This is a genomic window from Thioclava sp. F36-7 (assembly GCF_002020075.1).
Lineage (GTDB): Bacteria > Pseudomonadota > Alphaproteobacteria > Rhodobacterales > Rhodobacteraceae > Thioclava > Thioclava sediminum.
This window is the reverse complement of sequence record NZ_MPZR01000007.1, coordinates 1-221,670: the sequence shown is the minus strand read 5'-3', so window position 1 is coordinate 221,670 and position 221,670 is coordinate 1. Positions and strand designations below refer to the sequence as shown.

The following is a 221,670-nucleotide window of genomic DNA, read 5'->3' as shown; positions in this document are numbered from 1 at the left end:
ACGCGGACCGAAGAAGGCTCCGCCGGGCAACAGCAAAAGGGTCCGAGGGCCGATTCCGGCTCCGGACCCGCGCGTATTACGGGGAAATGACCAATGTGGCAAGGGGGAAGTGGGGGCGCTGAAGCTTTGCAGAACAAAGTGACCTTTCGCTACGGCTGTTGCAATGGCCGCTTCCGACTATGCTACTTTGGCGTCTAACCGCGGTCCCATCGCCATCGCCGCAACTCTTGGAGGAACGCCACAATATGATCGCTTACGTGACCGTTGGAGCAGACGACATCGCGAAGGCAGAACGCTTCTACTCGGCCTTTCTCCCAAGTCTTGGCTATCGGCTGGAAGAGTATCAAGGAGACTTGAGTTACATCTTGCCCGAAGAACCAGGTCAGTCCTCCGTTCAGCCTGATTTCTACGTCAAATCCCCCTTCAACGGGCAATCTGCATCGGCTGGGAACGGCGCAATGGTGGCGTTTCAGGCGCGATCGCAGAAACAGGTCCGGGACCTTTATGATGCGGCGTTAGCCGCGGGCGGCTCCGACGACGGGCAGCCTGGTCTTCGGGCTGCTTATGGCCCGCACTTCTACGTTGGCTATCTTCTTGATCCGCACGGCAACAAGATCGCGCTGTTTTCCAGCGATCCTGATGAACCGGGGCGCGATGGCTAACGCGGGCGCCAACAATAGAGCCAGACGCAGCATCAGTTAATTCGGCCTCTCAGCTGCCGACCCCTTTATGCTTCTCCCACAAATCCGGCCGCCGTTCCTGCGTGAGCTTTTCGCTCATCTCGCGGCGCCAGTCTTCGATCTTCTTGTGGTTGCCCGAGGTCAGCACTTCGGGGATCAAACGGCCTTCCCATTCGGCGGGGCGGGTGTATTGGGGATGCTCCAGCAGCCCGCTGGAATGGCTTTCCTCGACCGCGCTCTCGGCATTACCGAGCACGCCCGGCAGCAGCCGCACGGTGGCGTCGATCAGCACTTGAGCTGCCACCTCACCACCCGTCAGGACGAAATCGCCGATCGAGACTTCCTCGACGCCGAAATGTTCCAGCACGCGCTCGTCTACGCCTTCGAACCGCCCGCAAAGGAGCGTCATGCCGTCGGCCTCGGCGAAGCGGCGCGCCATCTCCTGCGTCAGCGGCTTGCCGCGCGGCGAGAGATAGACGACCGGCCAGCGCGCGCGGTCTTCCGGCGTGCCGTGGGCGGCCTGCTTGAGCGCCTCGCCCACAACATCGGCGCGCAGCACCATCCCCGCGCCGCCGCCGGCGGGGGTGTCGTCGACGTTGCGGTGTTTGCCGATGCCGAAGGGGCGCAGGTCGATCGTCTCGAGCGCCCAGAGGCCTAGATCGCGGGCGCGGCCCAGAAGGCTCAGGCCCAGCGTGCCGGGGAAGGCCTCGGGAAAGAGCGTGACGATCTTCGCGGTCCACGCGCCTTTGAGGCGCGGCGGCTCGTCCATCAGTGAGCTGGGCTTGCGCGTCGGCGAGATCGTCAGGCGGCCATGCGACTTGGTCGCGAGCTTGGGTTTGTCGTCACTCATCGGATTTCGCCTCTGCCTCTTCGCGCCATGCGGCCCGCAATATGGCGCGCTTTTTCTCTTTTGTGGCCTCGCGCGGCAACCCTTCAGCGTTGATTTCGGCAAGTTGGTCGGCGAGCGCCGCCCGGTCCACCCTCCGCGGGCGTGCATTGGCCGTGATCCCGAGGCCCAGCGACGCGCGCACCTCGGGGGGGACGCCCATCAGATCGAGGAGCGGCGTCAGCGGGCCGTGGGGATTGTCGCGGGCTTCGTCGAGCATCACCCATGTCACCGGGGCGGGGGCCACAGTGCTCACGATCTCGCGCAGAACGGGGGCGAGGTCGAAGCCCGACAGCCGGGTGCGGAAGGTGTCGAGCGTGTCCGTCAACATGCCGCTGCGCACATGCTGCCAATGCAGGCTCTCGATCCACGCGGTCTTCTCGCGCGTGGTCAGGAAGAGCTGCAACTCCAGCGCGTCTTCGTATTTCGCGCGGAATACCTCGGCCAGCGCGCCCATCAGTTCCGGCGTTGCCGAATAGTCCAGCACGCCATCGCGGCCCGGCATGTGGCCCGCGAGCCCCTCGATGGAAACCACGGCCTGCGTGGTGTCTTCGGGGAGAGCGTCGGCCCAACTGGCCAGCGCGGCCTGATAGAGCCCCAGCTCGAACGGGTCGCGGGTCAGTGAAAAGGCGCGGGCTGCGGCGGCTGCGTCGGGAATGTCTTCGCGGAGCGCAATCGCCCAATCTGGCAGATGGACGCTGACTTCGCGCAGTCCGGTCTGGATCGTGGAGGTTCCGGTCTTGTGAAAGCCCGGATGGACGATCACGCGCATCCGATTACAGATCCTCGGGCGGGTCGGCGACGATACGCTGCGCGGCGAGGTCCACGGTCGGCACGATGGCCTTGGTGAAGGGCAGCAGCAGCGCCTGTTTGCGCCCGGGCGCGAAGATTTCGAGGATGTCGCCCGCGCCGTGATTGTGGACCGCGCGCACGGTGCCGATCTTGGTGCCGCCGGTATCGACCACCGTCAGCCCGATCAGGTCGGCATGATAGAATTCGTCGTCAGGAAGCGAGGGCAGCTTGTCGCGGTCGGCCCAGAGGGTCACACCACGCAGAGCATCGGCCTCTTCCTTCGTGGCCACGCCCGACAGCCTCACGCCAAGCCCGTTCTTCAGGCCCCGCGTCAGCGTCACGTCGAACTGGCGCGCGCCGTCTTCGGTATAAAGCGGGGCATAGCCCACGATATCCTCGGGTTCGGCGCAGAAACTCTTGAGGCGCACTTCGCCCTGCACGCCGAAAGCTCCGGCAATGGCACCCACGCAGACGCGTTCGGGTTGGGTCATGATGCGATCCTCTGTGCTAGATCGGATGGGGCAGGGGCCGGGCGCATATCGCGCCCGGCCCGCCAGCCATCCATAGCTGCCGATTATTCTTCGGCGGGTGCTTCTTCAGCGTTCGCCTCGGCGGCCTTGGCGGCACGCTGTTCGGCGCGCTCCTGGGCTTTCTTGCCCGGAACGGCTTTCTTCATGTTGGCGCGGGTCGGCTTGCTGCGCTCGCCGGCGGCTTCGAGGAAGCGCGCGATGCGGTCGGTCGGCTGCGCGCCTTGGTCGAGCCAGTACTTTACGCGCTCGATGTTCATCTTCACGCGGTCTTCGCTGTCTTTCGGGAGCAGCGGGTTGTAGGTGCCCAGCTTCTCGAGGAAGCGGCCGTCACGCGGCATGCGCGAGTCGGTAGCGACGATCGAATAGAACGGACGCTTCTTGGAACCCCCACGAGCGAGGCGGATTTTCATAGCCATGTCAGTTGTCTCCTTTGGATGGCTGGTGATGGGCCGGATGGCCCGTCATTTCTGGAATTTCTCGTGATGCCGGATCACTTCCGAAATCACGAAATTGAGGAACTTCTTCGCGAATTCCGGGTCGAGCCCGGAATCGCTCGCCAGCTTTTCGAGCCGGGCGATCTGCTTGGCCTCCCGATCGGGATCGGAGGGCGGAAGGTCGTGCTCTGCCTTCAGCTTGCCGACGGCCTGCGTCTGGGCAAAGCGTTCGGCCAGCGTGTAGATCATCACCGCATCGAGCCGGTCGATGCTGTCGCGATGCTCTTTCAGCAACTCAGCGGCACGGGTGGTTGCATCGCTCATGCGGCGGCCTCCTTCGGTGCGGGGTGACGCCAGACGACGATCGGCGGCTCCCCGGGATAGGCGGCCTGCGGGTCGGGGCGCGCGCCCAGACGCTCGGCCAACGCGGTCGAACGGGTGTTGTTCGGGTCGATGTAGCTGACCGCGGTCGACCAGTTCAGGTCGCGGAACGCATGGGCGATCACCGCGCGCGCAGCCTCGGCCACGTAGCCCTTGCCTTCGGCGTCCTGCGACCAGACCGACCACGCGATTTCTGCCTCGGGCCAGCTCTCGGGCATCCAGGGGCCAAGCGCCCCGAAACCCTGATCCGAGCCGCGCTCGGTCATCACGAACATGCCCCAGCCGCGCAGGACCCAATGGCCGGTGATCGCAGCAAAACTGCGCCATGCGGCTTCCGGGGTCGGCTCTTTCACCGGGCGGAACCAGTGGCTGCGCTCGGACATGTAGAAATCGCGCCATGCCTCCCAATCCGCAGCCTTCGGGGCGCGGAGCACGAGACGTTCGGTCTCGAGAACAGGGGTGGGGGAGAGCGCGACGGTCATCGGGTCACTTCTTCTTGCCGAAGCCCGACAGGCCCGGCGGCAGCGCGCCGCCCAGACCGGGCATGCCGCCCTTGGGCATCTTGCCGCCCATCGCCTTCGCCGCGGCTTCGACCTCGGCGGGATCCATGTTGGCCAGATCCGGCGCACCGCCGCCCTTGCCGCCCATCATCTTCATCGCCTGTTTCATCATGCCGCCCTTGCCCATCTTGGCCATCTTCTTCATCGAGTCGGACATCTGGCGGTGCATCTTCAGCAGCTTGTTGAGATCGGAGACCTCGAGGCCTGCGCCCGCCGCGATGCGCTTCTTGCGGCTCGCCTGAAGGATCTGCGGGTTGGCGCGCTCTTTCTTGGTCATCGAGTTGATGAGCGCGATCTGGTGGGTGATCGTCTTGTCGTTCAGGCCCGCATCTTCGGCCTGCTTGGCGTATTTCGACATGCCCGGCATCATCCCCATGACACCCTGCATCCCGCCCATCTTGATCATCTGATCGAGCTGGTTCTTCATGTCGTTCATGTTGAACAGGCCCTTCTGGAAGCGCTTGGCCATGCGCTCCGCCTGTTCCTGTTCCAGCGTCTCCTGCGCGCGCTCCACGAGGGCGACGATATCGCCCATGCCGAGAATGCGGCCCGCGATACGCTCGGCCTCGAAGGTCTCGAGCGCGTCCATCTTCTCGCCCAGACCGACGAAGCGGATCGGCTTGCCGGTGACTGCGCGCATCGACAGCGCCGCACCGCCGCGACCGTCGCCGTCCATCCGGGTCAGCACGACGCCCGAGACGCCGACCTTCTCGTCGAACTCGGTCGCGACGTTGACCGCGTCTTGACCGGTCAGGCCATCGACGACGAGGAGCGTTTCACGCGGGTTCGCGACATCGCGCACCGCCTGAACCTCGTCCATCAGCACTTCGTCGATATGCAGACGGCCCGCCGTGTCGAGCATGTAGACGTCATAGCCGCCCAGCGTCGCCTGCTGCTTGGCGCGCTTGGCGATCTGCACGGCGCTTTCGCCCTTCACGATCGGCAGCGTGTCGACGCCGATCTGCGTGCCGAGGATCTGCAGCTGCTCCATTGCGGCGGGGCGGTTGGTGTCGAGCGAGGCCATCAGCACGCGCTTGCCTTCGCGGTCCTTGAGACGCTTGGCGAGCTTGGCGGTGGTGGTGGTCTTACCCGAGCCCTGCAGACCGACCATCAGGATCGGCGCGGGCGGGTTGTCGATCTTCAGCGCATCGGCGGCCTCTTCGCCCGCGAGCATCTTGATCAGCTCGTCATGGACGATCTTGACGACCTGCTGGCCCGGCGTGACCGATTTGGTGACCGCGGCGCCGGTGGCCTTGCCCTCGACCGACTTGATGAACTGGCGGGCGACCGGCAGCGAAACGTCGGCTTCGAGAAGCGCGACGCGCACTTCGCGCATGGCCGTTTTCACGTCATCGGCGGAAAGCGCACCTTGTTTGGTCAGCCGGTCGAAGACGCCGCCTAGGCGCTCTGATAGACTTTCGAACATGGGCCACCCTCCTGTGATTGGGGCCGGGACAAACGACAAGCGCACCAGTGGGCGCAACGCGCTGACTGGTGGCGATCCCGACCTCATGCCGGGACCGGAGGGATTCGTCCTCCGGGGAAATCTCGCGTGAACTATGACAAAGGCCCCGCGGAGTCAACCACGGGGCCAGTCGGGGGAGGTAGGGACGTCTTTGCAGACTGGGGATCAGGCCGCGAGGTGGATGATCTGCTCTTCGGCCTTGGCGACCGCCGCAGCCTCGTCAAGGTTCACGCCCTCGGCGGCCACCACGGTCACGTCGGTGATGCCGATGAAGCCGAGGATCTGCTTGATGTAGGGCGTCGCGAAATCGAAGGCGGAGCCCTGCGGCACGCCGCCCGAGGAGTAGGCGATGACAACGCGCTTCGGACCGGCGAGGCCTTCAGGGCCAGCCTCGGTGTAGCGGAAGGTCTCGCCCACGCGGCAGATCATGTCGATCCAGTGCTTGAGCGGGCCGGTGACGCCGAAGTTGTAAACGCCGCAACCGATGACGATCGTGTCGGCGGCTTTCACTTCCGCGATCAGCTCGTCGGACAGGGCGAGCAGCTCTTTCTGTTCGTCGCTACGCTGGTCTGCGGGGGTGTAAGCCGCGCCGAGCCACGCACCGTCGATGGTGGGGATGGCGGTCGCGTCGCGGGCGGTGACGTCGCCGCCGAGCCGCTCGACGATCTTGTCGGTGAGGCGTTTGGAGATCGACGCGTCGCCCTTGATGGAGCTGTCGATACGAAGGATCTTGGTCATGGGGAGGACTCCGTAAAACGTGTTCGATGTGGGGTCGTGAATTTCGGTCTGCGCCTTACTTGTCTCTTGCAATCCAGAACGCAACGGGCATGATCGAGCAGATTATGTTCACGGATGCACAGCATGAGCTTTGACAGTTGGGATGAAATCCGCACCGCTTTCCACGTGGCGCGCATCGGCACCGTCTCGGGGGCGGCAGAGGTTTTGGGCGTTCACCACGCAACGGTGATCCGCCATGTCGACGCCCTGGAAGACAAGCTGGGCACCAAGCTGTTCCAGCGCCATCCGCGTGGCTACACGCCGACCGAAGCGGGGCAGCAATTGCTCTCCGTGGGGCAGGCGACCGAGGATCAGTTCAGCCAGCTTGCCGCCCGGATCGCAGGCGCGGGTGACGAAGTCACGGGCGAATTGATCGTGACGTCGCTGACTGCGGTTTCGGTGCTTGTCCTGCCCGCGATGGAAAAGCTGTTGGGCGAATATTCCGGGCTGCGTCTGCGCTATCTCACCGATCAGCGCGTGTTCCGGCTGGAATATGGCGAGGCGCATGTCGCGATCCGCGCCGGCAACCGCCCTACCGAACCCGATAACGTGGTGCAGTCGCTGGGCCGGATGCAGAACGCGCTTTATGCGAGCCACGCCTATGTCGAGCGCTTCGGGATTCCGCGCTCCAAGGAAGAGCTCGCGAAGCACCGTTTCGTCTCGAACGACAACCGCGACAGCCGCGCGCCCTTCTATCGCTGGCTGCGCGACAACGTCCCCGACGAGCAGGTCGTGTTCCGCGCGAACGAGCACGAGAGCCAGGTCGATGCGATCAAGGCGGGTCTGGGCTTGGGCTTCCTGACCGTGCCGATGGGGCGTGCCGATCCGACGCTCGAAGAGGTGGTGAAGCCCTATGATACCTGGGACACCAACCTGTGGCTGGTGACCCATGTCGATCTGCACCGGACGCCGAAGGTTCAGGCCGCCGTGAAAGCGATCAAGGAACAGGCGGCCCGTTCGGACGGTCTGATCCTGAGCTGAGCTATTCGGCTGCGTGCAGCCGGACCGGGGCCGGTGCCGGTTCGGCCTCTTCGCGGGCCTTCCGGCGTCGCGCCACGGCCTTCGCGCCGAAATTGTCGCGCCCGTAGGCGAAGGCGAATTGCAGCGCCAGCCCGCCGAAGATCAGCAGCGTATCCTGCCAGAACCCGCCCGGATGCACTTGCTTCACCGTCTGGCCCGCGATTGCCAGCACCGTGCCGAGCGCGAAGATCGGCAGCGAGTGGCGCCCGAGCATCCGGATCGGCTCCAACACGCGCGCCTCGGCGATGCGCGGGATGATCCCCGGCAGCGACAGGATGTAGGCGAGCGCCAGCAGGTGCGACAGGCGAGGAAGCGACACGAAGGTCTTGTCGAAGCCCGCGATGAAGAAGGGCACGTTCCATTGGCGCAACTGCCAGACCGCGTGGCCGAAATTCTTCAGCATCCAACCGTTGTGAACCCACACGAAGGTCAGCGCCAGCCAGCCCGCCGCGACGGCGATGATCCAGCCTTTCACAGGCACGAGCCGCTTGCCTTGGCGCAGCGACAGCCCGGTCAGGATGCCGAGGCTGAACACCAGTTGCCACGCCAGCGGATTGAAGAACCAGCCGCCCTCCATCGGGTAATTCGGCAGGTTCAGCCGGAACAGCCCCGTCGCCACCCAAAGCCCGACCGAGGTCGCTAGCAGCGCCAATTTGCTGCGCTGTCCGATCCGGATCAGCGCGGGCGCCATCAACAAGAGTGCCATATACATCGGCAGGATGTTCACATAGCCCAGCTGGTGGCCCAGCGTCGCGATCCCGATCAGGAAGCCGAACGGGTCGGTGCCATAGATCTTCATCGCATTCTTGGACAGCATCGCCTCGTTGCCCCAGAACTGCACGGCGGCCGAGACGATGGCGATCGCCCAGACGGCGGTCAGGATATGCACGAGATAGAGAAGCCACGCCCGGCCCCAGAGCCGCGAGGTGCCTTCCCAGCTCAGCCCCTTCGCCAGCGCCGGACCGTAAGCCAGCGCGGCGGCGAGACCGGACATGAAGACGAAGCCCTCCGCCGCATCCGAGAAGCCCAGATTGCGGGAGGTGAAGTTCTCGTAAAGATTGCCCGGGATGTGATCGATATAGATCATCACCAGCGCGAGGCCGCGGAACAGATCGATCCGCAGGTCGCGCCCGGGTTTCATCAGCGCAATGTTACGCATGTGCGGGGCTCCGGTGAGGGGCGTCCGCGAAGCCGGCGCGGTCGCCCTCGGGGGTCGGGAAAGCGTTTTCCCAGCGGGTGAAGATCGCATCGTGCAGACGCAGGATGCGGGGCGTGTCGATTTCGCTGGGCACTAGCATCAGCTGCGAGCGCGACGGCTGCGACGACCACGAGATCAGCCACGGTGCGGCGCTCATCGGCAGCCCCACCGGCAGCAGCCAGAACAGCAGACCCGGCGCGAGCCACCATGTGACGGCAAGGCCCGCAGCACCGATCGCCACGATCCACCACGCCGCGGTGAACCCATCGGCCACGCTCAGCCGCCCGTCGCCGCGGTTGTTGGTGGGCCAGCCACCATCCGCGCCGAACAGCACCTGAAAGACCGAGCGCGTGGCGAAGGCCAGCAGCACCGGGGCGGTGAGGGAGGAGAAGAGCAACTCGCTCAGCGTCGAAGCGAAGGCGATGTTGCCGCCGCCGAAGCCGCGCGCTGTGCCGTTCATCGCGGCGCGCCCTGCGATCAGCAGTTTCGGCACCAGCAGAAGCCCGAAGATGCCGATGGCGAGGCCGATCGCTTTCGAGGCCTCCGACGGCGGGAAATAGGGGAAGGGCCAGTAGGGCTCGGGGAAGTAATCCGGCGGCGGCATGAACAATGGCGCCGCGACCGAGGCCACGAGAAAGCCTAGCCAGAACAGCGGCGCGATATAGGCCATGATGCCCTGCGCAAAGACGAACCGCGACCAGCCGCGCAGCCCGGGCGCGCCGATGATGCGCGCGTGCTGCAGATTGCCCTGACACCAGCGGCGGTCGCGCTTGGCGTGATCGACGATATTCTCCGGGCCTTCCTCGAAGGAGCCTTCCAGATCGTCGTCGAGCCGCACCAGCCAGCCGTTGCGCGCCAGAAGTGCTGCCTCGACATAGTCGTGGCTCATCACATGCCCACCGAAGGGCGGTTGGCCCGTCAATGCAGGCAGGCCGCAGCTTTCGGCGAAAGCGCGGGTGCGCACGATGGCGTTATGGCCCCAGAACGGGCCGGTCCTGCCCTGCAGCATCGCCAAGCCGCGGGCGAAGACGGGCGAGAAGAAGCTGGCCGAGAATTGCATCGCGCGGGCGAAGCGCGAGCGCCCCCGCACGACTTTCGGCAGGGTCTGAAGCAGGCCCAGACGCGGTTCGGCTTCGATCCGGCGGATCATCTGCAGGATCGTCTCGCCTTCCATCAGGCTGTCGGCATCGAGGATCAGAGCGAAATCATAGGCCGCGCCGGAGCGCGTGATGAAATCCTCGATATTCCCGGCCTTCTTGCCGACGTTGTTGGTGCGGCGGCGATAGAAGAACCGGCCAAGCGCGTCACGCTCTTCGACGAGATGGGCGAAGACCTGCACCTCGCGCTGGGCGATGTCGTCCTTGCGGGTGTCCGAGAGGATCGCGAAATGCACCTCCGCGTCGTCGCCGGTCGCGGCGAGCGAGGCATCCATCGCGGCCACGCGCGAGAAGGTGGAGACCGGGTCTTCGTTATAGACCGGCACCAACACGACCGTACGGCCCTGGATGCGCGCATGCGGGTCCAGGCGCGGCGGCGGTTCGGCGCGCGAGGTTAGTCCGATCAGCGCCTGCACCGCGCCCCAGGCGAGCCAGAGCGTCGAGATCAGGATCAGCAGCGCGCGCACCACGTCGAGCGTCTGCAAGCCGTCGGCCTGACCGAACTGAATGAACAGAACGAAGGCGCCGATACCCGCAAGCGCAGCGAGCCCGAGCGCCAGAGCGCGCAGGCCGATCAGCAATGCGCCGCGAGGACGCGCGAGCGCGGACATGTCAGGTGCCTTCCCCGACCGGGCGGCGGGTCAGCATCCGGGCGAGCCGGGTACTCAGCCGAAGATCGGGTTCGATCTGTTGCGCAGGCATAGCCATCGGGGCCACCGGCAGCGCGGCGGGCCCGGCAACGAGGTCTTCGGGCGACAGCCGGCGCTCGGCGCGCGGCTGGTCGGTCAGCGCCGGCACTTCCGGCAGCGTCAAATGTGAAATCATGTTTTGGTCCACTGGTAGAGCCAGGTCTCGGAGAGGTTCCGTCCAAAACCAGCAAGAGTGGCAGAGAGTTCCACGGGCGCGTCGCCATCGGCGGAAATATCCAGCACGAGACGCCAGACATTGTCCTGTTCGACCTTCGAAAGGGTCTGCGTTTCGATCTTGCCCTTGTTCGCGTGGGTGACCGGTTTGATTTCGTCGACGGCCGAAGCCGGCAGGCGCGAAATCTCTCCGCCCTTGAAATCAATGACGAATTTCCGGGTGCCCTTGGTGTTCTCGACGCCCGAGACACCGCCGGTCCCGGCCCATGTCTGGTCCACATAGGCGCGCTGATCGCTCGGATCGGGGGGCAGATCGCCCCATTCCAGCCGATAGGCGAATTCCAGCGCATCGCCTGCTTTTGCCGGAGCTTCGGGCACCCAGAAGGCGACGATATTGTCGTTCACCTCGAGTTTCGAGGGGATCTCGACCAGCCGAACCATGCCCTTGCCCCAGTCGCCCTGCGGCGTCACGCGGACCGAAGGACGGCGCTCGTAGCGGGCCGAGGCGTCCTGATAGTGATCGAATTCGCGCTCGCGCTGATAGAGGCCGAAGCTCTGCGGCGCGCTCTCGGCGAAATAGGAGGAGGCGAGCTTGTTGGGGTTCTGCAGCGGGCGCCACAGCTTGTCGCCATCGGCCTGCTCGATCGCCAGCCCGTCGCTGTCATGCACGCGCGGACGGTAATCGTCGAAATTATGCCGGTTGCGCGGTCCGTAGAGGAACATCGAGGTCAGCGGCGCCACACCGAGCTGTTGGATGTCCTCGCGGATGAAGAGCCGTGCGGTCACGTCGACCGAGGTCGCCTCGCCAGGGGTGATGACGAATTTGTAGGCCCCCGTCAGCGAGGCCGAATGCATCTCGGCGAAGACGGTAATCGAGGTCGCGCCCGAGGTCGGCGTCTCGACCCAGAACTGGGTGAAGCGCGGGAATTCCTCTGCGACGGAGACGCCGGTGTTCACGGCAAGCCCGCGGGCCGACAGGCCATAGGCCGAACCCCGGCCGAGCGCGCGGAAGTAGGACGCGCCCTGAAACGCGATCAACTCGTCCATGACATCGGGGCGGTTGAGCGGCGTGTTCAGCCGGAAGCCCGCGATGCCCGGCAGATCGGCATGTTCGGGGACGATCTTGCGCGCTTTGCTCTGGTAGATGAAATCGTCGGTCGAGAAGTTCATCGGGCTCGCTTGCCCGTTCTCGACGCTGGAGAGATGCACCGGCTCTTTGAAAAGCCAGCCCAGATGGAAGGCCTGCAACTCGAAGCGCGTGTCTTCGATATTCTCGAAGCGCGACTTGTCCGGGTCGAAGCGGATCATCCGGTAGCTGTCGTAATCCAGCTTGCTCAGGAAATCGGCCGAGCTGGTCTCGGGCGGGACGGCGTCTCCCTTCGCGGCCTTCTGCATCCGTGCCGCGAGATCGTCGAAAGAAAACGGCGATTGCTGCGGTGCGGCGGGGGGCGGGGTGGGAGCGGTAGCGGGTTCGGCCGGGGCGGCGCTGTCTTGCGCGAGCGCATGACCGGGCCAGCCTCCCGCGGCGGCGAACGCGCCAAAAGCGGAACCGGCGGCGAGGAGCTGTCGGCGGGAGAATTGGGGCACTTGCACAGTGCGGGGATTAGGCATCTGTTTCCCTGCGATTACAGTCGCTTCGCACGGAGAAAAACCACCGTGCTGCATTTTGCATAGCCACATGCCCAGAAAAACTGCAAGAGGGTATGCGAGGCCCATCGGACGGACAGGGTCGAGCCATGCGATTCTCGCATAACATCGCCCATCCATGCATCGAAAAGCGCGATTTCCCGCCGATTCAGCGACATTTGTGCCGCAGAATGCCGCATGTGCAAAATGGCGGGAGAGGGGCCGATCGCTGTCGCTTTGAGGCGGCCTCCGCACAATGCCTTGCGATTCTACTCAGGAAACGCCGTCGCGAAGCTTGACAGACATGCCCCCTGTGCGCAGGTAAAGTAATGCTTGCGCGGGGGGAGAGTGCGGTCGCATCCATCGCCCCAAGGCCCGCCAAAGAACGGACCGGAGAGAAGATGTCGCCTGCCTTGATCGCCGCTTTGCCCTTCCTGGGCGCAGCCATGCCGTCGATCCTTATCCGCACCGGACGCACCAATGCCGCCGCGGTTTCAGCCCTGTTCACGGGGCTGGCGCTGCTCGGGTTGTTGCTGAACCTGCCGACCGTGATGGCGGGTGGTGTCGTCGAGACCAAGATCGACTGGCTGCCCTGGCTGGGCCTGAACGTGAATTTCTGGATCGACGGTCTGGGGATGCTGTTCGCGACGCTGATCCTCGGGATCGGGCTGCTGATCATCCTCTATGCGCGGTTCTACCTGTCGAACAAGGACCCGGTCGGTCAGTTCTACACCTACTTGCTGCTGTTCCAAGGCGCGATGGTGGGCATCGTGCTGTCCGACAATATCCTGCTTTTGCTGATCTTCTGGGAGCTGACCTCGCTTAGCTCCTTCCTGCTCATCGGCTATTGGAAGCACCTGCCTGCGGGCCGTCAGGGCGCGCGCATGGCGCTGACCGTGACCGGTCTGGGCGGCCTGTCGATGATCGCGGGGATGCTGATCCTCGGCAATATCGCGGGCAGCTACGACATCTCGGAGATCCTGCAGCACAAGGACGCCATTCAGGCGAGCCCCTATTACATCCCGGCGCTGCTGCTGATCCTCGGGGGTGCGTTCACGAAATCCGCGCAATTCCCGTTCCATTTCTGGCTGCCGCACGCGATGGCGGCGCCGACGCCGGTCTCGGCCTATCTGCACTCCGCCACGATGGTGAAGGCGGGGCTGTTCCTGATGGCGCGGATGTGGCCGGTGCTCTCGGGCACGCCGGAGTGGTTCTATATCGTGGCGAGCGTTGGCCTGATCACCATGCTGATCGCCGCGAAGATCGCGATCTTCAAACACGACATGAAGGCGCTGCTGGCCTTCTCGACCGTCTCGCATCTGGGGCTCATAACCTTCATGCTGGGACTAGGGACCGAAGCCGGGGCGCTGGCCGCCGTGTTCCACATCATCAACCACGCGACCTTCAAAGCGGCGCTCTTCATGTCGGCGGGCATCGTCGATCACGAGGCGGGCACGCGCGATCTGACCCGCGTCTCGGGGCTGCGCAAGCTGATGCCGATCACCTTCGTGATCGCGACCATCGCGGCGTTGTCGATGGCGGGCATTCCCTTCTTCAACGGGTTCCTGTCGAAAGAGATGATGCTGGAAGCCGCGGCCCATACGAAGTGGCTCGACAATAGCTGGCTGATCCCGGTGCTGGCCACCATCGCAGCGCTGTTCTCGGCGACCTACGCCTTCCGCTTCATCAGCCACGGCTTCTTCGGTCCGCCGCCGCAGGATCTGCCGAAGACCCCGCATGATCCGCCCTTCGGCATGTGGATCAGCCCGGCTTTCCTCGCCTTCCTCGTGATCGCGATCGGCCTGTTCCCGATGGCGGTGGCGGGCGGCTACGTCCAGATGGCGACCAATGCGGTCGTCGGTGGCGGCTATCACATGCACGAGCTGAAGATCTGGCACGGCGTCACGCCCGCGCTGATCATGTCGGCCATTGCCGTCACCGGCGGTATCGCTCTGCTCGCCGCGCATCGCCCATTCCAGCGCCTCTGGGATGCGACCCCGCGCCCCGAGGCCAAGGCGATGTTCGACTGGGTGGTCGCGAAGGTGCAGAGCCTCGCGGCCTGGATCACCCAAGGGCTGCATACCGGCGCGATGGCGCGTTACCTGATGTTGTTCACGATCACCGCGGTCGGGGTGGGGCTCTATGCCTTCATGAGCGGCACGCTGGGACCGCAGACGCGGTCGCTGACGCCGGTAAACGGCGCGGCGGTGACCTCGTGGCTGCTGCTGCTTACGGCCACGATGTGTATCGTGGCCTTCCATCACAACCGCATCCTCGCGCTGGTGCTGATCGGGATCGTCGGCCTGACCGTCTCGATCTCCTTCATCTTCCTCTCGGCGCCCGACCTCGCGCTGACGCAGATCTCGGTCGAGATCGTGACGACGGTGCTGATGCTTCTCGCGCTGAACTTCCTGCCCAAGATCACCTCGATCGAATCCAGCCGGATGAAGATCGGCTTTGACGTCGGGCTTTCGGTCGCGGCGGGCGTTGCGGTCTCGGGGCTGATCTACGCCCTGCTGACCCGCGATTTCGCCTTCCCGACGATGTCCGGCTACATGCTCGACAACAGCTACAACCTTGCGGGCGGGGATAACGTGGTGAACGTGATCCTCGTGGACTTCCGTGGCTACGACACGTTCGGCGAGATCACGGTGCTGGGCATCGCCGCGCTTGTGATCTTCGCGCTGACCGAGGCGCTGCTGCAGGGTGCGTCCTCGCGCAAGCTGATCGCGTGGCGCCCCGACGTGCCGCGTGGCGGCGACAAGCACCCGCTGATGCTGTTGATCGTGACGCGGGTGATGATGCCGATCGCGCTGGTCGTGGGGCTCTATATTTTCCTGCGCGGCCACAACGAGCCCGGCGGCGGCTTCATCGCCGGTCTCGTGGTCGCGATCGCGCTGGTGACGCAATACATGGCCTCGGGCTTTGCGTGGACGCAGGCGCGCCAGAAGGTCTATTACCACGTGCTGATCGCGTCTGGCGTGCTGGTCGCAGGGATCACCGGGGCCGGGGCCTTCTTCAACGACATGCCCTTCCTGACCTCCGATTTCGGCTATGTGAAACTGCCCGGCCTCGACAAGTTCGAGTTGGCGACCGCTGCGGGCTTCGACCTTGGCGTGTTCCTCGGCGTCGTCGGCTCGGTGATGCTGGCGCTTGGCGGGCTGAGCCGCCTCGCGCGCCGCGCCGCGATGGGCGAGGAAGGCGGCGAGGAGGGCGCGCATATCGCGGCCGAGAAGCCCGAGGCCCGCGTGCTCGCGCCGCTCTCTGCCGGGCCCTATCCGCCCGAAGCCAAAGTGCCGCGCCGCTGGTGGAAGACCGCCCGCGCCGCGCGCGAAGCCACCCAGAACGAGCGTGACACCGTGCACGAGAACAAGAAGACCAATGGGGGCGATCACTGATGGAAGTGCTCGTTGCATCGGCCATCGGCGTGCTGACCGCCGCCGGCATCTACATGATCCTGCGTCTGCGCACCTTCCCCGTGGTGGTGGGCATGTCGCTGCTGTCCTACGCGGTGAACGTGTTCCTGTTCGCCACCGGCCGTCTGGTGATCAACCAGCCGCCGATCCTGCGCGACGGCGTAACCTCCTATACAGACCCGATCCCGCAGGCGCTGGTTCTGACCGCGATCGTGATCTCCTTCGGGATGACGGCGGTCGTGGTGATGCTCGCGCTTGGGGCCTTCATCGAGGCGGGCAATGACCGCATCGACCTCGAGGAAGAGGAGGACGGCCAATGATGGAGCATTGGATCATCGCGCCCGTCCTGATCCCGGCGATGCTCGCGCCGCTGATCGTTCTGTGGATGCGCTACGATCTTGTCACGCAGCGTGTGGCCTCGATCCTCGGCATGTCGGCGCTTCTGGTGCTGGCCATCGTGCTGATGGTGTCGGCGTCGATGGGCCCGCCCGAGGTCTATCGCCTCGGGAACTGGGAGCCGCCCTACGGCATCGTGCTGGTTCTCGACCGGCTGTCCGCGCTGATGCTGCTGCTGACCTCGATCCTCGGCCTCGTGATCGTGCTCTATGCGATCGGCTCTGGCTGGGACAAGCGCGGCTGGCATTTCCACTCGCTGATGCAGTTCCAGATGATGGGGATCAACGGCGCCTTCCTGACGGGCGACGCGTTCAACCTGTTCGTCTTCTTCGAGGTTCTGCTGATCGCCTCCTACGGTCTGATGATCCATGGCGGCGGGCGCGCGCGGCTGAAATCGGGCGTACAATACGTGGTCTACAACCTCGCGGGCTCGACGCTGTTCCTCTTCGCGCTGGGGACGATCTACGCGACGGCCGGCACGCTCAACATGGCGGATCTCGCGGTGAAGGTGGCCGAGATGCCGACCGAGCAGACGGCGCTGATCAAGGTCGGCGCGGCGCTTCTGATGTTGGTTTTCGCGGTCAAGGCCGCGCTGGTGCCGCTGCAATTCTGGCTGCCCGCGACCTACACGAATGCGCCCGGCCCGGTAGCGGCGCTGTTTGCGATCATGACCAAGGTCGGGACCTATGCGATCGTCCGCGTCTATACCCTGATCTTCCCGATCACTGGTACGATCGGCACGCTTGCCCATGACGTCCTTCTGCCCTCCGCCTTCCTGACGCTGGCGATCGGGATGATCGGTATTCTCGGCGCTCGCGACATGGGCCGCACGGTGGCCTATGCGGTGATCGGCTCGGTCGGGACGATGATGCTGGCATTTGCGCAATTCACGCAAGGCGCCACTTCGGCGGGCCTTTACTACATGATCCACTCGACGCTGACCGCCGGCGCGATGTTCCTGATCGCCGATCTCGTGCGCGAGCGGCGCGGGCGCTGGGGGCTCGGCTTTACCGATGCGCCACTGATGAAGAACCACGGGCTGATGGCGGGCATGTTCTTCATGGGCGCAATCGCGATGGCCGGGATGCCGCCGCTCTCGGGCTTCCTCGGCAAGCTGATGATCCTCGATGCGACGCGCGGCCAATGGGCGCTCTGGGCCACGGTTCTGGTGACCTCGCTGATCGCGATCGTGGGCTATGCCCGTGCGGGTAGCCAAGTGTTCTGGCGCTCCTACGCGGTCGAGGCCGAGGAAGACGATCTACCGCCCGCGCCGAAGGACGCGAGCTCGCCGGGCCTCGCCTTTACCGCGACGGGCATCCTGCTGGCGGGCTCGGTGGCGCTGACCGCGCTGGCCGGACCTGCGAGCACCTGGCTGCAGGGCACCTCCGCGCAGCTGTTCACGCCGTCGCAATATATCGACGCGGTTCTCGCCGGCGCGGAAGAGCGCGCGCAGGAGGCGGCACGGATCGGGGCGCATGAGCATGGGCATATGGAAGTGAGCGAGGAAATGCAGGCCGAGGAGGGCCATGGCGGGGAGGCCAATGCCGCCGACCCGCATGCCGACGCCCCGCCCGCCGATCAGGCCGACACCCACACCGGAACCGAGACGGGGCAGGACGCCCCCGCCGCGGCGCATTGAGGGGAGCAAAGAGATGATCCGCAAGATCCTTCCCCACCCCTACCTGACCGTCACGCTGGTGATGGTCTGGCTGATGCTGGCCAATAGCTACACGCTCAATTCGCTGGTCTTCGCGATCCTCGTCGGTCTCGTGATCCCGTGGATCACCGCGCCCTACTGGCCCGCGCGCCCGCGTTTCGCGAAGCCGCTGAAGATCATCGAGTACATCTTCATCGTGATCTGGGATATCATCGTCGCGAATATCACCGTGGCGAAGATCGTGCTCTTCATGCCCAACTCCAAGCTGCACCCCGCCTGGGTCACGGTGCCGCTCGACATCGTCACGCCCGAGGCGGTGACGGTACTGGCGGGCACGATCACGATGACGCCCGGGACGCTCACGGCGGAACTGGCCGCCGACGGGCACTCGCTGCTGGTCCACGCGCTGCACGCGCCCGATGCCGATGAGGTGCGCGACGAGATCAAGTCCCGCTACGAGGCCCGCCTGAAGGAGATTTTCGAATGATCACCTATGCCCTGATCTTCGCCATCGCCTGCTATTCGCTGGCGCTGCTGTTCAACCTCTACCGGGTCGTCAAGGCGCCGGGCGTGACCGACCGGGTCCTCGCGCTCGACACGATGGCGATCAACGCGATCGCGATGATCGTGCTGTTCGGCATCTGGGAGGGCACGGCGCTCTTCTTCGAGGCGTCGATCCTTTACGCAATGACGGGTTTCGTGGCGACGGTCTCTTTCGCCAAGTTCATCCTGCGCGGCGACATTATCGAGTGAGGGCGTGATGGAACTGTTCTGGGATATCCTGATTTCCGCGCTGCTCGTGATCGGCGGCATCTTCGGCCTCGTCGGCAGCTTCGGGCTGGTCAAACTGCCCGACCCGATGACCCGCCTGCACGCGCCGACCAAGGCTGCAACGCTGGGCGTGGGCGCGATCCTGATCGCCTCGATGGTCTGGTTCGCGGTGAAGCAGGGCCACCTGACCCTGCACGAGCTGATGGTCACCATCTTCATCTTCCTGACAGCCCCGATCACCGCGCATTTCATCTCGAAGGCCAATATCTTCCGCGACTGGCCGGCCGAGAAGCTGCCGAAGCCCGCAGGCGAGGGCGACTGGGCGGTGCACACAGCCGACGCCGATACCTCGAAGGGCGAACTGGCGGTCGATCGGGAAAAGAACATCCCGCACGAGAACGACTGACGACGAGAACGACTGACTGGCCCTGACGTTGCGAAACGCTTTGACGCGCGCGTAACCCGTGGCAGGCTGATCCCCGGAGGAGATTTCGGGAGACTTTCGCGATGCGGATGCGGCTGATGCTGTCCCATCTGTCGATCTGGGTGATGATCGCAGTCGTCGCCGCGGCGGCCTATTGGATCGCGCAGGGGCCTTGGTGGCTCTGGGCGGTCGCGCTGCTGGGGATCCCGGCGCAGATGCTCAACGAATACGGGCTCCACCGCTACATCTTCCACATGGCGCCGCCGAAGCGGCAATGGGCCTTCAACTGGCTCTACCGGGTGCATTACGGCCACCACGAATTCCCCACCTGCTGGCCGCTTCTGTTCGCGCCGCTCTCGGTGATCGTGCCGGTGCTCGTGGGCAATACCGCGCTTCTCTGGACGGTGCTGTCGCTGATCGGCGTGCCTTATGCGTTCGATATTGCCGTGGCCGTTGTGCCGCTTGGGGGCGCTGCGACCTTCCTCGCCTATGAATGGTTCCACACCACCGCCCATGTCACCGTGAAGAAGACCGCGATCGAGCGCCATGTCTCGACGCTGCACAACCAGCACCATTTCCGCGACTTCTCGAAATGGTTTCACGTCACGGCCGGAGGCGAGGTGATCGACCGGCTGATGGGCACCGCGATTTCGCGCGATCAGCTCAAGACCCAAAGCCGTGTCGAGTTCATCCGGACCCTCGGCCTGCGCCCCGACGATCCACGTCTGATCGCGGCGCGGGAGAAATTCGCGCCGCGCTTCGGAATCACCGAGGCAGAGGTCTCGCGGGCGGGTCATGTCGGAGGGGGCGCTGCCCCCGCGCGCTGACGCGCCCCCCCCGGGATATTTCCGCCAAGAGGAAGTTAAACCTTCCGTAACCAGAATCGCCTGACCCTGATCTCGCGGAACAGGCGGGGACGCCGATGACCGCCCAAGGGGAAGCGCCCGGCCAGCCGCCCGCAACCGGGTTCGAGCCGGGCGTTTTTCTTCCTCTTGGGATAAATATCCCGGGGGAGGCCGCAGGCCGGGGGCGGAGCCCCTTACAGGTTGTCGGTCACGCGGAAGCCTTCGGGGATCGTGTCGCGCCCCTCCAGCACCAGATCGACCATCACCTCGGCCACTTTCGGCGCCATGCCGAAGCCGATCTTGAACCCGCCATTGGCGATGAAATGTCCCGGACGGTCGGGCCAGTCGCCCAGAATCGGCGCGCGCGACTTGGCACGCGGGCGCACCCCGGCCCAACGGTCGATCACCGGGGCTTCGGCGAGGGGCGGACATAACACGCGGGCCTTCTCGATCAGCGCGTCGAGCTGCGCATCGGTCATGTCGGGCGCGTCGAATTCGCGCTCGGAGGTCGACCCGATCGCGACCGTGCCGTCTGAATGGGGAATGATATGGAGGCTCTCCGCGAAGAGCTGCGGCACGTCGCCAGCATCGTATCGGAAGAGTGCCGATTGGCCCTTCACCCCGGTGCCGACAGTTTTGCCGACCACCGCGTTCAACTCTGCCAGACCTTCGGCGCCGGTCGCGTGGATCACAGGACCGACCTCCTCGGCCTCGCCGATCACGATCTCCGCGCCCATCGCTTCGAGCGCCGCGACCAGCGCGGCCCCGGCGGCGCGCGGATTGGCGCGCGCCGTGAGCGTGTCGTGGATCACGAGACCGGTGGGAGAAGGGGGCGCGAAGGTGCCGAATTCCGCGGCCTCTGCCACGCGCCATTTGGCGAAGCCCTGCCACAGCTCGGCCGCCCCTGCCGCGCGCTCCTTGGCGCGCGCGATCTGCGCCTCGTCCGCCAGCGGCTGCAGCCGCCCGAGGCGCGCATAGCCCGGATCGCCGCCACCGATGCGCTGCACGTCGGCCCAGAAGGCTTCCGCCATGCTCAGGCTCTCGAATTGGAACTGTTTCTTGGGGTTCCAGTTCTCCGGCACATGCGGGGCGAGGGCGCCGACATGGCCGCCCGAACTGCCCGCGCCGATGCGGCTGCGCTCGATCAGGCGGACCTTCGCGCCGCGCCTTGCTGCCTGATACGCGATCGCGAGGCCGAAGATGCCGCCGCCGCGCACGGTTATGTCGTGTCTGCCGCTTGTCATTTCGCGCCTCCTGCTTCAAGGCTGGGCCGGAGACTGTGGACTATCCCCGATGAACGCCCCTGACCAGAGCAAAGCCGATCTCGATTGGCGCGATGACCTTGTGCCGGTCTCGCGACGGTTCGACGATCCCTATTTCAGCCTTGCGGGCGGTCTGGACGAGACGCGACACGTGTTCTTGGCGGGCAATGATCTGCCCGCGCGGCTGCGTCCGGGCTTTCATGTGGCCGAGCTGGGCTTCGGCACGGGGCTGAACCTGCTTGCGCTGCGGCTGGCCTGCCCCGAGGACTGCCCGATCCGCTTCACCTCCTTCGAGGCCTACCCGATGGAGGCCGACGAGATCGCACGGGCGCTGGACGCATTTCCGGAGGTCGCGCCCGTGGCCGGTCCCTATCTGGAAGCCTGGGCTGCGGGGCAGCGTCAGTTTCAACTAGGTCCGATCGCGGTGGAGATCATCGAAGGTGACGCGCGCACGGCGCTTCCCGCTTGGGCGGGAAAAGCCGATGCGTGGTTTCTCGACGGGTTTTCGCCCGCGAAAAACCCCGAGCTTTGGGGCGACGATCTGATGGCCGAGGTCGGCGCCCATACGGTGCCGGGCGGGACATTCGCCACCTACACAGCGGCGGGCTTCGTGCGCCGCGCCCTCGAGACCGCGGACTTCGAGGTCAACCGCAGCCCGGGCTTCGGGCGCAAACGCCATATGTCGCGCGGGGTGAGACATGGTTGAACAATCGACCCGCCGCGGCATCGCGCTGATGGTCGCGGTGACCTTCATCTTCGCGCTACAGGACGGCATCTCGCGCCATCTGGCCGAGACCTATAACGTCTATATGGCGCTGATGGTGCGGTTCTGGTTCTTCGCCGCCTTCGTGCTGGTGATCGCAGCGCGCAGCCCCGGCGGGATCAAGCGGGCGACGCGCTCGGGCCTGCCTTGGGCGCAGGTGATCCGCTCGGTCGTCCTGATCACCGAGGTGATCGTGATGGTGCAGGCCTTCGTCTATCTCGGGCTCGTTCATTCTCATGCTGTCTTCGCCTGCTATCCGCTGCTGGTCGCGGCGCTTTCCGGGCCGGTGTTGGGCGAGAAGGTTGGCTGGCGGCGCGTGGCAGCGATCGGGGTCGGCTTCATCGGGGTGCTCATCATCCTCAAGCCCGGCTTCGGTGTGTTCTCCCCCTATGCGCTGATCCCGCTGGCGGCGGCGACGCTGTTCGCGCTCTACTCGCTGATGACGCGCTATGTGGGCCGCGTCGATCCGGCCTCGGTGTCCTTCTTCTACACCGGCGTGATCGGGGCGCTGGTGATCACGGCGGTCGGCATCTGGCACTGGGAGAACATGATCGCGTCGGACTGGGCGTGGATGGTCGTGCTGTGCTTCACCGCCGCGACCGGGCATTTCCTGCTGATCAAGGCCTATGAAGTGGCCGAGGCCTCGGCGATCCAGCCCTTCGCCTATCTGCAGCTGGTCTTCGCCTCGACGCTGGGTGTCGTCGTCTTCGGCGAGTCTCTGGAGTGGAACGTGGTGATCGGGGCCGGGGTCGTGGTCAGCGCGGGGCTCTTCACCCTCTGGCGCGCGCGGGTGGCCCAAGAGGCGTGACCGCCTCTTTCGGCTTGGTTCAAATATCCCGGGGTGAGGCCGTCAGGCCGAGGGGCAGCGCCCCTCAATCGGTCACGTCACCGCGCAGGATGTCGGTGAATTTCACCTCGCCCTTGCCCAGCCGCGCGCGATAGGGCGGGATCGCCTCGGAGACGCGCATGACGTAGTTGCGGGTCTCGGTGAAGGGGATCATCTCGACCCAGTCGATCACGTCGACCGTGCCGATCCGCGGATCGCCGCGGTCCTCCATCCAGCTCCGCGGACGTCCGGGCCCGGCGTTGTAGCCCGATGCGACCAGCACCGAAGACGGTCCGAATTCGTCGCGCAGCTCCGCCAGATAGGCGCCGCCGAGCTTGAGGTTATAGGTCGCGTCGGTCGTCAGCCGTGCCTTCTCGTATGGCTGGCCGGTTTTATCCGCCATCATCTTCGCGGTGCCGGGCATCAGCTGCATCAGACCCTGCGCGCCCACCGGAGAGCCCACGCCGATCGCGAACTGGCTCTCGCGCCGGGCGACCGCGAGGACGACTTCTTCCGGCACGCCCAGATCATGGCTCGTCAGCCCCGGGATCGGCCAGAGCGCCTGCGCGATGATCTCGCCCTTCAGCGCGGCGCGTTTGCCGATGATCAGCGCCAGATAGGTGTCGTCCTCTTCCAGCGCGTACTTCGTGAGCGCGCCGAAATTGCCCGGTCCGAGGCTTTCCTCGAGATGCAGCACGAAGCGCGCGCCCAGCTCGTTTTCCCCGGCCTCATAGAGCAGCTGCGCGGCCTTGAAAACCGAAGAATGGCGTAGCTTGTAGCGCCGCCAGTCGGGCAGGTCGGGGCCCTTGGAGAAATTCGCTGGTAGGGACAGGTTCAGCCGCTCTGCCGACAGAAGTCCGTAATAGGCGTCCTGATTTTCCGCGCCTTTGCGCCATGCGGCCTTGGCTTCGTCGCTGCGGCCCAGAACCTCCAGCGCGCGGCCTTGCCAATACCATGCCCGCGACGACGAGATCGGCCCGTCCACCGCCTTTTCGAGATTGTGGAAATGGCTGTAGGCCGTATCGGCACGGCCCAGTTTCAACGCGGCATAGCCCGCCACCCATTCGAGATCGGCGTAATCCGCGCCGCCCGGTTCCAGATGGTGCGAGGAGGCCAGATCATAGGCGCGTTGCGTATTGCCTGCGCGCAGGTCCCAGCGCGCCTGATAGCCGCGCAGCGTCGCCCAAAGGTCGGGGTCTTCCAGATCGGTCGCGGATTTCGACCGTTCGAGGATCAGGTCTGCCGCGCCGTCTTCCAGCCCCGCGCGCCAGCGCCACATCGCGCGGTCGCGGGCAAGCCCCGCAGAACGCTCGACCATATAGCCGGGGACGGCGGCGACGAGATCGTCCACGCCCTGCTCGCGCGCCTGCAGGGCGATCCGCGCCTCGGCCACGGCCCTGGTGCCCGGCGTGACCAGACCGACCATCCGGCGCGCATCCGACAGATGCCCGCGATCGAGCATGTTCTGCATCCGCCCGCCATGATCGGCAGAGATAAGCGAAGGGTAGTCGGCGAGAAATTTCGCCTGTTCGTCTCCGTCCATCGGCAGTTGGCGCCACGCGGTCTTGGCGACCTCGGCCGCCAGCGCCTTCTGTCCCAAGGCAAGATGCGCACCAATCAACGCCAGCGCGCCGGTGCCGGTCTGCGGCGGGCCGAGCTTGAAATAGGCGATCACCTCGCGCGGCGGGATGCCGTCGAGCTTGGCTTCGCCCTTCTCGCGCAGCCACGGCATGCCGGGCCAATCGGCGCGGCGGGTGGCGAAATCGAGATAGTCGGCGAAGTCTCCTTCGCCGTCGCGCAGGCGTTTCCACTCAATGACATCGAAGCCCAAAGGACCGACGCGGCGCGCGAGATTTTCAGCCTCGTCCCAGTTGCCGGAATTGGCCGCGGCGAAAGCATCGGATAGCGCCGAACTCGCGGCGCGAAGCGCGGCCGGCGAGAGCGCGAAACTCGAAGCCGCAAGTGCGGCGAGGAACTGGCGTCGGATCATAATGGCTGCTCGTGGTCGCGGGTTTGTCCCTTTGCTACGGGCCTCTCACAGATGGGGATGAATCACAAGTTGGCAACCGTCGCGCAACCGCCTATAACCCGGCCGATTTCCGCCGGGACGACTCACCCCCCCGGCCCAACCAAAAAAGGAGCGTGTCATGTTCAAAGGGTCTCTTCCCGCACTGGTCACGCCGTTCAAGGACGGCGAACTGGATCTGGACACGCTCAAGAAACTCGTCGAGTGGCATATCGACCAGGGCAGCCACGGCCTCGTGCCGGTCGGCACCACCGGTGAAAGCCCGACGGTGAGCCACGCCGAGCATATGACCGTCATCACCGAGGTCGTGAAAGCCGCGAAGGGCCGTATCCCGATCATCGCGGGCGCGGGCTCGAACTCGACCGCCGAAGGCGTCCGTCTGATCCAGCACGCGGCCGAAACCGGGGCCGATGCGGCGCTCGTCGTGACACCCTATTACAACAAGCCGACGCAGCGCGGCATGATCGAGCATTACCGCGCGCTGCACGATGCCTGCGAATTGCCGATCGTGATCTACAACATCCCCGGCCGCTCGGTGATCGACATGATCCCCGAGACGATGGGCGAGCTGGCCAAGCTGCCGCGCATCGTCGGTGTGAAGGACGCGACCGGCAAGCTCGAGCGTGTCTCGATGCAGCGCGCGACCTGCGGGCCCGATTTCATCCAGCTTTCGGGCGAGGACGCGACCGCGCTCGGCTTCAACGCGCATGGCGGCGTGGGCTGCATTTCGGTCACCGCGAACGTCGCGCCGAAGCTTTGCGCGGAATTCCAGGAGGCGACGCTTGCGGGCGATTATGCCAAGGCGCTGAGCTATCAGGACAAGCTGATGCCGCTGCATATGGCGATCTTCCTCGAGCCGGGTGTCGCGGGCGCGAAATACGCGATGTCGAAGCTGGGCATGTGCTCGGCCGAGGTGCGCCTGCCGCTGACCGAGCTTCTGCCCGAGACGAAGACAGCGATCGACGCTGCGATGGCGCATGCCGGTCTGATCTGAGGGTCCGAGCCAAGCGAAGACAAGAAAACGCCGGCGCGATGAGGATCGCGCCGGCGTTTTTCATTGGTGATGGGGGTTATTGCAGGGCGCTGCGCAGATCGTCGAGCGCGACGGAGCTGAATTTCTGCGGCTGTTCCGACGTGCTCGGCGCGGCGGGTGCAGCGGGCGCGACGGCTTCGGGGGCCGCGTGTTCGACTGCCGGGGCCGGTTGCGGGGCCGCGGGCTCCGCATTCGCCTCGAGCCGCGGCGTCGCCGTATCGGTCGGCGCGGACGCATCGGTTTTCGGATGAAGATAGGCGAGGGTCACGGTGATCCGGCGGTTGGAGGGATCGCGGGGCTCTGCCGGTTTCAGCGGATCGGTGTCCGACAGGCCAGAGACCCGGGTGATACGCTCCGGAGCGACCCCGGCGGTCACGAGCGCCCGGCGCGTCGCATTGGCGCGGTCCGAGGACAGTTCCCAGTTCCCATAGGTGCCGCCCGCTTTCTGATAGGGGACCGAGTCGGTGTGGCCCGCGATCAGCACGTCATTGGGCAGATCGGAAAGGGCGCGGCCAAGCTGATCCATCAGCTTCAACGTCGGCCCGTCGATCTTCGCGCTGCCCGAGGCGAACATGGCTTTGCCAGCCTGATCCACGACCTCGATATTCAGCCCGTCCGGCGTGCGGCGGAACAGCACGTTCTGCTGCAGCGGGCGGAGGTCCGGGACGTGTTGGATCGCTTGCGTGATCCGGGTCTGAAGCGTCTCGAAGCGGGCGTCATCGACGGCATGCGGCGTGACCGCAGCGGTCTTGGCGTCGGTCGCGTCGCCAGCCTCAGCCGTCGCCTGCGGCGCGGTCGCGAGCTTTTCATCCGTCGCGTCGGGCGTGGTGTCTTTGGATTTGCCGGAGGCGTTGGCCATCTCGGTCGAGGGATCGGTCGCTTGTCCGACGCCGGGATTGGCGGGGATCGCATCATTGGCACGCGAGGCGTTCAGGACGCCTTTCGGCCCGATCGTCTCGCCAGCGAGCGGACCGGTGCCACCGGGCGCCTGCATCGAGATTTTCGCCGGCGCGAAGTAATCGGCGATCCCGGTCAGTTGGTTCTCGTCCGACACGGACAAGATCCACATCAGCAGGAAGAAGGCCATCATCGCGGTCATGAAGTCCGCGTAGGCGACCTTCCACGCTCCGCCGTGATGCTCGGATTCGTGATCGTCATCGCTCCGCTTCACAATGATCGGCGCTTGGTTCGACCGTGCCATGGATTGCCCTTTCCCACCTCGCCGACCGGAGCCAGCTGTATTCTCAGGGCATACGTGTCCTGCAGCCCCTGACTGTGGGTTGTCGGATTAAAAATGGGCCAAAAGAGGGCGATAATCGTTCATGATCTGGAAACAAAGCCACGCAATGGTAGCTTTGGAACCGTTTTTGGGCGGCGGGCGTTGTGCGGCCCGCGCGCGCTCACGCGTCGTGAAGCGAGGCTTCGAGGTCGTCGCGGCTGTGCTTGCCCAAGCCGACTTTCTTGGCATAGGCCGCTTTGCGCGCCGAATAGCTGGGCGCGACAAGCGGCATATCGGCGGGCAGATTGAACAGAGTGCGATACTCGTCTTCGCTCAGCCCATGTTCCGAGCCGAGATGGCGTTTGAGCATCTTGAAGCCGCGCCCGCAGCACAGGCAGAAGACCTTATCCTCGGTCACCGCGTCTTCAATAGGAAGTGCGGGTTTCGGCCGTGCATGGCTGGCGTTCGCCGTGGCTGTGTCCGCTGCATGAGAGGCGCTTGCCTCGCCCAGCTCCTCGCCAAACTGCGCGGAGAGCTTCGCCACGAGGTCGACCACTTGATCCGCCGTTACATCCGCGCGGGCGGCATAGGCGGCAGCCACTGTCGCGATAATGTTAGCTGCATCCGTGGGCCGATCCTTCGACATGTGGTCTCTCCAATGCTTAAATTTTGCACTATCCCCGGATTAGTAGAGAAAGTTACGTGCAACATGCGTTTCTGTCAACAAACGCGGGTAACTGTGCTTGGGTTTCCTGCAAAGATACATTTTTTTGCAGGATTGTTATGGCGAGTGCTTCGGCTGTCCTCGCGGTGATCAATGCAGTTTGTCGCGCGTGCGCCAACGCTGCTTGGCGAGCTGATAGTCCGGGGCGCTCGTGGGATAGTCCGAAGGCAGGCCCCATTTGGCGCGATATTCCTCGAAGGTCATTCCGAGCAGGTTTTTAAGATGACGCTTCAACATCTTGATCGGGCGGCCCGTCTCCAGGCAGATCAGCCGATCAGGAAATACACTCTCCGAAATCGGCACCGCTGGGGGGCGGGAAGTCGCGGGCGCGCCGGCACAAGCCGGGGATTGTTGCGTCATGTCCACTCTCACATGGTTTTGTCTTTAGGGGAAAGATTGAAGAAATTCTTAAAGTTAGGTCAAAGAAATCCAATTTTTCCATCAACGGCCCGCAGATGCGTCCTATTTCAAGGCACAGGCCGGACTTGTCAGTTAAAAAAACGTGAATTATCGCATATCGCAGGGATAAAAATTCGAAAACGCAAAGATGTCAGGCTCGGCGGATTTACGCTTCGCCTTCCAGTCTGACGCTCGGTGTTATTCGAAAGCGACAGTGCGACGGGGGGAGGGCGTAAGACTGAGTCTCGCCCCGAAAGCGCTGCGGGATACGGGGAGTTGCCTTTTGTTTGGCTCAGACGCCATGCGAAGACAGAACGTCATTATCGTAGCGGAGGAAGGCGCGAAGCAAGGACAGTTGTCCGACTTCTTTCGCGCGTGCTGCGGCTGGGAGGCTTTGCCCTTCGCGACTGCGATGGAAGCGGAGCAATATATCCTGCTGCATGGACCCCCATGCATTTTGCTGATCAGCCTCACCGACGCAGAGGGTGCCGCGGATCTGATCCGAACTGCGCGCGTCAGTACGAAGGAGAGCCTGATCTTCTTCGTCGACTCAACTCCGGACGGAGAGCTTGCTGCCGAGATGATTCTGGCCGGCGCCGATGATGTGATCCGACAGCCTTATTCTCAGAGGGAATTGGCCGCGCGTCTCTGGCTTCGGGCGGGCAACAGTCTGCCCATCAGCTTCCCGAGCGAAGAAAAGCGAGTCGCTCGCCTCAAGATCGACGAGGAAAACCGCCTGACCGGCCCTGATGCCGTCGAGGCGGTGCAGCTTACCCCCACGGAGGGGGAGATCATGATCGAGCTGATCCGGAGCGGCGGACGAATCGTCACGCGGGACGCGCTGTCGCGACGAATCGACAACTGCATGTGGGTCTATGGTGATCGCAAATTCGACGTTCACATCACCAAGATTCGCAAGAAGCTGCGTGACGCGTTCGGCGAGAGATATGTCGTGGAAACAGTGCGTTCGGCTGGTTACTCGTTCTACGAGATTCCCGTCGGGAAGTCGCGCAGCCTTGCAACTTCAGATTGAGTTGTTGAGTCTCTGAGACTGTTTTAGCGGTAGTCGCTGTCAAGCTATTAATTGTTAACATCTCGGCGACTGATCGTGAGCACACAATCTGTGGTCGCACCATCGACAAGCTGTGGATGATTGAGGGGGTGCCCACAACCGATAGTGTTTGAACCTAAGAAAAATAGGCTTTCCAACACTTCGCCCGTTGTCGGTCTGGGGATAACTTGGCGGTCACGGGCTCGCCGCCTTCACGTAGAATTTATCCTTACTCGCCTTACGGTTTAACAATCCTTAACCTTACCGGATCGTGAATCGCTGGTAATCTGCCGTTACTGGAATTTGGGGACTCGGGGATTAGGGATGTCCATGAAAAATAACGATTTGTTAGCGCAGATTTGGGAAGGTTCGGTGACGCAAACGTCATCGGGCGCAGGGTCTCAGGGAAGTTTGGTGGCGGCTGCGCTTCTGCCTGCGCACAGTGTTTTGCTGCGCTCGACTCGCAAGGATGCAAGCTTGCTCGTGCTGCCCGAAGCCGAAGAGCTTCTGCCGGGTATCTCGCTTGGTGATATCCTTGCAGAAGAGCTTGGAATCGAGGTGCCTTATGGAAGCCTCGTGGTGATCGAGCCGACGCATGTCGCAGGGGTGAAGCATGGTTTTGGGGACCGTGCGATCGACCTCCGGCTGCCGGCGATGGCGTCGCCCGCACGCGGTGGCTTTTCGCTGCACGAAGATGCGCGGGATCGCAGCGCGACCGCGACGGGCAGTCACCTGTGAGCGCGAAGGCCGAGGAAAACGGCTGCTATGCGTTCTGCGCTCGGTTGGCGGACCGGGCCAGTCTGACAAAGTCATGAGAATGCCGCGCCGTCTCGAGAGGCGGCGCGGCCTCCCGCAGCATTAATCCGAGGTTAACCAGAAAAGCCTCCGATTAACTTGCCTTTAATCAAGTAAAGCTTTCTCCAAACATGCCCCCGTGGTCTTCTGTTCTTCAAGAATAGAGCGGATAGAGGCGGAGTAATGTTTGCATTGAGCTTCCGTGCTGCACTTGATGCGCCATTTCTGAATGTTGAAGAAGAACGGCAGGCCATCTCGCGCTGGCAGGAATATGGGGATCGGGACTCGCTCGAAATTCTCCTGCGCTCGCATGTCCGTCAGGCCTATGCGCAGGCGCGCCGCTGGGCGACCAATCCGGTCGAGCTCGAAGACCTCGTGGCGGAAGGGATCATCGGTCTGATGCGCGCCGCCGAGAGGTTCGATCTGACGCAGGATGTGCGGTTCTCCACCTATTCACACTGGTGGGTGATGACCTGCGTCCTCAATGCGCTCGCCCGGATCAAGACGGTGATCGATGTGCCGGCGCGGGTCTATCTCGATGCGCGGATGGGGCGGCTCGACAATCCCGAGGCGAGCCAGCTTCTGACCGGTTTGGTGGCGCTCGATGCCAGGTCGTTCGATGACAGTGACGCCGAGATGATGGAGATGATGCGCAGCCCGGACCTCACGCCCGAAGAGCAGACTGTGGCCGCCTCCGCCGCGCGCGCCGCGCATGAGGTTCTGGAAGATGCGCTGGACGATCTGGATGCGCCGGATCGCGAGATGGTGCTGCGGCGCAAACTGCAGACGCCGCCGGAGTCGCTCGACGATCTGGCCCGCGATCTCGGGATGAGCCGCGAGCGCGCCCGGCAGGTCGAAAAGCGCGCGCTCATCCGGTTGAAGCGATGCCTTGAAAAGCGCGGGTTCAGCCCTGCGATGCTGAACTGAGAGGGCTGGGATGGCACGTCATCTGATCATCGCAGGACATGGGCGCGCGGGCACGACGCTGTTCTACAATATGCTGCGCGAGACCCTGAAAGGGTTCGAGATCCCGCCGCGCGAGACCAGCGCACTGTCCACGATCGGGCAGCCGGGCGACTGGGTCAGCAAGCGGCCGCTGGATATCTTCCAGATCGCGAATATCGCGCGGGCCAATGTCCGCAACAAGCGGATCGATCTGATCGTGCCTCTGCGCGATCCGCGCGACATCCTCGTGAGCCGTCATTCGGCGGTGCCGGACGATTACTTCATCTCGGCAGATGCGATGTATTTCATCGGCGGCCCGGATGCGCCCGCGCCGGTCATGCCCGGGCTGCTGCAGATCCACGAGGCGATCGCGACCGTGCTGAAATCCGGCATTTTCCCGCAAGGCGTCTTCCTTCTGAAATACGAAGACCTTGCCGACGATCCCGACAGGATTCAGGAGAAGTTGCGCGATGCGCTCGATCTGAAGTTCGAGGGGCACTTCTCCGATTTCGGTGCGGCCGAGATCCCGGAGGATTTGAAAGGGCCGCTCAACGGCATCCGCCCGGTCGAGAAGGCCCGCGCGAAGTGGCGCGACGACGAACACCGGGCGCGCATCTGCGATCAATTCTCGCGCTTCCCGGTGCTGTTCGATCTGCTCGAGCAGCTTGGCTACGAAAAGAACCGCGACTGGTTCGCGCCCTTCACTGAGTGGCAGGCGGCGTCGGGGCGCCGGAGCAAGCGCTTGGGTTTAGTATGACGAGGACGATGAAATGGACGCGATAGCTGCGACATTGCTGAAGACGACGGCCTCTGGCGCAGGGGCCGGGCGGAAGTCGTCATCGGAGGCGACCGGCTTCGGATCGCTTTTGCAGGGCGTGCAACCGGATGCGGGCAGTGCTGCGCGCGCAGAGACGTCGCCCGTGGCCGCTTCGCCCAAGGGTGCGACAGCGGCGATCCTTGCGGGGAATCCCGTGCTTCAGGCCGAGCTGGCCGGGAAGCTGCAGAAGCTTCGGGACGGTGCGCTGGCAGAACTGGCGCAGGGCAAGCCGATCGGGGCAGTGCTGAAAGAGCTGGGCACGTCTCTCGCGGCGGTGCTTGCCGAGTTCGACGCCGCGCATGGCACGAAATTGCAGGAAGGTCTGGCCCAGGCGCTCGAAGCTATGCAGCTGCAAGCGGGCGGCGCGGAGGCAAAGTCCGCCTTGGATCATGGGCACGACAAAAGCGACACGATCGACGAGGTCTTCGCGAGCCTTCTGGTCTCGCTCGGTCTGCAAGCGAAGCCGGCTGAACCCGCATCGCCGCATAAGGGCGGCGCGCAGACCCAATCGGTCGCCGGTCTCATGCCCGCGCATTCTGCGGGCGACCTTTCCTCTCCGGCGGCGCAGCCGAAGCCTGAGGCGCCCCAGACGCAGACGCAGGTCATCACCTCCGTTCCGCAGGGGCTTGCCGGGGCGGTGCCCGCGCCGCTCGCGCCTGAGGTCCCGCAGAACGACATGGACCCGCGCGTGCGCGCCGTTCTGGAAGCGGCCGCGAAAGGCGCGGGGAAGACGGGCAAGACCGAGGCGCAGGCCGCACTGCTGCCTGCCGCGCCGGGCAAGGGCGATCCCAAACCGGCGCAGCCATTCGCCGAGGCCGCCCGCGCCGGGGCTCTGCCCGATGCGGCCGTGGCACGGCTCACGCAGCATGACGCAAGTCACGCAGCCCGCAGTGAGGCGGCGGCGCAACCGGGGCAGACCGCACAGCCCTCGCCGCGCTTTGCGGCGTTTGTCGCGACGCAACTCCGCCGCGCCGATCTGCAGGAGGGGCGCACTCGCGTGGCCCTGACCCCGCGCGGGCTGGGCGATATCGAAATCGACGTGGAGCGCGACAAGCGCGGTCAGGTCAACGTGGTCGTTCGGGCCGAAAGTCCGGCGGTGCTGAGCGCCTTGCGCGGGGATCGCGAGACGCTCGCGGCGATCCTGGCGGGGCAGGGCCTTCAGATGGATAGCGGCGCGCTCGATTTCGAGCAATTCGGCGGTCATGGCGAGGGCGGAGAAGAACGCTCCTCCGGCCAGAGCGCTAGCATTGACGAAGACGTCCCCGTGCTGGGCGCCGATTGGCAGCCCACCATCGACGACGGACAACTGGATATCAGGACCTGAGGAGCCCCAGATGAGCATCTCCCCGACAAGCACCACGCCGACCGCGGCCACGACCGATGCCGCGACGAACACCGCGCAGTCGAAGCTCTCGGCGGATTACAACAGCTTCCTGCAGCTGCTGACGGCGCAGATCAAAAATCAGGACCCGCTGAAGCCGATGGACTCGACGCAATTCGTCTCGCAGCTGGCGCAGCTCAGTCAGGTCGAGCAATCGGTGCAGACCAACACCAACCTCAAGACCATCGACGCGAAGCTGAGTGCGATGGGCGGGATGGCGGATGTGGCCCTGATGGGCAAGACGGTGTCGCTCGCCTCCGACCGGATCGAGTTGCGCGACGGTCAGGCCAGCACCAGCTACGAGCTTGCCGCACCCGCCGACAGGGTGACCGCGATCATCAAGACGGAGGACGGGACCGAACTGCGCCGGATCACGGGCCTGCCCGGACGTTCGGGCGAGAAGATCGCGCTGAACTGGGACGGGCGCGATTCCGCGGGGCTGCCGGTGCCCGATGACACGTTCCGGGTCGAGATCGACGCGAAGGATACCGATGGCAATGCGGTTTCCTACGACACCTATCCCAGAACGCAGGTCGAGCAGGTGCGGTTCTCGTCGCAAGGGCAGTCGCTGGTTCTGCGCAATGGCGAGGAAGTGCCCAGCTCGCTTATCGTTGCAGTGTCGGGCTGACGCGAGTGTCCTCCGGCGCGGTGCGCGACCGGGGCTTTCCTATCCTTGCTTGAATGGCGCCGCGCTGTTCACCTTCGCCGATTGTAGGCCGGGCACACGGTCCTTGAGGCCGCGCTCGAGCAGCGGGACGAGGTCGTCAGGCGTGACCGTATCGGGTTCGAAGATCCGATTATCCGCGAGTCTGGTCAGCAGATCGAGCGTCTCGTCGCGCAGTTTCGGCACGAGCGCCGGACCATCGGGAAGCTCTTTCCCCTTCAGCACCAGCGTCACATCGACCGTCAGATAGCTGACCGCGCGGGCCCGGAAGATCGGGACCGTGATCGGCCCCAACGCGATGTCGCGTGGGGCAGGCTCGGGCGGGGCTTCGGGCGCTTTGGGCCCCGGCGCGATCTGGCTGCCGCCAAGATAGCCCAGGCCCGCCGCGACGATTGGCACCACCACGATGAGCAGCACGAGTGTTCTCCAGCGCGGCATCGGTCGCGCTCAGTAGGGCAGGACGACGTCGAGCGCGTCTTCCCCGTAGCGGGGCTGTTGCACCTTGCTGATCTGGCCTCGTCCGCCATAAGAGATGCGCGCCTCGGCGATCTTCTCGTAGGGGATGGTGTTGTCCATCCGGATGTCCTCGGGGCGGATGATCCCGGCCACGCGCAATTCGCGCAGCTCGTGATTGACCTTCACCTCCTGGCGTCCGGCGATCACGAAATTCCCGTTTTGCAGCTTCCGGATCACGAGGGCTGCGACCTTGAGGCTGATCGTCTCATTGCGTTTGATCGAGCCGGTGCCGCTGGCGCTCGATTGCGAGCTGAGATCGACGATGTTGCTGCCCGTGGGCAGGTCTTTCTCGCTGACGCCGGGCAGGATCTTCGCGATCTTTCCGCCATAGCCGAGGAAGGTCGGGAATCCGACGCTCTGGCTGCCGTCGCGGCTGCGCTGGGAGGCGTTCTGAAGCTGCGCCTCGTCGTTGATGTCGATATCGACGGTCAGCAGATCGCCCACCTTGTCGGCACGCTGATCGCCGAAGAAACCGGTGGAGCCTGTCTGCCAGAGCGACGCGGCCTCGGCCCGCTGCGGAACGCGCGCAGGCTCCAGCGGCGGCATCGGAACGCTGACCCGGTTCACTTCTGGGATCGTGTCGCCATCGACGACCATGTCGCTCACTTTCGGGTCGCGCTCGAAGGCCGTGCCGGGACCGCAGGCGGCCAGCGCGAGCATCGGCAGGATGTAGAACGGATGTCTCACTTCTGAATCTCCACTTTGCCGTCGGGCTTGGCGATGCCTTCGACAATCTTGTTGCTTACGAGATTGACCACGCGCACCGACTGATCCGCATGGGCGTCGGAGATCGCCTTGCCGGGCGCGGTCAGCGACATCGGGCCTTTCGAATATTCGATCGAGACCGGGTCGCCGCGCGAGATGATGACTGGCTCGGTGATCGACTGGCTCATCACCGGGCGTCCGCGCGTCAAGACGCGCCGAACCTGCATCCCGGCCAGGTGGTCGAGCTGTGTCACGGCATAGGCGCCGACTTGGCCATAGGGGAGGTCGACCATCTGGAAATCGTCGCCCGACAGGATCGCGCCGGGGAGGATCTGCTGCGTCGGGACAGGAACGGGCACGTTTAGCAGTGCAAGCCCCGCGAGGCGGCGCACGTCGCCCGACGCCTCCACCGCATTCGCGAGAAACTGCCCCGTGGAGCGGTCCATCCAGAAATCGCTGATCATCTCTGCGTCGCCCGGATCGCTGTCTTGCAGCGTGATCTCGAAATGGCCGCTCGGCGGCATCTCGAGGCCCCAGGACTGCTCCGCCTTCTCGGCGATGAGTACCCGCACGGATTCCGCGCTCGCGGGACCGGCGAGAAGCGCGGTGACGAGCGTGGCGAGAACGGCAGTCGCAGAGGCGAATTTCGGGATCATGGCATCACTTGATCTGGTTCGAGGTGGACATCATCTGGTCGGCCGTCTCGATCGCCTTGGAGTTCATCTCATAGGCGCGCTGCGCCGAGATCAGGTCGGTGATCTGCTGGATGATGTTGACGTTGGAGCTCTCAAGGTAACCCTGACGCAGGATGCCGACGCCCGGATCGCCCGGCAGCGCCTCGGTCGGATCGCCCGAGGCGGTCGTCGCCTGCAGAAGGTTGTTGCCCAGCGGTTTCATCCCCGCCTCGTTGACGAAGGTCGACATCGTGATCTGGCCGATCTGCACCGGGGTCGGGTCTTTGCCGACATAAGCCATCACGAGGCCCTGCTGGTTGATCTCGACATTGGTGGTGTTGGCTGGAACGTTGATGCCGGGCGCGACCTCATAGCCGTCCATCGACACGATCTGGCCCTCGGGGCTCAGCTGGAAGGTGCCGGCCCTGGTGTAGGCCTGACTGCCATCGGGCATGTTGAGGGTGAAGTACCCGCCGCCGTCGATCGCGAGATCGAGCTGGTTTTCGGTCTGCACCAGACCGCCTTGCGTGTTGAGCCGCACCACGCCCGCGCTTTGCACGCCGAGGCCGATATCGACGCCCACAGGCCGCGCGGTCCCGTCGGCGGAGGTCAGCGAGCCTTCGCGTTGCAGCGACTGGTAGACCAGATCCTGAAACGCGGCGCGGCTGCTCTTGTAGCCGGTGGTGTTCGCGTTCGCGATGTTGTTCGAGATCACGTCCACATTGGTCTGCTGGGCCAGCATCCCCGTCGCGGCAATTCCAAGTGCTCTCATGGTTCAGCTCCTTTTCGCGCCGGTCAGACTTTGCCAAGCCTGCGCAGTGTTTCCTGACGAAGGGTGTTCTGTTCATCCATCAACTTCACCGCCCGCTCGTAGGAGCGCTGGATGTCCATCATCCGGGTCATCTCGACCACCGGCTGAACATTGCTCTCTTCGACGAAGCCCTGCGCAACCTGCGTCGTGTCAGACGGGGTGAAGGCGGGGGCGGCACCTCCGGGCGCGGCAAAGAGGCCGCCGCCCAGACGGTTGAAGCTTTGGATGTCGGGCACATTGAACATGCCCAGCGTGCCGATGGTGCCGCTATTGGGCCCCGAAATCGTGCCGTCGCGGGAGATCGTGATCTTCTCGCCCGGCGGGATCGCGATCGGCGCGCCGCCCCGGTCGAGAACCTTGTTGCCCGTCAGCGTCACGAGATTGCCCTGCGGGTCGACGGCCAGCCGCCCGTCGCGCCCGAAAGCCGTCTGCCCCTCGGGCGTGGTATAGGCGAGCCAGCCGTCCCCGTTCAGCGCGACATCGAGCGGATTGGACGTCTTGGTCAGCGAGCCCTGGCGGTCATCGAGATAGGAGCCCTTGTCGAGCACGTAGCTCACATCGTCCTCGGCCCCGGCATTGCCCTTCGAGTTGTAGCTCTCGGTCAGCGAGCGTTCCGCCTTGAAGCCAGCCGTGTTGGCGTTGGCCATGTTGTTGGCCGAAATGTCGAGGCTGCGCCACAGCGTCGAGGCGAGGGATAGAGAGACATAATTTGAGCTATCCATGAATTTCCGTCCGCGAGAATGGATCTTGTGGCTTTGTGCTTGGATCGCTGCCAATTTATATTCAATAATGTTTGCTAATCTTGGAATAATCAATACTATTCTTTAAGGCGCGAAGGAATTCTGGTGCGTTTGGGCAAGAGGTGATGGAGTTGCGAGGCGGTTTTCCCTTCATGGGCGGCGTTTTGGCGCTCTGTCTGCTGTGCGGCGGCGCTGCGGCGGAGACGCTCCCCGCGCCTCCCCCTTTCGACTTCGCGCAATACACGCAGGCGGGATTCCTCGCGGATCGTGATGCCCTGGCCGCTGGCGTCGCCACAGCCGAGCCGGGACCCTCGCGCGCCATTGCGCGGCTCGATCTCGCGGAATTCTATCTCGCCCATGTCATGTTGCCCGAGGGGCGCTCGCTGCTGGGCGACGAAATGCCCGACGGTGTGATCCCGGCAGAGCAGGCCCGCTGGCGCGCGATTGCGGCCGGGTTCAGCATCATGGAAGGGACGGGGGTGCCGACTGGCACGCTCCTGCCGAATGCCGACTGGGCGAACTGGCAGGACTATCACCTCTGGGCGGCGCTGAACGCGATCACGCAGGGCGACGCGGTGGAGCTTGAGGGCAATCTCGCGGGTGCGGCTGACCGGCTTCCGGCCTATCCGCCCGTTTTCGTCGAGGCCTGTCTGCCCGCGCTTCTGGAAGGCGCGATCGCGGTCAGGAAATGGCCGCTGGCTCAGCGGCTGAGCCGAGATTTCGACAACTATCCCGAGCTTAAATCGCAGCCCGTGTATAGCTTCCTTCTCGGTCGGGTGGCGGAGCAATCGCATCATCCCGACAAGGCCTATGCCGCGTATCGCGAAGCGGCGAAGGGGCAGGATCGTTACGCGCAGCGGGCGCGGCTCGCATTGGTCAGTCTGGGGCTCGAGCATGGAGCGCTGACGCCCGACCAAGGTTTGTCGATGCTCGCCGAGGCTAACCTTGCGTGGCGTGGCGACAGGTTCGACCTGCAGGCGCTCGAACAGCGCGCGCATCTGGGCGAGACCTCCGGCCACGATGTGGATGCGCTGATTGCCTATGGCGAGATCCTCACCCGGTTCCCCGAGCGTCCTCAGGCGCGCGCGGCGGCGAAGGCCGCCGACAAGCGGCTCAAGGCGTTTTATGCGAAGGGTGCGGCGGGGAAGATTTCGCTCACGGATTTTGCCGAGGGGCATCAGCGGTTGGAGGCCTATTACGAGGTCCGTCCCGATTTTCAGACCTATGCCGAGCAATTCGCGGATCGCCTGCTGGAGCTGGGGGCTACGACTCAGGCCGCCACGGAATATCGCAAGATCCGGGAAGCTCTGAGCGCACAGCGCAAGGACAACCCAGAGGCAGTGTCGCAAGACAAGATGGCCTATCTGGCGCTGCGCGAGGCGGAGGCGCTTGCGCGCGGGGGGCAATTCGCCCGCGCCGCCAAGGTGTTGGAGGCTTCCGAACGTCCTGCCGATGCGCAGGAGCTGAACCAGTTCAACACGCTGCAGGCCCGCGTTCTGGCCGAGGCCGGGAAGACCGATGCGGCCTTGCAGGCCAAGGTCACCTCGCACTCGGCCGATCATCTGCGGCTTCAGGCGCGGCTCCACTGGAAGAAGGGCGATTGGAAGGCGGCGACCCAGTCCTATCGCGAGTTGTGGAAGAAGGCCCCGGAAGATTTCTCCGAGACCGACGCGGTCGAATTGCTGCTGGCCGCCTACCGCTCCGGCGATCTGACCACCGCCCGCAGCGTCGCCGAGGTCTTCCCGCGTCTGGCGGGGCGTGAGGATCTGAACAAGCTCGTCGCAAGCCTTCTGGCGGAGCCCGCCAAGCTCAGCCCGCTGATGGACGCGGCTGCGCGGGACCGGCTGCGCAAGGCGGATGACGCGCTCGAGATGGTCGGGTCGGAGGCGAAGCAGGCTGGCGGGTAGATATCTTTGCTATGCATTGCTCCTCGCCAATATCGTCAAAGAAAAAACGTAGATATTTTTAACTCCAGTTAAACATCAGTCGCATATCTCCTAGATAGGACCCCCTTCTCTTCGGACATGAGAGGATAAAACCATGAGTATTTCGAGCGCGATGCAGACCGGCGTGAGCGGCCTGAACGCAAACTCCGTCGCCGTTGGCGAAATTTCCGAGAATATCGCGAATGCGAATACCACGGGCTACAAGCGCAGCTTCGCCCAGATGGTGACCATGACGCCGACTGGCGGGCTCAATGCGCCGTCCGGTGTCAATGCTGTCGTCTCCTCCGACGTGACGAACGGGGGCGCGGTGATCCCCACCAGTTCCGCGACCGATTTCGCAGTGAACGGGAACGGGTTTTTCGTCGTGTCCGGCAGAGCCAATACGAGCGTCGAGTCCGATTACGTCCTGACGCGCGCCGGGTCGTTCAAGCCCGACGAGAATGGCGATCTTGTCAATTCGGCAGGCTATTTCCTTTCGGGCTACCCCTATACCGACGGCACGCTCGGCTCGATCGACGGCAACAGCTTCAATGGGCTGAAGACGGTGAACGTGACCGATGCGACGCTGAGCGCGAAGGCGACGACCACGGTCAGCGTGCAAGGCAATCTGCCCTCGCAGGAAACCGGAAACGCCACGCCGGGCGCCCCCTTCACCTCGTCCTCGCAATATTTCACGCCGCTCGGTGCGGCGAAGCGGCTCGAATATTCCTGGCAGCCGACCGCTACGCAGAACCAGTGGGACGTCACCGTGTCCGATGGCGACGGCGTTCCCTACGGTCAGGTCACGGTCGATTTCGCCGCCAGCGGGCCGAATGCCGGCGCCCCGGTCAGCTATTCCGGCGTCACCAATCTCGCGACAGCCCCCGGTGCCTTCTCGATGGACACGACCACGGGCATCATGAGCCTGACGATGAATGACGGTGGCACGACCCAGCCGATCGATGTCGGGCTCGGTGCGCTGAACAGCTTCGACGGGATGACCCAGTTCGCTGGCGATTTCACCCCGCAGAAATTCGACACTGACGGCTCGTCCGCCGGCGCGCTGACCCGGATGGAGGTCGATGATACCGGCACGATGTACGGGATCTTCGATAACGGCCAGCGGCAGGCGCTCTACAAGATTCCGCTCGCCCATGTGGCGAACCCGAACGGGATGCAGGAGGTCGATGGCGACGCCTATCGGCTGACCCGCAACAGTGGCGACTTCACGATCCACAAGGCGAACGAGGGCCCGGTGGGCACGATTTCCTCGGGGACGCTTGAAGGGTCGAATGTCGATATCGCGCAGGAATTGAGCGATCTGATCCGCACCCAGCGGGCCTATTCCACCAACGCGAAGATCGTCACCACGATGGATGAGATGCTCGACGAGACCACGCGTCTCAAACGCTGATCGTCACGCTGAGAACGGAGTAAACCCATGAGCCTGACGGGCGCCCTCCAGGCGAGCACGAGCGGTCTGCGCACGGCGCAGATGCAATCGGAAGCGACCTCGCGCAACATCGCGAATGCGAGTACCGAGGGCTATGTGCGCAAGGAGTTGCCGCAGGTCACGACCGCGGGCGGCCTCGTGCAAACCGGCGAGGCGCGGCGCGAAGTCGACGCCTCGCTCAACCGCATGTATCGGCAGCATTCCTCGGCCATGGCGCGCGAGCAGGCGATCTACGAGGCGGTGGGCGAATATACGGCGACCCTCGGCCAGCCGGGCGACGGTCTGTCGCCCGCGGATCGCCTGACCGATCTGCGCAGCTCGATGATCGCGCTGGTGAACAATCCCGGCAGTAACGCGGCGCAAAATGGCGTGGCGGCCTCCGCGCAGGAGATGGTGACCTCGCTGAACCAAAGCAGCGACATGCTCGCGCGGGTCGGCGGCGAGGTCGATATGGAGATCAAATACGACGTCTCGGATTTCAACGAGACGCTGCACAAGATCACCTCGGTCAACAAGCAGATCTCGGACGCGCCTCCCGGCTCGCTCGGAGCAGCCGATCTGGGAGACCAGATGGATGTGCTGGTGGAAAAGGCGTCGAAGCTGATCGACATGCAGGTGCGTCGTTCCACCGACGGGCGCGCGACGCTCTACACGGCTGGGGGCACGCCGCTCGTCGATGGGAATCAGGCGAGCTACATCACCTATGATCAGGTGGCTGGAAAGCTGTTCGCAGGCAAGACGGAGATCACCCCGGACTCCGCCGACGCACGCGGCTTCCAGAATGGCAGCCTCGCCGGGCTGTTCGCGGTGAAGAAGGACGTTCTGCCGCGCTTCCAGCTTCAGCTCGACGAGATGGCTCGGGGGCTCGTGCAGGGCTTCGAGAGTGCGGACGCCTCGCTCGCGCCGGGGCAGGCGGGGCTCTTCACCGATGCAGGCGCAGCCTACGATCCCGCAAATCTCGAAGGGTTGGCGGGTCGGATTTCGGTCAATGCGGCAGTGGACCCCGCGCAGGGTGGGCAGCTCTCGCGCCTGCGCGACGGGATCGGCGCCATCACGCCGGGTGCCGCAGGCGACTCGACCCAGATCGAAGCCTTCGTTTCGATGTTCGACGATCCGCTTTCGGCGGACCCGGGCACGGGGCTGGCGACGTCGCTGTCGCTGCGCGACTATGGAAGCAACATGATCTCGGCGCAGGAGTTCGAGGGCACCCGCGCGCAGGAGCGGTTTGCCGCCGCGCGCACCGCCACCGAGACGGTGAACGGCACGCGCCAGGGCATTCAGGGCGTGAACATCGACGATGAGATGCAGAAGCTGATAACCATTCAGCAAAGCTATGCCGCAAATTCGAAGATGATGACTGCCGTCATGAAGATGATGGACACGTTGCTTGAAGCCGTCTGAGGAGACTGAACGATGATCCCCCTAATCCGGAATTCGCTGTCGACCCTACAGATGAGCGTGATCTCACGGCGATCGGTCGATCGCACCACGGCCGAGTTGCAACGGACGAGCGACGAGGTCGCGACCGGGCGCAAATCCGATGTCTACGCGGATATGGGGGCGAAATCGGCCTTCGTGCTCGCGCTGGAAGATCGCGCGACGACCAATTCGCATTTCATTACCTCGAACAAGCTCCTCGGGAGCAAGCTGGATATGATCGCATCCAGCGCGTCGACGGCGCGCGGGGCCGCGCAGGATGTGCTCGGGCTCGCGGTCGGGAACCTCGAGCGCCCCAGCGCTTCGGCGGCGACCCTGCAGCAAAGCGCGCGCGCCGCCCTCGACACCATCATGACGAGCCTGAATGTCTCGCTCGACGGAGAGCATCTGTTCTCCGGGGTAGCTTCGGACAAGCCCGCGCTGCGGGGCTATGACGCGACGAACGGTGCGACGGGTCTCTCGGCGGGGGACGTCCTGTCGGGGGTCGTGGGCAGCGGCCCCGCGGATGCGACCCAGGCCGCGGCGATGCTGTCGCAGATCGACAGCGTATTCGACGACACCAATGCCGATCCGGCCAAACGCTACAGCTCGACCTTCTTCCAGGGGGACGCGACAGCCGGGACGCCGCGCAAAACGGCGCTGATCGGAGATGGCGAGACGCTCGATTACGGGATGCAAGCGGACGATCCCGAGTTCCGCAACCTGATCAAGGGGCTTGCGCTGTTCGCCTCGACCGACGTGTCGAAGATCAAGGATCCGGACGCATATAAAAGCTGGATAGCCGCCGGCGTCAAAGCGCTGAGCGATGGCGTCGAAGGGCTGCGCAACTCCGAGACCGCGCTGGGTGCGAAGCAGAAGCGGCTCGACATCAAGCTGACGCAGCAGCAATCGATGGATTCGGTACTGAATAGCCGCCTGTCGGATTACGTCTCGGTCGATCCCTATGAGGCCGCGACCCGGATGACCGCGCTCCAGACGCAACTCAGCGCGAGCTACAGCGTAGCCGCGCAGATGTCGAAGCTGTCGATCCTGAATTATCTCTGAGCCGCGCGTTTATCGCGCGGCTACCGTGCCCCGCGCGTCGGTTTGCTCATACGCTGCGAGCTTCACATCTCTCGTGCTTTCCAGCTCACTGAACTTGTAGCCACGACCGTAGACCGTCTCGATATATTGGTGGCCGCTATCGGCCGCATCGGCGATCTTCTTGCGCAGCTTGCAGATATAGACGTCGATGACCTTGTCGAAGGGCTGGTCGTCGCTCATCCCGTAGACCGCGTCATAGATCGCGCCTTTCGCAATCACCTTGTTCGCGTTCAGCGCCAGATGCTGGAAGATCGCGTGCTCACGGTTCGACAGCTTCAGCCGCGCGCCGGAGACCAGCGGATCGCGCCCGTCGAAGAAGGCGGTGATCTCGCCGACGCTGATGCTCTCGGCGGCGTGGCCGTAGGAGCGGCGGATGATCGAGTTGATCCGCGACAGCGCTTCGATCCCCTTGATCGGGCTCACCATGACGTCGTCGGCCCCGGCATCGAGTGCTTCCGAGGCATCGCGCGAGTTCTTGAAGTCGCGCATTACCAGAACCGGGTTGCGGCAGCCGCAGCTACGGATGGCCCGGATGTAGTCAGTCACTTCCGGGCAGTCGCCGATCAGGATCGCCCGCGTGTCGACGCCCTTCTGGTTCAGCGTACTGAGATCGGACGCGAAGAAGGATGCGGGGACGAGGACGGGTTGCAGCCCAACGCTCTCCAGCTCGCTGAGCAGGCCGCGAACGCGGCCATCGCGAGGCTCAAAGACGTAAATATTCATGCAGGCCTCCATCCCGGGCAAGTTTCTCGCACAAGCGGCAAGATCACGCTAAGTTGCCACAAAGGATTAGTCAAGAATAGTACTGATTTATATTGGACACTATTTATGTTTTGCTTTAATTTGGCGGAATGTGCTGGTGATGTGAGGAAACTATGCTTGCTTCTTTGCGCCGAAAAGGTAATCGGGCGTCGTTTTCTCGCGCCGGGGTTCGTGGGGCGCTCGTCGCGCTCTCCGTCATTGCAGGGACGCTCTGCGCGCTCCCGGCCGCCGCGCAGGTTCGCATCAAGGATATCGCCAGTTTCGAGGGCGTGCGTGAGAACCAGCTCGTGGGCTACGGTCTCGTGGTCGGTCTGAACGGGACCGGCGACACCCTCAACGGCAGCCCCTTCACCAAGAAGTCGATCGAGGGGATGCTCGAACGGCTCGGGGTCGGCAACCTCTCCGGCGATGCGATCAAGACGAAGAACACGGCCGCGGTAATGGTGACGGCAAAACTGCCGCCCTTCGCCCGCCGCGGTTCGACGATCGACGTGACGATCTCCTCGCTCGGCAATGCGGACAGCCTGCGCGGCGGCACGCTGATCGTGACGCCGCTCGTCGGGGCCGATGGCGAGATCTATGCCGTAGGGCAGGGGCCGATCTCGGTTGCGGGCTATAGCGCGAAAGGCAATGCGGCGAGCATCGTGGACGGCGTGCCGACCGTCGCGCGGATGGAGAACGGCGCCATCGTCGAGAAAGAAATCGCATTCGAATTGAACTCGATGAGTTCCGTGCGCCTGTCCCTCCGCGAGCCCGATTTCACGACCGCCTCGCGGGTGGCGGGCGTGATCAATGACAAGCTCGGCCACAACACCGCGCAGATGCTCGACCCCTCCACCATCGAGGTGCAGGCGAAGGGCAAATACGGCGTGCCGGAGCTGCTGGCGATGATCGAAAACCTGCCCGTCACGCCCGACTCCGTTGCCAAGGTGGTGGTCGACGAGAAATCCGGGACCATTGTGATCGGTTCGAATGTACGGATCGATCAGGTCGCGATCAGTCAGGGTGGCCTGACCGTGAAGGTCAAGGAAAGCTATGCGGTCAGCCAGCCGAAGCCGATCTCCATCGGGGAGACGGTCGTGGTGCCCGAAACGGATGTGCAGGTCGAAGAGAGAAACACCCAGTTCAGCGTGCTCCAAGGGGGCGATGTCAGCCTTCAGGACCTCGTGGACGGCCTCAATGCGATTGGCGTCGGCGCCCGGCAGACGATCTCGATCCTGCAGGCGATCAAGGCCGCCGGCGCGCTTCATGCCGATCTGGAGATCATCTGATGAACCCGCTCGATCCGTCGAAGGCGTCGCTCTCGGCGGCGTCGCTCAAGGCGCCTGCCTCATCCGGTGCGAAGACGCAGGACGCGAAGGAGATCGCCAAGAATTTCGAGGCGACCTTCCTGCAGCAGGCCGTGGGCGAGATGATGAAGACCGTGAAGATGGGTGGGCTGGATGGCGGCCACGCCGAGGAGATGTGGAAATCCTTCCTCGCACGCGGCATCGCCGACGAGATCGCCGCCTCCGGCCGGACCGGGATCGCGCAGAGCGTCGAGCGCATGATCGGCGCCTACAACTCGAACGGAGAAGACCATGGCTGATGAGACCCCGTCGCGTTTTCGCAAACGGATGCAGGCCCGGCGCGAGATTTCCGCCGAAGGCCCCGTTCTGACCGACGAGGACGACGCCAACCTCGCCGCTTTCGAGGCGAATATCGATGCGACGCTCGATCTGTTGCGTGATGAAATCGCGGCGGTCGAGGCGGGGCATCTGGATCGCGTCACCGAGCTTTATGATCGCAAGGCGGACCTGCTGAAGCGGATCGAGTTGAAGATACCCGTGATCGAACCCTTCCTGGAAGCGTCTGAGGATGCTGCGCCCGCGCTTCGCGAAAAGCTCCGCCAACTGAAGACCGCCGTGCAGGACAATAGCGTTCTGCTGTCGCGGATGTCCGAAGCGACCCGCGAGATCGTGCGCGAGATCGAGAAGATCCGAAACCGGCACAGTCTCGACGGTCTCTATGGAAAGAGTGGCAAACCGGTCACAGGGCAGGACGGGCCGCAGATGCATATCGATAGGGAATTCTAGGTTTCCTGTATTCTTTAACCTGCGCTTAATCTTCGGTCCAAAATTCCTCTCCACGGCTCGCGCCGTTTTTCTGTCAGAAGACGAAAACAAATATCTTTCAGAATGAGGAGTGACTAGAAATGTCGTCCATTCTTACCAATACCTCCGCGATGAATGCTCTTGCGACCCTCCGTGGGGTCAACAAGGGTCTCGAAGACACGCAGAACCGCATTTCGACCGGCAAGAAGATCAACTCGGCGAAAGACAATGCCGCATATTTCTCGATCTCGGAATCGATGAACAGCGACAGCGGCATGTACAAGTCGATCAACGAAGGTCTGACGCTGACCAAGAACTCGGTTTCGACCGCGCGTCTTGGCGCAGAGTCGGTGAAGGATCTCGCCCAGCAGTTCGTCGAGCGTGTTTCGTTCGCCCAGGGCGACGCGGTGGATCATGCTGCGGTCCAGAAGGAACTCCGCAGCATCGTCGATCAGATCGGCACCACGATCAGCCAGGCGACCTTCAACGGCGATAGCCTCGTCGACGGTTCGGCCAACGTGACGGTCGTCACCGGGATCAGCCGCGCAAGCGGTTCCTTCGCGACCACGTCGATGACCTTCCAGGCGGTCGATCTCTCTACGCTTCAGGCGACGCTGAGCGGGATCGATATCACGAGCGGTTCGGCGTCGGTTCTGACCAGCGCGCTGACGAGCGCCCAAAGCGCTCTCTCGACGGCCATCGACAATGCGACCTCGCTCGGCGTGGCGGAGAAGTCGCTGGAATCCCAGCAGGACTTCCTCGGCAAGCTGACCGACAAGCTCGACACCGGTGTCGGCAACATGGTCGATGCGGACATGGAGAAGGAGGCGGCTCGCCTGCAGTCCTACCAGGTCCAGCAGCAGCTCGCGACGCAGTCGCTCTCGATCGCGAACCAGGGCCCTCAGAACCTTCTGAGCCTGTTCCGCTAAATCGTGGCGATGAACTGAATGGAAAGGCCCCGTGCAGTACGGGGCCTTTTCTTTTGTCGCGCTTGGGTTGTCTTTTCCGGCAAAGTTTAAAAACGCCTTTAACCGCGTCGTGCTAAGTTCGGGCAAAGAGAACAAAAGAATATAGAGAGGAGAGCTTGCATGAGCGTCGCCGCGTATAAGCGAACCATTTCCGAAACCGAGTCTCCGAGGCAGATCGAGCGTCGCATCCTGTCCCGCGTCACCGGCGAGCTGGAGGCCTATCTGGTCGACTATGACGGCGCGCCGAAGGCCGGGCGGGGGGCAATCCTCGCGCAGGGTCTGCGCACCGCGCTCTGGGAGAACGAGCGCATCTGGACCGCGCTGCGTGATGACCTCGCGGAGCCGGCGAACCAGTTTCCCGCCGAGCTGAAAGCGGCGCTGATTTCTCTCGCGCTCTGGGTCGAGCGGGAGACGCAGGTCGTGATGGGCGGCGGCGGCACGGTCGCGCCCCTCGTCGAGGTAAATCGCAACATCATCCGTGGGCTCAGCGGCGACGCTGGCGCGCCGGTGGCTGCGGAATAAAGGGGCGCGGGTCATGGCATTACGACTGACGTTGAAACCGAACGAGCGGATCGTGGTCAATGGATGCGTGATCCGAAATGCCAACCGTCGCCAGACGCTTCAGATCGAGAACACCGCCGACGTGATCCGGGCCGAAGATTTGCTGGATGAAAACTGCGAGCCGACCCCGGTGAAGCAGGCCTATTTCCTGATCCAGACCGCGCTGATCCGCGCCGATACGCGCGACACGCTGGTGCCGGTCATTCAAGAAAAGCTCGCCGATCTTGCCACGATTTTCAGTGCCCCCGTGGTCGGCGGCGTCTTCGAGGCCGCGAACTGGGTCTCGCAGGGCGATTACTACAAGGCGTTGAGCGCGCTGCGCCCGGTCATGGCCCGCGAAGAGGAACTGTTCGCGCGCCTCTCCGGAGATGCGAGCCCGGCGGTGGCGCTGGAGGGGGAAGAATGCTGACGATTTCGGGAATGAGCAGCCGCCTCGCGCTGAACCTGATCGACCGGACTCAATCCAAGCAGCTCGATCAGCTGGCGAAAGAGCCGCAACATGCCCGCGCGATCAGCCGTTTCCGCGAGAATATCGCGGATATCCATACCGCAGCCGATCTGGTGGACAATTACGACGCCTATAGTTTCATCATGAAAGCCTTCGATCTGGAAGACCAGATGTTCGGCAAGGCGATGATGCGCGAAATCCTGTCGAGCGATTCCGCCGACAAGACCTCGCTGGTGAACAAGCTCACCGATCCGCGATTCCGCAAGCTCTACGATGCGCTCGGGTTCACCAATGGCGGTACGGCGAATACCAATACCTCCTCGACCGCGTGGCAGGACAAGATCGTCGATCAATATGTCAGCCAGCAGTTCATCAATGGCGAAGGCGAGCAGAACGCGACCGTCGGGTCCGTGCTCGAATTCCGTCAGAAGCTCGATGGCGTCAAAACGTGGTATTCGGTCCTGAAAGACAAGGATACCGCGCAGTTCATGCGCACGGCATTGGGTATCCCCAATGACGTCGTGAAGCTCGATGTCGAGCGGCAGAAACAGATCTTCGAGGACAAGTTCGACATCGCGAAGCTCAAGGACCCGAAAGAGGTCGACAATCTGATCTCTCATTTCGTCGCCGTGTCCGATGCGAACAATTTCTCGACCGGCGGGGCGGCGGGGAATGCTGCGGTGACGCTGATGCAAGGTGCAGTTCAGGGCGGCTCGGGCCAGTTCGTGCCCGCGACCTTCGATCTGACCGCGATCGCGACCTTCTCGGCCTCGCGCTACCGGTAAGCCTGCCTTGGATCGCGGCTGACCTCAGTCGATAATCACGTCGTCATCGTCGAGCGGGATGCGGATCTCGTCATCGCGCGACAGCTCCAGCGCATAGTCCACCAGCGCGGATTGCGCCTCTTGCACTTCGCGCCCGCGCACCGGGCCCATCGCAGTCATTTCCTCGTTCAGCATGTCGCGCGAGCGGGCAGGCAGGGCGCTCAGGAAGTAATCGCGCACCTCTTTCTTGGCGCCGCGCAAGGCGAGCGGAAGCGTTTGCCCTTCGACCCCACGCATGACTTTGACGAGGCTCTGCTGGTCGAGCTTGCACAGATCGTCGAAGGTGAACATCTTCGCCTTGATCGCGCCGAAGGCATCCGGGATGCGCTTCTCCAGACGCTGAGTGATGTCGTCGAACAGCTTGCTGTCGAGCTTGTTGAAGAGATCGGCCATGCGCTGCTGCGGGTCCGGCCCGGTGTTGCGCGTCGCCGAGCTCATGAACTCTTTCTGCAGCGTCTCCTCGATATTCTGGAAGACGTAGCGCGGCACGGTGTCGATGCCGATCATCCGCTCCAGCACCTCCATCATGCGCTCCTCGCCCAAAAGCGGCAGCACCTTCGAGGCCACCTCGGGCTTCACCTTGCTCAGGATCGCCGCGACCGTCTGATCGTGCTCTTCTTTGAGGTAATTGGCGATGACCTGTTCGTTGAGCGCAGAGAAGTTCTCCCAGATATTGCGACCCACCAGCGGGCCCTGGATCTCCTGCATGATGTCGCTCACACGATCCTCGGGCAGGAACCCCTTGAGCATGCTTTGCGCCATTTCCATCGACCCGACGATACCGCCGCCATCGCCTGCGGTTTCCATGAACTCGCTCATCACCTCTTCCACGACATCGGCGGGAATCGTGCCCAGAGACGAGATCGCGTGGGTGATCGAGTGGATGTCGTAATCGTCGAGCCTCTGCATCAACCCGGCGCCATGCTTCTCCCCAAGGCAGAGGAAAAGGATCGCCGCCTTCTCGGGGCCGCGCAGTTTCTTGTAATCCCGGGAGGTTTTCATCGTCGGCGCTCGATCTGTTCTGAGGTCTCGGCAAGAATAGCAGTCTATCCTTGTATTCTCAATCAGGATGGCACGCTATTCTTCGTAGTGAGGTGTTTTCTAAGGATAGGGGAGACGCGAAGGCTTAGCCGCCCCCGCCATAGGCAACATAAGATTGCATCATGCTGCCTGCGAGCATGTACCAGCCGTCGATCAGCACGAAGAAGATCACCTTGAAGGGCAGCGAGATCATCACCGGCGGCAACATCATCATGCCGGCACTCATCAGCACCGAGGCGACGATGAGGTCGATCGCGATGAAGGGCAGGTAGATCAGGAAGCCGATGGTGAAGGCACGCCGCAGTTCGGAGATCATGAAGGCGGGGACGAGGGTGCGCCAGCTCGCCTCCTCCGCCGTGGCAGGCGCGGGTGTCTCCGACGCGGGTTCGGCGTTTTGCCCTGCTTCGTTGTCGCGGACGAGATCGGCGAAGAGCTTCAGATCCTTGGGACGCGTATTGGCGAACATGAAGGCCTTGAACGGCGCGCCGATCCGCACGATCGCTTGTTCCTCGGTCACCGTGTTGTTCAGAAGCGGCCGCAGCCCGCCGGTCCAGGCATCGTCGAAGACCGGCTGCATCACGAAGAAGGTCATGAACAGCGCCATCGCGCTCAGCACCATGTTCGGTGGCGTCTGGTTCAGCCCCAGAGCGGAGCGGAGCATCGAGAAGACGATCACGAAGCGGGTGAAGCTGGTCATGACGACGAGGACGCCCGGCGCGATGCTCAGCACGGTCATCAGCGCGATCAGCTGGATGATCCGCCCGCTCAGGCTGGCGGCGGCGTCGCTGCCCGGGGCGGCGTTGTTGAGCCCCTGCGCCAGATCGCCAAGCAAGCCGCCCGCCTCCTGCGCCTCGGCCCTGCCGCTGAAGGCGAGCGACGCGGCGAGGGTCAGGACGAAGAGCGGCAGGCCGGCCTTCACTGTCAAGGAACGCTTCGCGAGGGTGGTCATCGTGTCGGGACGTAGTCTTTGACGATCTCGGTCAGGGTGACGCCGAGGCGGTTCTCGCCCACCTTCACCAGATCGCCGCGCGCGACGAGCCGGTCATTGATCACCACGTCCACCGGCTCGCCGATCTTCTTCTCCAACTCGATGACCGAGCCGCGGCTCAGGTTGAGAAGCTGCGAGATCGGGATGCGGCTCTGACCCAGCACGATCTGAACCGAGAGTCCGACATTGAGCATCGCGTTGACGTTCTGACCGTCACCGTCGCTCGCGGCCTGCTTGCTGGCGAGGCTGTGCAGCAAGCTCTCCGCCGCCACAGCGCGGGCTTCGTCCTGCGTCGGCTGCGCTTCGGTTTCCGGCGTCTCAGGCGGTTGCGTGGATTCGGGCGTATCGTTGTCGGACATTTACACGGCTTTCCTGATTGGTGTGGCTTGGGGCGAGACGGTCTGGCGCAGAGCGATGAGGATGCTGCGGCAGACCGTCTCGAAGCTGTAATCCATCACGCCGTCATCCCAGTCGGCATGGATGTCGCCATCGGCAAGCGCCGGGTCCGCGACGATGTTCAGCGCGGGGCTGTTCGGCCCGGCGCTGGCCTCGATCACCGGTGTCAGCCCCGCGAGATTGGCGGGGGAGAGGCGGATCGTGAGACTCGGTTTGCGCAGCGCGATCTCCATCGCCCGCCGAATCTGCGTCTCGACCCGCGCGGTCGAGCAGCTCGCGATGAATTCGGGGAAGACCTTCTCGCAAACGCGCAGCGCGAAGCCGCAAAGGTGCCGCTCCAGCGCGGCCTGATGGGCCAGTTGATTGCCCAGAAGCGTCGCGATCTCGGGGGCGAATTTCTCCAAAGCCTCGGTCTGGCGCGCCTCGAGCGAGGCCATGATCTCGGCGGTGGCCTCATTGCGCCCCTGCTCACGGCCCGCTTCGAAGCCTTCGGCGCGCGCAGCCGCCGCTGCCGCATCGAGATCGGCCTGGGTAAACACTTTCAGCCGTTCGGCGGCGCGGCGGGCATCTTCCGCCTGCATCTCTTCATCGAAATCGCGCTGGAAAACCGTCATCTCACGCCTCGTTCAATAGCCAGCCGCGCAGGACCTTGAGGGCCTCTTGCGGTTCGTCTTCGGCGATCTTCTGGATCGCGGAGACCTTGCGCTTCAGGATCGCACCGCTGATCGCGAAATTGGTGATCAGCTCATCATCCCCGGCGGGGTCGTAGCGCTCCGCGCGTTGGACGGGGGCTGCGGGCTCGGCGGCCTCCTGCGTGCGGGGTGCTACGGCGTTGACGGGCGCGGCGGGCAGGTTGTTGCTCGCCGGCGCCGCTGCTTCCGCCTCGCCCTCGGGGGCTGCGAGCGCCCCGGCGCCGGGCACCTCGCTCAGCCGCGCGCGTTCGCGGTCGGCCCGGTTCAGCAGGGGGCGCAGACCGAAGACAAGCACCGCGACCACGATCAGCAGGGCGAAGACCCAGCGCAGGATCGAGACGATATTGTTCGACAGGCGCTGCATCAGCGTCGGGCCAACCGGGCCGCCGACCTCCATCGAGTAATCGATGAAGCGCAGGCTATCGACGGAGACGGTATCGCCGCGGTTCTGGTCATAGCCGATCGCCGATTTCACCAGCGCGGTGAGGCGGGCGATTTCTTCCGGCGAGCGCTGTTCGTATTTCAGCGACCCGTCGTCCTGCACGTTGTAGATTCCGTTCACCAGCACGGCGACCGAGACGCGTTGCACCGCACCGGCTTCGGTCGTGGTCTCGCGCCGGGTGTTGCCGATCTCGTATTGCACCGACTCGCCGTTCTTGCTGCGGCTGTCGGTCGTGCTGCTCGCGCCGGGACCGCCAAGCGCGCCGGGGATGTTGTTGCCGGTGTTCACACCGGAATCGCCGTTCTGCACGCCCTTCTGCTGCTCGGCATTGTTCTGGGTGGAGCGGACGACCTGCTGATCGGGATCGAAGCTTTGCTGCACCACGACTTCGCGCTGGTTGGACAGATCGACATTGACCTGCACGCGGGCGTTGCCCGCACCGACACGCGCCGTCAGGATCTGCTCGATCGAGCGCGCCATCCGGTCTTCGGTCGCCGCCTTGTTCGACTGCAGCGTCGCTTGCCCGGCCGCGTCGGAATTCTCCGCGAGGATCGTCTCGCCGCTAGCCGAGAGCACGGTCACCCGGTTGCCGTCGAGATTGGGAACTGCCGCCGCAATCAGGTTGCGAATCGCCAGTGCCTCCTTGCGGCTGATCCCGCGAGAAGAAGCGGCGCGGACGATGACGCTAGCACTCGGATCGGGGCTGGTGCGCGAGAAGGCTTCGCGCTCGGGCAGAACCAGATGGACGCGGGCGCTGCGCACCCCGTCGATGGTCTGGATCGAGCGCGCCAGCTCGCCCTCCATCGCGCGCAGCCGGTTCACATGCTGCATGAAAGTGTTCATGCCGAAGCCGCTCGCATTGTCGAACAGCTCCCAGCCGGGTTCGCCATCCACGGGCAGGTTCTTCTCGGCCAATGCCATGCGGGCGCGGGCAATATCCCCTTCGGGCACCGACACCGAGCTACCGTCTGCGGAAAGCTGCGTCTTGAACCCTGCCTGTTCGAGCGTGTCGACGATTCCGGCGGCGCTGGAGGGCGAAAGCTGGCTGTAGAGCAGCTTGTAGCTCGGGGCCGTCACGACCGAGAGACCGAAGACCAGCGCGAGAACGCTGACGACACCGACAGCCCCAAGCATCAGGAGCTTGCGCCGTCCCAAGGATTGAAGGTTCTGCAAGAATTGCTGCACGGCGAACACCAGTTATTCTTAATCGATCCTGTAGAAGCTATTCTATCTTTGTATTGCAAGTAAAGTGCGGATGTATATACTTCACGATATCCAGTGAGGATCGGGTTTTATCTTTAAATTCGACGAAGAGAGGCGCGATAGCCGATGATTGATGCGGCCATTGATGAAGAAGAGGTTGCCGAGGTGCCCGAAACGCGCTGGCGGACCTTGCGCGACCATAAGCGTCTCGTGATGGCCGCGGTCGCGCTCGCGGTCGTGGCCATGTTCTGCGGTGGCTTCGTGGCCTTCGGCGGCGTCTCGGCGCTCACCGGGGGAAGCGCTGCAGAGCCGGCCGGGCATGGCGCCTCGGGCGCAGCTGGCGCGGATGCGCTGCTGGATTTCGACGACATCGTGGTGAACATCACCGAGACGACCGCCGACGGCACGCCCGCCGCGCGCTACCTCAAGATTCACCTCGCGCTGGTCTATCCCGAATCGCCGGATGCCGAGGCCAAGATGGCCGAGAAGAAGCCCTTCATCCGCGACACCTTCACCGGGTTCCTGCGTCAGATGACGGTCGAGGACCTGCGCGGCAGCATCGGCCTCATCAAGCTCAAGGCGGAACTGCTCAAGCGCGCCCGCGCGGTCGTGGGCAATGACACGCCGAGCGAAATTCTCATCAGCGATCTGGTGGTGCAGTGACGATGGCGGAGCAGGCGGACATGGCGATGGCGGCCACGACAACGGCAGAGGTCGAAGACGAGATCATCCGCATGTCGATGCTCAATTACGAGCGTCTGCCGATGCTGGACGTGATCTTCGAGCGCTTCGTTCTGTCCTTCTCCAGCTCGCTCAAATCTCTGACCGGCTCGGTGCTGGACGTGACGCTGGGCGAGGTCGAATACCTGCCCTTTGCCGACGCGATGAAAAGTCTGCCCAAACATGGTTTGATCGCGGTCGCGCAGGCCGATCCCTGGGATGACCAATTCATCCTTTCGCAGGATCCGGTCTTCCTGTTTTCCGCGCTCGAACTGATGCTGGGCGGACAGCCGTCGGGTCGGGCGAAGGATGCCAAGCACGGCTTCACCACGATCGAGCGCCGGATGGGCGAGCAGGTCGCCGAACGTATCCTTGACGATATGGCGGTGGGCTTCCGGCAGATTTGTGAGGTCTCTTTCCAGGTCGACCGGATGGAGAGCAATCCGCAATTCGCCAATATCGCCCAGCCCAACAGCCCCACGGTCCGCGTGCCGCTCAAGGTCAGCCTCGAAGGCTACCACGGCGAGGTCCACCTGATCCTGCCTTACTCGACGCTGGAACCGGTGCGCCCGTTGCTCACCAAGATCTTCTTCGGGGATCGGCTCGGGGCGGACAGCTCGTGGCGCACGCAGCTGAAACAGAAGATCGAAGGGTCTTCGGTGGCGCTTACCGCGCAGCTGCACGAGCTGGTGGTGCCGATGCGCGAGATTCTGGACTGGAAAGTCGGCGACACGCTCGATCTCGGGATCGACGACAGCCATCCGGTCCTGTTGCTCTGTGCCGGGAGCCCGGTTCTCGAAGGCGAGATGGGCAAGAAGCAAAACGGGTCGATGGCACTGAAAGTGACCGCGAACCTCATGGGAAAGGACGAGTGGAGCAATGATGTCGATGCTGATTAACGCGATTATTCTCGTGTCTCTTGTCGGGCTGATGGCCTATGGCGTGGTGATCACGCGGCGGGTGAAGAAGCTCATGCTCGTTCTCGAAGAGATGGAGCCGCTCGTCGCGGCCTTCTCCGCGGCCGTGGACAAGTCGCAACTCTCCGTCGAGGAGATGAAGGACGCCGTGGCCGAGGCGCAGAAAGCGCCCGCGCCCGAACCGGCACCCTCGCAAGAGGCCGCGCCCGCCCTGACCTTCAACTCGCGCCGTGCCGCGCCGAAAGCGCCGATGGGGCTGACCCGTGTGACCGGCAAGGCCGAACTGGTCAAAAGCTTCTTCGAGCAGACCCGCGTGCGCCGGGAGGCGCAGGGCCAATGGTAAAGAACCGCCCCCTTCAGGTTCTCGTGGGCGTATTGCTGCTCTCTGGCGGCGCGAAACTCGCGACCAGCCTTCCCTCCGACATGATCCCGTTTCCGGATGCGCTGTTGCAGGCCGCGCTCGCAAGCGGGGCGGAGAAGGATGCTGCCGCGACGCCGGCGAGCGATGCCTCCGCCGATGCGACCGGCGGCTGCGGGCCGACGCCGGAAGAGCTGTTGATGTCCGTGCGGCAGGAACGCGACCTCCTCGCCGAGCAGAAGAAGAAACTCGACGCCCGCAGCGCCGAGATCGAGCTTGCCAAGCAGGGTCTCGACACCCAGTCCCAGCATCTGACCGAGTTGAAGGACAAGGTGACCAAGCTGCTCGACCAAGTCGGCAAATCGCATACCGCAGACGTCGATCGCCTCGTGTCGATCTACAAGAACATGAAGCCCGCGGCGGCGGCGTCGATCATGAACGATCTCGATATCGAGGTGACGGTCATGGTGCTGGCCACGATGAAGGAGCGCGACGTCGCCCCGATCATGGCCGAGATGAACCCGGTGCGCGCGCGAGCGGTCTCCAAGATCATTCTCGAACGCTCGAAGCTGCCGGGCGACCAGAAGCTGGTCAATGTCAAGCTCAACTGAACCGCGCGGGGGGCATGGTCCGTGCCGCGCGGCGCAGTTGTTGCTGATTGGGGAAAGGGGGCGCGCAGCCCCCTTTTTTAGTCTTCGTCGACCCGCAGCACCGAGCCCTTCGGCGGCGCGCGCCGGATGTTGCGGCGCAGGTCCATGACGTAGCCGATGATCTCCGCGACCGCCTGCCAATGCTCGATCGGCACCGTGTCGTCCACGTCGATCGTGGCGTGAAGCGTGCGGGCGAGTGGCTTGTTCTCGACGATCGGCACCTCGTTCTCTCGTGCGATCTGGCGGATGCGCGCGGCCACGGCATCGGCCCCTTTGGCGACGCAAACAGGGGCGGCGTCGCTGCCCTGCTCGTATTTCAGTGCCACGGCGTAATGCGTCGGGTTCGTCACGATCACGCTCGCGGTCGGCACCGCCTGCGCCATACGCTGCCGGGCCCGCTGGCGCGCGATCTCCGCGCGGCGGCCCTTGATCTGCGGATCGCCCTCGGAATCCTTCATCTCGTCACGGATTTCCTTGAGCGACATGCGCAGTTTTCGCCGCCACTCGAACCGCTTCCAGATGATATCGCCGATGGTGATCGGCACGAGAAACACCATCGCCGCGCTCAGCAGCCAGCTTGCCCAATGGGCCGCGTAGCTGGGGATATGCTCGGGCAGGAAATTCTCGCCCTGCCAGATTCCGGTGACCGCGCGTTTGGCGACCCAGAGCGCGAGCGCGCCGATGACCAGAACCTTGGTGATGCTCTTCGCGAACTCGACCAGCGCGCCGGGCGAGAACATCTTTTTGAGCCCTGCGAGCGGCGAGAGCTTCGACAGTTTCGGCTTCATGCGTTCGGACGAGACCACGGTCTCGCCCTGGATCAACACGCCGAACAGCGCGGCCAGAAGCATCACGCCGAAGATCGGGGCGGCCCAACCGGCGATCTCGCCGAAAAGCAGGCTGAGGATGTCGCCGATATCGCGCGCGCCTGCCGACCCCTGGCCGATCTTCACCTGACCCGCGCCGGAGAAGACCTGACCGAGCGACGTCATTGCGCGGCCCGCGACAACCGGAAGGACGAACACCACGATGAGCAGCAGCGAGAAGACCGACATCATGTTGCCGGTCTCGCGCGAGGAGGGCACGTCGCCTTTCTCGCGCGCCGATTTCAGCCGCTTGTCTGTCGGCTCTTCGGTCTTCGAGGATTTTTCCTGTTCGTCGCCTTCGGCCACGGCGCGCTCCTTAGGGTATGACGAAAGTGCCGAGCCAGTCGGTGAACTGGCCGAGGAAGACATGCAGCATGCTGGGGGAGGCCGCCGCGAGGATCAGCAGGCCCGACGCGATCAGCGCGGGCGCTGCGACGAAGAAGACCGGCAGAGCGGGCATCATCCGGTTCGCAAGACCCATCCCGAGATTGAAGATCAGCCCCATGACGAAGAATGGGGCCGCGATCGCCGCCCCGATATAGAGGCTGGCAGATGCGGCTTTGACGATCTGCTTCGCCATGTCGCCCAGCAGAAGCGTGCCCGGCGGGAAAACGTCGTAGGAATAGAGCAGCGCGCGGATGATGATGTGATGCGTATTTGTGACGAAGATCAGCGCAACGCCGGAGATCAGCAGGAAGCTCGCGATCATGGTGGAGCCCTCGAACGATCCGAGGCTCGGTGCGAAAGCATTGGCGAGGCCCGAGACCTGTCCGGCCTGATGGCCCGCGAATTGCAGCGCGCTGAACAGCACCCGCGCCGTCAGCCCGATCCAGAGGCCCGTGGTCACCTCGAGGCCAAGGTAGATCGCGAAGGTCACGAGATTGTCGGGCTGCATCGGCATCACCGGCGTGGCGGGATAAAGCGCGAGGCTGAACACCACCGCCATCGCCAGACGGCTGCGGGTCGGCACCTGCATCTCGCCAAAGCCCGGCATGAACATCAGCGCGCTGCCCAGCCGCGCGAAGACGATGAGATAGCCGAAGAGCTGCCCGTCGAGAAATGCGCTCAGCCCGCTCACCCCTCAGGCCCCGATCGTCCCGACCGTCTTCATCGCGGCCTTCCGGTGCACCTCGTTATGCGAGATCACCTGCGTCATCGGGCTCACGCGTTCGAGCATCGAGCGGACATATCCACGCACTTCCGGTGCGACCATCAGCGCGGGCCATTCGTCGCGTGCCGCGTGGCGCTGGATTTCCTGACGGGCCTCCAAAACGAATTCCTGCACGCGCTGCGGCGACATCAGGAAGGTCCGGTCCTTGCCGTTGATCTTCACGGCCTCGCCGAATTCATGCTCCCACGCGCCCGACATGGTCAGCACCGGCACGAAGCCCGAACCATCCGCCAGCGCGCGGCAGATCTGGTTCGCAAGGCGGGCGCGGACCCGCTCGGTGATTACGGCGGGGTTGGTGCTCGACGGCGCGGCTTCGGCCACCGCCTCGATGATCAGCGGCAGGTTGCGGATCGAGATTCGCTCGGCCAGCAGCGATTGCAGCACCTGTTGCAGCAGGATTTCCGGCGCGGAGTTGGAAATATCGCTCGCGAGTTTCTGGTAGTCGCGGTCCAGCTCGGCCAGAAGCTTCTTCACCGCGCCATAGGTGAGCAGTTCGGACATATGCTCCTTGATGATCTCGGTGAGGTGGGTGGTGATCACGCTCTCGGGGTCGACGACCGTATGGCCCTGCTGTTCGGCCTCGGAGGCGCGCGCCGGGTCGATCCAGACCGCGCTCAGCCCGAAGGTGGGCTCCTTGATCCGCTCGCCGGGCAGCTTCACCTGATCGCCGGACGGGTCGATCACCATCACGAGGTTGGGGCGCAGCTCGCCTTTCGCCGCTTCGACGCCCTGCACGAGGATCGAATAGCTGTTCGTCGGCAGCATCGGGTCGTCCTTGATGCGCACCGAGGGCAGGACGAAGCCGTAATCCTTCATGAAGAGATTGCGCAGGCTTTTGACCTTGCCGGGCAGGGCGGCATCCATGCTCGAGATCAGCGGCACCAGCCCCGCGCCGAGGCTGAGGCGCAGCTCGTCGAGCTTGAGTTGCTGTTGCGTCGTCTCGGCCGAGGTCTCTTCCATTTGCGCCGCGCGGGCTTCCGCTGCCGCCGCGTCGCTGGCGCGCAGTGCGGCCTGCTCCTGCATCACGTAGCCCAGCCCGGCGAGCAGCCCGGCCAGCGCGAAAAACACCACGATCGGGAAGCCGGGCAGCAGGCCGATCCCGAACAGCAGCACCGCCGCCATGTAGAGCGCCTTGGGGAAGTTCGAAAGCTGCCCCAGCACCGCCTCGTTGGCTGCGCCCTCGGTGCCGCCTTTCGTGACGATCAGGCCCGCCGCCAGCGAGACCACCAGCGCCGGGATCTGCGTCACGAGCCCGTCGCCGATCGTCAACACGGTGTAGTTGCCCGCCGCCTGAGAGACGCTCAGCCCGTGCTGGACGACGCCGATCAGAATCCCGCCCACGACATTGATCAGCGTGATGATGATCCCCGCCACCGCGTCGCCGCGCACGAATTTCGACGCACCGTCCATCGCGCCGAAGAAGCCGCTCTCGTCTTCCAGCTCCTTGCGGCGGCGCTTGGCCTCCACCTCGTCGATCAGCCCCGCGCCGAGATCGGCGTCGATTGCCATCTGCTTGCCCGGCATCGCATCGAGCGAGAACCGCGCGGAGACCTCGGCGATCCGGGTCGAACCCTTGGTGATGACGACGAAGTTGATCACCACGAGGATCGCGAAGATCACGATCCCGATCACGAAATCCCCGCCGACGATAAAGCGCGAGAACCCTTCGATGACGCCGCCCGCCGCGCCGGGGCCGGTATGACCCTGGCTGAGAATGAGCCGCGTCGAGGAGATGTTGAGCGAAAGCCGCAGCATCGTGACGACCAGCAGCAGCGTCGGGAAGGAGTTGAACTCCAGCGGCTTCGGGATCCACAAGGCCACCATCAGGATCAGCACCGACAGTGATAGCGAAATCGCGAGGCCGAAATCGAGGATGATCGGTGGCAGCGGGACGAACAGCATCCCGAGGATCAGCGTCACGCCAATCGCGAAGCCGATATCGCGGTTCTTGATACCAAGCCCTACGAGGTTCTTGCCGAAACTGGTCTGATTTTGGCTCATCCGTCGCTCAATTCGTTCGCGTGAAATTGGGAAGCACGGGTTGCAGGTCATTGGTCGAATAGATCGACAGCCGCATGTCCTGATCCGCCGTCAGGTCGGCCGACCAGAAGACGGGAAGTTTCCGGCGCGCAGGGCGCGGCGAGGGGCTCGGCGCGGGCGCATCCACGGGGACGGCCCCGGCGAGTTGGACGAAATAGTCGCCGCGTTTCTGCGCGACCGCGAGATTGCGCTTGAGCGCGGTCAGGTAGGTCTGGCGCGCCTCTGGCGTGAAGGAGTGATACGAGCCCGCAGCAATCCACCAATTCCCCGTCCGCCGGTGCAGATCGACCAGAAACCGCGCGGCATAATCCACATTCGCCGCCGGATCGAAGGACTGGGCCAGCGAGTCGAACGCGTCCGGGTGCCACTTGCGGTTCACCTGCATGCAGCCTGTATCGATCGAGGTGACCCCCGCGGCCTGCTTCTGGTGAACCCACGCCATCGCCGCCTCACGGCTGTCGAAGATTCGGCCCTCACCCGCAGCGTTCACGCTCCACGGCCAGACGGTCAGGCGTCCTTCGTTGCGAAACCCAGCCTCCTGTAGGCCGATCGCGAGCAGCAGGTTATCGGGGATGCCGTAGCGGTCCTGCGCCGCGAAAATCTGGCGCAGGCATTGCTGGTCATTGCCGAAGGTGGAGGGGAGGGGCGTCGTTGCCTCGGGCACGCTGGGGCGGCTGGAGGTGTAGAACCCCGCCCAGCCTTCGGCCCGTGCGGGGGCGGTGGCGGCGAGACTCGCAATCGCAAGCGCCGCCAAGGCCCGAAACCACCTCGCCCGCGCCATCACGCGGGTCCGTTCATGATGAGATCGAAGACGGTGTCTGACAGATGCGACAGCGTTGCGTAGATGAAGGGCAGGGCGAGGACGAGACCGACGAAGATCGCGACAATCTTCGGCACGAAGGTCAGCGTCATCTCCTGAACCTGGGTCAGCGCCTGAAAGATCGCGATGCCGAGCCCGACGATCAGCGCGAGCGCAAGAATAGGGCCGGCCCCCATAAGAATCGTCCAGATCGTGTCCGACATGATCGCATAGACATCGGCTTCTTCCATGTCGCCCCCGCCTGCCTCAGATCGGCATCCGCATGATTTCCTGATAGGCCTCGACCAGCTTGTCGCGCATCGCCACCGTGACCTTGACGGTGGACTCCATCGCCATGGTCGCCTCGACAACCTGCTGCGTGCTTGCATGCCCGGTCAGACCTGCCTGCGCGGTCGTATCGGCCGCGCGCATCGTCTGCACCGCCTCTTCGGCGGCGCCTTTGAGCATGTCGCCGAAGCTCTGCCCGGCAGATTTGGCTTCATGTGCGGAGGCCGGGCCGCCGCTCAGGCTGCGCGACGCGCCATAGGCACCCCGGATCGCTGCATTGGAGAGGACTGGATCGCTCATGCTTCACCTATTTCAGGAGGTCGATCATCTCGCGGCGCATCTGGCGGCCGGTCTCGAGCATGTTCAGGTTGGCTTCGTAGCTGCGCGCCGCTTCGCGCATGTTGCTCATCTCGATGATCGGATTGACGTTCGGCAGTTTCACGAAGCCCTCGGCATTGGCCGCCGGATGGGCAGGGTCGTATTTCAGCACGAAATCCGACGTGTCGCGGCCGACATCGGTCACATCGACCATCGAGGCGCCCGAGGCGTCATCGACTAGCTCGCCGAAGGAGATGGTCTTGCGGCGATACGGATCCGCGCCCGGCGTCGAGCCGGTCGAATCCGCGTTGGCCACGTTTTCGGAGACGACCTTCAGCCGCTCCCCTTGCGCCCGCAACCCGCTTGCCGCGATCGCACCGATTGATTTCAGAGGGTCCATGCTCATGGTCGTCTCCGCTCGTTATTCCTTGCCGCTGGCGGCATTGAGAAGTTGATAGGCCTTGCGATAGAGGTTCGCCGCCAGCCGGTATTGATCGGCATTCTCGCTCGCCATCACGGATTGCTGCTCCAGCGCCACGTCGTTGCCGTCGAGGCTGCTGTCCCACGCGCTGCTGCCACCCACGGTTTCGACCGTGGTTTCGTGCAGCGGGCCGCCAGTTGAGCGGTTCGCGTCGCTCTTCTCGAGGAAGCTCTGGAAGTCGGTCACATCCCGCGCGCGATAATTCGGCGTGTCGGCATTGGCGATGTTTTCGGCCAGCACCTTCTGGCGGGCCGCAAGCCACTGCATCCGATCCGATGCGAGGTTAAAAAAGGATATCGTATCAAGTTTCACGTTGGATCGCTCCGTTTTCATGGATAGTATATCGGCATGAGAATGGATTGGTAGGGTTTATCCTTGTGAATACGATTTTTTCTTCCTTGAATTATGCGGTTGATGAGGCCGATGAGGCAAGAATTGTCGGTCATGTCCATTCGGTCACGGGCCTGTCGCTGACTGTCGTCGGACTCGAACGCGCGATGGGAATCGGTCAGCGGTGCATCGTGCACGGTCGGCGCGGCCCAGTGCTGGCCGAGGCGGTCGGGTTGAACGAGGCCGGAACCCGCGTTCTGCCGTTCGGCAGCTGGGATGGCGTCTCGGTGGGGGATCGAGTCGAACTCGATCAGCATGGCGATCTGATTCATCCCGATGAAAGCTGGATCGGTCAGGTCGTGGATGCGCTGGGTCGTCCGGTGCGCAGCGGCACTAGTTGGGTTCCCGGCGAGACGGCGCGCGACCTCAAGGCCGCCCCGCCGCGCGCCTTCGACCGCAAGCGGGTCGGCGCGAAGCTGGAGACGCAGATCAAAGTCTTCGACATCTTCACCCCGATCTGTCGCGGCCAGCGCATGGGTGTCTTCGCGGGCTCGGGCGTCGGGAAATCGACCCTGATGGCGATGCTTGCGCGCAATACCGACACGGATGTGATCGTGATCGGGCTGGTGGGCGAGCGCGGCCGCGAGGTGCAGGACTTCATCCAGAACGATCTGGGCCCCGAGGGAATGGCCCGCGCGATCGTCGTGGTGGCGACGGGCGACGAGCCGCCCTTGCTGCGCCGTCAGGCGGCCTGGACTGCGACGGCGGTGGCCGAGCATTTCCGCGATCAGGGCAAGCAAGTGCTGCTGCTGATCGATTCCGTTACCCGCTTCGCAATGGCGCAGCGCGAGATCGGTCTCTCCGGGGGCGAGCCGCCGACCACCCGGGGCTATCCGCCGACCGTCTTCGCGGAGCTGCCGCATCTTCTGGAACGGGCCGGGCCCGGCGTCGAAGGGGCGGGCGACATCACCGGGCTCTACACGGTTCTGGTGGATGGCGACGACATGAACGAGCCCATCGCCGACACCGTGCGCGGGATCGTGGACGGCCATATCGTGCTCGACCGCCACATCGCCGAGCAGGACCGCTACCCGGCGGTGAACGTGCAGAAAAGCATCTCGCGGATGCTGCCTGACTGCCACACCGATGCCGAGTATCGCATCATGCAGGCGGCCCGGCGCGCGCTCGGGAAATATGCCGATATGGAGGATCTGATCCGGGTGGGCGCCTATCGCCCCGGCGCGGATCCCGACACGGATGCCGCGATCCGGTTCCACCAAAGCGCGACGGTGTTCTTCTCGCAGCGAAAAGCGGAGCAGCTTGGATCGATGCGGGCCTTCGCAGAAACCTATCGGCTGCTTCTGGAGGCGGGCTTCGACGTGCCGCTTCCCGAAGAGGGGAATGGCGAGGGCGCGTAAGCCCTCGGTCCTGAGTGGCGCTTAAAGCGCGGCGATCTCAGAGAGCGGACCGCTCCAGTCGCCAAGCTGCGTCTGGCGATGAAGCTGCAAATTGCCGTACCAGCGATCCGGGCTTCCGTGACGGCCCCAATACCACATGCAAGCCGCCCCTTTCGGGATCAGAACATGGCTGTCGGGATGCCCCAACGCACCGCAGACATGGGCGGTGGTGTTGTCGATGCTCACCACCCGGTCGAGCGCCATGATCTGCGCCGCGAAACCGTCGAGATCGGCGAGCTGGTCGATCTCTGGATCGTCGAAAAGCGTCAGATCGGGGCGCGTGCGGGCGGCCTGTGCAAGCTCTGCTTCCCGGTCGCCATATTGCAGGTTCACCACCAGCGAACCCTCGGGGAGCGCCGTCAGCAGGGTCTCGAGCGCGAGGGAGCGATGCGCGCCGGTGATCGGGTCGTTGCTGTGCCAGGCGATGCCAACGACCGGGCCGCCTTGCGCCATCTCGCGGTAGCGGGCGCGGATCGCCTCGACCCGCGCGGCATCCGCGCGCAAATAGCCGCCAAGCGGCTGTTCCGCGAGCGCCTCGACGCTGAGATAGCGCACCAGATCGCCCACGAAGATCATCTCTTCCGGCGCGACGTTCATCTTGTCGACCTCGGTGGTCTCCGCGAAATCGACGCCAAGGCCGCACCGCTCGATCAGCGGCTTCATCCTTGCCTCGCCCACGAAAGTCACCGTCGCCCCAGGGGGTAGGGGGGCACGGTCGATGATCGGCAACAGAGCCAGTTGATCGCCGATCCCCTGCTCGTCGACCAGAAAGAGACGCTCGCGCGCGGCGAGGCGATCGGGTTCGGAGTTCTCGTAGGGAATACGGCGGCGGTTCGCCTCGGGTTGGCGTCCCGCGTAGTAAGGCGCGCCGCCAGCGAAATCGCCCTGTCCCATCAGGAAAGTGCCATAGGCGCGCTTCACCCAGAGCCCGCCGCCATCGACAAGATGCAGCGCCTCTCGGAAGGCAATATGCGCCTCATGGAACTCCTCGCGGTCGAGGTGGCAATTGGCGGAAAACCCGAGGGCACGCTGAAACTGGGCCGGATCCTGAAAGCGATGCGAGAGCGTCTCGAGCGCGCGCGGGATGTCACCCAGCGCCCGCAGCGCGGCCATGCGCAGGGTCACGACGTCGTCTCGATGCGCGTTCGTTTCCTCAAGTTCGGACAGCAGGGCGTCAGCTCCGGCGATGAGACCCTGATAGTCCTGTCGGAAAAGTTTCGCTTTGAGCAGGCCGATCCGGTGGGAAAGGGGCTGCGGGGCGAGACGCGCGGCTTCCTCATAGGCGGGTGCGGCCTCGGCGTTGCTTTCGCCGGTGGCAAAGGCATCGGCGGTGATGAGCCACATCTCGGCCGTCTTCACGCGCTGAGCCATTTTGCGCAGATTTCGTCCGGCCGTGGTCGAGCGATCGAGCCGCCCCATCAGATCGGCATAAAGGCGAGCCATCGGAACGTCTTCGCTGCCACGCTCGATCGCCTGCGCGAACAGATCGATGGCCGCGAAGATGTCGGCTTTCAAAACCCGCGCTTTGCCTAGCCCCGCCAAACCCATCGCATCGGTGGGCGCAATCAGCAGCGCGCGGTCGAAGAACTGCGCCGCCGCCTCCGCCTCGCGGCGATCCAGCGCGACGGTGCCAAGCACGAGCCACGGGTGGCGGTTGGCCGGGTGCGTCTGGCAGACCTCATGCGCCAGTCGCGCGGCTTTCGGGCCGTCGGCCGCAGCCAGCGCCTCATAGGCTTCGTGCATCGTCAGTGCCGCGGCGCCATCAGCGATGCCGTAATACTTCGCGGCTTTCGCGGCCCGGGCGCGCCGGTCCTTGCGCGAGAGGGTTGTCTGGGTCATGCGCGTTCCCTCGGAATGGCGAAGTAGTCGATCGAGTGGACGTAGAACACGCTGTCGATCAGCACGTAGTCATGCGCGCGGCACCACTCCTGCGCGAAGGCAAGCAGATTGTCGCGGCGGGTCTCGACCCAGATCAGCGGGCGGTCGCGCGCGATCAGCGCCTCGGCCCCGGCGAGCACATCGAGCTCCATCCCTTCGGCGTCGATCTTGAGGAAATCGGCGCGGGCGTCGGCCATCAGCGCGTCCAGCGTCACGACCTTCAACTCGCCCGCCTCATCGGCGACAAGTGTCGTAGCCCCGAGGTTGTTTTCCTCCGTCGTCTCGGCGTGGAAACTGCCCTCCGCGCGTCCGACGCCGAAGCCCATTCCGCGCCGGTCGATCAGGTCTTCGATCCCGTTCGCGGCGATATTGCCGTCCAGAAGCGTCAATGCGGCCGGGTTCGGCTCCACCGGATAGATCCGCGCCGGGCTCAGATGTTGCGCATACCAGACGACGTGGTTGCCGATATTCGCGCCGACCTCGACGATATGCGGGTGCGCCACGCCGATCAGATCGCGCAGCTTCTCGAGCGAGCTATCCTCGAAGAACCGCCCCTGAAGATGAGTGTTCTGGATGATGTCGAGCGGGTTGGTGATCTGCATCTTCGCAGCCACGCCCCGATGTTCGAGCTGCACCCAGACCGGATCGCGCTCGACCGCGTCGGCCCACATCCGTTCGACTTGTCGGGCCCAATCGGCCCCCGTCGCAGAGCGCGGACCGGTGGAGTGTTGATCGCGGCGATTGACGAAGAAGATCTCGGGGCGTTTCGCGCAATTCCCGGTCTGCCAGAGCTGCAGGTAGAGCTTGTAATCCTCGCCCGTATCCATCGCTTCATCGAAGCCGAAGCGCGCGACCAATTCGGTGCGGATGAAGGCGCCGATCTGAACCGCGAAGAAGGGGGGCGTGGCGAGAAACTCCGCGTAGGCGGAAATCTCGGCCGGTTGACCGTCGCGCAGTTGCGGCTCGCCCGCCGCGTCGAATTCGCAGATCAGACCCCAGAGCGCGTCGAGGTCAGGCTCCTCGGTAAGCCGCCCGCCGAAAGCCTCGAAGGCGTTCGGGGTCATCACGTCGTCCGCATCGAGGAAGAAAATCCACTCGATGCCTGCCTCCTGTGCCTGCCGGATGGCGGCGTTGCGGCGCGCAGATCGGCCGTGCAGCCCTTGGGTGTCGTCCATCGCGTAGTGATGGATCTGGTCGAACGGGCCCTTGGAAAAGCCGATCGCGGTCTCGACGGAAGGCGCACAGCTCTCTTCGAACAGCGCGCGGTGGCCGGGGCCGATCGGGGTGATGATGGCGCAATCCATGGCTCAGCGCTCCTCGCCTGTTTGGTCGTCCGCAAGCGACTGGAAGACGGATTCGCGGATCGTATCGAGCGAGACCTTCCGCGCCTCGCCATGGCTGAGCGCGGGCGTCAGACCAAGTTGCAGCGCCAGCGCGGAGAAGAAGATCAGCGCCGCACCACCCAGCATCGTACGCATCTGCGGCTTCGCGCCCGCGCGCTTCACCGGGAGCTTGCCTGTCGCCTCGCGCGGCGGGGCGGCGAGGGGGGCAGCCTGCGGTTTCGCGGCTTCGGGCGCGATGAAGATGAAGTGGTCGAGCGCGGTCAGTCGCGCCGAAAGCGGGGTCCGCCGCAGCGTCGCAAGAAGCGAGGCGGGAAAATGGTCTGCGGGGGCGTGAATCTGACCGGGCAGGGCGGTCGCGCCCTGTCGCGCCAGTTCGGCGACCGGAATGGCGAAGCTGTGCAGATCGTCACGGAAATAGACGTCCCGCACCCCGAAACTTTGCGCATCGGCACCGGCGTCTTCGATGGAAATGCGCACGGTGTCGCCGCCGAGGCTCAGTTCGCACGTCGCCATCAGCGCCTCGGCCCGGTGCGTATCGCTCAACCGCCGGAAGCCGGGCGGGCCGCCATCCTCGCCGGTGGCGCGCGCGGCCTCCGCGCTGGCACGTGGCGGGGGCGCGGCGATCTTGCTTGCGGGCGGCGTGGTCGTGGATTGCTCCGGGTTCAGCTCTGACAGAAGCCGCTCCACCTCGCGCATCGCGGGCGAGACCGAGGCCGATTTCGCATCGGTCAGCGCTTCCGGATCGAGACCTTCATCGGCGGCATAGGCGAAATTGATCGCGTAATCGCGCGCGATCTCGGGCAGATCGTCGGTCTCATGCACGAGCGAGAGGATCTTTTGCTCGTCGGAAAACAGCATCCGCCGGGTCCGGTAGCCTTCGACCTTCGGAATGACGCTGAACTCATCCGCGCGCCAGTTCATCGAGCGCGCGAGTCGGGGCAGGACGCGCTCGGCCTCGCTTGCGTGAAAGACCAGCATCGCGCAGCCGCCTTCCGGGTCGAGGCCGACGGCCAGACACATCTGCTGCGGCCATTGCTGGAACAGATGGCGCAGGTCCTGCTCTTCGAGCAGAAAGGCTATGGCTTCCGCGCTGGCGCTCATGAAATGCCCTGAATGCAAGATCCGTGTTGGATTGAACCTATCTATTCATGAATAATCGGTCAAGTTTCCTTGTTAATTCTCCGAAATCTTAGATTTGTGCTTAATATTGCTCGCGATTCCGGCATTTATACTTGACTTAACGGGAGCGTCACCGGAGATTTAGCCAAGAATTTCAGGAAACGGCGGCTGTCGGTGAAAGACCGCAGGGCGCGAAACACACGGACAAAGAATAATGACGATCATCCTTGGCCTGTTGGCCGTCGTGGGCCTCGTGTTCGGTGGCTTTCTCCTCTCCGGCGGCAGCATGGACGTTCTCATTCACGCTCTGCCCTTCGAGGGGATGATGATCGGCGGCGCGGCCTTGGGCTCTTTCCTGATCGCGAACTCGTTCAGCATGATCCGCCGCTCGGGGCGCGGGCTTGTGAAAGTGATGAAGGGCAGCCAGTGGAAGACCGCGGATTACACCGATCTGCTCAACCTGCTGTTCGAACTGTCGCGGCTGTATCGCAACAAGGGGATCATCGCGCTCGACTCGCATATCGAGGCCCCGGAAGAGAGCGAGATCTTCGGCCGCTATCCGCGCATCCTGAAGGACCATTTCGCGATCCAGCTGATCACCGACAGTTTCCGGATGCTGGCGATGAACTTCGACGACAAGTACCAGACCGAGGACGTCATCAACCGCAAGCTCAAGAAGCATCACCGCGAGGTCATGGCACCGGCCTCGGCGCTGCAGACCGTCTCTGACGCATTGCCCGCCATCGGCATCATCGCGGCCGTTCTGGGCGTGATCAAAACGATGGGCGCGATCGACCAGCCGCCGGAAATTCTGGGCGGCATGATCGGCGGCGCGCTTGTCGGCACGTTCCTCGGCGTGTTCCTTGCCTATTGCTTCGTGCAGCCGATGTCCGGGCGTCTGCGCCAGATCGAGGAAGAGGATTCCGCATTCTATGCAGTGATCCGCGATATCTTCGTGGCGCTGGTGAGCGACCACCCGCCGAATATCTGCATCGAGATCGGTCGCGGCAGCATCCCCACCGTCTATCAGCCCGATTTCTACGCCGTCGAACAGGCGCAGAAAGAACTGCCACAGGCGGCGTAAACAGGCGATGGCGCGCAACCGGATCGCGGCTCTGGAGGTGATCGGGCGGCTGCGGCGGCGCGAGCTCGAAGAGCAGGCTGGCGAGCTGTCGAAACTGAATGCGCAGGTGGCGCGGCTGGAAGGCGAACGCGATACGCTGACAGAGCGCGCCCGCGCCGAGCTTCACGCCACCTCGCCCGAGACCGCGCCCTATGCGGCCGGGTTTCGCGAGGCGGTGCGCGAGACGGTCTCCTGGCTCGATCAGGAAATCGGCGCGCTGAACGAGCGCCGCGTGCCGCTCGAAGACCGGATGCGAGAGCTGTTTCGAGAGGCGAAGACCTACGACACGCTTCTCGACCGTGCCCGCGCCGAACGGGCAGCGGAGCTGGCAAAGCGCGAGCAGGCACAGGCCGAAGAGCGCACGCTGCAACGCTGGCTGCGCGACAGGGACGCCGTCTGAATCTGCATTGAGGCTGGCGTCGAGAGCGACCCTGCGGCTAAGCTTTCCCTACGGCACATAAACAGAGGGAGACGCTCCGATGGAGTTCAGCGACGCAATCCGCAAATGTTTCTCGAACTACGTGACCTTCACCGGCCGCGCGGCCCGGCCCGAATTCTGGTGGTTCGTTCTGTTCATCTTTCTCGGCAACATCGTCTTCGGCATCTTGGACCGTATCCTTTTCGGTCCGATGATGATGCGGGACGATGCGTCGCTTCTTGGCGCGATCTTCTCGCTCGTCGTGTTCCTGCCCTCGCTCGCGGTGCTGGTGCGGCGGCTGCACGATATCGACCGGACCGGCTGGTGGGCTCTGATCGCGCTGATCCCGGTGATCGGGACGCTGGTTCTGCTCTTCTTTACCGTCCAGCGTGGCTCCACGGGCGGCAACCGGTTCGGGCCTCCGGCTCTGCCGCCGCATCAGATGCCGTCCTGAGCTGACATGAAAAAGGGCACCCGCGCGGGGTGCCCTTCATTCTGTCGTAGGAAGCGATCTGCTCAGTCCAGCGCCGCATCGCACCGTTTGCAGGTGCCGGGATGCTTATGCGTGCCGACATCGGGCAGGATCTTCCAGCAGCGTTCGCATTTCTCGCCATCCGCCTTCTCGAAGACCACCGAGATGCCCGAGACTTCGGGCAGGCGGTACGCTTCCTGCGGGGCCGGATCGGCGGTCAGCGCGATATCCGAGGTGATGCAGAGATCCTCGAAGGGCACCGATTTCAGCGCCTCCAGAACGTCCGCATCCTCGACATGCACGACAGGTGCCGCCTCGAGCGATGCCCCGATCACCTTGGCCGAGCGCTGCACTTCCAGCGCCGCCGTCACCACGCGGCGGGCGCGGCGGATGCCGTCCCATTTCGCGGCAAGGCTCGCGTCGGCCCAGTCCGCGGGCGTCTCGGGGATGTCCTGCAGGTGGACCGAGGCATCGTCGCCCGGGAAGCGCGACAGCCACACGTCTTCCATCGTGAAGACGAGGATCGGCGCGAGCCAGGTCGTCAGGCGGTGGAACAGCAGATCGAGCACCGTGCGCGCCGAACGGCGACGCAGGCCGTCTTCCGGGTCGCAATAGAGCGCGTCCTTGCGGATGTCGAAATAGAAGGCCGACAGGTCCACGGTGCAGAAGTTGAACAGCTGCTGGAACACGCCCTGGAAGTCGAACGCGTCATAGCCCTTGCGGACATCCACATCGAGCTGCGCCAGGCGATGCAGCACCCAGCGCTCCAGCTCCGGCATCTCCGCCGGATCGACGCGCTCGGCGTCGGAGAACCCGTCGAGATTGCCCAGCATGAAGCGCAGCGTGTTGCGCAGACGGCGGTAGCTGTCGGCGGTGCCTTTCAGGATTTCCTTGCCGATGCGCAGATCGACGGTGAAGTCCGACTGCGCCACCCAGAGCCGCAGGATATCGGCGCCGTATTGCTCGATCACCTCCTGCGGGGCCACGGTGTTGCCCAGCGATTTGGACATCTTCATGCCCTTCTCGTCGAGCGTGAACCCGTGCGTCACCACGTTGCGATAGGGCGCGCGGCCCTTCGTGGTGCAGGCCTGCAGCAGCGAGGAGTGGAACCAGCCGCGGTGCTGATCGGTGCCCTCAAGGTAGACATCGGCGATGCCGTCCTCGGCCCCGTCCGCGCGGTCGCGCAGTACGAAGGCATGGGTGGACCCGGAGTCGAACCACACGTCGAGTACGTCGAAGACCTGCTCGTAATCGTCGGGGTTCACCAGACCATCGAGAACCTTCGCTTTGAACCCGTCCTCATACCACGCATCCGCGCCCTCGGTTTCGAAGGCGGCGATGACGCGCGCATTGGCTTCGGCATTGCGCAGCAGGAAGTCCGCGTCGGTGGGCTTGGTGCCCTTCTTGACGAAGCAGGTCAGCGGCACGCCCCAGGCGCGCTGACGGCTCAGCACCCAGTCGGGACGGTTCTCGATCATCGAATGCAGGCGGTTCTTGCCCTTCTCGGGCGTGAAGGTCACCAGCTCTTCGATCGAGGTCAGCGCGCGCTTGCGGATCGTGTCGCCATAGGTGCCCATGCCATCGTCGAGCGTGTGGTCGATCGCGGCGAACCATTGCGGCGTGTTGCGATAGATCAGCGGCGCTTTCGAGCGCCAGCTATGCGGGTAGGAGTGCTTGATCTTGCCCTTGGCGAGAAGCGCACCGGCCCAAGCGAGCTGCTTGATGTTCGACACGTTCGCGGGGCCGTCCTTGCCGTCCGCCGCGACGATCGCCTCGCCGCCGAACAGCGGCAGATCCTTGCGGTAGCTGCCGTCGGGCTCGACGTTGTAGGTCATCGGCAGGCCGAACTTGAGGCCCATCTGATAGTCGTCATCGCCGTGGCTCGGCGCGGTGTGCACGAAGCCCGTGCCCGCCTCGTCGGTCACGTGATCGCCCGGCAGGACCGGCACGTCGAAATCCCATTCGCCATTCGCGCCGTCGACGCCGGCATAGGGGTGCGACAGGGTCAGCCCTTCCAGCTCCGCCGCCGAAACGTCGCGCACGCGGGTGAAGCTCTCGACCTTCGCCTGATCCATCACCGATTGCGCCAGCGCATCGGCCATCAGCAGCAATTCGCCTTCCTCGGCGGTCGATTTCTCGCCCAGCGTATCGACCCGGTAGAGGCCGTAGCCGATCGTCGGATGGAAGGAGACGGCGCGGTTTTGCGGGATCGTCCACGGCGTCGTGGTCCAGATCACGACGCTGGCCTCGTGCAGCTGATCGGCCAGCAGCGCCTGATCGGCCGCGTCATACTCGACCGCATCCTCGGTCGGCATTGCCGCGTTGCCGCCCCGGCGGACCTTGAAGCGCACCCAGATCGTGTGGCTGGTGTGGTCGTGATACTCGACCTCGGCCTCGGCCAGCGCGGTCTTCTCGACCGGCGACCACATCACGGGCTTGGAGCCCTGATAGAGCGTGCCGTTCATCAGGAACTTCATGAACTCCTCGGCGATCACCGCCTCGGCATGGTAGTTCATCGTCAGATACGGATCGGCCCAGTTGCCATAGACGCCCAGACGCTTGAATTCCTCGCGCTGGATGTCGACCCAGTTCTCGGCAAAGGCGCGGCATTCGCGGCGGAAATCCACCACGTCGACAGCATCCTTGTCGAGGCCCTTGGCGCGGTACTGCTCTTCGATTTTCCACTCGATCGGCAGGCCGTGGCAGTCCCAGCCAGGCACGTAGCGCGCATCGCGGCCCATCATCTGCTGCGAGCGGGTGATGAAATCCTTCAGGATCTTGTTGAGCGCGTGACCGATATGCAGATGGCCATTCGCATAGGGAGGGCCGTCATGGAGCACGAAGCTCGGGCGGTTGTCCTTCGCGGCCTTCTCGCGCAGGCGGTCATAGACGCCGATCTTCTCCCAACGCGCCAGCCAGTCGGGCTCGCGCATGGGCAGGCCCGCGCGCATCGGGAAATCGGTTTTCGGCAGAAAGACGGTGCCGCGATAATCGGGGGCGGTCGTCTCGGTGGTCTGGTCGGAACTCATGGAATTGTCGTCCTTGGGAAAGGGAAGGGCGTGCGCGCGCACGCCTCGGGGCTTGGCGCAATATCCCGGCTACCCTGACGCGTCAGAGCGCCGGGCAGGTAATTCGCGGATATGCAGCCAGCAAGAACATGCCGCCCTTATAGGCGTGCGACCGCAGGGCGGCAAGCGCAGATCAGGGAGCGCTGCCGCCCGTGACCGTGGGGGCGCAGATGCCGAAGAAGAGGGGGGCGCTGCCCCCACGCCCTGTCGGGCGCTCCCCGGGATATTTGTGCCAAGCCGAAATGCGGCTGGAGGTAAGAGCCGGGGATGCGCGGCGGATGGGGTTGGCCCCTTTCCCCCTCCGTCGCGATCTCTTAGGGTCAGGGCGAAGCGAGGGAGGCAGCATGTCGGAACAGGCAGAGATCACGGGCGAAATGGTGGAGCAGCTCTTCCGGCGCTCTTCCGACGAGTATCTTTTCGCGCGCTGGGGGCGTCCCGTCGTGCCGGTGGTCTTCGGGGTCGAGGCTGCGACGTTGGCGACCGTGAAAGGTGCGGTCGAGGCGGTGGTCGCGCTGGCCGGGCACAAGATGGCCGAGACCGATCCCGAGCTTGGCGCGAACCTGATGATCTTCTTCTTCCGCGACTGGCAGGAATTGCTCGAGGTGCCCAATCTCGATCACCTGATCGACGGGCTGCAGGATCTGGTGATCCGGCTCGACGATCAGGGCGCAAACCAGTATCGCGTCTTCCGCTTCGACAAGGACGGCGCCATCCGGGCCTGTTTCGCCTTCGTGCGGATGGATGCGGGGCTCGACGAGGTGCCCGCCGAGGTGATCGCGCTGAGCCAGGCGGTGCAGATGATCCTGCTGTGGTCCGACAAGGCTTTCGTGAAACGCTCGCCGCTGGCGGTTGCGCGCGGGGTGACCGTGCTGCGCCCCGAGATCGCGGCGATCATTGCGGCGGGCTACGATCCGACGATGCCGGCGGTTGCCAAAGATCCGAGCCACGCGCTGCGCCTTGCCGCCCGCGCAGGTCTGCGTCAGGGCGAGGCCGCAGAGGCGGTGCGGGAATTGTCGCGCGAAGTGGGCGAGGCGGAGCCGGACGATCAGGAGAACGAGAATGGCGCATGAGTTTCCGATCCGGGTCTATTACGAGGACACTGATCTCGCGGGGATCGTCTATTACGCCAATTACCTGAAGTTCATCGAGCGCGGGCGGTCCGAATTCGTCCGCGCGCTGGGCGTGGATCAGGTCGCGCTGAAGGCCGATCACGGCGTGGTCTTCGCGGTACGACGGGTCGAGGCCGATTACCTGCGGCCCGCGAAATTCGACGACGAGCTGGTCGTCACGACCGATCTGGTGGCCGAGACGGGCGCGCGTTTCGTGATGGAGCAGACCGTGCAGCGCGACGGCGAGGTGCTGTTCACCGCGCAGGTCACCATCGTCTGTCTCAATGAGGCGGGCGCGGCTCAGCGGCTTCCCGCCGATATTCGCCGGAAACTGGCCCCGAAACTGCATTGAAAAGCGGCGGGGTTTCGCCGGTTACATTGTTGTTATGGCGTTCCCCTTACTGCTGATATAGAATCGCTGGTAATCAGAGGCCCGATAACGTGGCCCCAACCGGCGAGCAGTACCTATGGACCAATCTTCGCTTGCGATGGCGCAGGAGATCGACTTCTCCCTGCTTGCGCTCTTTCTGCGCGCATCGCTGACCGTCAAACTCGTGATGATCATTCTCGTGGTGGCCAGCTTCTGGTCCTGGGCGATCATCATCCGCAAATTCATCGCCTATCGCGCGGCGCGCTCCGAGGCGGAAGCCTTCGACCGGGCCTTCTGGTCGGGTGAGCCGCTCGATGAGCTGTTCGACCAGATCGGCCCCGCGCCCGAGGGTGCGAGCCAGAAGATCTTCGCCGCCGGCATGCTGGAATGGCGTCGGTCGCACCGTCAGGACGGCGCACTGATCACCGGTGCGCAGGCGCGGATCGAACGCTCGATGGATGTCGCGATTCAGAAAGCCACCGAGAACCTCAATTACGGGCTAAATTTCCTGGCGACCGTGGGCTCGATCTCGCCCTTCGTGGGGCTGTTCGGCACGGTCTGGGGGATCAAGGTCGCCTTCGAGGAAATCGCGATCTCGCAGAATACCTCGCTCGCCGTCGTGGCGCCCGGCATCTCGGAAGCGCTCGTCGCGACCGCGCTGGGCCTGCTCGCGGCAATCCCGGCGGTGATCTTCTATAACAAGCTGTCGTCCGATGCCGATCGCATCGCGGGCAACTACGAGGCCTTCGCGGACGAATTCTCGACCATCCTGTCGCGCCAGTTGGATAGCTGATCATGGGCGCGGGTGTTGCAAAACGCGGATCGGGCGGATCGCGGCGCCGCAGGAGCGGACGCGGCCGCCACGCCGCGATGAGCGAGATCAACGTCACGCCGATGGTCGACGTGATGCTGGTGCTGCTGGTGATCTTCATGGTTGCCGCGCCGATGATGACGGTGGGCGTGCCGCTGGAGCTGCCGAAGACGGCGGCCAAGGCCGTGCCGACCGAGCAGGAAACGCCGCTGACGATCTCGCTTCAGGCGGACGGGAAGGTCTCGCTGATGAACTCGGAAGTGCCGCAAGATCAGCTGATCGATCGTCTCAAGGCGATCTCGGCCGAGCGTAACAGCAACAAGGTGTTCCTGCGCGCGGATGGCAAGATTTCCTATTCTCAGGTGGTGCAGGTGATGGGCGCGCTCAACGGCGCGGGGTTCTCGAACATCACGCTCGTCACCGATACCGGAGGGCCGCAATTGACGGCGCCTGCGGGGAACTGAGCCCAGGGGGCAGCATCGCATGAACCGTGCGGACAAGATCGGTTACGGCCTGTCGGGCGCGCTGCATGTGGGCGTGCTCTTCTGGGTCATTGCCGGGGGGCAGTGGTTCTTCCCGAAGCCGAACGAACCGGTGGTAATCAGCCAGGTCGCGGTGATGTCCGAGCAGGACTTCAACACGATGATGGCCTCGGCGCCGAAGGATGCGCCGCAGCCGACGCCGGATCCGGTCGCGCCCACGGCGCCCGATACACCTTCCGAGACGACACCGCCGCCCGAGACGCCCGCGCCCGAGCCTCAGGCCAAGCCCGAACCCGAGCCGCAGGCGATGCAGCAGCCCGATCCGGCCCCTGATGCGCAGCCCGACGTCTCGGCCTTGCAAGAGCCGACGCCGCCCGCAGAGGTCAGCGACACGCCGCCCGAAATCGTACCGCCGGTCGAGGAGCCCTCGCCGACGGTCACGCCCGATATCTCGCCCGTGCCGAAGCCGAAACAGGCGCCGCGCGTTGCGCCGACCCCTGCGCCCGAGCCGCCGCCCGAAGCGAAGGTCGACCCGCAGGCGCAGCCGCAAGAGGCCCCCAAACCCGCCGACACGCCCGATCAGCCGGTCGAGAAGCCGAAGGAGGCGACCGCGCCGCCGGAAGCTTCGACCGAGATCGTGACCGAGGCGAACAAGACCGAGGACAAGCCGGAAAGCTCCGCGCCGCTGGCCTCGCCGCGTCCGAGCGCCAAGCCGAAACCGTCTGCGCCGAAAGAGACGCAGACGGCCGCCGCGCCTGCCGAGAAGAAGCCTGCAGAGAAGAAGTCCGCCGAGCCGAAACCGGCAGAGACCAAGCCCGCGCCGAGCGAGCCGAAGAAGGTCGACAGCGCCTCGGTCAACGATGCACTGGCGGCAGCCTTGGGCGGCGAGGGCACGGGCGGCACCGGCTCTGCGCCGACCGGTCCGCCGATCACCGCGGGCGAGAAAGACGCGCTGATCGTCGACATCAAGCAGTGCTGGAACACCGGCGCGCTCAGCTCGGATGCGCTGCGCACCACGGTGACGCTCTCGGTCGACATGCAGCCCGACGGCCACCCGATCATCTCCTCGATCAAGCTGGTCGGGGCGACGGGCGGCACCGGCAACGCGGTCGATCAGGCCTTCGAGGCCGGGCGTCGCGCCATCGTTCTGTGCGGCTCGGACGGCTTCCCGCTGCCGCCGGAGAAATACGACCGCTGGAAAACGATCACCATCGACTTCAATCCCGAAAAAATGAGGATGAAATGACGATGGATCGGCGAATTTCCGCGCGGTGTCATGGGGTTGTGATGCACGATCGTGCCGCAGCGCGTTACAAACCGGGCAAGACCCGGAAAGGGAGTGTGTGACATGATGCGTTTCGTTCTCAGTTTGCTGGCGGCTGTGATGCTGGCACCCATCGCCGCAACCGCGCAGGATTCCGAACCGCTGCATATCGAGATCACCGATGGTGTGATCGAGCCGATGCCGTTCGCGATCGCGGGCTTCATCCCCGAAAGTTCCGAGGCCGCCGATATGGCGAGCCAGATCACGCAGGTGATCTCGAGCGACCTGACGGGAACGGGCCTGTTCCGCGAAATCCCGAAATCCGCCTATATCCAGAACGTGTCGAGCTTCGATACGCCGGTGAAATATTCCGACTGGCAGGCGATCAACGCGCAGGCGCTGGTCGTGGGCTCTGTCGGGATGCAGGGCGGCAAGGTGGTCGTGAAGTTCCGCCTCTTCGACGTGTTCTCCGGTCAGCAGATGGGCGACGGGCAGCAGCTTGCAGCCTCGCCGGCAAGCTGGCGGCGTCTGGCGCATAAGGTCTCGGACGTGATCTATTCGCGCATCACGGGCGAGGGCCCCTATTTCGACAGCCGCGTGGTCTTCGTCTCGGAAAGCGGGCCGAAGGACAACCGCCAGAAGCGGCTCGCCGTGATGGATTACGACGGCGCGAACGTGACCTATCTCACCGATGCTTCGACCATTGTGCTCGCGCCGCGCTTCTCGCGTGACGGGACGAAAGTGCTGTTCACCACCTTCGAGACCGGCTTCCCGCGCATCAAGATGCTCGACGTGGCCACCGCCTCAGCGCGGCTTCTGCCGGAAGTGCCCGGCACGATGACCTTCGCGCCGCGCTTCTCGCCCGATGGCACGAAGATCGTCTATTCGATGGAGCAGAACGGCAATACCGATCTCTGGATGATGAATATCAGCTCGGGCCAGACCCAGCGCCTGACGACCTCGCCTGCGATCGAAACCTCGCCCAGCTTCTCGCCCGATGGCTCGCGGATCGTGTTCGAATCCGACCGCTCGGGCACGCAGCAGCTCTACATCATGCCCGCGAGCGGCGGTGACGCGACGCGGATCAGCTTCGGCGACGGGCGCTATTCGACCCCCGTGTGGTCGCCGCGCGGCGACATGATCGCCTTCACCAAGCAGAACCAGGGCCGTTTCCATATCGGCGTGATGCGCACTGACGGCTCGGAAGAGCGTCTGCTTACCTCGTCCTTCCTCGACGAGGGCCCGACCTGGTCGCCCAATGGCCGCGTGATCATGTTCACCCGGGAGAGCCCCGGCGCCCAAGGGTCGGCCTCGCTCTATTCGGTCGATATCTCCGGGCGCAACCTGAAGAAAGTCTCCACGCCGGGCGCCGCGTCCGATCCGGCCTGGTCGCCGCTTCTGCCATGAGAGCGGATTAACAAGCGTTAGAGAAACTGGTAGGCTCGCCCGAAAAGGGCAGATCAACAAAGGCGGAAACCATGAATTTTGCAGTGAAGGCCGTTCTGGCCATCTCGATGCTGGGCCTCGCGGCCTGTTCGAACCCCGATCAATACGGCTCCGGTGCGACCGGCCCCGGAGGCGCGCTCGGCCCGGGCGGCGCTGGCATGGACGGCGTCAGCCAAGGCGGGATCAACGATCCGAACTCGCCGGCCTATTTCAGCCAGACCATCGGCGACATGGTGCACTTCATGGTTGACCAGTCGACGCTGACCGACACGGCACGCGGAATCCTGACCCAGCAGGCAAGCTGGCTGGTGAGCCACCCGAGCTACACTGCAATCATCGAAGGCCATGCCGACGAGCAGGGCACCCGCGAATACAACCTCGCGCTCGGCGCACGCCGTGCCTCGGCCGTGCAGGAATACCTGATCAGCCAAGGCGTGGCCGGCAACCGTCTGCGCACGGTGTCCTACGGTAAGGAACGCCCGTTGGCGATCTGCTCCACTGAAGAGTGCTACCAGAAGAACCGTCGCGCGGTGACGGTGATCTCGCAATCGGCGGTCGGGAGCTGATCGCGATGCTGAGAGCTTTGCTTCTCGGCGCGGCTGTTCTGGCAGCCGCGCCCGCGCTGGCTCAGGACGCGAACCGCGCCCAGACGCTGGCTGACATCAAGACCGAGTTGGGGCAGCTTCAGACCGAAATCGGCAGTCTGCGTCAGGAGCTGCAAGCCTCGGGCCAGGCCGGTCTGCAGAAAGCGGGCGGCGATTCCGCTCTGCAGCGGATGGATTCGATGGAGCTGTCGCTGTCGCATATGACCGACCGCGTCGAAGAGCTGGAAAACAAGATCAACCGCGTCGTCGCCGATGGCACGAAGCGGATCGGCGATCTGAATTTCCGGGTCTGCGAGATGGAAGAGAACTGCGACATTTCGAAGCTGGGCATGGCCAAGCCGCTGGGAGGCGACGCGCCGACCAACGCGCCCTCGGTCACCGGCCCCGCACCGGATTCGACGCCCGGTCCCGATCTTGCGATTAACGAGAAATCGGATTTCGAGGCGGGCAAGAAAGCCTTCGAGGATGGCGATTATGCCTCCGCAGCCGATCTTCTCGCGACCTTCCGGCAGACCTATCCCGGCTCTCCGTTGACCAGCGACGCGATGTATTATCGCGGTCTCGCGCTGCAAAAGCAGGGCGACGAGGCGGGCGCTGCACGCGCATGGCTCGACGGGTTCTCCGCCGATCCGAAAGGGTCGCGGGCAGCGGACAACCTGCTGTCGCTCGGCAAGGCTCTGGGCCAGCTCGGTCAGCAGAGCGAGGCCTGCACCACGCTGGGTCAGGTGAGCGCACGCTTCCCGGGTTCGTCGGCGGCGGGCGAGGCGCAGAGCGCGCAGCAATCGCTGGGATGCCAGTGAGCGCGCTCCGGTGACGCTGGACGACATCGCAAGACACGGTTTTGACCCCGATGCGCCCCGGCGCGTCGGGGTTGCCGTTTCCGGGGGCTCGGATTCGATGGCGGTGCTGGTGCTGCTGGCTGCGCATTTCGAGGTCGCCGCGGTGACGGTGGATCACGGGCTGCGCCCCGAGGCCGCCGAGGAAGCTGCCTTTGTCGGGCGGTTCTGCGCGGATCGCGGCATTGCGCATACCGTCCTGCGCTGGGACGGAGCCACCGCCGAGGGCAACCTGATGGATGCCGCGCGCCGGGCGCGGTTGCGGCTGATCGGCGCTTGGGCGCGCGAAAACGGGATTGCCCATGTCGCGCTGGGGCATACCGCCAATGATCAGGCCGAAACCTTCCTGATGCGGCTCGCCCGCGAGGCAGGGCTGGAGGGGCTGTCGGGCATGCGCCCGCGGTTCGAGGCCGAAGGCGTGACATGGCATCGTCCGTTTCTTGGCCAGACACGCGAGTCGTTGCGAGACCATCTGCGCGCGGAAGGCATCACTTGGATCGACGACCCTTCTAACGCAAATGACCGCTTCGACCGGGTCAAGGCGCGTCAGGCGCTCGGGGTGCTCGCGCCTTTGGGCGTCGATGCGCAGACGATTTCCGGGGTCACGGCGAACCTCTCGGCTGCGAATGCGGCGCTGCACCGGTTGCTGATGGCGGAGGTCGCACGTCACGTTTCCGAGCCGTCGGGCGATCTGCTGATCGATGCGGCGGGCTTCGCCGCGATGGACCCGGAATTGCAACGTCGCCTGATCGTGGCGGCGCTGCGCTGGGTCTCCGGGGCGGAGTATGCGCCGCGCGCCGCCAAGGTGCAGAGCCTGCTGTCGGAGATCGCGAAGCCCGGCGACCGCACCCTGCATGGTTGCCGCATCACCTCCGGCAAAGACGCGATCCGCATTACCCGCGAGGCGCAGGCCGTGGCCGATCTGCACGTGGCTGTCGAAACTGGCGCTGCGCTTTGGGACCGTTGGGAGGTCACCGGACCCGCAGCCGACGTCGCGGAAGTCGCGGCGCTGGGGGAGGCGGGATTGCGCCAATGCCCCGACTGGCGCGACACCGGCCTTCCGCGTGCCTCGCTTGCCGCAAGTCCTGCCATTTGGCGCGGCGAGACGCTTGTCGCGGCGCCGATCGCGGGCTTTGGCGCAGGCTGGCGGGCGCGGATTTCCCGCGACGCATTCGCCACTTGGCTAATTCGACGTTGAACCCCGGCGCGTAATGCCTATTTTCACTGAGGAAGAGGCGGCGACCGCAGGTCAGCCGCCCGATACGATTGGAGGATATTCCTTGGGTAATGCGCGCAATCTGGCCTTTTGGGCGGTGCTGTTCCTGCTGATTTTAGCCCTGTTCAACCTTTTCGGTGATGGGCAATCTTCGATGAACTCGTCCCAAGCGACCTACTCGGAGTTCATGGACGCCGTCGATAAAGGCGAGGTGAAGAACGCCCGACTCGATGGCGAAGAGGTGCGCTACCAGCTCGCCGACGGCACAAGCTTCACCACCATCAAGCCGATGGAAGATCAGATCGCAGAGAAGCTGATCGACAAGGGCATCGCGGTGAGCGTCGTCAAACAACAGCAGTCGGGCTTCATGTCGCTGCTGGGTGTCTGGCTTCCCTTCCTCGTGCTGATCGGCATCTGGATCTTCTTCATGAACCGGATGCAGGGCGGCGGCAAAGGCGGCGCGATGGGCTTCGGCAAGTCCAAGGCGAAGCTCCTGACCGAGAAACATGGCCGCGTGACGTTCGACGACGTGGCGGGTATCGACGAGGCCAAGGAAGAACTCGAAGAGATCGTGGAATTCCTGCGCAACCCGCAGAAATTCTCGCGCCTCGGCGGCAAGATCCCGAAAGGCGCGCTGCTGGTTGGCCCTCCGGGTACCGGTAAGACGCTTCTGGCTCGCGCCATTGCGGGTGAGGCGGGCGTGCCCTTCTTCACCATTTCGGGCTCCGACTTCGTCGAGATGTTCGTGGGTGTCGGTGCATCCCGCGTCCGTGATATGTTCGAGCAGGCCAAGAAGAACGCGCCCTGTATCGTCTTCATCGACGAGATCGACGCGGTGGGCCGTGCCCGCGGTGTCGGCATCGGCGGCGGCAATGACGAGCGCGAACAGACCCTCAACCAGCTTCTGGTCGAGATGGACGGCTTCGAGGCCAATGAAGGCATTATCATCATCGCGGCGACGAACCGCAAAGACGTGCTCGACCCCGCGCTGCTGCGTCCGGGCCGCTTCGACCGTCAGATCCACGTCCCGAACCCCGACATCAAGGGCCGCGAGAAGATCCTGACGGTTCACTCGCGCAAGGTTCCGGTGGGGCCGGATGTCGACCTGCGCACCATCGCGCGCGGCACGCCGGGCTTCTCGGGCGCCGACCTGATGAACCTCGTGAACGAGGCTGCGCTGATGGCAGCCCGCGTCGGGCGTCGTTTCGTCTCGATGGAAGATTTCGAGAACGCGAAGGACAAGGTGATGCTGGGTGTCGAGCGCCGCTCGATGGTCCTCACCCCCGAGCAGAAGGAAATGACCGCCTATCACGAGGCCGGTCACGCCATCGTCGGCCTGTCGCTGCCGAAATGCGATCCGGTCTACAAGGCCACGATCATTCCGCGCGGTCAGGCCTTGGGTATGGTCGTCTCGCTGCCCGAGATGGACAAGCTCAACTACCACAAGGACGAGGCCAAGCAGAAGATCACCATGACCATGGCGGGCAAGGCGGCCGAGATCCTGAAATGGGGCGAAGAGCATGTCTCGAACGGCCCCGCGGGTGACATTCAGCAGGCGTCGGCGATCGCCCGCGCCATGGTGATGCGCTGGGGCATGTCCGAGAAGGTCGGCAATATCGACTATGCCGAGGCGCATGAGGGCTATCAGGGCAACACCGCCGGCTTCTCGGTCTCGACCAAGACGAAAGAGCTGATCGAGGAAGAGGTGCGCGGCCTGATCGAAGACGGCTACCAGGAGGCGCGCCGCATCCTGACCGAGCGGATCGAGGATTGGGAACGTTTGGCGCAAGGCCTTCTGGAATACGAAACCCTCACCGGCGACGAGATCAAGAAGGTCCTCTCCGGAGAGCCGCTGGGCGGTGACGACGACGACAGCTCCTCGGGGAGCCTGCCGTCGGTGACCGCGCTGCCCAAAACGTCCAAGAAGAAGGATCAGGGCGACGGCGGGGCGGAAACCACCCCCGAGCCTTCGGCCTGACCGCGAAGGTTCGCGAGAATGGTCACGCGTGACGCTTCAGTGCCGGGCGCAGCCGATTGGGACCCAGACGCTTATGCGCGGTTCCGCAATCTGAGGCTGCGCCCGGCACTCGACCTTCTGGCCCGGGTGCCGCAACTGCCCGAGCGCGGCAAGATCATCGATCTGGGCTGCGGCAACGGCGCGGTGGCCGAGGCGCTGAACCACCACTACCCCAAGCGCAAGATCGTGGGCGTCGACAATTCCGAGGCGATGCTGAAGCGCGCCGCGGCGACCGGCGCTTATCATCGCTGCGATCTGGTCGACATTTCCGAATGGACGCCCAACAAGCCGCCGGCGATGATCTTCTCCAACGCGGCGCTGCACTGGCTGCCCGATCACGCCGCGCTGTTTCCGCGTCTGGCCGGAGAGCTGCGCGAGGGCGGGGTATTGGCGGTGCAGATGCCCGCGCAGCATGGCGCGCCTTCGCATCGTATCCTGCGCGACCTGTCGCAGGAGATGTTCCCCGACCGGTTCAACTTCGCGGGCTGGGTGCCGCCCGTGGCCCCGGCGGTGGATTACGCGAAAATGCTGAGCCCCTTGGGCGAGGTCGATATCTGGCACACCGAATATCTGCAGGAGTTGCAGCCGACGCCGGGCGCGCATCCGGTCCGCCGCTTCACGGAAAGCACGGCGATGCGTCCTTTCCTGCGACTCCTAGGCGACACTGAAGCGCAGGTTCTCATCGAACGCTATGAAACCGCGCTCGAGACGGTTTATCCTCTGCGGGACGACGGCAGCGTCTTTTTCCCGTTCCGTCGTCTGTTTGTCGTCTTGTCAAAGAGGGGCTGATGGCCGCGCTGAAACCCACGCAATATCAAGGGGAGGTCGTCTGGCTCGGGCTGGTGACCACCGAGGGACAACTGACCTCGACCCCGGTCGAAGAGATCGACTTCACCTTCGACGGTCCCGTGGGAGAGCTGCATGGCGGGCGCACGCGTTCTTCCTGCTCGCGGGTGACCGATCAGCATCCCAAGGGCACCGAGATCGCCAATGTCCGCCAGCTGACGATCCTGTCGGCGGAGGAACTGGCCGAGACCGCTTTTGCGATGGGCGTTCCGGAGATCGATCCCTCCTGGGTCGGCGCGACGATCGTGCTGCGCGGCCTGCCGGATCTGACTCATATCCCGCCCTCGGCGCGGCTGCAGAACGAGACCGGGCTGACCTTCGTGGTGGATATGGAGAACCGTCCCTGCGTCCTGCCGGGCCGGGTGATCGAAGAGCACTATCCCGAGAAGGGCAAACGCTACAAACCGGCCGCCCAAGGTCGGCGCGGCGTCACCGCGTGGGTGGAGCGTCCCGGTCGTCTGGTCGTGGGCGAAACCCTGCGGCTGCATGTCCCCGATCAGCGCGCCTGGGAGCTGATGGACGAGGTCCGCTGAGGCGATTTAATCCCGCAACGGTCGCTTCTTTCCCTTTCGCTGCGCCGTCAAATGGCTACCCTCCCTCAGCAGGAGGACCCGATGACGAGTGACTTAGAGATTGCCCGTGCCGCGACGCTGCGCCCGATGCCGGAAATCGCGGCGAAGCTGGATATTCCCGAAGACGCGCTGATCCCCTATGGCCGCGACAAGGCGAAGCTGGAGGCGGAGTTCATCGCGGGTCTGGACGAGCGCGAGACCGGCAAGCTGATCCTCGTCACCGCGATCTCGCCGACCCCTGCGGGCGAGGGCAAGACCACCACGACAGTTGGCCTCGGCGACGGGCTCTCCCGGATCGGCAAGCGCGCCGCGATCTGCCTGCGCGAAGCTTCGCTCGGCCCCAATTTCGGGATGAAGGGCGGGGCCGCCGGGGGCGGCTACGCGCAGGTCGTGCCGATGGAGTCGATGAACCTCCATTTCACCGGCGATTTCCACGCGGTCGGCGCGGCGCATAACCTGCTCTCGGCGATGATCGACAACCACATCCACTGGGGCAACGCGCTCGAGATCGACGCGCGCCGGATCACGTGGCGGCGCGTGCTCGACATGAACGACCGGGCGCTGCGCGACATCGTCGTCAGCCTTGGCGGCGTCTCGAACGGCTTTCCGCGCCAGACCGGCTTCGACATTACCGTGGCCTCGGAGGTCATGGCCTGCCTCTGCCTCAGCCGCGATCTGACGGATCTGCAGGAGCGGCTGGGTCGGATCGTCGTAGGCTATCGGCGCGACCGCTCGCCCGTGACCTGCGCCGAGATCGGCGCGGATGGTGCGATGGTGGTGCTGCTGAAAGACGCGCTGCAGCCCAATCTCGTGCAGACGCTGGAGGGCACGCCCGCCTTCGTGCATGGCGGGCCCTTCGCCAATATCGCGCATGGCTGCAACTCGGTGATCGCGACGCAAAGCGCGCTGAAGCTGGCCGATTACGTCGTGACCGAAGCGGGCTTCGGGGCCGATCTGGGGGCGGAGAAGTTCTTCGACATCAAATGCCGCAAGGCCGGGCTGAGCCCGAATGCTGCGGTGGTCGTGGCGACGGTGCGGGCGCTGAAGATGAATGGCGGTGTCGCGAAAGCGGATCTCGGCGCGGAGAACGTGGCCGCCGTCGAGGCGGGGTGCGCCAATCTCGCGCGTCACATCGCGAATATGAAGAAATTCGGTGTGCCGGTCGTGGTCGCGATCAACCGCTTCACCGCCGATACCGAAGACGAGATCGCAGCAGTGCGCGCCGCCGCCGAAGCGCAGGGCGTGGAGGCGGTTCTGTGCACCCATTGGGCCGAAGGCGGCGCGGGGACCGAGGCGCTGGCGGAGAAGATCGTCGCGCTGACCGAGAGCCCGTCGCAATTCGCGCCGCTCTATCCCGATGACATGCCGCTGTTTGAGAAAATCGAAACCATCGCCACGCGCATCTACCACGCGAGCGACGTCTATGCCGATCAGAAGATCCTCAACCAGCTTCGCGACTGGGAGGCCGCGGGCTATGGCAACCTGCCGATCTGCGTGGCCAAGACGCAGTATTCCTTCAGCGCGGACCCGACGCTGCGCGGGGCGCCCTCGGGCCACACGCTGCCGATCCGCGAAGTGCGGCTCTCGGCGGGGGCGGGCTTCGTCGTGGTGATCTGCGGTGAAATCATGACCATGCCGGGCCTTCCCCGGCACCCGGCTGCGGAGACGATCGGCCTCGATGCCGAAGGCCGCATCACGGGTTTGTTCTAGGCGCGCGGTCTTGAGCTTGTTGGGCCAAGCTGCGATAGGGGGCGCGAGTGTTCCGGGAGCCTTGTCGATGAAATCTCCGTCAGACCTGCACACGATGGAAGAGCTGCGCGTCGCCATCGATGCGCTCGACCGGGAGCTGGTCGAGATGCTCGGTGCGCGCACCCGGCTGATCGCCCGTGCGGCGGAACTCAAACAGGGAAATGGCTGGCCCGCACGCATCCCCGACCGGGTCGAGGATGTGGTGGCAAAGGTACGCGCCGCCGCCGGTCCTGCCGGGCTCGATCCCGATCTCGCAGACCGCCTGTGGCGCGAGATGATCGAGCATTTCATCGCGCAGGAAGAACAGGTTCTGGGCAAGGGAGACCCCGATGAGCGCCACGATCATTGACGGAAAGGCGCTTGCGCAGGTCAAGCTGGACGAGACCTATGCCGAGGCACAGAGGCTTTCGGAGGCAGGCTGGGCGCCGCGCCTCGTCTCGATCTCGGTCGGCGATGTCGCAGCGGCCGAACTCTATGTGCGCAACCAGAAGAAATACGCCGAGAAAGCCGGCGTGGCCTTCGAGGTGCGCAACTACCCCGAGACGATCAGCCTCGAACAGCTTCAGGGCGTGCTGGCCGGTCTGAACGCCGATCCGCGCGTCAATGGCATCATCATCCAGCGCCCGCTGCCCGCGCATATCCCGGTCAAGGTTCTGCAGAAGGCCGTTCATCCGCTCAAGGACGTGGAGGGGATGCACCCCGCATCGATCGGCAACATCGTCTATAACGAGCTGGAACTGGGGCCCTGCACCGCCGTCGCGGCGGTGGAGATCCTGAAATCCCTGCCGCTCCAGACCGAAGGGCTCAATGTCTGTGTGATCGGCCACTCGGAGATCGTGGGCAAGCCGATCGCCTTCCTGATGATGGGGCTCGGCGCCACCGTCACCGTGTGCCACCACATGACGCGGCAGGTTTCGGTGCATTCGCGCGCCGCCGATGCCGTGTTCGTCGCGGTGGGCAAGCCGGGGCTGGTGCATGGCGAGATGCTCAAGCCCGGCGCGGCGCTGATCGATATCGGCATCAACCGGGTCGAGGGGCGCACCGTGGGCGACGCCGATTTCGACAGTTGCGCCGAGGTGGCGGGCTGGATCACGCCGGTGCCGGGCGGGGTGGGGCCGGTCACGGTCTCGACGCTGATGAACAACGCGGTCCGCGCGACCCGCATGCAGATGGACCATTACCGCACGACCTTCGCGGCGGCGGAGTGACGGAGGAATGAAATGACGGCGACGATCATCGACGGGAAGGCTTTCGCAGCGAGCGTGCGCGAGAAAGTGGCCGAGCATGTCACCCGGCTGCAAGAGGAACATGGCATCACGCCGGGCCTCGCGGTGGTTCTGGTGGGCGAAGACCCGGCCAGCCAGGTCTATGTCCGCAACAAGGGCAAGCAGACGCTCGAGGCTGGGATGAACTCCTACGAGCATAAGCTGCCCGTCGAGACCTCCGAGGCCGATCTGCTGGCTCTGGTCGAGAAGCTCAACGCCGATCCGGCGGTGCATGGCATCCTCGTGCAGCTGCCGTTGCCCGATCACATCGACGAGGAGAAGGTGATCAACTCGATCACCCCCGCGAAGGATGTCGATGGCTTCCATATCCTCAATGTCGGCCTTCTGGGCACCGGGCAGAAGTCGATGGTGCCCTGCACGCCGTTGGGCTGCCTGATGATGCTGCGCGACCAACTGGGCAGCCTCTCGGGGCTGAATGCCGTCGTGGTGGGCCGCTCGAACATCGTCGGCAAGCCGATGGCGCAGCTGCTGCTGCGCGACAGCTGCACCGTCACGATCGCTCATAGCCGCACCAAGGATCTCGCTGATGTCTGCCGGGGCGCCGATATCCTCGTGGCCGCCGTGGGTCGCCCGCGCATGATCCCGGGCGACTGGGTGAAGCCCGGCGCGACCGTGATCGATGTCGGTATCAACCGGATCGACGCGCCCGAGAAGGGCGAGGGCAAGACCCGGCTGGTGGGCGATGTCGATTTCGACAGCGCCAAGGAGGTTGCGGGCGCGATCACCCCGGTGCCGGGCGGCGTCGGTCCGATGACCATCGCGTGCCTTCTGGCCAACACCGTGACCGCGTGCTGCCGCGCGAACAATCTGCCCGAACCTGAGGGTTTGACTGCCTGACAAAGGTAGGTAAGGATTTCCACAGGTTGGGTGGGGTAAGCGGCCTTTGCCGTTGTCGGAACCGTAACGCTTGCGTTACCCAAGCGTCATTGGGGCGTGACGGCAATGGCAGGTTTCTGGAAAACATACTGGCGGGCGTTGAAGATCCCGGCTCTGCCGGTGATCTGGGTCGTGGCATCGCTATTCGGCATCGTCGCCGGACCGTTCAACACTCTCGAATCCATGTCGCTCGGTGCGCGCGTGATTTTCTGGCCGCTCAGTGTCGCGGTCGGCATCCTGATTGGCGCGGCGATCCGCATTTTTGTGCGGCGGAAGCTGGGTTTGCGCCGATTCCGTTACGAAGCGCCCACGCTTGCCGGCCTTTCCGCTCTGGTACTGACTGTGCCGCTTTACCTGCTCGTCCTGCTACTTGCGGCGAAGCCCAACTTCCGGGGGTTCGAGATCTTCCACATGGCGGGCTATATCCTCGGCCTCTCGATGGCAGGCTCGACCCTGCGGCACTGGATGGCGCCTCAGCAGGGGCGTCCGAAGCGGACGCAGGAGGCTTCAGTAGACGCTGCGCCGAATGAGACCCGCCGGGACGTGAAGGCAGCGGGTAAGGGGGCTCTGTCTTCGCCCACGCCGCGTTTGCTTTATCGGCTCGAGCCTGACCTACGCGCACCGCTGATCCGCCTCGCGGTGAATGACCACTATGTCGACGTGGTGACCGAGGCGGGGGAGACGAGCCTGCTGATCCGGCTTGCCGATGCGATTGCCGAGACCGAGGGCGCGCCGGGCCTGCAGGTCCACCGCTCGCATTGGGTGGCGCGAGATGCCGTGCGCGGCATGCGCAAGGAGAAGGGGCGCCTCTTCCTGCAGATGGCCGATGGCGAAGAGGTGCCTGTCTCGCGCACCTATCAGCCGCAGGTCGAGGCGGCGCGGTTCCGCGCGCCCGGTGCAGATGGGATGGCCGCCCAGTAACGCCCTTAGTGGACGATCACCTCGTCTCTGACGAACATGTTGTCCCAGGCGCGATCCACCAGTTCCGGCGTCATCTGATAGGGGATGCCCTCGAATTCGCAGATCGAGATCATCTGGTCGATCAGGAAGACCGGCTGATAATTCGCGTAGATATTGTCGATGGTGGGGTACTTCACCTTCAGCAGATGCAGCAGCGCCTTCTCGTCGAGCGGCATGTTGCGCTTCTTCGCCATCATCTGGAAAATCTTGAGATAGTCGGACTGGTTCGGCCCGTCGATCTTGATCTTGAAGAAGATACGACGCAGCGCCGCCTTATCGAAGATCTCGTTCGGGTGGAAGTTGGTCGAGAAGATCACGAGCGTGTCGAAAGGTACCTCGAATTTCTCGCCCGATTGCAGCGAGAGGATATCGCGGTTCTCTTCCAGCGGAACGATCCAGCGGTTCACCAGCTTCTGCGGCGGTTCGGCCTGACGGCCAAGGTCGTCCACGATGAACACCCCGCCAGCCGATTTGAACTGCAGCGGCGCGGTATAGGTGCGCGCAGTCGCATTGTATTTCAGGTCGAGCATGTCGAGCGAAAGTTCACCGCCGGTGATCACGGTCGGGCGCTCGCAATAGACGTAGCGCTGATCGAACTGCATCCCGCGCTTGCGCAGCGAGGTTGGGTCGTCTTCCTCGACCGGAACGGGGGTGTGTACGATCGGGTCGTAGACGGTGATGATCTGACCCGCATATTCGATGGCGCGGGGGATGAAGATATTGTCGCCGATCGCGTCGCGGATGCCGTTCGAGATCGAGGATTTCCCGTTGCCGGGCGGGCCGTACATCAGGATTGAGCGCCCCGAGGAGACCGCCGGGCCAAGTTGGCCGATCAGGTCGGGCGGCAGGATCAGGTGGCCCATCGCGCCCAGAAGCTGCTGGCGGGTCAGCTGGATGTTGCGGATCGACTGGCGCTTCACCTGTTCGCGATAGACGGTCAGCGGCACCGGCATTGCGCCGTAATATTCCGACTGCGCCAGCGCATCGAGCGCGCGCGCCTTGCCGGTGTCGGATAGCTGGAAGCCCATCTCGCCGCCGGAATTGGCGTGCAGCGTGCCCATCGCCTCCAACAGGCCCTGCTTGCGGCACATGTCGATCAGGTCCTGCACCATCGTCATCGGCAGGCAGACCAGCTTGGACAGCGCAGAGGCCGTGTCCGTATTGGTGCGGAACATCGTCTTGAGCAGGATGTCCCGCATCATCACGACGTTCAGCCCGGTTTCCTCCAGCGCGCGCGGCGGGGCCGGGGCGATGACGTTCGAGGTCATCATGTTCATCTGGCGCGTCCTCTCGGCTGTGCACCCCGCTTTGGTCCTGCGCGGGGGCTAAGATCGGTCCGGGCCAATCTTGCCGGTGATTGTGGCCAAATGTTGGAAAAACCGGGTAATCGCCGCGATACCCGATCGGGAGGCTGAACAATCAGCCCAGCGCCACGAGCAGCAGATACGCCCAGAGCGTGCCGACCAGCGCCAGCCCCATCGGGAAGTCCTTGCGCTTCCAGCTCACCCAATCGGGCGTGGCCTTCACCACGGCCGGGATTGCGCGAAAGATCCGGTGCGCGGCGAAGGCCGCGAGCAGGAAGGCGCAGAGCAGGAACATCGTCAGCTGCACGTCGAACAGCTCATGCGAGAAAAACGGCGCGGCGGCGGCTGCGAATTTCGCGTCGCCCGCACCGAAATGCGCGATCTGGTTCAGGATGTAACCGATCACGAAGACGACCAGCGCATGGCTCCACCGCCAGGCATAGACGTCGATCGGCAAGAGGAACGGCCCCGCGAAAGCGAAGATCACCAGAAGCGCCAGCACCGCCTTGTTGCGGATCTTCATGTATTTAAGGTCGGTGAAGACCACCCAGGCGCAAACCGGGGTGATCAGCACCAGAAAGATCAGCGCCGAAAGCGGCGGGGCGAGACCGAGCATCCTCTTAGCCTTTCAGCGCGCTCGACGATCCCTGATCGAGCGCCTTAAGCGCCCGGTCGGCCTCCGCGAAATACTGCGGATTGGTGTCGATCGCGTCTTGCAACAGCGTCTTGCCGATATTGACGTCGCCGCGCTTCACTGCGGCCAAACCCGCCGTATACAGAAGCTGCGCGCGCTCCGTCTGGGTCATGTCGATCACGGGCAGGTCGTATTTGCCCTGACTGGCCCGCGCGAGCACGAGGTTGTTCTTCGTGGTGAAGCGGGTCGGATCGTAGGTGAGCGCTTCCTTGAACAGCTTCTCGGCGCCTGCGGCATCGCCGCGGCTGAGCTTGGAGAAGCCCCAGTTGTTGTAGATGCCCGCGGGCTTCGTGGTCAGGCCCGCCGCGGTCTCGTAGAAGCTGTCGGCCTTCTTCCACTGTTTATCGCTATCGGCCACCATCGCTTCGAGGCGGTAGCGGTCATAGGTCTCATGGGTCGGCGGCACGGTGTTCAGCGTGGCCTTCGCCCCGGACCAGTCATTGGAGCGGATCTGCGCCTCGGCCAGCGACACGCGGTCGTCATTGGTCGCGCCCGGCATCGTGAGAACCTCTTGCCAGACCTTCACGGCCTGCACGGGCTTTTGCGCGCGCACCAGGGATTTCGCGAGGCCGCGCTTGGCGTCGATCCGATCGGGATGGTCGTTGGACAGCCGAGTGAAATAGGTCACGGCCTCGTTCGGATCGGCGACCGTCAGCATGATGTCGGTAAGGTTGGTCTCATCAACGGCATTCACGCTTTTCATCGCGCGGGCGACTTCGGCGTCGCTGTTATTGCCCATACAGCCGGAGAGAGTCATCGCGCAGCCAGCCAAGGCTGCCAGAAAGATCGGGTGGCGCATGTTACCTGCGTCCTTTTTGCTCGAGCCTCAGTGCTTCGTCAGCAGCAGGTAGTCACCGACCCCTTTCCTGACGAGCGTGAACTGCTTGTCCTGTGGCGCAGCGTAACCCGGCTCTTCTATTTTTGCGAGCGCCCGCTTGAGGTTTTGCTTGATCGCGTCCGATTGGCCACTGTCCAGCGCGAAGGCGAGTTTGAAGACGCGCGCGGCTTCGGCGTATTTGCCGCGCTCCATCAGAACGACGCCAAGGTTATTCCATGCCGGCACGAAGGTCTGATCGGCCTCGGTCGCACGGCGCAGCATCTGTTCGGCTTGGTTCAGGCGTCCCAGTTTCAGGTCGGCCGAACCGATGCCCGAGAGGATTTCCGCCGTCGCGCCATGCTGGCCCGCCGCGCGGTAATAGGCCTTGAGCGCAAGTTCGTATTCGCCCGCTTCCATCAGCCGATGACCGACGAGAAGCCCGTCGACTGCCTGCGCACCGGGTTTCGTGCCGGGGGCGAAAGCGCCCCGTTTCTCAGCCGAAAGGCCGCCCGGGTTGCAGGCGGCCAGTGTGCTTACTGTCAGCGCGGCCAGTATCAGGCCGCGGCGCTTTGGGGTCATACCGTCAAATGCCCATATTCCTGAAGTTCTCAAGCATATCATGGATCGACGGGCCAACAAGAATGATCAGAAGCGGCGGCACGGTGAACATCATCGTGCCCAGCGTCATCTTGGTCGGGATCTTGTTGGCGGCTTCCTCGGCGCGCATGATCCGCTTGTCGCGCATGTCGGCGGCATAGAGGCGCAGGGCCTCGGCGATCGAGGTGCCGAATTGCTGCGACTGGATCATCACGGTCACGAAGCTCGCGATATCCGGCACGCCCGAGCGTTCGCCGAAATTGCGCAGCACGGTCGACTTGTCGAGACCGGCCTTGATCTCGTGGGCGACCATCGCGAATTCCTCCGACAGGGCCGGGTAGGATTTATTCAGCTCTTTCGAAACCCGGATGATCCCCTGATCGAGAGATTGGCCAGCCTCGACGCAGACGAGCAGCATGTCGAGCGAGTCCGGGAAACCGTTCTGCATCTCGTCAGTGCGCGCTTTCACGCGCTTGTTCACCCAATATTTCGGGCCGTAATAGCCGACGCCGCCGGGGCCGAGCACCCAGAGCACCGTGCCCAGCATCCCCATGCTTTGCCCTTCGGGCGCGCCGGAGTTGTAGAGCACGACATAAAGCGAGCCGAGCGCGAGCAGGCCGATGCCCGCCGCGAACTGGACCGCGTGGAAGGTGCGCACGGCATTCGGGCCGCGATAGCCGGCAGATTGCAGCCATTTTCGCGACTCCGACAGTTCCTCGGCGTTTTGTGGCTCGAGGAAGGCCGAGTATTTCTGCAGCTTGTCGCTCTGGGTATCGCGCAGCTTCTGGTTCGTTTTGTCCGCGTTGCCGCCGGTATTCTGGCGCGGCTGGCGCGGGGCTTTCCCACGAATTTTGTCGAACGGATCCTCGCGCTTCTTCAGGAGCGCAGGGATCGCGGCGAGCACCAGAAGCCCGCCGAGCGCCGCCAGAGCGATCATCGGCCCCATCGGCCCGAGCGCATCGGTCAGCAGCTGGTTGATGGCAGCGAAATCCATTGGGCTCTCCTCAGACCTTGATGGTTGTCATGACCTTCATGAAGATCACGTTGGCGCCGAGCAGCAGGAACACCACGATGGCGGCCGGAATGAAGGCGGCAGTTGTTTTCACCTCGTCGTAATAATCGGGCGAGACGACCTGAATGATCACCATCACCACGACGGGGAAGGCCGACAGAAAGATGCCCGACCAGCGCGGCTCTGCGGTGATCGCTTTCACGCGACGGAACAGCCGGAAGCGCGAGCGGATGACTTTCGACAGGCCTTCGAGAACTTCGGCGAGGTTGCCGCCCGAGGTCTGCTGGATCGACACGGCGACCGCGAGGAAGCGCAGATCCTGCATATCCAGACGTTCGGCCATTTCCGAGATTGCCTCGGCCACGTTGCGCCCATAGGCGGCCTCATCGGCGATGATGCCGAACTCGGTGCCCATCGGATCGGGGATTTCGCGTGCAACCGCCTGAATCGCGGAGGCCAGCGGATGGCCCACGCGCAAGCTGCGCACCATCAGTTCCACCGCATCGGGAAGCTGTTCCTCCATCAGCGCCATGCGCTTCTTGGCCTTCGAGCTGACCCAGAAAAACACGCCGCCCACGCCCATGAAGAGCGCGAGGAAAATACGGATGAAGAGTCCCGCCTGCGAGGCCACCGTGAGCGCGATGAAAGCCGCGAAACAGGCGAAGGCCATGATGCCGATCAGGGCCATCGGCGAGAAGGCGATATTGCCCTTCTGCGCCTTGTCGGCCAGCAGCGAATAAAGCGGGATCGAGCGCGCGTCGTTATGCTGCGTCGCTTCCTTGCGCAGGCGTTCCAGCACCTCTTCGCGCCGCTCGCCCTTGTTGAGCATCTCGAGGCGGCGATTGACCCGCTTGTTGAGCGAGATCGACTTGCCGAAGAACAGTAGATAGACGCCTTCGACGAGCAGTAGCACTGCGACGAAGATCAGCAGGTAGATAATGGGGGTCGCCATGGCGGGGTGTCCTTAGTCCTGCACGGGTTCGTAGATCGAAGCCGGCAGGTCGTAGCCCCATTGCCGGAACCGATCGGAATAATGCGAGCGCACGCCGGTCGCGGTGAAGCGCCCGATGATCTTGCCGTCGGGGGCGAGGCCGAGACGCTCGTAGCGGAAGACTTCCTGCATCGAGATCACGTCGCCTTCCATGCCGGTGACTTCCGTCACCGAGACCATGCGGCGCGAGCCGTCCTGCAGGCGCGAGGCCTGCACGATAAGGTTCACAGCCGACGCGATCTGGCTGCGCATCGCCTTCATCGGCATCTCGATGCCCGACATCGAGATCATGTTTTCCAGACGCGCCACGCCGTCACGGGCGGAGTTCGCGTGGATCGTGGTCATCGACCCGTCGTGACCGGTGTTCATGGCCTGCAACATGTCGATCACTTCCTCGCCGCGCGTTTCGCCAACGATGATACGGTCGGGACGCATCCGCAGCGCGTTCCTGAGACAGTCGCGCTGCGTGACCGCGCCCTTGCCTTCGACGTTCGGCGGACGGCTTTCCATCCGGCCCACATGGGTCTGTTGCAGCTGAAGTTCGGCCGTGTCCTCGATCGTCAGAATGCGCTCGGCGTTGTCGATGAAGGACGACAGCGCGTTGAGCGTCGTCGTCTTACCCGAACCCGTCCCGCCCGAGACGATCACGTTGAGACGCGTCGCGACCGCGGCTTGCAGATAGGCCGCCATTTCCTCGGTGAAGGCGCCGTAATTGACGAGATCGTCGATCCCGAGCTTGTCCTTCTTGAACTTACGAATGGAGACGAGCGAGCCGTCCACCGCGATCGGCGGTACCATCGCGTTGAAACGCGAGCCGTCAGCGAGACGGGCGTCGACGTAAGGGTTGGATTCATCGACGCGACGACCCACGGCCGACACGATCTTGTCGATGATGCGCAGCAGGTGGCGTTCATCCTTGAAGGTGATGTCGCTCAGTTCGAGCTTGCCATCGCGTTCGATGAAGATCTGCTGCGGGCCGTTGACCAGAATATCGTTGACGGTCTCGTCCTTGAGCAGCGGCTCGAGCGGGCCGAGACCCATGACCTCGTCGTAAAGCTCCTGCTGCAGCGCCTGACGGTCCTGCGCGTTCAGCGCGACCGATAGCTCGGTCATCGCCTCGGCGGTGATGTCGGCGATCTCTGCGCGCAGTTCGCGTTCGGAGGCGTGCTCGAGCGCGGCAAGGTTCAGGTTCTCCAACAGCCGCTTGTGCAGCTCCACCTTGAGTTCCTGAAGGCGCTGCTTGCGCTTCTTCTCCTTGTCGACGGCCACCGGGTCGGCTGCGACCTTCGCGGGGCCCATCTTGCGATGGACCACCTGCGTTTTCGGCGCAGCGTCGATCGGCGGCGGCTTGGCGGCACCGGGCGCGGGCGGCGGGGGGGCGGCCTTGCCGTTGGTGGGCTTTGCCCCGTCTTTCTTGTAGCGCGAAAACATCTGGACGTGTCCTTTCGGGTCAGGCGGCCGCTTCGACGGCTTCGTTCAGCTCCACCAGCGAGCCGGCGAGCTTCTGGAATTCCTTGCGCAGCGGCACTTTCGGCGCCGAGAGCGCCAGCGGAAGCCCGTGGTCGTTGGCCTGCGTGATCTGCTTGCCGCCATCGCTCATCAGCAGTTCGAGCGAGATATCGAGGCTCTCGGCCAGTCGCTTCACGCGCGCCTTGCCGTTCAGATCGGTGAATTTCGGTGCGCGGTTGAGCACGTAGCGCAGCTTCTCGGTCGGCAGCCCTTCGGATTTCAGCGCGCGCTGCATCCGCAGCACGTTTTGGGCCGAGCGCATGTCCAGTTCGATCAGCGCGAAGTAGAGATGCGCCTTGTTCAGCACTGTCTCGGTCCAGCTGACCACGGTCGAGGGCATGTCGATCACGACGAAATCGTAATGCGCGCGCGCCATGTCGATCAGGCGCTCCAGATCCTCGCCGCTCAGCAGATCGAGCGGCAGCATGTCGGTCGGCGCGGTTAGCACATCGAGCTTGTCGTTGAAGCTAAGCATCGCCTGCCGGAAGGTTTCCTTATCCATATGCTCGGTATCGGCGAGCATCTCGTAGATCACCTCGCGGCGCGGCAGGTCGAGATAGGTCGCCGCAGCGCCGAATTGCAGGTCGAGATCGAGCAGGCAGACCTTCGGCGAGGTCGACGGCGCTTTCTTCTTCTTTTTGCCGTCGTGGATCGTCGCCATTTCCCAGGCGAGGTTCATCGCGAAGGTGCTCGCGCCGACACCGCCGGACAGGCCGTGGACCGGAAGAACGACACCATCATGGTTGCCGGTCGCCGCGAAGGTCGGGGCGTGCATGGGGGCCGACATCTCGGGTGGCGGAGCAGCTTGGCCCAGACGCTCGATCGCATCGTGCAGCGCACCTTCAGGAAGCGGGTAGGGGACGAAATCATCGGCCCCGAGGCGCAGCAGCTGATGCAGCGCGATCGGGCTGACCTCGTCGGCGATCAGGATGACGCGAATATTACGGTCCTTCGCCTCGGTGATGATGCCGGAGATCTTGGTCAGCTCATCCTCGTCTTCGCCATCCACGGCAATCGCGATGAACTCGAGGTGTTCCGCATCGGGTTGGCTCAGGAAGATTGCCGCTTCGTCAAAGGTAAGGTCGCCCCAGCTTTCACCAAGCTCGGTCTCCATATCCTCGATCAACAGGTCGAAATTCGACACATCGCGTGACACGGTGCACGCCTGAATCGGGGCCGGCTCCGAAGTCATGATAGCTGCTGCAGTCATTGCCTCTGTCCTCTTTTTCGTGACCCGCGGCGGGGTTCGGTTAACTCTGTTGCTACGCCGCAGACCGGACGCGACTCGCTGGACGCGCCTATTCCGTCGAGGATCAATCTCGTTTCCAATCTGGGCGACATTGGGGCCAGACTGTTTCAATTGTGGGATAAAGAGAGACGATAAAGAAAAACGGCGGGCTTTGTTGAAAGCGCCCGCCGTCAAAAGATGTTCTCTACCGCAAAATGCGACGAGGTTAGTAATTTCAGAGGCTTAGTTGCCGCCGCCGCCACTGTCTCCGCTGCTGGCCGCTGCAGAGGCGATGTAGTCGCGATAGATCACCGCCGCGTACTTGCCGTCGAGCAACATCGGTTTGCCCTTGGTCACGAAACCCGAGACCTCGGTGACGGTGCGACGATTCTGTTCGTTCGGGGCCTGCGTGTAGACCAGCGGATGCGTTTCGCCGTAGGACACGAGCGCCTCGAGCCGCGAGCGGGAGATGCCCTGCGAGACGAGGAAATTCACCACCGCCCGCGCGCGGCGCAGCCCCAGAGCCTTGTTATAAGCGTTGGAGCCGACAAGGTCGGTATGTCCGTAGACGCGGAATCGCACTTCCGGGTTCTGCCGGATCCAGTTCGCCTGCTGCGACAGTGCATTGCGCGCCTGCGCATCGAGCACCGAAGAGTTGAAGGCGAAATGCACCGTGTTCGGCACGTCGGCGGCGAACTTGCGCGTCATATTGATGACGTAGCTTTTGTCGCCGCTCATCATTGCTTGGTTCTGTGCGATGGCGGAGCCGAAGCCCAGCGATCCTTCCGTGGTCGAGCCAACCTCGGAATTGAAGGTCTGGGTGCCTTCGGTGCAGCCAGCCAGTACGGCCACGGCGCCGAAGGTGAGTGCGAGAGTGCGCAGTTTCATGTTTCCAGCCATCTCGCTCACTCCATCACATAGCCATAGGAGCCGGAGAAGTCCTGCTTGGCGACTTCCGCGGCAGGGCCTTTCTGCGGCGCTTTGCCGCCCGAGGTTCTGCCGTTGAGGAACAGCTCGGACTCGGTTGGCGGCTTCAGGCGATCCGTCGGCAGCGCCAGCGTGTCGCCCTTAACGGGCGAGACAAGATGCGGCGTGACGATGATCACGAGTTCGGATTGCTTGCGTTCGAATTCGGTCGAGCGGAACAGCGCGCCGAGCACCGGAACATCGCCGAGCCACGGAATCTGGCCCACGGAATCGTTGAAGTCGTCCTGAAGGAGGCCCGCGATCGCGAAGCTTTCGCCGTCGCGCATCTCGACCGTGGTCGAGGTCGAGCGTTTCTTGAAGGCGCTGACGTTGAACGTGCCGCTCGTGTAGCCGTTCGCCGTGTCGATCGAGGAGACCGAGGCGGCGATTTCTAGGTTGATCACGTCACCGTCCACCACACGCGGCGTGAAGGACATCTCGACGCCGAATGGTTTGTACTGGATCGAGACATCGCCGTTGTTAAGCACCGGGATCGGATATTCTCCACCGGCGAGGAAGTCTGCCGATTGGCCCGAAAGAGCGGTCAGGTTCGGTTCCGCGAGGGTGCGTACGACACCTTTGTTTTCAAGCGCTTGGATCAGCACGCCCAGCTGGAACGTGCCTCTGGTGAGGCCAAGGCCGATTCCGTTGTCGTAGGTGCCGGTGCGCGCGGTCGTCTCGTCAAGATTGATCCCGCCGTAGCCTCCGGCCTGCCCGTACGTCCCGCGAGGCCCAACCCCCGCATTGATCGAGGAGCTGAGGCTTTTGGCAACCGAGCGCTGCATCTCTGCGAAGCGCACTTTCAGCATCACCTGCTGCGTACCGCCGACCATCATCAGGTTCGACACCCGGTCCGGCGCGTAGCGATTGGCCAGCTCCAGCGCGCGGCTGAGCTTCTGCGCCGACGAGACCGTGCCCGAAAGGACGATCCCGTCATTCGCAGTGCGCACCTGAATGTTCTCGCCGGGCAGAATCTGCTTGAGGCGTTCCTTGAACTCCGCGAGGTCCGGGGTCACCTGAACATCGACATTCGAAACCAGCTTGCCGTCGGCGCCAAGGATCGTCAGCGTCGTCCGGCCCGGCACCTTGCCCAACACGTAGATCGAGCGATCCGAAAGGGTCTGGATGTCGGCAATGCCGGGATTGGCGATCGAGAGTTCCGAAAACGGCGTGTCGCTTTCCACGACCACCGCGCGGTTCAACGGAACCGTCAGCGGAGCTTGAGTTGCCCCGGACAGAATCCGCAACGTGTCTGCTTGCGCCGGGCTCATTACCGCGACGCTCAGCGCCATGCCGCATAGGCAGGCCTGCATTAAGGTTTTCAATTTCATCTGTGACCCTGCCTCTCCGATCACGCCACTCGCAAATCTTTTGTCTGCTTAGGGACTGTTTTGGTCCGTTATTGCAAAGGAGAATGCGCCAAGACCTGTTTTTTTGCAAGAATCAATGGATTGAGCGCCGTTCTTGATGTGGATAAACGGTCACATGTAAAAGCGGGGCCCCGTAGGACCCCGCGCAAATGACTGATATTTGTCATTTATTTAGTTGGTGCAGGGGATCGGCGTCTCGATGACTTCCGTGCCCTTGCGGGTCTTGATCGTGCAGACCTGCGCTTTTTCTACCTTCTTGGCCTCTTGCTTCTGGATACCAAGCAGCTCGTCACGGTTGATTTCGATCTGGCCAAGCTGTGCGCTGTTGTCGAGGCCGACGAGCGAGAGGGTCAGGCGCCCGGTGTTCTGCGCGAGTGTCAGGGCCGCGACCTGCTCGGGGCTGACTTCGGCAGTGACCGAACGGGCGATTTGGGTGGCGTTACTACGGTCGGGATTAGTGCTCTGATCAATCGCGATCAGTTTCAGGTTACTGTCGATCAGCTTGGTCACCGGCTCACCGCCGATCTCGCCGGACCAATAGACATCGACTAGGTCGCCCGGTCGCAGGAAGCCCGACACAGCTGAGCTCGACGAGACTTGAATGGTAAATGCGCGACGACCGTCAGGGAGGCTGGCCATGATACCCGCGTTCTCACCTGGTTGGGTGACACGCGAGGCGAGCAGCATTTCGCCGGGCGCAAGAGAGCGCATCGAAGCCCGATCACGGGTTTCACCCTCCAAAAACGCGGCGCGTGCGGCTTCCGGGGTGCCTTGCTTCGCAGCGATAACGGTAAAGGCGTTTTTGGGCACCGCATTAGCCTGCATCTTGACGATAACGAGATCCTTTGGGCCGAAATGCTCTCCGTATTTCAGACCTTTCCGCACAACGACGACATCGGCGAGCTTCGGCGCATTCTTCTGCATAGCGACCAATTGGTCGCGCTCGGATTGGAACTGAGCGATTTGACCCTGCGCCATCATAACCGCCACCCCCGCGAGCCCGACGCCCGCGACGAGGAAGAGAACAAAGATCAGTCGCATTGGTGCATCCTTCTGTTTTCTGAACGGCGACAATACCGCGACGACAGTTGTTTAATTGCAGAAGAAAATGGCGAAACGTTGGCGCATGAAAGGTCTGGACGTGGAATCAGCCGCTCTTGTCCTCACTGACTTCCTCCGCAGCAAAGGCCGGTACGACCTGTTGCTCGCCGATGTGTTCCGAGATTTTGCCAGACGCCCTGCCAGTCTCCTGCCAAATCAATACCGTCGCCGTGAAACCGAGAGCAACGAGCGACGATGTCAGCACCACCCAGTCGATCGTGACCGCGCCATCTTCGTTGCACAGCATGGCTTTCAATTCCCAGAACCGATTGCTCATCTAGTTCCCTCTCCACGCGTAAGACATTTCGGATTCAAAACCTCAATCGGGTCGACGAAGGCGCTTTATCCGACTTCGCCGCTGACAGGGTAGCAAGCAGCCCATTTTTGAGGCTCTCAATAATGCAACGGGCCGCTAAAGAGCGGCCCGTGTGTTTGATTTCGAAATTTCCAATTATTAGTTGGAAATGGCGTTAACGCCGTCATCGCCAGCTGCCAGATCGTCGGCAGTGAAGTTGTTTTCGACTTTGGCCGTATCAAGATAGCTTGCGATCTTGCCCGAAAGGCCGCCGGTTTCCTGACGGATCAGCGCCATTGCAGCAGCGCCGAGGCCGACAACAGCAGCGGTCAGCACAACCCAGTCAACGGTCACAGCGCCGTCTTCTTCGTCGTGGAACTTCTTGATTTTGAAAAACTTCATCATGGTGTCTCTCCTAAGGTTTGTCTCTGCCCCGCGGTCTCGGCTGGCGTCCGTGCCGGTTTCCGTCTCGCGGTATGGGGACATATGGCCCCCGGAACGTGGCGCGATTTGGGCGCATCGCAGGCGATTTCGCGAAAATGAAAATCCTGCCTGACGAAGGCTCTAAGTCATTGTTAATTAGGAAACAAAAATCTGACTTTTTGTGAGATTTGCATTTTGCGTCCGAGTTTCGGCCGCCAAACCACGATTCGTCGGCCTGAAAACGGCGGATTTTCTGGAATTTTTCCGGGTTTTCAGGGATAGTCGGGCGAAAGCGGCCCTCGAGAGCCGCGTGAGGCAGTGAGCAGGTGGCGCAGATGCGCAAGGTTTTCGCAGGGATTCTCTGCAGTGCGATGGTGGCTGTGGTCGCGCCCGTGGGGGCCGAGCCTGCAGCCCCCGTCTTCAAGAGCGTGAAGCCCAAGATGGTCAAGCCGCCTGCGCCCGGCACCAAACGCTTCATTACGATCCAGATCGATCCCGAGGAGCAGAAGCGCCAGCTTGCCGCGATGGCGAAGCAGCCTTGGGAGCCGGAAACAGCCCCTGCCAAAGAGGACGGCGCGACGGGCGATGCACCGGCCTCTACGCCCACGCCGCGCGCGCCTGCGCATTACGCGTGGTATTGGAACAAGGTCTCGCCGCGCCTTGGAGAGCGGGCGGGTCGGTTCGATCAGGCAATCTCCGCGCTGTCGCAAGGGCCGAAGGGCACACGGGTGCGCGAGCCGCGGCTCAACGATCTCGCGAAGATCGCGCGCGCCCATGGCACCGATATTCTGCGCTCCACCATCGGAACCGAAGTTTCGCCCGCGCTGGTGCTGGCGATGATCTCGGTGGAGTCGGGCGGGCGGTTCGACGCGCAAAGCCATGCGGGTGCCGTAGGGCTGATGCAGTTGATCCCGGCCACGGCCGAGCGCTTCGATGTTGCCGACAGCAAAGATCCCGCGCAGAACATCGCGGGCGGGGTGAGCTATCTCGATTGGCTTATGAAGGAATTCGACCGCGATCCGCTGATGGTCATCGCCGCCTATAACGCGGGCGAGAACGCGGTGAAGAAGAATGACGGCGTGCCACCCTATGCGGAGACGCGTGACTACGTGCCGAAGGTGCTGGCGGCGTGGAACGTGGCGCGGGGGCTTTGTGCGACGCGCCCGCAGCTGGTGAGCGACGGCTGCGTCTTCCAGGTCACCCAAATGGCAAAGAGCGGCCCCTGAGGGCCGCTCTTCCTGTCTCTAGCCTATGGAAGGCGATCAGTTGACGATCGTCGCCTCGGTCGCTTCGCGGATTTCGTCTTCGGTGACGCCCTCGGCGCATTCGACGATCTTCAGCCCGCCCTCGACCACATCGAGCACACCGAGATTGGTGATGATGCGGTTGACGACGCCGGTGCCGGTCAGCGGCAGGGTGCATTCCTTCAGCAGCTTGCTGTCACCATGCTTGTTGGTGTGGTCCATCACGACGATGACGCGCTTCACGCCCGCCACGAGGTCCATCGCACCGCCCATGCCCTTCACCAACTTGCCGGGGATCATCCAGTTCGCCAGATCGCCATTCTCGGCAACTTCCATCGCGCCGAGGATCGCCATCGCGATCTTGCCGCCGCGGATCATGCCGAAGCTCATCGAGCTGTCGAAATAGACCGTGTTGGGCAGTTCGGTGATCGTCTGCTTGCCAGCGTTGATCAGGTCGGGATCCTCTTCGCCCTCATAGGGGAACGGACCCATGCCGAGCATGCCGTTCTCCGATTGCAGCGTGACGTGCACGCCCTCGGGGATGAAGTTCGGGACCAGCGTCGGGATGCCGATGCCGAGGTTCACATAGGTGCCGTCTTCGAGCTCCTGCGCCGCGCGGGCGGCCATCTGATTTCTATCCCATGCCATGGGTCAGGCCTCCTTCTTTTCGCGGGTGGTGACTTTCTCGATGCGCTTCTCGTGCTCGCCCTGGATCAGGCGGTGCACGTAGATGCCGGGCAGGTGGATGCAGTCGGGGTCGAGCGAGCCCACGGGCACGATCTCTTCGACTTCCATCACGCAGACCTTGCCGCACATCGCCGCCGGCGGATTGAAGTTGCGCGCCGTCTTGCGGAAGATCGCATTGCCGGTCTCGTCGGCTTTCCACGCCTTCACGATGGAGACGTCGGCGAAGATGCCCTCTTCGAGGATGTAGTGCTCGCCGTTGAACACCTTCACCTCTTTACCCTCGGCGATCTGCGTGCCGTAGCCGGTCTTGGTGTAGAAGCCGGGGATGCCGTGGCCGGCGGCGCGCATGCGCTCTGCCAGCGTGCCCTGCGGGTTGAATTCCAGCTCGAGCTCGCCGCTCAGATACTGGCGCATGAATTCCGCGTTCTCGCCCACGTAGGACGACATCATCTTCTTGATCTGCTTGGTATCGAGCAGCTTGCCGAGGCCGAACCCGTCCACGCCGCAGTTGTTCGACGCGACCGTGATGTCCTTGACCTTGCTCTCGACCAGCGCGTCGATCAGCATTTCGGGGATGCCGCAAAGGCCGAAGCCGCCTGCCGCGATTAGCATTCCGTCGAAAAGAAGCCCGTCCAGGGCCTCTTCCGCGGAACCGTAAATCTTGTTCATGGATATCCTCCGCTCATGTGCGCGTGAAGATGACGCCGGGGCGGGGGGGAGTCAATTGCTGCGATGCGGCGAAGGCGGGTGCCAGGATCAACTTCACGCGTAAATAGACCGGGGGAGGGGGCTCTGTCCCCGTCGCCGTAGGGCGACAAGGCTTAAGTGAGAGGGGGCTCCGCCCCCGCGCTATCGCGCTCCCCCGGGATATTTTTACCAAGAGGAAGGGGCGCGCGGGCGCCTCACTCCTCGTCTGATTTTTTGGCTGCAGTCTTTTTCGCCGCAGGTTTCTTCGCGGCGGTCTTCTTGGCGGCCGGTTTCTTTGCAGCGGGCTTTTTCGCGGCCGTCTTCTTCGGCGCGGCTTTCTTCTTCGTGCCGCCCTTCTTCGCCGCTTTCGCCTCGATCAGCGGAAGCGCGTCTTCGAGCGTGACGGATTCCGGTTCCAGCTCTTTCGGCAGGGTCGCGTTGATCTTGCCCCATTTGACGTAAGGCCCGTAGCGCCCCGGCATGACCGCGATCGGGCCGCCCTCGGGGTGTTCGCCCAGCTCCTTGAGTGGCTTCGCGGCAGCGCCACGCCCGCCCTTGGCGGCTTTCTGGGCGATCACTTCCACGGCGCGGTTCATGCCGATGGTGAAGACCTCGTCGACCTCGGGGAGGTTCGCGTAGATCCGGCCCTTCTTGACGTAGGGCCCGTAGCGCCCGATCCCGGCCTCGACCAGCTCGCCATCTTCCGGGTGCGGGCCGATCTCGCGCGGCAGGCTCAAGAGCAGCAGCGCTTTCTCGAGGTCGATCTCTTCGGGCTTCCAGCCCTTGGGCAGCGAGGCCCGCGGCGGCTTGGGCACATCCTCGGTCGGCTCGCCCTTCTGGACGTAGGGGCCGAAACGACCGACGCGCAGCGTGATCGCCTGATCCTCGTCATAGCCCAGTACCTTGCCGTCGAGTGCCTGCACCTCGTCATCGCCATCGGGCGCGGAGAGGGGCCGGGTGAAGCGGCATTCGGGGTAGTTGCCGCAGCCGATGAAGGCCCCGCCGGAGCGCGCGGTCTTCAGGTGCAGCTTGCCACTGCCGCAAAGCGGGCAGATGCGCGGGTCGGACCCGTCGGGACGCGGCGGATAGAGATGAGGGCTGAGCACCTCGTCGATCTTGTCGAGCACTTCCGAGATACGCAGCTCCGACGTCTCTTCCAGAGCCGCCGAGAAATCGCGCCAGAACCGCTTGAGCACTTCCTTATAGTCGCGATCGCCGGCCGAGATATCGTCGAGCTGGTCTTCCAGATCGGCGGTGAAATCGTATTCGACGTAGCGCTTGAAGTAATTCGACAGGAAGGCCGTCACCAGCCGCCCGGTATCCTCGGGCATAAGGCGGTTCTTGTCCTTGCGCACATAGCCGCGGTCCTGAATCGTCGTGACGATCGAGGCATAGGTGGACGGGCGCCCGATGCCGAGCTCTTCCATCCGCTTGACCAGCGTCGCCTCGGTGTAGCGCGGCGGCGGTTGGGTGAAGTGCTGCTCGGGCGTGATGTCGCCCTTCTTGGCCTCTTCGCCCTCATGAATCTGCGGCAGGCGGTTGCTGTCTTCGCCCTCGTCATCGTCGCGGCCCTGATCGTAGACTTTCAGGAAGCCGTCGAACACGACGACGGAGCCGGTCGCGCGCAGCTCGACCTGCTCGTCGCCGGAGCCGACGAGAACGGTCGTACGCTCGAACCGGGCCGCTTCCATCTGCGACGCGATCGTGCGCTTCCAGATCAGATCATACAGCTTCCACTGATCGTCGGAGAGCTTCAGCTTGTCGGGCGATTTCGACATATCCGTCGGGCGGATACATTCGTGCGCTTCTTGCGCGTTCTTCGCCTTGTTCTTGTACATCCGCGGGGACTTCGGAACGTAGCTGTCGCCGAACTTGTCCTTGATCGCATCGCGGGCCTGCATCACGGCCTCGGGGGCCATGTCGATGCCGTCGGTCCGCATATAGGTGATGTGACCCGCTTCATAGAGACGCTGCGCCGCCGACATCGTGGCGCGTGCCCCGAAGCCGAACTTGCGGCTGGCTTCCTGCTGCAGCGTCGAGGTCATGAAGGGCGGGTAGGGGTTGCGATTGGCGGGTTTCGCCTCGACCGAGGTCACGCTGAGGTCGCGCGACGTGATCGCCTGCACCGCCATCTCGGCCGCGGTCTCGTTCTCGAGGTCGTATTTCTCGAGCTTCTTGCCGCCCAGAACCGACAGGCGCGCCTCGTATTCCTGACCGCGCGGCGTCGTCAGGATCACCTTCACCGTCCAGTATTCGCGCGGCTTAAAGGCTTCGATCTCCATCTCGCGCTCGACGATGAGACGCAGGCAGACGGACTGCACGCGGCCCGCCGATTTCGCGCCGGGCAGCTTGCGCCACAGGACCGGCGAGAGGTTGAAGCCCACGAGGTAGTCGAGCGCGCGGCGGGCCAGATAGGCCTCGACCAGCGGCGCATCGACATCGCGCGGATGCTTCATCGCCTCGAGGATTGCGGTCTTGGTGATCGCGTTGAAGGTGACGCGGGAGACGTTCTTGCCCTTGAGCTTCTTCTCCAGCGCTTCCTGCAGGTGCCACGAGATCGCTTCGCCTTCGCGATCGGGGTCAGTTGCGAGGATCAGCGTGTCGTCATCTTTCAGCGCGTCGGTGATCGCCTTGATGTGCTTTTTCGAGTCGCTCGCGACTTCCCATTTCATATCGAAATCGTGCTCGGGATCGACCGAGCCGTCTTTCGGAGGCAGGTCACGGACGTGGCCGAAGGAGGCGAGAACGGTGTAGTCAGACCCTAGATACTTGTTGATCGTCTTGGCCTTGGCAGGGGATTCGACGACAACAACAGCCATAAGGTCCTCACTATTCAGTGCAAAAAGGGTCTGGGCGCGGAACATGTGGGCGTTTGGGGCGAATTGTCAATGCGTCCTGACCCTGAGGTAATCCCTTCCCCCCTTAGAGCGGACGGCTGATCAGGCCGCCGCGATGCCGCTCTATCCGGCCTTCGATTTCGAGCGCGGTGAGGGCTTGCGAGAAGGCCGCCGCGGGCACGTCGAGATCGCGGATCACCTGATCCTCGGCGGTGGGGGACGGGCCGAGCCGTTCGAGGATCTTCGCGCCGAGATCGCCGCTTTTCACGGCGCGGCGCGTTGGCGGAGGTTTTGGCGCAGGGTGCGGGTCGGGTGGCGCCGCGCGGGCGTTCAGCGCCGCCAGCACATCCTCGGACCCGCGCACCAAGGTCGCTCCGTCGCGGATCAGCGCATTGCAGCCGCCCGCGCGCCCGTCCATCGGATGGCCCGGCACGGCCATGACCTCGCGCCCCTGATCGAGCGCGTCGCGCGCTGTGATCAGGCTGCCCGATTTCAGCGCCGCTTCGACCACGACGACGCCTGCGCTCAGCCCCGAGATGATCCGGTTGCGTGCGGGGAAGTGGCGTGCCTGCGGCTGGGTGCCGGGCGGAGCTTCGGTCAGCCGCAGCCCGGTCTCGGCCACTTGCTGGGCAAGGGCCGTGTTCTCCTGCGGATAGATCACATCGATCCCGCCCGCCTGCACCGCGATCGTGCCCGTGGGCAGGGCGGCCTCATGGGCGGCGGCGTCGATCCCGCGCGCCAGCCCGGAGACCACGCAGATGCCCGCCTCTCCGAGACCTTCGCTCAACCGCTTCGCCATGCGCAGCCCCAGCGAAGAGGCATTGCGCGCGCCGACCAGTGCGATCATCGGGCGGGTGAGCAATTCCAGCTGACCGAGCGCCCAGAGCACGGGCGGCGCGTCGTCGATCTCGGCGAGCGCAGTGGGGTAACCCGGCCCGCCATGGATCAACAGCCGAGCGCCAGCCGCCTTGCCCGCCTTGATCTCGGCGCGGGCCTGTTTCTCGGGGCAGGGAGTGTAATCGGCGACGCCCGCCGCGCGCGCCACTTCGGGCAGAGCCGCGAGCGCTGCCGCCGCGGAGCCATGTTCACCGATCAATCTGTGGAAGGTTGTGGGTCCGACACGTCGGGAACGAATGAGGCGAAGAACCGGCAGTTCATCTTCTTCCGTGGTGGGTGGGGTGAAGGGGGTGGGGTAAGAAAACAAATCTGTTTCCATCCGGCCCTCCGCCTCAATCGCCCACCCTTTCTGCCGCGTTAGTCTTAATAACTCGTTACCAAAACCCGTATCGCGACGGGTTTGGAATAAATTTTTCACGTTTTGGTTGCAGATTTTTGGCGCTACCGATTTGCAGCTTGGGGCCGCGGGGGAGACCTCGCCGGATCATCTCCCCCACGCCCGTCGGCGAAACGTTTACGCGGCCGAGCCGCCCACGGTCAGCCCGCCGATCATCAGGGTCGGTTGGCCGACGCCCACCGGCACCCATTGGCCCGCCTTGCCGCAATTGCCGATGCCGGGATCCAGCGCGAGATCGTTGCCGATGGCGCGGATATGCTGCATCGCGGTCGGCCCGTCGCCGATCAGGGTCGCCCCGCGCACCGGCGCGCCGACGACGCCGTTCTTCACGCGATAAGCTTCGGTGCAATTGAAAACGAATTTGCCATTGGTGATGTCGACCTGACCGCCGCCGAAGCCGACTGCATAGATGCCGTCCTTCAAATCGGCGAGAATCTCGCCCGGATCGGCATCGCCGCCCAGCATGTAGGTGTTGGTCATCCGCGGCATCGGGGCATGGGCAAAGCTCTCGCGCCGCCCGTTGCCTGTGGCCTCCACGCCCATCAGGCGCGCGTTCTGGCGGTCCTGCATGTAGCCCACGAGCACGCCATCCTCGATCAACACGTTCTTGCCCGAGGGCGTGCCCTCGTCGTCGATCGTGATCGAACCGCGCCGGTTGGGGATCGTGCCGTCATCGAGCACAGTGACGCCTTTCGCCGCCACCTGCTGACCCATCAGCCCAGCGAAGGCCGAAGATTTCTTGCGGTTGAAGTCGCCTTCGAGGCCGTGGCCGACCGCTTCGTGCAGTAGCACGCCCGGCCAGCCCGGCCCAAGCACCACATCCATCACGCCCGCAGGTGCGGGCTCGGCGCGCAGGTTCACCAGCGCGATGCGAAGCGCCTCGCGCGCGACCGGCTGCCAATGCGCGGGCTCGATCAGGCCCGAGAGGCCGAACCGCCCGCCGCCGCCATGACCGCCGGATTCGCGGCGTCCGTTCTCTTCCACGATGACCGAGATGTTGATCCGCGCCATCGGGCGGATATCCGAGACCAGCCCACCCTCGGGGCGCAGGATGAACACTTCCTGCAGGCTGGCCGCCATCGAGGCCGAGACCTGCACGACGCGCGGGTCGAGGTCGCGGGCGAACGCGTCGATCTCGCGCAGGATGTCGATCTTCGCGGCGAAGGGCGTGTCCGAGACGGGATCGGTATCACTATAAAGATGCAGGTTCGTGCCCTTGGGCGGCGGTGCCATCGTGCCGCCGCCGTCGCCCACGGCCAGTCGCGCGGTCTCTGTCGCCCGCTTCAGCGCGGCTTCGGAAATCTCGGTCGAATGGGCATAGCCCGCCACATCGCCCTTCACTGCGCGCAGGCCGAATCCTTCGGAGGCATCGTAAGAGGCGGTCTTGACGCGCCCGTCATCGAAGACCAGCGCCTCGGACCGGCGCTGTTCGAGAAACAGCTCGCCATCCTCAGCCCCTGCGGTCGCTTCACGCAGCAGATGCAGCGCGCGATCCTGGTCGAGCTTGTCCTCGAAAGGGGCGAAACGGTCGGGCTTGGTCATCTGGACTCCTGCTAAGGCGATCAATTTTGACAAAATGTCGCAGCTTTTGCTTGCGCCACCCTCCCAATATGATTTTAAAGTGAGAACACGCAACGGTGAACGGTTTGGGAGATCCGAACGCCGTCGGGCGGCAGGGAGAAACGCCGCCAAAAGGGAGACATGGGACTTATGCGCTTTGCAAGCAAGGGCCGCGGCATCGCGGCCGCTGTCACGTCGGCTGTTATGTTGACGCTCGTCGCCGGGCAGGCCTCGGCTCAGGACATGATCAAGGGGCTGCCGGTGATCGGTAAGCCGCATCTGGGCGGCACGGGCTTCCAGCCCGCGTCCTCGAACCTCGCGGAAGATCAGCAATGGCTCGACCATATGCTGCTGGTGATCATCGCCGGGATCTGCGTTTTCGTGTTTGCGCTGATCATCTACGCGATCCTGCGCTTCAACAGCCGCGCCAATCCGACGCCGCGCAGCTTCACCCATAACACGCCGCTCGAGATCACCTGGACCTTCGTGCCGATCGTGATTCTCGTGGCGATCGGGGCGTTTTCGCTGCCCGCGCTGTGGAATCAGCAGGAAATCCCGGAAGGCGACATCACCGTTAAGGTGACCGGCTACCAGTGGTACTGGGGCTACGAATACCCCGATGAAGGCGTTGCTTTCGATTCGCTGCTGCTCGCGAAAGACGAGCTCGCAGATCATGGCTATGCGCCTGACGAATATCTGCTGGCAGCTGACAACGCGATGGTCGTGCCCGCGGGCAAGACGATCGTCGTGCAAGTCACTGGCGCGGACGTGATTCACAGCTGGACCGTGCCGGCCTTCGCCGTGAAGCAGGACGCCGTGCCGGGCCGGATCGCGCAATTGTGGTTTAAGGCCGATCAAGAAGGTGTGTATTTCGGCCAGTGTTCGGAGCTTTGCGGCACCAATCACGCTTACATGCCCATCGTGGTCAAAGTTGTCTCACCGGAAGTTTACGCTAACTGGCTTGAGCGTGCGAAGAATGACTTCGCCTCGGTCGAGACGGATGGCGCGGTTCGGGTCGCACAGAACTGAATTCATTGTGCGATAACACCCGAGGGACGCTTTCATGAGTGACATCAGCTATATCCGCCAACAGGACAACGAGGCGCGGTTCGGCGACTACATCGCGCTTCTGAAGCCGCGCGTGATGTCGCTGGTGGTCTTTACCGCCTTCGTCGGCCTCGTGGTTGCGCCGAATCCGGTGCATCCGTTCGTGGGCTTCGTCGCGATCCTGTTCATCGCGCTGGGCGGCGGGGCCTCGGGCGCGCTGAACATGTGGTATGACGCGGATATCGACCGGATCATGCGCCGCACCCGGAACCGTCCGATCCCGGCGGGCCGCGTGTCGGAGCGCGAGGCGCTGGGCTTCGGCCTCGCTCTGTCGGGCATCTCCTGCGTGATGCTGGCGCTGGCCACGAATATCTTCTCGGGCCTGTTCCTCGCCTTCACCATCTTCTTCTACGTCGTCGTCTACACGATGTGGCTGAAGCGCGCGACGCCGCAGAACATCGTGATCGGCGGCGCGGCGGGCGCGTTCCCTCCGATGATCGGCTGGGCCGTGTCGACGGGCGGCATCTCGATCGAATCCGTGGCGATGTTCCTGCTGGTCTTCCTCTGGACGCCGCCGCATTTCTGGTCGCTCGCGCTGTTCATGAAGGCCGATTACGACGAGGCGAAAGTGCCGATGCTGACCTCGACCCATGGTCGTCTGGTCACGCGCAAGAACATCCTGTTCTATGCCTTCATTCTCGCCCCCATCGCGGTCGGCACGGGTTTCACCTCGATCGGCGGTCCGGTCTATTTCGCGACGGCGCTGATCATGAATGCGCTGTTCATCAAGGGCGCGATCGACATCCACGCCCGCACCGAAGCACAGGCGGAGGCCGACAAATACGCGGTCGAGAAGCGCTTCTTCTATTTCTCGCTCATCTACCTCTTCGCGCATTTCGCAGCTTTGCTGGCCGAAGCGGGGCTGAGCTATATCGGTTTGGGAGTCTGGTAAGCGATGGCAATCACCCGGGACAGTGACCTTCATATCCGTCGGTTCTCGCGCAATGCGGGGCTGGGCGCGGTTCTTCTCGGGTTCGTCGCAATCGTCTTCGGCCTGACCGTGGTCAAGGTCGAGAACGGCTCGAAAATGGAAGCCTACGACCACCAGCCGCGCGCCTCCGTGCTGCCGGCGGAAGGGGCCGCGAAATGACCCAACGCCCCGCAGATCGGTCGAACACGCGCGTGCTGCTCTCGCTGCTCGCGGTGATCGTCGTGATGGGGGCAGGGGCTTGGGCTGCGGTGCCGTTCTACAACTGGTTCTGCAAGACGACCGGCTATGGCGGTACGACCAACACCGCCGAGGTGCTGCCCGACAAAGTGCTCGACCGCGAGATCCTCGTGCGTTTCGACGCCAATGTCGCGCGCGGCATGCCGTGGGAGTTCAAGCCGGTCCAGACCGAGATGAAACTGAAGATCGGGCAGAACGGGCTCGCCTTCTACGAGGCCTACAACCCGACCGATCATCCGATCGCGGGCACGGCGAGCTACAATGTTTCGCCCGACGTGGCTGGCTACTATTTCGACAAGATCCAGTGTTTCTGCTTCACCGAACAGGTGCTGCAACCCGGGGAGAGGGTGCAGATGCCGGTGAGCTTCTTCGTCGATCCCGACATTGTCGAGGATGCCGATGCGAAGCGGATTCACGCGATCACGTTGAGCTATACTTTCTATGAAACCGACCTTCCCGAGCCGGAGGAAACTGCCTCGGTCCGTCAAAGGGAGACGGAGACGGTCAACTAGCCATCGGAGGGAGACGCATGGCCCACGCAAAGAACCACGACTACCACATCCTACCGCCCTCGATCTGGCCATTCCTCGGCGCCGTGGGCGGCTTCATCATGCTCTTCGGGGCGGTGCTCTGGATGCAGAGCATTACCCATTACGTCTTCTTCGGCGGCCTGCTCGTGGTGCTCTACACCATGTATGGCTGGTGGTCGGACGTAGTTCACGAGGGCGAAGTGGGCGATCACACCCCGGTGGTGCGGATCGGCCTGCGCTATGGCTTCATCCTGTTCATCATGTCCGAAGTGATGTTCTTCGCGGCCTGGTTCTGGAGCTTCTTCAAGCACGCCATGTATCCGATGGGCCCGATGAGCCCCATTCAGGATGGCGTCTGGCCGCCCGAGGGCATCGTGACTTTCGATCCGTGGCACCTGCCGCTTATCAACACCGTGATCCTGCTCCTGTCGGGCGTGACGCTCACCTGGGCCCACCACGCGCTGGTGCATGAAAATGACCGCAGCCAAGTCAAGCAGGGCCTGATCCTGACGGTCATCCTCGGCGCGTCCTTCACGGTCCTGCAGGCCTACGAGTACAGCCACGCGGCCTTCGGTCTGGCGGGCAATATCTACGGTGCCAACTTCTTCATGGCGACGGGCTTCCACGGGGCGCACGTGATCATCGGGACGATCTTCCTGCTGGTCTGCCTGATCCGTATCGTGAAGGGGCAGATGACCCAGAATGAGCATGTCGGCTTCGAAGCCGCCGCCTGGTACTGGCACTTCGTCGATGTGGTCTGGCTCTTCCTGTTCGCGTCGATCTATATCTGGGGCAGCGCGTAAGCGCCCCCGGCATTAACACGCAAATGCGCAGATCGGCGCGGGGGGCGACCCTCGCGCCGCTTTGTTGGAGGCTTGATGAAACGCTACATCTTTCCGCTGCTGCTGGGCGTCGTCGGCTGCGCGATCCTGATCTCGCTCGGCATCTGGCAGGTGCAGCGCCTTGGCTGGAAAGAGGCGATGCTGGCCGAGATTTCCGCCAAGATCGAAGGCCAGCCGCAGGCGCTGCCGACCAAGGGCACCGACACCAAGCCGCTGAAATACGAACCCGTCACGGTAAGCGGGCGCACGACGGGGCAGGAGATCCTCGTGCTTTCGGGCCAGAAGGGCGTCGGCGCGGGCTACCGGGTCATCGACGCTTTCGAGACGGATAAGGGCCGCAAGATCCTGCTCGACCGCGGCTTCATCCCCGAGGGCGAGAAGGGCTCCGACCGCCCCGCCACGGAGCTCACCGTCACCGGCAACCTGCACTGGCCCGAAGAGACCGACAGCTACACCCCCGAGCCCGATGCCAAGACCGGCATCTGGTTTGCCCGCGACGTGCCCGCGATGGCTGCAAAGCTCGGCACCGAGCCGATCCTGATCGTCGCCCGCACCGTTCAAGGGGCCGCGCAGGGCATAACGCCGGTCCCCGTCACCATCACCGGCATCCCGAATGACCACCTCGGTTACGCGATCACCTGGTTTTTGCTCGCAATCGTCTGGGCTGGGATGACAATCTTTCTTCTCTGGCGTATCAGGCGGCAACAGGCCTGAGGATTGACGATGCGTTATGTTTCCACTCGGGGCAAAGCCCCGGTTCTGAATTTCGGCGATGCGATGCTGACGGGGCTTGCCCGTGACGGCGGGCTTTACGTGCCTGAGACCGTGCCGCAGTTCTCCGCCGATGAGATCGCAGCGCTCGCAGGGCAGCCCTACGAGGAAGTCGCGTTCCGTGTGATGAAGCCCTTTGTCTCCGAGACGTTCTCGGACGAGGAACTGCGCGGCGCTATCACGCGCGCCTATTCCGGCTTCGGCCATGTCGCCCGCGCGCCGATGGTGCAACTGGCGCCGAACCACTTCCTGCTGGAGCTGTTCCACGGCCCCACGCTCGCGTTCAAGGATTTCGCGATGCAGGTGATCGGGCAGCTGTTCCAGATCGAACTGCAAAAGCGCAACCAGAAGATCACCATCGTCGGCGCCACCTCGGGCGATACCGGCTCGGCGGCGATCGAGGCGTTCCGCGGGCTCGACAATGTCGACGTGTTCATCCTCTTCCCGCATGGCCGTGTCTCCGAAGTGCAGCGCCGCCAGATGACGACGCCTATCGAGAGCAATGTCCACGCGCTCGCGCTCGATGGTGATTTCGACGATTGCCAGGGCAAGCTGAAGGACATGTTCAACGACTTTGACTTCCGCGATGAGGTCGGTCTGGCGGGCGTGAACTCGATCAACTTCGCCCGCGTGCTGGCGCAGATCGTGTATTTCTTTTCCTCGGCCGTGGCGCTTGGTGCGCCGCATCGCAAGGTCTCCTTCACCGTGCCCACCGGCAATTTCGGCGATATCTTCGCGGGCTTCCTTGCGAAAGAAATGGGCCTGCCGGTCGAGCGTCTGGTGATCGCGACGAACCAGAACGACATTCTGCATCGCTGCCTCGAGAAGGGCGATTACACCAAGCAGGGCGTCACGCCCTCGATCTCGCCGTCTATGGATATCGAGGTAAGCTCGAATTTCGAGCGCGCGCTGTTCTGGGCCTATGGCAAGGACGGGGCCGCGATCGAGAAGCTGATGGACGAGCTGAAAACCGAAGGCTCCTTCACCGTCTCCGAAAACGCGATCGGTGCGCTGCGCGACATCTACGACAGCGGTTCGGTTGGCGAGGCGCGCACGATGGAAGAGATCGGCGATACGCTCAAGGAAACCGGCGAGCTGCTCTGTCCGCATTCGGCTGTCGGCGTGAACGTCGGCAAAACGGCGGTCGCGCGCGACCCGGCCACGCCGATGATCACGCTCGCCACTGCGCATCCCGCGAAGTTCCCCGATGCGGTGGAAGAGGCAACGGGCATCCGCCCCGACCTGCCGCCGCGCATGGCGGATCTGTTCACCCGCGAGGAGCGCGTGACCCGCGTGCCGAATGACCTTGCAGACCTTGAAGCCCTGATCCGGGAGCGCCGCCGCACATGATCGAAATGACCACCCTGAAGAACGGTCTGCGCATCATCACCGAGTCGATGCCGGGCCTCGCCTCTGCCGCGATCGGCGTCTGGATCACGGCCGGTGGCCGCCACGAGCGCCCCGAACAGAACGGCATCGCTCATTTCCTCGAACATATGGCGTTCAAGGGCACGAAGACGCGCTCGGCGCTGCAGATCGCGGAAGCGATCGAGGACGTGGGCGGCTATATCAACGCCTATACCTCGCGCGAGATGACCGCCTATTACGCCCGCGTGCTTGCCGAAGACGTGCCGCTCGCGCTCGACGTGATTTCGGACATTCTGCTGAACCCGGTCTTCGATCAGCGCGAGATTGAGGTGGAGCGCGGCGTGATCCTGCAAGAGATCGGCCAGTCGCTCGACACGCCCGACGATGTGATCTTCGACTGGCTGCAAGAGGCCGCGTATCCCGATCAGCCGATGGGCCGCACGATCCTCGGCCCGGCGGAGAAGGTCCGCAGCTTCGCGCGTGACGATCTCTCGGCTTTCGTGACCGAACATTACGGCCCCGATCAGATGATCCTTTCGGCGGCGGGTGCGGTCGATCACGCGGAGATCGTGAAACGCGCCGAAGATATCTTCGGCGACCTGCGCCCCGCGCTGAACCCCGCGCCCTATCCGGCGAAATGGATCGGCAACGAGCGGCGCGAGATCAAACAGCTCGAACAGGCGCATTTCGCGCTTGGCATCGAGTCGCCCAGCTATCGCGACGCCGATCTCTACACCGCACAGGTCTATTCGGTGGCGATGGGCGGGGGGATGTCCTCGCGCCTGTTCCAGAAGATCCGCGAAGAGCGCGGGTTGTGCTACACGATCTTCTCGCAGGCAGGCGCCTATGAGGATACCGGCATGTTCACCGTCTATGCAGGCACCTCCGGCGACGAGGTCCGCGGTCTGGCCGAACTGACCATCGACGAGCTGAAGCGCGCCGCCGAGGACATGACCGAGGTCGAGATCGCCCGCGCCCGCGCCCAGATCAAGGCAGGTCTGCTGATGGGGCTGGAAAGCGCCTCGGCGCGCGCGGAACGCATGGCGCGCAGCCTCTATATCTGGGGCCGGGTGCCCGGGATCGACGAGGCCTCGGCGCGGATCGACAGCGTCACCCGCGATGCGGTGCGCGATTTCGGCGAACGGCTCGCCATCGGCGGACGCACGGCAATGGCGCTTTACGGCCCGGTCAAAGATGCGCCCGAGCTTGGGGAGCTGCGCGAAAGGCTCGCCGCCTGATGTTCGCGCGTCGTCGTCAGCTGCGGATCGATACGGATCGAATGATCCTGCGTCCGCCGCAGCATGGGGATTATCGTCCGTGGGCCAGCCTGCGCGAGGATAGCCGTGACTTCCTGACGCCCTGGGAGCCGAGTTGGTCCTCCGATCACCTCAGCCGCAAGGCGTTCTCGAACCGGGTCTATTGGGCGGCGCGCGCGATCGCGAACGGCACCGCCGTTCCCGTATTTCTGTTCTCGCGCCGCGATGACATTTTTCTGGGGGCGATCACGCTCGACAATATCCGGCGCGGACCGGCGCAGGCGGGCACGCTGGGCTATTGGATCGGCCAACGCCACGCGCGTCATGGCTATATGCGCGAGGCGATCGAGGCCGTGGTTCATTACGCTTTCACGAAGCTCGACCTGAGCCGCATCGAGGCAGCTTGTCTGCCCGAGAACGCGGCCTCGCGCGGGGTGCTGGAGAAATCCGGCTTCAAATACGAGGGCGTCGCGCAGAGCTACCTGCAGATCAACGGGCGCTGGCGCAATCATGTCCTCTATTCCAACCTGCGCTCGGATCGCCGGGGACGGACGGATGTCCGATAGGGACACTTGCGCTCGCGCGACATGGTGCGTGGCGAACGGTCGAGGGGGCGCTGCCCCCGCTGGCGCAGCCAGCCCCCCGGGATACTTAAGCCAAGCCGAAGGAGGCAGAGATGCGCACCGCCGCTGATGAAAGTTTCGTCGAGACGCTGCGGGACGCGGTGCCGGGCCTGAGCCTCGGGGCGCCGGGCGCGTCCTATCTGGAAGAGCCGCGCGGGCGGTATCACGGCTTTGGCGGAGTTCTGGTCAAGCCGACGTCGACCGAAGAGGTCGCAGCGGTTCTGAAGCACTGTCACGCGGCGGGCGTCGCCGTGCTGCCCTATGGCGGCGGCACCGGTCTGGTCGGTGGCCAGATCACCGAAGACGGTCCCGTGCCAGTCATCCTGAGCCTCGAGAAAATGAATGCCGTCCGTGCGGTCACCGGCCATGTTCTGGAGATCGAGGCCGGCGCGACGCTGCTCGAGGCCCAGCAGGCGGCGGAAGGCGCGGAGCGGCTGTTCCCGCTGACGATCGCAAGCCAGGGCTCTGCCCGGATCGGCGGTGTGCTGGCGACCAATGCGGGCGGGGTGAACGTACTGCGCTATGGCAACGCGCGCGAGCTGTGTCTGGGCGTCGAGGCGGTGCTGGCCGATGGCACGGTGATCTCCGGCCTCAAGCATCTGCGCAAGGACAATACCGGCTACGATCTGAAGGACCTGCTGATCGGGTCCGAGGGCACGCTCGGGATCATCACGGCGGCGACCCTGCGGCTGTTCCCGCGCCCAGCGGCGGTCGGCACGGCGATGATGGTGGTCGAAAGTCCCGCCGCCGCGCTGGAACTGCTGGAACTCGCCGAGGCCCGGATGCCGGGCTGCGTGTCGGCCTTCGAGATGATCTCGGGCCAGGGGCTGCGCTTTCTCGACGAGGTCGGGCCGGAGGTGCATCAGCCTTTCGAGGCGCGCCCCGACTGGTCGGTGCTGATCGAGATCGGTCTGCCCGAAGGGCTGGCGCCGGAGGAGGCGCTGGCAGAGCTGTTCGAGGCGGCCGAGGGGCTGGTCAGCGACGGGGTGATCGCAAGTTCCGAGAGCCAGCGCGCCCAGATGTGGTCCCTGCGCGAGAGCCTGCCGGAGGCGAACAAGCGGATCGGATCGATCTCGAGCCATGACATCTCGTTGCCGCTGCCGAAACTGGCCGCTTTCATCGAAGAGGCGCGTGATGCGCTTCTCGACCTCGGCAATATCCGGATCAACTGCTTCGGCCATGTCGGCGACGGCAATCTGCATTTCAACGCCTTCCCCGCCGAGGGGCGCGACCGCAAGGAATACGAGAACCTGCGTCGTGCGATCCCCGAAACGGTCTACGATCTGGTGGACCGCTTTGGCGGCTCGATCTCGGCCGAGCACGGGATCGGGCGGCTGAAAGTGGGCGATCTGGAGCGTTACGGCGATCCGGGCAAGCTGGCCGCGATGCGCGCGATCAAGGCGGCGCTCGACCCCAAGGGCATTCTCAACCCCGGCGCGGTGCTGGCGGAGCGCTGAGGGCCAAGAGAAACGCGCCCCGCCAGGAGAGCAGGCGGAGCGCGGCGCTCTGGTTCACGTGTCATTGCAAGCAGCCGAACCATCAGGCCCGCTCAGGGTAGGTCGATTCGCGTAAGAAAGACGTTAACGCGGTCCGAGCGCGGCGGCCTGCCGCGCGATCCGCGCCACGTCGCGGCTGAGGGGAAGGTCCTCCTCCATCCGGTCGATAGCAACCCAGCGCGCATCCAGCGCGTCGTCGTCCGCGACCGGCTCTCCGGCCTGCCATTGACACTCGACCGCGACCAGCACGAAGTGATGCTCCAGCGTGCCCTTTCCATCCTCGGCGAGGACGTCGAGTGCGTTGAAGGCATGGGTGGCCCTCGCCCGCACGCCGGTCTCTTCAAGCAATTCGCGCTCTGCCGCCGCAAGAAGCGTCTCGCCGAACTCGACCTTGCCGCCGGGAAAGCCCCAGAGCCCGGCATCGGGCGGGTTCGCCCGCTGCACCAACAGCGCCTGTCCGTCGCGGATCACGACGGCGAGAATGGCGGGGACGGGACGGGGGCTCACGCCCCCTCGAATTCGCACAGAACGCTGACATTCATGCCGCGATCTTCGAGCAGCTTGCGCCCGCCCAGTTCCGGCAGATCGACGATGAAGGAGAGGCCCACGATCTCGCCGCCGACGCGCTCGATCAGCTGGATGCCCGCCTGCGCAGTACCGCCGGTGGCCAGCAGATCGTCGACGACCAGAACCTTCTCGCCCGGCTTGATCGCATCCTCATGCATCTCCATCACCGCCTCGCCATATTCCAGCTGGTAGGCCTGCGAAATCGTCTGGCCCGGGAGCTTGCCCTTCTTGCGGATCGGCACGAAACCTTTCGACAGCTGATGCGCGATCGCGCCGCCGATGATGAAGCCGCGCGCCTCCAGCCCCACGACCTTGTCGATCTGCTGGCCCGCCCACGGATGCAGCAACTGGTCGATCGCCATACGGAAGCCGCGCGGATCGGCGAAGAGCGTCGTCACATCGCGGAACATGATCCCCTCATGGGGGAAATCGGCGATGGTGCGGATATAGTCTTTGACGTTGGTCATGGGATCCTCAGAGGTCGAGCACGCGGCCCGCGATGGTCTTCAGTTTGCGCGCCATCTCGGGGTCGCGCTTGTCGGGGGCGGTCATGATCGCGCTGTCGAGGGCGTGGGTGCAGCCGGTGGCGCAATCGCCCGCCGCGCCCTTCAGCAGACCGGGCAGAGCCGCGACCAGAGCGCGCGCCTTATCGGCGTTCTTCATCGCGACGGCAACGACCTGCGCCACATCCACGGCATCATGATCGGGGTGCCAGCAGTCGTAATCGGTGATCATCGCGACGCAGGCGTAATGCAGTTCCGCCTCGCGGGCGAGCTTGGCCTCGGGCATTCCGGTCATGCCGATCACGTCGGCGCCCCATTGGCGGTACAGCTCGCTCTCGGCCTTGGTTGAGAATTGCGGGCCCTCCATTGCGACATAGGTGCCGCCCTCATGGACGCTCACGCCGGTTTTGCGCGCGGCCTCGGCGCAGGCGGCCGAGAGGTCGGAGCAAACAGGATGTGCGACCGAGACATGGCCCACCATGCCCGGACCGAAGAAGGTCTTCTCGCGGGCGAAGGTGCGGTCGATATACTGGTCCACGATCAGGAAATCGCCCGGCGCATAGGCCTCTTTCAGCGAGCCCACGGCGGAGACGGCGATCAGATCGGTGATGCCCAGCTGTTTCATCGCGGCGATATTGGCGCGGTAGGGAACGGTCGTCGGCGTCTCGACATGGCCGCGCCCGTGGCGGGGCAGGAAGGCCATCTTCACACCGTCCAGCGTGCCGGTCAGCACCTGATCGGAGGGCGCACCGAACGGCGTCTCGACGGTGATCCATTCGGCCCCTTCGAGCCCGTTGATCTGATAGACGCCCGAGCCGCCGATCACCCCGATCATTCTGTCCATTCTGCGCATCCTTCGCCTGTCTTTTCCGCGTCGCGGCGAGCCTAAGCGCCACGGCCCCGGGAGGAAAGAGGGATTGCAGCCACTTGCCGCGCGGTCTATCGGCGCAGGGGGATATGGGAGTCCCCGTGGGAGGATCTATGGAAAATATCCGCGGCTCGGTGCTGATGGTCGTCGCGATGGCGGCCTTCGCGATGGAAGACATGTTCGTCAAATCCGCCTCGACCCATCTCGCGGTGGGCGTGGTGCTGATGCTGTTCGGCCTCGGCGGGATGGCGGTCTTCGGCGTGCTCATCACCGCGCGTGGCCAGCGGCTGCTGCATCCGGCGCTCGCCTCGAAACCGCTCCTGATCAAGCTCGCGCTCGAAGTTGTGGGGCGTCTCGGCTACACGCTGGGGATCGCGCTGACGCCGCTGTCCAATGCCTCTGCGATCCTGCAGGCGACGCCGCTCGTGGTGGTTGCAGGCGCGGCGGTGGTGTTTTCCGAACGCGTCGGCATCCGCCGCTGGGTCGCGGTGGGGATCGGGTTCCTCGGCGTGCTGATCGTGCTGCGCCCCGGCCTCGACGGTTTCGTCCCGGCCGCACTCTGGACCGTGCTGGGGATGCTGGGCTTTGCGGGGCGCGATCTGGCAACGCGCGCCTGCCCGCCGGTCCTGTCGAATTTCCAGCTCAGCTTCTACGGCTTCATGATGCTGATCCCGACCGGCGTGCTGATCCTGCTGATCTTCGGCGGTGTGACGACGCCCGATGTCTTTGCGCTGCGCGACGTGGCCGGGGCGGTGGTCTTCGGCAGCCTCGCCTATTGGTCGCTGACCAAGGCGATGCGGATGGGCGAGGTCTCGGTCATCACGCCCTTCCGCTACACCCGCCTGATCTTCGCGCTGATCCTCGGCGCGGTGGTGTTTGGCGAGCGGCCCGATGCGGCGATGATCGTGGGCGCAGCCCTGATCGTGGCGAGCGGCCTCTACACGCTCGTCGAAGGCCGCCGCAGCCGGGCGCGCGCCCGGATCAGAGCTTAGGCCGCAGCATCTCGAAGGTTTCCGACACGGCCGCGTAATCGCCGCGATTGCCAAGCCGCACGAGACGGTCGGGCGGTGAATAGAGCCCGTCCTTCAGGCAATCGTCCGCAATATGGATGCCCGTCACCTCGCCATGCACGAGGTAATTCCCCTCGCCCAGAAGCTTGATCACCTGCACCACGCGACATTCGAGCGAGGCAGGCGCCGCGGCCACACGCGGGCAATCGATGGTCTCGCATTCCGCCTTCTCGATCCCGCATTCGGCGAACTCATCGGTGCCGGCCGGATAATTGGCGCAGGAGGCGTTCATCTGATCCTTCAGCGCATAGGTCACGAGATTGGCGCAGAACACGCCCGCTTCGCGCAGCTGCGAGACGCTGTCCTTCGTGCCGTCGCGGTCGGGTTTCACCCCGGTCGAGGAGAACATTACCTGCGGTGGCGTATAGGCGACCGCGTTGAAGAAGGAGTAGGGCGCAAGGTTGTCGCCCATCTCGCTGCGCGTCGAAATCCAGCCGATCGGTCGCGGGGCGACGATGGAATTGAACGGGTTGTGGGCGAGAGGGTGGCCATCCGAGGTGCGATAGAACATGCTTTCTCCTGTTTGATCCCGAACTTAGCGCATGCTACCGCACAGGAAAGGGGCAGCCTGAAAGGGGCGGCGGGCGTATGTATCAGCTCGAACAAGAGACGGCGGAAGACTGGTGGGAAGTCGAGGCGCTCTATGACCTCTGCTTCGCGCCGGGCCGCACGGCGCTGTCCTCCTACCGGCTGCGCGACGGGGTCGATCCCGTGCGCCCGCTTTGCCTCACGCTGCGCCAGGACGGCATCCTCGCCGCGGTGATCCGCTTCTGGCCGGTCAGGGTGGGCGGCAAGCGCGTGCTGCTGCTGGGGCCGATCGCGGTCCACCCGACGCGGCAGGGCGAAGGGCTGGGCGGTATCCTGATGCATGAAAGTCTTTCCCGCGCTGCCGATCTCGGCTGGGAGCGGGTGCTGCTGGTGGGCGACGCGCCCTATTACCAACGCTTCGGCTTCGAGAAGCTCGACGATGTCGAGATGCCGCCGCCCACCAACCCCGACCGCGTTCTGGGCCTCGAACTGGTGCCCGGCGCCTGGGACGGCGTCAAAGGCCAAGTCGAGAAAGACGACTGATTGCCGAAGCGCCTCCGCCGCCCCATATCAGGGAAAGGCAAGGAGGCGATGATGGCAGATATTCTTCCCCCCGTGAGCGACCCGGCGATTCTGGGTCAGCTCGACTCGCTCGCGAAACGCCACCGCGCGGCGGGCGGCGTGGTGATGCAGGTGATCGGCTATATCGGAGGCTCTGCCGAGGGGCTGCTGGGCAAATTGCCCACCCCGGTCCGCAATGGGCTCGACGGGGCGACCGAACGCGCGTTGTCAGGGGCGATGACCGCTGCTGAGCGTTCGCGCGGGATCGTCTCGGACCGGCCCGATTGGATGAATCGCACGCTGACCACCGCGATGGGGGCTGCGGGCGGCGTCGGGGGTCTGGGCAGTTCGCTCGCCGAATTGCCCTTCACGGTCACCATGCTCCTGCGCGCCATACAGGGTATCGCTGCCGAACATGGCTTCGACCCGGCGTCCGAGGAAGTGCGGCTGGAATGTCTGCGGGTCTTCGCCTCTGCCGGGCCGCTCGAGGACGATGACGGGATGGACCTAAGCTTCCTCGCCGCGCGCGCCACCATCACCGGGCCGAGCCTGAAATCGCTGATCGCCAAGGTCGCGCCGCGCCTGTCGATCGTGCTGGGTCAGAAACTCGCGGCTCAGGCGGCCCCGGTCCTTGGCGCGGTCGCAGGTGCTGCCGTCAACTACGCCTTCACCAGCTATTATCAGGAAATCGCCCGCGTCCATTTCGGTCTCAAGCGCCTAGCCCGCGACACGGGCACCGATGAGGGCGTGCTGCGCGAGGAGCTTGTCGCCCGCATCGCCAAGTGATCGAAGCGTCGCGCCTCTGGTCGCGGTCGGATGCCTCCGGCGGGGATATTTAGACCAAGAGGAAGAACGCCTCTCTTCCTCTTGGCGAAAATATCCCGGGGGGCTCCGAAGGAGCGGGGGCAGCGCCCCCTCCGAACCCTCAGCCCTTCGCGTCCTCGAGGATCATCTGCGCGGCCTTCTCGGCGATCATCATCGTCGGCGCGTTGGTGTTGCCCGAGGTGATCGTCGGCATCACCGAGGCATCCGCGATGCGCAGCCCTTTCAGCGCTTTCAACCTTAACCGCGAGTCCACCACCGCGCCGTCATCAGAGCCCATCCGGCAGGTGCCGACGGGGTGGAAGATCGTGGTGCCGATATCGCCCGCCGCTTTCACCAGATCCGCCTCGGTCTGATAGTCCGGGCCGGGCTTGTATTCCTCAGGTTTGTATTTCGCGAAAGCGGGTTGCGAGGCGACGCGGCGGACCTGCCGGATCGCTTCGGCGGCGACGCGACGATCGCCCTCGGTCGAGAGGTAATTCGGCGCGATCTCGGGATGGGCGCGGAAATCGGGCGAGGTGATATGCACATGGCCGCGGCTTTCGGGGCGCAGGTTGCACACGCTCGCCGTCATGCCGGGGAAGGGGTGGACCGCATCGCCGAACTTGTCGAGGCTGACCGGCTGGACGTGATATTCCAGATCGGGCGTCTCCTTCTCGGGGAAGCTGCGCGTGAAGATGCCCACCTGCGAGGGCGACATCGACATCGGCCCCGAGCGGAACAACGCATATTCCATCCCGATCTTCGCCTTGCCCCAAAGGGTCGAGGACATGGTGTTGAGGCTTTTGACGCCCGAGACCTTGTAGATGAGGCGCAGTTGTAGGTGATCCTGCAGGTTCTCGCCCACGCCATCGACCTCGGCGACCGGCGTGATGCCATGCTCGGACAGCACGTCGCCGCGCCCGATCCCCGACAGCTCAAGGATCTGGACGGAACCTACCGAACCGGCGGAGAGGACGGTTTCGCCCGCCTTCACGTCATGGCTCTGGCCGTTCTGATTGTAGCGGATGCCGATGACGCGGCCATCCTCGATCAGCAGCTTCTCGACCTGCGCATTGGTTTCGATCCGCAGGTTCTGGCGCTGCATTGCCGGTTTCAGGAAGGCTTTCACCGCGCTCCAGCGCCAGCCGGATTTCTGCGTGACGTGGAAATAGCCGCCGCCCTCGTTGGTGCCGGTGTTGAAATCGTCGGTGCGCGGGAAGCCTGCCTCCTCGGCGGCTTCGAGGAAGGTGTCGAGCATCTCCCAGCGCACGCGGGCTTCCTCCACCCGCAATTCGCCGCCCGCGCCGTGCAGGTCGCTCTCGCCGCGATAGAAATCTTCCTGCTTCTTGAACAGCGGCAGCACGTCGTCCCAGCTCCAGCCGGGATTGCCCGACTGCGCCCACATATCGTAATCGCGCGCCTGACCGCGCATGTAGATCATGCCGTTGATCGAGGAGCAGCCGCCAAGGATACGCCCGCGCGGATAGAGCAGCTCGCGCCCGTTCAGCCCGGCATCGGCTTTCGACTTGTAGCCCCAATCGGTGCGCGGATTGCCGATGCAGTACAGGTAGCCCACCGGGATATGCACCCAGTGGTAATTGTCGCGCCCGCCTGCTTCGAGCAGCAGCACCTTGTTCTTCGGATCTTCCGACAGGCGGTTCGCCAGAACGCAGCCCGCGCTGCCACCGCCGACGACGATATAATCGTATTGCTCCATAAGCCCCTCCCGAACTGCGCCTCCGGGCAAGACTTTCGCAAGCTGCCGCCCGGGAAACAAGGCCGTGACCCGTTCATTCGCGCAAAGTCGCTTTGCGAAAACGCAAGGAGGGGCTTGCCTGAGAGGGGGGTGATCCGTTCTATGGCGCAAATCTCGCCGGAGCCTTTCATGGTCCTTTACCGCCTTCTCGTCAGTATCGCGAGCCTGCCCGTTCTGGCGGCGCTGCTTTGGCGCGTGCTGCGCGGGCGGGAAAGCCGGACTGCCCTGGCGGAGCGGTTGGGCGGCGGGGAAGCCGCGCCGCACCGTCTATGGCTGCACGCGGCTTCGAACGGCGAGTTGACCTCCGCAAAGCCTTTGATCGATGCGCTGCTGGCCGCAGAACCCGCGGTGCACCTGTTGGTGACGGTGAACACGGTGACGGCGCGCGAGCTGGGACAGGGCTGGGCCGATCCGCGCATCGCGATCCGCATGGCCCCGCTCGATCATCGCGCCGCGCTGCGACGGTTTCTGTCGCGGCATGATCCCCGCGCGCTCGTCGTGGTCGAGAACGAGCTTTGGCCGAACCGCATGGCTCTGATGGCCGATGCGGCGCGACCGATCTTCGTGATCGGCGCACGGATGTCGGCGCGTTCGGCGGCGCGCTGGGCGAAGATCGGGATCGCGCAGCCGATGATCGCCCAGATCACCGCACTCTCGGCGCAGGATGCGGGGTCTGAGGCGCGGTTCCTCGACCTTGGCCTGCCGCGTGATCGACTTTTGCCGCCCGCCAATCTCAAGACGGCGATCACCGTCGCACCCGGTGTGCCGCTCGACTGGCAGCGCAGCGATACGGTGCTTGCCGCGTCGACCCATGAGGGGGAAGACGCGCCGATCCTTGCCGCCTTCGCGAAGGCGCGCGCGCGCCGCCCCGGCCTGCGTCTGATCCTCGCTCCGCGCCATCCGCGCCGTGCGCCCGAAATCGCGGCGCTGATCGCCAAGGCCGGGCTGCGCCATACCACTCGCTCGAAGGACGAGCCTCCGACGGCGGAGGTCTATCTGGCCGATACGCTGGGCGAGATGGGCCGCTGGTATGCGAGCGCAGGCCTGTGTTTCGTTGGCGGCTCGCTCGTCGAAAAAGGCGGCCATACCCCCTATGAGCCCGCGGGCTTCGGCTGCGCTTTGCTGCACGGTCCTGATGTCGCGAATTTCGCCGAGGCCTTTGCCGCGCTCGATGCGGCAGGCGGGGCGCGGCTTTGCGAAACCGAAGCCGATATTGCGGCCGCCTTCACCGCGCTCGACGCCGACGCGCAGGCCGAAATGGCGCGCGCCGCACGAGGGGCTCTTGGCCCGCCTGCCGATGTCGAAAGCCTTGCAAAGGCGCTCCTCGCGCGGCTCTGAGCGATTGCGACGCGCTTGCATCGCGGCGCGAAACGCTTATTTCCATATGCATCCGGGAGATGCAGGCATGATCCGTTATACGCTGCAATGCGAGAATGAGCACCGCTTCGACAGTTGGTTCCCCTCGGCCTCCGGGTTCGAGGCGCTCAAAGCCGCAGGCCAGCTGGAATGTGCGATCTGCGGTTCGAAAAAGGTCGAAAAATCCCTGATGGCGCCGCCTGTCGCACAGACGCGCAAGACGGGCGAGCCTGCCGCTGAACGCCCCCTTTCGCAGCCGCAATCCGAGGCCGAACAGGCCCTCGCCGCGATGCGTCGCGAGATCGAGAAGAATTCCGATTACGTCGGCATGAACTTCGCCACCGAAGCGCGCGCCATGCACGAAGGCACCGCCAAGAAACGCGCGATCCACGGCGAGGCGAAACCCGAAGAGGCGCGCAAGATGCTGGAGGACGGGCTGCCGGTTCTGCCGCTGCCCTTCCTGTCGACTCGCAAGACGAACTGACCCTTTTCGCTCTTTCCAAATATCCCAGGGTGAATTCGCGCGAGCGAAGAGGGGCAGCGCCCCAGCGCCGATCTGAGACCCTCGAAACGCCAAATCTCTTGCGCGGCCCAACGGCTTGAGCTAGCAGAGGCCCGACTCTGCCCAAGGGGGATTTCCATGCCCATTCTGGTGATGAAATTCGGCGGCACTTCCGTCGCCGATCTCGACCGGATCGCCAACGCTGCCGAAAAGGTGAAGCGCGAAGTCGAACGCGGTTACGATGTGATCGTGATTGTCTCGGCGATGTCGGGCAAGACCAATGAACTCGTCAACTGGGTCGAGACCACTTCGCCGCTCTATGACGCGCGCGAATATGACGCCGTGGTCGCCTCGGGCGAGAATATCACGGCCGGTCTGATGTCGCTGCGCCTGCAGGAGATGGGTGTCTCCGCGCGCAGCTGGCAGGGCTGGCAGGTGCCGATCAACACGACCTCGGCGCATGGCGCAGCGCGCTTCGTGTCGATCCCGCGCGAAAATCTCGACCAGAAATTCTCCGAAGGCTTCAAGGTCGCGGTGATCGCGGGCTTCCAGGGGCTTTCGCCGGAGAACCGGATCACCACGCTCGGCCGGGGCGGCTCCGACACGACCGCCGTGGCCTTCGCCGCCGCGTTCGGCGCGGAGCGTTGCGACATCTACACCGATGTCGACGGCATCTACACCACCGACCCGCGCGTCTCCTCCAAGGCGCGCAAGCTCGACCGCATCGCCTTCGAGGAGATGCTGGAACTCGCGAGCCTCGGGGCGAAGGTTCTGCAAACCCGCTCGGTCGAGCTCGCGATGCGCTACAAGGTGCCGCTGCGCGTGCTAAGCTCCTTCGAGGAAACCACGGAGAATTCGGGCACTCTGGTCTGCGACGAGGATAAAATCATGGAATCGAAAGTTGTCTCCGGCGTCGCCTTTTCTCGCGACGAAGCGAAAATGACCCTCGTGACGGTCGAAGACCGCCCCGGCATCGCCAGCGCGATCTTCGGGCCGCTCGCGGATGCGGGGGTGAATGTCGACATGATCGTCCAGAACATCTCCGAGCGTCAGGCCGAACACGAGGTCAAGGTCACCGACATGACCTTCTCCTGCCCGGTCAATCAGGTCGCCCGCGCCCGCAAGGCGATGGAAGACGCGCGCGACGCCGGGCTGATCAAATTCGACGAGCTGGTCGCCGATGAAGACGTGGCAAAGATTTCCGTCGTGGGCATCGGTATGCGCTCCCATGCGGGGGTCGCGGCGAAGATGTTCAAGGCGCTTGCCGCTGAAAACGTCAACATCAAGGTTATCGCTACGTCGGAAATCAAGATTTCGGTGCTGGTCGACCGCAAATATCTGGAACTGGCGGTTCAGGCCCTGCATGATGCCTTCGAACTCGACAAGGCCTGAGTAACCCGAAGGGCCGCAGCAACAGGGGCAACCTGCGCGGATGGTGGAACTGAGCGAAAGTGATAGTCGCACGCTGTTGCGACGCCTGCGCGATACGCTGGCCACGGAGGGCGACGGGCAGGACCGGCTCAATCACATCACGCAGATCATTGCGGATTCGATGGGCACCGAAGTGTGCTCGATCTACCTGTTCCGCGATCCCGAAACGCTCGAGCTGTGCGCGACCGAGGGCCTGAAGGCAGAGGCTGTCCACCACACGCGGATGCGGCTGGGCGAGGGTCTCGTGGGCCGCGTGGCGCGGTCGGGCCGGCCGATCAACTCCGCCGATGCGCCTTCCGAGCCGGGCTTCCGCTACATGCCGGAGACGGGCGAAGAGATCTATTCCAGCTTCGTCGGCGTGCCGATCCAGCGCGTGGGCGAGAAGCTGGGCGTGTTGGTCGTGCAGTCGAAGGACGAGCGCAGCTTCTCGGATGATGAACTTTACGGGCTCGAGGTCGTCGCGATGGTGCTGGCGGAAATGACCGAACTCGGCGCTTTCACCGGCGGCGAGAATTCCGAGATCGGCGCGACGCATCGCTTCCCGGTCATGTTCCGCGGCGCGACGGGACAGGAGGGCGCCGCCGAGGGCCGCGTCTGGCTGCACGAGCCGCGCGTCGTCGTGACCAACCCGGTGGCCGAAGACCCCGAGGCCGAGGCTGCGCGGCTCGAAGAGGCGATCACCGAACTGCGCGGCAAGATCGACGAGATGCTGGCCAGCCCGACCCTGATCGACAAGGATCAGCGGCAGGTGCTGGAGACCTTCAAGATGCTCGCGGCCTCGAAGGGCTGGAAGCGGCGGATGCTGGAAGACATCACCGCGGGTCTTTCTGCCGAAGCCGCAGTCGAGAAGGAACAGAACGCCGCGCGCGACCGGATGCGCAAGGCGCCCGATCCCTACCTGCGCGAACGGCTCAACGATCTCGACGACCTGTCGAACCGCCTGCTGCGGCAACTGACGGGGCAGGGCAGCGATACCGGGGCCGAGATGCCGGAGAACCCGGTGCTGGTGGCGCGCAATATCGGCCCGGCGGAACTGCTCGATTACGACCGCAAGCTCAAGGGCGTGGTGCTGGAGGAGGGCTCGGTCGGCTCGCATGCCGCGATTGTCACCCGCGCGCTCTCGATCCCGCTGGTGATCCATGCGGGCCGGATCACCGCCGAGGCGTTGAACGGCGATCCGATCCTCGTCGACGGCGATCAGGGCGTGGTGCATCTGCGGCCCGAGGAAAGCGTGGCCCATGCGTTCCGCGACAAGATCGCGATGCAGGCGGAGGCGCAGAAACGCTATGCCTCGCTGCGCGACCAGCCCGCGATAGACAAATCGGGCCAGACCGTCTCGCTGATGATGAATGCGGGGCTGATGGCGGATCTGCCTTCACTGAAGGGCTCCGGCGCTGATGGGGTGGGCCTGTTCCGCACCGAGCTGCAATTCCTGACCCGCACCAAGGTCCCGCGCCGCAACGAACTCGTGCAGCTCTACAAGCGGGTGATGGATGCCGCCGACGGCAAGCGGGTGAATTTCCGTACGCTCGATATCGGCTCCGACAAGGTCGTGCCCTACATGAAGCCGCAGGACGAGCCGAACCCCGCGATGGGCTGGCGCGCGCTGAGGGTGGGGCTCGACAAGCCGGGGATTCTGCGGATGCAGCTGCAGGCGCTGCTGCGCGCCGCCGACGGCCGCCCGACTTCGATCATGTTCCCCTTCATCGCGCTGCCTGAGGAATTCTACGCCGCGCGCGACACGCTGCTGCGGGTCCGCGACCGCGAGGCGCAGATGGGCCGCCCCGTGCCCGAGGAGCTGCGCATCGGCGCGATGCTGGAAACCCCGAGCCTCGGGTTTGCGCCCGATAGCTTCTACCGCGATTGCGATTTCATCTCGATCGGCGGCAACGACCTGAAGCAGTTCTTCTTCGCGGCCGACCGCGAGAACGAACGGGTGCGCCGCCGCTACGATACGCTCGACGGGTCGTTCCTGAACTTCCTCGAACGGATCATCGCCCGCTGTGCGGTCTCGGACACCCAACTCAGCTTCTGCGGCGAGGATGCGGGCCGCCCGATCGAGTCGCTGACCTTCGCGGCGCTCGGCATCCGTACGCTCTCGATGCGGCCTGCGTCGATCGGCCCGGTCAAACACCTGATCCGCCGCGCCGATCTGGGCGAGCTGCGGCAGGTGATCCAGCAGGCGCGCAATGCTGGCCAATCCAGCGTGCGCCCCGCCGTGACGAGCTACCTCGCGCATCTCTGAGCGGGGCAGGGGCGTTGCCCCTCTTTCCTCCGAAATTCACGATCAAAATGAATTGGGCCAAGGCGAAGCTCTGACACTTCGCCTTGGCCCAAATATCCCGCGGGGGTCTGGGGGCGCGAAGCCCCCAGCCTTGTCTTCATGCGTCAGCCTGCGGCCAGACGCTTCGCCTCGGCTTCCTTGAAGGATTTATCCGAGGGCGCGATGAACGTGTAGAACATCGGCACCACGAACAGCGTGAACATCGTCCCGATCAGGATCCCCGAGAAGATCACGAGGCCCATCGCCTTGCGCGCCTCTGCGCCCGCGCCTTGCGCGAGGATCAGCGGCACCACGGCCAGCGCCATTGCGGCGGTGGTCATCAGGATCGGACGCAGGCGGGTCTGCGCGGCCTTCACGATCGCCTGCCGACGGGTGAGGCCCGACTGCTCGCGCTGCTGATTGGCGAACTCGACCATCAGGATACCGTGTTTCGTGATCAGGCCGACCAGCGTGATCAACCCCACCTCGGAATAGATGTTGAGCGTGCCCAACCCGAGGTTCAGCGGCAGCACAGCCCCGAAGATCGTCAGCGGCACTGTCATCATGATGATGAAGGGGTCGCGGAAGCTCTCGAACTGCGCGGCGAGCACGAGGTAGATCACCAGCACGGCCGCCGCGAAGGCGATCAGGATGGTGTTGCCCTGCTGCGTCTCGATCCGCGACTGACCCGAATAGTTCACGTAGAAGCCTTCGGGCATCACCTGCTTGGCGATGTCGACGATGGTCTGCACGCCCTCGCCGGTGGACCCACCGGGCAGCGGCAGTGCCGTGATCGTGGCCGCGTTCAGCTGGTCGAACTGTTCGATCGAAGACGCGTTCACCCCGGTGTCGATCTTCACGAGCGACGACAGAGGTATCATCGCCCCCGAGGACGAGCGCACGAAGTAGCGGCCCAGTTCTTCGGGGTTCGCGCGGAACCGTTGCGGCACCTGCGGGATGATGTCGTAGCTGTTGGAGTCGCGGTCGAACTGCGCCACCGACGCCTCGCCCACCAGCAAGCCCAAGGTCGAGCCGATATCGGAGACCGGCACGTTCAGCGCCGCCGCCCGGTCGCGGTCGATCGTGACATTGACCTGCGGGCTGTCGAAGTTGAGCGAGTTCTGCACGACGATGAACTTGCCCGAAGCCTGCGCCTTGTTCTTGATCTCCTCGGCCACCTCGGCGACGCGTTTCGCGGAGTGGATCGACTGGATCACCACCGAGATCGGCAGGCCGCCCCCGGTGCCCGGCAGCGACGGCGGGGCGAAGGCGAAGCCTTTCAACCCGGTCGATTTGCCGAGATCGCCCTGAATCTCCTGCTGGATTTCCTTCTGGCTGCGGTTGCGGTCCGCCCAGTCCTTGAGCGCCCAGATATAGATGCCCTGAGAGCTGTCCCCGCCGAAGCCCGCGATCGAGAAATCGGTGCGCACTTCGGGAATATCGGCCGTATCGCGCCCGACCTGGTCGATATATTTCTGGGTGTACTCGCTGGTCGCGTAGCGCGGCCCGTTCAGGATCGCGAAGAGCGCACCGTTATCCTCATCCGGTGCAAGCTCGGAATTGGTGTTCATCAGCATGAACCCGGTCACGCCCACGAGTGAGGCGACGATGAGAAGGGTGATCCCCCGCAGATCGAGCGAGCCATCGACGCGCCGCCCGTACCAACCCGAGAGCCGGTCGAAATTGCGATCGACGAAGGCCTGGAAGCCCTTGGACTCGCCATGTCTCAGCAGGCGGCCCGACATCATCGGCGTGATCGTCAGTGCGATGATCCCCGACAGGATCACCGATCCCGCCAGCGCGAAGGCGAACTCTCGGAACAACTGCCCCGTCAGCCCGCCGGTGAAGCCCAGAGGGGCGAGCACCGCGGCCAGCGTGATCGTCATCGCGATGACCGGCCCGGTGATCTCCTTCATGCCCTGCACGGCGGCCGGGATCGGTTTCATCCCCTCTTCGATATGTCGGTGGATATTCTCCACCACCACGATCGCGTCATCGACGACGAGGCCGATCGCCAGCACCATGGCCAGCAATGTGAGAAGGTTGATCGAGTACCCCAGCGCCAAGAGCACCGCGAGCACCCCGATCAGCGAGAGCGGAATCGTCACGATGGGCATCGCCACCGAGCGCAGCGACCCGAGGAACAGCAGGATAACCACGGTCACGATGGCGACCGCTTCGCCGATGGTCTTGAACACCTCGTGGATCGAGGCCGAGATCGTCTCGGTCGAGTCGTAGACCAGTTGGATTTTCATCCCTTCGGGGAGCGAGGCGTTGATGTCGGGCAGCGCCTTGCGCACTGCCGCCGCCGTATCGAGCGGGTTGGCTGCGGGCGTCGGGTAGACGCCGAGGAACGTGCCCTCCTTGCCCTCGAAGGTGACGATTTCGTTCTCGGAGGCTTTGGCAAGTTCGATCTTCGCGACATCGCGCAACCGCACCACGTCGTCGCCCTTGCCCGAGATCGGCAGCTTGCCGAAGGCTTCGGGTGTCTGCAGCGTGGATTGCAGCGTGATCGACTGGGCGACGTATTCGTTCTTCGTCTTGCCCGGGGCCGAGAGGAAGTTCGACGCCTGAATCGCGCCCACGACTTCCGATGCGGTGACGCCGCGCGCGGCGAGCTTGTCCGGATCGATCCAGACTCGCATCGCGTAATCGGAAGCGCCGATGATCTGCGTCTGGGCCACGCCCGGAATCGTGGACATGCGCGGACGGATCACCCGGCGCAGATATTCGGTCAGCTGCTCGGGTGTCATGTTGGGGTTGAGCGCCGCGAGATACATCAGCGCGAAGGTCTGGCCGGTGCCCTTCTGGATCACCGGATCCTTCGCCGCCGAGGGCAGCTGGCCTTTGACCTGCTGCACCTTCGAGAGCACCTCGGTCATCGCCGCGTCGGAGTTCGACCCGAGCTTCATGTGGACCGAAATGACCGAGGCCGAGGGCCGCGACTGGGTGGTGACGTAATCGACGTTCTCAGTAGTCGCCACGGCGGCGGCCAGCGGCGAGGTGATGAAGCCCTGAATCAGTTCGGGCGAGGCGCCGGGATAGGCGGTGGTGATCGTGACCACCGTTTCCTCGACTTCCGGATATTGGCGGACGGGCAGGTTGAAATACGCCTGTGCGCCCAGCAGGAGCATGAACGCGCCCAGCACCATCGACAGGACGGGGCGGCGGATGAAGATCTCGGAGATGTTCATGGGCTTGGCCTTACTGCGCCTTCGCGCCGTCTGAGGTCGTGTCCGATTGGGCGTCCGACGTCGCGTCGGAGTTTGCCTGCGCGTTGCCCTCCATGCCGAAGGCTTTCATCACCTCTTCGGTGGAAGGCGCGTCGGGATCGGGCGAAATCGCGTTGTCGATGCTCACCGTCGCGCCGGAGTTCAGCTTGTTCTGGCCCGCATTGACGACCATGTCGCCTGCCTTCAGACCCTTCGTCACTTCGACGAGCGTGCCCGAGCGGCGGCCGAGCGTGATGAAGACCTGCTTGGCCACCAGTTGCGGCTGGTCCGCACCTTCGGGCGTTTGCTTGCGCACCACGAAGACCGAGTCGCCGTAGAGGTTGGAGCTCACCACCGTTTGCGGCAGCGCGATCACGTTGTCCTCGGAGGGCAGCACGACCGTGACATGGACGAACTGGCCGGGCGTCAGCTTCCCTTCGCCATTGGGGACTTCGGCGCGCAGGGTCACGAGCCGCGAATTCGGGTCGATCTTGGGTTCGATGCCGGTGATCTTACCTTCCAGATCGACCGAGCCGTCCTCGGTCTTCACCTTGACGGTCTGGCCCGCTTCGGCGTGACGCGCCTGCTGTTCGGAGAGGGTGAAATCGACGCGCATATGGTCGCGATCCTGCAGGGTCGCATAGGTGGTGCCGGTGCCGACATACTGGCCGACCTCCACCTGCGGAATACCGATGATGCCCGCGAAGGGCGCGGTCAGGCGCTTCTTCTCGAGCACGGCCTGCAGCTTCGCGACGCTTGCGCGCGCTTCCTGCGCGCTGGCTTCAGCCTGATCGAGATTGGACGTGGCGGACACGCCCCGGTCGGCAAGCTGGCGCGCGCGCTTGAGATTGGTCTCGGCGAGGTCCTGCGCGGCCTTGGCCGAGGCCAGATCGGCGCGCTCGGAGCTGTCGTCGATCTGCATGAGGACCTGGCCCTTCTCGACCTTGTCATTCGCCTTGAAATGGATCTCCTGCACCGTGCCGCCCATTTCGACGGCCAGTTCGGTGCCGCGCACGGCGGCGGCGGTGCCGATCGCCTCGAGGCCCGGCTGCCAGGTGATCGGCTTCACTTCGCTGACCGAAACCGCCACGGGGGGCTGTGTCATGTTTGCGAAGAACTGCGCGATCATCTTCGAGCGGAAAAGATTGTAGCCGACGACGCCACCCACCACGAGGATGAGCGCGACGAGGGCGATGAGGAGGCGTTTGATCATTTGGCTGTCCCGTCAAAATCCCTGTTTGCACGCAAATACGACCCCGCCGGCCGAGCTGCGCGCGATTTCTGAACCATTTGGTTCACGTCCTTGTCATGTCAATACGCGAGTGACGTTAAAAGGATGGGTCACAGTGCCGTGAAGGCAAGGCGGAAAGTCTGTGCGTCAGAGCAATTACAGGGCTTCACGAATGCTCACCTCGCGAAAATCTGATTTTTCTGTGCTCGACGGTGAAGAAGAGTGCATTATCTCAACCTGTACCTGCGATCCTGACGACCTGACGTCGCTTTGCAGCGATGTCTGGTTTTAGGAGTTTATATGGATCCCCTGTCTTTTATGCGCATCGGCTTCGAGGCCGCGCGGATCGGCTTTGAGGCCCAAGCGGTGATTTCGATGCGCGTCGCGGGAATGATGGGGCTCTGGGATGTCTCCCCGCTTGAATCGCTCCAGATGGTGCAGGAAAAGCCCGTGGCGGTCGCAGCTGCAGCAGAGGCTGCGGCTTTCGCGCTTTTGCGGGGACAAACGGCGGATCGGGCGATTTCGGCGTCGATCACGCAGATCGGAAACCACACCAGCGCCAACATGACGCGATTGTCGCGTCGTGGACCCAGCTGGCTCTGACGGCACTGGCCGGGCAGGGCCGCCACGCTGACGCGGCGACCCCGTAGTCTTCAGGCGGCGCTGTCTTCCTCGACCTCGTCATCGCCTTCTTCGACGCTTGCAGGCGTCACCATGGCGGTCAGGATCGTCGTCATGTCGACCATGCCGATCGGCTTGTTGGCCGCGTCGACAACCGTCGCCGTACGCACCTCGGCATCGGCCATCCGGCGCGCGATCTTCTCGAGCACCGAGCTGGCTTTCACCTTCATCTTCGGCAACTCGCCCTCGGGCAGCGGCAAGGCGATGGTCTCGGCACGGATAACCCGGCCACGGTTCACCTCGCGCACGAACTCGGCGATGTATTCATTCGCCGGGCGCAGCACGATTTCCTGCCCCGTGCCGACCTGATTGAGCGCCCCGTCCCGCAGGATGGCGATCTTGTCGCCAAGGCGCAGCGCCTCGTCGAGGTCGTGGGTGATGAAGACGATCGTCTTCTTCAGCTCGGCCTGCAGGTCCAGAAGCACCTTCTGCATATCCATCCGGATCAGCGGATCGAGTGCCGAGAACGCTTCGTCCATCAGAAGGATGTCCGCGTCGTTGGCCAGTGCGCGGGCAAGGCCCACCCGCTGCTGCATCCCGCCCGAGAGCTGGTTCGGATAGTTGTCCTCGTAGCCCGCGAGCCCGACCCGCTCGATCCATTTCTTAGCGATCGGTTCCGATTTCGACCGGTCGACCCCTTGGATATCCAGCCCGTAGCAGGTGTTTTCCAGCACGGTCCGGTGCGGCAGAAGGGCGAACTTCTGGAACACCATCGCCGTCTCATGGCGACGGAATTCCCGCAGCTCCTCTTCGTTCATCTTAACCACGTCGCGGCCGTTATAGAGGATCTCCCCGGCCGTGGGCATGATCAGCCCGTTGATGTGGCGGATGAGCGTCGATTTGCCCGAGCCCGACAGGCCCATGATCACCGAGATCTTGCCCGGCGGCAGGGTAAGGTTGATGTCTTGCAGGCCCAGAACGTGCTTGTGCTTGTCGTTGAGCTCTTCCTTGCCCATGCCGGCCTGCACCTTCTCCACGTAATCCTTGGGGCGCGCCCCGAAGATCTTGTAGAGACTGCGGATCTCGATGCCCGAGCGGTTGCCGGTATCGGTGTTGGTCGTCGCATCAGTCATGGCCGGCCTCCGAATGTTTCTGCAGCCGCTTGCCGAACGCCTGGCTCGCGCGGTCGAAGATGATCGCGATCGCAACGAGTGCGAAGCCGTTCAGGAAGCCGATGGTGAAGAACTGGTTGTTAATCGCCTGCAGCACGTTTTTACCGAGGCCACCAACGCCGACCATCGAGGCCACGACGACCATCGCCAGCGCCATCATGATGGTCTGGTTGACGCCCGCCATGATCGTGGGCAGCGACAGCGGAAGCTGCACGCCCCAAAGCTTCTGACGGGGATTGGCGCCGAAGGCGTCCGCGGCTTCGATGACTTCCTTGTCCACGAGGCGGATGCCCAGATTGGTTAGGCGGATCATCGGCGGAATCGCGTAAATCACCACGGCGATCACGCCGGGCACCTTACCGATACCGAAGATCACGACGACCGGGATCAGGTAGACGAAGGATGGCATGGTCTGCATGACATCGAGCACCGGCGTCAGGATTTTCTGCATCCGGTCCGAGCGCGCCATCAGGATGCCGATCGGCAGGCCGAGGATGATCGCGATCAGCGTCGCCACGGTGACCATCGCGAGGGTGGTCATCGTGTCCTCCCAAAGGCCGAAGATGCCGATGAAGGCAAGCCCCATGGACGAGCCGAGCACGATCTTCGGATTGCGCGAGGCGAACCACACCACGACGAGGATCAGCGCGAAGATGATGAACCAAGGCGTGTCCACGAAGGCGTGTTCGAGGGTGTTGAGAAACCATTGAAGCGGCCGGGTGGCCGCGTCGATTTGATCGGAATAAGCGCGGACGATGCCGCGAAACCCGTCGTCGATGCCCATGCGCATATGACGCAGGGTGGAGTTGGGAAGGGAAGGGAACTCACACATCAGTTCCGGCAAGCCCCAGCATGAAGATGCCATCTTGTTATGTCCTCCGGTCGATTATTTGCGCCGGTTAAAAGAAAACGCGCGCGAGGCTCCCCTCACGCGCGCCAAAATCTCGGATCGCCCGCTCAGAGCGCGTCCTCAACCTTCTTGATCACATCGTCAGAAAGCCAAGCCTTCCAGACGTCCGGATAGTTCTCGAGGAAGTAGTAAGCGGTGTCCTCGTTGGTGCCTTGGTTGTCGGCCTGCCATGCGAGGAATTCGCCCACGGTCTTGTTCGACCATTCACGCTTGCCAAGGTAGTCCATCGCAACTGCGTTGTTCTCGGCGAACCCCTTGGTCACGACCGTGTACACGTCCGAAGTCGGGTAGGCGTTGGGCTTGGGATCGACGCAATCGGCCTGCGAGTTGCACTTGTCCCAGGCTTCCTTGTCGCCCTCGACGCCCGCGTCGAGCTTGACCATCGGGTATTTGCCGAGGATCGCGGTCGGGGCCCAGTAGTAGCCCAGCCAGCCCTTCTTGGACTCGTAGGCATTGGCGATCGAGCCGTCGAGGCCCGCAGCCGAACCGGTGTCGACCAGCTTGAAGCCCTTCTCCTCGGCCTTGTGAGCCTTGAAGCGGTTCGCGGTCGAGATCTGGCAGTTCCATCCCGACGGGCAGTTGTAGACGCCACCGATCGAGGGTTCTTCCGGATCGGGGAACAGATCGGGATGCGCCAGCGCATCGTCGACCGTCTTGATCTCGGGGTGCTCGTCGGCGACGTATTTCGGGATCCACCAGCCTTCTTCGCCGCCATCCTTGAGGATTTCGGCAGCGATCACGAGGCGATCTTCGCTGACGGCCTTGTCGAGCGCGACCTTCACCGCGTTCACCCAAAGCTCGGGTGCGATGTCGGGCTCGCCCTTCTCGTTCATCGAGGTGAAGGTGGGCATCGTGTCGCCGGTCACCAGCGTCACGTCACAGCCGTAGCCGTTTTCGAGAATGATCTTGTCGACCCAAGCAGCGACCCCGGCCGAAGCCCAGTTCATTTCGGCTTCGGTAACGGAACCACATTCGCCATCGGCGGCGAAGGCGGGCGCCGAGAAGGTCGCCAGCGGCAGTGCCGTCAGTAACGCAGCAAGCGCTTTCTTGTTCATACAGTTCTCCTGTTGTGGCAGCTTTGATTGAAGCGATCCGCGCGGGCTGCCGCCGTGATATCGGTCGCGTTAAGTCCCGGTTTTTCCCCAGGTTGGAATCTTCGCACAGTCACGCTCACGCGATAACGGTCGCAAGACTTGCCAAATTCCGACACTCTATGTCGTAAATAACCAAGTCCCGAGGCGCAACCTTTTCACGGACCTTTCCACCTCCCTGCGGCGTTACAGCCGCGACGAAGAGGTGACATCATGACTGCCGAGCCGAAGGATTCCGTCAAACCGGAGAATGATACGGGGCCTGAAAGCCTCGTGGATCGAGACGCGAAATCCGCGCTCCAGTCCGGGTTGAATGACGAAAAGGGCGATGAAAAATTGACGAATGGCACCCCGCCGGAGCCAAGCGTCGCATTGCGGCGGCAGGCGGTCGCGCTGATCGCGAACCCCTCTTCGGGTGGCAACGCGAAAGATGAAGAGGCGATCCGCCGCGCGATGGATGCGCTTGGTGACGGTGCGTCGCTTTACCGGTGGTCCCCGGAAAGCGACATTGTGGCGACCGTCCGCAAGGCGCTCGACGACGGTGCGGAGATGATCGTCGCGGCGGGCGGCGACGGCACTGCCATGGCCGTCGCGGGCGCGCTGGTGGGACAGGAGGTGCCGATGGCGGTGCTGCCGCTCGGCACGTTCAACTTCTTCGCGCGCGGCCTGCGCCTCTCCGAGGATCCGGAGGAGGCGGCGCGCGCGATCCGCGAAGGCAATGCACATCCGATCCGGGTCGGCGAGGTGAACGGGCAGGTGTTCCTGAACAACGCGTCGCTTGGGATCTACCCGTCGATCCTCAAGGCGCGCGAAGATATTTACGCCCGCTGGGGCCGTCGCCGGATCGTTGCGCATTGGTCGGTCGTCAAGACCTTCCTGCGCTTCCAGCGCCCGATGCGGCTGAAAATTACGGCGGACGGGGAGACCAGGAACCGTCGCACCGCGCTCGTCTTCATCGCGCGCTCGGCCTATCAGCTCGATTTCTTCGGACTCGACGGGGCGACGGTCATCAGCGACGACGCTTTCGCCGTGCTGGTCGCGAAGGCGCAGAGCCGCCGCGACCTCTTCCGCCTGTCGTCGCGGCTGGTGCGGCGTAAAACCAAACAGGGCGAGGATTACGAATTGATCCGCGCGAAATCCTTCGAGATCGAAACCGCCCGCGGGCGCGGCCTGCTGGCCTTCGACGGCGAGAAGTGCCGCGAAGAAAGCCCGTTCCGCTTCAAGATGTCCGACGCGCCGCTCTGGATCGTACTGCCAGCCAAGGACACGGACGCCGAGACCCAAGACGCTAACGCATGACCCGTATCGTTCACCTTTCCGATCTGCATTTCGGGCGCAGCCTGCCCGAGCTCGAGGCGCCGCTGCTGACAGCGGTGAACCGGCTCGCGCCGGATCTGACGGTGATCTCCGGGGACTTCACGCAGCGCGCCCGGCGCGGCCAGTTCGCGCAGGCGCGGTTGTTCGTCGAGCAGATCGAAAGCGAGACCCTTTCGGTGCCCGGGAACCATGACACACCGCTCGACAATCTCTTCCTACGGATGCTCAAACCCTTCGGGCGCTACAAATCCGCGATCAATCATAATCTGGAGCCGGTTTTCGAGACCGATCACCTCAAGGCGGTCGGCGTGAACACCGTGAACCGTTTCGCCTGGCAGCGCGGCAAGGTGCCTGACCGCACGATCTCCCGGCTGTGTCGGGAATTCGGCGAGGCGGGCGAGAGGCTGCGAATCGCGGTGATGCACCATCCGCTCGAACATGGGCCCGAGGTCGACAAGGCGCTCATGGACGGGGCAGGGGATGCGTTGGAGGGCATGTCGGACTGCGGCGCGGATCTCGTGCTGTCGGGGCATCTGCACACCGGATCGGTGGCGCCTTTCTCGGCGGTGCCGGGCATCCTGTTCGTGCAGGCGGGGACGGGCCTGTCCTCGCGTCTGCGCGGCGAGCCCAATACGTTCAATGTTATTGAAGGGGGGCGCGACGCTCTGTCGATCACGCTGTACGGCGCGCGCGACATGAGCTTCGAGCCAATCGGGGCCGACGAATTCACGCGGGGCCCCGATGGGGCTTGGGTCAAAGGCTGATCAGTTCGGCTTGCCCGAGATATCGCCCCAGTCCAGAACCGGCGCCGCGTCGATGTCATGCGCGTCGAGCATCGAGGCCACACGCTCGAGCGAGGCGATGATCTGCGCCTGCTCCCAATCTTCCAGCGCCTCGAAACGGCGCACGAAAATCTGTTGCAGCGCGTCGGGGGCCTCGTCGATCGCGCTCGCGCCGAGTTCGGTAATCACGATGTCGGTCTGACGACGATCCCGCTCGGAACGCTGACGGGTCACCATGCCCTTGCGCTCGAGCTTGTCGATCAGCGCCGTCATCGTCGCCTGACTCACGCCCATGCGTTGCGCGATCGCCTTCGGGGTGGACCAACCTTTTTCGGAAATCACCTGAAGGACCCGGAACTGCGCAGGCGTCAGCCCGGCAGCCTTGGCCAAGTCGCGGCCGAACATTTCGGTCGCGCGCAGGATTCTACGCAAAGCGATCAGGCTCGTATCGACACGCTCCATCAGGCGGCGGGCCCCTTTTTTATCAAGACGACCCAGTATCGCAGAGAGTTCCGTGCTCTGCAATTGCTTGGCTTTGCTAAGCTTATCGTGTTCGTTTTTACTCATTTGCTTTGTCATGCTAATGGTATTTAGGGCTTATAAGCAAGAATATAAGGCTATGAACGGAACTTTTCCGGGTTCCATTAGTTAGGTGGTTGAAATTTTCGACCACATGAACTACTTAGGCTACCGAAGCAAACGAGAGGAAAGAACCGTGCCGCAAGTCGAGTCGATCAAGAAGGGTTCTAAACTGGTCTTCCGTAAGCCGGAGTCCGAAGACGGCAGCGAAATCTGGAAGCTGATCCGCCGCTGCAAGCCGCTTGATGAAAATTCGATGTATTGCAACCTTCTGCAGTGCGATCACTTCGGGGACACCTGTGTCCTCGTCGAGCGCGAAGGCGAAGTCGTCGGCTGGATTTCGGGCTACATCGCCCCGTCCGAGCCGGACACGTTCTTCGTGTGGCAAGTGGCTGTTTCCCCCGACGCACGCGGTCTTGGCCTTGGCAAGCGCATGCTGCGCCACCTCATCCAGCGCGACGTCGCCGAAGACTGCACCAAGCTGAAGACGACCATCACCGAAAGCAACGAAGCGAGCTGGGCGCTCTTCCGCTCCTTCGCACGTTCGATGGGCGGCGAGCTGACCGATGAGGCGCACTTCCACGAAGAAGACCATTTCGACGGCCACGCCTCGACCGAGCATATGGTCACCATCACCTTCCCCGAGGAGGCGCGTGCCGCCGCCTGATCTCAGGCCGCGCACCCTCCTCATTCCCCCAATTCTATGGAGTCCCCCATGACCGTTCATTCGACGGATAAGACGATCTTTACCCAACGCGAATCTGAGGCCCGCTCCTACTGCCGTGGCTTCGATACCGTTTTCACCAGCGCGCAAGGCTCGGAGCTGACCGACGCCGAGGGCAACACCTATATCGACTTCCTCGCCGGTTGCTCGTCGCTGAACTACGGGCATAACGACCCGGACATGAAGCAGGCGCTGATCGAGCACCTGACCGAGAACAAGATGGGTCACGCGCTCGACCTGCACACCGACAGCAAGGCCAAGTTCCTGAGCGCGTTCGAGGAGCACATCCTCGCGCCGCGCGGCATGGACCATAAGCTGATGTTCATCGGCCCGACCGGTGCGAATGCCGTCGAAGCCGCGATGAAGATCGCGCGCAAGGCGACCGGTCGCACCAACATCATCGCCTTCACCAACGGCTTCCATGGCGTGACCATGGGTGCGCTGGCGGCGACCGGTAACGGCTACCACCGCGGTGGCGCCGGCATGGACACGCATGGCGTGACCCGCATGCCCTATGACGCCTATGCCGATGGTGTGGATTCGGTCGCGCTGCTCGACCAGATGCTCTCGGACGCCTCGGGCGGTATCGACGCTCCGGCGGCGATCATGCTGGAGACGGTTCAGGGCGAGGGCGGTCTCAACGCCGCAAGCCCGGAATTCGTGAAAGGCGTCGAGCAAGTCGCCCGCAAGCACGGTGCGCTGTTCATCATCGACGACATTCAGGCTGGCTGCGGCCGCACCGGCACCTTCTTCTCCTTCGAGGAGATGGACGTGATGCCGGACGTCGTGACCCAGGCGAAGTCGATCTCGGGCTTCGGCATGCCGATGGCGCTGGTTCTGGTGCGTCCCGACTACGACGTGTTCGGCCCGGCCGAGCATAACGGTACCTTCCGCGGCAACACCCATGCCTTCGTGACCGCCACCGTGGCGATCGAGAAGTTCTGGGCCGACGACAAGTTCCAGAAGGAACTGGCCGTGAAATCGGACGTCCTGCGTGAAGGTCTGGCCGCTGTGGCCGATCTCGTGCCGGGTGCCTTCCTCAAGGGCCGTGGCCTGATGCAGGGTGTCGATGTCGGCACCGGCGAACTGGCTTCGGCGATCTGCGGTCGCTGCTTCGAAAAAGGTCTCGTGATCGAGACCTCGGGCAATGACGACCAGGTCGTGAAGGTCCTCGCACCGCTGACCACGCCGATGGAACAATTCCGCAAGGGGCTGGAGATCCTGCGCGAAGCCGCCACCGAGGTGACCGGCGAGCGCACGGACATCGCGGCGGAGTAATCCGCCGCTGCCTCCCCCAGCGACCAAGAAATTCAGATACGGAGACACATCACATGATCGTTCGTGATTTCAACAAGCTTAAAAACACCGACCGCGACGTGTCCGACGCCGATTGGAGCAGCGTGCGCATGCTGCTCGCCGACGACAAGATGGGCTTCAGCTTCCACATCACCACGCTGAAGGCCGGTTCGGATCACACGTTCCACTACAAGCACCATTTCGAGAGCGTCTACTGCATCTCGGGCAACGGCCACATCACCGAGCTCGACAACGGCACGCGCCACGAAATCAAGCCGGGTGTCATGTATGCGCTGAACCTGCATGACCATCACCGCCTCGTCGCGGGTGACGAAGACCTCGTCATGGCCTGCTGCTTCAACCCGCCGGTGACCGGCAACGAAGTTCACCGTGAGGACGGCTCGTATGCGCCGGCCGAAGAACTGGAAAATTCGTAAGGGGGCCAAATTGACCCACCAGAATCACACAGTCGAAAAGATCGGCGGAACCTCGATGAGCCGCGTGGACGAGCTGCTCGACACGCTGTTCATCGGAGACCGCAAGGGCGCCGATCTTTACAACCGCATTTTCGTCGTCTCTGCGTTTGGTGGCATCACCAATCTGCTGCTCGAACATAAGAAGTCGGGCGAGGCGGGCGTCTATGCGCAATTCGCCAAGGCCGATAGCGAACATGGCTGGCACGAGGCGCTGAGCCGCGTCTCGTCGGCGATGGTCGAAGCTCATGAGAGCGTGCTGACGCATCCGGGCGACATCGCGCAGGCCACCGAATTCGTGCGTGAGCGTATCGAAGGCGCGCGCAACTGCCTGATCGACCTGCAGCGCCTGTGCTCCTACGGGCACTTCCGCCTCTCGCAGCACATGCTGCAGATCCGCGAATTGCTGTCGGGTCTGGGCGAGGCGCATTCGGCCTTCGTCACCACGCTCCTGCTGCAGCGCAACGGCGTGAACGCACGTCTCGTCGACCTCTCCGGTTGGCGCGACGAGACCGATCACGACCTCGAAGGCCGGATCATGGGGGCGATGAAGGATGTCGACCCTGCGTCCGAAATGCCGATCGTGACGGGCTATGCGCAATGCGCCGAAGGCCTGATGCGGGAATTCGACCGTGGCTATTCCGAGGTGACCTTCTCGATGCTCGCAGCCCTCACCGGCGCGCGCGAGGCGATCATCCATAAGGAATTCCACCTGTCCTCTGCCGACCCGAAGCTGGTGGGCGAAGGCAAGGTGCGCAAGCTGGGTCACACCAACTATGACGTGGCCGACCAGATGTCGAACATGGGCATGGAGGCGATCCACCCGAAAGCCGCCAAGACCCTGCGCCAGGCGGACGTTCCGCTGCGCGTCACCAACGCGTTCGACCCGGGCGATCCGGGCACGCTGATCGACGACAAGCCTGCCAAGGAAGCGGCGGTCGAGATGGTGACCGGCCTCGATATCATCGCGCTGGAAGTGTTCGAACAGGACATGGTCGGCGTGAAGGGTTATGACGCCAAAATCCTCGAAGTGCTGACGCGTCATGGCGTGCGCATCGTGTCGAAAGCGTCGAACGCGAACACGATCACCCACTATGTCGACGCGCCGATCGAAGTGCTCCAGAAGGTCGAGAAAGACCTCTGCGAAATCTACCCGTCGGCGGAAATCTCGGCCCGGATGCTTTCGATGGCTTCGGTCATCGGGCGTGACCTGAAGGGCCTCTCGGTTCTGACCCGGGGTCTGCAGGCAATCGCCAAGGACGGCATGGAAAGCCTCGGCGCGACCCAAGGTCCGCGCAATGTCGATGTGCAATTCGTGCTCGAACGCGGTGATCTGAAACCCGTTATCAAGGCGCTCCATGAGGAGTTCATCCCGGAAGAAAGCGCCCTCAAACAAGTCGCCTGAAATAAGCGACATTGAACTGATGAAGCCCGTGCGGATCTCCGTGCGGGCTTTTTTCTTTGGCTGCGACAACCCGTCCCAGTTGGGCTTTGAACCACGCTCCGGCGGTTGCCGTATCCTTGGGTAAGTCTAGTTCTTATCACGCAACGTGCAGAAACGCGGACGGCCATGAGCATTTTCGACATACCGACACTCGATCTGGCGCGGGCACAATTCGCCTTCGTCGTCTCGGCGCATATCGTCTTTCCAGCCTTCTCCATCGGGACGGCAAGTTACCTGATGGTGCTGGAAGCCCTGCGGATGATTACGGGCAAGGAGGTCTTCCTGAGGATCTTCGAGTTCTGGAAACATATCTTCGCGGTAGTCTTCGGGATGGGCGTCGTCTCGGGCGTCGTGATGTCTTACGAGTTCGGCCTGAATTTCGCGCATTTCTCTGACAAGGCGGGACCGGTGATCGGGCCGCTGATGGGCTACGAGGTAATGACCGCCTTCTTCCTCGAGGCCGGTTTCCTCGGGATCATGCTCTTCGGACGCAACCGCGTGAACAAGTGGATCTACATGTTCGCCGTGACGATGGTGGCCTTCGGCACGTTGCTCTCGGCCTTCTGGATCCTCTCGGTCAACAGTTGGATGCAGACGCCCGCGGGCTTTGCGATGAACGATGTCGGCCAGTTCATCCCGAAGGACTGGTGGGAGGTGATCTTCAACCCCTCGCTGCCCTATCGCTTCGTCCATATGGTGCTGGCGGCCTACCTGACCACGGCGCTCGTCGTGGCCGGGGTCGGGGCTTGGCATCACATCAGGGGCACGGCGGATGACGCGGTGCGGACGATGTTCCGCATGGCGGTGGCGATGATCCTCGTGACCGCGCCGATCCAGATTTTCGCAGGTGACCAGCACGGGCTCAACACGCTGGAACATCAGCCCGCCAAGATCGCGGCGATGGAAGGGCATTGGGAGACCAGCAAGGGCGCAGGCCTGATCCTGTTCGGCATCCCGAACCCGAGCCAGGAGCGCACCGATTACAAGATCGAGGTGCCCTATGCCTCGTCGCTGATCCTGACGCACTCGCTCGACGGCGAAGTGCCGGGCCTCGGGGACTTCCCGGCGAATGAACGCCCTCCGATGACGATCGTCTTCTTTACCTTCCGCATCATGGTGGGTCTCGGCTTCGCCTTCGCGGCGATCGGGCTCTGGGGCGGCTGGCTGATGTGGCGCAGGCGCCTGCACGAGCCGGGGCTGTTCCACAAAGTGGCGCTGGTCTTCGCGCCGGGCGGGTTCCTCGCGATCATCATGGGCTGGTTCACCACTGAATTCGGCCGCCAGCCCTATACGGTCTATGGCCATTTCACGACGGCGGAGTCGGTGTCGAACCTCAGCCATGGCGCAGCCTGGGCGGCGCTGATCGGCTTCGTGGTCGTTTATGCCTTCCTGTTCGGCTCGGGCACTTTCTACCTGCTGCGACTGATGCGGCGCGGGCCGGAGTCGGCGGAGCCGGTGGAGAATACGCCGCAGCGTGCTGGCGGCGTGGCGGGCGCGATGCTCGCCAATGATGTGACGACCGAGAATGAGGAGGCCCACGTATGAGCGGCTTCGCCCACTACCTGCCCGACATCTGGGCCGCGATCATCGCCTTCGCGATCCTGACCTATGTCGTGCTCGACGGCTTCGACCTCGGCATCGGCATCCTCTTTCCCTTCCTCGGCTCCGAGGAGAACCGCACCCGCGCGATGAATTCGGTCGCGCCGGTCTGGGACGGTAACGAGACATGGTTGGTGATGGGGGGCGGCGGACTGCTCGCCGTCTTCCCGCTGGCTTACGGGATCATCCTGAACGCGCTTTATGTGCCGATCATCATCATGCTGCTCTCGCTCGCGTTTCGTGGCGTGGCCTTCGAGTTTCGCGGCAAGACCCGGCGCTGGCAGAAGCTCTGGGACAAGGCGTTCTTCGGCGGCTCGCTTATCGCGACGCTGGCGCAGGGCGCGATCCTCGGCGGGCTGCTGCGCGGCCCCGAAGTGACCGGGCGCACCTTTACCGGCGGGCCGTTCGACTGGGTGAGCTGGTTCTCGCTCGGCACGGCGCTGGCGCTGGTCGCGGGCTATGTGATGCTGGGTTCGGCCTGGCTCGTCATCAAGACCTCGCACGGGCTCTACGATCTCGCGCGGCGCGTCGGGCAGGTGTCGCTGATCGTGACACTCGGGTTTATCGCTCTCGCCTCGCTCGCGACGCCGTTCCTGCATCCCGAATATTATCACCGCTGGTTCCAGTGGCCGGGCGTCATCTGGAGCGCCGTGGTGCCGCTGTTGCTGATGGTGGCGGGCTTCGGCTACTGGACTGCCATTCGATCGGATCGCGGCGTGGTCGCCTATCTTTCGGGGATAGCGATTTTTATCCTGTGCTTCATGGGGCTCGGCCTGTCGATCTTTCCCTATATCGTGCCCGCCTCGATCACGATCCGCGAGGCGTCGACCACGGCAATGTCGCAGGGCTTCATTCTGGTCGGTGCGGCGATCTTCCTGCCGATCATTCTCGCCTATACGGCCTACGCCTATTGGGTGTTCCGCGGCAAGACGTCGGAGCATGAGCATCACTACTGAGTGAGACTACGGGACGGCCGGAACCGACCGGGCGCAGGCAGGGTTGGAACGATGTGACCAACATCCCGCGCATCATAAGCAGAGCCTTTCCCTCTGCGGACTTCAGCCGGTCGGCTGGCCTGCGCGCGCCCGTCGGGGCGCGCGCAATTTCATGTGCGCGGATCGACCCCGGAGGAGCAACGCGCCATGTCTGACAAGCTTGATAAACTACCCGAAGAAAGCGGCCCCTCTGGTGGTTGGGGCTCGATGCGAGGCATCGCCCGGGTCTTTGGCGACTCCTGGCCCTCGCCGGATGTGCTGCGCGAGCTGGAGCGTCAGAACAAACCGGGCGGTCTCATGTGCTCGTCCTGCGCCTTCCCGAAACCCGCCAATTACCACCCGTTCGAATTCTGCGAGAACGGGGCGAAGGCGACGCTGTGGGAGATGACCAAGTCGCGCCACACGCCCGAGTTCTGGGACGATCACACGGTCTCGGACCTCATGGACTGGTCCGACCACGAGCTGGAGAAGACCGGCCGTCTGACCGCGCCGATGCGCTACGACCGCGCCACCGATCGCTATGTCGAGGTGAGCTGGGACGAGGCCTTTTCCGAGATCGGGTCGATCCTGAAAGGTCTGCCGAAGCAGGAGGTGGTCTTCTACTCCTCGGGCCATGCCGGGTTGGAGGCCAGCTATCTCTGGGCGCTGATGGCGCGCGCCTATGGCAACAACAACCTGCCGCAAAGCTCGAACATGTGTCACGAGACGACCTCGGTCGGCCTGAAGAAGGTGATCGGGTCGTCGGTGGGCACGGTGCTTTGGGAAGACCTGGAGGAGACCGATTGCTACTTCTTCTTCGGACAGAACCCCGGCACCAACTCGCCGCGCTTCCTGCATCCGCTGAAGGCGGCGAAGGATCGCGGTGCGAAGATCGTCACCTTCAACCCGGTGAAAGAGCAGGGGCTCGTCAGCTTCGTCGATCCGCAGAACATCCGTGACATGGCGACGGGGCGTGAGACGATCATCTCCGATCAATATCACCAGCTCAAAGCGGGCTCGGATATTGCGGCGCTGACCGGGCTGTGCAAAGCGGTGATCGAAGAGGATGAGAAGGCGCAGGCACAGGGCCGCTCGGCGATCATCGACTGGGACTTCCTGAAGGAACACGCGGTCAATTATGACGGGTTCCTGACCTTCTGTCGCACGACGCCTTGGGACAAGATCACCGAGGAATGCGGGTTGTCCGAGGCCGAGCTACGGCAGGCGGCCGACGTCTATATCCACGCCGAGAAGGTCATCGGCGTTTATGGCATGGGGCTGACCCAGCACGCCCATGGCGCGACCAATATCGGCATGCTGGTGAACTTCCTCGCGCTGCGCGGCAATATCGGGCGCAAGGGCGCGGGCTGTTGCCCGGTGCGCGGACACTCCAACGTGCAGGGCCAGCGGACCGTCGGCATTGCCGAGAAGGCCAAGCTGATCCCGATGGACAAGCTCCGCGAGCTTTACGGCTTCGAGCCGCCGCAGGAAGACGGCTATCACATCGTCGACGCGGCGCAGGCGATGATGGAGGGCAAGGTTTCGGCCATGTTCTCGCTTGGCGGTAACCTCGTGCGCGCGCTGCCCGATAGCGAGCGGATCGAAGAGGCTTGGCCGAAACAGAAGCTGACGGTGATGATCTCGACCAAGCTCAACCGCTCGCATCTCTATCCGGGCGAGGTGGCCTATATTCTGCCGTGTCTCAGCCGGTCCGAGAAGGACGAGCAGGAGAGCGGCAATCAATATGTCTCGGTCGAGGACAGCTTCTCGAAAATTCACGGCTCGCTCGGCAAAAGCGCGCCCGCCTCGGACAAGCTGAAATCCGAACTGGCGATCACTTGCGGCATTGCGAAAGCCGCCTGCGATCCGAACCCGAAACTGCAATGGGACGAATGGGTGAAGGATTATTCCGTCGTCCGCGATCTGATCGAGGCGACCTACCCGGACGACTTCCGCGGCTTCAACGCGCGGATGAACGAGCCCGGCGGCTTCTGGCGCGGCAACCCGGCGCATGATCGCATCTGGAAGACAGAAAGCGGCAAGCTGGAATTCACCACGCCGTCTAAGCTGAACGCGCTTGGGTTCGAGGACAAGCCGGGCCGTTTCCGCATGATCACCATGCGCTCGAACGACCAGTTCAACACCACGATCTACGGCTATTCGGACCGTTTCCGCGGTATCGAAGGGACGCGCGACGTGCTGTTGATGAACAAGATCGACATGGCCGATCTTGGGCTCGAACACGGCGATCCGGTCGTGGTCCATGGCGACATGGATGACGGGATCGCGCGCCGCAAGACCGGGCTGAGCGTCATCACTTTCGAGCTGCCGCGCGGCACGGTCGGGGGCTATTACCCCGAATGCAACGTGCTGGTGCCGGTAGGGCTCAATGACGAGCTCTCGAAGACGCCCGGCTCCAAGGGCGTCCCGGTCCGCATCGAGAAGGCCTAAGCGGGAACGGCGGCGGGGCGGCGGCTATCGAGCCATGCGATGGCGAGGAAGACGAGCCCCGCCGCCGCCAGTCCCGCGCCGACATAGCCGGTAGCCGTCCAGCCATAGCCGTTCGCAAGCGCGATCCCGGCAAGGAACGGCCCGATGGCGTTGGCGAGGTTAAAGGCTGCGTGGTTGAGGGCGGCGGCGAGTGTCTGGGCCTCGCCCGCGACCTCCATCAGCCGCATCTGCATCGGGATCACCATCCCGGCGGTCGACCCCAGCGCGATCATCGCCACCGACATCGCGACCCAGTTGCCGATCGTGAAGGTGTAGAGGATCGACATCACGATCATCCCGCAGAGCAGGATCACGCCCGCGCCGAAGCGCGACCAGTCCGACAGCTTGCCCGAGATCCAGTTGCCCAGCGTGCCGCCCACGCCGAAGGCGGAAAGCGCCACGGGGATCGTCCAGGCGGGGCCCGCCTGCGTGTCGATCATCGCCGCCGACAGGTAGGAATAAACCGCGAAGATGCCGCCGAAGCCGATCGAGCCCACCAGCAGCGTCAGCCAGACCGAGCGATTGGCCAGTGCGCCCAGCTCGCGCATCGGGCTGGCATTCGGGTCGCGCGGAGTCGCGGGGGCGACGCGCGCGATCATCAATGCGGAGGCCGCGCAGATCACCGCGACGATGGCAAAGCCCCAGCGCCAGCCGAAATTCTGCCCGATCGCACCCGCCAGCGGCACGCCCACGATATTCGCGATCGTCAGCCCGGTGATGACCATCGCAATGCCCTGCGCGCGTTTGCCCACGGGCATTAGATCGGCGGCGAACAGCATCGCCATCCCGAAATAGGCGCCATGCGGCAGGCCGGAGGCGAAACGCGCCGCCATGAAGCTATCCATGTTAGGCGCGAACCCGGCCAGCAGGTTCGCCACCGCATAGAACCCCATCAACCCGATCAGGAATTGCTTGCGCGGGATTTTCGCGCCGATCACCGCCAGAAGCGGCGCGCCGATCACAACGCCAAGCGCATAGGCCGAGATCGCATGACCTGCCCGCGCCTCGGTGATCCCGAAATCGGCCGCGTAATAGGGCAGCAGCCCCATGGACGCGAATTCGATCACGCCGATACCGAAAGTGCCAAGGGCCAGCGACAGGATCACGGCCCGCGCGTGGCGGGGTTCGAGCGTCATGGGTAGTCTCCGAAAATAGGTGTAGCGCCGGGTATCAGCCCCGTGACTTAGGCGATTGCTGCGCTGCGGCAAGGGGAGGAGGGGTTATTTCCCGTAATAGTCGCGGAACCACGCCACAAATTTCGCGATCCCCTCGCGCACATCGGTCTGCGGGCGATAGCCGGTGAGGGACTGCAGAAGCGAGGCATCGGCCCAGGTCGCGGGCACGTCGCCTTTCTGCATCTCCATGTAATTGCGCTTTGCGGGGCGACCCAGCTCGGCCTCCAGCGCATCGACGAAATCCAGCAGCTTCACCTTGTCGGAATTGCCGATATTGACGATCCGATAGGGGGCCACGGGCGAGAGGCTGTCGCCCTCGGCGATCTCGTCACGCGACGCCGGGCGCTCGGGGGCTGCGTCGATCAGCAGGCGGATGCCGCGCACGAGATCTTCGACATAGGTGAAGTCGCGATACATCTCGCCGTGATTGTAGATGTCGATGGGGCGGTCGTTCAGGATCGCATCGGTGAACTTGAACAGCGCCATGTCGGGACGGCCCCACGGCCCGTAGACCGTGAAGAAGCGGAACATCGTCGTCGGCAGGTTCCACAGATGAGCATAGGAATGGCCCATCGACTCGGTCGCCTTCTTCGTCGCCGCATAGATCGTCAGCTGCGTGTCGGCCTTGTCGGTCTCGGCATAGGGCATGTCCTCGTTCGCCCCGTAGACCGACGAGGTCGACGCCATCAGAAGGTGCTGTACCTCGTGGCGGCGCGCGGCCTCCATCACGTTGAAGGTGCCCACGATATTCGCGTCGATATAGGCGCGGGGCTGCTCGAGGCTGTAGCGCACGCCCGCCTGGGCCGCGAGATGGACGATGATTTCTGGTTTGAACTCATCCGCCATCGCGTCGAAGGTTTCGAGATCTTCGAGCATCCCCTCGGTCGCGGAGAAATTCGGGTTCTGCAGCAGCATCGCATGGCGGCGCTGTTTCAGGGCGACATCATAGTAGTCGGTCATCCCGTCATAGCCGTGCACCCGGTAGCCCTCGTCGAGCAACAGCTTCGCCAGATGGTAGCCGATGAAACCTGCGGTGCCGGTGATCAGGATGCGCGTCATGAAAGTCCCTCGCCAATGCTGTCTGTGCAGTAGCGAGCGGGGGGCGGGGAGGTCAAGCGCCGCGCGGGATAAGAGAAGGCCCCGGCCGTGCGGACAGCTTCGCCTGCTCGGGCTCGCCGACCGGCGCGTTGGCGTCTACATAGACCACCGGCTGGCTCATCGCGGCATCGTGATGGGGCGGCGAGAGATCGGAGGCGCCATACCACGCCCGAGGTGCGTGACCTTCGGGCGACCAGCCCGGTGGGGCAGGGCGCGCGCTGGCCGCGACACCGCCCCGATTGCGCGAAAACGCGGGAGTTGCGTGCGCGGGGCAAACGCACTATACGCCCCCGGTGGCCCGACGGCCGCATCAGAATCAACACGAAAAGCCGTGTCCCTTCCGCACTCGCTTCGGGAAGGTGTTCCGGCAAGGAGAAGCGATATGAAACTCAATGAACTGCGCGACAACGAAGGCGCGGCCCAGAAGAAAAAACGCGTCGCCCGCGGTCCCGGCTCGGGCAAAGGCAAGATGGCTGGCCGTGGTATCAAAGGTCAGAAGTCGCGTTCGGGTGTGGCCCTGAACGGTTACGAAGGCGGCCAGATGCCGCTCTATCGTCGTCTGCCGAAGCGTGGCTTCACCAAGCCGAACGCGAAGAAGTTCAACGTTGTGAACCTCGGCCAGATCGAAAAATTCATCGAAGCCGGCAAGCTCGACGCGAAGTCGGACATCACCGAAGACGCGCTGGTCGCGGCCGGTGTCGTGCGCCGCAAGCTCGATGGCGTGCGTGTTCTCGCCAAGGGCGACATCAAGTCGAAAGTGACCCTGAACGTCACCGGCGCTTCGAAATCGGCCGTTGAGGCTGTCGAGAAGGCTGGCGGTTCGGTCACGGTGGCGCAGGCCGCTGAATAAGCTGTTGTGAGCGGGCCTCGGCCCGATTACATAGGCGAAGGTTTTCTAGGCGCCGCCGACCGGGAACCGGTTGGGCGGCGCTTTACATGAAAGAGACGAGCATATGGCATCTGCTGCAGAGCAAATGGCGGCGAACCTCAGCTGGGACGCCCTGGGCAAAGCCACCGAGCTGCGCCAGCGCATCTTCTTCACCATTGGTTTGCTGATCATCTACCGCCTCGGGACCTATATTCCGGTTCCGGGCATCGACGCGCAGGCACTGCGCGAATTCATGCAAAGCGCGGGCTCTGGCCTCGGCGGCGTGTTGTCGATGTTCACGGGCGGTGCGCTCGGCCGGATGGGCGTCTTCGCGCTCGGCATCATGCCCTACATCTCGGCCTCGATCATCATCCAGCTTCTGACCGCTCTGGTGCCCGCACTCGAGCAGATGAAGAAGGAAGGCGAACAGGGCCGCAAGAAGATCAACCAGATCACGCGCTATGCGACCGTGGCTCTGGCGACCTTCCAGGCATGGGGTCTGGCCGTCTCGCTCGAAAAGGGCGATCTGGCGCATGATCCGGGCCTGTTCTTCGTCGCTGCCGTGGTCATCACGCTCGTCGGCGGCACCATGTTCCTGATGTGGCTGGGTGAGCAGATCACCGCACGCGGCATCGGCAACGGCATCTCGCTGATCATCTTCGTCGGTATCGTCGCGGAAATCCCGGCGGCTCTCGCCCGCTTCCTCGAGCAGGGCCGCGCCGGTGCGATCTCCACTCCGGTGATCCTCGGGGTGATCCTGATGATCGCGATCGTGATCACCTTCGTCGTCTTCATGGAACGCGCGCTGCGCAAGATCCATATCCAGTATCCGCGCCGTCAGGTGGGGATGAAGGTCTATGACGGCGGCTCCAGCCACCTGCCGATCAAGGTGAACCCGGCGGGCGTCATCCCGGCGATCTTCGCCTCGTCGCTGCTGCTGCTGCCGACCACCATCGCGACCTTCTCGGGTCAGAACACCGGTCCCGTGATGTCGACGATCCTCGCCTATTTCGGGCCGGGTCAGCCGCTGTATCTGTTGTTCTACGTCGCGATGATCGTGTTCTTCGCCTACTTCTACACCGCGAACGTGTCGTTCAAATCGGACGAGGTCGCGGATAACCTGAAGAGCCAGGGCGGCTTCGTGCCCGGCATTCGGCCCGGCAAGAAGACCGAAGAATATCTCGACTACGTCGTCAGCCGCGTTCTTGTGATCGGTTCTGCCTATCTCGCCGCGGTCTGCCTTCTGCCCGAGATCCTGCGTTCGCAGCTGTCCATCCCGTTCTACTTCGGCGGCACCTCGGTCCTGATCGTGGTCACCGTGTCGATGGACACCATCAACCAAATTCAGTCGCATCTTCTGGCCCACCAATACGAGGGTCTGATCGAGCGCTCGCAACTTCGCGGCCGTTCGGGCAAGAAGAAGAAGGGGCCGCGCAAGCCGCCCGCGCGCCGCTAAATCCGCCAAGCGTTTTCAGGGGGAGCCGACATGGCAAATATCATTCTTCTCGGCCCGCCCGGCGCGGGCAAGGGCACCCAGGCCCGCCGTCTCGTCGAAGAGCGCGGCATGGTCCAACTCTCCACCGGCGACATGCTGCGTGAAGCGAAGGACTCGGGCACCGAGATGGGCAATCTCGTCGCCGACGTCATGGCCAAGGGCCAGCTCGTGACCGACGAGATCGTCATCGGTCTGATCGAGGAAAAGCTCGCTGCCGGTGGCGAGGGCTTCATCTTCGACGGCTTCCCGCGCACGCTGGGACAGGCCGACGCTCTGGGCAAGCTGCTCGCCAAGATGGGCACCAAGCTCGACGCGGTGATCGAGATGCAGGTCGATGACGAAGCGCTCGTCGCCCGCATCACCGGTCGCTCGACCTGCGGCGGCTGCGGCGAGGTCTATCACGACCAGACCAAACCCTGGCCCGCAGACGGCAAATGCGAAAAGTGCGGAAGCACCGACGTGAAGCGCCGCGCTGACGACAACGAAGACAGCCTGCGCACCCGGTTGATGGAGTATTACAAGAAGACTTCTCCGCTGATCGGCTACTACTACCACGCGGGCGATCTGTTCACGATCGACGGGCTGGCCGAAATCGAGACCGTGGCGACCTCGATCGCACGAATTCTCGATCAGCAAGAGTAATCGTAAATGAAGCCTTGACCCGGAGGGCGTTTACCTCTAGGTCACGGCGTCTCCGACGGGAATCGTTTCCGAGAAGGGAAGATTCTCGAGGGAGTTAATCGTGGGGTCCGAAGCGCCAGTTTCGGGCCTCGTGTTGTGAAAAAAGGGCCTGGGGTTACGGGCTCGCAACGAAAGGATACACGCTTTGGCACGTATTGCTGGCGTCAACATTCCGACCGGGAAACGCGTCCCGATCGCACTTACCTACATCACCGGGATCGGTCCTCACTCGGCTAAGCAGATTTGCGAAGCTACCGGTGTCGACGTGACCCGCCGCGTCAACGAGCTTTCGGATTCCGAAGTGCTCGCCATCCGCGAACACATCGACGCCAACTACACCGTCGAGGGCGACCTGCGCCGTGAAGTTCAGATGAACGTCAAGCGCCTGATGGATCTCGGCTGCTACCGTGGCCTGCGTCACCGTCGCAACCTGCCCGTGCGCGGTCAGCGCACCCATACGAATGCGCGTACGCGCAAAGGTCCGGCGAAACCCATCGCTGGCAAGAAGAAGTAAGGGGAGGCAGGACAAATGGCTCGTGATAAGGTTCGCGCTAAGCGCAAGGAACGCAAGAACATCGCCGCTGGCGTCGTTCATGTGAACTCCTCGTTCAACAACACCAAAATCCTGATCTCTGACGTGCAGGGCAACGCGATTTCGTGGTCGTCGGCTGGCACGATGGGCTTCAAGGGCTCGCGTAAGTCGACCCCCTACGCCGCTCAGATGGCTGCAGAAGATGCGGCCAAGAAGGCTCAGGATCACGGTCTGCGCACCGTGGACGTCGAAGTTCAGGGCCCCGGTTCGGGTCGTGAATCGGCGCTGCGCGCGCTGGCTGCGGTCGGTCTGACCGTCACCTCGATCCGTGACGTGACCCCGATCGCCCATAACGGCTGCCGCCCGCCGAAGCGTCGCCGCGTCTAATCAAGATTACGACGGTCGGGCCGTGCGGATTTCCCGTGCGGCCCGCCCGCATTTTTCGGTTTTATCCTCGGGCGTCCCCGACTTTGGGCATGGGTCTGGGACAGGTATGGAGGCAAACGCATGATCCACAAGAATTGGGCTGAACTCATCAAGCCGACGCAGCTTGAAATCAAGCCCGGCAACGACCCGCTGCGTCAGGCGACGATCGTCGCTGAACCGCTCGAGCGTGGCTTTGGCCTGACGCTCGGCAACGCACTGCGCCGCGTGCTGCTCTCGTCGCTTCAGGGCGCCGCGATCACCAGCGTCCAGATCGACAACGTGCTGCACGAGTTCTCCTCGGTCGCAGGCGTTCGTGAAGACGTGACCGACATCGTCCTGAACCTCAAGGGCGTGGCTCTGCGTATGGACGTTGAAGGTCCGAAGCGCCTCTCGATCTCGGCCAAGGGCCCGGGCGTCGTGACCGCTGGAGACATCACCGAGACCGCGGGCATCGAGGTCCTGAACAAGGAACACGTGATCTGCCACCTCGACGATGGCGCCGACCTGTTCATGGAATTGACCGTGAACACCGGCAAGGGCTACGTCGCCGCCGACAAGAACCGTCCCGAGGATGCGCCGATTGGCCTGATCCCGGTCGACGCGATCTACTCGCCGGTGAAGAAAGTTGCCTACGAAGTGCAGCCGACCCGTGAAGGTCAGGTTCTGGACTACGACAAGCTGACCATGAAGGTCGAGACCGACGGGTCGCTCTCGGCCGAGGATGCGGTGGCTTTCGCTGCTCGCATCCTGCAGGACCAGCTGTCGATCTTCGTGAACTTCGAAGAGCCGGAATCGGCTGGCAAGCAGGACCAGGACGACGGTCTCGAGTTCAACCCGCTTCTGCTGAAGAAGGTGGACGAGCTGGAACTGTCCGTGCGTTCGGCGAACTGCCTGAAGAACGACAACATCGTCTATATCGGCGACCTGATCCAGAAGACCGAAGCCGAGATGCTCCGCACCCCGAACTTCGGCCGCAAGTCGCTGAACGAGATCAAGGAAGTGCTCTCGGGCATGGGCCTGCATCTCGGGATGGAAGTCGAAGATTGGCCGCCGGAGAACATCGAAGATCTGGCCAAGCGTTTCGAAGACCAGTTCTGATTGACGAATTGAGGGGCGTTGGCTAAACGCCCCTCCAATGCCCGGGCTGCCGGGGACGATCTGGGTCACAAGACCCCAAGGTGAGCCGGTGACACGCATCGCTGGCCTGACAAAGCACAACGCAAGATTGGAGAATGACAATGCGTCACGCACGTGGCTACCGCCGCCTCAACCGTACCCATGAGCACCGCAAGGCGCTCTTCGCCAACATGGCTGGCTCGCTGATCGAGCACGAGCAAATCAAGACGACCCTGCCGAAGGCGAAAGAACTGCGCCCGGTCATCGAGAAGCTGATCACGCTCGCCAAGCGCGGCGATCTGCACGCACGCCGTCAGGCCGCCTCGCAGCTCAAGCAGGACCAGTATGTCGCGAAACTCTTCGACATCCTCGGCCCGCGCTACAAGGACCGTCAGGGCGGCTACGTTCGCATTATGAAAGCCGGTTTCCGTTACGGCGACATGGCTCCGATGGCGATCATCGAATTCGTCGAGCGCGATCTGGACGCAAAAGGTGCGGCAGATAAGGCACGCGTCGAAGCCGAAGAGGCTGCCGAGGATTGATCCTCGCGACCGATTTCCCTGCGAAATCAATGAGAATTGCGAAATCCCGCCTATTAGGCGGGATTTTCTTATTTCCGCCTGCATTTTCCCGCATTTCTCACGCAAAAGGTTATTGCGCAGATGATGCGCATTCGCGAGTGTAAGCGCGTGGGCGGGTAGGGACGTAATGTCACTGTCGGAGCGAACTCCGCACGGCGCGAACACTTTTAAGTTGACCGGGTTAATTCCAAACTGTCTAAAAAGATATGTCGATACAGAGCAGAATCGATTTGAAACTTCGTGACTTGGATCGTTTAGCTCCAAGCGGTTATTTTGTTGGACTGCATATTCGTTTTACGGCGCCTTTGATGACGTTCCAGACTTACGACAAAGCCTGGCTCGATCATTATACCGCAAACGGCTATGTGCTCCGTGACCCTATGACTGCTTGGGGGTTTAGCGAGACCGGCTCAATCCGGTGGAGCGACCCGCGGTTACCCGATCCTTTCCGTCTCTTCGATGAGGCCAAACACTATGGTCTGATCTACGGGGCGACAGTCTCATGCGGCCCGATCCGGTCCCGTACTATCGCAAGCATGGCGCGCGATGATCGGGAATTCGACCTACCCGAGATCGAGACCTTTGAGCTTATCGTGCGCGAATTGCACGACATGACTCAACCGCCTGAGGAACTCACGAGAGCTCAGATCGAAGCCCTGCGCTGTGTTGCTGGGGGTGACCGACACGCGGCGGCGGCCGCGAAACTTGGAATTTCGGAAAGCGCGCTCAAGGCGCGGCTGAATTCTGCGCGCGCAAGACTGATGGCTCGGACGACCGCCGAAGCTATTCAGCGCGCAAAGGATTTCCGCCTGTTATAGTGTTGTTGACCCTCCGCACGGCTGTACTGTGACTAACCTGCAGGAGGAAGACATGCAGACCACTACGCTTTCGTTCACCAATTTTCATAATCACGGTGAGCTTTTCGCAAACATGCTGCGCGCCAGGCGCGAGCTCTTCATTGTCCAGAATAAATGGGATCTCCCAGAAGCGATGGGCATGGAATATGACCAGTATGACACCCCGGCGAGCCGCTGGGTGGTCGTCCATGACGAGTTGGGCAAGGTGCTGGCAGGCAACCGTCTGACGCCCACGACGACGACCTGCGGGATCTATAGCTACATGATCCGCGATGCGCAGCGGGGGCTGCTCGCGACGATCCCGTCCAATCTTCTCTATGACGAGGCTCCGGTCAGTGAGACCGTCTGGGAAAGCTCGCGTCTGTTCGTGTCCCATGACGTCCCGATGGCGATGCGCCGCAAGGTTCATGCGCGTCTCGTGCAGGAAATCGGCAATTCGGCGCGTGAACTCGGCGCAAGCTCCGCCCTTACCCTTCTGAACGCGAATTGGCCGCGTTGGGCGGGTCGGGTTGGCGTGGACATGACTGCGATGGGACCGGTGATGGAGATCGACGGGATCAAAAATCAGGTCGTATCGATGAACTTCTCCCAAAACCTTCATTAAAGGGATGGGAAAGATTAGAGCCCCCGTGCGCCCCACACGCGCGGGGGCTTTTCGTTGGCGGACCGAGACACTAGGTTCACGCCATCATGGCCGACCTATTCGACACGCCCCCCGATCCCAATGCGCCTGCGCCCGAAGCGCCGCGCCCGCTCGCTGATCGCATCCGCCCAAAAACTCTGGGTGAGGTGATCGGTCAGGAACAGGTGCTTGGTCCTGACGGGCCTTTGGGGGCGATGCTGGCTGCAGGCTCGCTCGGCTCTCTGATCCTCTGGGGGCCGCCGGGTGTCGGCAAGACCACCATCGCGCGACTGCTGGCCGATGCCTCCGATCGCGCCTTCGTCCAGATTTCCGCGATCTTCACCGGCGTGCCGGAACTGCGCAAAGTCTTCGAGGCCGCCAAGCTGCGGCGCGGGCAGGGCAGGGGGACACTCCTCTTCGTCGACGAGATACACCGCTTCAACAAGGCGCAGCAGGACAGCTTCCTGCCGCATATGGAAGACGGCACGATCATGTTGGTGGGCGCCACCACCGAAAACCCGAGCTTCGAGCTGAACGCCGCTGTGCTCAGCCGCGCGCAGGTCATGGTGCTGGAGCGTCTCGACCTCGCCGATCTCGAACGCCTCGCACAGCGCGCCGAGAAGGCGCTTGATCGTCCGCTGCCGCTGACCGGCAAGGCGCGCGAGGCGCTGCTGGAAATGGCGGATGGCGACGGTCGCGCGCTTCTCAACCTGATCGAGCAGGTCGCGGCGTGGAAAGTCACCGGCACGCTCGACACCGACGCGCTATCGACCCGGCTGATGCGCCGCGCGGCGAAATACGACAAGTCCGGCGACGAGCATTACAACCTGATTTCGGCGCTCCATAAGTCCGTGCGAGGCTCGGACCCGGACGCCGCGCTCTATTGGTTCGCGCGAATGCTGGAGGGCGGCGAGGACCCGCGCTATCTCGCGCGGCGCTTCGTGCGCATGGCGGTCGAGGATATCGGGCTGGCCGACCCACAGGCCCAGACCCATGCGCTGCATGCGTGGGAAATCTACGAGCGCATCGGCTCGCCCGAGGGGGAGCTGGCTTTGGCGCAGACGGTGATCTATCTCGCGCTCGCGCCAAAATCCAACGCGGGCTACGTCGCCTACAAGGGCGCGCGGGCGCAGGCGCAGAAGACCGGATCGGAGCCGCCGCCGAAGCATATCCTCAACGCCCCGACCAAGCTGATGTCCGAACAGGGCTACGGCGCGGGCTATGCCTATGACCATGACGCCGAGGACGGCTTCTCGGGGCAGAACTACTTCCCCGACACGATGAAGCGTCCGGTCCTCTACCAGCCCGTCGAGCGCGGCTTCGAGCGCGAGTTGAAAAAGCGGGTCGACTGGTTTGCCAAGCTGCGTGAACAGCGCAAATCTTGACATTCAGGCCTGTGAACGCTCTTAGGGCGCCAAAGGAGACAGCGATGCTTTCTACGATTTTGCAGGTCGCGCTAGGCGGCGCGATGGGTGCATCGGGGCGCTACCTCGTCGGCGTCGGAATGATGCGCAGCTTCGGCGCGCAGCCTTTCCCGCTGGGCGTCATCACGGTGAATATCCTCGGCTCGTTCCTGATGGGCGCGCTCGTGGTGTTCCTCGGTGACAAGCAGCTGACCCATTGGAACGCCTTCCTCGCGACCGGCTTTCTTGGCGGCTTCACCACTTTCTCCTCTTTCTCGCTCGAAGCGTATCGCTTGATCGAGAAGGGCGATGTCACATTGGCAGTCAGCTATATCGGACTGTCGGTCGGCGCGGGGCTTCTGGGCCTCGTCGCTGGCATTCTCCTGATGAGGGCCATGCTATGAGCGGCGTCCAGCATATTACCGTCACCGAGGACGAGGGCGGACAGCGCCTCGACCGGTTCCTGAAAAAGCGGTTTCCGCACCTGTCCCAGGGCATGATCGAGAAGTTCTGCCGCAAGGGCGATCTGCGCGTGGATAAAGGCCGGGTGAAGGCCAATTCGCGGGTCGCGCCGGGGCAGGAGATCCGCGTGCCGCCGATCCCGGATTCCGCTCCCGCGCCGAGGACCGAGGGCATCTCGGAGGAGGATGCGAAATTCATCCAGAGCTGCGTGCTCTGGAAGGATGAGCATATCATCGCGCTCAACAAGCCGCCGGGGCTGCCCTCGCAGGGCGGCTCGGGGCAGGGCAATCGCCATGTCGACGGGCTGAGCGAGGCGCTGAAATTCGGCTACAAGGACAAGCCGAAGCTGGTCCATCGCCTCGACAAGGACACCTCCGGCGTTCTGCTGCTCGCGCGCACCGACCGTGTCGCGCGCCGCCTGTCCGAGGCGTTCCGCGGCAAGACCACGCGCAAGATCTATTGGGCCGCCGTCGCAGGCGCGCCCGAACCGAAGACCGGCACGATCCGCTTCGGTCTGGTGAAAGCGCCGGGTCACGGGCGCGGCGGCGAAGGCGAGAAGATGATCTGCATCCATCCCGCTAAGGTCGACAAGACCGAAGGCGCCAAGCGCGCGACCACCGATTACTTCACGCTGCACATCCTCGGCCAGCGGGTGAGCTGGGTCGCGCTGGTGCCGATCACCGGGCGCACCCACCAGCTGCGCGCGCATATGGCCGAGATCGGCAACCCGATCATCGGCGACGGCAAATATGGTGGCTCGAGCCAGGAGAACATGGGCGACGGCTGGGGCGCGCAACTGGGCGGCGAGATTTCCCGCAAGCTGCACCTGCATGCCCGCCAGATCAGCTTCGACCATCCGATCAGCGGCAAGCGTATCACGCTGACCGCGCCGCTGCCCGAGCACATGAAGCGGACCTGGGACCTGCTGGATTGGCACGAGAAAGACGTGCCCGCCGATCCGTTCGAGGATCTGAAATGAAGCTCGCGATCTTCGACGTCGATGGCACGATCTCGGATAGCCAGAACCACATCACCCATGCGATGACGATTGGGTTCGAGGCGGCAGGCCTGCCCGCGCCGCAGGCCTCCGCCGTGTTGCAGATCGTCGGCCTGTCGCTGCCGCTCGCGGTAGCGCGGCTTGCGCCGGAGCACGATGCCGAGACGCAGGCGCGTATCGTCGAGGGCTACAAGCAAAGCTACAAGAGCGCGCGCGCGGCTTCGCCCGCGCCGCTCTATCCCGGGGCAGAGGCGCTGCTGCGCAAGCTCGCCGCGCGCGACGACATGCTTCTGGCGGTCGCCACCGGCAAGTCCCGCCGCGGCCTGCGCGCGCTGATCGAGCATCACGGTCTGGAAGGTCTCTTCGTCAGCCAGCAGACCGCCGACGATCACCCCTCGAAGCCGCACCCGTCGATGATTGGCGCGGCGCTGAGCGAGGCGGGCGTGGACGCACGCGACGCGGTGATGATCGGCGATACCAGCTTCGATATCGAGATGGGCCGCAGCGCGGGCGTCGCGACGATCGGCGTGCGCTGGGGCTACCACGCCCCCGCTGCTCTGGAGGCGGCCGGGGCGCATCAGATGGTCGATGATTTCGACGGGCTGGAAACGACACTTCTGGATCTGTGGGAGATGAGCGCATGAGCGAATGGGCGGCCAAGCGGTTCTGGACGGAAACCACCGTCACCGAGTACCCCGAGGGGTTCGGCGTGGCGCTGGACGGGCGTGCGGTGAAGACGCCGGCGAAAGCCGCGCTGACCGTGCCGACTCGCGCCTATGCCGAGGCCATCGCCGCCGAATGGGACGCGCAGGACGGCGCGATCAAACCCCATACGATGCCGGTCACCCGCTCTGCCAATGCGGCGATCGACAAAGTGGCGCATCAGCATCCCGAGGTCGTCACCCATGTCTGCGAATTCGGCGGCACCGATCTTCTGTGCTACCGCGCCGAGGCTCCGACGGAACTGGTCGAGCTTCAGAGCGCGAAATGGGACCCGCTGCTGGAATGGGCGGCGCAAACCTACGGCGCGGAGCTGAAGGTCACGACGGGCATCCTGCCGGTCGATCAGCCTGCCGACCATCTGGCGCGGCTGGAGGCGGAGGTGGCAAACCTCGACCCCTTCGCGCTGGCGGCGCTGCATGATCTCGTGGGCATCACGGGCTCCCTCGTCCTGGGGCTGGCCGTCACCCGCGGCAGGCTATCGGCCGAGGAAGCATGGGAAATTTCTCGGCTCGACGAGGATTGGCAAATCGCTCAATGGGGCGATGACGAAGAGGCGGCGGAGATCGCTGCACACAAGCGCGAGGCGCTGTGTGACGCGGCTCGAATCTGGACGCTCACCGAAAGGTGACCGCCGTGGATTCTCACGCCGCTTATTGACCTGCCAAAAGCATCATCACTTGCTGACGATTTACGCAGGGGCCCTCACGAATTCCGGAAACTAGCCTTGACCTTCTTTGATCGGATGGACCAAACTTTCGTTACTCCGTGTCATGGAGACACGATCGACCAGGTCCGTGAGGGACCAAGAACCGCTCTGTCAGAGCGGCGACAACAGGAAGAGGTAAAAATGAAGAAATCCGTCTTTTTCGGCGCGCTGACGGCTGCGACGCTGACTGCCGGTCTGGCTGGCGCGGCCACGCTCGATGACGTGAAATCGCGCGGAGAGCTGATCTGCGGCGTGAACACCGGTCTCGTCGGCTTCGCCGCGCCGGATGCCAACGGTAACTGGTCCGGCTTCGACGTCGCGGTCTGCCAGGCCGTCGCCGCCGCTGTGCTGGGCGACCCCTCGAAGGTTAAATACGTCCCCACCTCGGGCCAGACGCGCTTCACCGCGCTCGGTTCGGGCGAAGTGGACCTGCTGGCACGCAACACCACCTGGACCTTCTCGCGCGACACCGACCTGAAGCTCCAGTTCACCGCGACCAACTACTACGACGGTCAGGGCTTCATGGTCCGCAAGGATTCGGGCGTGACCTCGGCCAAGGAACTCGACGGTGCGTCGATCTGTATCCAGACCGGCACCACGACCGAGCTGAACCTCGCCGACTACTTCAAGGCCAACAACATGTCCTATCAGCCGATCACGGTTGATTCGAACGCCGAAGGCGAACAGCAGTTCCTCGCCGGCGCTTGTGACGCCTACACCACCGACGCGTCCGGCCTCGCCGCGACCCGCGCCGCTTTCGCGAACCCGACCGACTACGTGATCCTGCCGGAAATCATCTCGAAAGAGCCGCTGGCTCCGGCCGTCCGTCAGGGCGACGATCAGTGGACCGACATCGTCCGCTGGACCGTCTTCGCGCTGATCGGTGCTGAAGAATACGGCGTGACCTCGGCGAATATCGACGAGCTGGCCAAAGGCACCGACAACCCGGAAGTCAACCGCCTGCTCGGCACCGAGGGTGACCTTGGCGCGATGATCGGCCTCGACAAGGACTGGGCCGTCAAAGCCATCAAGGCCAACGGCAACTACGGTGAAATCTTCGCCGCGACCATCGGCGAGCAGACCCCGATCGGTCTGGCCCGTGGCCTGAACGCTCAGTGGACCCAAGGCGGTCTGATGTACGCTCCTCCCTTCCGCTAAGAAGGGCCCGGCAGGGGCGCGGTTCAAACCGCGCCCCTGTTCCGTTTTCAAGAGACCGTGCGTAGGGGAGACATCCCCACAGTGGCCCGTAAGAATGGCCTGACAAAAATAACGACGCGGCAACAGGGGAAATAAGAATGACAAGCGCGCCCGACGCGCCGGAGCAGGGCTTCCGGCTCAGCCAGCTTATCTATGACACGCGTTATCGCTCCCTGACGATTCAGGCGATCGTCTTCATCCTCGTGATGGGCGGCGCGGCATGGCTGGTGGACAATGTGATCCAGAACCTCAACGACCTCGGGAAGGATTTCAATTTCTCCTTCCTCGGGCAGAGGGCCGGTTACGATATCGGCAATGCGATCATCCCGTATAACAACGACATGAGCCACGGACGTGCGCTGCTTGTCGGCCTCATCAATACGCTCTGGGTGTCCTTCCTGGGCTGCGTCGCCGCGACGATCATCGGGATCTTCGTGGGCGTGCTGCGCCTGTCGAAGAACTGGCTCGTGGCGCGGCTGATGACCGTCTATGTCGAGGTCTTCCGCAACATTCCGGTGCTGCTGTGGATCCTGGTGGCGATCGCGCTGCTGACCGATGTGGCCCCGTCGCCCAACGCCTATAAGGTGAACCAGCAGACGGGCGAGGCGCAGGCTTCGATGCTGCTCGACTCGGTCGCTTTCACCAATCGCTACACCGCGATCCCCTCGGTACATTTCGATCGCTCGCTCGGCTCGCTCGACACGGCGCTTGCACCGATCTCGCTCAACTTCCTTGCCCTCGTGATCGTGCTGATCGCCTCGATCTGGGTGAACAAGCGGATGCTGACCCACGCCGCCAAGGTGCAGGAGGCGACCGGGGTCCGACCTACAATGTGGTGGAAGAGCGCGCTCGTGCTGATCGCGCCCGTTGTGATCCTCGCCATTGCGCTCGGGATCAATCCCGAGGAGCCGCAGATCAAGGGCTTCAACTTCACCGGCGGCACGAACGTGTCGAACTCCTTCGTGGCGCTCTGGCTCGGCCTGTCGCTCTATACGGCGGCCTTCATCGCCGAGATCGTCCGCGCCGGTATCCTTGCCATCTCGAAAGGCCAGACCGAGGCCGCCTTCGCGCTGGGTCTGCGGGCCAATCGCACGATGAGCCTCGTGATCCTGCCGCAGGCGCTGCGGGTCATCATCCCGCCGTTGATCTCGCAATATCTGAACCTGACGAAGAACTCCTCGCTCGCGATCGCCGTGGGCTATCTGGAACTGCGCGGCACGTTGGGCGGCATCACCCTGAACCAGACCGGGCGCGAGCTTGAGGCGATCACGCTGATGATGCTGATCTACCTCGCGATCTCGCTGTCGATCTCGGGCGTGATGAACGTCTACAACAATCGCGTGAAGCTGAAGGAGCGGTGAGATGAGCGATACACAAGCCCATTCCGTCGCCTATGTCCGCGACACGATGCTGCCGCAACAGCCTGCCCCCGCAGGGCAGTCCGGTGCGGTTCAATGGCTGCGCGAGAACCTGTTCTCGGGCTGGCTGAACACCTTGCTGACCCTTCTGGGCGTGGCCTTGATCTACACGCTGGTCATGCATTTCCTTCCCTGGTTCCTGCATGGCGTCTGGGACGCCAACTCGATCAAGGAATGCCGCACGATCATCACCGACCGTTACGGCGAAGGCGCGACCGGCGCCTGCTGGGCGGTGATCCGCGAGCGTTGGCACCAGTTCATCTTCGGCTTCTACCCGCCGGAACTGTACTGGCGCCCGATCCTGACCTTCCTGCTGCTCTTCGTGGCGGTCGGCCCGCTTCTCTTCACCTGGGTGCCGCGCGTGCTCGCGTGGTTTACGCCGGTCTACCCGTTCCTCGCCGTCTGGCTGCTCTGGGGCGGCTCGGGCTGGACGCCGATCATGATCTTCGCAGGCTTCGTGCTGGGCGCGGCGATCCTGTTGGTGCTGTCGCCGCGGCTTGGCTCGATCATGGCCTTCTCGATCGGCGCTTTCGTCGCGATCCTCTACTTCCTCTTCGTGGTGGGCCCGCTCATCGACGGGTTGCAGGCGATCCTGCCGTGGGGGCTGGAATCGGTGGACTCCGCCAAATTCGGGGGCTTCCTGCTGGCGATCACGCTGGGCGTGGGCGGCATCATGATGTCGCTGCCGCTGGGGATCGTGCTCGCGCTCGGGCGGCAATCCGACATGCCGCTGGTCAAAGGCTTCTCGGTGGTCTTCATCGAGTTCATTCGCGGCGTGCCTCTGATCACGCTCCTGTTCGTGGCCTCGCTGCTGCTGAACTACTTCCTGCCGCCGGGCACGAATTTCGACATCATCCTACGGGTGATGATCCTCGTGACCTTCTTTGCCGCGGCCTATATCGCCGAGGTGATCCGCGGCGGTCTGGCAGCACTTCCGCGGGGCCAATACGAGGCGGCGGATGCGCTGGGGCTCGATTACTGGAAGGCGCAGCGGCTAATCATCCTGCCGCAGGCGCTGAAGATCTCGATCCCGGGCATCGTCTCCACCTTCATCGGCATGTTCAAGGATACGACGCTGGTCGTGTTCGTGGGTCTCTTCGACCCGCTCAAGGGCATCCCGGACTTCATCCGCGCCGACTTCAACTGGAAAGGCATCTACTGGGAGCCCTTCATCTTCGTCGGCGCCATCTTCTTCATCCTGAACTTCGCTATGTCGCGCTACTCGATGGCTCTCGAGCGTCGACTGCAGCGTGATAACCATTAATCGGGGACTAGACACAATGACCGAACCGCAATTCGAACGTCAGGTCGACCGCAGCCATATGCAGGTCTCCGACGAGGTCGCGATCCAGATCGAGAACATGAACAAGTGGTATGGCCAGTTCCACGTCCTGCGTGACATCGATCTGACCGTGCAACGTGGCGAGCGTATCGTGATCGCCGGGCCCTCGGGCTCGGGGAAATCGACGCTGATCCGCTGCATCAACCGTCTGGAGGAACACCAGGCGGGCAAGATCGTCGTCGACGGGATCGAACTGACGAACGACCTGAAGAACATCGACAAGGTCCGCCGCGAAGTCGGAATGGTGTTCCAGCACTTCAACCTGTTCCCGCATCTGACCATTCTCGAGAACCTGACGCTGGCCCCGATCTGGGTGCGCAAGACGCCCAAGAAGGAAGCCGAAGCCACGGCGATGCACTACCTCGAGAAGGTGAAAATCCCCGAGCAGGCCGACAAGTATCCCGGCCAGCTTTCGGGCGGCCAGCAGCAGCGTGTGGCGATCGCGCGCTCGCTGTGCATGAAGCCGCGGATCATGCTCTTCGACGAACCGACCTCGGCGCTCGATCCGGAGATGATCAAGGAAGTGCTCGACACGATGATCGAGCTCGCGGAAGAGGGGATGACCATGCTCTGCGTGACCCACGAGATGGGCTTCGCGCAGGCGGTGGCGAACCGGGTGATCTTCATGGCCGACGGTCAGATCGTCGAGCAAAACAACCCGCATGACTTCTTCAACAACCCGAAATCCGAGCGGACCCAGCAGTTCCTGAGCCAGATCCTCGGGCACTGAGAAAAGGCTGGGGGTTTCAAACCCCCAGACCCCCGTGGGATATTTCCGCCAAGGCGAAGAATTAAAAAAGGGGCGGCGCGAATACTCGTGCCGCCCCTTTTCTGTATTCGGGTCTGATTTAAAGCAGGTCGGAAACCGCTTCGCGTTCTTCTTCCAGTTCGCCGACGGTGCGCGCCATCATCTCTTTCTGGAAATCGTTGAATTCCAGACCTTCGACGCGCTCGTAATGACCGTCCTTGCAGATCACCGGCAGGCCGACCATCAGCCCCTCGGGGATGTCGTAGAGGCCGGTCGACGGCACGGCCATCGACACCCATTTGCCGTCGGTCCCGTGGATCCAGTCATACATGTGATCGATCGCGGCATTCGCAGCGGAGGCGGCCGAAGAGGCGCCACGCGCTTCGATGATCGCAGCGCCACGGGTGGCGACCTGCGGGATCAGCGTCTCGCGATACCAGGTCTCGTCGCCGATGATTTCGGAGAGCTTGCGGCCCTTCGCTTCGGCTTCGGTCCAGTCGGCGAACATGGTGGGGGAGTGGTTGCCCCAGACCACGAAGCGCTCGATGTCGTCGACATGCAGATCGGCCTTCGACGCGAACTGGGTCAGTGCGCGGTTATGGTCGAGCCGGATCATCGCGGTGATGTTCTCGGTCGGGAAGTTCGGCGCGTTGGCTGCGAGGATCATCGCGTTGGTGTTGGCCGGGTTGCCGACGACCACGCATTTCGCGTCGCGCTTGGCGGCCTTGTCGAGCGCTTCACCCTGCACGCGGAAGATCTCGGCATTGGCCGACAGCAGGTCGCGGCGCTCCATGCCTTTGGTGCGCGGGCGCGAGCCCACGAAGAAGGCGGCGTCGATATCGGTGAAGGCGGTCACCGGGTCATCGGTCACAACGGTGCCGGCGAGCAGCGGGAAGGCGCAGTCTTCCAGCTCCATCACCACGCCACGCACCGCGTCGAGTGCCTGCGGCAGGTCCAGAAGCTGCAAGATCACCGGCTGATCGGGACCGTAGACATCCCCCTTGGCGATGCGGAACAGCAGCGCGTAGCAGATCTGACCGGCAGCCCCGGTGACGGCGATGCGTTTCGGCGTTTGAGCGGACATGGAAACCCTCCTGTGATGATTACGCCAGAGAGATAGGGCACAGGCGCGCGGCTGGCCATAGAAAACCGTGCCCTAACGTCACGATCTTGGGAGGGAAAAGCTGTGTTCAGCCGCGCCGGGTCGGCGTGAAGAAATCGAGCACCGATCCCTGTCCCGGCTGCACCTCGTCCCAGCTGTCGATCTGGAAATCGACGATCAGCGTGGCGCAGGTCGGGAAGCGGCGGAAATCGGGATCGTGCAGCGCGCGTGCAGGCAGACGATGCGCGAATTCCGCGATGCCCGGGTTATGGCCCAACATCATCACCGTCGGCGCCGCGGCGGTGCGCAGGACCTGCAGCATCATCTCGGGGGCGGCGTGGTAGAGATCCTCGACATAGCTCACCTCCGGCCGCGTCTCGATCACCGCGCGCTCCACCCGGTCCCATGTCTCGCGGGTGCGAGTCGCCGAGGAGCAGAGCACCTCTTCCGGCTCCAGCCCGCGCGAGGCAAGGAAATCGCCCAGTTCAAGCGCGGCCGCGCGTCCGCGCGCATTGAGCGGGCGATCACGATCTTCCATCGCCGGGTCGTCCCAGCTGGATTTGGCATGACGGGTCAGGATCAGGCGGCGATAGCCGAGCGGGGTCATGGGTGAAACTGCCTCATATGCCATGCGGATTGCTGAGGCAGCCTGCCATAGCTTTCACCTGCCGGGCAAGCGCGTCTTGCAAGGCAGCCGTGATCGCGACAGGCCGCGCCTTCGGGGCGGTCGAGATGCGCGTGACAGCTTTGCGTGTCGTAACCGTCGGGTTTGAGCGCATCGACCGGGCAGGCGGTGGCGCAGGGCGCAGGGCATCCGATGCAGGGATTGGCGGCGGGCGCGGGCAGGGGAAGCAAGCCAGGCAGGGCCAGCGCGCCCCGCACCGAGGCCCAGAGGCCCATATGCGCATGGCACATCAGATGGACCGGCGAGGCGAAGCTCTGTCCGCTTCTCACGGCCCAGCTCACGAAAGGCTGCCAGGGCGGGCCGGTGAAGGGGAAAAGCGCGCGGGCTTCAAATTGCCGTGCGAGGGCGCCGATCACCCGCGCAGACCAGCGGTCCAGCGGATCGGGCGCGTCCTCGGCGAATTCCGGCTGAGCGGTGACGTGATCCCAGAAACCCGGCTCATCGGGCGAGATCAGCGCGATCGTCTCGCCATCCTCATGCAGCAGCCCCGACACGAAGAGCCGGTGCGGGGCCAGCGCCGCGGCGAGGCCGGAGATTACCGGCGGCGTCTCACTCACTGCGCGGTTTCACGCGCGGCTCGGTCGAGCGGATCATCGAGCCCGCCCCATGTTCGGTGAACAGCTCCAGCAGGCAGGCATTGGCGACGCGCCCGTCGACGATGACCACCGCGCGCACGCCCTCGTCGACCGCTTTCAGCGCGGTCTCGACCTTGGGGATCATACCGCCCGCGATGGTGCCGTCTTCGATCAGGGCGGTCACGTCCTCGGGGGTGAGCTGGGTCATGACCTCGCCCGCCTTGTTCTTCACGCCCGCCACATCGGTCAGCAGCAGCAGGCGATCGGCGCGCAGCGCGCCCGCGATGGCGCCGGCTGCGGTGTCGCCATTGACGTTGAAAGTCTCGTTATCGGCCATGCCGGTCGCGACCGGGGCTATCACAGGGATCATGCCCGCGTTGTAGAGGTCGCGGATCACCTGCACGTTCATCTCGACCGGGCGCCCGACGAAGCCCAGTTCGGGATCGTCCGCCTCGCAGACCATCAGGTCGTCATCCTTGCCCGAGATGCCGACCGCGCGGCCGCCTTGGTCGTTGATCGCCTGCACGATGCGCTTGTTGACAAGGCCCGAGAGGATCATCTCGACCACTTCCACGGTGGCTTTGTCGGTGACGCGCTTGCCGCGCACCCATTGGCTCTCGATGCCGAGTTTGCCCAGCATCTCGTTGATCATCGGCCCGCCGCCATGCACCACGACCGGGAAGATGCCGACTTGACGCATCAGCACGATATCGCGGGCGAAATCGGCCATCGCCTCTTCGTCGCCCATCGCGTTGCCGCCGAATTTCACCACGACCACGGCGCCGGAATAGCGTTGGAGGTAGGGCAAGGCTTCCGAGAGGGTGCGGGCGGTGGCGATCCAGTCACGATCCATGGTCTGCTTTCTCATCTGGCTGGTCCTCGGGCAGGGTGGTCCCATCTTGCTAGACCGTTCGCGCCGGGTTTGGAAGGGCGCAATCGGGGCCGTTGCGCTCGGAACAAAACCGACTAGGGTCGGGAGCGCGCTGACGGGGAGTTCGAGTAATGGATGATCGCAAAGTAATGCTGCTGACGGGGGCGAGCCGGGGCATCGGCCACGCAACGGTGAAACGCTTCGCAGCCGAAGGGTGGCGCGTCATCACCTGTTCGCGCCAGCCTTTCCCCGAGCAATGCCCGTGGGGCGGCGGGCGCGAGGATCACATCCAGGTCGATCTTGCCAAGCCCGACGAGGTGATCGACGCGATTGCCGATATTCGCAGCCGGATCGACGGACGGCTGCATGCGCTGGTCAACAATGCAGGGATTTCGCCGAAAGGGCCCGAGGGCGAGCGGCTCAATACGCTCGACACCGATCTGCGCACCTGGGGGCAGGTGTTCCACGTCAATTTCTTCGCCTCCATCGTGCTCGCGCGCGGGCTGGTCGAGGAGCTGTCGACCGCGCAGGGGGCCGTGGTCAACGTGACCTCTATCGCAGGTCTGCGGGTGCATCCTTTCGCAGGGGCCGCCTATTCAACATCGAAGGCCGCGCTCAAGGCGCTGACGCGCGAGATGGCGCATGATTTCGGGCCGCTCGGGGTGCGCGTGAACGCCATCGCGCCGGGCGAGATCGAAACCTCGATTCTCAGTCCCGGCACCGAGAAGATCGTCGAGAAACTGCCGCTGCGCAGGCTCGGTCAGCCGTCGGAAGTGGCGGATGTGATCTGGTTCCTCTGCTCGGATGCGTCGAGCTACGTCACTGGCACCGAGATCGAGGTGAACGCGGGCCAGCACGTCTGATCGCGTCCGGGACGGCTCAGGTCTTCTTGCCGATCTTCGGCTCCGTGCCCATCGCGAGGCGCGCGATATTGGTGCGGTGCCGCCAGAAGATCAGCACCGACAGGCCCGCCGCCAGCATCATCAATTCGCGATAGCCGAGGAAATAGGCCAGCGGCACCGTCGCAGCCGCCGAGACCAGCGCTGCGAGCGAGGAAATCCGCGTCAGCAGCGCCGTGACCAGCCAGACGGCGCAGGTCGCAAGGCCCACGGGCCAAGCCAGCGCGATCATCGTGCCGAGGAAGGTCGCCACCCCTTTGCCGCCCTGAAAGCGAAGCCAGACCGGGTAGATGTGACCGATGAAGGCGGCCGCGCCCGCCACCTGCGCGGCGGTTTCGCCCAGCGTGTAGCGTGCGATGAGAACCGCAATCGCGCCTTTGCCGCTGTCGAGGAGCAGGGTCGCAAGGGCCGCGCTCTTGCTTCCGGTGCGCAAAACATTCGTCGCGCCAATATTGCCGGAGCCGATTTTGCGCAGGTCGCCCAGTTTGAAAAGCTTGGTGATAACGAGCCCAAACGGCACAGATCCGAGCAGGTAGCCCAGTGCAGCCACCAGCCCGAGCCATGCTGACCCGTTCTCAATTCCCGGCATATGCCTGCCCTCGCCTCGTTTATGAGTCGTTATTGTTGTTATAAACCTGCACCCCTGCGACGAATGTGGCAAGCGCTTTGCCTTCCATTCGAGCAGTATCGAAGGGGGTATTCTTCGATTTTGAGCGCAATTTAAACCTGTCGAGCACGAACGGCGCGTCCGGATCGAAGAGCACGAGGTCTGCCGGAGCCCCTTCGGAAAGCCGTCCCTGCGGCAGTCCCAGACGCTTCGCCGGGTTCAGCGACATCGCCCGGAACAGCTGCGGCAGGGTCAGCTGACCGGCATGGTAAAGGCGCATCGCGGCGGGCAGGATCGTCTCGAGCCCGACTGCGCCGGAGGCCGCTTCCTCGAAGGGCAGGCGCTTGGATTCCTCATCCGCCGGGGTGTGCAGCGAACAGATCACGTCGATCGTGCCGTCGGCCACCGCCTCGATCACCGCGAGCCGGTCTTCCTCGTCGCGCAGCGGCGGCGTCAGTTTGAAGAACGTCCGGTAATCGCCCACGTCGAGCGCGTTGAGCGTCAGGTGGTGGATCGAGACCCCGGCGGTCACATCGAGCCCGGCCTTTTTCGCGCGCGTCAGCGCGGGCAGGGCCTTCGCGGTGGTGATCTGGTCGGCGTGATAGGCGAGGCCTGTCATCTCCACCAGCGCCAGATCGCGGTCGAGCCCCATCCGCTCGGCCATCGGGGACACGCCCGGCAAACCCCGCAGCGAGGCGAATTTGCCCGAAGTCACCGCGGTGCCTTTCGACAGGACCGGCTCTTGCGGATGGCCGATCACCAGAGCGCCCAGATGGGCCGCATAGGTAAAGGCGCGTTGCAGCACCTTGGTCTGGTCCGAGACGCGCGTGACGTCGGTGAAGGCCACCGCGCCCGCATCTTTCAGAAACCCGATCTCGGTCATCTCCTGCCCGTCGCGGCCTTTGGTCAGCGCCGCCATATGCAGGATGCGCACCGGCGCGTCCGCCGCGCGGCGGGTGACGAATTCCAGCGTCTCGGGATTGTCGATGGCGGGCTGGGTGTCGGGACGGGCGATGATGGTTGTCACCCCCCCGGCTGCGGCGGCCAGCGCCGCCGTGCGGAAGCTTTCCATGTGGCGCTCGCCCGGCTCACCGATCTTCACGCCCAGATCGACGATCCCGGGCGCGAGGCATTTGCCGCCGCAATCGATCACCTCGGCATCGGCGGGGGCGGACATATCGCCGATCGCCGCGATCAGGCCGCTGTCGATCACCACGTTTCCGGTGGTTTCGGTCAGCGCCTCGGGGTCGATCAGCTTGGCGTTTTCGAGGAATAGGGTCATGCGTCGTGCCTCACTTCGCCACCAGTTTGCGCGCGGCCTGCGCGCTCTCGATCTCACGCACCACGGGCCCCGCATCGGCGAGGTGGCGGATCAGATGCTTGTCGCCCGCCGTCGTCACGACCTGCACATCGCCCATCAGCGAGCGCACGCCGGAGATTTGCAGTAGCATCACCTGTTTGCCCTGCGGCCCGATCAGACGCTTGTCCGTCAACTGCCAGCGCCGCGCGAAGGCCTCCGAGCGGAAATAGAGCCCGCGCGCCGCCATGCCGACCACGACGGCGAAGCTCGCGATCACCACCTGATCGGGCTTGCCGAGCCAGAACAGCACCGTCGAGATCAGCACCGCGCCGATCACCGCCAGCACCGCATGATCGGTCCAGTAGCGTTTCTTGTCTGCCGTGAAGACGGCCAGAACCTTTTCGCCCTCGTCCAGCGGCAATTCGCTTTCGGGGCCGGGGCGGTAGTTGAGAACTTCGTCGCGCTCGATCTTAGACATAGGTGCCCTCCGTGAGCGCGCGCCCGCGCTCGGCCCGCAGGTTGCGCGCCAGCAAGTCCATCACCGCCATGCGCACCGCCACGCCCATCTCGACCTGTTCCTGAATGACCGAGCGGTTGATGTCGTCGGCGATGGTGCCGTCGATTTCGACGCCACGGTTCATCGGGCCGGGATGCATGACGATCGCGTCTTCCTTGGCGAAGGCGAGCTTCTCGGCATCGAGCCCGTAGCGGTGGAAATATTCGCGCTCGGAGGGGATGAAGCCGCCATCCATCCGCTCTTTCTGAAGCCGCAGCATCATCACCACATCGGCGTCGCGCAGGCCTTCGCGCATGTCGTGATAGACCTCGCAGCCAAACTCCTGAACGCCTGAGGGCATCAGGGTCGGCGGCGCGATCAGGCGCACGCGGTTTTCCATCTTGCCCAGCAGGATCAGGTTGGAGCGCGCGACGCGGCTATGGGCGACATCGCCGCAGATCGCGACGGTCAGGCGTTTGATCCGGCCCTTCTCGCGCCGGATGGTCAGCGCATCCAGAAGCGCCTGTGTCGGGTGCTCATGCTTGCCGTCGCCCGCATTGATCACCGCGCATTCGACCTTCTGCGCGAGAAGATCGACCGCGCCGGACGAGCCATGCCGCACCACCAGCAGATCGGGATGCATCGCGTTCAGCGTCAGTGCGGTGTCGATCAGGGTCTCGCCCTTCTTCACCGACGAGGTCTGCATCGACATGTTCATGACGTCCGCCCCGAGCCGCTTGCCCGCAAGCTCGAAACTGGATTGGGTCCGCGTCGAATTCTCGAAGAACATGTTGATCGCGGTCATCCCGGCCAACGCGTCGGTCTTTTTCACCGTGCGACGGTTCAGATCCACATATTTTTCGGCGAGGTCGAGAACGGTGAGGATATCCTCGGGGCTCAGATGTTCGATCCCCAGCAGGTGCCTTGGGCGAAAAGCCATTGCGCGATGCTCCGGTTAGACTTCGATGCTTATGGCAAACGGGGGGGCGGGCGTCCAGCCGCTTTACCGTCGCAGCACCCATGAGGTAGGGTCGCGCAATGGAGACTCAGCCGACACCGGAACTCGACTATCACGCCGCTCTGGCCGCCCTCGAATGGCAGCTGGAAATGGGCGTCGATACGGTCATCGGCGATACGCCTGTCGATTGCTACGAGCTGCCCGACAAATCCGCGCAGGCCAAGGCGAAGGCGCCCGAGGCCGCGCCTGTGGCGGACCGGGAGTTGCCGCCAGTCGCGCAGATGGCGAAAATCGAGGGTCCCGATCCGGTCGTCGTCGCAGGCGATGCGGCGGGCAAGGCCGACACGCTCGAAGCGCTGCGCGCCGCCATCGACTCCTACGATATGTGCGATCTGAAGCTCGGCGCGCGCAACACTGTCTTTGCCGATGGCAAGCCTGCCGCGCGGGTGATGATCATCGGCGAGGCGCCGGGGCGCGAGGAGGACCAGAAAGGCCTGCCATTCGTGGGCCGCGCCGGTCAGCTTCTCGACAAGATGTTCGGCGCGATCGGCCTCTCGCGGCAATCGCCCGATGCCGAAGCCGCGCTCTATATCACCAATGTCCTGCCCTGGCGTCCGCCGGGCAATCGTGATCCCTCGCCTGCCGAGATCGCGCAGATGCTGCCCTTCCTCGCCCGCCATGTCGATCTCGCCGATCCCGACCTGATCGTTCTGATGGGCAATGCCGCCTGTGCCGCGGCGCTCGGCAAGCGCGGCATCCTGCGCTTGCGGGGCACCTGGGCCGAGGCCTTCGGGCGGCCCACGCTGCCGATGACGCACCCGGCCTATCTGCTGCGCAACCCGGCCGCCAAGCGCGAAGCCTGGGCCGATCTTCTGCAAATTCGGGCCCGTCTCGACCAAGCGTAAACCGCGCCAAACGGTCGCGCTTTCGTGAAAAAGTGACGGACGTGGCGCCGTGACGCGTAGAGATAACCATTCCCTGCACCTATTTCGGCAAGGTAACATGGAAATCGCGCGACCGTGGGCAATTGCGAGCGCCCGTAGCACTGACGACAGATCGGAGACGCCATGCGCTTTCTCACCCGCTCCCTGATGGGGCTGTTTCTTCTGGCGCTGACCGTCGGCCTGCTGGCGATGGGCGGCTTCTCGATCTTTCAGGCGATGCAGGCCCGCAATGCCGAGAATGGGCGTGCGCCCACCGCGCGCGAACGGGTTTTCGCGGCCAATGTGATCCCGGTCACCTTCAAGACAATGTCGCCGGTGCTGACCGCCTATGGCGAGGTGCGCTCGACCCGCGAGCTGGAGCTGCGCGCGTCGGCGGCAGGTACGATTGTCGAACTTGCCCCCGATTTCGAGGATGGCGCGGAGGTCGAGAAGGGCGAGCTTCTGGTCAAGCTGGACCCGGCAGAAGCGCAGGCGGCGCGCGACAGCGCCGCGGCGACCGTGGCCGAGGCAGAGGCCGCGCTTGCGCAGGCGGAACGCGCTTTGGCCATATCGAAGGACGATGTGATAGCGGCGCAGCGGCAGGCGGACCTGCGGCTCAAGGCGCTCGACCGTCAGCGTTCGCTCTCGGAGCGGGGCGTCGGCTCGGCGGCCAATCTGGAAACCTCGGAACTGGCGGCCTCGGCGGCCGATCAGGCGGTGCTGAACCGCCGCTCGGCATTGTCGACCGCGCAGGCGCAGCTCGATACCGCGCGCACCTCGCTGACCCGCGCCAAGATCAGCCTGACCGAAGCCGATCGCAAACTGGCCGATACCGAAATTCGCGCCGAATTCTCGGGGCGTCTGGCCGAGGTGAACGCGGTCGCGGGCGGGCTGGTGTCGAATAACGAGATGCTGGGCAAACTGATCGATCCGAACGCGCTGGAAATCGCCTTTCGCGTCTCCACTGCGCAATTCGCGCGCCTGACCGACGATCGCGGTGCGCTGCGCGATCTGCCCGTGGGGGTGGAACTGGTTGCAGGCGAGGAGACGCTGACCGCCAAGGCCGAGCTGTCGCGCGTCTCGGCGGCGGTCGATGACGGGGTGACGGGGCGTTTGCTGTTTGCGCGCGTCACCGACGGTCTCGGCAATCTGCGTCCGGGCGATTTCGTGACCGTCCGGCTAAAAGAGCCCGCGCTCGAGAATGTCGCGGAAATTCCTGCGGCAGCCGTCGATGCGGAGAGCACGGTTCTCGTGCTGGGCCCGGAAGACCGTCTGGAAACCGCCGATGTCACCGTGCTGCGCCGTCAGGGCGATGCGGTCATCATCCGCGCCAAATTCGCGCCCGGCACCGAGATCGTGGCCGAGCGCACGCCGCTTCTGGGTCGCGGGATCAAGCTGCGCCCGATGCGCCCCGGTCAGCCGCAGGCGGCCACCGAGCCCGAGACGATCAATCTCGATCCCGAGCGCCGCGCCAAGCTGGTTAGTTTCGTCGAGACGAACACCGCGATGCCCGACAATGCCAAGCAACGCTTTCTTGCCGAGTTGAAGCAGGACGAGGTGCCCGTCGCGACCGTCGAGAAGCTCGAATCCCGGATCGGAGGCTGAGATGGCGTCTGGCCTCGATCCCAGAGAGCTGCCGCCCGGCCGCGGGCTGATCGGTCTCTTTACCCGCCACGCGACGCTGGCGAATATCGTGCTGGTCGTGATGATCTGCGCGGGGCTCGTCGCCCTACCGCGGATGCGCGCGCAGTTCTTCCCGGATTCGGTCGAGGAATCGATCACCGTCTCGGTGAAATGGGACGGCGCAGGCGCGGAGGAGGTCGACCGGGCGATTGTTCAGGTGCTGGAACCCTCGCTGATTTCGGTCGAGGGGGTGGAAGCCTCGGACAGCCGCGCCTCGGAAGGCTCGGCGCGGATCAGTCTCGATTTCGAACCCGACTGGGACATGTCCCGCGCGGTCAATGATGTCGAGAATGCGCTGGCCTCGGCGGGCGATCTGCCCGAAGGCGCGGAGGAGCCCGAAGTGGCGCGCGGCGTCTGGCGCGACACGGTAACCGACCTGGTGATCACCGGGCCGCTCTCGCCCGAGCAGCTGGGCCGGTTGGGCGACGAGGCCGTCGTGCGGCTCTATCAGCAGGGCGTCACGCGCACCTCGCTTGCCGGGATCGCGGCCCCCGAAACGGTCGTCGAAGTGCCGACCGTCTCGATGATGGCGCATGACGTGACGCTGACCCAGATCATCGATGTGATCTCCGCCGAGGCGAATACCGATCCGGCAGGCGAAGTGGCGGGCGGCGCCACGCGCGTGCGCACGGGCGAAGAGCGCAGATCCGCCCCCGAGATCGAGAACCTCGTGATCCGCACCGAACCGGACGGCTCGCAGCTGACCGTGGGCGATGTGGCCAATATCCGCGTCGAAGGCGGCGACCGGAACCGCGCCTATTTCGTCGGCGACAACGCGGCGGTGGTGATCAATGTCGCGCGCTCGGCGGCGGGCGATGCCATCGCGATCCAGCACAAGGTCGAAGGTGTGATCGACCAGATGCAGCCGACGCTACCTGCGGGCACCACGATGGATCTGGTGCGCACCCGGTCCGACGCCATCACGCAGCGCCTCGATCTGCTGGTGGGCAACGGGGTGCTGGGGCTGAGCCTCGTGCTGGTACTGCTGTTTTTGTTCCTCAACGCGCGCACGGCCTTCTGGGTGGCGATGGGGATCCCGACCTCGATGGCTGCGGCTCTGGCGGTGATGTATTTCACCGGCATGACGCTGAACATGATCTCGATCTTCGCGCTCATCCTGACGCTGGGGATCGTGGTCGATGATGCCATCGTGGTGGGCGAGCATGCCGATTTCCGTGCGCGCCATCTGGGCGAGCATCCAGTGCTTGCCGCCGAGAACGGCGCGCGGCGCATGGCCGCCCCGGTCTTCGCCTCGACCCTGACGACCGTGATCGCCTTCGCAGGGCTGACCGTGATCGGCGGGCGCATGGGCAATATGATCGTCGATATTCCCTATACGGTGATCGCGGTGCTCGCCGCCTCGCTGATCGAGTGTTTCGTGATCCTGCCCAACCACATGAGCCACGCGCTGCGCCACACCTCCGAGGGCAAGTGGTACGACTGGCCCTCGCGGCAGGTGAACCGCGGGCTCGACTGGTTCCGCCGCGTCGTGATGAAGCCGCTCACCCGGCTGATCGTCATCGGGCGCTACCCGGTGATCGCGGCGGCGATCGCGCTTTTGCTATGGCAGGTCAGTTTCGTGATGTCGGGCAAGGTGCAGTGGCGCTTCTTCAATCCGCCCGAGCAATCGACGGTGAACGGCGCCTTCTCGATGGTCGAGGGCGCGACCCGGGCCGACACCGAAGAGATGATGCGCACGATGCAGGCGACCGTGACCAAGGTCGCCAAGGAATTCGAGGACGAATACGGCGTGAACCCGGTCGAATACGCGATCGGGCAGATCGGCGGCGCATCGGGGCGGGGGCTGGCCTCTGCCGATACCAAGGATGCCGATCTTCTCGGCTCGCTTTCGATCGAGGTGATCGACCCTGATTACCGCCCCTATTCCAGCTTCGATTTCGTCTCGCGGCTGCAGGCCGAAACCCCGCGCCTGCCGCTGGTCGAAGAGATCAGCTTCCGCCGCTTCCGCTCCGGCGGGGCCGGGGACGGGATCGCGGTGCAGTTCTCGGGCAACGAGACGCGCATTCTGAAAGACGCCGCCGAAGACCTGAAGACGCAGCTTGCGCAATTCCCCGAAGTCTCGGCGGTGGAGGATAACCTCGCCTATGACAAGCAGGAGCTGATCCTCGATCTCACCCCGCAGGGCGAGGCGCTGGGCTTCGACATCGCGACGCTGGGCCGCGAATTGCGCGCGCGTCTGAACGGCACCGAGGCTGCGAGCTTCCCCGACGGGGTGCGCTCGGCCACGATCCGTGTGGAACTGCCTGAGGAAGAGCTGGCCGCCGATTTCATCGACCGGATGCAGCTGCGCGCGCCCGGCGGCGAATGGGTGCCGCTGGCCGATATCGTCTCGGTGCGCAGCCAGACGGGCTTCTCGACGATCCGGCGCGAGGATGGCGTGCGGCAGGTCTCGGTCACGGGCGATGTCTCCGAAGACGATCCCGCGCGAGCCAACGAAATTCTGGCGCGCATCTCCGACGAAATCCTGCCGCGGATCTCCGAAGAACGCGGCGTGGCCTATACGCTCACCGGGCAGGCCGAGCAGGAGCGCGACTTTATGAACGACGCGATGATCGGGCTGATCATGTGCCTGATCGGCATCTACATCGTGCTCGCTTGGATCTTCGCAAGCTGGACAAGGCCGATCGTGGTGATGTCGGTGATCCCCTTCGGCGCAGTCGGCGCGATCTGGGGCCACTATGTCTGGAACCTGCCGATGTCGATGTTCGCCGTGGTGGGCGGGATCGGGATGATCGGGATCATCATCAACGACGCGATCGTGCTGATCTCTACGGTCGACGAATATGCCGAGAAGCGCGGGATCGTGCCCGCAATCGTCGATGCGGTCGCCGACCGCCTGCGCCCGGTGCTGCTGACGACGCTGACGACGGTTCTGGGGCTTGCGCCGCTTCTCTACGAGCAATCCAGCTCGGCCCTGTTCCTGAAATCCACCGTCATCACGCTGGTCTACGGTCTGGGCTTCGGGATGATCATCGTGCTGCTGGTCGTGCCCGCGGTGCTCGCGGTGCAGCTCGATTTCGGGCGGCAGGTGCAGGCGGTGCGTCACGGCGTGCGGGTCGTGCGGCTGCGCGCTGTGCTGGCCGGTGTCGCGGCGCTGATGGCCGTGGGCTTCGCGCTCACGCTGGGCCGTGCGATGTGGGAGGGTCAGGCACTGATGCCCGCCTTCGGAGGCTTCGCGCTGATCGCGGGGATGGTGGCGATGGGGGCGGGGCTCATCGCGCCACGACTGCTGCGCGGCCATATCCGCCACAGACCGCCGCCGGAAGCCTGACCTCTGAGAGCTGATTACTCGGTGCAGCCCATAATCTCGACCGCGCCGCGATCCGAGAGCACGGTGATGCGCAGATCGCTGGGGTCGAGGTCGAAGGGCTTCGCGTCCGGCGGCACGAAGTCGGCGCTGGTCACGAGCGTGTCGCCCTCACGGTGGCTGTCGGCCTCGGACACCCAGACCGGGCGCGAGGCGAGTTCCAGAAGCGCGTTTTCCGTGCCGATCGCGGGCGGCAAATCGACCCGCGCCGTCAACCGAACCCCATCCTTCATAGGCTCCGTCTCGCAGCGCGTCTGCGGGTCGATCTTGCGTGGCTCACGCGCGAGCGCGGCCTGAATTTTCGGGTCAGGCGTGCCGTCTCCGGTGACCTCGGTCTGCAGATGCAGGCTGACCGGAACACAGATATTGTCGCAGATCCCGATCATCACATCGGCTTTCAACTGCACCGGCTTGCCCGGATCTTTCGGCGTCACCGAAATCGGCAGCACGACGCCGTCGTGATAGCCGACGGTGCGCATGCCGGAAGACAGGAAGACTTCCGGCGCGGGCCAGTGGACCACGGCCGAGGCGAGATTGCTCGACCCGGTGAACTGAATCTGCGGCGGGATGCCCGCATCGCCAGGCGAGCGCCAATAGGTTTTCCAGCCGGGCGCGAGCGCGATCTCCAGCGCCGCCATGCGGGTGCCGTTCGCGCCTTTGCCGCCTGCGCGCAGTTGCGCCTGTTCCAGCCCCGGAGGCGTCGGCAGTGCGGGCATGGACGCGTCTTGCGGCGCGACCTGCTCTTGCGCGGCGATCTGCGCAACAGCTTCTTGGGCCGCCACGCCGAGCGGGCAGCAGCCAAGCAGGATCCCCATGACTGGTAACAAACGTGTCATATCTTTTACCTAGTCGCTTCCCTGCATGTTCAGAAGTCACAAACGCGACAGAAGCGTGCAACATTTTGTCCCGGCGCGCGGCAATGCGAAACAATTCCTGCGTCTGGCTTGAATAGACGCGCCGCTCGCGCCACCTTGAATAGAGATGGGATGCAACTGCGAAGGGGAGCGAGATGGACCTGACAGGCAAGTTTCTGATCGCGATGCCCGGTATGGGCGATCCGCGATTCGAGCATTCGGTGATCGCCGTCTGCGCCCATTCCGATGAGGGTGCGATGGGTCTGATCATCAACAAGCCCTTGCCGACGCCTGCCTTCTCGGACCTTCTCGAAAGCCTCGATATCGAACGACCCGGCGCGGATATCCGCTTCGATCAGCCGATCCTCTTTGGCGGCCCGGTCGAGACCGGGCGCGGCTTCGTGCTGCATTCGCCGGACTGGACGACCGGCGAGGGGCAAATGGAGGTCACCGACCGGCTGCGGATGACCGGCACGCGCGACATTCTCGAAGATATCGCGATGGGGCGCGGCCCGAACCAGGCGCTGATGGCGCTGGGCTATGCGGGCTGGGGGCCGGGGCAGCTGGAGGAGGAAATCCTCGACAATGGCTGGCTCACCGCCGACAGCGACGCCGACCTCGCGCTCGATGCCGAGCATGAGACCAAATGGGTGCGCGCGCTCGAAGGCATGGGGATCGACCCCCGGACGCTTTCGGCTGCGGCGGGGCACGCGTAAGGGGTGATTGGGTAGGGAGCTCTGCCCCCTCGGCGCGTCCGCGCCTCACCCCCGGGATATTTAAGCCAACACGAAGAGGCGATCAGTCGCGCGGGGCAGCCGCGCGGCGCAGGCGGTCGTTGATCGCACGCCCGAGGCCGGTCTCCGGGATCGGGGCGAAGGCGAGCGTGGCGAGGCCGCGCGTCTGGGCGAGCGCATCGCCCTTGCGCAGCATCGCGAAGAGGTTCGCCGCGGCCTCGGTCAGATCGCCGGAGAGCGAGAGGTTCAGATCGGCGGTCGGGCAATCGCCGCCGAAACCGATCCAGACCGCATCCGGGGGCGGTGCGGTCACATCCAGCAGCACGGCAGCGCCCGGCGCGTAATGCGATTTGAGCTGCCCCGGCGCGTTGGGCTTGGCCGCGTCGCCGCCGGTGGGCAGTGGCTGGCCGATCAGCGCCTCGATCTCTTCGGCGGCGACCCCGCCGGGGCGCAGCAGCGCGGGTGGATCGAGTGCGAGGATGGTGGATTCCACCCCGACCTCGCAGGGGCCACCATCGATCACCGCCGCGATCTTGCCGCCGAGCCCGTCCATCACATGCTGCGCCGTGGTCGGGCTGATCTTGCCTGATGGGTTGGCCGAGGGCGCGGCGAGCGGGCCGCCGAATTTGGTCAGCAGCGCGCGGGCGACCGGATGCGCGGGCAGGCGGATCGCGACCGTGTCATGCCCGGCTGTCACCAGATCGGAGAGCCCCGCATCGGGGCGCAGCGGCAGGACCAGCGTCAGCGGCCCCGGCCAGTAGCGCGCGGCGATCTCTCGTGCGGCGTCGGAGATCACGGCGATCTCTTCCGCGGCCTCGATCGAGGGCAGATGCACGATCAGCGGATTGAACTTCGGACGCCCCTTCGCCGCGAAAATCGCCGCCACCGCGCGGTCGTTGCGCGCATCACCTGCAAGCCCGTAGACCGTCTCGGTCGGCATTGCGACCAGTTCGCCCGCGCGCAGCAGGGCGGCTGCCTGCGCATAGCCCTCGGCATCGGCGGAAAGGAGTTTCGTGTCTTGGCTCATACAGTCGTGACGCAGCGTTGGAGTTGAAGGGGGCTGCCCTTGCGGTAGGGTATCGGCAACCCGACAGGACATAGACGCGCGCGCGGCAATTGCCAAGCTGCCCGGAGGAGACCCATGACTTACCGTTCCCCCGTCACCGATATTCGCTTCATCCTCGACCATGTCGTGCCACTGGCGCCGGTGGCGGCTACCGAGATGTTTGCCGAGGCGACCCCTGATATGGTCGAGGCGATCCTCACCGAAGGCGGCAAACTGTGCGACGAGGTGATCGCGCCGACCAATCGCGACGGCGATCTGACGCCCGCGAAACTGGAGAACGGGGTGGTGCGCTCGCCCGCCGGTTTCAAGGAGGCCTTCGCGGCGCTGGCCGAGGGCGGCTGGATCGGTATCGCGGCGGACCCGGAGCATGGCGGGATGGGCCTGCCGCAGGCGCTGAACGTCGGTTTCAACGACATGCTCTCGGGCGCGAACCTTTCGCTGCAGCTCAACCCGCTGCTGACGCAGGGCCAGATCGAGGCGCTGGAGCATCACGCCTCCGACGAGATCAAGGCGCTGTATCTGCCCAAGCTGATCTCCGGCGAGTGGTCGGGCACGATGAACCTGACCGAACCGGGGGCGGGCTCGGATGTCGGTGCGCTGAAGACGAAGGCGGTGCCGAACGATGATGGCACCTATGCGATCTCGGGGCAGAAGATTTTCATCACCTGGGGCGACAATGATTGCGTCGAGAATACCTGCCATCTCGTGCTGGCGCGTCTTCCCGATGCGGCCCCCGGCACGAAGGGCATCAGCCTCTTCATGGTGCCGAAGCTGATCCCGGATGCCGACGGTAAACCGGGCGTGGCGAACTCGCTGAAAGTGGTCTCGCTGGAGCACAAGCTCGGCATCCATGGCTCGCCTACCTGCGTGATGAGCTACGAGGGCGCGACCGGCTGGCTCGTCGGCGAAGAGAACAAGGGCATGGCCGCGATGTTCACGATGATGAACAACGCGCGTCTGAACGTGGGTGCGCAGGGCATCGGCGTGGCCGAGGCGGCCTATCAGCAGGCGCTGGCCTATGCGAAGGACCGGGTGCAGTTTGCGCCGATCGTCGAGCATGCCGATGTGCGCCGGATGCTGGCCGGCATGAAGGCCGAGATTTTCGCGGCACGCTCGATCGCGCTGGCCTGTGGCGTCGCGATCGACATGGGGCGCGCGACGAATGATGCGAATTGGCAGGCCCGCGCGGCGCTGCTGACGCCGATCGCGAAGGCTTACGGCACCGATATGGGCATCCGTGTGGCGTCGACCGGCGTGCAGGTGCATGGCGGCATGGGCTTCATCGAAGAGACCGGTGCGGCGCAATATCTGCGCGATGTGCGGATCACCACGATCTACGAGGGCACCAACGGCATTCAGGCGATGGACCTTGTCGGCCGCAAGATGATGGATGAGGGCAAAGCCGCCTTCCGTCTGCTGCAGGAGATCGAGGACGAGGCGCAGGGCGCGCGGGGCGATTTCCCGGTGCTGGCCGAAGACGTCTGGCAGGCCGCCGAGGAACTGCGCGAGCATACCGAGTGGATGGTCAGCCAAGGCATGCAGGACCGCTTCGCGGGGGCCGTGCCCTATCTCGACGCCTTCGCGCGGGTTCTGGGCGGCTATTACCACCTGCGTGCCGCGATGGCCGAGGGCCGCGATTCCGCGCGTGGTCACTTGGCTGCCGTCTATATCCGCCGCCTGATGCCCGCCTATGCGGCCTCGTTGGCCGAGGCGAAGGAAGGGGCGGAAGGGCTTTACGCGCTCAGCGTCGAAGATCTCGAGGCATGAGGGGCGAGGACGCCCGCGTGTCGATGAATGGCATCCGCTACCCTTGGGCGGAGCCGCCCGAGCCGGGCGGGGCGATCGAGGTCGCGCCCGGGGTGATGTGGATCCGTCTGCCGCTGCCGATGGCGCTCGACCACGTCAATTGCTTCGCGCTCGATGAGGGCGATGGCTGGGCGCTGGTCGATCCCGGGATCGACACGCGCAAATGCCGGACGGCGCTGCAGGCGGCGATGGATGGGCCGCTGGGTGGCAAGCCGGTCACCAAGGTTCTTGTGACGCATTACCACCCCGATCACATCGGGCTGGCGGGCTGGCTGCAGGAGCAGGGGGCCGAGCTGATCACGACCCGCACCTCGTGGCTGTTCGCGCGGATGCTGCAACTCGACCCGCAGGACCGGCCCGTGTCCGAGACGCTTGATTACTACCGGCGCGCCGGGATGGACCCGGCGCTTCTGGACAAGCGCGCCAACGAGCGGCCCTTCAACTTCGCCGATTGCGTCCATGCGCTGCCGCTTGGCTTCACCCGGATCGTGGAGGGCGACGAAATCACCCTCGGCGGGCGGCGTTGGGCGGTGAAGATGGGTGACGGGCACGCGCCCGAACACGCGACGCTGTGGAGCTTGGACGACGATCTGGTTCTGGGCGGCGATCAGCTTCTGCCGTCGATCTCGGCCAATCTGGGCGTCTATGCGACCGAACCCGAGGCCGATCCGCTGGCCGACTGGCTGACCTCCTGCGCGCGCTTTACCGAGATCGCGGAGGATCGTCACCTCGTGCTGCCCGGCCACAAGCTGCCCTTCACCGGGTTGCCGCTGCGGCTGCGCCAGATGATCGAGAACCACGAGGGCGCGCTGAAACGTCTGCGCAAGCATCTCGACACCCCGCGCACCGCCTGCGAGTGCTTCCCGCCGCTGTTCAAACGCCAGATCGACGAGAGCACCCACGGGCTCGCGATGGTCGAAGCGATGGCGCATCTCAACCATCTTTGGCACAAAGGGGAGGTGAGCCGCACCTTGCGAGAGGACGGCGCCTGGCTCTGGAGCCTGACATGACCGAGATACGCACCACCGCCGAAGCCCATGAGGAAGCCGCCCTTCCGAATGCGAAAGTGGTGCATACCTCGGAGAACGCGCCGAAGACCGCCGAGGTCAAACCGCTTCCGCCCGAGTTGGCGCGCGGACGGCCCGAGGATAAGAGCCCGGCGCAATGGGCCTATGAGCGGGTCCTGCTCTATATCCAGAACTTCGAAGAGCAGTTGCAGGAAGACGAGGAGGTCGTGCTTGGTCTCACCGGCGGCGAGGCGGGGGTGTTGCAGATCGAGGGGATCGGCTTTTTCGACCCCGACATCCTGACCTTCTACGGCACCGACGAATACGGCGCGCGCACGCAGCTCATCCAGCATTTAACATCTTCCCCTCCCTGAAGGGCGGGGATTTCCACTTCGGCCCAATGCGGCATCGAACCGCTCCGGGCCGAGATGAGTTGACGCTTCATGGGCGGCTGATGCCTGAGCCTCCACGTCCAGCAACGGAGCGTTCCCCCGTCGATCCTCGTCCCGGGCGAGGGCCCGGGCCAGGATATTCTTCGCCGCGTTGATATCGGCATTGGTTTGCGCGCCGCAGGCGGTGCATGCGAAGAGAGCTTGGCTCTCGCGGCTCCTCGCATCCACATGGCCGCATACGGCGCAGGTCTGGCTGGTGTAAGCGGCCGGGACCTTGATCAGGATCCCTCCCGTTTCCTCGAGCTTGTAGCCGAGCATGCGCTCCAGCGCATGCCAGCCGACGTTCAGAATCTCCCGGTTCAGCCCGGCTTTTTGCGCCACGTTACGCCCCGGCGCCTCCGCCGTGCCGCGCGCTGAACGGGTCATGGCGCCGATCTTGAGATCCTCGATCGCCACCAGCCCATGACCCCGCGCCAATCGGCGCGACAGCACATGGGCCAGGTGGGCCCGGGCCCGGGCGTCCCGCGCCCGCAGGGTGGCCAGGCGGCGGCGCGCCCGCGCATAGCGGGCCGATCCCCGCTTGCGGCGCGACAGCGTCTTCTGGGCGCGGCGGATCGCGGCCCGGCGCCGCTTCACCGTCTTCGGAAGATGGACCATCTCCCCGGTCGAAAGCGCGTAGGGCACGGCCACGCCGCGATCGATGCCCACGGCGGCGGCCGGAACCAGCCGCTCTTCGATCTCGCAGCGGGTTGCGATCGAGATCTCCCAGCCGCCGTCGGGGCGGCGCCGGAGCGTCGCGTTGCGGATCTCGACCGTGCCATCGGCCCGGGCGCGCAGCGGACGGGTGTCGCGATAGCGGATCCAGCCGATCTTCGGGATGCGGACCTCTGACCATTTTGCGTTCAATTTTCGCAGCGCGATCTCGCGGCCAACATGGCGGAAACTGTCCGCCGCGCCCCGCTTGCGCGGGCGCGGATATCCGGCCCGCCCCTCGAAAAAATTCGCATAGGCTCGATCGAGATCGATCAGGGCCTGGTTCTGCGCAGTCTGGCTGATGGCACGGATCCAGTCGAAGTCGCTACGAAGCTCTGAAAGCTCGCGCGAAAGACCTTTCGCACCGAAATTCCTTGGATCGCCGCCGGCAAAAGGCCGACCGCCCCATGTTCGCCGCTGCTCTAGCGCCAGATTGTAGACTAGGCGCGTGACGCCAGCCGTCTGCGCGAGCAGGACTTCCTGCTCCGGCGTCGGCTTGAGCCGGTAGACATGGCCACGGATCGTCTGCATAGTCAAATTATAACATTTGGTCTTAGGGTTCTCAATATGGAATATAGATCGGGAAGACAAGTTGTTAGCTACCTTCATGTCCACTTGGTCTTTGTAACCAAGTCCCGGCGTGGTCTTCTTGACGCTGATGCTCATCAGCGTCTTAAAGGTGCCTTCGAGAAAGTCGCCGCAGGCTTCGGCGCCACTGTGGTTGAATGCGATGGCGAGGACGATCACATGCATCTGTTGCTGGAGTATCCAGCAACAGTGCCGGTTGCGAAGCTTGTCAACTCATTGAAAGGGGTCGGGTCGCGGCTATTGCTGCGCGACCGTGAAGATTTGCGGCGCCGCAGCCCGAAGGGGCTTTGGTCGCCGAGTTACTTTGCCGCCAGCTGCGGCGGGCCGCCCCTCGATGTCATCCGCGACTATGTGCGGAAACAGAGAACGCCGACGGCATAAAACTGCCTTATCCCTCCCCGCCCTAAAGGACGGGGTTCCCGGGCATTGGGTGAACCAGCTCAACGTGATGCTGATCGCGCAGCCGAAACCGGTCGCGGACGAAGCGCCGCGCCGGATCGGCTTCCGGCTCGCCCGCGCGCTGGAAGAAGAAAATGCGTCTGACAGCGCGAACCCTCAAGACGAGGCGTGACAGCTTGTCGCGGCTCGGCTAGTTTCCCCTCTGGGAGACAGTGCAAAAGGGAGAACGCGCAATGGCCGAGTATAAACCGGGCAATATGGACATTCGTGACCAGGAGAGAACATTCAACGGTTTTGTTCGCTTCGTCACGGTTTCGGTGATTGTGATCATCTGCTTTCTGGTATTTCTCGCTCTTGTAGGCGGCTGACGCGACCGGCGGCAGCTGAAAGAGACACGCTTGGGAACGGGAGATCGGGCAGATGATGCGCGTGCTTCTTGTCTGCCTGATGCTGCCGCTTTTGCTAGCTGGCTGCGGGGCGGATAACATTTATGCCTCGGATGCCGAGGTCGCTAAATATCGCTATGTTTCCGACGAACCGCCTTCGGTTACGCTCTATACCGTGATCTCGACCAATACCGGGTCGGGCGGGCATTCGGCGCTGCTGATCAACGGGCGCGAGCGGATCATCTTCGATCCGGCAGGCACCTGGAATCATCCCTGGGCGCCCGAGCGCCACGATGTGCATTTTGGCATTACCGAGAAGATGCGGAAATTCTACATCGACTACCATGCCCGCGAGAGCTGGTATGTCCGCGCCCAGAAGCTTCCGATCACGATGGCGCAGGCCGATCAGCTGATGGCCCGCGTGGAGCGCAACGGCTCGGTCAACAAGATGATGTGCGCGGATTCGGTGTCGAGCGCGCTGCGCGACATGCCGTGGCTGCACGACAAGGTGCCCTTCACCTTCTCGCCGCTGAAATTGTCGAAGGCGTTCGGGCAGTTGCCGGGCGTGACCGAGAAGGATCACTACGACAACGATCCCGACGACAATTCCGGCGTGTTGATGATCCAGCAGCAGCCCTACAACCACGGCGACACCCAGTTCAGAGAGTGAACGGGCCTTCAGACATCGCCTCGCCTACGTGACAATGCGCGGGCGAGTGCGGGGCCCGCGACGAGCACGAGCAGGAAGCGGGCGATCTGCATCGCCATGACGAAGGGCACATCGACCTGTGTGCCCGCCGCGATGATCGCGACCGAATCCGCCCCGCCGGGGCTGGTGGCGAGATAGGCGGTCACTGGCTCGATCCCGGCAAAATAGACCAATCCCATTGCAAAGGCAGCGCAGAGTGCGATCAGGGCGATGATCGAGCCGAGGATGCGCGGCAGCAGCCTTGCGGCATGGCGCAGCACGGCGCGGGTGAAGCGCATCCCGATCCCCCAGCCGACCACCGCATAGCTGATCGCGAGCACGGTCTGGGGCAGGGTGATCTCCAGAAGGCCGGTGGCGCTCGCGATCAAGCCGAAGGCCATCGGCAGCAGCAGACCGCCACCCGGAATGCGCAGCCGCACGCCCAGAAACGCCGCCCCGATCCCGAGCGCGAGCGTCTCGACCGCGGCGACGACGTCCATCGGGCCTTGCTCGGCGAGCGCCGCGCCGACATCCCTAGCCTGCGCCACGCCGAAGATCTGCACGACGGCAGTGGCGGCAATCGCGCAGCAGGCGACGCGGGTATACTGCATCACGGCGACAAGGCGCATGTCGGCGCCGTAATCGTCCGACATCAGCGTCATCGCGGTCGCCGCGCCGGGGGAGGAGCCCCAGATCGCCGTCGTGCCGGGCAAGCCGCCCGCCCGCGCCATCACCCAGCCGAGCGCGCTCGCGCCGAGCACGGTGGAGAGCGTCCCGGCAAGGAAGATCGGCCAGTCGCGGGCGATCTCGGGGAGGATCGAGGCGGGAAGCTTCGAGGCGATCATCACGCCTACGACACCCTGCGCCGCGATGAAGCCCAGAGGCGGCAGCCGCACCGCCCCGCCGCTCGCGGCAAGCGCGATCGCGACCGCCATCGGCCCCAACAGAAGCGCCGCCGAGAGATGCGCGAGGCTCAGCGCGAAGGCCAGAAGCGCAGAGCCCGCGAGGAGGAAGGTCCAGCGCAATGCAGGAGGCCAGCGGTCGGGGGCGTATCGGAAGGGAGGCAATGAGCGCATAGGGGGCTTTGAAGACGGAAATCAGGTGCTTCCGAGCAGATAGGGCTCGTAGCGTCAAGCGCCCAGAGAAATAGGGGCGGAAATTGCCCGGCATATCGGCTTTGCGCAGCGCTCGTGGCAGAATCCCGCCAGAGCCCGCGCAGAGATCTGCCAGCTTTCTTGTCGCAGCGGTGTGAGTTGAATTGATCCCTGCGCGAAACCGGGCACCCTAGAGCCAGTCCCGCTTTCAATGCGGGCAATGACATATGGGAGGAAAGGATGTTCCAGAACATCAAGCTCGGCGCGCTGATCGCCGGGGCAGTGGCGCTGAGCGCGCCCGTCGCGAAAGCCGAAAACTTCATCAATATCCTCACCGGGGGCACCTCGGGCGTCTACTATCCGCTCGGCGTGGCGCTATCGGAAGTCTATGGCGAAACCATGCCCGACGCGCGCGTTCAGGTGCAGTCGACCAAGGCATCGGTCGAGAACCTCAACCTGCTCCAGCAGGGCCGGGGCGAGCTGGCCTTCGCGCTGGGGGATTCGGTGAAGGACGCTTGGGAGGGCAACCCGGAGGCAGGCTTCAAGGCGCCGCTGGGTAAGCTGCGCGCCATCGCGGCGATCTACCCGAACTTCATTCAGGTCGCGGCCCTCAAGGATGCGGGTGCCACCACGATCACCGATCTCAAGGGCAAGAGCCTCTCTGTCGGCGCCGCGAAATCGGGCACCGAGCTGAACGCGCGCAAGATCTTCGACGCGGCGGGCATGAGCTATGACGATCTGGGCAAGGTCGAGTATCTGCCGTTCTCGGAATCGGTCGAACTGATGAAGAACCGCCAGCTCGACGCGACCTTCCAATCCTCGGGTCTCGGCAACGCGGCGCTGAAGGACCTCTCGACGACGCAGGACGTGACCTTCGTCGCGATCCCGGCCGATATCGCCGAGAAACTGGGCGCGCCCTACAAGGCGGGCGTGATCCCGGCAGGCACCTATCCGGGCCAGGACGCGGACGTGCCGACCGTGGCGATCACCAATATCCTCGTGACCCGCGAAGGCGTGTCCGATGAGGAAGCCTACCAGATGACCAAGCAGCTCTTCGAGCATCTCGACACGCTCAAGGCGGCGCATTCGGCGGCGAATGGCATCTCGGCCGAGGCGGCGGTGCAGGGGCTTCCGATCCCGCTGCATCCGGGCGCCGAGCGTTACTACAAGGAAATCGGTATCCTGAAGTAACGCCGCGCAGACACATGGGGAGGGCGGCGCGCTCGGGCGGGTCGCCCTCGCCTTTCGAGGGAGGAGAGAGTGATGGATATGGATAAGGAAGCGGCGGTCGATGCCGTGGTGCATGACCCGCTGGCAGACGGGTTCCCGCATAGCCGCGAGGGGCGCGTGCTTTTCTGGCTCGCGGTGGCCTTCTCGGTCTGGCAGATCGCCTTCGCCGCGCATGTGATCAACCCCTCGAGCCAGATCGCGCGGGCAGTCCATGTGGGCTTCCTGCTGGCGCTTGGCTTCCCGCTCCTCTCGCTTGCCAAGGGCTACGGCCCGCTCGGGCGTTCCATCGCCTACCTTCTGGCTGCCGGTGGCGTCGCCGTCGCCGCCTATCAATGGATCGAATACACGCCGCTCCTGCTGCGCGCGGGCGATCCGAACACGCTCGATCTCGTGGTCGGCGTGGTGCTTCTGATCACCGTCTTCACCGCTGCCTGGATGCTGATGGGCCCGGCGCTTCCGATCATCGCAGGCACGTTCTTCGCCTATGCGATGTTTGGGCAATACCTGCCCTCGCCGCTCAACCATCGCGGCTACGCGTTCGAGCAGGTGATCGAGCAGATGAGCTTCGGCACCGAAGGGATCTACGGCATCCCGACCTATGTCTCGGCGACCTATATCTTCCTCTTCATCCTTTTCGGTTCGTTCCTTGAGAAAGCCGGGATGATCAAGCTCTTCACCGATGTCTCGCTCGGCATGGTCGGCCACAAGATGGGCGGCGCGGCAAAGGTCTCGGTGCTGTCCTCGGGGCTGATGGGCACGATCTCGGGCTCGGGCGTGGCCAATGTCGTCACCACCGGGCAATTCACCATTCCGCTGATGAAGCGCTTCGGCTATCGCCCGGCCTTCGCGGGGGGCGTCGAGGCGACCTCCTCGATGGGCGGGCAGATCATGCCGCCGGTGATGGGGGCGGTGGCCTTCATCATGGCCGAGACGCTGGGCGTCGATTACGTCGAGGTGGTCAAAGCCGCGTTGATCCCGGCGATCCTCTATTTCGCGGGCGCGTTCTGGATGGTCCATCTGGAGGCGGGCAAGCGCGACCTGCGCGGCCTCGCGAAATCCGAACTGCCCTCCCCACGCAAGGCGCTGAAAGAGGGCTGGTATCTGCTGCTTCCGCTCGCCGTGCTCGTCTACCTGCTGTTCACAGGCTACACGCCCCTGTTCGCTGGCACCGTGGGCCTGTCGCTGACGGGGCTGCTGATCCTCGGCGGCTCGGTCGCGCTGGGGCTGCCCAATCAGGTGCTGCGCACGATCTTCTGGGTGGTGATTGCGCTGGTCGCTGCCGCCTTCTTCGAGATCGGCATCTGGGCGGTGCTGGGCGCCGTGGCCGTTCTGGTCGCGATCAATGCTTTCAACAAGGGCGGGCGCGAGACGCTGGCGATCTGCCGCGACAGCCTCGCCGATGGCGCGCGCACCGCGCTGCCCGTGGGGATCGCCTGCGCGCTGGTTGGCGTGATCATCGGGGTGATGACCCTGACGGGGGCTGCCACGACCTTCGGCCAGTTCATCGTGGGCGTCGGCAAGTCGAGCCTGTTCCTGTCGCTGATCCTGACGATGATCACCTGTATCGTGCTCGGCATGGGGATTCCAACGATCCCGAACTATATCATCACCTCTTCGATTGCGGGTCCGGCGCTGCTCGACCTCGGCGTGCCGCTGATCGTGAGCCATATGTTCGTCTTCTATTTCGGCATTCTTGCGGATCTGACACCACCGGTCGCGCTCGCCTGTTTCGCCGCGGCGCCAATCGCGAAGGAAAGCGGCCTGAGGATCAGTTTCGAGGCGATCAAGGTCGCCGCGGCTGGCTTCGTCGTGCCCTTCATGGCGGTCTATACGCCCGCGCTGATGCTGCAGGATGGCGGCCCGCTCGCCGCAGCGATCGGCTACTGGCCTGCCGTCGCCTATGTCGTCATCAAGGCGCTGCTGGCGCTCGCGCTCTGGGGCGTGGCGGTGATCGGCTGGCTGGGTCGCCCGCTGGCGCTGTGGGAACGTGCGCTGGCGATGGTCGCGGGCTTCACCCTGATCGCGGCGCTGCCGCTGACCGACGAGATCGGCTTCGCGCTGGTTGTGGCCTTTGGCGCGACGCTCTGGCTGCGCCGCGCGCGGGCCACGGCATGAGCGCGACCTGCCTCATGGTTGGGGCTGCGATGATCGCGCTGGCGCCCTCGGGCCAGTTCTCGCTGGAATGGACCCATTCGGTCGAGAAAGAGGGCTGGCGCGAACATTGGCAGGTGACCGATCACGACACGCTGCGCCTTGTGGGCGCGGCGGTGAAAGGCTCGGGCGCGGGGATGGAGCCGGGCCCGGGCGGGCATTTCGAGGATGGCTGGTGGGTCTGGAGCACGACCGGCCCCGAAGTGCCCGATCTGGAACTGGCAGCCTCGGGGGCGACGGTCTCGGGCTGGACTTTGTGCTCGGTCGATTGTCAGGTGATCGGAGCCGTGCGCGAGGCACCGATCCGGATCGCGCCTTGCCCCGCCGAGCCGGGCGACGGTTAAGAGCGATCGAGAGGGAGGGCGCATGGCCAAGCCTGCCGCGCGCATGACATTCTGGCGGGTGATCGCGGTTTGCGCGATCTCCGTCGCAGCGGCTGTGGGCGCGTGGCGCATCGCGCTGTCGGGTATCGACGCGCGGCTCGATCGCAGCCTGATCCTGACCCTGCGCGCGCTGGAAACTGAGATTGACCGCTTCCGCTACCTGCCCGCCGTGGTGGGGCAGGATGCCCGCATCCGCGCCGTGATCGGCACGCCCGATGCACCCGGCGCGGATCTCGCGGCGAACCGCTACCTTGCCGAGGTGCTGGGGCTCTCGGGGGCCGATCAGCTTTACCTGATGGACGGGCAGGGGGTGACGCTGGCGGCCTCGAACTGGGACAGCCCGGCCTCTTTCGTAGGCCACGACTACAGCTTCCGCCCCTATTTCCGCGATGCGATCGCCACCGGGCAGGGCGCCTTCTACGCGATCGGCGTGACCACCGGGGTTCCGGGGTATTTCCTGTCCGCGCGGATCGGAGATCGCGATGGTCCGCCCGGTGTGGTGGTGGTGAAGGTCGATCTCGACCCGCTGCAACAGGCCTGGGCGCAGGCGGGCCAAGCGGTGGCGGTGGCCGATCCCGATGGGGTCGTGTTTCTCTCGGGCAATCCCGACTGGCTCTATCACCCGCTCCATCCGCTCGCCCCCGAGGCCCGCGCGCGGCTGGCAGATCTGAAGACCTATCCCGGGCGCGATCCGGCGACACAGGGGCCGCTGATGCAAGGCAGCGCCGCGTGGATGTTCGATGCGAGCGGCGCGCGGCTGCGCAGCCAGACTGCTGCTTTCGGTGAGGGCTGGACGGTGGTGGCCGCAGCCCCGGTGCAGCCCGCGATGCTCTCGGCGCTGATCGCGGGAGTGACGGCGGCGCTGGCCTCGGTGCTGGGTCTGGCGCTGGCGAAAACGCAGGCGCAGCGGCGGCAGCTCGTGGCGCTGCGCCTGCGCCAATCTGAGATGCTGGAGCGCAAGGTGGCCGAGCGCACCCGCGCCCTTGGCCGCGAGATCGAGGCGCGTCGGCAGACCGAGGCGGAACTGCGCGCCGCCCAGGAAGGCTTGATCCATTCCGAGAAGATGGCCGCGCTTGGCCGGATGTCGGCGGCGATCGTGCATGAGGTCAGCCAACCGCTCGCCGCGATGGAGGCGACGCTTGCCGCCGCCGAGATGGGCGCCGCACGCAGCACCGAAAAGACGGTCGCCCGCATCGAGACCGCGCGCAACCTGATCCGGCGGATGCAGCGCACGATCAAGCATCTCAAAAGCTTCTCGCGCAAGGACACCGCCGCGCTGGAGCGGATCGAGATCGGCGCGGTGGCGGCGAGCGCGCTGGAGCTGGTCGCACCGCGCGCCCGTGCGCTGGGGATCAAGCCGCGCGTGGTCGTGCCCGATGGTCCGCTCTATGCCAATGCGGGGCGTGTGCGGCTGGAACAGGTGCTGGTGAACCTGCTGCTGAATGCGCTCGATGCGGTTGAGGGCCAGCCCGCGCCCGAAGTAGAGCTGCGTCTGGAAGGCGCGGAAAATGAACTGCACCTGTGCGTCCGCGACAACGGCCCCGGCATCGCCCCCGAAGACGTGCGGCGCGTGACCGAGCCGTTCTTCTCGACCAAAGACGACGGCGCGGGGCTTGGCCTCGGCCTTGCGATCTCGCAGGCGATCCTCTCCGAGATCGGCGGGCGGCTCGATATCCGCTCGACGCCGGGGGAGGGCACGCAGATGATCGTGACGCTCACACGGGTGCGCGAGAAGGAGCCGGTATGACCGCACTGATCCATGTCGTGGAAGATGATGACGACCACCGCGCGGCGCTCGCCGATCTAATCGAGGCGGGCGGCTATGACTGCGAGGGGTTTGCCAATGCGCAGGCGGCGCTCGATGCGCCCGCGCTGCCCGATCTGGTGGTCAGCGATCTGCGGATGCCGGGGATCGACGGGTTTGGCCTGCTGGAGGCGCTCAAGGCGCGCAGTCCCGATCTGCCGGTCTTGATGATCACCGGGCATGGCGATGTCTCGCATGCGGTGAAGGCGATGCAATTGGGCGCCGAAGATTTCCTCGAGAAACCCTATGACGCGCGCCATCTGCTGGCGGTGGTCGACCGGGCGCTGCGGGCGCGGGCGACGCGCGCTGAGTTGGGGCGGCTGCAGGACGAGATCGCGCGGCGCGACGGGGCGGAGATCCTCGGCCAGTCGGCGGCGATCGCGGCGCTGCGCGCGCGAATCACGGCGCTCGGGCCTTTGGAGATCGACCTTGTGGTGACGGGCGAGACCGGGACGGGGAAGGAGCTGGTGGCCCGTGCGCTCCATGCGGCGAGCCCGCGCGCGGAGGGGCCGTTCGTCGCGCTCAATTGCGCGGCGCTGCCCGAGACCCTGTTCGAGATCGAGATTTTCGGCCATGTCGCGGGGGCCTTCCCCGGCGCGCAGGACAAGCCCGGCAAGCTGGAGGCGGCCTCGGGTGGCACGCTGGTGCTCGACGAGGTCGAGGCTATGCCGGCGGCGGTGCAGCCGAAATTGCTGCGCGCCTTGCAGGAACGTCAGGTGGAGCGGCTGGGCGAAAACCGCCTGCGCCCGCTCGACCTGCGGATCATCGCTCTGACGAAATCGGACCTGCGCGCACGCACGCTCGATGACAGCTTCCGCGCCGATCTGTTCTATCGCCTCGCCGGGGCCGAGATCACGCTCGATCCGCTGCGCTCTCTGGGCGAGGATATCGTTCTGCTGTTTCGTCATTTCGCGGAGCTTTCGGCACGCCGCTATGGCCGCGAGGTCCCGGACCTGCCCTATAGCTTGCGCGAACAGCTCAAGCGCCGCCCCTGGCCCGGCAATGTCCGCGAACTGAAAGCGGCGGCGGAACGCTTCGCGCTGGGCCTTGATCTGCCCGATGCGCCGACCGAGGCACCCTCGGCCCCGCAAAGCCTCGCCGACAAGGTCGCGGCCTATGAGGCGCGCGAAATCAGCGCCACGCTCGAACGCTGCCGGGGCAATACCGAACGGGCCGCCCAGGCGCTCGGCATCGCGCGGCGCACGCTCAACGACAAGATCAGCCGCTACGGGATTCGCGCCGATTAGGCGGTGGTTTTAATCGGGGAGGGGGAAGTGGTGCTGCTGGAGAGACTTGAACTCTCGACCTCTCCCTTACCAAGGGAGTGCTCTACCGCTGAGCTACAGCAGCGCCGGTTTTCGGTCCGTCGCTTCGACCGTGGCGGGGATTTAGACGCAATCGCGCGGGGGTGCAAGGGCAAATCTTGCTCTCTCTCGACAGGATTTCACAGGCGGGTTAAACGAGGCGCCATGACAGGCGGAAAGAAAGATGGATCGGGCACGTCCCGCGATGCGGAATTGAGCCGCGAAGAGCGTCGGGCGCAGGCGTTGCGCGCGAATCTGCAGCGGCGCAAGGCGCAGGCGCGCGCCCGCAAATCCGAATCCAAGCCGCCGAATAACAACGAATCCGAGGGCAGTTGACATGGACAGCATCGTCGTACGCGGCAACGGGCCACTTTCCGGCCAAATCCCGATCGCGGGGGCGAAAAACGCCTGTCTCGCGCTGATGCCGGCCACGCTTCTGAGCGATGAGCCGCTGACCCTGACCAATGCGCCGCGCCTGTCGGACATCCGCACGATGACCGAATTGCTGGCGAGCCTCGGCGCGGAAGTGACCGCGCTGCAGGAGGGCAAGGTGCTTGCCACGTCCTGTCACGGCGAGATCAACCCGGTCGCGGATTATGAGATCGTGCGCAAGATGCGTGCCTCGAATCTGGTGCTTGGGCCGCTCTTGGCGCGCTTGGGCCATGCGGTCGTGTCGCTGCCCGGCGGCTGTGCGATCGGCGCGCGCCCGATGGATATCCATGTCGACGCGCTCGCGGCGCTCGGCGCGGAGATCGAACTGAAGGACGGCTATCTGCATGCCGAAGCGAAGGGCGGGCTGAAAGGTGCCACCCACGAGATGCGCTTCGCTTCCGTTGGCGCGACCGAGAACTTCCTGATGGCCGCCTCGCTCGCAAAAGGCACCTCGGTGCTGAAGAATGCAGCCCGCGAACCGGAAATCGTCGATCTGGCGAAATGCCTGCGCGCGATGGGCGCGCAGATCGAGGGCGACGGCACCTCCGAAATCGTGATCGAGGGCAAGGACCGCCTGCACGGCGCGACTCACCCGGTGGTCGCCGACCGGATCGAGCTCGGCACCTATATGCTCGCACCCGCGATCTGCGGCGGCGAGGTGGAGTGCCTGGGCGGTCGAATCGATCTGCTGGAGAGCTTCTGCGAGAAGCTCGATGCGGCGGGCATCTCGGTCGAGCAGACCCATACCGGCCTCAAGGTGGCGCGCAAGAATGGCCGCATCCGCGCGGTCGACGTGACGACCGAGCCGTTCCCCGGTTTCCCGACCGATCTTCAGGCTCAGATGATGGCGCTTCTCTGCACCGCCGAGGGCACCAGCGTTCTGGAAGAGAAGATTTTCGAGAATCGCTTCATGCACGCGCCCGAACTGGTGCGAATGGGGGCGAATATAGACGTCCATGGCGGTCATGCGACGGTCCACGGCGTCGAGAAGCTCAAAGGGGCGCCGGTGATGGCGACCGACCTGCGCGCCTCCGTGTCGCTGATCCTTGCAGGGCTGGCCGCGGAAGGTGAGACCGTCGTCAGCCGTGTCTATCACCTCGATCGTGGCTACGAGCGCGTCGAGGAGAAACTGGCGGGCGTCGGTGCGCATATCGAGCGCGTGAAAGCGAGTTGATCGGCTGGCAATCCCCGCCGTCTTCCCCATATCGAATGCAGAGGTGACCCAATGACCCGTGATGCGAAATTCGAAGATGGTGGCGAAGGCGCGATCGCGCTGCGCGCCGAGACCAAGGACGACCTCCCCGTGATCGCGGCACTGGTGCAGGATGCTGTGCTGCCGATCACCGAGATCGCCTGGGAGGCGAAATCCCGGCGTCTCGCGCTGCTGATCAACCGGTTTCGCTGGGAGGACAAGGCGCAGGCCGAGGCCGAGAAACGCCCCTATGAGCGCGTGCGGTCGCTGCTGGTGATCTCGGACGTCACCCATGTCGCGAGTATGGGAATCGATCGTTCGGATCGCGACGTGGTGCTCTCGATCCTCGATATCACCTTTGAAGAGACCGAAGACGGCGCGGGTCGCGTGACCCTGACGCTGGCGGGCGATGGCGCGCTGGCGGCCGATGTCGAATGCCTCGATGTCGATCTGCGTGATGTGGAGCGGCCTTATCGCGCGCCTTCCGGCAAGGTGCCGCATCATCCCGAGTGAGCCGCGCTTTGCCGCCGGGGATGCCTCCGGCGGGGATATTTACGCCAAGTCGAAGTGGAATTGCCCTTGGGGGCAGTGTCGTGCTTGCGGGGCAGGACGGGAGTCTCTAATCCGAAGAGCGGAATAGGAGACTGTCGATGCCGCACTTTCTGGACACGCGCGAAGAGGGCTTTGAGACCCGGTTTGTCGAACTTCTGGGGATGAAGCGCGAGGACAGCCCCGATGTGGATGCGGTCGTGGCCGATATCATCGCGGATATCCGCAAGCGGGGCGATGCAGCGCTGATCGAGCTGACCGCGAAATTCGACCGACTGGAGCTGACGCCGGAGACGCTGGCTTTTTCGGCTGAGGAGATCGAGGCCGAGGTCGCAAAAGTGCCCGCCGAGGAGCGCGCGGCCCTGGAATTAGCGGCCGAACGTATCCGCGCTTATCACGAACGCCAGATGCCGCATGACGCGCGTTGGATCGACGCGAGCGGGGCGGAACTTGGCTGGCGCTGGGGGCCGGTTTCAGCCGCGGGGCTCTATGTGCCCGGCGGGCTGGCGAGCTATCCCTCTTCGGTGCTGATGAACGCGATCCCGGCGAAAGTCGCGGGTGTGGAGCGGTTGGTCGTGGCGTGCCCGACGCCGGGCGGGGCGGTGAACCCGCTGGTGCTGCTGGCCGCGCAATTGGCGGGCGTCGATACGGTCTACCGGATGGGGGGCGCGCAGGCGATTGCCGCGATGGCCTACGGGACCGAGACGATCACGGCGGTCGACAAGATCACCGGGCCGGGCAACGCTTTCGTGGCGGCGGCCAAGCGGCGTGTTTTCGGACGCGTCGGCATCGACATGATTGCGGGCCCGTCGGAAATCCTCGTGATCGCGGATGGCACGGGCGATCCGGATTGGATCGCGCTCGACCTGATGAGCCAGGCCGAGCATGACGAGAGCGCACAGGCGATCCTGATCACCACCGACGAGGCTTTCGGCAAGGCGGTCGTTGCGGCAGTCGAGAAACGGCTCGAGACGCTGGAGCGCCGTGCGATTGCAGGCGCGAGCTGGCGCGACTTCGGGGCGGTGATCGTGGCGCGCGATCTGATGGAGGCGGCCGAGCTGTCGAACCGGGTTGCGCCAGAGCATCTGGAGCTTTGCGTCGCCGATCCCGACTGGTTGGCGGAGGCGATCACCCATGCGGGCGCGATCTTCCTTGGCGCCTACACGCCCGAAGCGATCGGCGATTATATCGGCGGGCCGAACCACGTTCTGCCGACGGCGCGCTCGGCACGCTTCTCCTCGGGCCTCTCGGTGATGGACTTCATCAAGCGCACCACGCTGGCGAAGATGACGCCCGGCGCGCTGAAGGCGATCGGCCCTTCGGCAGAGGTGCTGGCGAAATCGGAAAGCCTCGAGGCGCATGGGCTGTCGGTGCGTGCGCGGCTCGATGCGCTCAATGACGAAGGGGAGGGGTGATGGCCCGGATTTCTCATATCCAGCTGGACACGGGCGGGCTGCCCGCGCCCTCGCCGGAGATTGAGCAGGAGCGCAAGGTCGCGATCTACGATCTGCTCGAGGATAACAGCTTCAATATCCCGGGCCGCGACGGGCAACCTGCACCAGAAGGGCCGTTCGCGCTGACGCTTGGCGTGCGCGACCGGCGGCTGGTTTTCGACACCGAAACCGAGAGCGGCGCGAAAGTGGCGGAGTTTCATCTGTCCTTCGGCCCGTTCCGGCAGGCGGTGAAGGATTACTTCCAGATCTGCGAGAGCTATTTCGAGGCGGTCAAGAAACTGCCGCCCAGCCAGATCGAGGCGATCGATATGGCCCGGCGCGGTATCCATAACGAAGGCGCGCGCATTCTGCAGGAACGCCTTGAAGGCAAGGCCGAGATCGACATCGACACGGCGCGGCGCCTCTTCACCCTCGTTGCCGTTCTCGCCCCGAGGTAAACGGATGGGCGAGATCCCCAACTCCGTTCTTTTTGCGTGCGATCATAATTCCACGCGCTCCCCGATGGCCGAGGGGATGATGAAGAAATTCTACGGCACCGAATGCTACGTGCAGTCGGTGGGCGTGAAGGCCGATCTGGAGATCGACGGCTTCACCATCGCGGTGATGGCCGAGATCGGCGTCAATCTGGAGCGTCACCGCGCGCGCTCTTTCACCGAGTTGCAGGAATGGGGCGACGATCTGTCCGCTTTCGATCTGGTGATCGCGCTGTCGCCCGCCTCGCAGCGTCAGGCGCTGGAGCTGACGCGGTTTTTTCATCTCGACGTGGAGTATTGGCCGATCCTCGACCCGACCGGCATCGGCGAGACGCGCGAGGCCAAGCTCGCCGCCTATCGCGACACCCGCGACCAGATCCGCCGCCATCTCATCGAACGTTTCGGAGAGCCGACCGCCTGATCAGTCGCCCGACTGTGCAGGCTGCGTGCCAAGTCGGTCCAGATTCGCCTCGATCCACTGCGCGAGCTCGAAATAGCGGATCGCGATCGCCTCTCCTGCCTCGGTCAGGCAATAGTCCACGCGCGGCGGCACCTCGCCATGGTCGCGCCGCGAGATCAGCCCATCCGCTTCGAGCACCTGCAAGGTCTGAGCCAGCATCCGTTCGGAAATGCCGCCGATCCTGCGACGCAACTCGGAAAAGCGCAGCCGCCCGTCGCGCAGCGCGACCAGAACCAGCCCACCCCAGCGCGAACTGACATGCGACAGGATCATGCGCGAGGGGCAATCGGCGTTGAACACATCTGCGACGAGCGGCGCGGGATCGGTCTGTTGCATAATGCGGAGGCTCCTGTGCGGGGCTGCTGAACACTTACCAAAATGTAGGTACTTCCTTTTGCGCAGTAAAGAGCGCAGCTTCCCGTCAGCGAAAGACAAAAGGAGGTCGCCATGACCATCGCCGCTACCGGAGCCACCGGCCATCTTGGCCAACTCACCCTTGCCGCACTGGCCGCGCGCGGCGCGACCGACGTGATCGGGCTGGCACGCAGCCCTGAGAAGCTGACGGGCGCCGCGCGGCGGTTCGACTATTCCGACCCCGACAGTTTCGACGCGCTGGCAGGCGTCGACACGCTGATCCTGATCTCGTCGAGCGAGGTCGGCCAGCGCGCTCCGCAGCATCGCAACGTGATCGAGGCGGCCAAAACGCATGGCGTCGGCCATATCCTTTACACGTCGCTGCTGCATGCCGACCGCTCGAAGATGCAACTGGCCGAGGAACATGTGGCAACCGAGGCGGCGCTGGCCGCATCGGGGCTGAGCCACACGCTGCTGCGCAATGGCTGGTATGGCGAGAATTACGACAGCGCGATCGGCTATGCTGCGCAATCGGGCACGATTGCCGGGGGTTCGGGCGCGGGCCGGATCGCGGCAGCCGCGCGCGCGGATTACGCCGAGGCGCTGGCCGCAGTGGCGCTCGATCCCGGTTTGCAGGGCCAGACCTATGAGCTGGCGGGCGATGCGGGTTTCACCCTCGACGAGCTGGCCGCCGAGATCGCCGCACAGGCCGGTCGCGCGGTCGAGGTTTCGCACCTTGCCGAGGCCGAGTATCGCGCTTTGCTCGAGGCGATGGGCCTGCCCGGCCCCTTCGCCGCGATCATCGCGGATTCGGATGCGCAGGCCGCCAATGGCGCGCTGTTCGATGACAGCCACGACCTGTCGCGGCTGATCGACCGCCCGACCACGCCGCTGGCCGGGATCGTGCGCGCCGCATTGGGGTGACCTGCGCCGGCGCCTATGACCGCGTTTGACGCGGCGAATGGCGCGTGGCAATCAAGGCCAGACAGCTTTACGGAGAATGGCCATGCCGCGCGCCCGCACCCTCGACACGATCTCGCGTTACTACGATGCTTTCAACGCAGGCGATACGGCAGGGATGGAGGCCCAGCTGGGCGAGCCCTTCGCGCATCACGTGAACGAGGGGAAGATCCGCCACGGGATCGAGGCGTTCCGCGAATTCAACAAGCATATGAGCCGCTGCTATCGCGAGCAACTGACCGACATGGTCATCATGGCCAATGACTCGGGCACGCGGGCGGCGGCGGAGTTCATCGTCAACGGCGTCTATCTGGAGACCGATGACGGGCTGCCCGAGGCGCATGGGCAAAGCTATGTGCTGCCTGCGGGGGCCTTCTTCACGCTCGACGAGGGCAAGATCACGCGCGTCGTCACCTATTACAACCTCGCCGACTGGATCGCGCAGGTTTCGTAATGGAGGTGCGGCGGCTGACCGGAGAGGCGTTGGATGCGGCGCTCGACGACGTGGCGCGGCTGCGGATCGCGGTGTTCCGGGACTGGCCCTACATCTACGATGGATCGCTGGAGTATGAGCGGCGCTACATCCAAAGCTACCGGGAGAGCGATGCGGCGGTGGTCGTCGGCGCGTTCGACGGGGCGCGACTGGTGGGCGCTGCGACTGGCACGCCGCTGGAAGATCACGCCGGTGATTTCGCGGCACCTTTCGCAGGCACCGGGTTGAAGCTTCAGGACGTGTTCTACTGTGCCGAGTCGGTCCTTCTGCCCGACTATCGCGGGCAGGGCCTCGGGCACGCCTTCTTCGATCATCGTGAGGCCCATGCGCGCGAGCTGGGGCGCAGCCATTCGGTCTTCTGCTCGGTGATCCGGCCCGACGATCATCCGCTCAAGCCTGCCGCGTATCGCCCGCTCGACGGGTTCTGGCGCACGCGGGGCTATGCGCCGATGGAGGGCGTAATCGCGCGGTTCAAATGGACCGATCTGGGTGAGGATGAGCAGACCGAGAAGGCGCTGCAATTCTGGGGGCGCGCGCTATGAGCCGCGATGTGGTCATTGCGGCTGCGGCTTATCCGCTCGACTGGTTCGAGGACTGGGCGGGCTACGCGGCGAAGGTATCCGCTTGGGTGGCTGAGGCCGCAGGGCAGGGGGCGCAGCTTCTGGTCTTTCCCGAATATGGGGCGATGGAGCTGGCGAGCCTCGGCGGAGCAGATGTCGCGGGCGATCTGGAAGCCGCGCTGGTCCATGTAGCCGGGCTGCGAGCGGACATGGAAGCGCTGTTCGCAGGTCTCGCGGCGGAGCATGACGTGCATATTCTCGCCCCCTCCGGCCCCGTCATCGACGGCACCAAACGCGTGAACCGGGCGAGCCTGTTCGGCCCCGGCGGGCTGATCGGGCATCAGGACAAGGCGATCATGACGCGGTTCGAGCGTGAGATCTGGTATGTCGATGCGGGCGAAGGGCTGGTCCTCTTCGACACCGCGCTCGGCAAGATCGGCGTCACGATCTGCTACGACAGCGAATTCCCCCTGCTGGCGCGCGCGCTGGCGGAGGCGGGGGCGGAGATCATCCTCGTGCCCTCCTGCACCGACACCGTCGCGGGCTATAACCGGGTGCGGATCGGTGCGATGGCTAGGGCGCTGGAAAACCAATGCGTGACCGTGCAAGCCCCCACCGTGGGCGATGCGCTCTGGTGCCCGGCAGTCGATGAGAACCGCGGCACGGCTGCGATCTTCGCCCCACCCGACGGGCTCTGGCCGGAAAGCGGGATCGTGGCCGAAGGGACGTCCGACTCACCCGGCTGGACCTTCGCGACGGTGGACTTGGATCGCGTCGCCCAAAGCCGCACTGCAGGAACCGTTTTGCCCTATAGGCATTGGTCGGAGCAGGTCATTGCGGTTGCGTTCCCTCTAGTCTTTGTGCGGTGAGTTCGGCCACGTAGCGCTGACGTCTTTCGAGGAATTCTGTTGTCGGCAGCGCCGCATGAGCGTCTTGTTCGGCTACTCCCCTTCCCTTTGCAGGTAGTGACAGATTGCCGCTTCGGAAGGGTTTCCGAAGCTTGCAACGAAATAGCTTGGTGCCCACAACGCTGCGCCGAGCTGCTGCAACTCTGGAAAGTCCCTTCTGAGACGCCGTGAGATGCCTGTCTTTACGGCGTTCGCAAAAGAGGACACTGCCTCACTCGGGGGGAGAGAAAAGAATATTTCCACGTGATCTTCCGCACCCGAAAACCCCAGCAGGTCGCCGTTGCGGGCACGGCAGCGTTGAAGCGACACATCTTCTGCCACTTTGTGCATCTCACAGGACAGGGTTCGTTTGCGCGCCTTTGTAACCAGAACCATTTTATAAGAGATGTCAAAAAAACAATTGTTTTCATTGCTGTAGTATTGATTTGTCATTCCTGAACCAATATAATTAAGATTATGAGTTCAATCCGGTCCCTTTCATTCAAACTTTACCCCAGCCGCGCGCAGAGCGACAGGCTGGAGCAAAAGCACGACCTCCTGGTTGATCTTTGGAATGCGGCGCTTGAGGAGCGTATCGGGGCTTGGCGTCACGGTGTGCATCTTCGCCTTGCTGATCAGGAAAAGGCACTTAAGCATATTCGAGCCGATGTCGAAGGCTGGTCTGGGTGCGTCCATTCTCACGAAGCTCAGGTCGTTCTGAAGCGGCTTGACCGCGCGTTTCAGAGTTTTTTCAAACGAGTGCGGGCCGGACAGCGTTCGGGCTTTCCCCGTTTCCGTTCGCGGCAACGGTTTCGCGGCTGGGGGTATAAGCAGCACTGTAATGGCTTTAAGGTTGAGCTGGGCCCTGGGGGAAGGCACGGGCACGTGACTCTGTTTGGTGTTGGGCGGATGCGCATGCGAGGCGTCGCAAGGACGCCGGGGCGCATTCTGAAGGCTGATGTTTTCCGTTCTGCGCGTGGGTGGATGCTCAATGTAGTGGTGGAGACCGATTGCGCGCAGCGTGAAGATGCGCACGGGCCGGCCGCCGGACTTGACTGGGGTGTCTCCGATTTCGCAACTCTTGCGAACGAGAATGGCGAATATGAAGCGGTCGCAAACCCGCGCCATCTCCGAGGCGAGATGGAGGGGTTGGTCGAGGCGCAGCGGCGCCTCTCTGCTGCGGCTAAGGCAAGAAAAGTCTCCTTGCGCTCGCTTCAACGTCATCGAAAGCAACTCGCGCGTCGACATGCAAAGATTGCGGCTAGAAGGAAAGACTTTCTTCACAAAGTTTCCGCAGACTTGGTATCCCGTCACCGTTTGATTGCGACTGAGGGGCTCGATGTGGGGAATATGACCCGTGCGGCGAAAGGCAGTAAGCAGTGTCCCGGCAAGAACGTTGCTCAGAAATCTGGATTGAACCGAGCGATTCTCGATACGGCCCCGTCAAATTTTTTGAAGATGCTCCGATACAAAGCGGAAGAAGCTGGTGTGGAGTTCCTTGAGGCGCCGACCCGTAAGCTCAAACCTTCGCAAAGTTGCCCAGCATGTGGAGCCCAAAAGAGAAAAACACTCTCGCAGCGGCAGCACATCTGCGAATGTGGCTGTTCGCTCGGTCGCGACGAAGCCGCGGCGTGCGTGCTTTTGCAATGGGGCCTAACTGAAGAGGCTCGATTGAAGACTCTGAGCGGTGAAAGAGACAAAGCGGCCGGGACGGCCGCGGATCAGGCCTTGATCTGACCCGAAACTTCCGCGATTCCCATTGGATCGTGGCGGCAGGTTCATATTCCACTTGAATTTCGCGGCTTACGAGCGCATTTAAACGCTCGCCCGCAGATGACGCGGGTAACCAATTATGGAGTGACCATGGCCAAGGAAGAAATGCTCGAATTTCCCGGTGTCGTGAAGGAACTCCTGCCTAACGCGACGTTTCGGGTCGAGCTGGAAAACGGCCATGAGATCATCGCGCATATGGCAGGCAAGATGCGTAAGAACCGCATCCGTGTTCTGGCAGGCGACAAGGTTCAGGTGGAAATGAACACCTACGACCTCACGAAGGGTCGTATCAACTACCGCTTCAAGTGAAGCTGATCCTCGGCTCGGCGAGCCCGCGACGGCGAGAGCTTCTGGTCCAGCTCGGGCTGGAGCCTTTTGACGTGCGCCCCGCCGATATCGACGAGACGCCGCTGAAAGGCGAGGCCGCGCGCGACTATGTCGCCCGCATGGCCCGCGAGAAAGCGATGGTGCTCGATGTGGCCGATGACGAGGTGCTGCTGAGCGCCGATACCACGGTGACCTGCGGGCGCCGCATCTTGGGTAAACCCGAAGACGAGAAAGAGGCGGCGGAGTTTCTCTGGCTGCTGTCCGGGCGTCGGCACCATGTGTTCACCGCGGTGGCGATGCGCACGGCGCAGGGTCTGCGCGAGCGGCTCGTCGATACGGTGGTGAAGTTCAAGCCGCTCAGCGACGAGGACGTGAACGGCTATCTCGCCTCGGGCGAGTGGCACGGCAAGGCGGGTGGCTACGCGATCCAGGGACGTGGCGGCGCTTTCGTCCCGTGGATTCAAGGGTCCTTCACCGCAGTCGTTGGATTGCCGCTCGCAGAAACCGCAAACCTGCTCGCAAGCGCGGGCATTCGAGGGGACGTATAATGCAGGGGCGCGTGGTTCTGCTGGACGAGATTGCCGGTCGCGAAGCGGCGGCGCTGATGGTCGATGGGCAAATTGAAGACCTGATTATCGACACCTCGGAGGAGATCAGCTTCGCCCCTGGCGCGATCCTGCGCGGCACGATCGGTCGCCAGATGAAAGGGCAGGGCGGCGTCTTCGTCGATCTGCCCGAAGGCACGCGTGGCTTTCTGAAAGAGGTGAAGGGGCTCGCCCCCGGCCAGACCGTGATCTGTATGGTCTCTGGCGGCACCGAGCCCGGCAAGGCGCTGCCTGTGACGCTGCGGGTGCTGTTCAAGTCGCGCTACGCCATCGTCACCCCCGGCGCGCCGGGCATCAACGTTTCGCGCCGGATCCATGAAGAGGATCTGCGCGCCGATCTGCAGGCAGCAGCCGAGGCGGTGATGGAAGGCTCGGATATGGGCGTGATCCTGCGCTCTGCCGCGGCCCATGTGCCGCTCGAAGAAGTCGCCGAGGATGTCGCCGCGATGCGCGAGCTGGCCGAGGTCGTGACTAACGATACTGAAGGCGGGCCGGAGCTTCTCGTCGATGCCCCCGATCCGCATGAAGAAGCCTGGCGCGACTGGGCCGAACCCTTGCCGGACGAAGTAATCGAAGGCGGGTTCGACGATCACGGCGTCACCGACGCGATCGAAGCGCTTCTGCATCCGCGTGTCGACCTGCCGGGCGGTGCGCATCTGATGATCGAGCCGACCCGCGCCCTGATCGCGGTCGACGTCAATACCGGCAACGACACGACGCCCGCCGCAGCGCTCAAGGCGAATATCGCCGCGGCCCGCGAATTGCCCCGGCAGCTGCGCTTGCGCGGCCTTGGGGGCCAGGTCGTGATCGACTTCGCCCCTATGCCCAAGCGCGACCGTCAGGCGCTCGAACAGCAGCTGCGCCGCGCCGTCAAAGGCGAGCCCGAGACGTCGCTGGCAGGCTGGACACCGCTGGGCAATTTCGAGATGCAACGCAAGCGCGACCGCGTTCCGCTCGTGCGCCTGCTGCGGGGCCAAAACAGGGAGGCGAAATGAGCTGTCCGATCTGCGGCAAGGATGCCGACCCGAAATATCGCCCCTTCTGTTCGAAGCGTTGCGCTGATGTCGATCTGGCGCGCTGGCTGAACGGTTCCTACGTCATTCCCGGCGATATCGCCGAGGAAGAAGAGCGCGCGCCGACCGGTCCCGCAAGCGATGATACGCCCCCCGGCAAGCCGCACTGAGACGTTTCGCAAGTTCGCGTAAATTTCTGCGAAATCCCTCTGGACACCCCCCGCGCCCTCGTCTAGTAACCGCTCCACCAAGACCGAAAGGTCGCAGTGCCCGGATAGCTCAGTTGGTAGAGCAGCGGATTGAAAATTCGCGTGTCGGTGGTTCGAGTCCGCCTCCGGGCACCACTTAAAATCTAAATAAAATCAACGGCTTAGATTTTTGCATTTTGCGAATTTAGGTCGTTTTGGATGTGTTTGCCCGAGTAGCGGATTACGCGTTCCCGGCTCTAATGATCGCCCGCTACGTGCGGGCGAGTAAAAAGCAGGCTGCGTATTGTCACAAATTTTGGCAGATTTTTTTTCTTTACTTTTCAGGGCGTTGTCTGGCCTCGAAAGTTTTGACTGTAAGTGGCACCGAGCATTTCGCGCCGTGTCACAAAAAGCGGCAATCGGTGCTGTTGGCAAACTGTTGGCAAACCACGCGCAGTGGGTGTTTTAGCCTGACACTCCTCGGTTTTGTACGTTCATAGAGCGTGACAATGCGGTGAATTTCTAGCGTGGCAGTTAGATTTAGAGACATGCTCGAGAGAAACTTAGCGCTGAGCGTGTTTTTGACGCGGGCAGTATGTCTTCCATTTTATTGATAATATTAAACTATTTGCGTTTTTGTTGGCGCTCCTGTTGGCCAACACTTTGCAAAGTAAAGCTTTTGGGTGGCCTTCTCGACCTAGAGAGCAGTCATGTATTTGCGCAGGGGCAGGTCACAAGTCAAATTCACACGTGAACGTGACCGAGAAGCGCCCAGAGGGGCTCTCTATCGATTCTGCTTTGGCCGCGTCGCGAGAAAATGGGCGTTCTTCGCTGAGATTGGTTTAGTGGGTTAGCACGGGGACCCGCGCAATCGTCCACTCCCCTTTGCCGCCGTCTTTCGGGATGTGCGGCGCGACTTCCGCGACTGTTCGTTCGAACAAGACAGGCGGTGTTTGGTTCATATCCCAGATATGGAAAAGATAAGCCTCTCCTGCTTTCTCGGCCTTGTTCCACTCGTGGCGGGTCACGATGAAGCGCAGGGGGGAGGCAGTCGTCGATTTCACCTCTATCAGCTTGTTCTGGATGCCGTACGGTCCATGATCGTATGTCAGCACATCATAGCCCGCAAAGTTATCATCGAAGCCAGGCCATTCAGGTTCGCGGTCTATCCCGATAATTTTGAGGCGCTCGCGTTCATGTTCCAGCGTCAGAATTTCCGCTGCGCGTCCTTGTTCCATCTTCGCTTGATCGGTTAGAAGGCGTGCATAGCCTGAGAGCGAGTCCCACCAGGTTACGACATGCAGGGGGGTCGGGTTTTCCATTAGGCCAGCAGCAGCGAAAATGTCTTGATCGTTGGGGTCGAGCTTCTTGATGAAACGCTGCCGACCCTGTCGCATGAGCTTTGCCCAGATTGGCTGGTGCTTCAGCAAGACGCCCCTGATACAGATTTGATAGAACGCATGGCCGTCGAGCGGGCAGTCATTTTCGACGAGCTCGGAGAGATAGACTGACGCCTCCATATCAAGACTATGCGCATCGGCTTCGACACTGTCGATCAAGGAAAGAAGGTCTGGGATCGGCAGATCGGGGTGATGCGCCATGTATTTCCGAAAAAGGCGCAGGCCTTCAAAGCAGGGCAAGGAGAACAGTCGCTCCGTAGAAATCGGACCGCTCATACTTCCTCCGACGGAGCATCTGGCGCGGTACCCTCCAGTTCTGCGATAAGGTCAATGATATCCTTGAGCTCAATGTCATAATCGAGAGGGTCGGCGGCTTCTTCTTCGTCGAAGGCAATCTCATGGAGATCCGGGTCATCCAAGAGTTGCTGCATGTTTCGGATCTTTTCAACAAGGCGGCGGCTCACCGACATGTCGATACTTCCGATCGCAGGCGGCGCTTTCGAGCGGTAGATATGGATGTGGGTTTCTTCATCTGGCCCTAGGCCGAGGCGGTGAATCCGGTCGATGGACTGAAGATAATGGGTCGAGACATAGCTGCGATCTGCGTAAATGGCGTTGTGGCAGACTGTGTGAAGGCTGATGCCTTCGCCCGCTGCGGCGGGGTTGGCGACAAGCACGTAGCAGCCCGAGTCCTCATGGAAGCGACGAATTCGCCCCTCCCGACTCTCAGGATCATCCGGCAAGCCCGATGGCACGCCGCCGTGGATGCAGACCGGGTTGAGATCGGCCAGAGCAGATACAAAGCTGTGGATCGTGTCGGTAAAGATCGTCCATATGACGCACTTTTGTCCCGCCTTGGCCAGGGCATAGGCGTGATCCATCACCGCCCGCATTTTGGCGGAATGGCCTTCTTCGAGTACGAGGTCGACAATAGCCGACTCCACCTTGACATCGTCATTCGCCATCGCGCTGAGCGCCAAGGTTGGGTTGATGGAAAGCTGAAGTAGGCGCATGACTGAGCGCCGCGCGCGAAGGAACTGCGCGTCACCCAAGCCGCGCGATATCTGTTTTGAATAATCGCGGATGAACTCACTGCGGACCAAGGAATAAAGTGCAAGTTGTCCTTGCTCCATGGCGACATCCACAAAGTGTCGCTCGGCGGGAGGAAGATCAAGCTCAGTCTTGGTGGTGCGAACGTAGAGATTGCCGAGTACTTCGCGCGGCGACTTGCCGTGAGAAATTTCAAGGCCATAGCCATGGCCCGGCCACAAGAAATCAAGCTGAGACTCCATGTCCGACGCCGCCTGTGGCATCGGCGTACCGGTAAGGATATCGCGCCGTATAGGATCATCGGCGGTGCGCAATAAAAATGCGCCGCGTTGTGACTGCCAGCCCGCCTTCATGCGATGGGATTCGTCGAGGACAAGATGTGTTGGTGTGGTCGCAAAATGTGAGGCAATCATACCTTGCTGACGGATCAGCAAATCGTACGAAATGATGAAACGTGTCGCGCCTGAATGAAGTAGATTGCGGTTTTCGTCTTCGCCGGCGGTTAAAAGAGTGAAAGGCTCCGCACCACCGTCGGGCGCTTCTTTATCCATGCATTCGTCAACGATGTCCATCCAAGCCTGAAAGGCCGCCTTTGGTGCTACGACGATTAAGTGCTGACCTTGCTTACGGGTGAGCATGTGAAGCGCGAATGTTACGGTGGTCTTGCCTGCGCCAGGCACCGAGAAGTTCGCGCCGTTGCTGAGGGCAAGAAGGTGGGAAAGATCGCGAAGCTGAAAGTCGCGGAGTTCACGCCTCGTGAAGCCAGTGGCCTTGAGCTTTTCTTCTATCTCATCCGGCGAGAGCGCTTCAGTAATCTCGCCGCGCTGCTCACGCGTCTTCTTTATCTGCGCGGCGAAGGCGCGGAGCTTGTCTGCGGCTTCGCCTTCGGGTCTAAAACGGAAGTGCAGGCTCTTCTGGTTAGCTTTACTGCCGAGTTCACGCACGACGCCCAGCGTGTCAGGCCATGAAAGACTGATCTCGCTGCCTGCGAGAATATGATCGAGCTTCTTAGTGCGGATCGCTAGCTTTACGCGTGACCAGATTGGGGTTTCTAGCGCGTCGTCAGGCACGGATAGAGTGCCGGTGTGATCGGCGTTATACCTGACGGATACAGCAGTCGGAAGATCGTTCACGCGGGCTTACTCCTCCCCATCCGGATCGATCGATCCAGCTTCTTGGCGGGCTTTAACGGCCGCCTCGATCTTGTCGAGGTTCTTACGGATTGAACCTATCTGCTTGAGGATTGCTGGAATTGTCGAAGTGGCGGCCGCACTGATGTCGATACCTGTGACCTTGGAGTTGATCTGCGCCAGCGTTCTGAGCGCGGCTTCTTCGTTTTTCTGCCCTTTGTCGAGTTCAATGGCCGTTTCGCAGGCATCGATTAGCGTCGTGATCCTTTCATCATCATCAGCGGCCTCGTCATCGCGCAAGGCATCTATAATCGGTGTGTAGTCTTTGCTGCTGTCGTCGGCGTCGATGTCGATTGCGAAATCATCATCATCAGTAGGATCACCGTCTTCATTCACCGGCAGTTCGAGACGCTCTTCGAGAATTTCCAAGACTTTGGGCGCGAGCTTGCCAAACGCGGCGTTGAGGCGGTACACGCGCCCGCTGATCTTGTCGCGGTTCTCGTAGATCGACCAGGCGATGGCGCGGCTTGCGTTTTGGAGGTTGGCATCTTTCTTAGAGATAGCTTTGGGCAGGTCACCGAAAATTTGCTGCCCGTCCTGAAGTAAGTCGTACTCGCCAGGTTTTTCGACCCATTCGCTTAAATATAGATCCGCTTCGTCGAGCGCTTGAAGGACATTCTCGATCTCCTGCTTGCTGCGGCGCAGGCGGTCGGCAACCTCTTTTGTGGATCGACCTTTTCCAACTTGGCGGCGAATAAGCCGAGCATCACCAATCCAGTCATAGTCAAGCTTGGTCTGAGGGCGTGCCTGAAGGTCTGCTTCGATATCATCGATTTCGTCCCGCGTAACGTCAGGAGGCAGAACAGCACATTTGATATTGGTGAAGCGCTTATCGACGGTCCCATCTTTGCGTGTCCTGAGTTCACGCATCGCGGCGAGCCTTCGGTTGCCATTGATCACGACGCCTGTGCAGGTGATCAGGATCGTTTCGCGCTGACCATCTTCTTCAAGAACCGAGATAATGGGGGTCACGGACTCGGTGCCCTGTTTGGCTAGCTTGGAGAGGATTTCATGCTGCGCCTGCTGCGCAGTCGTGAGTTCTTGGCCTTTTTCAAAATAGTCTTTCGGCAAGCCTTCGCGCGCGATCTCAGTTTGCTGAGCGCTGAATGTGCGGCAGTTTTCCATGCGATAGACAGGCACGTCAATCGGGAGCGATATCACTTTGGGCGTGAAAGAGCCGCTGCGAAAGTCATATATCGTTTCACCGAATTCATCTGAATTTTCAGTGCGCTTGGCGATCATGGCCTCGCGCTCGGCACGCGGCTTGAGGTCAATCTTATAGGTCATCACAACTCCTTTTCACTCAAATGCGACAACTAGGATCGGTACGGTGATAACTCGATCGAAAAGCTCCAACTCCTTTATGACACGCTCAGCATTGGCGATATTGTCTCCGATGATTTTCGCGGCTTCCCTGGTTGGCAAGGCGAGGGCAGCGGCTTCAATGCGCCCGCTTTGAAAGAGATATTGAAGCTTCAGAAGATCGTAAGGTGCACGGCTCATGTTTCCGGTCTGAAGCTGAAAAGCCAAATCATCCTGCATGGCAAAAACGCTCAGTCCATGCGCCTGGTCGATACTAACGTTGAGCGCCCATCCTTCATTCAAGAATTCGGTTTCGACGTGCCTTCGTATCTGCGGAGTGCAGCGCGGCTCAATCGTTACTGCAGGCGCTTCAAATACGTCCGTGAGCCATTCCTTTAGCTCTCGCCGCTCCCATTCAGCGCCAGCACTGTGATGATCGTCATAGGTGTAAGCAAGCTTCATGTGTTCCCCTTTGGATTAGGGTCGTAAACAGGCTTGTTCATCGGGCGTGTCCTGAGAGTCCCTGCGCGGAGCTGATGTACCCGATCCCAGGCAATGTCGACGTAGCCTTTATCGAGATCGCAGCCATAGGCATTTCGATCATGCTTGAGTGCCGCAATCGCCGAGGAGCCCACGCCGAGATACGGATCGAGGACGCTCTCTCCTTCATTCGTCAAAGCCAAAACCAAGCGCTCCACCAGTCCAATGGGAAACTGGCAGGGATGGTCGGTTTTCTCGACATGGTTGGATTTAACGTTGGGAATATCCCAGACGTCAGACGGGTTCTTACCTAGCGGGTTGCTTGATAGTTCCCCCTTGTTTGGGCCTTTGAAGTGCTTTTTGTTTGGGTATTTTGAGGGAACACGGACAGGGTCTAGATTGAATGTGTAGTCATCCGATTTGGTGAACCAAAGAATAGTCTCGTGTCGCCCGGAAAACCGCTTCTGGCAATGAAGACCATGGCCAAACGTCCAGACTATACGGTTGCGGAGTTGCAAGCCGTGATTCTTGAAAAGCGGGTAAAGAAGGATGTCTAAAGGGAATATCTCGCCGCTATCGACGTGGTTGCCGACCTGCCAGCAGATCGAGCCCGTCGGTGCGAGGAGACGCACAGCTTCCGCAATGCACGCGGCTTGATCCTCGACATACTTTTCCTGTGATGTTCGTTTCTCGTAAGCCTTGCCGATGTTGTATGGTGGCGATGTGACGATCAGGTCCATGGACTCGTCCGGTAGACGGCGCATGAACTTCAGATTGTCTTCGCAGGCAATCTCAGCCTTCGCATCACGTCTCAGGCGGCAAATTTTGCTGCCATCTTGGTTGCTCGCGGAGATAAGATCGAGGGCTGACTTAGGTAACATTTCGGGCTTCTCGGTCATCTTGGCAGCCGCAATAGGCAGGCCGCAATGTGTCAATAAAAGTGATGGGGAGACCGTATCTTGTGCTACCCGCTGAAGGCAACCCTCCATCTGGCGGCGCTTGCAGGTTTCATGTAGCTCCGGTGACCTGCCACTGAACTTTCATCTAAACTGCGGACCGGGAGAACGAAGTGCTTTCTGCTTACCACCTCGGGAACGCCGACCCCATTCGGGCCGATGGAAAGCTTCTTGGACACTTTGGAGCCGCTGGAAACTGCTGCCCCCAAGTCTTCCCTGCATTTCTCCCTGAAGCTACTTCGCGAGCTTTTGACTGAGTTCCCGGGGTTATTTGAGCTGGGTTAGCTTGCCGCAGTTGCGAACCTTTAGAGCTGTCGATGTGTCTTGAAGCATGCGTCGGCATGAGTAAGGCAATTCAAAAAATCACAGTCCGCTACTCTACCGAGAAAATCGCCATTTCTCGTGTTTCTGGCTGTCAGAGATTCTACATATTGTTAGCAAATCAAGGCATGTCACTATATGTGACGCGTAGCTGTTGGCAAAGTGTTGGCAGGATTTGGGGCAGGTATTTAAGATATTGATTTTAAGCAATAAAAAGTATGGGTGGGCGGTTTGAAAATTCGCGTGTCGGTGGTTCGAGTCCGCCTCCGGGCACCACTAAAATCTCTAGAAAAGACGAAAATTGCACCTCACTTCGTGATGAGCTCGCCACCTTTTTCGCCAGTTTCTGCTCGGGATTTTATCGGGGTCCCATTTCGAACATTTCTAGAAATTCGGTTCCTCATAGGGGATCGCCAGCCCGCGAATCCTTCTTGAGGAGCTCTCGCGGGCCTGCGGCGATCAGACCACAAGTCCGCGAGATAGTCAGATTCCCGATCGCTGAACCCGCTTGGCCGACTTCAGCGCCGGTTCATCGCATCGCGCAGCGCCGCGCCGAACGCGCCATTGCCGCTGTCTTTTGACGACTTGCCTTGTCCCTTGCCGGGGCCTTTGCCTGGCGCTTTGCCACGGGGGCCCTGCGGTCCGGGCTTGCCGCGATCCTGTCCTGCCGGGCCTTTGCCCTTCGGGCGCTCGCCACCCTCGGATTGCTTGCGCATCGACAGGCCGATCCGTTTGCGCGGGATGTCGACCTCGGTCACGCGCACGCGCACCACATCGCCCGCCTTCACCACCTCATGCGGATCCTTCACGAAGCGGTCTGCCAGCTGGCTGACATGCACCAGACCATCTTGATGCACGCCGATATCCACGAAAGCGCCGAAGGCGGCCACGTTGGTCACGGTGCCCTCCAGGCTCATCCCCGGCTTGAGGTCTTTGATGTCCTCGACGCCGTCGGTGAACTGCGCGGTCTTGAACGTGGGACGCGGGTCGCGGCCGGGTTTTTCCAGCTCCGCGAAGATGTCGCGAATGGTGGGCAGACCGAAATCGCCGGTCACGAATTGCTCCGCGCGCAGGTCTTTCAGCGCGGTCGGCTGGCCCATGATCTCGCGGATGTCGCGGCCGCAGCTTTGCACGATCTTGCGCGCGACCGCGTAGGCTTCGGGGTGAACCGAAGACGCGTCGAGCGGCTCTTCTCCATCACGGATACGCAGGAAGCCCGCGCATTGCTCGAAGGCCTTGGGGCCGAGCCCCGCCACCTTCATCAGCGCCCGCCGCGAAGGGAAGGCCCCATGCGCGTCACGATGCACAACGATGGCTTGGGCGAGCGCGGGGCCAAGACCCGCCACCTGCGCCAGAAGCGGTGCGGAGGCCATGTTCAGATCGACGCCCACCGCGTTCACGGCATCTTCGACGACCGCCTCCAGCGCCTGCGACAGGCGGCGCTGATCCACGTCATGCTGATATTGTCCGACGCCGATGCTCTGCGGTTCGATCTTCACCAGCTCCGCCAGCGGATCCTGCAGGCGCCGCGCGATCGAGACCGCCCCGCGCAAGCTTACATCCAGATCGGGGAATTCGCGCGCGGCCAGTTCCGAGGCTGAATAGACTGAGGCGCCCGCCTCCGAGACGACCACTTTCGTCGGCGCCCGCACCCCCGGCGGCAGCAGCTTCAGCGTGTCGGCGACCATCCGTTCGGTCTCGCGGCTGGCGGTGCCGTTGCCGATGGCGATCAGCTCGACCCCGTGGCGCTTGACCATGTCGATGATCTTCGCCTCCGCGCCGCGTAGGTCCATCTTGGGCTGGAACGGGTAAAGCGTCGCGGTCTCCAAGACCTTACCGGTCGCGTCCACCACGGCGGCCTTCACCCCGGTGCGGATGCCGGGATCGAGACCCAGCGTGGCGCGCGGACCGGCAGGGGCTGCCAGCAGCAGGTCATGCAGGTTGCGCGCGAAGACCTTGATCGCCTCGTCATGGGCGCGCTGGCGCAGCTCGCCCAGCAGATCGACATAGAGCGAGACCGAGAATTTCACCCGCCAGGCCCACCGCGCCACGTCGCGCAGCCAGAGATCGCCGGGATGCCCGGCCTGCGTGTCGAGAGTCGCTGCGATCTGGCCGATCGCGCGGTCCTCGCCGGTCTCGGGATCGGGCGCGATTTCCATCGTCACGATCTCTTCCTTCGCGGCACGCAGAATGGCGAGCGCGCGATGGCCGGGAATGTCGGCCCATTTCTCGCGATGGTCGAAATAATCCGAGAACTTCGCGCCCGCCTCTTCCTTTCCAGGCACGACACGCGCGGCGATGAAGGCTTCGGCGCGCATGAAGTCGCGTAGGGTGCCGAGCAGTTCTGCGTTTTCCGACAGTTCCTCGGTCAGGATGTCGCGCGCACCTTTCAGGGCGTCCTTCGCCGTGGGCACGGCCTCGGTAATGTAACCTTCGGCCAGCGTCTCGGGCGCGGCGCTCCGGTCTTCCTGAATCGCGCGCAACAGCGGCTCCAACCCGTTCTCGCGCGCGATCATCGCCTTGGTGCGGCGCTTGGGCTTGAAGGGGAGGTAGATGTCTTCGAGCGTCGCCTTGCTTTCGGCCCGCGCGATCGAGCGCGCCAGATCGTCGGTCAGCTTGCCCTGCTCGCGGATCGAATTGAGGATGGTCTCGCGCCGCGCCTCCATTTCGCGCAGATAGCCCAGCCGATCCGAAAGCTGTCGCAGCTGCGTATCGTCGAGCCCGCCCGTGACCTCTTTGCGGTAGCGCGCCACGAAGGGCACGGTCGCCCCACCATCGAGGAGTCCGATCGCCGCGATAACTTGTGCGGGCTTCGCCGCGATATCCGTGGCGATGGTCTGCGCGATGCGGGCTTGGACGGGGGCGGAATCGATTTGGGCCAAGGCTGTCTCCTGATGCGGTCGGGTTGCCAGCAATAGCCGCCTGCTAGGCCGGGGAAAAGGGGCTTTAGCAGTTTCAATTTGACTTATGCTTTTCGTATCATATATCATCTAAATGATGAAGAAGCTTGTAAGTATTGGCGAGGCCGCAA

223 protein-coding genes and 2 tRNA genes are annotated in these 221,670 nt (G+C 63.8%); 133 read left to right on the top strand and 92 right to left on the bottom strand.

The window, feature by feature from the left end; all coding sequences use genetic code 11:
- The first annotated feature begins 245 nt into the window (after window positions 1-245).
- A complete protein-coding gene (locus BMI89_RS14705) occupies window positions 246-662 on the top strand; it encodes a VOC family protein (RefSeq protein ID WP_078571548.1) in 417 nt (138 codons plus the stop codon).
- Between the two features lie 49 nt (window positions 663-711).
- Here the strand turns inward: BMI89_RS14705 and trmD are convergent, their stop codons facing one another.
- From trmD to BMI89_RS14665, 8 genes are all read right to left on the bottom strand, one after another.
- Window positions 712-1,530: a tRNA (guanosine(37)-N1)-methyltransferase TrmD gene (trmD, locus tag BMI89_RS14700; RefSeq protein ID WP_078571546.1), complete on the bottom strand. Its 819-nt coding sequence runs from the start codon at window positions 1,528-1,530 to the stop codon at window positions 712-714.
- Window positions 1,523-2,338, bottom strand: coding sequence for a hypothetical protein (locus BMI89_RS14695; protein WP_078571544.1), 816 nt, complete (start codon window positions 2,336-2,338; stop codon window positions 1,523-1,525). Before BMI89_RS14695 ends, trmD begins: the two co-directional genes overlap by 8 nt.
- Window positions 2,339-2,342: 4 nt before the next feature.
- Entirely contained in the window at window positions 2,343-2,849 is a 507-nt protein-coding gene (gene rimM / locus BMI89_RS14690; protein ID WP_078545068.1) for a ribosome maturation factor RimM, read from the bottom strand.
- Between the two features lie 83 nt (window positions 2,850-2,932).
- Complete coding sequence (gene rpsP / locus BMI89_RS14685) at window positions 2,933-3,304, bottom strand: 30S ribosomal protein S16 (protein WP_078545070.1); 372 nt, start codon at window positions 3,302-3,304, stop codon at window positions 2,933-2,935.
- 45 nt (window positions 3,305-3,349) lie between these two features.
- A complete protein-coding gene (locus tag BMI89_RS14680; RefSeq protein ID WP_078522032.1) occupies window positions 3,350-3,646 on the bottom strand; it encodes a chorismate mutase in 297 nt (98 codons plus the stop codon).
- Window positions 3,643-4,185, bottom strand: coding sequence for a GNAT family N-acetyltransferase (locus BMI89_RS14675; protein WP_078571543.1), 543 nt, complete (start codon window positions 4,183-4,185; stop codon window positions 3,643-3,645). The genes BMI89_RS14680 and BMI89_RS14675 overlap by 4 nt, the downstream gene beginning before the upstream one ends.
- A 4-nt stretch (window positions 4,186-4,189) precedes the next feature.
- On the bottom strand, window positions 4,190-5,689 hold the full coding sequence (ffh, locus tag BMI89_RS14670; RefSeq protein WP_078522030.1) for a signal recognition particle protein: 1,500 nt from the start codon (window positions 5,687-5,689) through the stop codon (window positions 4,190-4,192).
- Window positions 5,690-5,893: 204 nt separating this feature from the next.
- Complete coding sequence (locus BMI89_RS14665) at window positions 5,894-6,466, bottom strand: NAD(P)H-dependent oxidoreductase (protein WP_078571542.1); 573 nt, start codon at window positions 6,464-6,466, stop codon at window positions 5,894-5,896.
- 123 nt (window positions 6,467-6,589) lie between these two features.
- Between BMI89_RS14665 and BMI89_RS14660 the strand changes: the two genes are divergently transcribed.
- Entirely contained in the window at window positions 6,590-7,486 is an 897-nt protein-coding gene (locus tag BMI89_RS14660; protein WP_078540305.1) for a LysR family transcriptional regulator, read from the top strand.
- 1 nt (window position 7,487) lies between these two features.
- Here BMI89_RS14660 and BMI89_RS14655 read toward each other — a convergent pair whose 3' ends face one another.
- From BMI89_RS14655 to BMI89_RS14640, 4 genes are read right to left on the bottom strand one after another with little or no spacing between them, the layout of a single operon-like run.
- On the bottom strand, window positions 7,488-8,684 hold the full coding sequence (locus BMI89_RS14655; RefSeq protein WP_168176819.1) for an OpgC domain-containing protein: 1,197 nt from the start codon (window positions 8,682-8,684) through the stop codon (window positions 7,488-7,490).
- Window positions 8,677-10,491 (bottom strand): glucans biosynthesis glucosyltransferase MdoH, encoded by a 1,815-nt coding sequence (gene mdoH, locus BMI89_RS14650; protein ID WP_078571540.1) that lies wholly within the window; start codon window positions 10,489-10,491, stop codon window positions 8,677-8,679. Before mdoH ends, BMI89_RS14655 begins: the two co-directional genes overlap by 8 nt.
- Before the next feature lies 1 nt (window position 10,492).
- Window positions 10,493-10,705, bottom strand: coding sequence for a hypothetical protein (locus BMI89_RS14645; protein WP_078571539.1), 213 nt, complete (start codon window positions 10,703-10,705; stop codon window positions 10,493-10,495).
- A complete protein-coding gene (locus tag BMI89_RS14640) occupies window positions 10,702-12,354 on the bottom strand; it encodes a glucan biosynthesis protein (RefSeq protein ID WP_078571538.1) in 1,653 nt (550 codons plus the stop codon). Before BMI89_RS14640 ends, BMI89_RS14645 begins: the two co-directional genes overlap by 4 nt.
- 416 nt (window positions 12,355-12,770) lie before the next feature.
- Between BMI89_RS14640 and BMI89_RS14630 the strand changes: the two genes are divergently transcribed.
- From BMI89_RS14630 to BMI89_RS14600, 7 genes are all read left to right on the top strand, one after another.
- Window positions 12,771-15,767 carry a monovalent cation/H+ antiporter subunit A gene (locus tag BMI89_RS14630; protein WP_078571535.1) on the top strand — a complete coding sequence of 999 codons (2,997 nt, stop codon included), beginning with the start codon at window positions 12,771-12,773 and terminating at the stop codon, window positions 15,765-15,767.
- Window positions 15,767-16,105 carry a Na+/H+ antiporter subunit C gene (locus tag BMI89_RS14625; RefSeq protein ID WP_078522021.1) on the top strand — a complete coding sequence of 113 codons (339 nt, stop codon included), beginning with the start codon at window positions 15,767-15,769 and terminating at the stop codon, window positions 16,103-16,105. Before BMI89_RS14630 ends, BMI89_RS14625 begins: the two co-directional genes overlap by 1 nt.
- The gene (locus BMI89_RS14620) at window positions 16,105-17,820 is read left to right on the top strand and encodes a monovalent cation/H+ antiporter subunit D (protein WP_078571648.1); all 1,716 of its coding nucleotides are present in this window, start codon (window positions 16,105-16,107) and stop codon (window positions 17,818-17,820) included. Before BMI89_RS14625 ends, BMI89_RS14620 begins: the two co-directional genes overlap by 1 nt.
- Before the next feature lie 13 nt (window positions 17,821-17,833).
- Window positions 17,834-18,325: a Na+/H+ antiporter subunit E gene (locus BMI89_RS14615; RefSeq protein ID WP_078522020.1), complete on the top strand. Its 492-nt coding sequence runs from the start codon at window positions 17,834-17,836 to the stop codon at window positions 18,323-18,325.
- Window positions 18,322-18,591, top strand: coding sequence for a K+/H+ antiporter subunit F (locus BMI89_RS14610; RefSeq protein ID WP_078522019.1), 270 nt, complete (start codon window positions 18,322-18,324; stop codon window positions 18,589-18,591). The genes BMI89_RS14615 and BMI89_RS14610 overlap by 4 nt, the downstream gene beginning before the upstream one ends.
- A 7-nt stretch (window positions 18,592-18,598) precedes the next feature.
- A complete protein-coding gene (locus tag BMI89_RS14605; RefSeq protein ID WP_078571533.1) occupies window positions 18,599-19,015 on the top strand; it encodes a Na+/H+ antiporter subunit G in 417 nt (138 codons plus the stop codon).
- A gap of 116 nt (window positions 19,016-19,131) precedes the next feature.
- Window positions 19,132-19,860, top strand: coding sequence for a sterol desaturase family protein (locus BMI89_RS14600; RefSeq protein ID WP_246832040.1), 729 nt, complete (start codon window positions 19,132-19,134; stop codon window positions 19,858-19,860).
- 212 nt (window positions 19,861-20,072) lie between these two features.
- Here the strand turns inward: BMI89_RS14600 and BMI89_RS14595 are convergent, their stop codons facing one another.
- Window positions 20,073-21,122 (bottom strand): FAD-binding oxidoreductase, encoded by a 1,050-nt coding sequence (locus BMI89_RS14595; protein ID WP_078571530.1) that lies wholly within the window; start codon window positions 21,120-21,122, stop codon window positions 20,073-20,075.
- Between the two features lie 49 nt (window positions 21,123-21,171).
- Here BMI89_RS14595 and mnmD point away from each other — a divergent pair, with 49 nt between their 5' ends.
- Window positions 21,172-21,846, top strand: a complete 675-nt coding sequence (gene mnmD / locus BMI89_RS14590) for a tRNA (5-methylaminomethyl-2-thiouridine)(34)-methyltransferase MnmD (RefSeq protein ID WP_078571528.1) — start codon at window positions 21,172-21,174, stop codon at window positions 21,844-21,846.
- Window positions 21,839-22,711, top strand: coding sequence for a DMT family transporter (locus BMI89_RS14585; RefSeq protein ID WP_078571527.1), 873 nt, complete (start codon window positions 21,839-21,841; stop codon window positions 22,709-22,711). The genes mnmD and BMI89_RS14585 overlap by 8 nt, the downstream gene beginning before the upstream one ends.
- 64 nt (window positions 22,712-22,775) lie before the next feature.
- On the opposite strand, the gene BMI89_RS14580 is transcribed toward BMI89_RS14585, so the two are convergent.
- Window positions 22,776-24,719, bottom strand: coding sequence for a lytic transglycosylase domain-containing protein (locus BMI89_RS14580; protein ID WP_078571526.1), 1,944 nt, complete (start codon window positions 24,717-24,719; stop codon window positions 22,776-22,778).
- A gap of 157 nt (window positions 24,720-24,876) precedes the next feature.
- Here BMI89_RS14580 and dapA point away from each other — a divergent pair, with 157 nt between their 5' ends.
- Window positions 24,877-25,749: a 4-hydroxy-tetrahydrodipicolinate synthase gene (dapA, locus tag BMI89_RS14575; protein ID WP_078522012.1), complete on the top strand. Its 873-nt coding sequence runs from the start codon at window positions 24,877-24,879 to the stop codon at window positions 25,747-25,749.
- Between the two features lie 76 nt (window positions 25,750-25,825).
- On the opposite strand, the gene BMI89_RS14570 is transcribed toward dapA, so the two are convergent.
- The 3 genes from BMI89_RS14570 to BMI89_RS14560 all read right to left on the bottom strand — a co-directional run bounded on the left by BMI89_RS14570 (window position 25,826) and on the right by BMI89_RS14560 (window position 28,091).
- Window positions 25,826-26,989, bottom strand: coding sequence for a flagellar motor protein MotB (locus tag BMI89_RS14570; protein ID WP_078571524.1), 1,164 nt, complete (start codon window positions 26,987-26,989; stop codon window positions 25,826-25,828).
- A 199-nt stretch (window positions 26,990-27,188) separates the two neighbouring features.
- On the bottom strand, window positions 27,189-27,653 hold the full coding sequence (locus BMI89_RS14565; protein ID WP_078571522.1) for a MucR family transcriptional regulator: 465 nt from the start codon (window positions 27,651-27,653) through the stop codon (window positions 27,189-27,191).
- 168 nt (window positions 27,654-27,821) lie between these two features.
- The gene (locus BMI89_RS14560) at window positions 27,822-28,091 is read right to left on the bottom strand and encodes a MucR family transcriptional regulator (protein WP_078571521.1); all 270 of its coding nucleotides are present in this window, start codon (window positions 28,089-28,091) and stop codon (window positions 27,822-27,824) included.
- A gap of 322 nt (window positions 28,092-28,413) precedes the next feature.
- Between BMI89_RS14560 and BMI89_RS14555 the strand changes: the two genes are divergently transcribed.
- From BMI89_RS14555 to BMI89_RS14530, 6 genes are all read left to right on the top strand, one after another.
- Entirely contained in the window at window positions 28,414-29,163 is a 750-nt protein-coding gene (locus BMI89_RS14555; protein ID WP_168176818.1) for a winged helix-turn-helix domain-containing protein, read from the top strand.
- Between the two features lie 348 nt (window positions 29,164-29,511).
- A complete protein-coding gene (locus tag BMI89_RS14550; RefSeq protein WP_143593918.1) occupies window positions 29,512-29,919 on the top strand; it encodes a hypothetical protein in 408 nt (135 codons plus the stop codon).
- Window positions 29,920-30,159: 240 nt separating this feature from the next.
- A complete protein-coding gene (locus BMI89_RS14545) occupies window positions 30,160-30,903 on the top strand; it encodes a sigma-70 family RNA polymerase sigma factor (protein ID WP_078540288.1) in 744 nt (247 codons plus the stop codon).
- 10 nt (window positions 30,904-30,913) lie between these two features.
- On the top strand, window positions 30,914-31,678 hold the full coding sequence (locus tag BMI89_RS14540) for a hypothetical protein (RefSeq protein WP_078571515.1): 765 nt from the start codon (window positions 30,914-30,916) through the stop codon (window positions 31,676-31,678).
- A gap of 13 nt (window positions 31,679-31,691) precedes the next feature.
- Window positions 31,692-33,062 carry a flagellar hook-length control protein FliK gene (locus BMI89_RS14535; protein WP_078571514.1) on the top strand — a complete coding sequence of 457 codons (1,371 nt, stop codon included), beginning with the start codon at window positions 31,692-31,694 and terminating at the stop codon, window positions 33,060-33,062.
- 10 nt (window positions 33,063-33,072) lie between these two features.
- Complete coding sequence (locus BMI89_RS14530) at window positions 33,073-33,747, top strand: flagellar hook assembly protein FlgD (RefSeq protein WP_168176817.1); 675 nt, start codon at window positions 33,073-33,075, stop codon at window positions 33,745-33,747.
- 39 nt (window positions 33,748-33,786) lie between these two features.
- Here BMI89_RS14530 and BMI89_RS14525 read toward each other — a convergent pair whose 3' ends face one another.
- From BMI89_RS14525 to flgF, 5 genes are read right to left on the bottom strand one after another with little or no spacing between them, the layout of a single operon-like run.
- Window positions 33,787-34,221 (bottom strand): hypothetical protein, encoded by a 435-nt coding sequence (locus BMI89_RS14525; protein ID WP_143593917.1) that lies wholly within the window; start codon window positions 34,219-34,221, stop codon window positions 33,787-33,789.
- A 9-nt stretch (window positions 34,222-34,230) separates the two neighbouring features.
- A complete protein-coding gene (flgH, locus tag BMI89_RS14520; RefSeq protein WP_348638856.1) occupies window positions 34,231-34,986 on the bottom strand; it encodes a flagellar basal body L-ring protein FlgH in 756 nt (251 codons plus the stop codon).
- Entirely contained in the window at window positions 34,983-35,660 is a 678-nt protein-coding gene (gene flgA, locus BMI89_RS14515; protein ID WP_078571509.1) for a flagellar basal body P-ring formation chaperone FlgA, read from the bottom strand. Before flgA ends, flgH begins: the two co-directional genes overlap by 4 nt.
- Before the next feature lie 4 nt (window positions 35,661-35,664).
- Window positions 35,665-36,450, bottom strand: coding sequence for a flagellar basal-body rod protein FlgG (flgG, locus tag BMI89_RS14510; RefSeq protein WP_078571508.1), 786 nt, complete (start codon window positions 36,448-36,450; stop codon window positions 35,665-35,667).
- Between the two features lie 23 nt (window positions 36,451-36,473).
- Entirely contained in the window at window positions 36,474-37,211 is a 738-nt protein-coding gene (gene flgF, locus BMI89_RS14505; RefSeq protein ID WP_078571506.1) for a flagellar basal-body rod protein FlgF, read from the bottom strand.
- A 143-nt stretch (window positions 37,212-37,354) separates the two neighbouring features.
- On the opposite strand from flgF, the gene BMI89_RS14500 reads away from it, so the two are divergent.
- The 4 genes from BMI89_RS14500 (at window position 37,355) to BMI89_RS14485 (ending at window position 43,088) form a co-directional block, all read left to right on the top strand.
- Complete coding sequence (locus BMI89_RS14500) at window positions 37,355-39,136, top strand: hypothetical protein (protein WP_143593916.1); 1,782 nt, start codon at window positions 37,355-37,357, stop codon at window positions 39,134-39,136.
- A 133-nt stretch (window positions 39,137-39,269) separates the two neighbouring features.
- Window positions 39,270-40,568, top strand: a complete 1,299-nt coding sequence (locus tag BMI89_RS14495; protein WP_078571503.1) for a flagellar hook protein FlgE — start codon at window positions 39,270-39,272, stop codon at window positions 40,566-40,568.
- Window positions 40,569-40,595: 27 nt separating this feature from the next.
- Window positions 40,596-42,008 carry a flagellar hook-associated protein FlgK gene (gene flgK, locus BMI89_RS14490; protein ID WP_078571501.1) on the top strand — a complete coding sequence of 471 codons (1,413 nt, stop codon included), beginning with the start codon at window positions 40,596-40,598 and terminating at the stop codon, window positions 42,006-42,008.
- A 12-nt stretch (window positions 42,009-42,020) separates the two neighbouring features.
- Window positions 42,021-43,088: a flagellin gene (locus BMI89_RS14485; RefSeq protein WP_078571499.1), complete on the top strand. Its 1,068-nt coding sequence runs from the start codon at window positions 42,021-42,023 to the stop codon at window positions 43,086-43,088.
- 9 nt (window positions 43,089-43,097) lie between these two features.
- Here the strand turns inward: BMI89_RS14485 and BMI89_RS14480 are convergent, their stop codons facing one another.
- The gene (locus tag BMI89_RS14480; RefSeq protein WP_078547203.1) at window positions 43,098-43,850 is read right to left on the bottom strand and encodes a response regulator transcription factor; all 753 of its coding nucleotides are present in this window, start codon (window positions 43,848-43,850) and stop codon (window positions 43,098-43,100) included.
- 152 nt (window positions 43,851-44,002) lie between these two features.
- Here BMI89_RS14480 and BMI89_RS14475 point away from each other — a divergent pair, with 152 nt between their 5' ends.
- The 7 genes from BMI89_RS14475 (at window position 44,003) to BMI89_RS14445 (ending at window position 48,744) form a co-directional block, all read left to right on the top strand.
- Window positions 44,003-45,160, top strand: a complete 1,158-nt coding sequence (locus BMI89_RS14475; protein ID WP_078571497.1) for a flagellar basal body P-ring protein FlgI — start codon at window positions 44,003-44,005, stop codon at window positions 45,158-45,160.
- Window positions 45,160-45,477 carry a rod-binding protein gene (locus BMI89_RS14470; RefSeq protein WP_078571495.1) on the top strand — a complete coding sequence of 106 codons (318 nt, stop codon included), beginning with the start codon at window positions 45,160-45,162 and terminating at the stop codon, window positions 45,475-45,477. The genes BMI89_RS14475 and BMI89_RS14470 overlap by 1 nt, the downstream gene beginning before the upstream one ends.
- Window positions 45,470-45,964: a hypothetical protein gene (locus BMI89_RS14465; protein ID WP_078571494.1), complete on the top strand. Its 495-nt coding sequence runs from the start codon at window positions 45,470-45,472 to the stop codon at window positions 45,962-45,964. Before BMI89_RS14470 ends, BMI89_RS14465 begins: the two co-directional genes overlap by 8 nt.
- Before the next feature lie 119 nt (window positions 45,965-46,083).
- Complete coding sequence (locus BMI89_RS14460; RefSeq protein WP_078571492.1) at window positions 46,084-46,911, top strand: flagellin; 828 nt, start codon at window positions 46,084-46,086, stop codon at window positions 46,909-46,911.
- Between the two features lie 159 nt (window positions 46,912-47,070).
- Window positions 47,071-47,472: a flagellar biosynthesis regulator FlaF gene (locus tag BMI89_RS14455; RefSeq protein ID WP_078571491.1), complete on the top strand. Its 402-nt coding sequence runs from the start codon at window positions 47,071-47,073 to the stop codon at window positions 47,470-47,472.
- Window positions 47,473-47,485: 13 nt separating this feature from the next.
- Window positions 47,486-47,920: a flagellar biosynthesis repressor FlbT gene (locus BMI89_RS14450; RefSeq protein WP_078571490.1), complete on the top strand. Its 435-nt coding sequence runs from the start codon at window positions 47,486-47,488 to the stop codon at window positions 47,918-47,920.
- On the top strand, window positions 47,914-48,744 hold the full coding sequence (locus BMI89_RS14445) for a DUF1217 domain-containing protein (RefSeq protein WP_078571488.1): 831 nt from the start codon (window positions 47,914-47,916) through the stop codon (window positions 48,742-48,744). The genes BMI89_RS14450 and BMI89_RS14445 overlap by 7 nt, the downstream gene beginning before the upstream one ends.
- A 24-nt stretch (window positions 48,745-48,768) precedes the next feature.
- On the opposite strand, the gene BMI89_RS14440 is transcribed toward BMI89_RS14445, so the two are convergent.
- From BMI89_RS14440 to fliF, 5 genes are all read right to left on the bottom strand, one after another.
- Window positions 48,769-49,785 (bottom strand): flagellar motor switch protein FliG, encoded by a 1,017-nt coding sequence (locus tag BMI89_RS14440; protein WP_078521974.1) that lies wholly within the window; start codon window positions 49,783-49,785, stop codon window positions 48,769-48,771.
- Between the two features lie 124 nt (window positions 49,786-49,909).
- The gene (gene fliP / locus BMI89_RS14435; RefSeq protein ID WP_246832047.1) at window positions 49,910-50,731 is read right to left on the bottom strand and encodes a flagellar type III secretion system pore protein FliP; all 822 of its coding nucleotides are present in this window, start codon (window positions 50,729-50,731) and stop codon (window positions 49,910-49,912) included.
- A gap of 38 nt (window positions 50,732-50,769) precedes the next feature.
- Window positions 50,770-51,171 (bottom strand): FliM/FliN family flagellar motor switch protein, encoded by a 402-nt coding sequence (locus BMI89_RS14430; RefSeq protein WP_078571485.1) that lies wholly within the window; start codon window positions 51,169-51,171, stop codon window positions 50,770-50,772.
- Entirely contained in the window at window positions 51,172-51,822 is a 651-nt protein-coding gene (locus BMI89_RS14425) for a FliH/SctL family protein (RefSeq protein WP_078571483.1), read from the bottom strand. It abuts the gene before it with no gap.
- Between the two features lies 1 nt (window position 51,823).
- Complete coding sequence (fliF, locus tag BMI89_RS14420; protein ID WP_348638855.1) at window positions 51,824-53,515, bottom strand: flagellar basal-body MS-ring/collar protein FliF; 1,692 nt, start codon at window positions 53,513-53,515, stop codon at window positions 51,824-51,826.
- 156 nt (window positions 53,516-53,671) lie between these two features.
- Between fliF and BMI89_RS14415 the strand changes: the two genes are divergently transcribed.
- Genes BMI89_RS14415 through BMI89_RS14400 form a run of 4 tightly spaced genes read left to right on the top strand, consistent with a single transcriptional unit; the run spans window position 53,672 to window position 56,151 of the window.
- Complete coding sequence (locus BMI89_RS14415) at window positions 53,672-54,208, top strand: flagellar basal body-associated FliL family protein (RefSeq protein WP_078571481.1); 537 nt, start codon at window positions 53,672-53,674, stop codon at window positions 54,206-54,208.
- A gap of 2 nt (window positions 54,209-54,210) precedes the next feature.
- Window positions 54,211-55,164, top strand: a complete 954-nt coding sequence (locus BMI89_RS14410; protein ID WP_078571479.1) for a FliM/FliN family flagellar motor switch protein — start codon at window positions 54,211-54,213, stop codon at window positions 55,162-55,164.
- Window positions 55,148-55,525 (top strand): hypothetical protein, encoded by a 378-nt coding sequence (locus BMI89_RS14405; protein ID WP_078571478.1) that lies wholly within the window; start codon window positions 55,148-55,150, stop codon window positions 55,523-55,525. The genes BMI89_RS14410 and BMI89_RS14405 overlap by 17 nt, the downstream gene beginning before the upstream one ends.
- The gene (locus BMI89_RS14400; RefSeq protein ID WP_078571476.1) at window positions 55,519-56,151 is read left to right on the top strand and encodes a hypothetical protein; all 633 of its coding nucleotides are present in this window, start codon (window positions 55,519-55,521) and stop codon (window positions 56,149-56,151) included. The genes BMI89_RS14405 and BMI89_RS14400 overlap by 7 nt, the downstream gene beginning before the upstream one ends.
- Before the next feature lie 77 nt (window positions 56,152-56,228).
- Here BMI89_RS14400 and flhB read toward each other — a convergent pair whose 3' ends face one another.
- The 8 genes from flhB to BMI89_RS14360 are packed head-to-tail and all read right to left on the bottom strand — an operon-like array spanning window position 56,229 to window position 62,465.
- Window positions 56,229-57,362, bottom strand: coding sequence for a flagellar biosynthesis protein FlhB (gene flhB / locus BMI89_RS14395; protein ID WP_246832039.1), 1,134 nt, complete (start codon window positions 57,360-57,362; stop codon window positions 56,229-56,231).
- A 10-nt stretch (window positions 57,363-57,372) separates the two neighbouring features.
- The gene (locus tag BMI89_RS14390) at window positions 57,373-58,134 is read right to left on the bottom strand and encodes a flagellar biosynthetic protein FliR (RefSeq protein ID WP_246831646.1); all 762 of its coding nucleotides are present in this window, start codon (window positions 58,132-58,134) and stop codon (window positions 57,373-57,375) included.
- 3 nt (window positions 58,135-58,137) lie between these two features.
- Window positions 58,138-60,228, bottom strand: coding sequence for a flagellar biosynthesis protein FlhA (flhA, locus tag BMI89_RS14385; protein WP_078571473.1), 2,091 nt, complete (start codon window positions 60,226-60,228; stop codon window positions 58,138-58,140).
- Between the two features lie 7 nt (window positions 60,229-60,235).
- Complete coding sequence (locus tag BMI89_RS14380) at window positions 60,236-61,048, bottom strand: transglycosylase SLT domain-containing protein (protein ID WP_078571471.1); 813 nt, start codon at window positions 61,046-61,048, stop codon at window positions 60,236-60,238.
- Window positions 61,048-61,317 carry a flagellar biosynthesis protein FliQ gene (gene fliQ / locus BMI89_RS14375; protein ID WP_078521954.1) on the bottom strand — a complete coding sequence of 90 codons (270 nt, stop codon included), beginning with the start codon at window positions 61,315-61,317 and terminating at the stop codon, window positions 61,048-61,050. The genes BMI89_RS14380 and fliQ overlap by 1 nt, the downstream gene beginning before the upstream one ends.
- A 16-nt stretch (window positions 61,318-61,333) precedes the next feature.
- On the bottom strand, window positions 61,334-61,654 hold the full coding sequence (locus BMI89_RS14370) for a flagellar hook-basal body complex protein FliE (protein WP_078571470.1): 321 nt from the start codon (window positions 61,652-61,654) through the stop codon (window positions 61,334-61,336).
- A 7-nt stretch (window positions 61,655-61,661) separates the two neighbouring features.
- Complete coding sequence (flgC, locus tag BMI89_RS14365; RefSeq protein ID WP_078522122.1) at window positions 61,662-62,072, bottom strand: flagellar basal body rod protein FlgC; 411 nt, start codon at window positions 62,070-62,072, stop codon at window positions 61,662-61,664.
- 21 nt (window positions 62,073-62,093) lie between these two features.
- Window positions 62,094-62,465, bottom strand: coding sequence for a flagellar basal body protein (locus tag BMI89_RS14360; RefSeq protein ID WP_210402165.1), 372 nt, complete (start codon window positions 62,463-62,465; stop codon window positions 62,094-62,096).
- A gap of 86 nt (window positions 62,466-62,551) precedes the next feature.
- Between BMI89_RS14360 and BMI89_RS14355 the strand changes: the two genes are divergently transcribed.
- Window positions 62,552-63,901 (top strand): FliI/YscN family ATPase, encoded by a 1,350-nt coding sequence (locus BMI89_RS14355; RefSeq protein ID WP_210402164.1) that lies wholly within the window; start codon window positions 62,552-62,554, stop codon window positions 63,899-63,901.
- A 21-nt stretch (window positions 63,902-63,922) separates the two neighbouring features.
- Here the strand turns inward: BMI89_RS14355 and BMI89_RS14350 are convergent, their stop codons facing one another.
- From BMI89_RS14350 to BMI89_RS14340, 3 genes are read right to left on the bottom strand one after another with little or no spacing between them, the layout of a single operon-like run.
- On the bottom strand, window positions 63,923-65,779 hold the full coding sequence (locus tag BMI89_RS14350) for a hypothetical protein (protein ID WP_078571465.1): 1,857 nt from the start codon (window positions 65,777-65,779) through the stop codon (window positions 63,923-63,925).
- Entirely contained in the window at window positions 65,776-67,122 is a 1,347-nt protein-coding gene (locus BMI89_RS14345) for an FkbM family methyltransferase (protein ID WP_078571463.1), read from the bottom strand. Before BMI89_RS14345 ends, BMI89_RS14350 begins: the two co-directional genes overlap by 4 nt.
- A gap of 3 nt (window positions 67,123-67,125) precedes the next feature.
- On the bottom strand, window positions 67,126-68,262 hold the full coding sequence (locus BMI89_RS14340; protein WP_078571462.1) for a hypothetical protein: 1,137 nt from the start codon (window positions 68,260-68,262) through the stop codon (window positions 67,126-67,128).
- Window positions 68,263-68,494: 232 nt separating this feature from the next.
- Here BMI89_RS14340 and motA point away from each other — a divergent pair, with 232 nt between their 5' ends.
- From motA to BMI89_RS14325, 3 genes are all read left to right on the top strand, one after another.
- Window positions 68,495-69,364, top strand: coding sequence for a flagellar motor stator protein MotA (gene motA / locus BMI89_RS14335; RefSeq protein ID WP_078571460.1), 870 nt, complete (start codon window positions 68,495-68,497; stop codon window positions 69,362-69,364).
- Between the two features lie 7 nt (window positions 69,365-69,371).
- Window positions 69,372-69,803 carry a flagellar FliJ family protein gene (locus BMI89_RS14330; RefSeq protein ID WP_078571459.1) on the top strand — a complete coding sequence of 144 codons (432 nt, stop codon included), beginning with the start codon at window positions 69,372-69,374 and terminating at the stop codon, window positions 69,801-69,803.
- Window positions 69,804-69,882: 79 nt separating this feature from the next.
- On the top strand, window positions 69,883-70,275 hold the full coding sequence (locus BMI89_RS14325) for a DUF805 domain-containing protein (protein ID WP_078540254.1): 393 nt from the start codon (window positions 69,883-69,885) through the stop codon (window positions 70,273-70,275).
- Window positions 70,276-70,337: 62 nt separating this feature from the next.
- On the opposite strand, the gene ileS is transcribed toward BMI89_RS14325, so the two are convergent.
- Window positions 70,338-73,322, bottom strand: a complete 2,985-nt coding sequence (gene ileS, locus BMI89_RS14320) for an isoleucine--tRNA ligase (RefSeq protein ID WP_078571457.1) — start codon at window positions 73,320-73,322, stop codon at window positions 70,338-70,340.
- 413 nt (window positions 73,323-73,735) lie between these two features.
- Here ileS and BMI89_RS14315 point away from each other — a divergent pair, with 413 nt between their 5' ends.
- The 17 genes from BMI89_RS14315 (at window position 73,736) to BMI89_RS14235 (ending at window position 89,767) form a co-directional block, all read left to right on the top strand.
- Complete coding sequence (locus tag BMI89_RS14315) at window positions 73,736-74,431, top strand: hypothetical protein (protein ID WP_244176581.1); 696 nt, start codon at window positions 73,736-73,738, stop codon at window positions 74,429-74,431.
- Window positions 74,421-74,822, top strand: coding sequence for a tol-pal system-associated acyl-CoA thioesterase (gene ybgC, locus BMI89_RS14310; protein ID WP_078521933.1), 402 nt, complete (start codon window positions 74,421-74,423; stop codon window positions 74,820-74,822). Before BMI89_RS14315 ends, ybgC begins: the two co-directional genes overlap by 11 nt.
- Window positions 74,823-74,937: 115 nt before the next feature.
- Window positions 74,938-75,633, top strand: a complete 696-nt coding sequence (gene tolQ, locus BMI89_RS14305) for a protein TolQ (protein WP_078521931.1) — start codon at window positions 74,938-74,940, stop codon at window positions 75,631-75,633.
- A 2-nt stretch (window positions 75,634-75,635) separates the two neighbouring features.
- On the top strand, window positions 75,636-76,115 hold the full coding sequence (tolR, locus tag BMI89_RS14300) for a protein TolR (RefSeq protein ID WP_078540251.1): 480 nt from the start codon (window positions 75,636-75,638) through the stop codon (window positions 76,113-76,115).
- 19 nt (window positions 76,116-76,134) lie between these two features.
- Window positions 76,135-77,379: a cell envelope biogenesis protein TolA gene (locus BMI89_RS20900; RefSeq protein WP_168176816.1), complete on the top strand. Its 1,245-nt coding sequence runs from the start codon at window positions 76,135-76,137 to the stop codon at window positions 77,377-77,379.
- A 102-nt stretch (window positions 77,380-77,481) separates the two neighbouring features.
- Window positions 77,482-78,804 carry a Tol-Pal system beta propeller repeat protein TolB gene (tolB, locus tag BMI89_RS14290; protein ID WP_078521923.1) on the top strand — a complete coding sequence of 441 codons (1,323 nt, stop codon included), beginning with the start codon at window positions 77,482-77,484 and terminating at the stop codon, window positions 78,802-78,804.
- 71 nt (window positions 78,805-78,875) lie between these two features.
- Window positions 78,876-79,409 carry a peptidoglycan-associated lipoprotein Pal gene (pal, locus tag BMI89_RS14285; RefSeq protein ID WP_078545208.1) on the top strand — a complete coding sequence of 178 codons (534 nt, stop codon included), beginning with the start codon at window positions 78,876-78,878 and terminating at the stop codon, window positions 79,407-79,409.
- A gap of 5 nt (window positions 79,410-79,414) precedes the next feature.
- Window positions 79,415-80,248 (top strand): tol-pal system protein YbgF, encoded by an 834-nt coding sequence (gene ybgF, locus BMI89_RS14280; RefSeq protein WP_338113641.1) that lies wholly within the window; start codon window positions 79,415-79,417, stop codon window positions 80,246-80,248.
- Window positions 80,249-80,258: 10 nt separating this feature from the next.
- Window positions 80,259-81,482: a tRNA lysidine(34) synthetase TilS gene (gene tilS / locus BMI89_RS14275; protein WP_246832038.1), complete on the top strand. Its 1,224-nt coding sequence runs from the start codon at window positions 80,259-80,261 to the stop codon at window positions 81,480-81,482.
- 82 nt (window positions 81,483-81,564) lie between these two features.
- Window positions 81,565-83,478, top strand: a complete 1,914-nt coding sequence (gene ftsH, locus BMI89_RS14270; protein WP_078571456.1) for an ATP-dependent zinc metalloprotease FtsH — start codon at window positions 81,565-81,567, stop codon at window positions 83,476-83,478.
- Between the two features lie 18 nt (window positions 83,479-83,496).
- Window positions 83,497-84,306, top strand: a complete 810-nt coding sequence (locus BMI89_RS14265; RefSeq protein ID WP_078571454.1) for a methyltransferase domain-containing protein — start codon at window positions 83,497-83,499, stop codon at window positions 84,304-84,306.
- Window positions 84,306-84,896 carry a sulfurase gene (locus BMI89_RS14260; protein WP_078571453.1) on the top strand — a complete coding sequence of 197 codons (591 nt, stop codon included), beginning with the start codon at window positions 84,306-84,308 and terminating at the stop codon, window positions 84,894-84,896. The genes BMI89_RS14265 and BMI89_RS14260 overlap by 1 nt, the downstream gene beginning before the upstream one ends.
- An 81-nt stretch (window positions 84,897-84,977) precedes the next feature.
- On the top strand, window positions 84,978-86,645 hold the full coding sequence (locus BMI89_RS14255; protein ID WP_078571452.1) for a formate--tetrahydrofolate ligase: 1,668 nt from the start codon (window positions 84,978-84,980) through the stop codon (window positions 86,643-86,645).
- Window positions 86,646-86,712: 67 nt separating this feature from the next.
- Window positions 86,713-87,033: a chorismate mutase gene (locus BMI89_RS14250; RefSeq protein WP_078521910.1), complete on the top strand. Its 321-nt coding sequence runs from the start codon at window positions 86,713-86,715 to the stop codon at window positions 87,031-87,033.
- Entirely contained in the window at window positions 87,014-87,892 is an 879-nt protein-coding gene (locus tag BMI89_RS14245) for a bifunctional 5,10-methylenetetrahydrofolate dehydrogenase/5,10-methenyltetrahydrofolate cyclohydrolase (protein ID WP_078521908.1), read from the top strand. Before BMI89_RS14250 ends, BMI89_RS14245 begins: the two co-directional genes overlap by 20 nt.
- Before the next feature lie 12 nt (window positions 87,893-87,904).
- Window positions 87,905-88,807, top strand: coding sequence for a bifunctional methylenetetrahydrofolate dehydrogenase/methenyltetrahydrofolate cyclohydrolase FolD (gene folD, locus BMI89_RS14240; protein ID WP_078545214.1), 903 nt, complete (start codon window positions 87,905-87,907; stop codon window positions 88,805-88,807).
- Between the two features lie 105 nt (window positions 88,808-88,912).
- Window positions 88,913-89,767, top strand: a complete 855-nt coding sequence (locus BMI89_RS14235) for a LytTR family DNA-binding domain-containing protein (protein WP_078571450.1) — start codon at window positions 88,913-88,915, stop codon at window positions 89,765-89,767.
- 5 nt (window positions 89,768-89,772) lie between these two features.
- Here the strand turns inward: BMI89_RS14235 and BMI89_RS14230 are convergent, their stop codons facing one another.
- From BMI89_RS14230 to BMI89_RS14170, 13 genes are all read right to left on the bottom strand, one after another.
- Window positions 89,773-91,083, bottom strand: a complete 1,311-nt coding sequence (locus BMI89_RS14230; RefSeq protein ID WP_078521903.1) for an ATPase — start codon at window positions 91,081-91,083, stop codon at window positions 89,773-89,775.
- 142 nt (window positions 91,084-91,225) lie between these two features.
- A complete protein-coding gene (locus tag BMI89_RS14225; protein ID WP_078540242.1) occupies window positions 91,226-91,726 on the bottom strand; it encodes a prepilin peptidase in 501 nt (166 codons plus the stop codon).
- A gap of 4 nt (window positions 91,727-91,730) precedes the next feature.
- Window positions 91,731-92,603 carry a hypothetical protein gene (locus tag BMI89_RS14220; protein WP_078521900.1) on the bottom strand — a complete coding sequence of 291 codons (873 nt, stop codon included), beginning with the start codon at window positions 92,601-92,603 and terminating at the stop codon, window positions 91,731-91,733.
- 27 nt (window positions 92,604-92,630) lie between these two features.
- A complete protein-coding gene (locus BMI89_RS14215) occupies window positions 92,631-93,200 on the bottom strand; it encodes a tetratricopeptide repeat protein (protein ID WP_078571449.1) in 570 nt (189 codons plus the stop codon).
- Window positions 93,201-93,204: 4 nt separating this feature from the next.
- The gene (locus tag BMI89_RS14210) at window positions 93,205-94,212 is read right to left on the bottom strand and encodes a type II secretion system F family protein (RefSeq protein ID WP_078571448.1); all 1,008 of its coding nucleotides are present in this window, start codon (window positions 94,210-94,212) and stop codon (window positions 93,205-93,207) included.
- Between the two features lie 10 nt (window positions 94,213-94,222).
- Complete coding sequence (locus BMI89_RS14205) at window positions 94,223-95,182, bottom strand: type II secretion system F family protein (RefSeq protein ID WP_078521894.1); 960 nt, start codon at window positions 95,180-95,182, stop codon at window positions 94,223-94,225.
- Window positions 95,183-95,194: 12 nt separating this feature from the next.
- The gene (locus tag BMI89_RS14200) at window positions 95,195-96,652 is read right to left on the bottom strand and encodes a CpaF family protein (protein WP_078571446.1); all 1,458 of its coding nucleotides are present in this window, start codon (window positions 96,650-96,652) and stop codon (window positions 95,195-95,197) included.
- Between the two features lie 19 nt (window positions 96,653-96,671).
- Entirely contained in the window at window positions 96,672-97,940 is a 1,269-nt protein-coding gene (locus BMI89_RS14195; RefSeq protein WP_078571445.1) for an AAA family ATPase, read from the bottom strand.
- 261 nt (window positions 97,941-98,201) lie between these two features.
- Window positions 98,202-98,846 (bottom strand): OmpA family protein, encoded by a 645-nt coding sequence (locus BMI89_RS14190; RefSeq protein WP_143593915.1) that lies wholly within the window; start codon window positions 98,844-98,846, stop codon window positions 98,202-98,204.
- 17 nt (window positions 98,847-98,863) lie between these two features.
- Window positions 98,864-100,255 carry a type II and III secretion system protein family protein gene (locus tag BMI89_RS14185; protein WP_078521886.1) on the bottom strand — a complete coding sequence of 464 codons (1,392 nt, stop codon included), beginning with the start codon at window positions 100,253-100,255 and terminating at the stop codon, window positions 98,864-98,866.
- Between the two features lie 210 nt (window positions 100,256-100,465).
- A complete protein-coding gene (cpaB, locus tag BMI89_RS14180) occupies window positions 100,466-101,335 on the bottom strand; it encodes a Flp pilus assembly protein CpaB (protein ID WP_078571441.1) in 870 nt (289 codons plus the stop codon).
- Window positions 101,336-101,441: 106 nt separating this feature from the next.
- The gene (locus BMI89_RS14175) at window positions 101,442-101,672 is read right to left on the bottom strand and encodes a hypothetical protein (RefSeq protein ID WP_078571440.1); all 231 of its coding nucleotides are present in this window, start codon (window positions 101,670-101,672) and stop codon (window positions 101,442-101,444) included.
- Between the two features lie 177 nt (window positions 101,673-101,849).
- Window positions 101,850-102,095 carry a hypothetical protein gene (locus BMI89_RS14170; protein WP_078540234.1) on the bottom strand — a complete coding sequence of 82 codons (246 nt, stop codon included), beginning with the start codon at window positions 102,093-102,095 and terminating at the stop codon, window positions 101,850-101,852.
- Window positions 102,096-102,448: 353 nt separating this feature from the next.
- Between BMI89_RS14170 and BMI89_RS14165 the strand changes: the two genes are divergently transcribed.
- Entirely contained in the window at window positions 102,449-103,339 is an 891-nt protein-coding gene (locus BMI89_RS14165; protein WP_078571438.1) for a lytic transglycosylase domain-containing protein, read from the top strand.
- 36 nt (window positions 103,340-103,375) lie between these two features.
- Here the strand turns inward: BMI89_RS14165 and BMI89_RS14160 are convergent, their stop codons facing one another.
- The 5 genes from BMI89_RS14160 to tldD form a co-directional block, all read right to left on the bottom strand.
- Window positions 103,376-104,005 (bottom strand): CoA transferase subunit B, encoded by a 630-nt coding sequence (locus BMI89_RS14160; protein WP_078521878.1) that lies wholly within the window; start codon window positions 104,003-104,005, stop codon window positions 103,376-103,378.
- Between the two features lie 3 nt (window positions 104,006-104,008).
- Entirely contained in the window at window positions 104,009-104,713 is a 705-nt protein-coding gene (locus BMI89_RS14155) for a CoA transferase subunit A (RefSeq protein WP_078521876.1), read from the bottom strand.
- Window positions 104,714-104,946: 233 nt separating this feature from the next.
- Window positions 104,947-107,550 carry a type I DNA topoisomerase gene (topA, locus tag BMI89_RS14150; protein WP_078571437.1) on the bottom strand — a complete coding sequence of 868 codons (2,604 nt, stop codon included), beginning with the start codon at window positions 107,548-107,550 and terminating at the stop codon, window positions 104,947-104,949.
- A gap of 103 nt (window positions 107,551-107,653) precedes the next feature.
- A complete protein-coding gene (gene dprA / locus BMI89_RS14145) occupies window positions 107,654-108,784 on the bottom strand; it encodes a DNA-processing protein DprA (protein ID WP_078571435.1) in 1,131 nt (376 codons plus the stop codon).
- A gap of 195 nt (window positions 108,785-108,979) precedes the next feature.
- A complete protein-coding gene (tldD, locus tag BMI89_RS14140) occupies window positions 108,980-110,404 on the bottom strand; it encodes a metalloprotease TldD (protein WP_078571434.1) in 1,425 nt (474 codons plus the stop codon).
- A gap of 168 nt (window positions 110,405-110,572) precedes the next feature.
- Here tldD and coxB point away from each other — a divergent pair, with 168 nt between their 5' ends.
- The 10 genes from coxB to BMI89_RS14090 all read left to right on the top strand — a co-directional run bounded on the left by coxB (window position 110,573) and on the right by BMI89_RS14090 (window position 119,544).
- Window positions 110,573-111,451 carry a cytochrome c oxidase subunit II gene (gene coxB / locus BMI89_RS14135; RefSeq protein WP_143593919.1) on the top strand — a complete coding sequence of 293 codons (879 nt, stop codon included), beginning with the start codon at window positions 110,573-110,575 and terminating at the stop codon, window positions 111,449-111,451.
- A gap of 34 nt (window positions 111,452-111,485) precedes the next feature.
- On the top strand, window positions 111,486-112,421 hold the full coding sequence (gene cyoE, locus BMI89_RS14130; RefSeq protein WP_078571431.1) for a heme o synthase: 936 nt from the start codon (window positions 111,486-111,488) through the stop codon (window positions 112,419-112,421).
- A 3-nt stretch (window positions 112,422-112,424) separates the two neighbouring features.
- Window positions 112,425-112,619, top strand: coding sequence for a hypothetical protein (locus BMI89_RS14125; protein ID WP_078571429.1), 195 nt, complete (start codon window positions 112,425-112,427; stop codon window positions 112,617-112,619).
- Entirely contained in the window at window positions 112,616-113,209 is a 594-nt protein-coding gene (locus BMI89_RS14120; RefSeq protein ID WP_078521866.1) for a cytochrome c oxidase assembly protein, read from the top strand. The genes BMI89_RS14125 and BMI89_RS14120 overlap by 4 nt, the downstream gene beginning before the upstream one ends.
- 17 nt (window positions 113,210-113,226) lie before the next feature.
- The gene (locus BMI89_RS14115) at window positions 113,227-114,030 is read left to right on the top strand and encodes a cytochrome c oxidase subunit 3 (protein ID WP_078571428.1); all 804 of its coding nucleotides are present in this window, start codon (window positions 113,227-113,229) and stop codon (window positions 114,028-114,030) included.
- 72 nt (window positions 114,031-114,102) lie between these two features.
- Window positions 114,103-114,783, top strand: a complete 681-nt coding sequence (locus BMI89_RS14110; protein WP_078571426.1) for an SURF1 family protein — start codon at window positions 114,103-114,105, stop codon at window positions 114,781-114,783.
- A 9-nt stretch (window positions 114,784-114,792) separates the two neighbouring features.
- Window positions 114,793-116,190, top strand: coding sequence for a threonine synthase (thrC, locus tag BMI89_RS14105; RefSeq protein WP_078540226.1), 1,398 nt, complete (start codon window positions 114,793-114,795; stop codon window positions 116,188-116,190).
- Entirely contained in the window at window positions 116,187-117,446 is a 1,260-nt protein-coding gene (locus BMI89_RS14100) for a pitrilysin family protein (RefSeq protein ID WP_078571425.1), read from the top strand. The genes thrC and BMI89_RS14100 overlap by 4 nt, the downstream gene beginning before the upstream one ends.
- Window positions 117,446-118,030, top strand: coding sequence for a GNAT family protein (locus BMI89_RS14095; RefSeq protein WP_078521856.1), 585 nt, complete (start codon window positions 117,446-117,448; stop codon window positions 118,028-118,030). The genes BMI89_RS14100 and BMI89_RS14095 overlap by 1 nt, the downstream gene beginning before the upstream one ends.
- A gap of 110 nt (window positions 118,031-118,140) precedes the next feature.
- Window positions 118,141-119,544, top strand: a complete 1,404-nt coding sequence (locus BMI89_RS14090) for an FAD-binding oxidoreductase (RefSeq protein WP_078571423.1) — start codon at window positions 118,141-118,143, stop codon at window positions 119,542-119,544.
- Window positions 119,545-119,667: 123 nt separating this feature from the next.
- Here BMI89_RS14090 and BMI89_RS14085 read toward each other — a convergent pair whose 3' ends face one another.
- Genes BMI89_RS14085 through BMI89_RS14075 form a run of 3 tightly spaced genes read right to left on the bottom strand, consistent with a single transcriptional unit; the run spans window position 119,668 to window position 121,497 of the window.
- On the bottom strand, window positions 119,668-120,090 hold the full coding sequence (locus tag BMI89_RS14085; RefSeq protein WP_078571421.1) for an NUDIX hydrolase: 423 nt from the start codon (window positions 120,088-120,090) through the stop codon (window positions 119,668-119,670).
- Complete coding sequence (locus BMI89_RS14080; protein WP_078521850.1) at window positions 120,087-120,617, bottom strand: adenine phosphoribosyltransferase; 531 nt, start codon at window positions 120,615-120,617, stop codon at window positions 120,087-120,089. Before BMI89_RS14080 ends, BMI89_RS14085 begins: the two co-directional genes overlap by 4 nt.
- Window positions 120,618-120,624: 7 nt before the next feature.
- Window positions 120,625-121,497, bottom strand: coding sequence for an S-methyl-5'-thioadenosine phosphorylase (locus BMI89_RS14075; protein WP_078571420.1), 873 nt, complete (start codon window positions 121,495-121,497; stop codon window positions 120,625-120,627).
- A 137-nt stretch (window positions 121,498-121,634) separates the two neighbouring features.
- On the opposite strand from BMI89_RS14075, the gene BMI89_RS14070 reads away from it, so the two are divergent.
- Window positions 121,635-122,513: a DMT family transporter gene (locus BMI89_RS14070; protein WP_078571418.1), complete on the top strand. Its 879-nt coding sequence runs from the start codon at window positions 121,635-121,637 to the stop codon at window positions 122,511-122,513.
- On the opposite strand, the gene BMI89_RS14065 is transcribed toward BMI89_RS14070, so the two are convergent.
- A complete protein-coding gene (locus BMI89_RS14065; RefSeq protein WP_078571417.1) occupies window positions 122,503-123,102 on the bottom strand; it encodes a flavin reductase family protein in 600 nt (199 codons plus the stop codon). The genes BMI89_RS14070 and BMI89_RS14065 overlap by 11 nt on opposite strands.
- Window positions 123,103-123,179: 77 nt before the next feature.
- Here BMI89_RS14065 and BMI89_RS14060 point away from each other — a divergent pair, with 77 nt between their 5' ends.
- Window positions 123,180-123,662, top strand: a complete 483-nt coding sequence (locus BMI89_RS14060) for an N-acetyltransferase (RefSeq protein ID WP_078545268.1) — start codon at window positions 123,180-123,182, stop codon at window positions 123,660-123,662.
- 48 nt (window positions 123,663-123,710) lie between these two features.
- Complete coding sequence (locus tag BMI89_RS14055; RefSeq protein WP_078545270.1) at window positions 123,711-124,466, top strand: EcsC family protein; 756 nt, start codon at window positions 123,711-123,713, stop codon at window positions 124,464-124,466.
- Window positions 124,467-124,605: 139 nt separating this feature from the next.
- Here BMI89_RS14055 and BMI89_RS14050 read toward each other — a convergent pair whose 3' ends face one another.
- The gene (locus BMI89_RS14050; RefSeq protein ID WP_078571415.1) at window positions 124,606-126,201 is read right to left on the bottom strand and encodes an FAD-dependent oxidoreductase; all 1,596 of its coding nucleotides are present in this window, start codon (window positions 126,199-126,201) and stop codon (window positions 124,606-124,608) included.
- A 168-nt stretch (window positions 126,202-126,369) separates the two neighbouring features.
- Between BMI89_RS14050 and BMI89_RS14045 the strand changes: the two genes are divergently transcribed.
- The 4 genes from BMI89_RS14045 to ptsP all read left to right on the top strand — a co-directional run bounded on the left by BMI89_RS14045 (window position 126,370) and on the right by ptsP (window position 131,774).
- Window positions 126,370-127,578 (top strand): glycosyltransferase N-terminal domain-containing protein, encoded by a 1,209-nt coding sequence (locus BMI89_RS14045; protein WP_078571639.1) that lies wholly within the window; start codon window positions 126,370-126,372, stop codon window positions 127,576-127,578.
- Window positions 127,579-127,645: 67 nt separating this feature from the next.
- A complete protein-coding gene (locus BMI89_RS14040; RefSeq protein WP_078571413.1) occupies window positions 127,646-128,080 on the top strand; it encodes a DUF1178 family protein in 435 nt (144 codons plus the stop codon).
- Between the two features lie 156 nt (window positions 128,081-128,236).
- The gene (locus BMI89_RS14035) at window positions 128,237-129,490 is read left to right on the top strand and encodes an aspartate kinase (RefSeq protein WP_078521836.1); all 1,254 of its coding nucleotides are present in this window, start codon (window positions 128,237-128,239) and stop codon (window positions 129,488-129,490) included.
- Between the two features lie 40 nt (window positions 129,491-129,530).
- On the top strand, window positions 129,531-131,774 hold the full coding sequence (gene ptsP, locus BMI89_RS14030) for a phosphoenolpyruvate--protein phosphotransferase (protein ID WP_078571412.1): 2,244 nt from the start codon (window positions 129,531-129,533) through the stop codon (window positions 131,772-131,774).
- A gap of 143 nt (window positions 131,775-131,917) precedes the next feature.
- On the opposite strand, the gene BMI89_RS14025 is transcribed toward ptsP, so the two are convergent.
- Both BMI89_RS14025 and BMI89_RS14020 read right to left on the bottom strand, forming a co-directional pair.
- On the bottom strand, window positions 131,918-134,986 hold the full coding sequence (locus BMI89_RS14025; RefSeq protein WP_078571410.1) for an efflux RND transporter permease subunit: 3,069 nt from the start codon (window positions 134,984-134,986) through the stop codon (window positions 131,918-131,920).
- 10 nt (window positions 134,987-134,996) lie between these two features.
- Window positions 134,997-136,217 (bottom strand): efflux RND transporter periplasmic adaptor subunit, encoded by a 1,221-nt coding sequence (locus BMI89_RS14020; protein ID WP_078571408.1) that lies wholly within the window; start codon window positions 136,215-136,217, stop codon window positions 134,997-134,999.
- A 318-nt stretch (window positions 136,218-136,535) separates the two neighbouring features.
- Here BMI89_RS14020 and BMI89_RS14015 point away from each other — a divergent pair, with 318 nt between their 5' ends.
- Window positions 136,536-136,838 carry a hypothetical protein gene (locus BMI89_RS14015; RefSeq protein ID WP_078571407.1) on the top strand — a complete coding sequence of 101 codons (303 nt, stop codon included), beginning with the start codon at window positions 136,536-136,538 and terminating at the stop codon, window positions 136,836-136,838.
- A 50-nt stretch (window positions 136,839-136,888) separates the two neighbouring features.
- Here BMI89_RS14015 and BMI89_RS14010 read toward each other — a convergent pair whose 3' ends face one another.
- The 3 genes from BMI89_RS14010 to BMI89_RS14000 all read right to left on the bottom strand — a co-directional run bounded on the left by BMI89_RS14010 (window position 136,889) and on the right by BMI89_RS14000 (window position 139,993).
- A complete protein-coding gene (locus BMI89_RS14010) occupies window positions 136,889-137,989 on the bottom strand; it encodes a glycine betaine/L-proline ABC transporter ATP-binding protein (RefSeq protein ID WP_078571405.1) in 1,101 nt (366 codons plus the stop codon).
- Window positions 137,982-138,893, bottom strand: coding sequence for a proline/glycine betaine ABC transporter permease (locus tag BMI89_RS14005; protein WP_078571404.1), 912 nt, complete (start codon window positions 138,891-138,893; stop codon window positions 137,982-137,984). The genes BMI89_RS14010 and BMI89_RS14005 overlap by 8 nt, the downstream gene beginning before the upstream one ends.
- A gap of 92 nt (window positions 138,894-138,985) precedes the next feature.
- A complete protein-coding gene (locus BMI89_RS14000; protein WP_078571402.1) occupies window positions 138,986-139,993 on the bottom strand; it encodes an ABC transporter substrate-binding protein in 1,008 nt (335 codons plus the stop codon).
- A gap of 249 nt (window positions 139,994-140,242) precedes the next feature.
- Here BMI89_RS14000 and BMI89_RS13995 point away from each other — a divergent pair, with 249 nt between their 5' ends.
- Both BMI89_RS13995 and BMI89_RS13990 read left to right on the top strand, forming a co-directional pair.
- The gene (locus BMI89_RS13995; protein WP_078571401.1) at window positions 140,243-141,328 is read left to right on the top strand and encodes a diacylglycerol kinase family protein; all 1,086 of its coding nucleotides are present in this window, start codon (window positions 140,243-140,245) and stop codon (window positions 141,326-141,328) included.
- Window positions 141,325-142,110: a metallophosphoesterase family protein gene (locus tag BMI89_RS13990; protein ID WP_078571399.1), complete on the top strand. Its 786-nt coding sequence runs from the start codon at window positions 141,325-141,327 to the stop codon at window positions 142,108-142,110. Before BMI89_RS13995 ends, BMI89_RS13990 begins: the two co-directional genes overlap by 4 nt.
- Here the strand turns inward: BMI89_RS13990 and BMI89_RS13985 are convergent, their stop codons facing one another.
- Window positions 142,111-142,590 (bottom strand): MarR family transcriptional regulator, encoded by a 480-nt coding sequence (locus BMI89_RS13985; protein WP_078522117.1) that lies wholly within the window; start codon window positions 142,588-142,590, stop codon window positions 142,111-142,113.
- Window positions 142,591-142,843: 253 nt separating this feature from the next.
- Here BMI89_RS13985 and ectA point away from each other — a divergent pair, with 253 nt between their 5' ends.
- From ectA to BMI89_RS13950, 7 genes are all read left to right on the top strand, one after another.
- Window positions 142,844-143,374 carry a diaminobutyrate acetyltransferase gene (gene ectA, locus BMI89_RS13980; protein ID WP_232621702.1) on the top strand — a complete coding sequence of 177 codons (531 nt, stop codon included), beginning with the start codon at window positions 142,844-142,846 and terminating at the stop codon, window positions 143,372-143,374.
- 48 nt (window positions 143,375-143,422) lie between these two features.
- Window positions 143,423-144,709: a diaminobutyrate--2-oxoglutarate transaminase gene (gene ectB, locus BMI89_RS13975; RefSeq protein WP_093476885.1), complete on the top strand. Its 1,287-nt coding sequence runs from the start codon at window positions 143,423-143,425 to the stop codon at window positions 144,707-144,709.
- Between the two features lie 53 nt (window positions 144,710-144,762).
- Complete coding sequence (locus BMI89_RS13970; RefSeq protein WP_075775937.1) at window positions 144,763-145,164, top strand: ectoine synthase; 402 nt, start codon at window positions 144,763-144,765, stop codon at window positions 145,162-145,164.
- Window positions 145,165-145,174: 10 nt separating this feature from the next.
- A complete protein-coding gene (locus BMI89_RS13965; RefSeq protein ID WP_281478308.1) occupies window positions 145,175-146,605 on the top strand; it encodes an aspartate kinase in 1,431 nt (476 codons plus the stop codon).
- A 171-nt stretch (window positions 146,606-146,776) separates the two neighbouring features.
- Window positions 146,777-148,189 carry a cytochrome ubiquinol oxidase subunit I gene (locus BMI89_RS13960; protein WP_210402166.1) on the top strand — a complete coding sequence of 471 codons (1,413 nt, stop codon included), beginning with the start codon at window positions 146,777-146,779 and terminating at the stop codon, window positions 148,187-148,189.
- Window positions 148,186-149,199 carry a cytochrome d ubiquinol oxidase subunit II gene (cydB, locus tag BMI89_RS13955; RefSeq protein WP_078571393.1) on the top strand — a complete coding sequence of 338 codons (1,014 nt, stop codon included), beginning with the start codon at window positions 148,186-148,188 and terminating at the stop codon, window positions 149,197-149,199. The genes BMI89_RS13960 and cydB overlap by 4 nt, the downstream gene beginning before the upstream one ends.
- A gap of 186 nt (window positions 149,200-149,385) precedes the next feature.
- A complete protein-coding gene (locus BMI89_RS13950) occupies window positions 149,386-151,668 on the top strand; it encodes an FdhF/YdeP family oxidoreductase (protein ID WP_078571391.1) in 2,283 nt (760 codons plus the stop codon).
- On the opposite strand, the gene BMI89_RS13945 is transcribed toward BMI89_RS13950, so the two are convergent.
- Both BMI89_RS13945 and BMI89_RS13940 read right to left on the bottom strand, forming a co-directional pair.
- Window positions 151,665-152,843 (bottom strand): MFS transporter, encoded by a 1,179-nt coding sequence (locus BMI89_RS13945; RefSeq protein WP_078571390.1) that lies wholly within the window; start codon window positions 152,841-152,843, stop codon window positions 151,665-151,667. The two genes, BMI89_RS13950 and BMI89_RS13945, sit on opposite strands and share 4 nt — an antisense overlap.
- A gap of 84 nt (window positions 152,844-152,927) precedes the next feature.
- On the bottom strand, window positions 152,928-153,941 hold the full coding sequence (locus tag BMI89_RS13940) for an SDR family NAD(P)-dependent oxidoreductase (protein ID WP_078571389.1): 1,014 nt from the start codon (window positions 153,939-153,941) through the stop codon (window positions 152,928-152,930).
- Window positions 153,942-154,362: 421 nt separating this feature from the next.
- Between BMI89_RS13940 and rplO the strand changes: the two genes are divergently transcribed.
- The 18 genes from rplO (at window position 154,363) to BMI89_RS13850 (ending at window position 170,136) form a co-directional block, all read left to right on the top strand.
- A complete protein-coding gene (gene rplO / locus BMI89_RS13935; RefSeq protein ID WP_078540200.1) occupies window positions 154,363-154,830 on the top strand; it encodes a 50S ribosomal protein L15 in 468 nt (155 codons plus the stop codon).
- Between the two features lie 103 nt (window positions 154,831-154,933).
- Window positions 154,934-156,304: a preprotein translocase subunit SecY gene (gene secY, locus BMI89_RS13930; protein WP_078521797.1), complete on the top strand. Its 1,371-nt coding sequence runs from the start codon at window positions 154,934-154,936 to the stop codon at window positions 156,302-156,304.
- Window positions 156,305-156,334: 30 nt separating this feature from the next.
- A complete protein-coding gene (locus BMI89_RS13925; protein WP_078521795.1) occupies window positions 156,335-156,985 on the top strand; it encodes an adenylate kinase in 651 nt (216 codons plus the stop codon).
- 184 nt (window positions 156,986-157,169) lie between these two features.
- Window positions 157,170-157,538: a 30S ribosomal protein S13 gene (rpsM, locus tag BMI89_RS13920; RefSeq protein ID WP_078521793.1), complete on the top strand. Its 369-nt coding sequence runs from the start codon at window positions 157,170-157,172 to the stop codon at window positions 157,536-157,538.
- 15 nt (window positions 157,539-157,553) lie between these two features.
- The gene (gene rpsK / locus BMI89_RS13915) at window positions 157,554-157,943 is read left to right on the top strand and encodes a 30S ribosomal protein S11 (RefSeq protein ID WP_078521791.1); all 390 of its coding nucleotides are present in this window, start codon (window positions 157,554-157,556) and stop codon (window positions 157,941-157,943) included.
- Between the two features lie 120 nt (window positions 157,944-158,063).
- Entirely contained in the window at window positions 158,064-159,080 is a 1,017-nt protein-coding gene (locus BMI89_RS13910; protein WP_078571387.1) for a DNA-directed RNA polymerase subunit alpha, read from the top strand.
- Window positions 159,081-159,220: 140 nt separating this feature from the next.
- Complete coding sequence (rplQ, locus tag BMI89_RS13905) at window positions 159,221-159,640, top strand: 50S ribosomal protein L17 (RefSeq protein WP_078521789.1); 420 nt, start codon at window positions 159,221-159,223, stop codon at window positions 159,638-159,640.
- Between the two features lie 245 nt (window positions 159,641-159,885).
- Window positions 159,886-160,497, top strand: a complete 612-nt coding sequence (locus BMI89_RS13900; RefSeq protein WP_078521787.1) for an autoinducer binding domain-containing protein — start codon at window positions 159,886-159,888, stop codon at window positions 160,495-160,497.
- A gap of 52 nt (window positions 160,498-160,549) precedes the next feature.
- Complete coding sequence (locus tag BMI89_RS13895; protein WP_078540198.1) at window positions 160,550-161,140, top strand: acyl-homoserine-lactone synthase; 591 nt, start codon at window positions 160,550-160,552, stop codon at window positions 161,138-161,140.
- 86 nt (window positions 161,141-161,226) lie between these two features.
- The gene (locus tag BMI89_RS13890; RefSeq protein WP_078571386.1) at window positions 161,227-162,543 is read left to right on the top strand and encodes a replication-associated recombination protein A; all 1,317 of its coding nucleotides are present in this window, start codon (window positions 161,227-161,229) and stop codon (window positions 162,541-162,543) included.
- Between the two features lie 44 nt (window positions 162,544-162,587).
- A complete protein-coding gene (crcB, locus tag BMI89_RS13885) occupies window positions 162,588-162,965 on the top strand; it encodes a fluoride efflux transporter CrcB (protein ID WP_078545316.1) in 378 nt (125 codons plus the stop codon).
- Window positions 162,962-164,002 carry an RluA family pseudouridine synthase gene (locus tag BMI89_RS13880; RefSeq protein ID WP_078571384.1) on the top strand — a complete coding sequence of 347 codons (1,041 nt, stop codon included), beginning with the start codon at window positions 162,962-162,964 and terminating at the stop codon, window positions 164,000-164,002. The genes crcB and BMI89_RS13880 overlap by 4 nt, the downstream gene beginning before the upstream one ends.
- Window positions 163,999-164,664 (top strand): HAD-IA family hydrolase, encoded by a 666-nt coding sequence (locus tag BMI89_RS13875; protein WP_078571382.1) that lies wholly within the window; start codon window positions 163,999-164,001, stop codon window positions 164,662-164,664. Before BMI89_RS13880 ends, BMI89_RS13875 begins: the two co-directional genes overlap by 4 nt.
- Complete coding sequence (locus BMI89_RS13870; protein ID WP_078571381.1) at window positions 164,661-165,371, top strand: ATP12 family protein; 711 nt, start codon at window positions 164,661-164,663, stop codon at window positions 165,369-165,371. The genes BMI89_RS13875 and BMI89_RS13870 overlap by 4 nt, the downstream gene beginning before the upstream one ends.
- Before the next feature lie 219 nt (window positions 165,372-165,590).
- Window positions 165,591-166,607, top strand: coding sequence for an amino acid ABC transporter substrate-binding protein (locus BMI89_RS13865; RefSeq protein ID WP_078571379.1), 1,017 nt, complete (start codon window positions 165,591-165,593; stop codon window positions 166,605-166,607).
- A gap of 137 nt (window positions 166,608-166,744) precedes the next feature.
- Complete coding sequence (locus BMI89_RS13860; RefSeq protein ID WP_078521770.1) at window positions 166,745-168,007, top strand: ABC transporter permease subunit; 1,263 nt, start codon at window positions 166,745-166,747, stop codon at window positions 168,005-168,007.
- Between the two features lies 1 nt (window position 168,008).
- A complete protein-coding gene (locus BMI89_RS13855; RefSeq protein WP_078571378.1) occupies window positions 168,009-169,328 on the top strand; it encodes an amino acid ABC transporter permease in 1,320 nt (439 codons plus the stop codon).
- 16 nt (window positions 169,329-169,344) lie between these two features.
- Window positions 169,345-170,136: an amino acid ABC transporter ATP-binding protein gene (locus BMI89_RS13850; protein ID WP_078540191.1), complete on the top strand. Its 792-nt coding sequence runs from the start codon at window positions 169,345-169,347 to the stop codon at window positions 170,134-170,136.
- Window positions 170,137-170,254: 118 nt separating this feature from the next.
- Here BMI89_RS13850 and BMI89_RS13845 read toward each other — a convergent pair whose 3' ends face one another.
- From BMI89_RS13845 to argB, 4 genes are all read right to left on the bottom strand, one after another.
- A complete protein-coding gene (locus BMI89_RS13845) occupies window positions 170,255-171,238 on the bottom strand; it encodes a malate dehydrogenase (RefSeq protein WP_078540190.1) in 984 nt (327 codons plus the stop codon).
- 106 nt (window positions 171,239-171,344) lie between these two features.
- Entirely contained in the window at window positions 171,345-171,863 is a 519-nt protein-coding gene (locus tag BMI89_RS13840; RefSeq protein ID WP_078571377.1) for a histidine phosphatase family protein, read from the bottom strand.
- The gene (locus BMI89_RS13835) at window positions 171,860-172,498 is read right to left on the bottom strand and encodes a ferredoxin (protein WP_078571375.1); all 639 of its coding nucleotides are present in this window, start codon (window positions 172,496-172,498) and stop codon (window positions 171,860-171,862) included. Before BMI89_RS13835 ends, BMI89_RS13840 begins: the two co-directional genes overlap by 4 nt.
- Complete coding sequence (gene argB / locus BMI89_RS13830) at window positions 172,491-173,369, bottom strand: acetylglutamate kinase (protein ID WP_078521759.1); 879 nt, start codon at window positions 173,367-173,369, stop codon at window positions 172,491-172,493. Before argB ends, BMI89_RS13835 begins: the two co-directional genes overlap by 8 nt.
- Before the next feature lie 149 nt (window positions 173,370-173,518).
- Between argB and BMI89_RS13825 the strand changes: the two genes are divergently transcribed.
- Window positions 173,519-174,250, top strand: a complete 732-nt coding sequence (locus BMI89_RS13825) for an SDR family oxidoreductase (protein WP_078571373.1) — start codon at window positions 173,519-173,521, stop codon at window positions 174,248-174,250.
- 16 nt (window positions 174,251-174,266) lie between these two features.
- On the opposite strand, the gene plsY is transcribed toward BMI89_RS13825, so the two are convergent.
- Genes plsY through BMI89_RS13805 form a run of 4 tightly spaced genes read right to left on the bottom strand, consistent with a single transcriptional unit; the run spans window position 174,267 to window position 177,629 of the window.
- Window positions 174,267-174,875 (bottom strand): glycerol-3-phosphate 1-O-acyltransferase PlsY, encoded by a 609-nt coding sequence (gene plsY, locus BMI89_RS13820; protein ID WP_078521757.1) that lies wholly within the window; start codon window positions 174,873-174,875, stop codon window positions 174,267-174,269.
- A 19-nt stretch (window positions 174,876-174,894) separates the two neighbouring features.
- A complete protein-coding gene (gene pyrC / locus BMI89_RS13815) occupies window positions 174,895-176,175 on the bottom strand; it encodes a dihydroorotase (RefSeq protein ID WP_078571371.1) in 1,281 nt (426 codons plus the stop codon).
- Between the two features lie 10 nt (window positions 176,176-176,185).
- Window positions 176,186-176,671, bottom strand: a complete 486-nt coding sequence (locus BMI89_RS13810) for a hypothetical protein (protein ID WP_078540184.1) — start codon at window positions 176,669-176,671, stop codon at window positions 176,186-176,188.
- Window positions 176,664-177,629 carry an aspartate carbamoyltransferase catalytic subunit gene (locus BMI89_RS13805; RefSeq protein WP_078521754.1) on the bottom strand — a complete coding sequence of 322 codons (966 nt, stop codon included), beginning with the start codon at window positions 177,627-177,629 and terminating at the stop codon, window positions 176,664-176,666. Before BMI89_RS13805 ends, BMI89_RS13810 begins: the two co-directional genes overlap by 8 nt.
- A gap of 98 nt (window positions 177,630-177,727) precedes the next feature.
- Here BMI89_RS13805 and BMI89_RS13800 point away from each other — a divergent pair, with 98 nt between their 5' ends.
- The 3 genes from BMI89_RS13800 to BMI89_RS13790 all read left to right on the top strand — a co-directional run bounded on the left by BMI89_RS13800 (window position 177,728) and on the right by BMI89_RS13790 (window position 183,545).
- A complete protein-coding gene (locus BMI89_RS13800) occupies window positions 177,728-178,552 on the top strand; it encodes a uracil-DNA glycosylase (protein ID WP_078540182.1) in 825 nt (274 codons plus the stop codon).
- A gap of 162 nt (window positions 178,553-178,714) precedes the next feature.
- Window positions 178,715-180,175: an efflux RND transporter periplasmic adaptor subunit gene (locus tag BMI89_RS13795; protein WP_078571370.1), complete on the top strand. Its 1,461-nt coding sequence runs from the start codon at window positions 178,715-178,717 to the stop codon at window positions 180,173-180,175.
- A gap of 1 nt (window position 180,176) precedes the next feature.
- Entirely contained in the window at window positions 180,177-183,545 is a 3,369-nt protein-coding gene (locus BMI89_RS13790) for an efflux RND transporter permease subunit (protein WP_078571368.1), read from the top strand.
- 14 nt (window positions 183,546-183,559) lie between these two features.
- On the opposite strand, the gene BMI89_RS13785 is transcribed toward BMI89_RS13790, so the two are convergent.
- On the bottom strand, window positions 183,560-184,417 hold the full coding sequence (locus tag BMI89_RS13785; protein WP_078545350.1) for a protein-disulfide reductase DsbD domain-containing protein: 858 nt from the start codon (window positions 184,415-184,417) through the stop codon (window positions 183,560-183,562).
- 173 nt (window positions 184,418-184,590) lie between these two features.
- Between BMI89_RS13785 and BMI89_RS13780 the strand changes: the two genes are divergently transcribed.
- Window positions 184,591-185,151: a YqgE/AlgH family protein gene (locus BMI89_RS13780; RefSeq protein ID WP_078521749.1), complete on the top strand. Its 561-nt coding sequence runs from the start codon at window positions 184,591-184,593 to the stop codon at window positions 185,149-185,151.
- A gap of 82 nt (window positions 185,152-185,233) precedes the next feature.
- Here BMI89_RS13780 and BMI89_RS13775 read toward each other — a convergent pair whose 3' ends face one another.
- Window positions 185,234-186,196: an L-threonylcarbamoyladenylate synthase gene (locus BMI89_RS13775; RefSeq protein WP_078571367.1), complete on the bottom strand. Its 963-nt coding sequence runs from the start codon at window positions 186,194-186,196 to the stop codon at window positions 185,234-185,236.
- Window positions 186,197-186,310: 114 nt separating this feature from the next.
- On the opposite strand from BMI89_RS13775, the gene BMI89_RS13770 reads away from it, so the two are divergent.
- The 3 genes from BMI89_RS13770 to BMI89_RS13760 are packed head-to-tail and all read left to right on the top strand — an operon-like array spanning window position 186,311 to window position 189,422.
- A complete protein-coding gene (locus BMI89_RS13770) occupies window positions 186,311-188,002 on the top strand; it encodes an acyl-CoA dehydrogenase (protein WP_078571365.1) in 1,692 nt (563 codons plus the stop codon).
- Entirely contained in the window at window positions 187,999-189,051 is a 1,053-nt protein-coding gene (locus tag BMI89_RS13765) for an MBL fold metallo-hydrolase (protein ID WP_246832036.1), read from the top strand. The genes BMI89_RS13770 and BMI89_RS13765 overlap by 4 nt, the downstream gene beginning before the upstream one ends.
- A complete protein-coding gene (locus BMI89_RS13760) occupies window positions 189,048-189,422 on the top strand; it encodes a hypothetical protein (RefSeq protein ID WP_078571364.1) in 375 nt (124 codons plus the stop codon). The genes BMI89_RS13765 and BMI89_RS13760 overlap by 4 nt, the downstream gene beginning before the upstream one ends.
- On the opposite strand, the gene BMI89_RS13755 is transcribed toward BMI89_RS13760, so the two are convergent.
- Window positions 189,402-190,724, bottom strand: coding sequence for an RNA-guided endonuclease TnpB family protein (locus tag BMI89_RS13755; protein WP_210402162.1), 1,323 nt, complete (start codon window positions 190,722-190,724; stop codon window positions 189,402-189,404). The genes BMI89_RS13760 and BMI89_RS13755 overlap by 21 nt on opposite strands.
- Before the next feature lie 36 nt (window positions 190,725-190,760).
- On the opposite strand from BMI89_RS13755, the gene tnpA (BMI89_RS13750) reads away from it, so the two are divergent.
- The 4 genes from tnpA (BMI89_RS13750) to BMI89_RS13740 all read left to right on the top strand — a co-directional run bounded on the left by tnpA (BMI89_RS13750) (window position 190,761) and on the right by BMI89_RS13740 (window position 192,236).
- On the top strand, window positions 190,761-191,162 hold the full coding sequence (tnpA, locus tag BMI89_RS13750) for an IS200/IS605 family transposase (RefSeq protein ID WP_078571636.1): 402 nt from the start codon (window positions 190,761-190,763) through the stop codon (window positions 191,160-191,162).
- 49 nt (window positions 191,163-191,211) lie between these two features.
- Window positions 191,212-191,352 (top strand): hypothetical protein, encoded by a 141-nt coding sequence (locus BMI89_RS20895; RefSeq protein WP_165756968.1) that lies wholly within the window; start codon window positions 191,212-191,214, stop codon window positions 191,350-191,352.
- 61 nt (window positions 191,353-191,413) lie between these two features.
- On the top strand, window positions 191,414-191,548 hold the full coding sequence (locus tag BMI89_RS13745) for an aa3-type cytochrome c oxidase subunit IV (protein ID WP_078545360.1): 135 nt from the start codon (window positions 191,414-191,416) through the stop codon (window positions 191,546-191,548).
- A 52-nt stretch (window positions 191,549-191,600) separates the two neighbouring features.
- Window positions 191,601-192,236: a hypothetical protein gene (locus BMI89_RS13740; protein WP_246832035.1), complete on the top strand. Its 636-nt coding sequence runs from the start codon at window positions 191,601-191,603 to the stop codon at window positions 192,234-192,236.
- 8 nt (window positions 192,237-192,244) lie between these two features.
- Here BMI89_RS13740 and BMI89_RS13735 read toward each other — a convergent pair whose 3' ends face one another.
- Window positions 192,245-193,279 (bottom strand): AbrB family transcriptional regulator, encoded by a 1,035-nt coding sequence (locus BMI89_RS13735; protein WP_246832034.1) that lies wholly within the window; start codon window positions 193,277-193,279, stop codon window positions 192,245-192,247.
- A gap of 309 nt (window positions 193,280-193,588) precedes the next feature.
- On the opposite strand from BMI89_RS13735, the gene BMI89_RS13730 reads away from it, so the two are divergent.
- The 5 genes from BMI89_RS13730 to BMI89_RS13710 all read left to right on the top strand — a co-directional run bounded on the left by BMI89_RS13730 (window position 193,589) and on the right by BMI89_RS13710 (window position 200,163).
- Window positions 193,589-194,539: a TAXI family TRAP transporter solute-binding subunit gene (locus BMI89_RS13730; RefSeq protein WP_078521742.1), complete on the top strand. Its 951-nt coding sequence runs from the start codon at window positions 193,589-193,591 to the stop codon at window positions 194,537-194,539.
- Window positions 194,540-194,611: 72 nt separating this feature from the next.
- Window positions 194,612-196,693, top strand: coding sequence for a TRAP transporter permease (locus BMI89_RS13725; protein ID WP_143593913.1), 2,082 nt, complete (start codon window positions 194,612-194,614; stop codon window positions 196,691-196,693).
- The gene (locus BMI89_RS13720) at window positions 196,690-197,073 is read left to right on the top strand and encodes a DUF1850 domain-containing protein (protein ID WP_078540176.1); all 384 of its coding nucleotides are present in this window, start codon (window positions 196,690-196,692) and stop codon (window positions 197,071-197,073) included. Before BMI89_RS13725 ends, BMI89_RS13720 begins: the two co-directional genes overlap by 4 nt.
- A 22-nt stretch (window positions 197,074-197,095) precedes the next feature.
- A complete protein-coding gene (locus BMI89_RS13715) occupies window positions 197,096-198,859 on the top strand; it encodes an ATP-binding protein (RefSeq protein WP_078571362.1) in 1,764 nt (587 codons plus the stop codon).
- Window positions 198,856-200,163 carry a sigma-54 dependent transcriptional regulator gene (locus tag BMI89_RS13710; RefSeq protein ID WP_078571360.1) on the top strand — a complete coding sequence of 436 codons (1,308 nt, stop codon included), beginning with the start codon at window positions 198,856-198,858 and terminating at the stop codon, window positions 200,161-200,163. The genes BMI89_RS13715 and BMI89_RS13710 overlap by 4 nt, the downstream gene beginning before the upstream one ends.
- A gap of 28 nt (window positions 200,164-200,191) precedes the next feature.
- Here BMI89_RS13710 and BMI89_RS13705 read toward each other — a convergent pair.
- Window positions 200,192-200,266: transfer RNA gene (locus BMI89_RS13705), tRNA-Thr, on the bottom strand.
- A gap of 119 nt (window positions 200,267-200,385) precedes the next feature.
- Here BMI89_RS13705 and BMI89_RS20890 point away from each other — a divergent pair.
- The 6 genes from BMI89_RS20890 to BMI89_RS13680 all read left to right on the top strand — a co-directional run bounded on the left by BMI89_RS20890 (window position 200,386) and on the right by BMI89_RS13680 (window position 204,741).
- Window positions 200,386-200,556 carry a hypothetical protein gene (locus BMI89_RS20890; RefSeq protein WP_165756964.1) on the top strand — a complete coding sequence of 57 codons (171 nt, stop codon included), beginning with the start codon at window positions 200,386-200,388 and terminating at the stop codon, window positions 200,554-200,556.
- A 1-nt stretch (window position 200,557) separates the two neighbouring features.
- On the top strand, window positions 200,558-201,826 hold the full coding sequence (gene murA, locus BMI89_RS13700) for a UDP-N-acetylglucosamine 1-carboxyvinyltransferase (RefSeq protein ID WP_078521738.1): 1,269 nt from the start codon (window positions 200,558-200,560) through the stop codon (window positions 201,824-201,826).
- A gap of 51 nt (window positions 201,827-201,877) precedes the next feature.
- Complete coding sequence (locus BMI89_RS13695; protein WP_078521737.1) at window positions 201,878-202,357, top strand: DUF2948 family protein; 480 nt, start codon at window positions 201,878-201,880, stop codon at window positions 202,355-202,357.
- A 137-nt stretch (window positions 202,358-202,494) separates the two neighbouring features.
- Window positions 202,495-203,808 (top strand): histidinol dehydrogenase, encoded by a 1,314-nt coding sequence (gene hisD, locus BMI89_RS13690; protein WP_078571359.1) that lies wholly within the window; start codon window positions 202,495-202,497, stop codon window positions 203,806-203,808.
- Complete coding sequence (locus BMI89_RS13685; protein ID WP_078521735.1) at window positions 203,808-204,284, top strand: UPF0262 family protein; 477 nt, start codon at window positions 203,808-203,810, stop codon at window positions 204,282-204,284. The genes hisD and BMI89_RS13685 overlap by 1 nt, the downstream gene beginning before the upstream one ends.
- Before the next feature lie 4 nt (window positions 204,285-204,288).
- Window positions 204,289-204,741 carry a low molecular weight phosphatase family protein gene (locus BMI89_RS13680; RefSeq protein WP_078571357.1) on the top strand — a complete coding sequence of 151 codons (453 nt, stop codon included), beginning with the start codon at window positions 204,289-204,291 and terminating at the stop codon, window positions 204,739-204,741.
- Here BMI89_RS13680 and BMI89_RS13675 read toward each other — a convergent pair whose 3' ends face one another.
- The gene (locus BMI89_RS13675) at window positions 204,742-205,116 is read right to left on the bottom strand and encodes a helix-turn-helix domain-containing protein (protein WP_078571356.1); all 375 of its coding nucleotides are present in this window, start codon (window positions 205,114-205,116) and stop codon (window positions 204,742-204,744) included.
- 111 nt (window positions 205,117-205,227) lie between these two features.
- On the opposite strand from BMI89_RS13675, the gene BMI89_RS13670 reads away from it, so the two are divergent.
- From BMI89_RS13670 to BMI89_RS13655, 4 genes are all read left to right on the top strand, one after another.
- On the top strand, window positions 205,228-206,058 hold the full coding sequence (locus BMI89_RS13670; protein WP_078571354.1) for an NAD(P)H-binding protein: 831 nt from the start codon (window positions 205,228-205,230) through the stop codon (window positions 206,056-206,058).
- Between the two features lie 82 nt (window positions 206,059-206,140).
- Entirely contained in the window at window positions 206,141-206,548 is a 408-nt protein-coding gene (locus BMI89_RS13665) for a ketosteroid isomerase-related protein (RefSeq protein ID WP_078521731.1), read from the top strand.
- Window positions 206,548-207,129 carry a GNAT family N-acetyltransferase gene (locus BMI89_RS13660; RefSeq protein ID WP_078571352.1) on the top strand — a complete coding sequence of 194 codons (582 nt, stop codon included), beginning with the start codon at window positions 206,548-206,550 and terminating at the stop codon, window positions 207,127-207,129. Before BMI89_RS13665 ends, BMI89_RS13660 begins: the two co-directional genes overlap by 1 nt.
- 8 nt (window positions 207,130-207,137) lie before the next feature.
- The gene (locus BMI89_RS13655; protein ID WP_078571630.1) at window positions 207,138-208,016 is read left to right on the top strand and encodes a carbon-nitrogen hydrolase family protein; all 879 of its coding nucleotides are present in this window, start codon (window positions 207,138-207,140) and stop codon (window positions 208,014-208,016) included.
- 72 nt (window positions 208,017-208,088) lie between these two features.
- On the opposite strand, the gene tnpA (BMI89_RS13650) is transcribed toward BMI89_RS13655, so the two are convergent.
- Window positions 208,089-208,487, bottom strand: a complete 399-nt coding sequence (gene tnpA / locus BMI89_RS13650; RefSeq protein WP_078571351.1) for an IS200/IS605 family transposase — start codon at window positions 208,485-208,487, stop codon at window positions 208,089-208,091.
- Window positions 208,488-208,511: 24 nt separating this feature from the next.
- Between tnpA (BMI89_RS13650) and BMI89_RS21100 the strand changes: the two genes are divergently transcribed.
- The 6 genes from BMI89_RS21100 (at window position 208,512) to BMI89_RS13620 (ending at window position 212,096) form a co-directional block, all read left to right on the top strand.
- Window positions 208,512-209,771 carry an RNA-guided endonuclease TnpB family protein gene (locus BMI89_RS21100; protein WP_078571349.1) on the top strand — a complete coding sequence of 420 codons (1,260 nt, stop codon included), beginning with the start codon at window positions 208,512-208,514 and terminating at the stop codon, window positions 209,769-209,771.
- A gap of 126 nt (window positions 209,772-209,897) precedes the next feature.
- Window positions 209,898-210,116, top strand: a complete 219-nt coding sequence (gene infA, locus BMI89_RS13640; protein ID WP_010397442.1) for a translation initiation factor IF-1 — start codon at window positions 209,898-209,900, stop codon at window positions 210,114-210,116.
- Window positions 210,113-210,682: a Maf family protein gene (locus BMI89_RS13635; RefSeq protein WP_078571347.1), complete on the top strand. Its 570-nt coding sequence runs from the start codon at window positions 210,113-210,115 to the stop codon at window positions 210,680-210,682. Before infA ends, BMI89_RS13635 begins: the two co-directional genes overlap by 4 nt.
- Complete coding sequence (locus tag BMI89_RS13630) at window positions 210,682-211,734, top strand: ribonuclease E/G (protein ID WP_078571346.1); 1,053 nt, start codon at window positions 210,682-210,684, stop codon at window positions 211,732-211,734. The genes BMI89_RS13635 and BMI89_RS13630 overlap by 1 nt, the downstream gene beginning before the upstream one ends.
- Window positions 211,731-211,922: a DNA gyrase inhibitor YacG gene (gene yacG, locus BMI89_RS13625; RefSeq protein ID WP_078571344.1), complete on the top strand. Its 192-nt coding sequence runs from the start codon at window positions 211,731-211,733 to the stop codon at window positions 211,920-211,922. The genes BMI89_RS13630 and yacG overlap by 4 nt, the downstream gene beginning before the upstream one ends.
- Window positions 211,923-212,020: 98 nt before the next feature.
- Window positions 212,021-212,096: transfer RNA gene (locus BMI89_RS13620), tRNA-Phe, on the top strand.
- A gap of 686 nt (window positions 212,097-212,782) precedes the next feature.
- Here BMI89_RS13620 and BMI89_RS13615 read toward each other — a convergent pair.
- From BMI89_RS13615 to BMI89_RS13590, 6 genes are all read right to left on the bottom strand, one after another.
- The gene (locus BMI89_RS13615; RefSeq protein WP_078571343.1) at window positions 212,783-213,616 is read right to left on the bottom strand and encodes a DUF3883 domain-containing protein; all 834 of its coding nucleotides are present in this window, start codon (window positions 213,614-213,616) and stop codon (window positions 212,783-212,785) included.
- Window positions 213,613-215,523: a DEAD/DEAH box helicase gene (locus BMI89_RS13610; RefSeq protein WP_078571341.1), complete on the bottom strand. Its 1,911-nt coding sequence runs from the start codon at window positions 215,521-215,523 to the stop codon at window positions 213,613-213,615. Before BMI89_RS13610 ends, BMI89_RS13615 begins: the two co-directional genes overlap by 4 nt.
- A gap of 6 nt (window positions 215,524-215,529) precedes the next feature.
- Window positions 215,530-216,867: a hypothetical protein gene (locus BMI89_RS13605; RefSeq protein ID WP_078571340.1), complete on the bottom strand. Its 1,338-nt coding sequence runs from the start codon at window positions 216,865-216,867 to the stop codon at window positions 215,530-215,532.
- Between the two features lie 12 nt (window positions 216,868-216,879).
- Window positions 216,880-217,344, bottom strand: a complete 465-nt coding sequence (locus BMI89_RS13600) for a BglII/BstYI family type II restriction endonuclease (RefSeq protein WP_078571338.1) — start codon at window positions 217,342-217,344, stop codon at window positions 216,880-216,882.
- A complete protein-coding gene (locus tag BMI89_RS13595) occupies window positions 217,341-218,261 on the bottom strand; it encodes a site-specific DNA-methyltransferase (protein WP_210402161.1) in 921 nt (306 codons plus the stop codon). The genes BMI89_RS13600 and BMI89_RS13595 overlap by 4 nt, the downstream gene beginning before the upstream one ends.
- An 896-nt stretch (window positions 218,262-219,157) precedes the next feature.
- On the bottom strand, window positions 219,158-221,521 hold the full coding sequence (locus BMI89_RS13590) for a Tex family protein (protein WP_246832033.1): 2,364 nt from the start codon (window positions 221,519-221,521) through the stop codon (window positions 219,158-219,160).
- Window positions 221,522-221,670: the final 149 nt, after the last annotated feature.

Excerpts from the sequence above, each read along its gene's own strand:
- BMI89_RS14675 (WP_078571543.1), bottom strand. The coding sequence starts at position 4,185 with ATGACCGTCGCGCTCTCCCCCACCCCTGTTCTCGAGACCGAACGTCTC.
- BMI89_RS14545 (WP_078540288.1), top strand. The coding sequence starts at position 30,160 with ATGTTTGCATTGAGCTTCCGTGCTGCACTTGATGCGCCATTTCTGAAT.
- BMI89_RS14350 (WP_078571465.1), bottom strand. The coding sequence starts at position 65,779 with ATGACCCAGACAACCCTCTCGCGCAAGGACCGGCGCGCCCGGGCCGCG.
- BMI89_RS13720 (WP_078540176.1), top strand. The coding sequence starts at position 196,690 with ATGAGCGCGACCTGCCTCATGGTTGGGGCTGCGATGATCGCGCTGGCG.
- BMI89_RS14485 (WP_078571499.1), top strand. The coding sequence starts at position 42,021 with ATGATCCCCCTAATCCGGAATTCGCTGTCGACCCTACAGATGAGCGTG.
- BMI89_RS13990 (WP_078571399.1), top strand. The coding sequence starts at position 141,325 with ATGACCCGTATCGTTCACCTTTCCGATCTGCATTTCGGGCGCAGCCTG.
- BMI89_RS14115 (WP_078571428.1), top strand. The coding sequence starts at position 113,227 with ATGGCCCACGCAAAGAACCACGACTACCACATCCTACCGCCCTCGATC.
- BMI89_RS14600 (WP_246832040.1), top strand. The coding sequence starts at position 19,132 with ATGCTGTCCCATCTGTCGATCTGGGTGATGATCGCAGTCGTCGCCGCG.
- BMI89_RS14460 (WP_078571492.1), top strand. The coding sequence starts at position 46,084 with ATGTCGTCCATTCTTACCAATACCTCCGCGATGAATGCTCTTGCGACC.
- BMI89_RS13675 (WP_078571356.1), bottom strand. The coding sequence starts at position 205,116 with ATGCAACAGACCGATCCCGCGCCGCTCGTCGCAGATGTGTTCAACGCC.
- BMI89_RS13845 (WP_078540190.1), bottom strand. The coding sequence starts at position 171,238 with ATGTCCGCTCAAACGCCGAAACGCATCGCCGTCACCGGGGCTGCCGGT.
- tnpA (WP_078571351.1), bottom strand. The coding sequence starts at position 208,487 with ATGACAAATCAATACTACAGCAATGAAAACAATTGTTTTTTTGACATC.
- ptsP (WP_078571412.1), top strand. The coding sequence starts at position 129,531 with ATGGTGGAACTGAGCGAAAGTGATAGTCGCACGCTGTTGCGACGCCTG.
- BMI89_RS14055 (WP_078545270.1), top strand. The coding sequence starts at position 123,711 with ATGATGGCAGATATTCTTCCCCCCGTGAGCGACCCGGCGATTCTGGGT.
- BMI89_RS14530 (WP_168176817.1), top strand. The coding sequence starts at position 33,073 with ATGAGCATCTCCCCGACAAGCACCACGCCGACCGCGGCCACGACCGAT.
- infA (WP_010397442.1), top strand. The coding sequence starts at position 209,898 with ATGGCCAAGGAAGAAATGCTCGAATTTCCCGGTGTCGTGAAGGAACTC.
- BMI89_RS14565 (WP_078571522.1), bottom strand. The coding sequence starts at position 27,653 with ATGTCGAAGGATCGGCCCACGGATGCAGCTAACATTATCGCGACAGTG.
- dprA (WP_078571435.1), bottom strand. The coding sequence starts at position 108,784 with ATGGAAACAGATTTGTTTTCTTACCCCACCCCCTTCACCCCACCCACC.
- BMI89_RS14445 (WP_078571488.1), top strand. The coding sequence starts at position 47,914 with ATGCTGACGATTTCGGGAATGAGCAGCCGCCTCGCGCTGAACCTGATC.
- BMI89_RS21100 (WP_078571349.1), top strand. The coding sequence starts at position 208,512 with ATGAGTTCAATCCGGTCCCTTTCATTCAAACTTTACCCCAGCCGCGCG.
- ileS (WP_078571457.1), bottom strand. The coding sequence starts at position 73,322 with ATGAGTTCCGACCAGACCACCGAGACGACCGCCCCCGATTATCGCGGC.
- BMI89_RS13970 (WP_075775937.1), top strand. The coding sequence starts at position 144,763 with ATGATCGTTCGTGATTTCAACAAGCTTAAAAACACCGACCGCGACGTG.
- BMI89_RS14430 (WP_078571485.1), bottom strand. The coding sequence starts at position 51,171 with ATGTCCGACAACGATACGCCCGAATCCACGCAACCGCCTGAGACGCCG.
- BMI89_RS13875 (WP_078571382.1), top strand. The coding sequence starts at position 163,999 with ATGAAGCTCGCGATCTTCGACGTCGATGGCACGATCTCGGATAGCCAG.
- BMI89_RS14570 (WP_078571524.1), bottom strand. The coding sequence starts at position 26,989 with ATGGCACGGTCGAACCAAGCGCCGATCATTGTGAAGCGGAGCGATGAC.
- BMI89_RS14065 (WP_078571417.1), bottom strand. The coding sequence starts at position 123,102 with ATGTTCTATCGCACCTCGGATGGCCACCCTCTCGCCCACAACCCGTTC.
- BMI89_RS13710 (WP_078571360.1), top strand. The coding sequence starts at position 198,856 with ATGACCGCACTGATCCATGTCGTGGAAGATGATGACGACCACCGCGCG.
- BMI89_RS14665 (WP_078571542.1), bottom strand. The coding sequence starts at position 6,466 with ATGACCAAGATCCTTCGTATCGACAGCTCCATCAAGGGCGACGCGTCG.
- BMI89_RS14200 (WP_078571446.1), bottom strand. The coding sequence starts at position 96,652 with ATGTTTTCGCGCTACAAGAAAGACGGGGCAAAGCCCACCAACGGCAAG.
- BMI89_RS14170 (WP_078540234.1), bottom strand. The coding sequence starts at position 102,095 with ATGATGAAGTTTTTCAAAATCAAGAAGTTCCACGACGAAGAAGACGGC.
- BMI89_RS13605 (WP_078571340.1), bottom strand. The coding sequence starts at position 216,867 with ATGACCTATAAGATTGACCTCAAGCCGCGTGCCGAGCGCGAGGCCATG.
- rplO (WP_078540200.1), top strand. The coding sequence starts at position 154,363 with ATGAAACTCAATGAACTGCGCGACAACGAAGGCGCGGCCCAGAAGAAA.
- BMI89_RS13950 (WP_078571391.1), top strand. The coding sequence starts at position 149,386 with ATGTCTGACAAGCTTGATAAACTACCCGAAGAAAGCGGCCCCTCTGGT.
- BMI89_RS14015 (WP_078571407.1), top strand. The coding sequence starts at position 136,536 with ATGGATCCCCTGTCTTTTATGCGCATCGGCTTCGAGGCCGCGCGGATC.
- BMI89_RS13680 (WP_078571357.1), top strand. The coding sequence starts at position 204,289 with ATGGGCGAGATCCCCAACTCCGTTCTTTTTGCGTGCGATCATAATTCC.
- BMI89_RS14040 (WP_078571413.1), top strand. The coding sequence starts at position 127,646 with ATGATCCGTTATACGCTGCAATGCGAGAATGAGCACCGCTTCGACAGT.
- BMI89_RS13985 (WP_078522117.1), bottom strand. The coding sequence starts at position 142,590 with ATGGAGCGTGTCGATACGAGCCTGATCGCTTTGCGTAGAATCCTGCGC.
- BMI89_RS14060 (WP_078545268.1), top strand. The coding sequence starts at position 123,180 with ATGTATCAGCTCGAACAAGAGACGGCGGAAGACTGGTGGGAAGTCGAG.
- rpsK (WP_078521791.1), top strand. The coding sequence starts at position 157,554 with ATGGCTCGTGATAAGGTTCGCGCTAAGCGCAAGGAACGCAAGAACATC.
- BMI89_RS13870 (WP_078571381.1), top strand. The coding sequence starts at position 164,661 with ATGAGCGAATGGGCGGCCAAGCGGTTCTGGACGGAAACCACCGTCACC.
- BMI89_RS14010 (WP_078571405.1), bottom strand. The coding sequence starts at position 137,989 with ATGACTGATGCGACGACCAACACCGATACCGGCAACCGCTCGGGCATC.
- BMI89_RS13940 (WP_078571389.1), bottom strand. The coding sequence starts at position 153,941 with ATGACGCGCATCCTGATCACCGGCACCGCAGGTTTCATCGGCTACCAT.
- flhA (WP_078571473.1), bottom strand. The coding sequence starts at position 60,228 with ATGAGCCAAAATCAGACCAGTTTCGGCAAGAACCTCGTAGGGCTTGGT.
- BMI89_RS13685 (WP_078521735.1), top strand. The coding sequence starts at position 203,808 with ATGGCCCGGATTTCTCATATCCAGCTGGACACGGGCGGGCTGCCCGCG.
- BMI89_RS14625 (WP_078522021.1), top strand. The coding sequence starts at position 15,767 with ATGGAAGTGCTCGTTGCATCGGCCATCGGCGTGCTGACCGCCGCCGGC.
- BMI89_RS14155 (WP_078521876.1), bottom strand. The coding sequence starts at position 104,713 with ATGAACAAGATTTACGGTTCCGCGGAAGAGGCCCTGGACGGGCTTCTT.
- BMI89_RS13825 (WP_078571373.1), top strand. The coding sequence starts at position 173,519 with ATGGATGATCGCAAAGTAATGCTGCTGACGGGGGCGAGCCGGGGCATC.
- argB (WP_078521759.1), bottom strand. The coding sequence starts at position 173,369 with ATGGATCGTGACTGGATCGCCACCGCCCGCACCCTCTCGGAAGCCTTG.
- tolB (WP_078521923.1), top strand. The coding sequence starts at position 77,482 with ATGATGCGTTTCGTTCTCAGTTTGCTGGCGGCTGTGATGCTGGCACCC.
- BMI89_RS14005 (WP_078571404.1), bottom strand. The coding sequence starts at position 138,893 with ATGGCATCTTCATGCTGGGGCTTGCCGGAACTGATGTGTGAGTTCCCT.
- BMI89_RS13730 (WP_078521742.1), top strand. The coding sequence starts at position 193,589 with ATGTTCCAGAACATCAAGCTCGGCGCGCTGATCGCCGGGGCAGTGGCG.
- BMI89_RS14215 (WP_078571449.1), bottom strand. The coding sequence starts at position 93,200 with ATGACCCCAAAGCGCCGCGGCCTGATACTGGCCGCGCTGACAGTAAGC.
- tldD (WP_078571434.1), bottom strand. The coding sequence starts at position 110,404 with ATGACCAAGCCCGACCGTTTCGCCCCTTTCGAGGACAAGCTCGACCAG.
- BMI89_RS13695 (WP_078521737.1), top strand. The coding sequence starts at position 201,878 with ATGACCCGTGATGCGAAATTCGAAGATGGTGGCGAAGGCGCGATCGCG.
- BMI89_RS14175 (WP_078571440.1), bottom strand. The coding sequence starts at position 101,672 with ATGAGCAATCGGTTCTGGGAATTGAAAGCCATGCTGTGCAACGAAGAT.
- pyrC (WP_078571371.1), bottom strand. The coding sequence starts at position 176,175 with ATGACCCTATTCCTCGAAAACGCCAAGCTGATCGACCCCGAGGCGCTG.
- BMI89_RS13880 (WP_078571384.1), top strand. The coding sequence starts at position 162,962 with ATGAGCGGCGTCCAGCATATTACCGTCACCGAGGACGAGGGCGGACAG.
- flgK (WP_078571501.1), top strand. The coding sequence starts at position 40,596 with ATGAGCCTGACGGGCGCCCTCCAGGCGAGCACGAGCGGTCTGCGCACG.
- BMI89_RS14450 (WP_078571490.1), top strand. The coding sequence starts at position 47,486 with ATGGCATTACGACTGACGTTGAAACCGAACGAGCGGATCGTGGTCAAT.
- BMI89_RS13925 (WP_078521795.1), top strand. The coding sequence starts at position 156,335 with ATGGCAAATATCATTCTTCTCGGCCCGCCCGGCGCGGGCAAGGGCACC.
- tolQ (WP_078521931.1), top strand. The coding sequence starts at position 74,938 with ATGGACCAATCTTCGCTTGCGATGGCGCAGGAGATCGACTTCTCCCTG.
- BMI89_RS14120 (WP_078521866.1), top strand. The coding sequence starts at position 112,616 with ATGACCCAACGCCCCGCAGATCGGTCGAACACGCGCGTGCTGCTCTCG.
- BMI89_RS14370 (WP_078571470.1), bottom strand. The coding sequence starts at position 61,654 with ATGAGCGATCCAGTCCTCTCCAATGCAGCGATCCGGGGTGCCTATGGC.
- BMI89_RS14250 (WP_078521910.1), top strand. The coding sequence starts at position 86,713 with ATGAAATCTCCGTCAGACCTGCACACGATGGAAGAGCTGCGCGTCGCC.
- tnpA (WP_078571636.1), top strand. The coding sequence starts at position 190,761 with ATGGAATATAGATCGGGAAGACAAGTTGTTAGCTACCTTCATGTCCAC.
- BMI89_RS14470 (WP_078571495.1), top strand. The coding sequence starts at position 45,160 with ATGAACCCGCTCGATCCGTCGAAGGCGTCGCTCTCGGCGGCGTCGCTC.
- BMI89_RS14620 (WP_078571648.1), top strand. The coding sequence starts at position 16,105 with ATGGAGCATTGGATCATCGCGCCCGTCCTGATCCCGGCGATGCTCGCG.
- BMI89_RS14380 (WP_078571471.1), bottom strand. The coding sequence starts at position 61,048 with ATGGCGCGGGCGAGGTGGTTTCGGGCCTTGGCGGCGCTTGCGATTGCG.
- flgA (WP_078571509.1), bottom strand. The coding sequence starts at position 35,660 with ATGATCCCGAAATTCGCCTCTGCGACTGCCGTTCTCGCCACGCTCGTC.
- BMI89_RS13785 (WP_078545350.1), bottom strand. The coding sequence starts at position 184,417 with ATGACACGTTTGTTACCAGTCATGGGGATCCTGCTTGGCTGCTGCCCG.
- BMI89_RS14440 (WP_078521974.1), bottom strand. The coding sequence starts at position 49,785 with ATGAAAACCTCCCGGGATTACAAGAAACTGCGCGGCCCCGAGAAGGCG.
- mdoH (WP_078571540.1), bottom strand. The coding sequence starts at position 10,491 with ATGTCCGCGCTCGCGCGTCCTCGCGGCGCATTGCTGATCGGCCTGCGC.
- BMI89_RS14050 (WP_078571415.1), bottom strand. The coding sequence starts at position 126,201 with ATGGAGCAATACGATTATATCGTCGTCGGCGGTGGCAGCGCGGGCTGC.
- BMI89_RS14000 (WP_078571402.1), bottom strand. The coding sequence starts at position 139,993 with ATGAACAAGAAAGCGCTTGCTGCGTTACTGACGGCACTGCCGCTGGCG.
- BMI89_RS13855 (WP_078571378.1), top strand. The coding sequence starts at position 168,009 with ATGAGCGATACACAAGCCCATTCCGTCGCCTATGTCCGCGACACGATG.
- BMI89_RS14560 (WP_078571521.1), bottom strand. The coding sequence starts at position 28,091 with ATGACGCAACAATCCCCGGCTTGTGCCGGCGCGCCCGCGACTTCCCGC.
- BMI89_RS14640 (WP_078571538.1), bottom strand. The coding sequence starts at position 12,354 with ATGCCTAATCCCCGCACTGTGCAAGTGCCCCAATTCTCCCGCCGACAG.
- BMI89_RS13660 (WP_078571352.1), top strand. The coding sequence starts at position 206,548 with ATGGAGGTGCGGCGGCTGACCGGAGAGGCGTTGGATGCGGCGCTCGAC.
- folD (WP_078545214.1), top strand. The coding sequence starts at position 87,905 with ATGACGGCGACGATCATCGACGGGAAGGCTTTCGCAGCGAGCGTGCGC.
- BMI89_RS13795 (WP_078571370.1), top strand. The coding sequence starts at position 178,715 with ATGCGCTTTCTCACCCGCTCCCTGATGGGGCTGTTTCTTCTGGCGCTG.
- ybgF (WP_338113641.1), top strand. The coding sequence starts at position 79,415 with ATGCTGAGAGCTTTGCTTCTCGGCGCGGCTGTTCTGGCAGCCGCGCCC.
- BMI89_RS14020 (WP_078571408.1), bottom strand. The coding sequence starts at position 136,217 with ATGATCAAACGCCTCCTCATCGCCCTCGTCGCGCTCATCCTCGTGGTG.
- BMI89_RS14415 (WP_078571481.1), top strand. The coding sequence starts at position 53,672 with ATGATTGATGCGGCCATTGATGAAGAAGAGGTTGCCGAGGTGCCCGAA.
- BMI89_RS13840 (WP_078571377.1), bottom strand. The coding sequence starts at position 171,863 with ATGACCCCGCTCGGCTATCGCCGCCTGATCCTGACCCGTCATGCCAAA.
- ectB (WP_093476885.1), top strand. The coding sequence starts at position 143,423 with ATGACCGTTCATTCGACGGATAAGACGATCTTTACCCAACGCGAATCT.
- BMI89_RS14705 (WP_078571548.1), top strand. The coding sequence starts at position 246 with ATGATCGCTTACGTGACCGTTGGAGCAGACGACATCGCGAAGGCAGAA.
- BMI89_RS14025 (WP_078571410.1), bottom strand. The coding sequence starts at position 134,986 with ATGAACATCTCCGAGATCTTCATCCGCCGCCCCGTCCTGTCGATGGTG.
- BMI89_RS14615 (WP_078522020.1), top strand. The coding sequence starts at position 17,834 with ATGATCCGCAAGATCCTTCCCCACCCCTACCTGACCGTCACGCTGGTG.
- mnmD (WP_078571528.1), top strand. The coding sequence starts at position 21,172 with ATGAACGCCCCTGACCAGAGCAAAGCCGATCTCGATTGGCGCGATGAC.
- BMI89_RS13810 (WP_078540184.1), bottom strand. The coding sequence starts at position 176,671 with ATGTCTAAGATCGAGCGCGACGAAGTTCTCAACTACCGCCCCGGCCCC.
- BMI89_RS14540 (WP_078571515.1), top strand. The coding sequence starts at position 30,914 with ATGGCACGTCATCTGATCATCGCAGGACATGGGCGCGCGGGCACGACG.
- BMI89_RS13895 (WP_078540198.1), top strand. The coding sequence starts at position 160,550 with ATGCAGACCACTACGCTTTCGTTCACCAATTTTCATAATCACGGTGAG.
- BMI89_RS13890 (WP_078571386.1), top strand. The coding sequence starts at position 161,227 with ATGGCCGACCTATTCGACACGCCCCCCGATCCCAATGCGCCTGCGCCC.
- BMI89_RS13775 (WP_078571367.1), bottom strand. The coding sequence starts at position 186,196 with ATGAGCCAAGACACGAAACTCCTTTCCGCCGATGCCGAGGGCTATGCG.
- BMI89_RS14230 (WP_078521903.1), bottom strand. The coding sequence starts at position 91,083 with ATGAACATGATGACCTCGAACGTCATCGCCCCGGCCCCGCCGCGCGCG.
- BMI89_RS13600 (WP_078571338.1), bottom strand. The coding sequence starts at position 217,344 with ATGAAGCTTGCTTACACCTATGACGATCATCACAGTGCTGGCGCTGAA.
- flgG (WP_078571508.1), bottom strand. The coding sequence starts at position 36,450 with ATGAGAGCACTTGGAATTGCCGCGACGGGGATGCTGGCCCAGCAGACC.
- BMI89_RS14610 (WP_078522019.1), top strand. The coding sequence starts at position 18,322 with ATGATCACCTATGCCCTGATCTTCGCCATCGCCTGCTATTCGCTGGCG.
- BMI89_RS14595 (WP_078571530.1), bottom strand. The coding sequence starts at position 21,122 with ATGACAAGCGGCAGACACGACATAACCGTGCGCGGCGGCGGCATCTTC.
- BMI89_RS14080 (WP_078521850.1), bottom strand. The coding sequence starts at position 120,617 with ATGACCAACGTCAAAGACTATATCCGCACCATCGCCGATTTCCCCCAT.
- BMI89_RS13595 (WP_210402161.1), bottom strand. The coding sequence starts at position 218,261 with ATGACCGAGAAGCCCGAAATGTTACCTAAGTCAGCCCTCGATCTTATC.
- BMI89_RS14245 (WP_078521908.1), top strand. The coding sequence starts at position 87,014 with ATGAGCGCCACGATCATTGACGGAAAGGCGCTTGCGCAGGTCAAGCTG.
- rimM (WP_078545068.1), bottom strand. The coding sequence starts at position 2,849 with ATGACCCAACCCGAACGCGTCTGCGTGGGTGCCATTGCCGGAGCTTTC.
- BMI89_RS14465 (WP_078571494.1), top strand. The coding sequence starts at position 45,470 with ATGGCTGATGAGACCCCGTCGCGTTTTCGCAAACGGATGCAGGCCCGG.
- cyoE (WP_078571431.1), top strand. The coding sequence starts at position 111,486 with ATGAGTGACATCAGCTATATCCGCCAACAGGACAACGAGGCGCGGTTC.
- BMI89_RS14095 (WP_078521856.1), top strand. The coding sequence starts at position 117,446 with ATGTTCGCGCGTCGTCGTCAGCTGCGGATCGATACGGATCGAATGATC.
- tolR (WP_078540251.1), top strand. The coding sequence starts at position 75,636 with ATGGGCGCGGGTGTTGCAAAACGCGGATCGGGCGGATCGCGGCGCCGC.
- crcB (WP_078545316.1), top strand. The coding sequence starts at position 162,588 with ATGCTTTCTACGATTTTGCAGGTCGCGCTAGGCGGCGCGATGGGTGCA.
- BMI89_RS14210 (WP_078571448.1), bottom strand. The coding sequence starts at position 94,212 with ATGGATTTCGCTGCCATCAACCAGCTGCTGACCGATGCGCTCGGGCCG.
- BMI89_RS14045 (WP_078571639.1), top strand. The coding sequence starts at position 126,370 with ATGGTCCTTTACCGCCTTCTCGTCAGTATCGCGAGCCTGCCCGTTCTG.
- ybgC (WP_078521933.1), top strand. The coding sequence starts at position 74,421 with ATGGCGCATGAGTTTCCGATCCGGGTCTATTACGAGGACACTGATCTC.
- BMI89_RS13755 (WP_210402162.1), bottom strand. The coding sequence starts at position 190,724 with ATGCAGACGATCCGTGGCCATGTCTACCGGCTCAAGCCGACGCCGGAG.
- BMI89_RS14695 (WP_078571544.1), bottom strand. The coding sequence starts at position 2,338 with ATGCGCGTGATCGTCCATCCGGGCTTTCACAAGACCGGAACCTCCACG.
- topA (WP_078571437.1), bottom strand. The coding sequence starts at position 107,550 with ATGGCTGTTGTTGTCGTCGAATCCCCTGCCAAGGCCAAGACGATCAAC.
- BMI89_RS14255 (WP_078571452.1), top strand. The coding sequence starts at position 84,978 with ATGACGAGTGACTTAGAGATTGCCCGTGCCGCGACGCTGCGCCCGATG.
- BMI89_RS14500 (WP_143593916.1), top strand. The coding sequence starts at position 37,355 with ATGGAGTTGCGAGGCGGTTTTCCCTTCATGGGCGGCGTTTTGGCGCTC.
- BMI89_RS14410 (WP_078571479.1), top strand. The coding sequence starts at position 54,211 with ATGGCGGAGCAGGCGGACATGGCGATGGCGGCCACGACAACGGCAGAG.
- BMI89_RS14265 (WP_078571454.1), top strand. The coding sequence starts at position 83,497 with ATGGTCACGCGTGACGCTTCAGTGCCGGGCGCAGCCGATTGGGACCCA.
- BMI89_RS14585 (WP_078571527.1), top strand. The coding sequence starts at position 21,839 with ATGGTTGAACAATCGACCCGCCGCGGCATCGCGCTGATGGTCGCGGTG.
- BMI89_RS13790 (WP_078571368.1), top strand. The coding sequence starts at position 180,177 with ATGGCGTCTGGCCTCGATCCCAGAGAGCTGCCGCCCGGCCGCGGGCTG.
- BMI89_RS13805 (WP_078521754.1), bottom strand. The coding sequence starts at position 177,629 with ATGGCTTTTCGCCCAAGGCACCTGCTGGGGATCGAACATCTGAGCCCC.
- BMI89_RS14425 (WP_078571483.1), bottom strand. The coding sequence starts at position 51,822 with ATGACGGTTTTCCAGCGCGATTTCGATGAAGAGATGCAGGCGGAAGAT.
- BMI89_RS14185 (WP_078521886.1), bottom strand. The coding sequence starts at position 100,255 with ATGAAATTGAAAACCTTAATGCAGGCCTGCCTATGCGGCATGGCGCTG.
- BMI89_RS14405 (WP_078571478.1), top strand. The coding sequence starts at position 55,148 with ATGTCGATGCTGATTAACGCGATTATTCTCGTGTCTCTTGTCGGGCTG.
- BMI89_RS14070 (WP_078571418.1), top strand. The coding sequence starts at position 121,635 with ATGGAAAATATCCGCGGCTCGGTGCTGATGGTCGTCGCGATGGCGGCC.
- BMI89_RS14630 (WP_078571535.1), top strand. The coding sequence starts at position 12,771 with ATGTCGCCTGCCTTGATCGCCGCTTTGCCCTTCCTGGGCGCAGCCATG.
- BMI89_RS13900 (WP_078521787.1), top strand. The coding sequence starts at position 159,886 with ATGTCGATACAGAGCAGAATCGATTTGAAACTTCGTGACTTGGATCGT.
- BMI89_RS14580 (WP_078571526.1), bottom strand. The coding sequence starts at position 24,719 with ATGATCCGACGCCAGTTCCTCGCCGCACTTGCGGCTTCGAGTTTCGCG.
- BMI89_RS13740 (WP_246832035.1), top strand. The coding sequence starts at position 191,601 with ATGATGCGCGTGCTTCTTGTCTGCCTGATGCTGCCGCTTTTGCTAGCT.
- BMI89_RS13800 (WP_078540182.1), top strand. The coding sequence starts at position 177,728 with ATGGAGACTCAGCCGACACCGGAACTCGACTATCACGCCGCTCTGGCC.
- BMI89_RS14260 (WP_078571453.1), top strand. The coding sequence starts at position 84,306 with ATGGCCGCGCTGAAACCCACGCAATATCAAGGGGAGGTCGTCTGGCTC.
- BMI89_RS14225 (WP_078540242.1), bottom strand. The coding sequence starts at position 91,726 with ATGCTCGGTCTCGCCCCGCCGCTTTCGGCGCTGATCTTTCTGGTGCTG.
- BMI89_RS14090 (WP_078571423.1), top strand. The coding sequence starts at position 118,141 with ATGCGCACCGCCGCTGATGAAAGTTTCGTCGAGACGCTGCGGGACGCG.
- BMI89_RS14475 (WP_078571497.1), top strand. The coding sequence starts at position 44,003 with ATGCTTGCTTCTTTGCGCCGAAAAGGTAATCGGGCGTCGTTTTCTCGC.
- BMI89_RS13670 (WP_078571354.1), top strand. The coding sequence starts at position 205,228 with ATGACCATCGCCGCTACCGGAGCCACCGGCCATCTTGGCCAACTCACC.
- cpaB (WP_078571441.1), bottom strand. The coding sequence starts at position 101,335 with ATGCGACTGATCTTTGTTCTCTTCCTCGTCGCGGGCGTCGGGCTCGCG.
- BMI89_RS14220 (WP_078521900.1), bottom strand. The coding sequence starts at position 92,603 with ATGCGCCACCCGATCTTTCTGGCAGCCTTGGCTGGCTGCGCGATGACT.
- BMI89_RS14535 (WP_078571514.1), top strand. The coding sequence starts at position 31,692 with ATGGACGCGATAGCTGCGACATTGCTGAAGACGACGGCCTCTGGCGCA.
- BMI89_RS13910 (WP_078571387.1), top strand. The coding sequence starts at position 158,064 with ATGATCCACAAGAATTGGGCTGAACTCATCAAGCCGACGCAGCTTGAA.
- BMI89_RS14325 (WP_078540254.1), top strand. The coding sequence starts at position 69,883 with ATGGAGTTCAGCGACGCAATCCGCAAATGTTTCTCGAACTACGTGACC.
- BMI89_RS14605 (WP_078571533.1), top strand. The coding sequence starts at position 18,599 with ATGGAACTGTTCTGGGATATCCTGATTTCCGCGCTGCTCGTGATCGGC.
- secY (WP_078521797.1), top strand. The coding sequence starts at position 154,934 with ATGGCATCTGCTGCAGAGCAAATGGCGGCGAACCTCAGCTGGGACGCC.
- fliQ (WP_078521954.1), bottom strand. The coding sequence starts at position 61,317 with ATGGAAGAAGCCGATGTCTATGCGATCATGTCGGACACGATCTGGACG.
- BMI89_RS14315 (WP_244176581.1), top strand. The coding sequence starts at position 73,736 with ATGGTGGAGCAGCTCTTCCGGCGCTCTTCCGACGAGTATCTTTTCGCG.
- BMI89_RS14195 (WP_078571445.1), bottom strand. The coding sequence starts at position 97,940 with ATGACTGCAGCAGCTATCATGACTTCGGAGCCGGCCCCGATTCAGGCG.
- BMI89_RS14205 (WP_078521894.1), bottom strand. The coding sequence starts at position 95,182 with ATGGCGACCCCCATTATCTACCTGCTGATCTTCGTCGCAGTGCTACTG.
- motA (WP_078571460.1), top strand. The coding sequence starts at position 68,495 with ATGACGATCATCCTTGGCCTGTTGGCCGTCGTGGGCCTCGTGTTCGGT.
- BMI89_RS13860 (WP_078521770.1), top strand. The coding sequence starts at position 166,745 with ATGACAAGCGCGCCCGACGCGCCGGAGCAGGGCTTCCGGCTCAGCCAG.
- BMI89_RS13995 (WP_078571401.1), top strand. The coding sequence starts at position 140,243 with ATGACTGCCGAGCCGAAGGATTCCGTCAAACCGGAGAATGATACGGGG.
- BMI89_RS14165 (WP_078571438.1), top strand. The coding sequence starts at position 102,449 with ATGCGCAAGGTTTTCGCAGGGATTCTCTGCAGTGCGATGGTGGCTGTG.
- pal (WP_078545208.1), top strand. The coding sequence starts at position 78,876 with ATGAATTTTGCAGTGAAGGCCGTTCTGGCCATCTCGATGCTGGGCCTC.
- BMI89_RS14550 (WP_143593918.1), top strand. The coding sequence starts at position 29,512 with ATGAAAAATAACGATTTGTTAGCGCAGATTTGGGAAGGTTCGGTGACG.
- dapA (WP_078522012.1), top strand. The coding sequence starts at position 24,877 with ATGTTCAAAGGGTCTCTTCCCGCACTGGTCACGCCGTTCAAGGACGGC.
- BMI89_RS13780 (WP_078521749.1), top strand. The coding sequence starts at position 184,591 with ATGGACCTGACAGGCAAGTTTCTGATCGCGATGCCCGGTATGGGCGAT.
- thrC (WP_078540226.1), top strand. The coding sequence starts at position 114,793 with ATGCGTTATGTTTCCACTCGGGGCAAAGCCCCGGTTCTGAATTTCGGC.
- plsY (WP_078521757.1), bottom strand. The coding sequence starts at position 174,875 with ATGCCGGGAATTGAGAACGGGTCAGCATGGCTCGGGCTGGTGGCTGCA.
- BMI89_RS14400 (WP_078571476.1), top strand. The coding sequence starts at position 55,519 with ATGGTAAAGAACCGCCCCCTTCAGGTTCTCGTGGGCGTATTGCTGCTC.
- BMI89_RS14035 (WP_078521836.1), top strand. The coding sequence starts at position 128,237 with ATGCCCATTCTGGTGATGAAATTCGGCGGCACTTCCGTCGCCGATCTC.
- yacG (WP_078571344.1), top strand. The coding sequence starts at position 211,731 with ATGAGCTGTCCGATCTGCGGCAAGGATGCCGACCCGAAATATCGCCCC.
- BMI89_RS14455 (WP_078571491.1), top strand. The coding sequence starts at position 47,071 with ATGAGCGTCGCCGCGTATAAGCGAACCATTTCCGAAACCGAGTCTCCG.
- BMI89_RS14480 (WP_078547203.1), bottom strand. The coding sequence starts at position 43,850 with ATGAATATTTACGTCTTTGAGCCTCGCGATGGCCGCGTTCGCGGCCTG.
- BMI89_RS20900 (WP_168176816.1), top strand. The coding sequence starts at position 76,135 with ATGAACCGTGCGGACAAGATCGGTTACGGCCTGTCGGGCGCGCTGCAT.
- rplQ (WP_078521789.1), top strand. The coding sequence starts at position 159,221 with ATGCGTCACGCACGTGGCTACCGCCGCCTCAACCGTACCCATGAGCAC.
- BMI89_RS20890 (WP_165756964.1), top strand. The coding sequence starts at position 200,386 with ATGACAGGCGGAAAGAAAGATGGATCGGGCACGTCCCGCGATGCGGAA.
- BMI89_RS14660 (WP_078540305.1), top strand. The coding sequence starts at position 6,590 with ATGAGCTTTGACAGTTGGGATGAAATCCGCACCGCTTTCCACGTGGCG.
- BMI89_RS14190 (WP_143593915.1), bottom strand. The coding sequence starts at position 98,846 with ATGAAACTGCGCACTCTCGCACTCACCTTCGGCGCCGTGGCCGTACTG.
- BMI89_RS13715 (WP_078571362.1), top strand. The coding sequence starts at position 197,096 with ATGGCCAAGCCTGCCGCGCGCATGACATTCTGGCGGGTGATCGCGGTT.
- BMI89_RS14160 (WP_078521878.1), bottom strand. The coding sequence starts at position 104,005 with ATGGCATGGGATAGAAATCAGATGGCCGCCCGCGCGGCGCAGGAGCTC.
- BMI89_RS14345 (WP_078571463.1), bottom strand. The coding sequence starts at position 67,122 with ATGGATTGCGCCATCATCACCCCGATCGGCCCCGGCCACCGCGCGCTG.
- BMI89_RS13725 (WP_143593913.1), top strand. The coding sequence starts at position 194,612 with ATGGATATGGATAAGGAAGCGGCGGTCGATGCCGTGGTGCATGACCCG.
- BMI89_RS14680 (WP_078522032.1), bottom strand. The coding sequence starts at position 3,646 with ATGAGCGATGCAACCACCCGTGCCGCTGAGTTGCTGAAAGAGCATCGC.
- murA (WP_078521738.1), top strand. The coding sequence starts at position 200,558 with ATGGACAGCATCGTCGTACGCGGCAACGGGCCACTTTCCGGCCAAATC.
- BMI89_RS14330 (WP_078571459.1), top strand. The coding sequence starts at position 69,372 with ATGGCGCGCAACCGGATCGCGGCTCTGGAGGTGATCGGGCGGCTGCGG.
- cydB (WP_078571393.1), top strand. The coding sequence starts at position 148,186 with ATGAGCGGCTTCGCCCACTACCTGCCCGACATCTGGGCCGCGATCATC.
- BMI89_RS13630 (WP_078571346.1), top strand. The coding sequence starts at position 210,682 with ATGCAGGGGCGCGTGGTTCTGCTGGACGAGATTGCCGGTCGCGAAGCG.
- BMI89_RS14645 (WP_078571539.1), bottom strand. The coding sequence starts at position 10,705 with ATGATTTCACATTTGACGCTGCCGGAAGTGCCGGCGCTGACCGACCAG.
- BMI89_RS13760 (WP_078571364.1), top strand. The coding sequence starts at position 189,048 with ATGACCGAGATACGCACCACCGCCGAAGCCCATGAGGAAGCCGCCCTT.
- BMI89_RS13765 (WP_246832036.1), top strand. The coding sequence starts at position 187,999 with ATGAGGGGCGAGGACGCCCGCGTGTCGATGAATGGCATCCGCTACCCT.
- BMI89_RS14100 (WP_078571425.1), top strand. The coding sequence starts at position 116,187 with ATGATCGAAATGACCACCCTGAAGAACGGTCTGCGCATCATCACCGAG.
- flgF (WP_078571506.1), bottom strand. The coding sequence starts at position 37,211 with ATGGATAGCTCAAATTATGTCTCTCTATCCCTCGCCTCGACGCTGTGG.
- BMI89_RS13865 (WP_078571379.1), top strand. The coding sequence starts at position 165,591 with ATGAAGAAATCCGTCTTTTTCGGCGCGCTGACGGCTGCGACGCTGACT.
- coxB (WP_143593919.1), top strand. The coding sequence starts at position 110,573 with ATGCGCTTTGCAAGCAAGGGCCGCGGCATCGCGGCCGCTGTCACGTCG.
- BMI89_RS14235 (WP_078571450.1), top strand. The coding sequence starts at position 88,913 with ATGGCAGGTTTCTGGAAAACATACTGGCGGGCGTTGAAGATCCCGGCT.
- trmD (WP_078571546.1), bottom strand. The coding sequence starts at position 1,530 with ATGAGTGACGACAAACCCAAGCTCGCGACCAAGTCGCATGGCCGCCTG.
- BMI89_RS14340 (WP_078571462.1), bottom strand. The coding sequence starts at position 68,262 with ATGAGCGCCAGCGCGGAAGCCATAGCCTTTCTGCTCGAAGAGCAGGAC.
- flgC (WP_078522122.1), bottom strand. The coding sequence starts at position 62,072 with ATGGACCCTCTGAAATCAATCGGTGCGATCGCGGCAAGCGGGTTGCGG.
- hisD (WP_078571359.1), top strand. The coding sequence starts at position 202,495 with ATGCCGCACTTTCTGGACACGCGCGAAGAGGGCTTTGAGACCCGGTTT.
- BMI89_RS14075 (WP_078571420.1), bottom strand. The coding sequence starts at position 121,497 with ATGGACAGAATGATCGGGGTGATCGGCGGCTCGGGCGTCTATCAGATC.
- BMI89_RS14655 (WP_168176819.1), bottom strand. The coding sequence starts at position 8,684 with ATGCGTAACATTGCGCTGATGAAACCCGGGCGCGACCTGCGGATCGAT.
- BMI89_RS13850 (WP_078540191.1), top strand. The coding sequence starts at position 169,345 with ATGACCGAACCGCAATTCGAACGTCAGGTCGACCGCAGCCATATGCAG.
- BMI89_RS14495 (WP_078571503.1), top strand. The coding sequence starts at position 39,270 with ATGAGTATTTCGAGCGCGATGCAGACCGGCGTGAGCGGCCTGAACGCA.
- ffh (WP_078522030.1), bottom strand. The coding sequence starts at position 5,689 with ATGTTCGAAAGTCTATCAGAGCGCCTAGGCGGCGTCTTCGACCGGCTG.
- BMI89_RS13745 (WP_078545360.1), top strand. The coding sequence starts at position 191,414 with ATGGCCGAGTATAAACCGGGCAATATGGACATTCGTGACCAGGAGAGA.
- BMI89_RS14125 (WP_078571429.1), top strand. The coding sequence starts at position 112,425 with ATGGCAATCACCCGGGACAGTGACCTTCATATCCGTCGGTTCTCGCGC.
- BMI89_RS13945 (WP_078571390.1), bottom strand. The coding sequence starts at position 152,843 with ATGACGCTCGAACCCCGCCACGCGCGGGCCGTGATCCTGTCGCTGGCC.
- BMI89_RS13665 (WP_078521731.1), top strand. The coding sequence starts at position 206,141 with ATGCCGCGCGCCCGCACCCTCGACACGATCTCGCGTTACTACGATGCT.
- BMI89_RS13615 (WP_078571343.1), bottom strand. The coding sequence starts at position 213,616 with ATGAGCGGTCCGATTTCTACGGAGCGACTGTTCTCCTTGCCCTGCTTT.
- rpsP (WP_078545070.1), bottom strand. The coding sequence starts at position 3,304 with ATGGCTATGAAAATCCGCCTCGCTCGTGGGGGTTCCAAGAAGCGTCCG.
- BMI89_RS13770 (WP_078571365.1), top strand. The coding sequence starts at position 186,311 with ATGACTTACCGTTCCCCCGTCACCGATATTCGCTTCATCCTCGACCAT.
- BMI89_RS14525 (WP_143593917.1), bottom strand. The coding sequence starts at position 34,221 with ATGCCGCGCTGGAGAACACTCGTGCTGCTCATCGTGGTGGTGCCAATC.